148 protein-coding genes (2 of these 148 running past the window's edge) are annotated in these 230,686 nt (G+C 34.8%); 80 read left to right on the top strand and 68 right to left on the bottom strand.

Going from position 1 to position 230,686, the window contains the following annotated elements:
- The 26 genes from OZP07_RS13360 to OZP07_RS13235 form a co-directional block, all read left to right on the top strand.
- A protein-coding gene (locus OZP07_RS13360) for a polysaccharide lyase (RefSeq protein WP_432419566.1) crosses the window boundary here: on the top strand, positions 1–1,057 show its 3' portion. Its footprint begins 605 nt before the window's first position; 1,057 of the gene's 1,662 nt are visible here — the last part of the coding sequence; its start codon lies off the left edge, out of view; it ends in the stop codon at positions 1,055–1,057.
- A 129-nt stretch (positions 1,058–1,186) separates the two neighbouring features.
- On the top strand, positions 1,187–4,339 hold the full coding sequence (locus OZP07_RS13355; RefSeq protein WP_281635482.1) for a DUF6298 domain-containing protein: 3,153 nt from the start codon (positions 1,187–1,189) through the stop codon (positions 4,337–4,339).
- Between the two features lie 133 nt (positions 4,340–4,472).
- Positions 4,473–5,864: a glycoside hydrolase family 140 protein gene (locus OZP07_RS13350; protein ID WP_281635481.1), complete on the top strand. Its 1,392-nt coding sequence runs from the start codon at positions 4,473–4,475 to the stop codon at positions 5,862–5,864.
- A gap of 112 nt (positions 5,865–5,976) precedes the next feature.
- Positions 5,977–7,551, top strand: coding sequence for a glycoside hydrolase family 28 protein (locus OZP07_RS13345; protein ID WP_281635480.1), 1,575 nt, complete (start codon positions 5,977–5,979; stop codon positions 7,549–7,551).
- Positions 7,552–7,666: 115 nt separating this feature from the next.
- A complete protein-coding gene (locus tag OZP07_RS13340; protein WP_281635479.1) occupies positions 7,667–8,641 on the top strand; it encodes a glycoside hydrolase family 43 protein in 975 nt (324 codons plus the stop codon).
- Between the two features lie 158 nt (positions 8,642–8,799).
- Positions 8,800–10,677: a six-hairpin glycosidase gene (locus OZP07_RS13335; RefSeq protein WP_281635478.1), complete on the top strand. Its 1,878-nt coding sequence runs from the start codon at positions 8,800–8,802 to the stop codon at positions 10,675–10,677.
- Between the two features lie 123 nt (positions 10,678–10,800).
- Entirely contained in the window at positions 10,801–13,581 is a 2,781-nt protein-coding gene (locus OZP07_RS13330) for a glycoside hydrolase family 78 protein (RefSeq protein ID WP_281635477.1), read from the top strand.
- A gap of 66 nt (positions 13,582–13,647) precedes the next feature.
- Positions 13,648–15,075 carry an acetylxylan esterase gene (locus OZP07_RS13325; RefSeq protein WP_281635476.1) on the top strand — a complete coding sequence of 476 codons (1,428 nt, stop codon included), beginning with the start codon at positions 13,648–13,650 and terminating at the stop codon, positions 15,073–15,075.
- 242 nt (positions 15,076–15,317) lie between these two features.
- On the top strand, positions 15,318–16,643 hold the full coding sequence (locus OZP07_RS13320; RefSeq protein ID WP_281635475.1) for an IS110 family RNA-guided transposase: 1,326 nt from the start codon (positions 15,318–15,320) through the stop codon (positions 16,641–16,643).
- A 77-nt stretch (positions 16,644–16,720) separates the two neighbouring features.
- Complete coding sequence (locus OZP07_RS13315; RefSeq protein ID WP_281635474.1) at positions 16,721–19,180, top strand: glycoside hydrolase family 95 protein; 2,460 nt, start codon at positions 16,721–16,723, stop codon at positions 19,178–19,180.
- 260 nt (positions 19,181–19,440) lie between these two features.
- A complete protein-coding gene (locus OZP07_RS13310; protein WP_281635473.1) occupies positions 19,441–21,177 on the top strand; it encodes an MGH1-like glycoside hydrolase domain-containing protein in 1,737 nt (578 codons plus the stop codon).
- A 36-nt stretch (positions 21,178–21,213) separates the two neighbouring features.
- Positions 21,214–21,915 (top strand): hypothetical protein, encoded by a 702-nt coding sequence (locus OZP07_RS13305; protein WP_281635472.1) that lies wholly within the window; start codon positions 21,214–21,216, stop codon positions 21,913–21,915.
- A 67-nt stretch (positions 21,916–21,982) separates the two neighbouring features.
- Positions 21,983–24,739 carry a glycoside hydrolase family 78 protein gene (locus OZP07_RS13300; RefSeq protein ID WP_281635471.1) on the top strand — a complete coding sequence of 919 codons (2,757 nt, stop codon included), beginning with the start codon at positions 21,983–21,985 and terminating at the stop codon, positions 24,737–24,739.
- A 140-nt stretch (positions 24,740–24,879) separates the two neighbouring features.
- Entirely contained in the window at positions 24,880–26,028 is a 1,149-nt protein-coding gene (locus tag OZP07_RS13295; protein ID WP_281635470.1) for a sialidase family protein, read from the top strand.
- A gap of 88 nt (positions 26,029–26,116) precedes the next feature.
- Positions 26,117–27,001 carry a sugar phosphate isomerase/epimerase family protein gene (locus OZP07_RS13290; protein ID WP_281635469.1) on the top strand — a complete coding sequence of 295 codons (885 nt, stop codon included), beginning with the start codon at positions 26,117–26,119 and terminating at the stop codon, positions 26,999–27,001.
- 148 nt (positions 27,002–27,149) lie between these two features.
- Positions 27,150–29,879: an alpha-d-galacturonidase gene (locus OZP07_RS13285; RefSeq protein ID WP_281635468.1), complete on the top strand. Its 2,730-nt coding sequence runs from the start codon at positions 27,150–27,152 to the stop codon at positions 29,877–29,879.
- Positions 29,880–30,086: 207 nt separating this feature from the next.
- Positions 30,087–33,581 (top strand): malectin domain-containing carbohydrate-binding protein, encoded by a 3,495-nt coding sequence (locus tag OZP07_RS13280; protein WP_281635467.1) that lies wholly within the window; start codon positions 30,087–30,089, stop codon positions 33,579–33,581.
- Between the two features lie 121 nt (positions 33,582–33,702).
- The gene (locus tag OZP07_RS13275; protein ID WP_281635466.1) at positions 33,703–36,117 is read left to right on the top strand and encodes a glycoside hydrolase family 2 TIM barrel-domain containing protein; all 2,415 of its coding nucleotides are present in this window, start codon (positions 33,703–33,705) and stop codon (positions 36,115–36,117) included.
- A 240-nt stretch (positions 36,118–36,357) separates the two neighbouring features.
- The gene (locus OZP07_RS13270; RefSeq protein ID WP_281635465.1) at positions 36,358–38,475 is read left to right on the top strand and encodes a hypothetical protein; all 2,118 of its coding nucleotides are present in this window, start codon (positions 36,358–36,360) and stop codon (positions 38,473–38,475) included.
- Between the two features lie 80 nt (positions 38,476–38,555).
- Entirely contained in the window at positions 38,556–38,813 is a 258-nt protein-coding gene (locus OZP07_RS13265) for a hypothetical protein (protein ID WP_281635464.1), read from the top strand.
- A gap of 3 nt (positions 38,814–38,816) precedes the next feature.
- The gene (locus OZP07_RS13260) at positions 38,817–39,458 is read left to right on the top strand and encodes a zeta toxin family protein (protein WP_281635463.1); all 642 of its coding nucleotides are present in this window, start codon (positions 38,817–38,819) and stop codon (positions 39,456–39,458) included.
- 104 nt (positions 39,459–39,562) lie between these two features.
- The gene (locus OZP07_RS13255) at positions 39,563–40,804 is read left to right on the top strand and encodes a ribulose-bisphosphate carboxylase large subunit family protein (RefSeq protein ID WP_281635462.1); all 1,242 of its coding nucleotides are present in this window, start codon (positions 39,563–39,565) and stop codon (positions 40,802–40,804) included.
- Positions 40,804–42,186: a four-carbon acid sugar kinase family protein gene (locus OZP07_RS13250; protein WP_281635461.1), complete on the top strand. Its 1,383-nt coding sequence runs from the start codon at positions 40,804–40,806 to the stop codon at positions 42,184–42,186. The genes OZP07_RS13255 and OZP07_RS13250 overlap by 1 nt, the downstream gene beginning before the upstream one ends.
- On the top strand, positions 42,183–42,845 hold the full coding sequence (locus OZP07_RS13245) for an aspartate/glutamate racemase family protein (protein ID WP_281635460.1): 663 nt from the start codon (positions 42,183–42,185) through the stop codon (positions 42,843–42,845). The genes OZP07_RS13250 and OZP07_RS13245 overlap by 4 nt, the downstream gene beginning before the upstream one ends.
- 80 nt (positions 42,846–42,925) lie before the next feature.
- Positions 42,926–44,209 carry a bile acid:sodium symporter family protein gene (locus OZP07_RS13240; protein ID WP_281635459.1) on the top strand — a complete coding sequence of 428 codons (1,284 nt, stop codon included), beginning with the start codon at positions 42,926–42,928 and terminating at the stop codon, positions 44,207–44,209.
- Between the two features lie 176 nt (positions 44,210–44,385).
- Entirely contained in the window at positions 44,386–47,286 is a 2,901-nt protein-coding gene (locus OZP07_RS13235) for an exo-beta-1,4-galactosidase (protein ID WP_281635458.1), read from the top strand.
- 268 nt (positions 47,287–47,554) lie between these two features.
- Here OZP07_RS13235 and OZP07_RS13230 read toward each other — a convergent pair whose 3' ends face one another.
- Positions 47,555–49,498 (bottom strand): glycoside hydrolase family 97 protein, encoded by a 1,944-nt coding sequence (locus OZP07_RS13230; protein WP_281635457.1) that lies wholly within the window; start codon positions 49,496–49,498, stop codon positions 47,555–47,557.
- A gap of 230 nt (positions 49,499–49,728) precedes the next feature.
- Positions 49,729–50,607 carry an AraC family transcriptional regulator gene (locus OZP07_RS13225; RefSeq protein ID WP_281635456.1) on the bottom strand — a complete coding sequence of 293 codons (879 nt, stop codon included), beginning with the start codon at positions 50,605–50,607 and terminating at the stop codon, positions 49,729–49,731.
- 243 nt (positions 50,608–50,850) lie between these two features.
- On the opposite strand from OZP07_RS13225, the gene OZP07_RS13220 reads away from it, so the two are divergent.
- The 19 genes from OZP07_RS13220 to OZP07_RS13130 all read left to right on the top strand — a co-directional run bounded on the left by OZP07_RS13220 (position 50,851) and on the right by OZP07_RS13130 (position 94,279).
- Positions 50,851–52,497: an alpha-L-fucosidase gene (locus OZP07_RS13220; RefSeq protein WP_281635455.1), complete on the top strand. Its 1,647-nt coding sequence runs from the start codon at positions 50,851–50,853 to the stop codon at positions 52,495–52,497.
- Between the two features lie 41 nt (positions 52,498–52,538).
- Positions 52,539–54,458 carry a glycoside hydrolase family 97 protein gene (locus OZP07_RS13215; protein ID WP_281635454.1) on the top strand — a complete coding sequence of 640 codons (1,920 nt, stop codon included), beginning with the start codon at positions 52,539–52,541 and terminating at the stop codon, positions 54,456–54,458.
- A gap of 21 nt (positions 54,459–54,479) precedes the next feature.
- Positions 54,480–54,815: an L-rhamnose mutarotase gene (locus OZP07_RS13210; RefSeq protein ID WP_281635453.1), complete on the top strand. Its 336-nt coding sequence runs from the start codon at positions 54,480–54,482 to the stop codon at positions 54,813–54,815.
- A 1,199-nt stretch (positions 54,816–56,014) separates the two neighbouring features.
- Positions 56,015–59,131, top strand: coding sequence for a beta-galactosidase, LacZ type (gene lacZ / locus OZP07_RS13205; protein WP_281635452.1), 3,117 nt, complete (start codon positions 56,015–56,017; stop codon positions 59,129–59,131).
- 108 nt (positions 59,132–59,239) lie between these two features.
- On the top strand, positions 59,240–63,334 hold the full coding sequence (locus OZP07_RS13200) for a hybrid sensor histidine kinase/response regulator transcription factor (protein ID WP_281635451.1): 4,095 nt from the start codon (positions 59,240–59,242) through the stop codon (positions 63,332–63,334).
- A gap of 47 nt (positions 63,335–63,381) precedes the next feature.
- Complete coding sequence (locus OZP07_RS13195; RefSeq protein WP_281635450.1) at positions 63,382–64,536, top strand: glycoside hydrolase family 88/105 protein; 1,155 nt, start codon at positions 63,382–63,384, stop codon at positions 64,534–64,536.
- A 1,020-nt stretch (positions 64,537–65,556) separates the two neighbouring features.
- The gene (locus OZP07_RS13190) at positions 65,557–68,820 is read left to right on the top strand and encodes a SusC/RagA family TonB-linked outer membrane protein (RefSeq protein WP_228520796.1); all 3,264 of its coding nucleotides are present in this window, start codon (positions 65,557–65,559) and stop codon (positions 68,818–68,820) included.
- A 41-nt stretch (positions 68,821–68,861) separates the two neighbouring features.
- Positions 68,862–70,832 carry a RagB/SusD family nutrient uptake outer membrane protein gene (locus OZP07_RS13185; RefSeq protein ID WP_281635449.1) on the top strand — a complete coding sequence of 657 codons (1,971 nt, stop codon included), beginning with the start codon at positions 68,862–68,864 and terminating at the stop codon, positions 70,830–70,832.
- A 19-nt stretch (positions 70,833–70,851) separates the two neighbouring features.
- A complete protein-coding gene (locus tag OZP07_RS13180) occupies positions 70,852–72,051 on the top strand; it encodes a DUF5000 domain-containing lipoprotein (RefSeq protein WP_281635448.1) in 1,200 nt (399 codons plus the stop codon).
- 115 nt (positions 72,052–72,166) lie between these two features.
- Positions 72,167–73,390, top strand: a complete 1,224-nt coding sequence (locus OZP07_RS13175) for a DUF4998 domain-containing protein (protein WP_194640257.1) — start codon at positions 72,167–72,169, stop codon at positions 73,388–73,390.
- A gap of 407 nt (positions 73,391–73,797) precedes the next feature.
- Positions 73,798–75,483 carry a S41 family peptidase gene (locus OZP07_RS13170; protein WP_281635447.1) on the top strand — a complete coding sequence of 562 codons (1,686 nt, stop codon included), beginning with the start codon at positions 73,798–73,800 and terminating at the stop codon, positions 75,481–75,483.
- Positions 75,484–76,017: 534 nt separating this feature from the next.
- Positions 76,018–79,293: a SusC/RagA family TonB-linked outer membrane protein gene (locus tag OZP07_RS13165; protein ID WP_281635446.1), complete on the top strand. Its 3,276-nt coding sequence runs from the start codon at positions 76,018–76,020 to the stop codon at positions 79,291–79,293.
- An 11-nt stretch (positions 79,294–79,304) separates the two neighbouring features.
- Positions 79,305–81,287 (top strand): RagB/SusD family nutrient uptake outer membrane protein, encoded by a 1,983-nt coding sequence (locus OZP07_RS13160; protein WP_281635445.1) that lies wholly within the window; start codon positions 79,305–79,307, stop codon positions 81,285–81,287.
- Between the two features lie 407 nt (positions 81,288–81,694).
- Complete coding sequence (locus OZP07_RS13155; protein WP_281635444.1) at positions 81,695–85,585, top strand: glycosyl hydrolase; 3,891 nt, start codon at positions 81,695–81,697, stop codon at positions 85,583–85,585.
- 130 nt (positions 85,586–85,715) lie between these two features.
- Positions 85,716–86,570, top strand: a complete 855-nt coding sequence (locus OZP07_RS13150) for a glycoside hydrolase family 16 protein (protein WP_281635443.1) — start codon at positions 85,716–85,718, stop codon at positions 86,568–86,570.
- Between the two features lies 1 nt (position 86,571).
- Positions 86,572–87,702: a glycoside hydrolase family 43 protein gene (locus OZP07_RS13145; RefSeq protein ID WP_281635442.1), complete on the top strand. Its 1,131-nt coding sequence runs from the start codon at positions 86,572–86,574 to the stop codon at positions 87,700–87,702.
- 564 nt (positions 87,703–88,266) lie between these two features.
- Positions 88,267–90,699: a glycoside hydrolase family 2 TIM barrel-domain containing protein gene (locus OZP07_RS13140; protein WP_281635441.1), complete on the top strand. Its 2,433-nt coding sequence runs from the start codon at positions 88,267–88,269 to the stop codon at positions 90,697–90,699.
- A 25-nt stretch (positions 90,700–90,724) separates the two neighbouring features.
- Positions 90,725–92,743 carry a DUF2264 domain-containing protein gene (locus OZP07_RS13135; protein ID WP_281635440.1) on the top strand — a complete coding sequence of 673 codons (2,019 nt, stop codon included), beginning with the start codon at positions 90,725–90,727 and terminating at the stop codon, positions 92,741–92,743.
- Positions 92,744–93,082: 339 nt separating this feature from the next.
- On the top strand, positions 93,083–94,279 hold the full coding sequence (locus tag OZP07_RS13130) for a BT3233 family polysaccharide utilization protein (RefSeq protein ID WP_281635439.1): 1,197 nt from the start codon (positions 93,083–93,085) through the stop codon (positions 94,277–94,279).
- A gap of 198 nt (positions 94,280–94,477) precedes the next feature.
- On the opposite strand, the gene OZP07_RS13125 is transcribed toward OZP07_RS13130, so the two are convergent.
- On the bottom strand, positions 94,478–94,903 hold the full coding sequence (locus OZP07_RS13125; protein ID WP_281635438.1) for a response regulator transcription factor: 426 nt from the start codon (positions 94,901–94,903) through the stop codon (positions 94,478–94,480).
- A 501-nt stretch (positions 94,904–95,404) separates the two neighbouring features.
- Positions 95,405–95,578, bottom strand: coding sequence for a hypothetical protein (locus tag OZP07_RS13120; RefSeq protein WP_281635437.1), 174 nt, complete (start codon positions 95,576–95,578; stop codon positions 95,405–95,407).
- 862 nt (positions 95,579–96,440) lie between these two features.
- Between OZP07_RS13120 and OZP07_RS13115 the strand changes: the two genes are divergently transcribed.
- The 5 genes from OZP07_RS13115 (at position 96,441) to OZP07_RS13095 (ending at position 102,587) form a co-directional block, all read left to right on the top strand.
- On the top strand, positions 96,441–96,854 hold the full coding sequence (locus tag OZP07_RS13115; protein WP_194643823.1) for a response regulator: 414 nt from the start codon (positions 96,441–96,443) through the stop codon (positions 96,852–96,854).
- Between the two features lie 279 nt (positions 96,855–97,133).
- A complete protein-coding gene (locus OZP07_RS13110) occupies positions 97,134–100,103 on the top strand; it encodes a PAS domain S-box protein (protein ID WP_281635436.1) in 2,970 nt (989 codons plus the stop codon).
- 6 nt (positions 100,104–100,109) lie between these two features.
- A complete protein-coding gene (locus OZP07_RS13105) occupies positions 100,110–101,243 on the top strand; it encodes an FIST signal transduction protein (protein ID WP_281635435.1) in 1,134 nt (377 codons plus the stop codon).
- The gene (locus tag OZP07_RS13100; RefSeq protein WP_194643828.1) at positions 101,243–102,283 is read left to right on the top strand and encodes a sensor histidine kinase; all 1,041 of its coding nucleotides are present in this window, start codon (positions 101,243–101,245) and stop codon (positions 102,281–102,283) included. The genes OZP07_RS13105 and OZP07_RS13100 overlap by 1 nt, the downstream gene beginning before the upstream one ends.
- A complete protein-coding gene (locus tag OZP07_RS13095; protein ID WP_281635434.1) occupies positions 102,270–102,587 on the top strand; it encodes an Hpt domain-containing protein in 318 nt (105 codons plus the stop codon). Before OZP07_RS13100 ends, OZP07_RS13095 begins: the two co-directional genes overlap by 14 nt.
- A gap of 48 nt (positions 102,588–102,635) precedes the next feature.
- On the opposite strand, the gene OZP07_RS13090 is transcribed toward OZP07_RS13095, so the two are convergent.
- Complete coding sequence (locus OZP07_RS13090; protein WP_281635433.1) at positions 102,636–103,346, bottom strand: LytR/AlgR family response regulator transcription factor; 711 nt, start codon at positions 103,344–103,346, stop codon at positions 102,636–102,638.
- A 641-nt stretch (positions 103,347–103,987) separates the two neighbouring features.
- Here OZP07_RS13090 and OZP07_RS13085 point away from each other — a divergent pair.
- Positions 103,988–105,295, top strand: coding sequence for an IS110 family RNA-guided transposase (locus OZP07_RS13085; RefSeq protein ID WP_281635432.1), 1,308 nt, complete (start codon positions 103,988–103,990; stop codon positions 105,293–105,295).
- A gap of 466 nt (positions 105,296–105,761) precedes the next feature.
- Here OZP07_RS13085 and OZP07_RS13080 read toward each other — a convergent pair whose 3' ends face one another.
- From OZP07_RS13080 to OZP07_RS12945, 28 genes are all read right to left on the bottom strand, one after another.
- Positions 105,762–106,268 (bottom strand): hypothetical protein, encoded by a 507-nt coding sequence (locus OZP07_RS13080; RefSeq protein WP_281635431.1) that lies wholly within the window; start codon positions 106,266–106,268, stop codon positions 105,762–105,764.
- 2 nt (positions 106,269–106,270) lie between these two features.
- Positions 106,271–107,224 (bottom strand): T9SS type A sorting domain-containing protein, encoded by a 954-nt coding sequence (locus OZP07_RS13075; protein ID WP_281635430.1) that lies wholly within the window; start codon positions 107,222–107,224, stop codon positions 106,271–106,273.
- The gene (locus OZP07_RS13070; RefSeq protein WP_281635429.1) at positions 107,208–107,732 is read right to left on the bottom strand and encodes a hypothetical protein; all 525 of its coding nucleotides are present in this window, start codon (positions 107,730–107,732) and stop codon (positions 107,208–107,210) included. The genes OZP07_RS13075 and OZP07_RS13070 overlap by 17 nt, the downstream gene beginning before the upstream one ends.
- A complete protein-coding gene (locus OZP07_RS13065; protein ID WP_281635428.1) occupies positions 107,725–108,912 on the bottom strand; it encodes a hypothetical protein in 1,188 nt (395 codons plus the stop codon). The genes OZP07_RS13070 and OZP07_RS13065 overlap by 8 nt, the downstream gene beginning before the upstream one ends.
- Positions 108,912–110,816 (bottom strand): type II secretion system protein GspD, encoded by a 1,905-nt coding sequence (locus tag OZP07_RS13060; RefSeq protein ID WP_281635427.1) that lies wholly within the window; start codon positions 110,814–110,816, stop codon positions 108,912–108,914. The genes OZP07_RS13065 and OZP07_RS13060 overlap by 1 nt, the downstream gene beginning before the upstream one ends.
- 6 nt (positions 110,817–110,822) lie before the next feature.
- A complete protein-coding gene (locus OZP07_RS13055; protein ID WP_281635426.1) occupies positions 110,823–112,229 on the bottom strand; it encodes a GspE/PulE family protein in 1,407 nt (468 codons plus the stop codon).
- Positions 112,230–112,712: 483 nt separating this feature from the next.
- Complete coding sequence (locus tag OZP07_RS13050) at positions 112,713–113,084, bottom strand: type IV pilin protein (RefSeq protein ID WP_281635425.1); 372 nt, start codon at positions 113,082–113,084, stop codon at positions 112,713–112,715.
- Between the two features lie 134 nt (positions 113,085–113,218).
- A complete protein-coding gene (locus OZP07_RS13045) occupies positions 113,219–114,340 on the bottom strand; it encodes a type II secretion system F family protein (RefSeq protein ID WP_281635424.1) in 1,122 nt (373 codons plus the stop codon).
- Positions 114,340–114,828: a PulJ/GspJ family protein gene (locus OZP07_RS13040; protein WP_281635423.1), complete on the bottom strand. Its 489-nt coding sequence runs from the start codon at positions 114,826–114,828 to the stop codon at positions 114,340–114,342. Before OZP07_RS13040 ends, OZP07_RS13045 begins: the two co-directional genes overlap by 1 nt.
- Entirely contained in the window at positions 114,818–115,165 is a 348-nt protein-coding gene (locus tag OZP07_RS13035) for a hypothetical protein (protein WP_281635422.1), read from the bottom strand. Before OZP07_RS13035 ends, OZP07_RS13040 begins: the two co-directional genes overlap by 11 nt.
- Positions 115,140–116,351 (bottom strand): hypothetical protein, encoded by a 1,212-nt coding sequence (locus OZP07_RS13030; RefSeq protein ID WP_281635421.1) that lies wholly within the window; start codon positions 116,349–116,351, stop codon positions 115,140–115,142. The genes OZP07_RS13035 and OZP07_RS13030 overlap by 26 nt, the downstream gene beginning before the upstream one ends.
- Positions 116,351–117,181: a toxin-antitoxin system YwqK family antitoxin gene (locus OZP07_RS13025; protein WP_281635420.1), complete on the bottom strand. Its 831-nt coding sequence runs from the start codon at positions 117,179–117,181 to the stop codon at positions 116,351–116,353. Before OZP07_RS13025 ends, OZP07_RS13030 begins: the two co-directional genes overlap by 1 nt.
- 690 nt (positions 117,182–117,871) lie before the next feature.
- The gene (locus tag OZP07_RS13020) at positions 117,872–118,363 is read right to left on the bottom strand and encodes a hypothetical protein (RefSeq protein WP_281635419.1); all 492 of its coding nucleotides are present in this window, start codon (positions 118,361–118,363) and stop codon (positions 117,872–117,874) included.
- 3 nt (positions 118,364–118,366) lie between these two features.
- Complete coding sequence (locus OZP07_RS13015; protein ID WP_281635418.1) at positions 118,367–129,838, bottom strand: RHS repeat-associated core domain-containing protein; 11,472 nt, start codon at positions 129,836–129,838, stop codon at positions 118,367–118,369.
- Between the two features lie 10 nt (positions 129,839–129,848).
- Positions 129,849–130,565 (bottom strand): LolA3 family protein, encoded by a 717-nt coding sequence (locus OZP07_RS13010; RefSeq protein WP_489886135.1) that lies wholly within the window; start codon positions 130,563–130,565, stop codon positions 129,849–129,851.
- 3 nt (positions 130,566–130,568) lie between these two features.
- Entirely contained in the window at positions 130,569–134,375 is a 3,807-nt protein-coding gene (locus OZP07_RS13005) for a leucine-rich repeat domain-containing protein (RefSeq protein WP_281635416.1), read from the bottom strand.
- 317 nt (positions 134,376–134,692) lie between these two features.
- Positions 134,693–140,497 (bottom strand): beta strand repeat-containing protein, encoded by a 5,805-nt coding sequence (locus OZP07_RS13000; protein WP_281635415.1) that lies wholly within the window; start codon positions 140,495–140,497, stop codon positions 134,693–134,695.
- 86 nt (positions 140,498–140,583) lie between these two features.
- Positions 140,584–146,220 carry a hypothetical protein gene (locus tag OZP07_RS12995; protein ID WP_281635414.1) on the bottom strand — a complete coding sequence of 1,879 codons (5,637 nt, stop codon included), beginning with the start codon at positions 146,218–146,220 and terminating at the stop codon, positions 140,584–140,586.
- Complete coding sequence (locus OZP07_RS12990) at positions 146,217–146,822, bottom strand: hypothetical protein (protein WP_281635413.1); 606 nt, start codon at positions 146,820–146,822, stop codon at positions 146,217–146,219. Before OZP07_RS12990 ends, OZP07_RS12995 begins: the two co-directional genes overlap by 4 nt.
- Positions 146,806–147,312 carry an OmpH/Skp family outer membrane protein gene (locus OZP07_RS12985; RefSeq protein WP_281635412.1) on the bottom strand — a complete coding sequence of 169 codons (507 nt, stop codon included), beginning with the start codon at positions 147,310–147,312 and terminating at the stop codon, positions 146,806–146,808. The genes OZP07_RS12990 and OZP07_RS12985 overlap by 17 nt, the downstream gene beginning before the upstream one ends.
- A 211-nt stretch (positions 147,313–147,523) precedes the next feature.
- Positions 147,524–147,904, bottom strand: coding sequence for an SDR family NAD(P)-dependent oxidoreductase (locus OZP07_RS12980; protein WP_281635411.1), 381 nt, complete (start codon positions 147,902–147,904; stop codon positions 147,524–147,526).
- 307 nt (positions 147,905–148,211) lie between these two features.
- Positions 148,212–148,982, bottom strand: coding sequence for an SDR family NAD(P)-dependent oxidoreductase (locus tag OZP07_RS12975; RefSeq protein ID WP_281635410.1), 771 nt, complete (start codon positions 148,980–148,982; stop codon positions 148,212–148,214).
- A gap of 68 nt (positions 148,983–149,050) precedes the next feature.
- Positions 149,051–152,116 (bottom strand): efflux RND transporter permease subunit, encoded by a 3,066-nt coding sequence (locus OZP07_RS12970; protein ID WP_281635409.1) that lies wholly within the window; start codon positions 152,114–152,116, stop codon positions 149,051–149,053.
- Positions 152,117–152,128: 12 nt separating this feature from the next.
- Entirely contained in the window at positions 152,129–153,169 is a 1,041-nt protein-coding gene (locus OZP07_RS12965; RefSeq protein ID WP_281635408.1) for an efflux RND transporter periplasmic adaptor subunit, read from the bottom strand.
- Between the two features lie 11 nt (positions 153,170–153,180).
- Positions 153,181–154,518: a TolC family protein gene (locus OZP07_RS12960; protein ID WP_281635407.1), complete on the bottom strand. Its 1,338-nt coding sequence runs from the start codon at positions 154,516–154,518 to the stop codon at positions 153,181–153,183.
- A gap of 52 nt (positions 154,519–154,570) precedes the next feature.
- The gene (locus tag OZP07_RS12955; RefSeq protein WP_281635406.1) at positions 154,571–155,188 is read right to left on the bottom strand and encodes a TetR/AcrR family transcriptional regulator; all 618 of its coding nucleotides are present in this window, start codon (positions 155,186–155,188) and stop codon (positions 154,571–154,573) included.
- Positions 155,189–155,375: 187 nt separating this feature from the next.
- On the bottom strand, positions 155,376–155,786 hold the full coding sequence (locus OZP07_RS12950; RefSeq protein ID WP_281635405.1) for a YybH family protein: 411 nt from the start codon (positions 155,784–155,786) through the stop codon (positions 155,376–155,378).
- A 298-nt stretch (positions 155,787–156,084) separates the two neighbouring features.
- Positions 156,085–156,417: a winged helix-turn-helix transcriptional regulator gene (locus OZP07_RS12945; RefSeq protein ID WP_281225625.1), complete on the bottom strand. Its 333-nt coding sequence runs from the start codon at positions 156,415–156,417 to the stop codon at positions 156,085–156,087.
- Between the two features lie 178 nt (positions 156,418–156,595).
- Here OZP07_RS12945 and OZP07_RS12940 point away from each other — a divergent pair, with 178 nt between their 5' ends.
- The 8 genes from OZP07_RS12940 (at position 156,596) to OZP07_RS12905 (ending at position 162,874) form a co-directional block, all read left to right on the top strand.
- Positions 156,596–157,489: an SDR family oxidoreductase gene (locus tag OZP07_RS12940; protein ID WP_281635404.1), complete on the top strand. Its 894-nt coding sequence runs from the start codon at positions 156,596–156,598 to the stop codon at positions 157,487–157,489.
- Positions 157,490–157,938: 449 nt separating this feature from the next.
- On the top strand, positions 157,939–159,045 hold the full coding sequence (locus OZP07_RS12935) for an alkene reductase (RefSeq protein ID WP_281635403.1): 1,107 nt from the start codon (positions 157,939–157,941) through the stop codon (positions 159,043–159,045).
- A gap of 18 nt (positions 159,046–159,063) precedes the next feature.
- Positions 159,064–159,921: an SDR family oxidoreductase gene (locus tag OZP07_RS12930; protein ID WP_281635402.1), complete on the top strand. Its 858-nt coding sequence runs from the start codon at positions 159,064–159,066 to the stop codon at positions 159,919–159,921.
- An 8-nt stretch (positions 159,922–159,929) separates the two neighbouring features.
- Positions 159,930–160,826, top strand: a complete 897-nt coding sequence (locus OZP07_RS12925; protein ID WP_281635401.1) for a helix-turn-helix domain-containing protein — start codon at positions 159,930–159,932, stop codon at positions 160,824–160,826.
- Positions 160,827–160,881: 55 nt separating this feature from the next.
- Positions 160,882–161,340 carry a nuclear transport factor 2 family protein gene (locus OZP07_RS12920; RefSeq protein WP_281635400.1) on the top strand — a complete coding sequence of 153 codons (459 nt, stop codon included), beginning with the start codon at positions 160,882–160,884 and terminating at the stop codon, positions 161,338–161,340.
- An 18-nt stretch (positions 161,341–161,358) separates the two neighbouring features.
- On the top strand, positions 161,359–161,727 hold the full coding sequence (locus tag OZP07_RS12915; RefSeq protein ID WP_281635399.1) for an MmcQ/YjbR family DNA-binding protein: 369 nt from the start codon (positions 161,359–161,361) through the stop codon (positions 161,725–161,727).
- A 36-nt stretch (positions 161,728–161,763) separates the two neighbouring features.
- Positions 161,764–162,114 (top strand): MmcQ/YjbR family DNA-binding protein, encoded by a 351-nt coding sequence (locus tag OZP07_RS12910; RefSeq protein ID WP_194640319.1) that lies wholly within the window; start codon positions 161,764–161,766, stop codon positions 162,112–162,114.
- A gap of 19 nt (positions 162,115–162,133) precedes the next feature.
- On the top strand, positions 162,134–162,874 hold the full coding sequence (locus OZP07_RS12905; RefSeq protein WP_194640320.1) for a DUF5131 family protein: 741 nt from the start codon (positions 162,134–162,136) through the stop codon (positions 162,872–162,874).
- A 40-nt stretch (positions 162,875–162,914) separates the two neighbouring features.
- Here the strand turns inward: OZP07_RS12905 and OZP07_RS12900 are convergent, their stop codons facing one another.
- The 6 genes from OZP07_RS12900 to OZP07_RS12875 all read right to left on the bottom strand — a co-directional run bounded on the left by OZP07_RS12900 (position 162,915) and on the right by OZP07_RS12875 (position 168,303).
- Positions 162,915–163,736: a helix-turn-helix domain-containing protein gene (locus tag OZP07_RS12900; RefSeq protein ID WP_194640321.1), complete on the bottom strand. Its 822-nt coding sequence runs from the start codon at positions 163,734–163,736 to the stop codon at positions 162,915–162,917.
- Positions 163,737–163,792: 56 nt separating this feature from the next.
- Positions 163,793–164,830 carry an SDR family NAD(P)-dependent oxidoreductase gene (locus tag OZP07_RS12895; protein ID WP_281635398.1) on the bottom strand — a complete coding sequence of 346 codons (1,038 nt, stop codon included), beginning with the start codon at positions 164,828–164,830 and terminating at the stop codon, positions 163,793–163,795.
- A 126-nt stretch (positions 164,831–164,956) separates the two neighbouring features.
- Positions 164,957–165,961 carry an NADP-dependent oxidoreductase gene (locus tag OZP07_RS12890; RefSeq protein ID WP_281635397.1) on the bottom strand — a complete coding sequence of 335 codons (1,005 nt, stop codon included), beginning with the start codon at positions 165,959–165,961 and terminating at the stop codon, positions 164,957–164,959.
- Positions 165,962–165,990: 29 nt separating this feature from the next.
- Positions 165,991–166,914: an alpha/beta fold hydrolase gene (locus OZP07_RS12885; RefSeq protein WP_281635396.1), complete on the bottom strand. Its 924-nt coding sequence runs from the start codon at positions 166,912–166,914 to the stop codon at positions 165,991–165,993.
- A gap of 7 nt (positions 166,915–166,921) precedes the next feature.
- On the bottom strand, positions 166,922–167,482 hold the full coding sequence (locus OZP07_RS12880) for an NAD(P)H-dependent oxidoreductase (RefSeq protein ID WP_281635395.1): 561 nt from the start codon (positions 167,480–167,482) through the stop codon (positions 166,922–166,924).
- A 23-nt stretch (positions 167,483–167,505) separates the two neighbouring features.
- On the bottom strand, positions 167,506–168,303 hold the full coding sequence (locus tag OZP07_RS12875) for an SDR family NAD(P)-dependent oxidoreductase (protein WP_281635394.1): 798 nt from the start codon (positions 168,301–168,303) through the stop codon (positions 167,506–167,508).
- A 101-nt stretch (positions 168,304–168,404) separates the two neighbouring features.
- On the opposite strand from OZP07_RS12875, the gene OZP07_RS12870 reads away from it, so the two are divergent.
- Entirely contained in the window at positions 168,405–168,824 is a 420-nt protein-coding gene (locus OZP07_RS12870; RefSeq protein WP_281635393.1) for a winged helix-turn-helix transcriptional regulator, read from the top strand.
- Positions 168,825–169,169: 345 nt separating this feature from the next.
- On the opposite strand, the gene OZP07_RS12865 is transcribed toward OZP07_RS12870, so the two are convergent.
- The gene (locus OZP07_RS12865) at positions 169,170–170,198 is read right to left on the bottom strand and encodes a LacI family DNA-binding transcriptional regulator (RefSeq protein ID WP_281635392.1); all 1,029 of its coding nucleotides are present in this window, start codon (positions 170,196–170,198) and stop codon (positions 169,170–169,172) included.
- A 155-nt stretch (positions 170,199–170,353) separates the two neighbouring features.
- Between OZP07_RS12865 and OZP07_RS12860 the strand changes: the two genes are divergently transcribed.
- The 4 genes from OZP07_RS12860 to OZP07_RS12845 all read left to right on the top strand — a co-directional run bounded on the left by OZP07_RS12860 (position 170,354) and on the right by OZP07_RS12845 (position 177,079).
- On the top strand, positions 170,354–172,975 hold the full coding sequence (locus OZP07_RS12860) for a TonB-dependent receptor (RefSeq protein ID WP_281635391.1): 2,622 nt from the start codon (positions 170,354–170,356) through the stop codon (positions 172,973–172,975).
- Positions 172,976–173,068: 93 nt separating this feature from the next.
- Positions 173,069–174,373, top strand: a complete 1,305-nt coding sequence (locus tag OZP07_RS12855; RefSeq protein ID WP_194640329.1) for an MFS transporter — start codon at positions 173,069–173,071, stop codon at positions 174,371–174,373.
- 35 nt (positions 174,374–174,408) lie between these two features.
- Complete coding sequence (locus OZP07_RS12850) at positions 174,409–175,335, top strand: carbohydrate kinase family protein (protein ID WP_281635390.1); 927 nt, start codon at positions 174,409–174,411, stop codon at positions 175,333–175,335.
- Positions 175,336–175,342: 7 nt separating this feature from the next.
- Positions 175,343–177,079 carry an alpha-amylase family glycosyl hydrolase gene (locus tag OZP07_RS12845; RefSeq protein WP_281635389.1) on the top strand — a complete coding sequence of 579 codons (1,737 nt, stop codon included), beginning with the start codon at positions 175,343–175,345 and terminating at the stop codon, positions 177,077–177,079.
- Between the two features lie 618 nt (positions 177,080–177,697).
- Here the strand turns inward: OZP07_RS12845 and OZP07_RS12840 are convergent.
- Complete coding sequence (locus OZP07_RS12840) at positions 177,698–178,915, bottom strand: sensor histidine kinase (RefSeq protein WP_281635388.1); 1,218 nt, start codon at positions 178,913–178,915, stop codon at positions 177,698–177,700.
- A gap of 661 nt (positions 178,916–179,576) precedes the next feature.
- On the opposite strand from OZP07_RS12840, the gene OZP07_RS12835 reads away from it, so the two are divergent.
- The 16 genes from OZP07_RS12835 to OZP07_RS22265 all read left to right on the top strand — a co-directional run bounded on the left by OZP07_RS12835 (position 179,577) and on the right by OZP07_RS22265 (position 198,859).
- On the top strand, positions 179,577–181,655 hold the full coding sequence (locus OZP07_RS12835; RefSeq protein ID WP_281635387.1) for an LruC domain-containing protein: 2,079 nt from the start codon (positions 179,577–179,579) through the stop codon (positions 181,653–181,655).
- Between the two features lie 109 nt (positions 181,656–181,764).
- Entirely contained in the window at positions 181,765–182,082 is a 318-nt protein-coding gene (locus OZP07_RS12830) for an Hpt domain-containing protein (RefSeq protein ID WP_281635386.1), read from the top strand.
- A gap of 624 nt (positions 182,083–182,706) precedes the next feature.
- A complete protein-coding gene (locus tag OZP07_RS12825) occupies positions 182,707–184,047 on the top strand; it encodes a UDP-glucose dehydrogenase family protein (RefSeq protein WP_281635385.1) in 1,341 nt (446 codons plus the stop codon).
- Positions 184,048–184,051: 4 nt separating this feature from the next.
- Complete coding sequence (locus tag OZP07_RS12820; protein WP_281635384.1) at positions 184,052–184,990, top strand: UDP-glucuronic acid decarboxylase family protein; 939 nt, start codon at positions 184,052–184,054, stop codon at positions 184,988–184,990.
- A 42-nt stretch (positions 184,991–185,032) separates the two neighbouring features.
- Positions 185,033–185,419 (top strand): response regulator, encoded by a 387-nt coding sequence (locus tag OZP07_RS12815; RefSeq protein WP_194640296.1) that lies wholly within the window; start codon positions 185,033–185,035, stop codon positions 185,417–185,419.
- 47 nt (positions 185,420–185,466) lie between these two features.
- A complete protein-coding gene (locus OZP07_RS12810; RefSeq protein WP_281635383.1) occupies positions 185,467–186,666 on the top strand; it encodes a sugar transferase in 1,200 nt (399 codons plus the stop codon).
- Positions 186,667–186,699: 33 nt separating this feature from the next.
- A complete protein-coding gene (locus OZP07_RS12805) occupies positions 186,700–187,449 on the top strand; it encodes a TolC family protein (protein ID WP_281635382.1) in 750 nt (249 codons plus the stop codon).
- A 4-nt stretch (positions 187,450–187,453) separates the two neighbouring features.
- A complete protein-coding gene (locus OZP07_RS12800) occupies positions 187,454–189,829 on the top strand; it encodes an exopolysaccharide transport family protein (protein WP_281635381.1) in 2,376 nt (791 codons plus the stop codon).
- Positions 189,830–189,844: 15 nt separating this feature from the next.
- A complete protein-coding gene (locus OZP07_RS12795; protein ID WP_281635380.1) occupies positions 189,845–191,236 on the top strand; it encodes a lipopolysaccharide biosynthesis protein in 1,392 nt (463 codons plus the stop codon).
- Positions 191,233–192,714, top strand: a complete 1,482-nt coding sequence (locus OZP07_RS12790) for an O-antigen ligase family protein (protein ID WP_281635379.1) — start codon at positions 191,233–191,235, stop codon at positions 192,712–192,714. Before OZP07_RS12795 ends, OZP07_RS12790 begins: the two co-directional genes overlap by 4 nt.
- A gap of 66 nt (positions 192,715–192,780) precedes the next feature.
- Positions 192,781–193,719, top strand: a complete 939-nt coding sequence (locus OZP07_RS12785; RefSeq protein WP_194640302.1) for a phosphoribosyltransferase family protein — start codon at positions 192,781–192,783, stop codon at positions 193,717–193,719.
- A 50-nt stretch (positions 193,720–193,769) separates the two neighbouring features.
- Positions 193,770–194,966 carry a glycosyltransferase family 2 protein gene (locus tag OZP07_RS12780; RefSeq protein ID WP_281635378.1) on the top strand — a complete coding sequence of 399 codons (1,197 nt, stop codon included), beginning with the start codon at positions 193,770–193,772 and terminating at the stop codon, positions 194,964–194,966.
- Positions 194,967–195,072: 106 nt separating this feature from the next.
- Positions 195,073–196,236 carry a glycosyltransferase family 4 protein gene (locus OZP07_RS12775; protein WP_281635377.1) on the top strand — a complete coding sequence of 388 codons (1,164 nt, stop codon included), beginning with the start codon at positions 195,073–195,075 and terminating at the stop codon, positions 196,234–196,236.
- Between the two features lie 3 nt (positions 196,237–196,239).
- Complete coding sequence (locus tag OZP07_RS12770) at positions 196,240–197,439, top strand: glycosyltransferase (protein WP_281635376.1); 1,200 nt, start codon at positions 196,240–196,242, stop codon at positions 197,437–197,439.
- A 10-nt stretch (positions 197,440–197,449) separates the two neighbouring features.
- On the top strand, positions 197,450–198,640 hold the full coding sequence (locus tag OZP07_RS12765) for a glycosyltransferase family 2 protein (protein WP_281635375.1): 1,191 nt from the start codon (positions 197,450–197,452) through the stop codon (positions 198,638–198,640).
- A gap of 33 nt (positions 198,641–198,673) precedes the next feature.
- Entirely contained in the window at positions 198,674–198,859 is a 186-nt protein-coding gene (locus tag OZP07_RS22265) for a transposase (protein WP_432419565.1), read from the top strand.
- A gap of 323 nt (positions 198,860–199,182) precedes the next feature.
- On the opposite strand, the gene OZP07_RS12760 is transcribed toward OZP07_RS22265, so the two are convergent.
- The 27 genes from OZP07_RS12760 to OZP07_RS12630 form a co-directional block, all read right to left on the bottom strand.
- Positions 199,183–200,067: a hypothetical protein gene (locus OZP07_RS12760; RefSeq protein WP_281635374.1), complete on the bottom strand. Its 885-nt coding sequence runs from the start codon at positions 200,065–200,067 to the stop codon at positions 199,183–199,185.
- A gap of 282 nt (positions 200,068–200,349) precedes the next feature.
- Positions 200,350–201,060: a hypothetical protein gene (locus tag OZP07_RS12755; RefSeq protein WP_281635373.1), complete on the bottom strand. Its 711-nt coding sequence runs from the start codon at positions 201,058–201,060 to the stop codon at positions 200,350–200,352.
- A 1,277-nt stretch (positions 201,061–202,337) separates the two neighbouring features.
- Positions 202,338–203,219 carry a DUF4435 domain-containing protein gene (locus OZP07_RS12750; protein ID WP_281635372.1) on the bottom strand — a complete coding sequence of 294 codons (882 nt, stop codon included), beginning with the start codon at positions 203,217–203,219 and terminating at the stop codon, positions 202,338–202,340.
- 2 nt (positions 203,220–203,221) lie between these two features.
- Complete coding sequence (locus OZP07_RS12745) at positions 203,222–204,577, bottom strand: AAA family ATPase (protein ID WP_281635371.1); 1,356 nt, start codon at positions 204,575–204,577, stop codon at positions 203,222–203,224.
- 172 nt (positions 204,578–204,749) lie between these two features.
- A complete protein-coding gene (locus tag OZP07_RS12740) occupies positions 204,750–205,115 on the bottom strand; it encodes a hypothetical protein (protein ID WP_281635370.1) in 366 nt (121 codons plus the stop codon).
- A 6-nt stretch (positions 205,116–205,121) separates the two neighbouring features.
- Positions 205,122–205,931 (bottom strand): hypothetical protein, encoded by an 810-nt coding sequence (locus tag OZP07_RS12735; RefSeq protein WP_281635369.1) that lies wholly within the window; start codon positions 205,929–205,931, stop codon positions 205,122–205,124.
- A 198-nt stretch (positions 205,932–206,129) separates the two neighbouring features.
- Positions 206,130–206,744 (bottom strand): hypothetical protein, encoded by a 615-nt coding sequence (locus OZP07_RS12730; RefSeq protein ID WP_281635368.1) that lies wholly within the window; start codon positions 206,742–206,744, stop codon positions 206,130–206,132.
- 1,311 nt (positions 206,745–208,055) lie between these two features.
- Positions 208,056–208,406 carry a hypothetical protein gene (locus OZP07_RS12725; protein ID WP_281635367.1) on the bottom strand — a complete coding sequence of 117 codons (351 nt, stop codon included), beginning with the start codon at positions 208,404–208,406 and terminating at the stop codon, positions 208,056–208,058.
- A 363-nt stretch (positions 208,407–208,769) separates the two neighbouring features.
- Positions 208,770–209,786, bottom strand: a complete 1,017-nt coding sequence (locus tag OZP07_RS12720) for an XdhC family protein (protein ID WP_281635366.1) — start codon at positions 209,784–209,786, stop codon at positions 208,770–208,772.
- Positions 209,787–209,815: 29 nt separating this feature from the next.
- Positions 209,816–211,342, bottom strand: coding sequence for an alkaline phosphatase family protein (locus OZP07_RS12715; protein ID WP_281635365.1), 1,527 nt, complete (start codon positions 211,340–211,342; stop codon positions 209,816–209,818).
- Positions 211,343–211,384: 42 nt separating this feature from the next.
- Complete coding sequence (locus tag OZP07_RS12710) at positions 211,385–212,434, bottom strand: deoxyribonuclease II family protein (protein WP_281635364.1); 1,050 nt, start codon at positions 212,432–212,434, stop codon at positions 211,385–211,387.
- A 108-nt stretch (positions 212,435–212,542) separates the two neighbouring features.
- Positions 212,543–213,973 (bottom strand): hypothetical protein, encoded by a 1,431-nt coding sequence (locus tag OZP07_RS12705; protein ID WP_281635363.1) that lies wholly within the window; start codon positions 213,971–213,973, stop codon positions 212,543–212,545.
- A 51-nt stretch (positions 213,974–214,024) separates the two neighbouring features.
- Positions 214,025–218,617 carry a molybdopterin cofactor-binding domain-containing protein gene (locus tag OZP07_RS12700; protein WP_281635362.1) on the bottom strand — a complete coding sequence of 1,531 codons (4,593 nt, stop codon included), beginning with the start codon at positions 218,615–218,617 and terminating at the stop codon, positions 214,025–214,027.
- Between the two features lie 616 nt (positions 218,618–219,233).
- Positions 219,234–219,995 (bottom strand): tryptophan synthase subunit alpha, encoded by a 762-nt coding sequence (gene trpA / locus OZP07_RS12695; protein WP_281635361.1) that lies wholly within the window; start codon positions 219,993–219,995, stop codon positions 219,234–219,236.
- Between the two features lie 91 nt (positions 219,996–220,086).
- A complete protein-coding gene (locus tag OZP07_RS12690; protein ID WP_281635360.1) occupies positions 220,087–220,461 on the bottom strand; it encodes a four helix bundle protein in 375 nt (124 codons plus the stop codon).
- A gap of 150 nt (positions 220,462–220,611) precedes the next feature.
- The gene (locus tag OZP07_RS12685; protein ID WP_194641957.1) at positions 220,612–220,932 is read right to left on the bottom strand and encodes a gamma-glutamylcyclotransferase family protein; all 321 of its coding nucleotides are present in this window, start codon (positions 220,930–220,932) and stop codon (positions 220,612–220,614) included.
- A 139-nt stretch (positions 220,933–221,071) separates the two neighbouring features.
- Complete coding sequence (gene trpB / locus OZP07_RS12680; protein WP_281635359.1) at positions 221,072–222,253, bottom strand: tryptophan synthase subunit beta; 1,182 nt, start codon at positions 222,251–222,253, stop codon at positions 221,072–221,074.
- A gap of 71 nt (positions 222,254–222,324) precedes the next feature.
- Positions 222,325–222,957, bottom strand: coding sequence for a phosphoribosylanthranilate isomerase (locus OZP07_RS12675; protein WP_281635358.1), 633 nt, complete (start codon positions 222,955–222,957; stop codon positions 222,325–222,327).
- 80 nt (positions 222,958–223,037) lie between these two features.
- Positions 223,038–223,817 carry an indole-3-glycerol phosphate synthase TrpC gene (gene trpC / locus OZP07_RS12670; protein ID WP_281635357.1) on the bottom strand — a complete coding sequence of 260 codons (780 nt, stop codon included), beginning with the start codon at positions 223,815–223,817 and terminating at the stop codon, positions 223,038–223,040.
- Between the two features lie 18 nt (positions 223,818–223,835).
- Positions 223,836–225,200, bottom strand: a complete 1,365-nt coding sequence (locus OZP07_RS12665; RefSeq protein WP_281635356.1) for a Fic family protein — start codon at positions 225,198–225,200, stop codon at positions 223,836–223,838.
- 10 nt (positions 225,201–225,210) lie between these two features.
- Positions 225,211–226,203, bottom strand: coding sequence for an anthranilate phosphoribosyltransferase (gene trpD / locus OZP07_RS12660; protein WP_281635355.1), 993 nt, complete (start codon positions 226,201–226,203; stop codon positions 225,211–225,213).
- A 134-nt stretch (positions 226,204–226,337) separates the two neighbouring features.
- Complete coding sequence (locus tag OZP07_RS12655) at positions 226,338–226,745, bottom strand: GNAT family N-acetyltransferase (RefSeq protein ID WP_281635354.1); 408 nt, start codon at positions 226,743–226,745, stop codon at positions 226,338–226,340.
- Between the two features lie 64 nt (positions 226,746–226,809).
- A complete protein-coding gene (locus OZP07_RS12650) occupies positions 226,810–227,643 on the bottom strand; it encodes a c-type cytochrome (protein WP_281635353.1) in 834 nt (277 codons plus the stop codon).
- Positions 227,644–227,782: 139 nt separating this feature from the next.
- The gene (locus OZP07_RS12645) at positions 227,783–228,349 is read right to left on the bottom strand and encodes an anthranilate synthase component II (RefSeq protein ID WP_281635352.1); all 567 of its coding nucleotides are present in this window, start codon (positions 228,347–228,349) and stop codon (positions 227,783–227,785) included.
- Positions 228,350–228,354: 5 nt separating this feature from the next.
- Positions 228,355–228,744, bottom strand: a complete 390-nt coding sequence (locus OZP07_RS12640; RefSeq protein WP_281635351.1) for a tautomerase family protein — start codon at positions 228,742–228,744, stop codon at positions 228,355–228,357.
- Between the two features lie 10 nt (positions 228,745–228,754).
- Positions 228,755–230,155: an anthranilate synthase component I family protein gene (locus tag OZP07_RS12635; protein WP_281635350.1), complete on the bottom strand. Its 1,401-nt coding sequence runs from the start codon at positions 230,153–230,155 to the stop codon at positions 228,755–228,757.
- A gap of 263 nt (positions 230,156–230,418) precedes the next feature.
- A protein-coding gene (locus OZP07_RS12630; RefSeq protein ID WP_281635349.1) for a YceI family protein crosses the window boundary here: on the bottom strand, positions 230,419–230,686 show its 3' end. Its footprint extends 305 nt past the window's final position; 268 of the gene's 573 nt are visible here — the last part of the coding sequence; its start codon lies off the right edge, out of view; the stop codon is at positions 230,419–230,421.

Raw genomic sequence — 230,686 nt, 5'->3', positions numbered from 1 at the left:
CTGTTCGATGAGCTGGGGACTGGACGAAAATATCTCTTTATACAGACACCAATTTCAGGCTAACGATAAATCAAAGCTAGAGAAACTGCCGGCTTGTAACATTACCATTCAAAATACAATTTCATCCGAAGGGTTAGATGCTTATAATCATGCATTTGGAAGTACTATCGGAGGATTAAACAGTACCTTTATGCGTAATTTATGGGCAGATAATATTTCAAGAAACGCTTCTATCGGAATGTACGGCGATTTTAATTTTGTGAATAACGTGATCTTCAACTGGTGGAATCGTACACTGGACGGAGGAGATTATCGCTCGATGTTTAATATCATTAATAATTATTTTAAACCGGGACCAATAACTCCCACAGATCAGCCGATTCGTTACAGAATTCTGAAACCGGAATCAGGTTACATGAAACCTAAAACTTACGGAAGAGCTTTTGTTTCCGGAAATTTCATCGTAGGTTCTCCAGAAGTTACAGCTGATAACTGGAATGGCGGTGTACAACTCGAAGACCAATCGGCAGAAGAAACAAAAGATTTCTTAGAATTGATCAAACAGCCGAAAGCTTTTTCAATGCCTAAGTTTTCAATAATGAAAGCAGAAGAAGCCTATGAATTTGTTCTGAATAATGCAGGAGCAACTTTGCCAAAACGTGATGCAGTTGATGAGAGAATTGTTAAACAGGTTCGCACCGGAAAAATAGAAGTGAAAGACGGTTTGGAAAATACAATCGGAAAAGAATATGTCAAAAGAAGATTGCCTGCCGACTCTTATAAAAAAGGAATTATCACACATCCTGACCAAGTAGGCGGTTATCCGGAATACAAAGGAAAAGCGTATAAAGATTCTGATAATGACGGAATCCCGGATGTCTGGGAAAAGAAATTTGGTCTGAATCCAAACGATGCATCTGATGCAAATAAAGATTCAAATGGTGATGGTTATACCAATATTGAAAAATATTTTAACGGTATAGATCCAAAAGGAAAAACAGATTGGACAAAAACAGAAAATAATAAGGATACTTTATCGAAAGTTTTACTGCAGTAAGATTAATAAAGAATAGAAGAAAAATTATAGAAAATAGAATATAGAGAATAGAAAAAAGAGAGAACTCATCATGAGAAAATCTATATTTTTTGTTCTGTTTTCTATGTTCTAAAGAAATCTAAAATTAAAATGAATTTTATTCAACTCAAAAATATAATGACAAAACAGGATTTACTCGTTCTATCCTGTTTTGTTATTTTCTTTAGTGCCAATATCAGTACGGCACAAAACACATTTCCTGATATTACAAAATCTAAAGAAGGAAAACTGGAACAGACCACTGACGCAAAAGGAAACCAGATTCCTGATTTTTCTTTTGCCGGATATAAAGCTTCTTCGGTTGCCATTCCTGATGTTGCGGTTAAAGTTTTTGTCCCCCATATTGATGGTGATGCTACAAAAACTATTCAGACAGCGATAGATTACGCAGCCAAATTGAAAGCCGATAAAAACGGTTTTAAGGGAACAGTACTTTTAGACAAAGGAATCTTTAAAGTTTCAGGCGAAATTAATATCAAGGATAGCGGAATTGTATTAAGAGGAAGCGGTTCTGATACTAACGGAACAATGCTGTTAGGAACTTCCATTAGCCGAAAAGCAATTGTCAATATTAGCGGAATCAACAATCAAGTTTTAAAAGATAAGTTTGAATTAGCCGATAATTTCACACCATTAGGAGCAACAGTTTTAAATGTAAAAACCGGCACTTCCTTAAAAAAAGGAGATCATATTACAATCAATACACCCATCACCAAAAATTGGATTGACCTTTTATCAATGAATGACTTTGGCGGAGAAAGTGGCTGGATTGGATGGAAAGCCGATGATTTCGTTATTCGTGCCGACAGGGAAATTACAAATGTTCAGGGAAATAAAATCACGATTGATGCGCCTTTGACTAATACTTTAGACGAAGAATTATCAAAATCAACTGTTGTAAATTATATCTGGGCGGGTAGAATCAATAATTCAGGCGTTGAAAACCTGACCTTAAAATCAGATTATGATACTACAAATCCAAAAGACGAACAACACAGATGGCACGGAATTTCTATAGCCAATGCGGAAGATATTTGGGTAAAGCAAGTCAATTTTGAACAGTTTGCAGGCGGTGCAGTTTCTATTTTGAAAACAGCCAAAAGAATTACTGTTGAAGATTGTCTGGCACTGAACCCAATTTCTGAAATTGCCTCTTTTAGAAGAAATACTTTTTATACCGAAGGACAGCAGACTTTGTTTCAGCGTTGTTATTCGGAATTTGGATATAATGATTTTGTAGTCGGAGGTTACGCTACGGCCGGTCCAAATGTGTTTTTGCAATGCGAATCGCATCAGCCTTTTAGTTTCAGCGGATCGGTTGGAAGCTGGGCAACCGGAATCCTTTTTGATGTTTCGCTGATTGACGGAAACGCCATCAGTTTCAAAAACAAAGAACAGGACGGAAGAGGTTTAGGCTGGAACGTTGCCAATAGCGTCATCTGGGAAACTTCTGCATCCAAAATAGAAAATTATAGTCCGCCAACGGCAAACAACTGGGCATTTGGAGTTTGGGCGCAGTGGGCAGGAAACGGACATTGGAAAGACGTGAACAATCACATCAGTCCGAGAAGTTTATTTTATGCTTTGCTAGAACAGCGTTTGGGTAAATTACCTATGAATGCTCAGATTATGGATTTGGGTACAGAACCTTCTTCAAGCCCGACATTGGAACAGGCAAAAGAATTAACAGCCGAAGCTTATAAATTAAACGAAACTTTAAAAGAGTTTATCGTTAAAGCATCTGCCCGAAATCCAATTTCGATTGATTATGGCAAAGCCAAAAGAATTGACGAAGTAAAAACTGATGCAATTGCAAATACAAGTGCCAATAAAATTGCCCTGACTAACGGATTATTAACTGCTGAAAATGGTGTTATTACCGGAGAAGTGGTTGATGTGCCTTGGTGGAGAGGCAGTTTGCGCGAATCGGAAGTTTCGAAATCCAGACCGCATATTACCCGATTTGTGCCTGGACATTATGGATTGGGTTACACCGATAATCTGGAAGAAACCGTAAATTATTTAGTCGAAAATAATAAATCGGCGATTGACCATAATTACGGACTTTGGTACGAACAAAGAATGGCCGATCACGAACGCATCCGCAGAATAGATCCTGATGTGTGGGCACCTTTTTACGAACAGCCTTTTGACAGAAGCGGACAGGGAATTGCGTGGGATCATTTGAGCAAATACGATTTGACGCGATACAACGCCTGGTACTGGAACCGATTGAAAACCTTTGCAGAATTAGCAGGACAAAAAAATAAGATTCTCTTAAACGAAAATTATTTTCAGCATAATATTCTAGAAGCCGGAGCACACTGGGCAAGTTCTCCTTGGCGTCCAGCCAATAATATTAACACAACTGGATTGCCGGAACCACCGCCTTATGCAGGTGATAAAAGGATTTTTCTTGCCGAACAATTTTATGATATAAAAAATGCCGATATACGTAAATTGCACGCAGCATTCATTGAAAAAAATCTCGAAAATTTCAAAGACAACGCCAACGTTCTGCAACTCACAAGTGCCGAATATACAGGTCCTTTAAGCTTTATGCAATTTTGGATTGATGTCATAGCCAATTACGAAAAGTCGCATCAAAATCAATCGAAAATAGCTTTGAGTGCTACTAAAGATGTTCAGGATGCTATTTTGAATGATGTTGAAAGAGCTAAAACTGTTGATGTAATTGATATCAGATATTGGTATTACAGAGAAGACGGAACGGCATATGCTCCAGAAGGTGGCGTAAATTTAGCACCACGTCAGCACGCCCGTAAAATCAAAACCGGTAAAGAAACCGATGAACAAGTTTATAGAGCCGTTCGCGAGTACCGTGAAAAATATCCGGAAAAAGCTGTGCTGTATTCCACGATGGGAGCACCACGATTTGGATGGCCGGCTTTAATGGCTGGAGCTTCTTTGGCAAATGTTCCAAAAATTGAACTTTCGACCTTTCATTCTGCCCTTATTGGTATGAAATTTGCAGAAGGAACTACTTTTTCAGATAACCTTTGGACGCTGGAAAATAAAGGTAATGCCTATTTGTTTTATCTGAAAAAAGATCAGGATGTTTCAATAGATTTATCAAATCACAAAGGAACTTTTGAAGTATATGCAATAAATGCTTCAAATGGAAGTGTTACGAAAAAAACAACTATCAGCGGCGGAAAACAAGTCGAAATTCAGCAGGCTGAAATCAAGGAAAAAGTTCTATTCGTAGTGAAGAAAAATTAACGACTGATTAAAGAATAAGCAAAATAAATCTGCGCAAATCTGGAAGATCTGCGTGCAAAAAAATAAAACCGGTGTAAAATCCGTTTAATCCGTGCCATCCGTGGCTCAAAAAACAAATAAAATGAACCTGAAAATGAAATACCTATTTGCTCTGAGCATAAGCTTTCTGTTGACAGCACAAAGTGGATTTTCTCAATCTGAAAAGTCAAAAGCTTTACCTAGAATCAAAGTTTCCGAAAACAAACATTATTTTGTTACCGAAGACGGTAAGCCATTTTTCTGGTTAGGCGATACAGGCTGGCTGACATTTAGCAAACTGGACAGAGCAGGTGTTGAAAAATACCTTCAGGACAGGAAAGCAAAAGGATTCAATGTCGTTCAGGTAATGGTATTGCATAATCTGAATGCTGTAAATGCGTATGGCGATCAGGCCCTGATGAATGATAATCTGGCTGATCAGATTACTTCGCCTGGCAATGATCCAGACAATGCTCCCGAATATGATTATTGGGATCACATAGATTACACTTTGGAAGTAGCTCAAAAAAACGGAATCTATCTTGCAATGGTTCCGGTTTGGGGAACCAATGTTTCAAAAGGGAATAAAGTGAGCAAGGAACAGGCAGTTAAATACGCGAAGTTTTTAGCCGACCGATATAAAAACAAAACCAATGTAATTTGGCTTAACGGAGGAGACACCCACGGAAACGAATTTCAGGACATCTGGAACGCCATCGGAAGCACTTTAAAAACGAGTAACCCAAATCAGCTGGTGACTTTCCATCCTTTCGGAAGAACCGATTCTTCTGATGATTATCACAACGCATCTTGGTTAGATTTCAATATGTTCCAGTCCGGTCACAGAAGATACGATCAGGATTCGTCGAAAACCGCTTTTAAAGAAGATAATTACAAATTTGTTCATAGAGACTGGGATTTAAAACCAACAAAACCAACTTTGGACGGAGAGCCATCGTACGAAGGAATTCCACACGGTCTGCACGACACTTTACAGCCAAAATGGACTGCTAATGACGTTCGTCGTTATGGCTACTGGTCAGTTTTTGCAGGCGGAGCAGGTTACACTTATGGACATAACGCCGTAATGCAGATGTTCAGAAAAGGCGATAAACCAGCCTACGGAAACAAAGAATTATGGTATGACGCCATCAATGCGCCAGGAGCCGGACAAATGGTATACATTAAAAATCTGATGCTGGAATTTCCTTATTTAGAAAGAGTTCCGGATCAGTCACTAGTTGCCAGCCAAGGTCAAAAATACGATTATCAGGTAGCCACCAGAGGAAATGATTACGCATTAATCTATACCTATAACGGAAGAAAAATTACCGTAAATATGGGTAAAATCGCAGGGGATAAAGTAACCGCAGCATGGTATGACCCAAAAAACGGACAAAAAACGAAGATTGGAGTTTTTGATAATAAAGGAACCAAAGAATTTCAGCCTTCCGGCAAAAAAGAAGACGGAAATGACTGGGTATTGATTCTAACTTCAAACAAATAATACTATTCGTGGAGACCTAACAGGTTTTTAAAACCTGTTAGGTCTAATCAGAATAATAAAATGAGAAAAAATCTGCGAAAATCTGCGGAATCTGCGTGCAAAAAACAGCATCATGAAAATCAAAAACATTATAATATTACTCTTCTTCATCACCGGATTGAATACCGCTTTCGCAAATGACGGCTGGTACAACATCCTAAATGAAGGAGGAAACAACAAAGGCATAAAATGCACCGAAGCCATTCAGAATGCCATTGAAAAAGCATCGAAAAACGGTGGCGGAACCATCTTTTTTCCTGCCGGAGAATATTTGACAGGAGCATTAAAACTAAGAAGCAACATCACCATTTATTTAGATTCAGGTGCGCTTCTGAAATTTTCAGAGAATTTTGATGATTACCTGCCTTATGTGGAAATGCGTTATGAAGGAATCGTTATGCAGACATTTTCTCCATTATTTTATGCAAAAGATGCCGAAAATATTACCATCAAAGGAAGAGGTGTAATCGACGGTCAGGGAAAAGCGTGGTGGAATGAAGTCTATCGAATAGAAACTGCCAAAGGCCCGATTCCGGAAACCAAATACCAAACGATGTGGGTAGAACAAAACAAAGGAATTGTTTATGAATCTTACTACAAAAGAACGATTGACAAACACTTTTTCAGACCTTCTTTCTTTCAAACGTATAATTGCAAAAACATTTTGATCGAAGGTGTGACCTTCCAAAATTCGCCTTTTTGGACAATAAATCCCGAATTCTGTGACAATGTTACCGTTACGGGAATCACGATTTTCAATCCGTATTCACCCAATACAGACGGAATCAATCCTTCTTCCTGCAAGAATGTGCACATCTCGGACTGTCATATCAGCGTTGGTGACGATTGTATTACCATCAAATCGGGTCGTGACGCAGACGGTCGCAAATACGGAAAAGCTTGTGAGAACGTAACAATTACCAATTGCACAATGTTAAGTGGTCACGGCGGGGTCGTTATCGGAAGCGAAATGTCTGGCGGAATCAAAAAAGTCACTATTTCCAACTGCGTTTTTGACGGCACCGATAGAGGAATCCGCATCAAATCGGCTCGTGGACGCGGAGGTGTTGTCGAAGATATTCGCGTTGATAATATCGTGATGAAAAACATCAAGGAAGAAGCTTTTGTTTTGGATTTGTTTTACGATAAAGACAATGCAGTGGAACCGGTTACTGAGCGAACTCCGATTTTCAGAAACATTCATATGAGTAATATTACCGGTGGAAACGTAAATAAAGCGGGAGTTATTCGAGGAATTTCCGAAATGCCAATTCAGAATATCTCTTTTTCAGACATCAACATTGATGGAAAAGAAGGTTTCTCAGTAATCACGGCATCTGATGTTGAATTTCACGATGTAAAAGTGAATGCGACAGTGGGATCCTCTTTCAAAATCAGCGATTCTAAAAATCTGATTCTTGACAATTCAGGTTCGTCAACTCCTATAAAAGGAACTCCGGTTATCAAATTGGACAATGTTTCGAATGTAATGATTAACAATAATTTCCCTTTCAATGCAACCGATATTTTCATCGAAGCAGACGGAAAAGAAACGAAAAATATTTTTGTAAAAAATAATGTTTTCAACAACGTTTCGACGGTAGTTAAAAAAGGTGCGAGTTTAGATAAAAAAGCAATTGTAGAATAATCCCCACCCCAACCCTCCCCAAAGGGGAGGGAGCCAAAACAAAATTGTTGGTGGCAAAAAAGACAGAAACAAGATTTGTAATACTATTCCAATTTTGGAAATAATATAAAATATAATGTTCACAATAAAAAAACATTCCAATAATCACATCTCGGCTCCCTCTCCTTTGGGGAGGGTTGGGGTGGGGATTTTATTATTTTTCACTTTATTAAGTTATTCCCAAAAAAAGAAAGAAATCTATTTGTTCACGTCTTTCAGGGAACCTGCTACTGAAGGTTTGTATCTCGCCTACAGCGAAGACGGCTATAATTGGAAAGGCCTTGAAGGATCGTTTCTAAAACCCGAAATTGGCGGAAGCGAAACCAAAATTATGCGTGATCCATCAATCACAAAAGGCGCAGACGGAACCTATCATTTGGTTTGGACAACCGATTGGAAAGGCGGAAACGGTTTTGGATATGCTAGTTCAAAAGATTTGATTCATTGGTCAGAACAACAATATATTCCCGTGATGAAACACGAACCCGAAGTGGTAAACGTGTGGGCTCCCGAAATTTTCTATGACGATGTCAAGAAAGAATACATCATTATTTGGGCATCAACCATTCCATTCCGATTTGCAAAAGGAGTGGAAGACGAAAAAAACAACCACCGAATGTATTTCGTAACCACTAAGGATTTCAAAACCTTTTCGGATACCAAATTATATTATGATCCCGGTTTCAGTGTGATTGACTGCGTGATTGTCAAAAAAGGCAAGAACGATTATGTTTTGGTTTTAAAAGATAATACAAGACCAATGCGAAACATTAAAGTGGCTTTCGGGAAATCGCCTTTGGGGCCTTTCGGAAAAAGTTCGGAGCCATTGACGGCCTATCTTTCAGAAGGGCCAACAGTGGTAAAAGTCGGTAAAAAATGGCTGTTGTATTATGACAATTACGGATCCAAAAACTATAAAGCCCTAAGTACTTCCGATTTTGTAAAATTCGAAGATGTTTCCTCAAAAATAAGCCTTCCCGAAGGACACAAACACGGAACGATTACAACTATTTCCGAAGAAGTTTTAAAAGGATTAATTGAAAAGAAGTAAAATATAATGCCACAGATTTCACAGATTAAAAAAGAAAATACAAATAAAAAATCTGCGTAAATCTGAGACCCGAGCGATAGCGAACAGGCGAAGCAAATCTGCGTGAAAAAATAAGTAAGCAAATTCAGGAATAAATTCCGTGGCAAAAAAGAAAAACAATGACTGCATTTAAAAACATAAAAACCAATATCGTAACAGCATCAGCAATCCTATTGACTTGCGGAGCTGTAACTTCTGCATTGGCACAAAATGATACCATACGATATACAGGAAAAACACTTTCGAATGTTGATTACCACCACGGGCAATTAGCTCCCGCAGTTGGAGTTCACGCCACACAGATAATGCGCGCGAGCAGGGAACATCCCGAAAAAGCCGATGGTTTGGGATGGACCTACAATCATCAACCGATGATGGCGTATTGGAACAACACCTTTTATTTGAATTATTTGAGCGATCCAACAGGAGAACATATTCCGCCAAGTCAAACTTTTTTAATGACTTCAAAAGATGGTGTAACTTGGACAAAACCTACAGTACTTTTCCCAATTTACAAAGTTCCCGATGGTTTTAAAAAAGAAGGAATGGAAGGCGTTGCCAAAAATATGGATGCGATTATGCACCAACGCATTGGCTTTTATGTTACTTCCGACAAAAAATTGATTGCTATGGGTTATTATGGCGTAGCATTGGATAAAAAAGACGACCCAAATGACGGAAAAGGAATTGGCCGTGTCGTTCGCGAAATCTACAAAGACGGGACTTTTGGCCCGATTTATTTTATCCGATATAATAAAACCGGAAATCCGTTGCCAACAACCTTTCCGTTTTACACCAAAAGCAAGGACAAGAAATTTATCAAAGCTTGTGACGAATTATTGTCTAAACCTTTGTTGATGCAACAATGGGTGGAAGAAGCCGATCGTGATGATGAATTGATTCCGTTAAAAAAACAATACAAAGCTTTTAATTATTACCATTTGCCAAACGGAAATGTAGTCGGTTTATGGAAATTTGCTTTGACATCCATCAGTAAAGACGAAGGAAAAACTTGGGAATACATCCCAACAAGAGCGCCTGGTTTTGTCAACAGCAATGCCAAGATTTGGGGACAAAAAACTTCGGATAACCGTTATGCAACTGTTTATAATCCGTCAGAATACCGTTGGCCATTGGCTATTTCAACTTCTGATGACGGATTGAACTACAAAGATTTATTGTTGGTTCACGGCGAAGTGAGTCCGATGCGTTACGGCGGAAACTACAAATCGGCAGGCCCACAATACGTTCGAGGCATTTCCGAAACTGACGGAACTCCGCCTGACGGAAAACTGTGGGTAAGCTACAGTATGAACAAAGAAGATATTTGGGTGGCTTCGATTCCGGTTCCGGTGACTAGCGAAGTGAAAGAAAATGTCAATGATGTTTTCAATGATTTACCAAATGGCGAAGAATTAAAATTATGGAATACCTATGATTTGGCTTGGGCTTCCGCCAAAGTGGAAAAGAAAACTGACGGCAAAAAAAGCCTAACTTTAAGAGATCAAGATGCTTTTGATTATTCCCGTGCCGAGCGCGTGATTCCGTTTGCAAAAAAAATGGAAGCCACTTTTACCGTTAAGCCCGAACAAAACAATCACGGTTTACTGCAGGTCGAATTTCAAAATGCGCAAGGACTTCCTGCGATTCGTTTAGAATTCGATTCGGATGGGGAATTGAAAGCAAAAAATGGCGCCCGTTTTGGGGGAATTATGAAATATGAAGCCGGAAAGGAATATACTGTTACGGTTAAACTGAATGTGGCTAGCCGTTCTTATACCGTAAAAGTGAATGACGGCAAGGAAACCAACAAGATATTTTATGCTCCGGTTGACGGAATTTCACGCATTATGTTCCGCACGGGAGAGCAACGTTATACACCAAATGCAGACACAGAACCCGATACACCGGATTTTACAGATTTGCCGGATACAGGAAAATTAATCCCCGAGGCGGTGTTTAATATTGAATCGTTGGTTACTAAAAAGGAACAATAATTTTTTTACCATTAAGATATTAAGAAAATTAAGTTGAATGCTTAATGAGTTTATTTTGAGAGAATAAAGACGCTAACACTTAATTTTCTTAATATCTTAATGGTTCAATTAAAAATTTACAAAGTGAATATTTCAAAATCCATATTAACCTTTATTTTTCTTTTTTTCTTTTTTATTTCTAACGGCCAAATTTCTGCTGAACATTTGACCTGTGAAATGACCCAAAATCCATTGGCTGTAAATACAAATAATCCAAGGTTAAGTTGGCAATTGGTTTCAAAAGAATTAAATGTAACACAATCAGCTTATCAAATTTTAGTCGCGTCTTCGGAAGAAAAACTAAAAAAAGATCAAGGCAATGTTTGGGACAGCGGAAAAGTAAACTCGGATAAAAATCTTCAAATAAATTATGGAGGTACTTCTTTAAAAAATGAAGCCAAATACTTTTGGAAAGTAAAAGTTTGGAATCAAAACGGAAAATCTTCGGTTTGGAGTAAAATTAATTCTTTCCGAATTGCACCTTCAGAATCGGCTTTGAATCCGACTTGGATCGGGGCAATTACAAAGGCTGACAGTCATTTGCCGGAAGGCAGAAATTACCACACCGCTACTTTCAACAAAGAGAAAAAAGCGTCTTTAATCAACGCTTCCGATTCTTTGTCCCGCAGAAGTATTATGCTTCGCAAACCTTTTGAAGTAAAAAAAGAAATCAAGGAAGCTGTAGTTTACATTTCAGGTTTAGGACATTACGAACTGACGATTAACGGAAAAAAAATTGGCAATAGCGAATTTGCGCCTTTGTGGTCGGACTACGACAAAACGGTCAATTTCAACACTTATGAATTGAGTCCGAAAGAACTGCAAAATGGTGAAAACGTGATCGGTGTGTTGTTAGGAAACGGAATGTACAATACGCTTGCCGAACGCTATTCGAAATTTTACGTGAGTTTTGGTCCGCCGACTTTATTTTTCAAAATGAAAGTGGTTTACAAAGACGGTTCAGAAGACATCATAAAATCAGACGGAAGCTGGAAATACAGCAAGAGCCCGATTACCTACAACAGCATTTTTGGGGGAGAAGATTATAATGCCAATTTGGAACAAAAAGGTTGGAACACCAAAGGATTTAACGATTCGAATTGGAAGAAAGTAGTCGTTCAGGAAGCGCCAAAAGGAATTTTGAGAGCACAAACGACATCACCAATTATCGTTCAAAAACAATATGAAGTTAAGGAGGCCAAAGAGCTGAAACCTAATTTCTATATTTTTAATATGGGGCAAAATCTTTCCGGTTTTCCGACTATTAAAGTGAAAGGGAAAAAAGGACAAACGGTTCGCGTTTGGGTGGGCGAAAGCTTGAATGAAGACGGAACGGTTGGACAAGGAAAGACTGGAAAACCGTATTATTATGACTATACTTTGAAAGGGGAAGGCATCGAAGAATGGCGACCTAATTTCAGTTATTACGGTTATCAATATGTTCAGATGGAGAACATCAATTACAAAGAAGACAAGGACAAAAATCTTCCGACATTGGTTGATTTGAAATCAAATTTCATATACAATTCGGCGGGAGAAGCGGGAACTTTTGAATGTTCCAATGACATCTTCAATAAAGCACATTGGCTGATTAATAATGCCATAAAAAGTAACTTTCAAAGCGTTTTCACCGATTGTCCGCAACGCGAAAAATTGGGTTGGATAGAAGAAATTCATTTAAATGGTCCTGGATTGCTTTTCAATTATAATTTGGAAAGTTTTATTCCTGCCACGATGCAAAACATTTCCGATTCGCAACGTGACAATGGTTTGATTCCAACGATTGTTCCCGAATATGTTGTCTTTGGAGGCGACTTTACGGATTCTCCGGAATGGGGGGTAACCGGCGTGATTTTGCCGTGGATGTATTACGAATATTACGGTGATGCTTCGTTAATCGAAAAATACTATCCCGTAATGAAAAAGTATGTCGATTATTTAGGTACAAAAGCAACAGACCACATTGTTTCGCACGGATTGGGCGATTGGTACGATTACGGGACACACGCGGCCGGATATTCCAAAAACAGCCCGATTGCACTTTCGGCAACAAGTCATTATTTTTATGGAGCGAGTTTGGTTGCAAAAGCGGCGAAACTGTTGAACAAAACGGAAGATATTGCGAAATATGAAGCTTTGACTTCGGACATTAAAGAGGCATTTAACGACAAATTTTTTAATGCCGAAACCAAACAATACGGTACAAATAGTCAGTTTAGTAACGCTGTTCCTGTTTTTATGGACATAGTGGAACCGCAGTACAAAGAGGCCGTGATGCAGAATTTATTGGCCGATATCAAAGCCAAAGGTGACCGATTGACGACAGGCGATGTGGGAAACCGTTATTTATTTCAAGCTTTGGCACAAAATGGCGAAAACGAAACGATGTACAAAATGAACAACCATTATGATGCGCCGGGTTATGGTTTTCAGATAAAATTTGGTTTGACCACTCTGACCGAACAATGGGATCCCCGAAAAGGAAATTCGTGGAATCACTTTATGATGGGACAAATCGAAGAATGGTTTTACCAAAGCCTTGCCGGAATTGTGCCTGATTCCAACAATCCGGGATTCAAGCATTTCTTCATTCAGCCGGAAGTGGTAGGCGATATGACTTTCGCGAAAGCGGAATACCAATCGATTTATGGAAAAATTGCTTCGGCTTGGGAAAAGAAAGACGGAAAATTAATCCTGAAAGTAGAAATTCCTGCCAATACATCGGCGACCATAAAATTGCCGGTTTCGAATGATTCAGAAATTAAAATGAATAAAAAATCGGTTAGTACAGTTTTTGATGAAAAAACAAAAAAATCAACTTTAGAATTAGGTTCAGGAATTTATACAATTGAATGTAAAATATAGTTTTCGGGAGACCTAACAGGTTTTTAAAGCCTGTTAGGTCTGATTTGAAGTTAACAATAAATAAAAATGAAAAATTTAAAAAACATAACCTTTACGTTACTAATCTCAATTTTTACATTGACTTTAGCAAACGCGCAATGCACTTCGGATACCAATTTCAGGAGACCGGTTTCGGAAACGCTTCAAAAAATTGCAACCATTTTTAAGGTTACCATCAATGACGATCGCGGTTTGCTAAAAGGAAAGGAACTCGATTATGCCGATTGGAGAATTGAACCGGGAAATTTGCCAATTTCACTAACGAATATTTTGGCTCCGTTTGAGTTGATGTACTTCAAACAGCCGGATGGGAGTTACATCATCCGTAAATATGAAAACCATAAAGTTTCGGTCGATAAAGGCAGAGAGCGTTTAAACTATCTGACGACTTTGTACTCGAATGCAGCAGAATGGGAAGCGCGCAAAAAAGAAATAAAAGCCTGTATGATTACGTCATTTGGTTTGGACAAGGCTCCGCCAATGCCGAAATCAAAACCAATTTTAACTCCAAAAAGAATTTACAAAGATTACAGTATTGAGAACATCGCACTTGAAATTCTTCCGGGCGTTTATACTACAGGATCGATCTATAAACCGTATCCACTAAACAAAAAAGTGGCAGTTATCTTAACGCCCGATGGACATTTTGGTGACGGAAGATATAGAAAAGACGAGCAGTACCGTTGTGCCATAATGGCCAAAATGGGAGCAATCGTAGTGAGTTATGATTTATTTGCCTGGGGCGAATCGTTGCTTCAATTTCCCGAAGAAATACACCGAAACAGCATTGCATCGACCGTTCAGGTTTTGAGCGGAATACGTTTATTGGATTATTTATCGACTCAGAAAAACGTCGATATGACCCGTGTTGGCGTTACCGGTGGTTCTGGCGGAGGCTCGCATACGATGTTTTTGGCGGCTTTGGATGACCGAATTAAAGTTTCGGCACCCGTGGTGATGGTTTCGTCACATTTTTCTGGAGGATGTCCCTGCGAAAGCGGTCGGGGAATTCACCTTTGCGGTAACGGAACCAATAATGCTGAAATCTCGGCAATGATGGCACCAAAACCACAATTGATTGTTTCCGACGGAAAAGACTGGACACTGGCCGTTCCCGAATTGGAATTCCCTTTTATTCAAAGAACTTATGATTTTTACGGCAAGAAAGATTTGGTTGAAAATGCCCATTTTGCCAATGAAGGACACGATTTTGGGGTTTCAAAACGTATGGCGTTGTATCCCTTTATGGCAAAATATTTAGGTCTGGATTTAAAGAAATTACAAAATGAAAAAGGCGAAATCGACGAATCAACCTGCGTGATTGAACCTTACGATAAATTATATGTTTTTGGCAATAAAGCCGAAAATCTGCCGAAAAACGCATTGAAAGACATTAACAAATTATATGAAATGTTCGGGGAAAAAAATCTGAAGGTTTACGAGGTTAAGAAGTAAATGTTTAGCCACAGATTTCAAGAAAGTGGTGTGACTTTGACAAAGAGTTGCTAACTTGTGTAAGCGTGTGAAGCCTATTTGTAAAATGGTGAATCTATCCCCTCACAGATTTTGGTAGAAATGTAAAAAGGCCTCTGGTAGGAGGCCCTTTGAGACAATTAATGATGAAACATTTTGTTATCTCGTATAGAATAATTTTAGCAAAGATATTACATTTCCTCGCATTTTTAAAAAACAGATTTATGGAAAATTTTAAAAAAATGCAAGTTTTAAATACAAATGCGGCAGGAATTGATGTTGGTTCCCGATCTCATTTTGTTGCAGTTGGACAAGAAGACAATCAAATTAAAGAGTTCAATGTTTATCAATCGGGACTAACTGAATTAGTTGTTTTTCTTAAAACGAATCAAATCAAAACCATTGCCATGGAATCCACTGGGAGTTATTGGCAATCTTTATTCATGTTATTACAAAGTGAAGGATTTGAAGTTATTTTGGTTCAAGGAACCCAAACAAAAAACTTGAAAGCAAAAACCGATGTAAAAGATGCTCAATGGATACAGAAATTGCATTCATTAGGATTATTGAGAGGATCTTTCCTTCCTTGCGAAAGTACTTTGCAAATTCGAACGTTACATCGACATGGCGAAAGTTTGGTGGAAGAAAGTGTCAAATATGTAAACAAAATGCAAAAAGCATTACGTTTAATGAATTTTCGATTAGATGTTGCTATAAGCGATATTGTAGGAGTTTCAGGCATTCGAATCATCAAATCTATTTTGTCTGGAGAAACATCTGGTGAAAAATTGGCTGAGAATTGCGACAAACCAGTAAAGAAAAGCAAGGAGGAAATAGCGGATGCTTTACAAGGAAAAATCAATCCTGAATTATTACATGAATTATCGGATTGTTTTGATATTTATCTTTTTATACAAGAAAAAATAAAGAAAAACAGCCTAAAGATAAATGAAGTTTTACAACAGCAGACACAAGAAATTGTCTTACCTGAGAATATCGAAATGGTAAAAAAGAACAGAAGTCGAAAAAAAGAAATACAACTGGATGTTCAATCTCATTGCTGCAAATTATTTGGTGTAGATTTATTTGCTATCGAATGCATTAGCGAAGGAACAGTTGCAAGTTTTTTGGCAGAAGTAGGAACTGATATTTACAAATTTCAAACAGCAAAACAATTTGTAAGCTGGCTTCGATTAGCTCCTAATAATAAAATTAGCGGAGGGAAAATATTGAGCAGTAAAACTCCTAAAGGCAAAAATAAATTTGCATTGACCTTAAGAAATGCAGCCAATTCAATTGACAGGAAAAAAGAGGGGTATTTGATGTTGTTTTTTAAAAGAGTTGCATACAAAAAAGGAAGAGGGGCTGCAATCACGGCAACAGCTCGAAAAATTGCCATCATAATGTGGAATATGATTGTGAAAAGAACGCATTATAGTCCTGTTAATACAGAAGAATATATTCAAGAAATGAAGACTAAAAAGATTTTACAAATAAATAAAATGATAAAAAAATACAAAATAGAAACTAATTATTTATCAGTGATTTAAAAAAAGAGTTAGATAGAATTCACAGATTATGTGAATTAAAATCTGTGAATCAGTGGCTAAAATATAAAATGAAAAATATGAAGTTAAGAAGTAAAATTACTGCTATTTGTTTTGGGATTTTTTCCTTTGCAACAGCGCAAAACAGCGAACTAAAACTTTGGTATGATAAACCTGCATCCATTTGGAACGAAGCCTTGCCTTTGGGTAATGGGCGTTTGGGCGCAATGGTTTTTGGTGATCCCGCTGTGGAGCGTTTGCAATTGAATGAAGAAACCATTTGGGCAGGTTCACCAAACAGCAATGCACACAATAAGTCAATTGATGCTTTACCAAAAGTAAGGCAACTTATTTTTGACGGGAAATTTGATGAGGCACAGGATTTGGCGACGCAGGATATTATGTCGCAGACCAATGACGGGATGCCTTACCAGACTTTCGGAAGCGTTTATATTTCGTTTCCTGGACATCAAAAATATTCGAATTATTATAGAGATTTGAATATTGGGGATGCTACTGCACAAGTAAAATACACAGTAAACGGCGTAGAATTTACCCGCGAAATCATCACCGCATTTTCAGATCAGGTGATTGCGGTAAAATTGTCGGCAAGCAAACCGGGACAAATTACCTGTAATGTTTTTATGAACAGCCCGATTGACAAAACCGTTCCGTCAACTGAAGGAAACCAAATTATCCTTTCGGGAACAGGAACCAATTTTGAAAATGTAAAAGGGAAAGTAAAATTTCAGGGCAGACTGGAAGCTAAAAATAAAGGCGGAGAAGTTTCGGCAAGCAACGGAATCCTAAGTATCAACCAAGCCGATGAAGTGACGCTTTACATTTCGATAGCGACTAATTTCAAAAACTATCAGGATATCACGGGTGATGAAATTGCAAAAAGCAAATCGTATTTGGAACAGGCATTGCCAAAAAGTTTTGACGATATCAAAAAAGCACACGTTGCCTATTATCAAAAATTCTTCAACAGAGTTTCATTGGATTTAGGAACTAATGAAAATGCCAAGAAACCAACCAACGAAAGAATCAGGGATTTCAAGAAAGAATTTGACCCGCAATTGGCAAGTTTGTATTTTCAGTTTGGACGTTGTTTACTGATTTCAAGTTCACAGCCAGGCGGACAGCCAGCAAACCTTCAGGGGATTTGGAACGATATGGTAACACCGCCCTGGGACAGTAAATACACGACGAACATTAATGCCGAAATGAATTACTGGCCTGCAGAAGTAACCAATCTTTCGGAAATGCACGAGCCTTTTATCCAGATGGCAAAAGAGTTGAGCGTTTCAGGAGCAGAAACAGCAAAAATGATGTACAACGCCAGCGGTTGGGTTCTGCATCACAACACCGATATTTGGCGTGTAACGGCTCCGGTTGATTCGGCTGCATCTGGAATGTGGATGACTGGTGGTGCTTGGGTTTGTCAGGATTTATGGGAAAGATATTTGTACACAGGCGATAAAAAATATTTAGCAGAGATTTATCCGATTATGAAAGGGGCGTCCGATTTCTTTTTGGATTTTATGATAACCGATCCAAATACGGGTTATTTGGTAGTAGTACCGTCAAGTTCTCCTGAAAATACACACGCAGGCGGAACAGGAAAATCTACTATTGCATCAGGAACGACGATGGACAATCAATTGGTTTTTGATTTGTTTACACACGTAATCGAAGCTTCGAAACTGGTTTCACCTGATGCTGATTTTACGAAAAGAATTCAGGATGCATTAAATAAAATGGCTCCGATGAAAGTCGGAAAACACAGTCAGTTGCAGGAATGGCAGGACGATTGGGACAATCCAAAAGACAATCACAGACACGTTTCACATTTGTATGGCTTGTTTCCGAGTAATCAGATTTCGCCAATTAAGACACCTGAATTATTTGAAGGAGCAAAACAATCTTTAATTTACAGAACAGATGAATCCACAGGCTGGTCAATGGGCTGGAAAGTGAATTTATGGGCACGATTATTAGACGGCAATCACGCCTACAAACTTATTCAGGATCAATTGCATTTGGTAACCGCAGACCAAAGAAAAGGTGGCGGAACGTATCCAAATATGCTCGATGCACACCAACCGTTCCAAATTGACGGTAACTTCGGATGCACTGCTGGAATTGCCGAAATGCTGATGCAAAGCCAGGAAGATGCGATTCATTTACTGCCTGCTTTGCCAACAGTCTGGAAAGATGGAAGCATAAAAGGTTTGGTAACCCGAGGCGGATTTGTAATTGATATGACCTGGAAAAACAATAAAGTTTCGACTTTGAAAATATATTCCAAACTAGGAGGAAACTGCCGATTGAAACTGGAAAACACTTTGAAAGCTGACAAAGGAATTACGCTTAAAAAAGCAAAAGGCAAAAACCCGAATCCGCTGTTTTATGATGTTGAGGTGAAAAAGCCGATTATTTCTAAAGAAGCGAAACTGCCTAAAGTGCAGTTACCGAAGTACAATGTGTATGATGTGGAGATGAAAGCTGGGGAGACTTATAGTTTTTCTGCAAATTAAATATAAATAGCAAGTCTTGTTTGTCATTTCGACGGAGGAGAAATCACACAAGTTGAGGACTTATTGTTGAGGAATATCGGATGTGATTTCTCCTTACGTCGAAATGACAAAACTGTGAGAAAAGAGGTTTCAAAACATTAATAGTATGAATAATAAGTTTAGTTTGTCATTCCGAGGAACGAGGAATCTCCGTTGCAAGATCGACAAAGATTGAAGATTTAGATTGTAGAGTTACTTGCGGAGATCCTTCCTTCGTCAGGATGACAAAAAAGAAGTGGAAAACCGAGAACGTCTTCCGCGTGAGTGATGGCAGTGGAGCTCTTTTTTTGAGAGGCTTTTTCAGCCGAACAAAAAAAAGCGGGAACGTACAGCACGACCCGGAGTTTTTCACGGAGGGGCACGCCCAAATAAATAAAATAATCATTTTGAATATGTTATATCATTTTAAATATAAAATAATCGCTTTTACAATTTTGATTGCTTCATTAAGCAGTTGTAAATCGGGTGCGGGACATTCGCAGAAAGGGAAAGCAGTGGTTTTAAAGCAAAAGGACTTTAAGCATTATGTGGATTATTTCAACACGATGGAAGATGAGAATCTGAAATTTGCGATTCCGAATGACAGTGCGTGGGCGTGGATGGAAAAGAATATTCCGTTGTTTGAATGTCCTCAGCAGAATTTTGAGGAAATCTATTATTTTAGATGGTGGAGCGCGCGCAAGCACATTAAGAAAACACCACTTGGTTTCGGAATTACAGAGTTTTTGGTAGATCGTTCGTATGCCGATAAATATAATTTGATTGCTTGTGCTGTTGGGCATCATATCAATGAATTTCGCTGGGTTCACGATCCAAAATACATTGAGCAGGATGTGAAAATCTGGTACCGTGGCAATGATGGAAAACCAATGAATAAGTTGTATAAATTCAGCAGCTGGACTGCCGATGCTTTGTACAATCGGTATTTGGTGAATAAGGATGCCAAATTCTTACTGGATATGTACCCGGATATGGTTACGGATTATGCGGTTTGGGAAAAAGACCGTCAGCGCAAGGATGGTTTGTTTTGGCAACACGATGTAAAGGACGGAATGGAAGAATCGCTGAGTGGCGGACGTAAAGTTCAGAATGCACGCCCGACGATTAACAGTTATATGTATGGCAATGCGATGGCGATTTCAAAAATGGCCGGGATGAAAGGCGATAAGGAAGCGGAAGCAAAATTCAAAGACAAAGCCGATGTTTTGCAACAATTGGTAGAAACCAAATTATGGAATCCGAAAAGTGAATTTTTTGAAACTTTTACAGAAAAAGATACGCTGGCGCAGGTGAGAGAAGCGATTGGATTTATTCCGTGGTATTTTAACCTGCCACAAAAAAACAAAGGTTTTGAAAAAGCCTGGGAGCAGATTAAGGATGAAAAAGGATTTTCGGCACCGTTTGGATTGACGACTGCCGAGCGCAGAAGTCCGCGTTTCAGGACTCACGGAACCGGAACCTGCGAATGGGACGGTGCAATCTGGCCTTTTGCCACTTCACAGACGTTGACGGCTTTGGCAAATGTATTGAATGATTACAATCAGAATTTTGTTGCCAAAACCGATTATTTCAAACAGATGGAATTGTATGTACAGTCACAATATTACCGTGGAAAACCGTATTTAGGGGAATATCTGGACGAAATCACGGGCTATTGGCTAATGGGCGACAGGGAAAGAAGCCGTTATTACAACCATTCGACTTTTAATGATTTGATGATTACAGGATTAGTTGGTTTACGCCCAAGAGCGGATGAAAAAATTGAAGTAAATCCGTTGATTCCACAAGAAAAATGGGATTGGTTTTGTTTGGATAATGTGTTGTATCACGGGAATATCATTACGATTCTTTGGGATAAAACCGGAGAGAAATACGGTAAAGGAAAAGGGTTTAGGATTTTTAAGAATGGGAAGGAAATTGCAGTTTCGGAAAAATTAGAGAAATTAGTGGCGGAATAGAATTATCTATGTCTTGATAATAAAAAATCGTATAAAATGAAAGAACTTTTAGACTACCGAAATCAGAATTTATGGGATGAAATTCAAAAGAACTTTAATGTAACTTTTGAAAACTCCTTAACAAATGAATATGGTTGCTTTTCACAGAATAAAAATATTATTTTTTATATAGATAAAAATAATTTGTGTAAAAGTTCATTTACTCACGAAATGCTTCACGTATATTTAAGACTAAAGGATTGTTATATAAGTGGTGGTTTAAATAATACTATTTTACAAAATAGAATTCTGTTATCTTTTTTTTCATCGAACTTATTAGACCATTTTGGAAATTGCCTTGACCATATTAAAATGTTGCCAATTTATTTGGATTTAGGATTTGAAAGGGAAAAGTTTATTTTAGATTATTATGAATATAAATTTAATAAATCTGATCTTGAATTATTAAAGCTTAACTACAAAATAAATAACAATATAAATCCTAATGCGGTAGATTTTTTTATTGGGAAACAGATAGCAATTTTGGCTGATCCAAATGATGATTTTGATTATTCAAAAGAATTAAAAGAACTTAAAAGCATTGACTCAATTTTATATGAAGCAAATGAGCAAATGATTTCTCATTGGAAAAAAATTAAAGTCGAAAACCGAGAATTATATGAGGATGATTATCACTCTGTATTATTTGAATATTATCAAAATTTAGAAAATTGGATTAAAGCAAATAATTTAAATTAATTAGATTCAATAAAAGCAGAATTTAAAATTTGTGAAAATCTTTTAAATCTGTGGCAAAATTAAAATTATGAAAAAAACATTTCTACATACCTTCATCCTCATTGCATCACTCTGTTTTTCTTTGGCGCAAGCCCAAAATAAAATCAGTGTCACGAATCTGCAATGCGAAATGCTGAACAATCCGGAAGGAATCGATGTGGTTCAGCCACGTTTGAGCTGGCAGATACAATCGGATGTGAATGATGTTAAACAAACGGCGTATCAAATTATGGTTGCTTCGACTTTGGAAAATCTGAATGCAAATAAAGCCGATTTATGGGATAGCGGAAAAGTAACAAGCTATGAATCTGTCAATATTATTTACAACGGAAAAAAGCTAAAAGACAGAGATAATGCATTTTGGAAAGTAATCGTTTTTACGAATAAAGGCGAAATAAAATCTACAGAAAACGCCCATTTCAGTATCGGAATTCTAACTTATGCCGACTGGAAATCGACACGCTGGATTGGATATGAAAAATTGTCGAAAGACGATAGCGTTTCCCAATATTCGAGATTGTCGGCACGTTATCTACGAAAAGAAATTGACGTTAAAAAACAAGTCAAAAGTGCCAAAGTGTACCTTATGGGAATGGGTTTGTACGAGCTCTACATTAACGGAAATAAAATTGGCGATCAGGTTTTGGCACCCGTTCCGACGGATTATACCAAAAACGTAAAATACAATGTTTTTGATGTGACTTCGCAGTTGAAAGAAGGCAAAAATATGCTCGGAACGATTTTAGGAAACGGACGTTTTTTTGCAATGCGCCAGGACTACAAGCCATATAAAATCAAATCTTTTGGTTTCCCGAAAATGGCTTTGCAGTTGTTTGTAGAATATACCGACGGAACCAAAGACATCATCCGAACAGACGACACCTGGAAGTTAACCACCGACGGACCAATTTTGTCGAACAACGAATACGACGGAGAAGAATACGATGCCCGAAAGGAAATGAAAGGCTGGGCAACGACCAATTTTGACGATAAAAACTGGGTAAATGCGAGATATGTTCAGGAGCCGGGCGGTTTTTATGAAGCGCAGATGACGCCTAATATGAAAATAAAAGGCGAAGTAAAACCAATTTCGATCAAAGCGACTGCCAAAGGAACTTATATTTTAGATATGGGTCAGAATATGGTGGGTTGGCTACAATTGAAAGTCAAAGGAAAATCTGGCGATCAGGTTACAATGAAATTTGCCGAGTCATTACAGGCTGATGGTTCGTTGTACATTGCCAATTTGCGTGATGCGAAAACTACCGATGTTTATACGTTGAAAGGTGAAGGTGAAGAAATCTGGGAACCACGTTTTATATTCCACGGATTTCGATTTGTGGAGATTTCAGGTTTTCCGAGCAAACCAACTTTAGATAATTTCGTTGGAAAAGTGGTTTATGATGATATCAAAACCACAGGAACTTTCGAATCTTCGGATGCGACGATGAACCAGATTTTCAAAAATGCACAGTGGGGAATCAGCGGGAATTACAAAGGAATGCCAATCGACTGTCCACAGCGAAACGAGCGTCAGCCTTGGCTGGGAGATCGTACGACAGGTGCTTATGGCGAAAGTTTTTTATTCAACAATCAGACGTTGTATGCCAAATGGCTCGATGATATCAAATATTCGCAAACACAAGACGGAGGATTGCCAGATGTGGCGCCGGCATTTTGGCGTTATTATGGTGATAATGTGACCTGGCCGGGAACCTATATCACGGTTGCTGATATGCTATACCAGCAATTTGCGGATGCAGAAGTGATTAAAAAGCAATACCCATCTATGAAAAAATGGATGCTGTATATGGAAGAAAATTATCTGCAAAATGATTTAATGGACAAGGATAAATACGGTGATTGGTGTGTTCCGCCGGAATCATTGGAATTGATCCGTTCGAAAGATCCTGCTCGTATGACGGACGGACAATTGTTGTCAAGTGCTTTCTATTATCAGCTTTTGAACACAATGAAAAAGTTCGCTAAAATCTCAAATGCCGATTCCGCAGATATTACGTATTATGATGATTTGGCAACAAGAATCAAAAAAGCTTTTAATGCAAAATTTTTAAATACCGAAAAAAATTACTACGCTAATAATACCGTAACTGCAAATGTTCTGCCTTTGGCTTTCGGGATGGTTTCTGAAAATTTAAAAGAGAAAGTATTTCAGACTATGGCGCACGAAGTTGAGGTGACCAAACAAGGGCATATCAGTACAGGTGTCATTGGAACGCAATTTTTGATGCGAACGCTGACGAATTTTGGAAGAGGTGATTTGTCTTTCAAATTAGCTTCCAACAAAACCTACCCAAGCTGGGGATTTATGGTTGAAAACGGAGCCACCACTATTTGGGAATTATGGAACGGTAACACTGCCGACCCATCAATGAACTCTCAAAACCACGTGATGCTTTTGGGCGATTTAATGATCTGGTATTACGAAAATATGGCAGGAATCAAAAGCAATCCTGAGATGCCGGGATTCAAACAAATCATTATGAAGCCTGATTTCAACGCCGGACTGACTTTTGTAAACGCATCTTACGAATCGATTTATGGATTAATTAAAAGTGACTGGAAGAAAAACAAAAATAGCCTGCAGTGGAAAATTACCATTCCGGCCAATTCATCGGCAGTAGTGTATCTCCCAACAGCGAATGCTTCATCGGTAACGGTAAACAATCAGAAACTGGAGAAATCTTCCGCTTCTTATAAAACAGAAAACAGTAACATAGTCCTGACTTTAGAATCGGGTTCTTATGTTTTGAATGTTAAATAAAAACACATTTTCCTTAATTCAGGACTGTACAGGTTGCAAAATCATTTATTTAGTGTTATTTTTACACTTAATAAATTTTGCAGCCTGATATTTGTGTAAAATGCTGAAAATAAATCTAATACTATTTTAAAGAATACATAATGAAATTGAAATACATAACAATTGCTTTTTTTGGATTATTGCTTTTGGGAAGCTGTAAATCGGCTTTAGAAAAAAAGACCTGGAAAGAAGGGATTTTGGTAGATGAATTTATCTTCGAAAAAGCGCCTTATCCTTCCTGCCACGCTGTAACTATTGCGGAAGCAGCGAACGGAGATTTAGTGTCAGCTTGGTTTGGAGGCTCGCACGAAAGACATCCTGATGTTTGTATTTATGTAGCCATCAAACCAAAAGGTACTGACAAATGGGGAGAAGCAGTTAAAGTAGCGGATGGCGTGATGCCTGACGGAACAAGATTTCCAACATGGAATCCAGTTTTGTACCAAATTCCAAATGGCGATTTGATGCTGTTTTATAAAATAGGACCAAAACCATCTGAATGGTGGGGTGTTTACAGAACTTCTTCTGATGGCGGAAAAACCTGGTCTGATAAGATTGATATGCCAAGTAAAGATTTTCTGGGACCAATCAAAAACAAACCGGTTTTGTTGAGCAACGGAACATTACTGCTTCCTTCAAGTACCGAAGGAAATGGCTGGCATCTGCGTATGGAATCAACTCCGGACTTTGGGAAAACCTGGGTGATGGGCGATACCATTTCAAGAGGTAAACAAAAAATCAATGCTATTCAGCCAAGTATTCTGTTTCATAAAGACGGAAGCATTCAGGCAATCGGAAGAACCAAGAACAGAGCTATTTTCAGCACATTCTCAAAAGACAACGGAAAAACCTGGACGCCTTTAGAATTAATCGGATTGCCAAATAATAATTCAGGTACCGATGCAGTAACCCTTAAAAATGGAAAACATTTATTAGTCTACAACCACGTTCTTCCTCCGGGAACTGAATCTAAAGGGCCAAGAACGCCATTGAACCTTTCGATTTCTGACGACGGAATCAACTGGAATGCGGTTTTAGTTTTGGAAGACTCAAAAATCAGCCAGTATTCCTATCCATCGATTATTCAAAGTTCAGACGGAATGGTGCATATCGTGTACACCTGGAGAAGACAAAAACTGAAATACGTAAAAATTGATCCAAACAAACTGGTTGCTATTCCAATCAAAAACGGAATCTGGCCTGGCGATGAAGGCAAGGAAGTGAAAGCCGTTAAAGCAGAAGAGGAATAAAATTTAAAATTAACCACTAAGATATTAAGGTTCATTAAGTAAAACACTTAATTTTCTTAATATCTTAATGGTAAAAAATAAAAATAGGATGTCAAATTTTCAAAAAAGCTTGATTGTTGCATTGGTTGTTCTATCAGGAACATTCAATAGTGCAGTTTTTGCTCAATCCAATAAAAAGCAAAAATACAAAGTAGCCGTTTGCGACTGGATGATTTTAAAAAGACAAAAACTTGGTGCTTTTGGTCTGGCAAGCGAAATAAAAGCAGACGGAATCGAACTTGATATGGGCGGTTTGGGAAAAAGACCAACCTTCGACAGCAAATTAGGCGACCCGATTGAAAGGCAAAAGTTTCTGGATAAATCCAAAGAAACAGGAGTCGGAATCAGTTCCATTGCGATGTCCGGTTTTTACGCTCAGTCCTTTGCCAAAAGAGATTCCATCAATTTGATGATAAACGATTGTGTGGCAACAATGAAAAATATGAAGGTAAAAGTCGCTTATCTGCCTTTGGGAACAGAAAGTGATTTGACTAAAAATCCGGAACTGCGTCCAATTATTATCGAAAGATTAAAATGGGCCGGAAAGCAAGTCGGTAAAATAGGAGGCGTAATCGCTATTGAAACCTCATTAAACGCTACTGACGAAAAAAAGTTATTGGAAGAAATTGGCTGTAAACACATCAAAAGCTCTTTCAATTTTGCCAATGCCGTAGACAACGGAAGAGACATTGCAACCGAATTAAAGATTTTAGGCAAAAAACATCTGGCACAGATTCACGCATCCGTAACAGATAATGTTTGGCTGGAAAACGATAAAAATGTCGATATGCCAAAAATCAAACAAACGCTGGACGAAATGAAATGGAGTGGATGGCTGATTGTAGAGCGCTCTCGTGACGTAACGCAAGTGCATAACGTAAAAGCCAATTACGGAGCCAATGTAGCGTATTTGAAGAAAATTTTTCAGAATTAAAAAGAAACACAAATTCCACAAATTTTCACGAATTAGAATTTTTCTATCCATCTGTGAAAATCCGTTAAATCCGTGTAATCTGTGGCAAAATATCACGATTATAATTTGTGCTAATTTGTGCAATTTGTGGTCAAAAAATAAAAATACAATGAGATATCTAAGCTTACTTTTTTTAGGATTATGTACCACTTTCGCAACAGCGCAAAACATCAACATTGTTCGTGATGCCAATGCCCCAAGAGCAAAATATGGAGCAGAAAAACTAGCAGAAACCTTATCAGCAAAAGGGCTAAAAGTCACTTCTTCAGACAAACTAAAAAAATCAAAAGACAAAATAATCGTTATTGGCGAAAAAGGAACTGATTTTTGGAAACAAAATGCCAAAAACGCCAAAATCGATGATTCGAAATTAACAAAGAAAGAGGGCTTTCAAATCCGCACTCAAAAAAATATTATTTACATAGAAGGGACTGATGCTACCGGAGCTTTATACGGCGCAATGGAATTGGCTGACCGAATCAAAACTTCAGGCGAAATTCCGTCAGAAATCAATATCGAAGACAGCCCTGAAATGGTCTTGAGAGGCGCATGTATCGGAGTCCAGAAACCGTTTTATCTTCCGGGTCGTGATGTTTACGAATATCCTTATACACCGGCAACTTTTCCTTGGTTTTATGACAAAAAGTTATGGACAAAGTATCTGGATATGATGGTCGAAAACCGAATGAATTCCCTGTATTTATGGAATGGACATCCATTTGCTTCTTTGGTTAAACTAAAAGATTATCCGTTTGCACTCGAAGTAAGCGAAGAAGATTTCAAAAAGAACGAAGAAATTTATAACTACCTTACCGTAGAAGCTAACAAGAGAGGAATCTGGGTAATTCAGATGTTCTACAACATCATTGTTTCCAAACCATTTGCAGAGCATTACAACATTAAAACACAGGATCGTTCACGTCCAATAACTCCCGAAATCGCTGATTATACTAAAAAATCAATCACAGCATTTATCGAAAAATATCCTAATGTGGGACTTTTGGTTTGTTTGGGAGAAGCTATCAATACAATCGATGATGATGTGGAATGGTTCAATAAAACCATTATTCCGGGCGTTCAGGACGGTATGAAAGCGTTAGGAAAGACCGAAGAACCGCCAATTATTGTTCGTGCTCACGATACTGATGCGCCTTTGGTTATGGAAAAAGCACTTCCGTTGTATAAAAATTTATACACGATGCACAAATATAATGGGGAATCATTGACGACTTATACACCAGGAGGACCTTGGGGAGAAATTCATAAAAAACTAAGTTCTCTAAAATCTGTCCATATAGAAAACGTACATATTCTGGCTAATCTGGAACCTTTCCGTTACGGATCGCCTGATTTTATCCAGAAAACGGTTAAGGCAATGCATACAGCTCACGGGGCAAATGCACTGCACCTTTACCCACAGGCATCCTATTGGGACTGGCCTTACACGGCAGACAAAACCAAAACAGGCGAACGATTATTAGAAATGGATCGTGACTGGATTTGGTATAAAGCTTGGGCAAGATATGCCTGGGATAGTAAGAGAGACAGAAACGAAGAAATTAAATTTTGGGATAATGATTTGGCAGCAAAATTTGGAACCGATTTAGAAGCAGCAAATAATATCCAAAAAGCATATGATGAATCTGGAGAAATTGCTCCAAAAACATTGAGACGTTTCGGAATCACAGAAGGAAACCGCCAGACTTTACTGTTGGGAATGTTCGAAAGCCAGTTGGTAAACCCGGCTAAATGGAGAGTATATCCGGGATTCCACGAATCTTGCGGACCTGTCGGCGAATTGCTTTTGGAATATGCCAAGAAAGAGTGGAACAAAGAACCTCACGTTGGAGAAACGCCAACACAAATCATTGCTGAAATTACCCAACACGGAAAATTAGCTGTTGAGGCCATCGATAAAGCAGAACCAAAAGTTACGAAAGACAAAGAAGAATTTTTGCGTCTTAAAAACGATATGCACGCTTACAAAGCCTTCGCTGATTTCTTTTCGGAGAAAGTAAAAGCCGCGATGTTGGTTTTACGATACAGTTATTCCAACGATATTTCCGATTTAGACAAAGCGCTTCCGCATCTCGAAGAAAGTATAAAGCATTACGAATTATTGGTCAGTTTAACAAAAGACAGTTATCTGTACGCCAACAGCATGCAGACCGCACAACGCCGAATCCCGATTGGAGGAGACGACGGAAATAACAAAACCTGGGCAGAGTTATTACCGCATTACGAACGCGAATTAGCCAATTTCAAACGTAATTTAGAATTGCTGAAATCATCCAAAGATGGTAAAATCGCAACCAAAGAAGGTAAGCCGTGGCTGCCTGCTGAGGTAACTTTGTTAAGCGAAACCAAAGGAACTTACGCAGTCAAAAACGGAACAAAAGTGTACGGAACGCCAATTTCGGAACTGACAAAAATAGCTCCTGAACTGCAAAACCTGAAAGGAATCGCTTTCGAGGAAACGGCACAAAATGAAAACGGAACACACCTGAAATTCAAAAATACCAAAGCTGTAAAACTGGTGGTAGGTTATTTCAACAGTGATCAGAAAAGATTTTTATTTCCGCCAAGTTTAGAGACAGACGCAGCAGGAAATGCACACGGTCAGGCCGAGGTAATTCTGGCAAGTGCAATGAATTTAAAAGAATTGCCAAGAATAAACATTCACACCTACACCTTCCAGCCGGGCGAAAATAAACTCGATTTGGGCAAAGGCCGGGTATTGATTTTAGGATTCATAGACGCCAATCAAACCGTTACGCCACGTGATGTTGGTTATATCGACGCAGGTGAAAAAGGAGCGATAGACTGGTTGTTTTATTAAGAATTTGGGCGTGACCCACCGTGAAAAACTCCGGGTCGGGCTTTCGGCTTTATCTTTTATTCCGCTATCGCTTCATAAAAGGATACCGCCTCTATCCCTCACGCAAAGAACACCATACCTAACAGGTTTTCAAAACTTGTTAGGTCTTTGGAATAATAAACTTAAATGACCTTCAATAACTTATATGGTTTAAAAAGGTTTAAAAATATGAAGAGAGTTTTTTTTATTTATTGTTTTTTTTCAAGTTTTTGCTTGGTATGGAGCCAAAGCAACAAGGAATCGGCGAAGTTTCGGAAAGAAGTTTCGCTGAACTCCTCTTGGGAAACCATTGTTTTGGATAATCTTTCGGAAAGGGAAGAAGCTTTTGTACAAAACCCAAAAGTAGATTCGCAATGGCAAAAAGTAAACGTACCTCACAACTGGGACCAATATTATGGATTTCGAAGGACCAAACACGGTAATTTACACGGAACCGCCTGGTACCACAAAAGTCTGGTTTTAGATAAAAAAGACCAGGGAAAACAATTATTCCTGTTTTTTGAAGGTGTAAGTTCCTATGCCACCGTTTGGATAAATGGCAAAAAAGTAGGCGAACACAAAGGCGGAAGAACCACTTTTACAATTGATATTACCAAAGCCGTTTCTTTCGAAAAAGAAAATAACGTAATCGTAAAAGCATCGCATCCATCTTTCATTGCCGACTTGCCTTGGGTTTGCGGTGGATGTTCCGGAGAGTGGGGATTTTCAGAAGGCTCTCAGCCAATGGGGATTTTCAGACCGGTTACTTTGGTCGTTACTGATGAAGTCCGAATTGAGCCTTTCGGGATTCACGTTTGGAATGACAAAACAACTTCCAAAGAAAAAGCGATTTTGAACGTTACTACCGAAATCAAAAACTACGGAAATTCCAATCTAAATTTAACGATAGTAAATACCCTTTTTGACAAAGAAGGAAAGAAAGTCACTTCTTCTCAAACGGAATTAAATAGCGTTACAGGCGAAACAAAAATAATAGCGCAAACACTTCCCGAAATTGCAAATCCAAAATTATGGTCACCTTCAAATCCTTATTTGTATCAATTGGTCACTACAATTTCTGAAAACGGAAAAAAAATAGACGAAATAAAAACTCCTTATGGAATTCGTTGGGTAAGTTGGCCGGTGAGTCGTGACGGAAAAGACAACCGTTTTTACATCAACGATGAACCGTTATTCATCAACGGAACCTGCGAATACGAACACTTGATAGGGAACAGCCATTCGTTTTCAAACGAGCAGATTCATTCGAGAATCGAACAAATAAAAGCGGGTGGTTTTAATGCCTTTCGTGAAGCGCACCAACCGCATAATTTGGAATACCAAAAAGAATTAGACGAAAACGGAATCCTGTTTTGGAGTCAGTTTTCGGCACATATTTGGTACGACACACCCGAATTCAAAGAGAATTTCAAAACCTTATTGAGAGAATGGATTAAGGAACGCCGAAATAATCCATCAGTCGTATTGTGGGGACTGCAAAACGAAAGCACCATTCCGAAGGAATTTGCGGAAGAATGCACCCAAATCATCCGAGAAATGGATCCGATGTCGGCTTCACAACGTATCGTCACAACCTGTAACGGCGGTGAAGGAACCGATTGGAATGTCGTTCAAAACTGGTCGGGAACTTATGGTGGCGATCCGTTCAATTACGATGTTGAAATGAGCACCCAATTATTAAACGGTGAATACGGTGCCTGGCGTTCGCACGACCTCCACACTGAAGGTGAATTTGACCAAAAAGGAACTTTGAGTGAGAACCGTTTTTCACAATTAATGGAAATAAAAGTCCGCGAAGCCGAATCGGTAAAAAATAAAATCGCAGGGCAATTCAATTGGATTTTTGCCTCACACGAAAATCCGGGTCGTGTTCAAAACGGCGAGGGATTCAGAGATATCGACAAGGTCGGCCCCGTGAATTACAAAGGGCTTTTCAGTATTTGGGGAGAACCTTTGGATGCCTACTATATGTACCGTGCTAATTATGTTTCGAGCAAAACCAACCCGATGGTCTATATCGTTTCGCACACTTGGCCGAGCCGTTGGGAATCTGCAGGGATAAAAAACGGTATTGATGTGTATTCCAATTGTGATGAGGTGGAGTTGTTCAATGATGTCAATAAATCGTCATTGGGCAAATTGAAAAATCCGGGCTTGGGACAGCATTTTCAGTTTAATAACGTTAATATTCAGTACAATGTTTTGTATGCCGTGGGTTATGTAAACGGAAAAGCGGTTGCCAAAGATTATATCGTTTTGAACAGTCTGCCAAAAGCGCCCAATTTCAGTGCATTGGAAACTCAAAAAGAAACTTTGTTGCAACCTCAAAAAGGTTACAATTATATTTACCGAGTGAATAGTGGTGGAAGCGAAATCAAGGATGCTAACGGAAATATTTGGAATGCAGATGTTCATAAAAGTGGAGAGAACACCTGGGGTTCTTTGTCGTGGACGGATAATTTCAAACAATTGCCTGATTTTTACGCGAGTCAACGCAGCACTTTCGACCCAATTGCAGGAACCAAAGATTGGAATTTGTTCCAAAGTTTTAGATACGGAATGGACAAATTGCGTTACGAATTTCCTGCTCCCGATGGAGAATATTTGGTTGAATTGTATTTCACTGAGCCTTGGTACGGAACCGGTGGCGGAATGGATTGCAAAGGCTGGCGTTTGTTTGACGTAGCTATCAATGACAATGTGGTGCTGAAAGATTTGGATATTTGGAGTGAGGTTGGTCACGATGTTGCTTTGAAGAAAACATTTGTTGTAAAAAGCAAAAACGGAAAAATCAATATTTCATTCCCGAACGTAAAAGCAGGTCAGGCAATTATTTCGGCAATTGCGATTGCAACCAAAGACAAAACGGTTAAAGGAGCTTCGGCTTCGCCTAAAAAGATTCAATATGTTGTGGCGAATTCACAAACTAAAGTCGGTTCTTGGTTGGACATCAATTCGAAACAATATTTAGATTCTGAAGTTATTTTTACCCAATTGCCATCGGAATTATTTGGTGCCGATTATCTGCAAATTCCATCCAATGGTAAAGTTTCAGGTTCTTTTGTAGCCAAGGAAGATTCAGAAATATATCTGTTTAACACGTCAAAAGATTCTGTTTCGGGTTATAAAAAAATGACGGGAACGGCTAGAAATTCAAACAAAGTCGAGTTCTCAGTTTTCCATAAAAAAGTTAAAAAAGGAGAGATAGTAGGTTTCGAAAATAATACAATGGCGGTCGTTCCAACTTACGATATGGGAGAAAAAAATGATTCGAGACCCGTTGTACTTATCGAAGCTGAAAAAGCAACAACAACCGGAACCGGAATCGAAAAAGGAAATTTTAAAAAAGCCGATTATATTGAATTCACTTCCAAAACAAACAACAGCATTCAGTTTGAGGTAAAACCGGGCGTTGCGGGAATTTACCTGATGCGTTTCAAATTTATGAACAGAAATGCAACACCAATCAAAGTGAAGTTTAAAATGGAAGACGCTTACGGAATTATGATGCGAAATGATACGATTGAATTTCCTTCGGCATCCGAAAAATGGAAAGTCCTGAATACAACTTCCGGCGGTTACATCAATGCGGGAACCTATAAAATTACGTTGGAATCAGACGATATGAAAGGATTGTTGTTGGATTCCTTTGAGTTTCAATAAGAAGAGAATAGAGGAAAGAATAAAGAAAATAGACGTCATAGTAAAAAAGAAATCTGCATAAATCTGCGTGCCAAAAACTTTTAAAACTTAAATGACTTATTATGGTTTAAAAATAATTACAATGATAAAAAGAATAGGAATTGTATTGGTATTATTGATTTCAACGGCCTGTTTCGCACAAGCCAAGAAAGCAAGAATCGTCGAAGACTTCAACAAAAACTGGAATTTCAAATTAGGTGATTATCCACAGGCTATTAACGCCAATTTCAGTACTGCCGATTGGAGAACCTTGCAACTGCCACACGATTGGAGCATTGAAGGAGCTTTCGATAAAGACAGTAAAACCAAACAGGCACAGGGTTTTTTGCCTGCTGGAATAGGCTGGTATCGCAAAGTATTTACCGTTCCTGCCAATTGGAAAAACAAAACCGTTTCGGTTGAATTTGACGGTGTTTTCAAAAATAGTGAAGTATTCATCAACGGACATTCGTTGGGAGTGCGCCCTAGTGGGTACATTTCCTTTGCTTATGAATTGTCGCAATATTTGAATTTTGGCAAAGCAAATATCATCGCTGTAAAAGTCGATAACGATGCACAGCCCAATTCAAGATGGTACACAGGTTCCGGAATTTATAGAAATGTGCGATTGGTTGCTTCGGAAAAATTGCACGTTGCAAAATGGGGAACTTATGTAACCACGCCTGAAGTTTCTGCAGAAAAAGCGACTGTTCATTTCGAAGTAAGTATCGACAATGATAACGCTTCCGCAAAAGAAATCAAGCTGGTTAGTTCGATTGTAAATGCAAATAACGTTGAAGTTGCAAATGCCACTTCTATAGAAAAAATCGGAGCCAAAACATCGGAGAAAAAGATTCACGATTTAACAATAAATCAGCCAAGATTATGGAGTCCTGAAAGTCCGTATATGTATAAAGTCTTGACCAAAATTTATGAAAATTCGAAATTGGTGGACAATTACGAAACGCCTCTTGGCTTCCGATATTTCAATTTTGATGCCGAAAAAGGATTTTCTTTAAACGGAAAACCAACCAAAATATACGGAGTCTGCCTGCATCACGACAACGGTGCTTTGGGGTCGGTAGAAAACATTCACGCCGTCCGCAGAAAACTGACTTTGCTAAAAGAAATGGGCGCGAATGCCATCAGAATGTCACATAATCCGCATTCATTGGAAATGATGCAATTGTGTGATGAAATGGGTTTCATTGTTCAGGACGAAGCATTTGATGTTTGGAAAAAAGCAAAAGTAAAAAATGATGCTCACAAAGAATGGGATGCGTGGCACAAACAGGATTTGGAAGATTTCATTAAAAGAGACCGCAACCATCCTTCGGTGATGATGTGGAGCATTGGAAATGAAATCCGTGAACAATTTGACAGTACCGGAATTGCGATTACCAAAGAATTGGCGCAAATCGTAAAAAATTTCGATACCACTCGTCCCGTAACTTCTGCCTTGACTGAAAATGTTCCGGAGAAGAATTTCATTTATCAGTCAGGTGCTTTGGATTTGTTAGGCTTCAATTACAAACACGAAGATTACACAACATTTCCAGCCCGTTTCAAGGGACAAAAAATAATTGCTTCCGAGACTGTTTCGGCTCTCGAAACCCGTGGACATTATGACCAGCCTTCAGACGTGGTTAAAGCTTGGCCCGTTAAATACGGAGAGAAATTTGATGGCAATGCAGACTGGACGGTTTCGGCTTATGATAATGTAAAATCATTTTGGGGTTCGACCCACGAAGAAAGCTGGAAAGCCATAAAAAACTCTGATTACATTGCTGGTACTTTTGTGTGGACCGGCTTTGATTATATAGGCGAACCCGACCCATATCCATTTCCGGCGCGCAGTTCGTATTTCGGAATCATCGATTTGGCGGGACTTCCAAAAGATGTCTATTATATGTATCAAAGCGAATGGACAAAGAAACCCGTACTGCACATTTTTCCGCATTGGAACTGGCAAAAAGATCAGGAAGTCGACGTTTGGGCGTACTACAACAATGCCGATGAAGTGGAATTATTCCTGAACGGAAAATCATTAGGCAAAAAATCCAAACAAAACGATGATTTGCATATTTTTTGGCGTGTAAAATTCGAACCGGGAACGCTAAAAGCTATATCCAGAAAAGACGGAAAAGTAGTTTTGGAAAAAGAAATTTATACTGCGGGAACAGCTTCTAAAATCGATTTGAAAGCCAACAAAACCACCGTCAAAAATGACACTTATGATTTGGTTTACGTGACCGTTTCGATACAGGACAAAGATGGAAATCTTTTGCCAAATGCCAATGACCTAATCCATTTTGAAGTGACAGGAGGCGGAAAATTAGTGGGCGTTGACAACGGTTATCAGGCAGGTTTGGATTCGTTCAAGGCGAGTTCCTGCAAAGTCTATAACGGAAAATGCATCGCTATCATCCAATCGAATGGAAAGAAGGAAAAGATTCAGTTAAAAGCTTCTACAGGAAATGGAATTGCGCCGGCAACGATTGATGTGAAAGTGGAATAAGGCTTTAAGAAAATAAATTTTGTTTAGAACTCCATTGCGATAATGGAGTTTTTTTGTTGATTATTTGGGCATATCCCTACGGGTCGGGCTGTCCATTATATCTTTTCTTTTCCTAAAGAAGGAAAAGAAAAGGATGCCATTTCCATCCCTTATGCGGGAATTAGCTTCAGGACATTTTTTGATCACTACGCTATACATCGATGTGAATATTTTTTTTATTACTTTAGCAAGAAAAAGAAAATGAATTTCTCTGAAAGTTTCTATGTAGTTACTAATGACCTTAAATTTGCTGGGGTTTTGCATGATATTAAAAAATCGCAACGAGCTCTCCAGCCAATTTTTGAAGCCTTTACAAATTCAATTGAAGCTATAAAAATTAGAGCTAAAGAGGATTTGAAATACGATGGAAAAATAAATATAACAATAAAAATTAAATCAAATCTTGGTAATTATTCTGAATTTGAAAGTATTACTATAAAAGATAATGGTATAGGATTTAATGATATTGAATTTAAAAGATTTAACACTTATAAAGATTTTACTAAAGGTTATAAAAATCTTGGTTCAGGGAGAATTCAGTATGCGCATTATTTTGATAGTTCTGAAGTGAAAAGCATTTTTAAAGAAGGTGAATCGTTATTTGAACGTAATTTTATAATTTCCAAGAACAAAACTTTTTTAGATAATAATGCAATTGTTTTTCATAAAAATAAAATTGTTTCACAATCAAATGAATCAGGAACTGAAATCACTTTTAAAGATATATTAGAAAAGAGTAATATTTATAATTCACTCACTGATAAAACTTTAAAAGAGGCGCTTTTAGAACGTTATGTTCACTATTTCTGTTATAATGCAAACTCACTTCCTGCAATTAAGATAAAGTGTTATTTAGACGGATCGCTGACTGGTGAATCAGAAATAGTTAAAAGTGATATTCCAATAATTGATAAAACGGATTATCTTAAATTGCAATTTTCTAAGGTTGCCGATAATGGTAAGGGATTTCAAAAAATTGATAAATTCGAAGATTTTACTATTGATGCTTTTAAAATTAGAAAAGAAATTTTAAAATCAAATGATTTGAAACTTACTTCCAAGGGAGAAATCATCGAAGAATCGAATGTAAGTTTAGAAAGTCTAGCTGAAAATGATAATGTTAAGGGATTCAAATATCTTTTTCTTATTTCCAGTAATTATATTGATAATAGAGATACAAATATTCGTGGAATTTTAAATATTCCAACAAGTGAAACATTTGGTAAAGGTGATATTTTTGAAACAGAAGAAATTCTCCTTGAAGATATTCAGCAAGGTGTAAATGAAAAAATTGACACAATGTATCCAGAAATTGAGGAAGTGAAACAAAATCATGATCTTCAACTTGAAAAATTAAAAGAAATGTTTTTGTTAGATGATGAAACAGCTAAAGATTTAAATATTTCTATAAATGATAACGAAAGTAAAATCCTTGAAAAATTTTATGAAGCTGAAGCTAAAAAGACTGCAAATATCGATGCTAAAATAAAAGAATCAATAGATAAACTAGAAGATTTAGACACCACAGCAGATGATTATCCAGAAAAATTGGAATCTGAAATTAAAAAATTAGTAAAAGTAATTCCGCTTCAAAACAAAACTTCTCTAACGCATTATGTTGCAAGAAGAAAATTAGTTTTGGATCTGTTTGATAAAATTCTAGCAAAAAAATTAGCAATTCAATCTACAAAAAAGGGTACTTCATTTAGTGAATCATTAATACATAATTTGTTGTTTCAACAACAATCTACTGATTCAGAAAATAGTGACTTATGGATTTTAAATGAAGATTTTATTTATTTTAAAGGTTCTTCTGAAAAACAATTAAGCAAGGTCGAAATTAATGGCGAGTTACTTTTTAAAGAGATATTTACTGTTGAAGAAGAAAAATATCTTACTTCATTAGGTGAAAATAGAAAAATTAAACGTCCAGATGTATTATTGTTTCCCGAAGAAGGCAAATGTCTAATACTTGAGTTTAAGTCAACAGAGGTAAATGTTTCGGAACATCTTACCCAAATTGATATGTATGCAAGTCTAATTAGAAATTATACACAAGATAAGTTTCAGATAACAACATTTTATGGTTACCTTTTAGGAGAAGCCATTGAGCCAAAAGATGTTTTAGGTCGTGTAAGTAGTTATGAACATTCATATCAGTTTGATTATTTGTTCAGACCTTCTCAAAAAGTTGTAGGATTTGAAAGGAGTCATGGGTCAATTTATAGCGAAGTACTAAAATATTCAACGCTATTAGAAAGGGCAAAAAAACGAAATGAAATTTTTATAGATAAAATTCATAATAAAAACAATCAATAATAATTTCAATAAACATTGTTCTAATCAGCAACTAGAAAACCCGATTTTGATACCAAATTAAAAAACCTTATATTTGAACTATGGCAATTAAAAGAATAAATACAACTAATAATGGAATTGTAATCCGCAAATTGCGTGATCAAAAACTCCATGCAGGGCTTCCATTTATGATAAATGTAAAGGAGCTTGATTCTGATAAATGTTATTTAGAATATCCTAATGGAAGTATAAAATTAGTGTCTGTTGTTCCATCCACAAGGAATATTAATGTTATTAGCGAACTATCCTCAATAGAAGCAAATAAATTAAGACGCCGGTTAAAATTTTCAATTAAATAATTCTTGCCTGTTTTAATAATAATTACAGGATCAAATGGTGCCGGTAAATCCTCTGTCGGACCAGATTATGTACCTAAAAAATTAAGAAATTCAGTTTTTGATGGTGATAAATTATTCATGCAGAAAAAAAGTGATTTTTGGGCTCAGGGAATTAGACCCCATAAAGAATGCCGGAAACTTGCAGGAGATTTTGTAGCAGAAACATTTGATGCATTGGTAGCTGAATCTTTAGATAAAAATGCTGATTTTGCATATGAGGGACATTTTACAAATGATGCAACTTGGGATATTCCTAAAAAATTTAAAGAAGCAGGTTATAAAACTCATTTGTTTTTCTTCGGACTTACCAATATATCTTCGTCTTATTTACGTGTAGTTGCACGATCAGAGGAAGGCGGGCATTATGTTGATCCAATTACAGTTGAAGAAAATTTTTATGGTAATTTGGTAAAATTGGATAAATATTTTCCAATTTTTGATTCTGTAAAAATTCTTGATACTTCTGGTACTGAACATATTGAACTTGTTAATTTGAAAAATGGAATGCCTTCTTCTGCAATTCCCAGTAATGAATTGCCTGAATGGTTTGTGCAAAATCTTCAGGTTATAACCAATTTAATAGTTGAAGCAGAATCAGACTTATAAAATTCGATTACACTTCTTAATTAAAATAAATCTTTAATACAGCACACCGCAGGACACTTACTTTTTATAAATTCATTTAATTTAGAATCTTAAAAATAAATTTAATGGAAAGAGTTTTTGCGGAGTATCTTATTGAAACCCCTTACGAGGTAGAACAGGCTGCGGCGGTTTTGGCGGGTGAGCAGTCATCGGGGACTTTTGTGTCCGTTCCGGGCGAAACCGAAGAGTTGAAAAAACGTTTTGCAGCCCGTGTGGAGGATATTCAATTATTGGGTTTGGCAGATGAACCATCCATTCCGGGAGGAAGTATTCCGGGGAAGAAATACCAGAAAGCAAGAGTAAAAGTAAGCTGGTCGATTGAGAACTTCGGTTATAATCTGCCGGTTCTGATCAGTACTCTACAAGGAAATCTATACGAAATCACGCAGTTTACCGGATTGAAATTAATGGATTTTGAAGTGCCGGATTCTTTCGCAACTCATTTCACAGGGCCAAAATTCGGAATCAAAGGCTCTAAATCATCCTGTGGAGTGACTAACAGACCTATGATTGGAACCATCATAAAACCAAGTATAGGAATGAGCGTTGATGAAACCGCTGCTTTGGTAAAAACCTTAATCGAAGCCGGAATCGATTTCATCAAAGACGATGAATTGATGGGATCGGCGGCGAATTCTTTTTTTGATGACCGCGTAAAAGGCATTATGAAAGTCATTCGTGACAATGAGCAAAAAACAGGCAAAAAAGTGATGTATGCCTTCAATATCAGTGATGAAATTGATGAAATGCAGCGTAAATACGATTTGATTCAGCAGGAAAAAGGAAGCTGTGCAATGGTCAGCATCAACAGCGTGGGCTTGGCAGGAACAAAAAAAATCTGCGATCGAGGCGAACTCGTTATTCATGGTCACAGAAACGGCTGGGGAATGCTGAACCGACATCCATTGCTGGGAATTGAATTTCCTGCTTATCAAAAAATACAGCGTCTGGCAGGAGTGGATCAGCTGCATGTTAACGGAATCCAGAATAAATTTTGGGAATCCGATGATTCAGTGGTGACTTCGATACAATCCTGTTTAAAACCTTTTTTGGGCGGAAACGAAATTTTGCCGGTAGTATCTTCCGGACAATGGGGCGGACAAGCGGTAGAAACTTATCGAAGAACCCAAACTACCGATTTACTGTACATGGCTGGCGGTGGAATTTTGGCACATCCAATGGGACCCAAAGCCGGAGTAAACGCTTTACAGCAGGCCTGGACAGGAGCTGTTGACGGTTTGTCAGTAGAAGAAACAGCATTGAAATATCCGGAATTTGCCGAATCGGTTAAAAAATTCTCGAAGTAATGAGTTCAAAGGATAAACTGCTATTGGCTTATTACGGCGACGATTTCACAGGCTCAACTGATGCTCTAGAATTTCTTACTTTGGCTGGAGTGAAAACCGTTTTATTTCTTCAAAAACCGAATCAAAAAGATTTAGACCGCTTTCCGGGAATTCAGGCCATTGGTCTGGCGGGAAAAAGCAGGTCGATGTCACTATCGGAAATGGAAACAGAACTTTATACTGCTTTTGAAAATCTGAAAAGTTTTGCCCCAAATCATTTTCATTATAAAGTCTGTTCCACTTTCGATTCCGCGCCACACGTTGGCAATATCGGAAAGGCAATTGAAATCGGAAGTGAAGTTTTTAACCAAAAAACAGTTTTGGTTTCGCCATCCGCACCACATTTGGGACGATTTTGCGTTTTTGGAAACCTTTTTGCCCGAATGGGAACTATCGGTAACGGCGAAATTTACCGCATTGATCGTCATCCATCCATGAGTAAGCATCCTGTCACGCCAATGCTGGAGGGTGATTTGACGATTCATCTGGCAAAACAAACAGACAAATCAATAAGTCTTATCAATTTAACAACAATCGAAAAAGGGACTTCGGAAGTTTTAGAAGTAGTTATGAATAACCAAGCCGAAATCCTCTTTTTTGATGGATTTAATCTGGAGCACCTCAAAACAATTGGAACAGCTTTTAATCGATTAGCTGTTGAAAAAACATTGTTCTCTGTAGGTTCTTCGGGAATCGAAATGGCATTGGGATTGGCTTGGGAAGAAGAAAAAATCATTAGAAACAAAACCACATTCGAATTCCCGGGAGAAGTTTCTCCTTTGCTGGTTTTGTCGGGAAGCTGTTCTCCAGTAACATCCAAACAAATTGAGTATGCTTTGCAGAATGGATTTCAGGAAATTGCCTTAGAAAGCAAAGCTGTTGACAGCGACTATCAGACAGAAATTATAAAGAATACCGTTGCTCAAATCATAATTAATTTCAATCAGGGTAAAAGTACCGTTCTGCATACGAGTACTGGTTCGAATGATCTGCGTATTGCCGAAACCGAAACCTATTTTAAAGCCAAAGGTTTTTCGGAAACCGAAATTCAGAAACAATGCAGCAGTATTTACGGAAGTGTTTTGGGAGAGATAACCAATGAAGTATTAAAGGCAGTTCCGTTAAAAAGAATCCTTTTTGCAGGCGGTGATACATCGAGTTATGCGGCTTCCGAACTGGATATTCTTGCATTGGAAATGATTGCGCCAATCGCACCCGGAGCACCGCTTTGCAGGGCGGTTTCGGACAGGGAATGGGTAAACGGAATAGAAATGAATTTTAAAGGTGGTCAGGTAGGTACCGCCGATTATTTTATAAAAGTATTAAAAGGAGAAAAATTATGAGCGCAAAAGTTTTAGGTTTTGTACATACATCGGCAACATTGGTTCCGTTATTTCAGCAGTTAAGCAGCGAATTTTTAAAAGGTGCAGAAACCTTCAATATTGTCGATGACAGTCTGATAAAAGACGTCATTAAAAAAGGAAAATTAATGCCCAACACAGCTGCAAGGGTCGTGAGCCACGTTCAGGCTGCCGAAGCTGCAGGTGCCGATGTGATTCTGGTAACCTGTTCGTCCATTGGTAGGGCCATCGAAACGGCAGCAACTTTGAGTACTGTTCCCGTGATTCGCGTAGATCAGGCTATGGCAGATGAAGCGGTACAGATCAGCAGTAAAATTGGTGTGATCGCAACCTTGCCAACGACATTGGAACCGACCAGCGATTTAGTGCAGCGAAGAGCCGAAGCGGCGGGCAAAAAGGTAACGATTTCATCTAAATTATGCGAAGGTGCTTTTGAGGCTTTAATGAACGGCGATGCTCCCAAACATGACGAAATGGTAGCCAAAGCCCTGAAAGAATTAATGAAAGAAGTGGATGTAATTGTGCTGGCACAGGCTTCGATGGCTCGTGTAGTTGATGGTTTGAGTGCCGAAGAAAAACTGGTTCCGATTTTGGCAAGTCCTGCTATTGCTATGAAAAAATTAGCAGAGCTTTATTTTTAAATAAAGTTAGACCTAACAGGTTTTAAAAACCTGTTAGGTCTGTGTTGAAAACTATAAAAAATACATTAAAACAAAATTATATGCGTAAATATTTTCTTTGGCTTGCTCCGATATTTTTTATTTTGGCTATGTTTGGCTGGTTACAGCAAATAGACATCCTTTGGAAAATCGGATTAATCTTTGGATTTTCGAGTATTGCCATTGGAGCAGGAAATCTGAAAATATTGAGTGGTTACCAATACACTTTTTGGATTATTACCGCTGTCTGCGCAGGATTGATTTATCCCGACTTTTTCCTGCATGTAGGCAGTTTCGATATGCGCAACAAATGGCTCATTCTGATTATCATTCAAATGGTAATGTTCGGAATGGGAACGCAGATGAGTATCGAGGATTTTACAGGTATCCGAAAATCGGGCAAAGGCGTTTTGATTGGTCTGCTGGGGCATTTTACCATCATGCCGGTTATGGGTTTTTTAATCGCCAAAACGTTTGGTTTTGAACCCGAAATCGCTGCAGGAATTATCCTGATAGGTTCGTGCAGCAGCGGACTGGCGTCGAATGTGATGACCTATATTGCCAAAGGAAATCTGGTTTTGTCTGTAACCGTAACGGCTATGTCCACTTTAGCGGCACCGATTATGACTCCGTTTCTGATGAAAATATTTGCAGGAACTATGGTCGAAGTACAGTTCTTCAATATGATGATGGAAATTATAAAAATTGTTCTTGTGCCTTTGATGGCAGCGATGATTCATGATATTCTTAAAAATTATGGAACAACAGCCAGAAAACGAATTTATATTCTGACTACTCTGTCAGCAATCTGGCTGGTTGTTGTATTGTTTGGAAATTTTTTCACAATTGCAGATGACAGTACGGCAGCTCACGTTTTAGAAATCGTAAATTTCAGCTGTGGCGCTTTTGTCGTTGGGACATTGTATCACCTGCTGTATAAGGCTTATTCAAAAATTGATCTCATCATGCCGTATTTTTCCATGTTTGGTATCATTTACTTTACCTTGGTGACCACTGCTGCAGGAAGAGACAATCTGATTCAGATTGGTTTTTTGCTTTTTTTGGCTTCAATTCTGCACAATGGAGCAGGTTACTTTTTTGGTTACTGGCTCAGCCGAATCAGCGGTCTCGACAAAAAGAGCAGTCAGACGATTGCTTTCGAAGTCGGTCTTCAAAATGGGGGTATGGCTTCTGGATTGGCAGGTGCTATGGGGAAACTTGCAACGGTTGGATTGGCTTCTGCGGTATTCAGTCCATGGATGAATGTTTCAGGTTCTTTACTGGCTAATTACTGGCGAAAGAAGGGTAATGAGGAAGAGACAGAAATTACTGCAGTTATAAATTAAAACCACCATGTAACTGCTGTTTAGCGAATGCTCTTATTTTGCTTGATAAAATGCAATGTTATTTTTTGCTGACTGTTATTGTTGTTATGTTTTTCATAGCAGGATGCTACAGGATAACAATTGCATGTCATTATTTTATTTTTATGCCGATTATGTATTCAATATAAAAATATAAAATGATAAAAAAATACACTTATTTCAGCCTGTTATTTGTGGCTTTGTTTTTCTTAAGCAGTTTCAAAAAGGAAGAAATTAAGCTTGACGGTACTTGGCGTTTTGAAATTGACCGAAATGATGAGGGCGTAGCTGGAAAATGGTACAATAAAAATCTTTCAGATGTGATAAAGCTTCCAGGCTCTATGGCACAATTCTTAAAAGGGGATGAGATAACGTTGAAAACAAAATGGACTGGTTCTATTTATGACAGTTCCTATTATTACATGCCGCGATTAGCAAAGTATCGTCAGCCAGGAAATATACATATTCCTTTTTGGCTGACTCCCGCAAAGCATTATGTTGGCGCAGCGTGGTACCAAAAAGAGGTAAACATTCCTGTAAATTGGACAGGTAAACGGGTTTTGCTCCATTTGGAAAGAACGCATATAGAAACCAGAGTATGGATAAACGATAAAGAAGTGGGGCTGCGAAATTCATTGGTTGCACCTCATGTTTATGATTTAAGTCCATATCTCGCAGCGGGTAAACAGCGAATTTCTATTCGAATTGATAATCGTATTAAAGAAATTAATGTAGGTCCTGATTCTCATAGTATAACTGATCATACACAAGGAAACTGGAATGGTATCATTGGAAAAATCGCATTAGAGTCCGGTTCACTGGTTTATATTGATGATATTCAAATTTATCCGGATGTAAAAAATAGAAAAGCCCGCGTAAAAATCACCATTAATAACAGTACTCAAAATCAATTTAGCGGCAAAATTTCTATAGCTGCTAAAAGTTTTAATTCTAAAGAATCTGATGAAACGCAAGAGATCACTAGCAGTCTTTCTGTGTCAAAACAGGAAGAAAAGTCAATTGAACTTGAACTGCCTTTTGGAAACAGGATGCTGACTTGGAATGAATTTAATCCTGCTTTGTATCATTTGGAAGCAAAACTTTTTTCGAAAGAAACAAGCGATGCAAAAATCGTTCAGTTTGGAATGCGTGAATTTAAAATTAAAGAAAACCAATTCTTAATAAATGATGTGCCTGTATTTCTCAGGGGGACGGTTCACAATTGTGAATTTCCGCTAACAGGTTATCCCGCTGCAACAGTAGAAGCCTGGACTAAAATTTTTAAAATTATCAAGAAGCACGGGTTAAATCACGTGCGTTTTCACTCATGGTGTCCGCCCGAAGCCGCTTTTATTGCTGCTGATAAAATTGGTCTTTATCTGCAGCCCGAAGGTCCAAGCTGGCCTAATCATGGTCCTAAGATAGGATTGGGACAGCCTGTGGATCAATATTTATATGACGAAACCATGAGAATGGCAAAAGAGTATGGGAATTATGCATCATTTGTGATGTTATCTGCCGGAAATGAGCCTGCTGGAAAGCAAGTGGAATACCTAAATCAATTTGTGGATTTTTGGAAAGCAAAAGACAGCAGAAGGGTTTATACTGGTATGACTGTAGGCGGAAGCTGGCCTGTGGTTCCAAATGCAGAATATCAAGCCAGAGGAGGCGTTAGAGGATTAAAATGGGACAAAATGCCTGAAACAGAATCGGATTTTAGTACTGGGATTGCTCCTTTTAAAGTTCCTTTTGTAGCCCACGAAATAGGGCAGTACTGTGTTTTCCCAAATTTTGAAGAAATTAAAAAATACAAAGGTGTTTACAGAGCCAAAAATTTTGAAATGTTCCGTCAGGATCTTGAAGACCATAAGATGGGCAATCAGGCAAAAGATTTTTTAAATGCTTCTGGTAAATTACAGGTTTTGTGTTATAAAAATGAAATTGAGAAAATATTGAGAACACCTGGTTATGCTGGTTTTCAAATGCTGGGGCTGCAGGATTTTCCTGGGCAGGGAACTGCGTTAGTGGGAGTTCTTGATGCTTTTTTTCAGGAAAAAGGATATGTGTCTGCCCAAGAATATGCCCGATTTTGTAACGAAACTGTTCCTTTGGCAAAAATTTCAAAGTTTGTTTATACTAATGCAGAAACTTTTAATGCAGCAATTGTTCTTTCCCATTCGGGTAAAGAACCTTTAAAAGATGCCGTAATTAATTGGACAATCAAAAATGAAAAGGGTACTATTCTTTCCTCCGGAAGTTTTGAGCCTAAAACATTCGAAAACGGGAATGGTCTTTTCGCAGGAAATATAGATTTTTCGCTAAGCGGAATTACCGCTGCATCCAAATTAAATCTTGAAGTAAAAATCAAAGATACAGTCTTTGCCAACGATTGGAATTTTTGGGTATATCCAGAGAAAAATATAGAAATTCCTTCTTCAGTTTATTACACAACAGAGTTAGATGATAAGGCAAAAGAGGTGCTGCAAAATGGCGGAAAAGTATTTTTGAATGCCTCAGGCAAAGTGATAAAAGGAAAAGAAGTTGAAATGCATTTTCTTCCTGTTTTTTGGAATACTTCCTGGTTCAAAATGCGTCCGCCGCATGTTACTGGAATGCTGATTCAGGATAAAAGTCCTGCGTTTAAAGACTTTCCGACTAGTTTTCATAGTGATCTGCAGTGGTGGGAAATCCAAAATCGTTCACAGGTCATGAATCTGGAAGATTTCCCGGCAGATTTCCGTCCATTGGTACAGCCAATAGATACTTGGTTTATGAACCGCAGACTGGCTTTAGTATTTGAAGCTCAGGCAGGAAAGGGAAAAATTATTGTAAGCAGTGCCAATATTGGTCCTGATATGGTAAATAAACCTGCAGCAAAGCAATTGTTTTTCTCGCTTATAAAATATATGGATTCGGATAAATTCAATCCGAAAAGCATACTGGATTTTGAGGTAATAAAAGATGTTTTTGTAAGTCCGTCCCACGAAGTGTTTAATACCTATACGAAAGACAGTCCGGATGAATTGAAACCTAATTCGAACCAAAATAAAGTGAAGTAGCACCTGAATATTCAAGTCTTCATTAATATTAAAAGACTTAAAAAGTCCCGAGCTGTGTTTTATCCGGCTTGGGACTTTTTTAATTTATAATTATTTCAGAAGCAACTGCTTTATAATATCATTTAGAAGCATAAAATAATCCGATTCAATCTTCTTTGAAGAGGGTTGGGGTGAGCTGAAAATATTTTATGTTTCTAAAAAACTTTCTTTAGAAAAATTTTTAGATAAAAAAAGAGATCCAACTGAGATCTCTTTTTTTTGTTATTATTTAAGGCATAAATATTACGGTTCCTCCATTTGGAGAAAGCTCCAGACTGAATGTGCCGCTATCTGATTTCTTAGTGCCGAATTTTGACTCTGCGCCTTCGCCATCAGAGATAATAGAAACCTCTTTGCCTTTAAGCATGGATAAATTTACACTGATTTTTTTTGCTTCGTTTTCGCCGTTGATCGCTGCTACATACCATTTTGTATTTTTTCGGCGGGCAATAACACAGTATTTACCAGGATAGCCATCTATAAAACGGGTTTCGTCCCATACTGTTGGTATCTTTTTTAAATAATCAAATAGATAGGCTGGCTTTTCGTTTAAGTTTTCCGGTGTTAATCCCCAGTGCTGCACGGCAGAAAAAAAGACAACCGCAGTAGCCATTTCGAATGCATCTGTAGTTTTACGTATTGTGCCTTTGTCAGGATTACGGTTTAATCGTTTGTTAAGAAAAACTGGTCCAAAATCCATTGAACTTACTGCGTTTCTGGTAAAAGGGTAAATAGTTGCGGTTGTAGGATATCTGTCGCTGAAGGTCTGCTGAAAAACTAGATTTTCAGACGCAAGCACAGCTTCGCTCGTCATATAATTTGGATACATTCTTTCCCATCCGCGCGGAAGGGTAGTACCATGAAAATTGATGCCTAATCCAAATTCTGCTGCATCGGTAAGTATGTCATGATACATTTTCATCGTGACTTGTTTATCACCGCCAAAAAAATCAACCTTTAATCCTTTTACGCCAATCTGCTGTAACCACTGCATTTCTGCCAGCCGCGCTTCATGCGTATTCATTCTGTCTTTTGGAGTTTGCGGTGCGGTATTCCAATTGCCATTAGAATTGTACCAAAGTATAACGCCGACATTTTTGGATTTGGCATAATTTACCAGTTCGGTCATTTTTTCTTTTCCAATATTGACATCCCAAAGCGCATCAATCAATATGAATTCACATTTCATATTGGCTGCAAGATCAATAAAAGTTTTTTGGTCATCATAGTTACAGCTTGCATCCTGCCATACAATCCAGCTCCAGCTTGCACGGCCTGTTTCGAATATTTTAGAAGTTTTTATAAGCGGTTTTACAACATCTGTTGAAGCGGTTGATTCAACAATTGGTTTTAATGTTTTTCCAAGCGTGATTGTTTTCCATGAAGTCTGCATCGGTAATGCAGCAACAGCAGTAGCGGTACCTTGATTATTGTTTTCGCCTTCCTGAGGAAAAGCAACAGTATAGATTCCATCGGCATTGGCATCACTCAATCGGGTTCCTGGATAATTACCGCTGATACCGGTTTCAGAAATTAACAGCCATCCTTTATTTCCCAGATGAAAAAGTGCCGGAAAAGTATAACCTAGTCCGTATTGTGATTTTGTTCCCACCGGCTCTTCTCTTGTATATTCCTCTTCATATGACGGTTTGGTTTTCTCCCAGCCGCTTGATGGCGGTGCCTGAGGAGTGATAAAAGTGGTCGTTCCCACTGGAAGTTTAAAACCTGTTATTTCTTTTTCAATAGTGCAGTCGCCAGCGTTCTTTTTACTTTTTGGAAGAAGATAACTAAAGGCGGCATCTGTATTTGTAATTCTGAAAATTACATTTAGAGTATCATTCGCTGTATTTGTGAAAATGCATTTTATTTCATTGGCTTTATAATTGACCTGGCTGACTTTAGAACGGTTAAGTTTATAAGAATCCTGTATTTTACCGGAAGTGCTTCCAGCGAGTTTAAGACCTTTTGTAAAGTCACCTACTGAACTTACAAGACCTAAAGGCGACTTGTTTAGGAATTCTTCGTTTTGATAAAACAGATTGTAATAAGCACTGCCATTTATTACTGAAACTTCAAGTTTTATATTTTTATCAGGACTTAAAGCTGACACTGACTGCGCTTGTAATGAATTTGAAAGAGAAATAAAAAAAAGACTAATTAGAAGAAATCTCATTGTTACAGTATTTTTGGTTGGTTAGTAAAAACAGTGTTTTAAAAAAGCAAATATAAGTGTAAAAATAACACTTTTACTTAAAAAAATGATATAGAAAAAAATTAATGTGTTATGCTAATTTATTTTTAGAGTGTAATGTGTTGATATTATTTGTGTTGTGTGTTGTTTTTCAGTGTGTTAAAGTCCGTTGAAGCAGAAGTTCTGTAAAGAGGGTTTAAATGAAAGTAAATTTAATTCAAATGACTAATCTGATTTCGGTATTCTCCGGGAGTAAGGCTTACGATCAGTTTGAATATTTTTGAAAAATGAGGCAAATTAGAAAAACCGGTATCCAAAGCAATTTCTAAAAAGGTTTTATTAGTGGTGGCAATTAGATATTGTGCTCTTTCTATTTTTTTTTCATGTATATAATTTAAAGGTCTTTGTCCCGTATGAATCAGAAATTGTTTTGAAAAATAATCCTGATTCTGATTTACTCTTTTTGATAACTCCGCCACTGTGAGGTTTTTGTCCAAATTAAGCTGTACATAACTCATTGTGTCAAGTATTTTAGAAGGTGTAACCTGCGGCTGTTGTGTCTTGAAGTTATTGGTGTTCAGAAATCGGGAAAGAAGCTGCAGAATAATTCCTTGATTTTCAAACTTTAGATGTGTTTTCATTGCATCATTCAGAGCACTGTATTCTTTATAATAAGCTTCTCTTTCATAAACTTTTGGATTGTCCGAGCGGTTAATTCCTCTTCCGGGATTGCTCTGCAGCATTTTTTTGACAAGACAGATGTCAATATCTGATGCAGGCAGTTTCATTACGCTTCGGTTGTTGTTGAATAAAGAAATTCCGTCCGCTGATTCTTCGAAGAATTGAATAAAATACTGACTCAAATAGTCATCACAGTTGAGGTTGCATATTGTAAAACTAGGAATAAGATATAAGTAACCCGGCTCTAATCTAAACTGGCCATAACTGTCAGAAATAAATCCAGTTCCTTCATCTATATAATACAAGCGGTAGTAGGGACTGATAACATTGTAATAATTCCAATGATGATTGAGTTTCACGTAATCAATATGCAGTAATGAAAAAGAATATTTAAAAGTATTTTTAGACATAATAATTTATAAAAATCGTTTTTGAGTAATAAAAAATCGTTTTTGGATAAAAGAAAATCGTTTTCGTGGATTAAATTTGTTTTTTTATTCTAAAATATATTGGTTTAAAAAAACTGATAATCAAATTTATTAATTAAATAACTGCTGTAATAGAAGTTTTAATTTTTTTTGCTGTTAAAATGAAAATTTGGCATAGAATTAATAAAGTCGGAAATATATAAATTATTTTAAAATCATATAAAGATGAACAGAAGAAATGCTCTAAAACTTGGTGCGTCAGCTTTAGCTGGACTTTACTTATCTCCTTTATTGGGACAATCCCATATATTAAATGCGGTAGCTGCTCAAGGTCCTTTTGAACCAACTTGGGATTCTCTCAGTAAATATATAGTTCCCGATTGGTTCCGTGATGCTAAGTTTGGAATGTGGGCACATTGGGGCCCTCAATGTGAGCCGGAAGCTGGAGATTGGTATGCGAGAGGAATGTATGAGGAAGGATCAAGACAGTATAAATTTCATGTTGAAAAATATGGACATCCTTCAAAGTTTGGTTTTAAAGATGTTATCAATGTTTGGAAAGCCGATAACTGGAACCCAGAAGAACTGGTTAATTTATATAAAGATGCCGGAGCTAAATATTTTATGGCAATGGCAAACCATCATGATAATTTAGATTTGTATGACAGTAAACATCAGCCCAATTGGAATTCAACAAAAATGGGACCTAAAAAAGATATTATTGCTGGGTGGGAAAAAGCAGCGCGCAAAGCTAATCTCCATTTTGCAGTAAGTGTCCATGCCGCACATGCTTGGAATTGGTTTGATACTTCAAAGGGAGCTGACAAAGAAGGGCCATTAGCAGGAGTTTCCTATGATGGAACTTTGACTAAGGCAGATGGAGCAGGAACTTGGTGGGATGGTTTAGATCCTCAGGATTTATATGCACAGAACCATCCGGTAAGTGCGAAACCTTCGGAAAAGTCATCTGTTCACAGCCAATGGGATTGGGGTGATGGAGCTTCAGTGCCTTCTTCAGCTTATTCAGAAAAATTTCATGACAGAACCATCGATTTAATAGATAAGTACAATCCTGATTTAATTTATTTTGATGATACAGCTTTGCCATTATGGCCTGTAAGTGATGCAGGTTTGCGTATAGCGGCACATTTGTATAACAAAAGTTTAAAGAAAAATAAAACGGTACAGACTGTTGTTACTGGTAAAATACTAACGGAACAGCAACGAAAAACCATGGTTTGGGATATCGAAAAAGGACAAAGTAATTCAATTGAGCCTTTGCCTTGGCAGACAGATACTTGTATCGGTAACTGGCATTATGACCGTGGTGTGTATAATAATAAACGATACAAATCGGCTAAAACTGTTATTCATACACTGATAGATGTAGTGAGCAAAAACGGAAATTTAATGCTGAATATTCCTGTGCGCGGTGATGGAAGTATTGACGAATTAGAACGTGCAATTGTAGCAGAAATAGGTGTCTGGATGAAAGCAAACAGCGAGAGTATTTACGGTACGCGTCCATGGAAAATATTTGGCGAAGGTCCGCAGCAGGAAAGCGCAGGAGCTTTGACCGCTCAGGGTTTTAACGAAGGCAAAGGAAAACCTTATACAGCCGAAGATATTCGGTTTGTGCAAAAAGGTAAAACCCTTTTTGCTACGGTAATGGCATGGCCAGAAAATGGTGCTGTTTTGATTAAAAGTTTAGGAAAAAATGCGGGTTATTATACAAAAAACATAAAACAGGTTAAGTTAGTAAGCACAGGACAGAAGCTTGAATTTACACAGAACGACAATGGACTAGAAGTTCGTTTTCCTAATCAAAAACCAGAGGCTTCTTTTGCGAATGCATTGGAGATTGTTTCATAAGGTGAGCGAATTTCAAATTTATTAAAGCATTAAAAAAAACTATGAAATACATTTGTTTAATATTCTGTCTCTTTATTTCGGGTCTGTTTTCAATAAATGCTCAGGAAATTTTGTCTCCAAATCAAAAAGTTAAGGTAATTATTACTTCAAAAAAAGAATCAGATGATAAATTGTCTGGTCAGGTATATTTTAAAGTTTTGTATAAAAATAAATTAGAATATATTGAAGTCCTGCCCAATTCACCAATGGGTATTGTCAGAGATGATCAGCAGTTTACCGATAACCTTAAATTTGTAAGTGTATCTCCGTCTAAAGAGGTAAACCAGAAATATGAGATGATTACCGGAAAGCGAAAAGTGTGTACTAATTTGGGTATTGAAAAAGTTTTTAAATATCTAAATTCAAATAGTAAGCCGATAAATATTGTTTTTAGAGTTTATAACGATGGTGTAGCATTTCGCTATGAATTTCCTGATAAATCAGATTCTCCGGTTGCTATTGTTGATGAGGCCACGACTTATGTTTTTGCTTCAGCGGCTAAACGCTGGATGCAGGAATATACGGAGTCTTATGAGGATTTTTTTCTTTTTTCGGAAAACGGCCAGGCAAATAAGCAGGAATGGGGTTTTCCAGCTTTATTGAAATCAAATGATTATAATGTATGGATGCTGATTTCTGAAGCAGGTATTTCTGAAAATAACTGTGCAGCAAAATTGAACAATTCTAAAAACTCAAATGAGTACAAAGTAACGTATGCTTCTCCAAGAGATAATTTCAAGCAGACAGGAGTTAAAACGATGCTGCCTTGGAATTCACAATGGCATACGCTAATAATTGGCCAGCTGTCTGATATTGTTGAGTCGACTTTAATTACAGATGTTAGTAAACCTAATGAATTGAAGGAAACGAATTGGATAAAACCAGGTGCAGTTTCCTGGAATTATTGGGCTAATAATCATGGATCAAAAGATTATAAAAAAGTGGCTGAATATATAGATTTGGCCGCAGAAATGAAATGGCCTTACACTTTAATTGATTGGGAATGGGATGCTATGAGTAATGGAGGAAATATAGCTGATGCTGCAAATTATGCCAAAAGTAAAGGAATCAAGCCACTGATGTGGTATAATTCAGGAACATCATGGCTTGAACCAACTCCAGTTGACCATATGTTAACAGCTGAAAAGCGGGCTGAAGAATTTAAGTGGCTTAATAAAATTGGAGTTTATGGCATTAAAGTTGATTTTTTTGCAGGAGACCAGCAGGACATGATGAAATATTACATTGATATTTTAAAAGATGCTGCAAAATATCATTTAATGGTAAATTTTCATGGAGCAACTGTTCCAAGAGGCTGGGCCCGGACTTATCCAAATTTAATGACTACCGAAGCAGTCTATGGAGCCGAATGGTATAATAATAAATCAACACTTACGGCCAAGGCGGCTCAGCATAATTCAACGCTTCCTTTTACACGAAATGTTGTGGGATCTATGGATTATACTCCGGTAACTTTCTCAAATACACAGCATCCTCATATTACCACTTATGCTCATGAGCTTGCATTGGCGGTTGTTTTCGAATCAGGGTTTCAGCATTTTGCAGATACACCCGAAGCTTATAATAGTCTGCCTTTGGAGCCAAAAGAATTTTTAAAAAATGTTCCTGTAAGCTGGGATGATATAAAACTTGTTGATGGTTATCCAGGAGAGCGAATTATAACTGCCAGAAAAAAAGGAAATATATGGTATCTAGGAGGGCTTAATGGCAAGGATGAATTACAAACATTAAAAATAAATTTTGATTTCCTTGGTACAGGTAATTTTAAATTAAAGCTTATTAAGGACGGAGAAAATGATAAGTCATTTGCTGTCGAAACAAAAACAGTAAAAAAAGGAGATGTTTTGAATGTGGAATGTCTTCCGAGAGGAGGATTTACCGCTGTTCTGGAAAAAAAATAAATGTGTAGTAAAATTTAATTTATGAGTACAAAAAGATTATGTTACGCCTGTGATTTAAAAGATGACGCTGCTCTTATTGAGGAGTATAAAAAGTATCATCAGGAAGTCTGGCCTGAAATTAAAGCAAGTATTTCTGAATCTGGGATTATAGATATGGAGATTTACATCCTTTCCAGCCGATTGTTTATGATTATGGAAGTGGACGAAACCTATACTCCGGAACGAAAACAGATGATGGATGCCGGCAATCCAAAAGTGCAGGAGTGGGAGGAATTAATGTGGAAATTTCAGCAGGCACCTCCGGGAGCGAAAGACGGTGAAAAATGGCTGCCAATGGAACAGATTTTTAAATTATGATGGGATTATTTAGTCAATTTATCGGATGCAGTATTGGTGTCTAATTAATTGTTTGAATATTATTTAATTTTTTCCCATTCATGTTTTTTCTCCTGAGTAAAAATAAGTTTTGCACACTGCCGTTTTCAAGTAAAAATTCACATGTAGGGCGTATTATTTTTGCATCAGGTAAATAAAACTTGTCTCTGATAATGGCTGCAGTAACATGTGTCTGCCTGATCCGTTCGAAAGAGCCATGTATAATTTTTTGTTCTTTTATAAATGGTAAGCATTTCGGTAATGTTATTGAAAGTTATCGAATAGGTGCCTAAATAGTTATCACTGACTGAATGATTTAAGACAATGTCTTTGTCTAACTGCTTTCCGATTGCCAATTAAAATCTTATCAAATAAACGGAATCTTTTATCGGTGAAGTCGGTAGTGTCTTCGCCGGATAACTGATTGGTTAAAATAGCGATATAAGTTTCATTATTCGGATAATATTCTTCCAGTGCAGTAAAACCGCTTACCTGGTCTTCATGGTGAATCCGTTTTGTTTTTAATTCATTGTCAATGAGTTATTCAATAGCTGCACTTCTAAAAGCTTTTTTATAAATAATTACCATTTTTATTGGCAATTAAAATCGAGATGCCCGGTTCATTCGGTATAAACGGGCAGGTAAGTAAACTGTCTGCAGATTTTGTCAGCTGATTGGATTAACTGTCTGTGCATGCATCTTTGCATTTGACAGTAAAAAAAAGAAATATAAATGCAGTAATGATTTTTTTCATAAATAAATCAATTTAGAATCTGAACAGTAAAATAACAGATGTAAATATCTGATCGCCTGCTTTTGTAAAAAGCATTTTTTATACAAGAAATGAAAAATTCTGCTATCTAGTATAATGGCAGTAAATTTTTTATTTGGGAGTCATTATTTAAAGTTAAAGAAAGTGTTTTGTAAACTGAGACGTTTTTTTCAAAAAAGGGGGACAAATACCAATATGTCCCTTATAGTATGTCGGAATGCCCCTCTTGACTTTTACTTGATTATCTAAATTTGTGATTCAGGATTTGTCATTCCTTTGAGACTTTGTTTTTATGTTTTAGTCAAATATTTAGGAAGGTTTTTGTATATAATCATGTATAAGGTCGATTTGGAGTGACATTTTTTTATGATGTCTCAGAATTAAAATTTAAATAATCAAGATAAGTTAAATGAAGAAAATTTTTTTAGCAGCTGTTCTGTTTTTAGGCATGCAAAGTAATTTTGCCCAGAATAATGAATGGGAAAATCCTCAAATATTAGACAGAGGAAAAGAAGCGGGCAGAAGTTCCTTTCTTTTATTCGGTAATGAAGCTGAATTAAAAGATAATAATCCACAAAAATCAGAATTGTATCAGAGTCTGAACGGACTTTGGAAATTCAATATTGTTAAAAATCCATCACAGCGAACAGCAGATTTTTATTCGCCTGGGCTGAACGACAGCAGCTGGAAAAATATCCAAGTACCTTCAAACTGGGAACTGCAGGGGTATGATATTCCTATTTATACTAATATTACTTATCCGTTCCCAAAGAATCCTCCTTTTATTAATGGTGATTATAATCCTGTAGCAGCTTACAGACGTACTTTTACCATCGCAGATTCTTGGAGTGACAAAGAAATTATACTTCATTTTGGTTCTATCTCCGGTTATGCCAGAGTATATATAAACGGAAAAGAAGCAGGGATGACCAAAGCTTCTAAAACACCGGCCGAGTTTAATATTACTTCTCTTTTGAAGAAAGGTGAAAACGTACTTGCAGTTGAGGTTATCCGCTGGCATGACGGAAGTTATCTGGAAGATCAGGATTTCTGGAGATTAAGCGGTATTGAGCGTGATGTTTATCTGCAGGCAATGCCAAGAACTACTGTTTGGGATTATTTTGTAAAAAGTGATTTGGATAATCAGTATAAAAACGGGATTTTCAATCTGGATGTTACTCTAAAGTCTTTTGTAAATAATAAAATAAAGAATACTTCAGTCAAAGTAGAACTGTTTGATAAAGAAGGAACAACAGTTTATTCTGAAAGTAAAAAAGTAAACGAAAAAGAGCCGAAAATCAGCTTCTCAAAAACTATTGAAAATGTAAAACAATGGAATGCTGAAACACCAAATCTGTACCGATACATCATTACATTATTGGACAGTAAAGGAAAAACTCTTGAAATCGTTTCTAAAAGAACCGGTTTTAGAAAAGTAGAAATCAAAGAAGCTCAATTACTGGTAAATGGAAAAGCCGTTATGGTAAAAGGAGTGAATATCCATGAGCATGATGAAGTAAACGGGCACGTACCAAACAAAGAACTAATGCTGAAAGACCTTCAGTTAATGAAGCAGTTCAACATCAATGCAATTCGTATGTGTCATTATCCGCATGATACTCAATTTTATGATTTGTGTGACGAATACGGTTTTTATGTGGTTGATGAGGCTAATATTGAATCACATGGAATGGGAGCCGAATGGCAAAACTGGTTCGATCAGAAAAAGCATCCGGCATATTTACCAGAATGGGCTCCTGCGCATTTGGACCGTATAAAAAGAATGTTTGCATTTGATAAAAATCATCCTTCGATTATAATTTGGTCAATGGGAAATGAATGTGGTAATGGTCCTGTTTTTTATGATGCCTACGATTGGTTGAAACAAGTCGATTCAACTCGTCCGGTTCAATTTGAGCAGGCAGGCGAAAATAGAGATACTGATATTGTCTGTCCGATGTATCCTGGTATTAAAAGTATGAAGGATTATGCAAATGCTGATAAAAAACGTCCATACATTATGTGTGAGTATGCGCATGCCATGGGGAATAGCAGCGGAAATTTTCAAGAGTATTGGGACATTATCAATAGCAGTAAACACATGCAGGGCGGGTTCATCTGGGATTGGGTGGATCAGGGAATAAAAACTAAAAATGAAAAAGGAGTTGAATTTTGGGCATACGGAGGAGATTTAGGCGGTGCTAAATTACATAATGATGAAAATTTCTGTGCTAATGGTTTGGTGTCTGCCAATAGAATTCCGCATCCGGGATTGTTGGAGGTTAAGAAAGTATATCAGAACATTCAGTTTCAGTTCAATAATCAGTCTGAATTGACAGTAACAAATCATTATAATTTCACCAATCTTTCTGATTATGATTTTAAATGGGAATTGATTAAAAACGGGTCAAAAGTGAAGTCTGGAGATTTTAGTCTGGATGCAGCACCTGAGGAAAGCAAAAAAGCTGCTTTAGATCTGGGTTCGATTGATGATAATTCAGAATATTTTGTGAATGTTTATGCTGTTTCAAAAAATGATGCACCTCTGGTTGCCAAAGGACATGAATTTGCAAGAGAACAGTTTGCAGTTGGAAAAGGTTCCTATTTTAAAAATAATATTGCTGCCAAGAGTGCTTCAAAACTGAAATATACAGTTAAAAACAATGTGCTTTCTTTTGAAGCTGAAAGTATCGCTGGAGAATTTGATCTTCAAAAAGGAGAGATTTTAAAATATAATCTGAAAAATGCAGATAAAGCCATTTTTACTAATTTTCCAGCACCTTATTTCTGGCGTGCTCCAACAGATAATGATTTTGGAAGCGGGATGCAAAATAAATTGACGGTTTGGAAAGAAGCTTCAAAAGATCCAAAAGTTATAAGCGTTAATTTGGATAAAAAATCGTCAGAAGGTTTGCTTGTAAAAGTTGCTTATCAATTAGCTAAAGCAGATGTTCCTTATACAGTTGATTATCTTATTCAAAATGATGGTTCGATAAAAGTTACTGCAGCTATTGATGTGGCAGGAAAAGAACTTCCGGAAATCCCTCGTTTTGGAATGCGCGCCAAGTTAAATGGAGCATTTGATAATTTGAGTTATTACGGAAGAGGACCTTGGGAGAATTATTCAGATAGAAATTCGGCTTCTTTTATTGGCGAATATTCGGATAATGTGATCAATCAGTACACCAGAAATTATATCCGTCCGCAGGAAGGCGGTTATAAAACAGATGTACGATGGATTACTTTAAAAAACAGTACGGGGCAAGGTTTGAAAGTCGAAGGACAGCAGGCACTTGGTTTCAGTGCACTGAATATTTCAGCAGAAGATTTGGATCCGGGAAAAACAAAGGCGCAGCGCCACCCTTCTGATTTGGATTTAGATTCTAAAGAAGCGGTTTATCTGCATATAGATTACAAGCAGAGAGGAGTGGGAGGTGATGACAGCTGGGGACGCCTGCCTCATGATGCCTATAGATTATTGGATAAACAATACATTTATTCCTATACAATATCATTAATAAATTAATTTAATGTTTTTCTTTATGTTTGTACTGAGGAACCTATGATTTATTCATAGGTTTTTCTAATTTTTGAAGATTTTTAAGAACCTCCGTAACCATAAACATAGTATATTTTGAAAAGAAGCATTCTATTATTTTTAATGTTTTTTGTCCATTTTGCTGTTAAGCCGCAGATGGCAGGATCGTCCAGTGCAAAATTTGGACAAAAAAAATATGATATTGGGTATATTGGAATCAAAAACGGTCTTGCCAATAACGCAGTTACTTCTGTATATAAAGACAAGCGGGGTCTGATGTGGTTTGGTACTTATGACGGGATAAGCAGATATGACGGATATAATTTTTTGAGTTTTAGAAACGAACCAAATGATTCTAATTCGTTAATTAATAATAGAATTAATAGTATTTGCGGGACCCAAAACGAGATTTGGATTGGGACAAAAGGAGGGATAAGCGTTTATGATTATCTGAGCGGTCAGTTTACAACAAAAAAATATGTAAATGCTAAGACTTCTAAAAGTGAACCAATAAATTTTGTTGTCAATCAGATTAAGGATTATAAGTCAAAAATGTATATCGCAACTGCTGGTAACGGTTTATTGTATTATGCAGAGAAACATAAAAAAATAATCCAGATTCCGCTATATTTAAACGGAAAACTGCAGTGGGATTATCATGTTCAGGGAATGGATTTTGATTCTTCCGGTAAGTTGTGGTGTTCTGTTCCGGGAGTTGGGCTGGCGATTATGGATGCATCGGCAAAAAAACTTTCTGTAGTTTTTTCTGCTGTTACAACAGCAGGCTGTGTTACGTATGATAAGCTTTCAAATATCTGGGTCGGAATTGATGAAGGCCTGCTGAAATACAATACCATAAGTAAAGCATACCACGTTTATACTAATCAGGAAATTCAGTATCCTGTTTCAGACTTGATGTATAAGCCGGACCGAAAAGAGCTGTGGATTGCTACAAATGGTAACGGGGTAGTAAAATACAATTATGCTTCGGATTCTTTTTCTCTGTTAAATGCAGGGCTGGATGAAGAAAAGCTAAACAGTAATGCTATTTCATCTTTATACCAGGATAATGAAAACCGTGTTTGGATCGGAACTTTACGCGGAGGCGTTAATATTATTGAAGAACGGAAAAGTCCTTTTACAACGATCTCAAAAAATGAAAAAACTAAAAACAGCTTACCGAGTGATTTTATTCTTTCGCTATCAGAACAGGACAGCGGTCATCTTTGGATAGGAACAGACGGAGCTGGTGCCAGTTTATGGGACAGGAAGAATAATACATTTACCAATTATTCGTATGATGCAGGCAATCCAAATTCGCTAACGAATAATTTCGTAACAGCAATTGTAAAAGACAATAAAGGGACATGGTTTGGAACTTATGGCGGAGGCGTGTGTCTATTTAATGCTCAGACCAGAAGTTTTAAAAAATACAAGCTTTTTAATCCTAAAATACAAGCAGTTCAAAAAAATATCTGGGTGCTGTTTCGCAGTAAAGACAATGTTTTATGGGCCGCTTCGCCAGATGAAGAAGGATTGTACCGTTATAATGAATCAACGGATCAGTTCGATTTTGCAGATGCAAAAATCAGAGGAATCATTTCGATGACACAAGACGTGAATGGTAATCTCTGGATAGGAAACTTTTCAGAATTATTTCAGCTGAATCCTAAAACAATGCAGCGGAAAGAAATTGAAATAAAATATCCGGTACGCTCTATTGTATCGTATTCCAATAGAAAAATGATTGTGGGTACTGAGGGAGGAGGTCTGATGATTTTTGATCCTAAAACTTTTAAAGGAAAGTTCCTGACTCAGAGAAACGGCCTGCCGAATAATTCCATTTTAAATGTTGTTCAGGATAAGCCGGGTACATATTGGTGCAGTACTTATAATGGAATATTTGTATATAATGCACAGAACGGTAAAATCACCAGTTATCATGATGCTGACGGACTGCAGAGCAACCAGTTTAATTACAATGCCGGTCTGAAACTCTCTACTGGAGAAATAGTATTTGGAGGAATTAAAGGCTTTAATGTTATTGATACCAAAATAAACAGTCAGGTTCATGGTTTTCCAAAACTGATAATAACATCGATAAAAGTAAATAATAAGGCTTTTGATCAGGCAGGTTTAGGAGTATTTGGGATTGATAAATTAAAACTGCCTTACGATGAATCAATGCTGAGTATCGAATTTGCTGCATTAGAGTACAGTCTGCCCGAAAAAATATCGTATGCTTATTTTTTAGAAGGATGGGATTCGCAATGGCATTATGTTGATAATATCCGAAATGCAAATTATTCCCGACTGACTGAAGGGGATTATGTACTGAAAATAAAATCTACAAATGTTGCGGGAGTATGGAATTCTAAATCAATTTCACTGCCTATCACAATATTACCGCCTTGGTACAGAAGCGGTTTTGCATATTTGGTATATTTTATTCTTATCGGTTTTATAATTTATGTAGTAGATAAATACCAGCGTCAGCAGTCACAGCTCAAATATGAAGTAAGGCTGTCTCAGGATCTGGCAAAGCAGGAAAAGGAACTGAATGAGAAAAAGTTGACCTTTTTTACAAATATTTCACATGAGTTCAGATCGCCTTTAACAATGATTATCAATCCTTTGAAAGAAATAATCTACAGCACCGATCAGCAGATAGATCCAGGTGCTATCGAAATGGTGTACAGCAATTCGAGAAGATTACTGAGTTTAGTTGACCAGCTGCTCCTTTTTAGAAAAACGGAAACCGAAACTGGAAAACTTAAAATAGGACAGATCGATATTGTTGAATTATGTAAAGAGGTTTTCAGCTGTTTTGTGCTTCATGCCAAAACAAAGAAAATAGATTATAGTTTCAGTATTTCCGAAGAAAAGCTGCTTGTTTATGTAGACAGGGAAAAGATCGAAACTGCTTTATTTAATCTGATTTCAAATGCTTTAAAATTCACCGAAAAGGAAAACGGAAAGGTTACCGTTAATCTGCGCTCTACTGATGGTGAAGTCATTATTCAGGTAATCGATAATGGACAAGGAGTACAGGATGCTGATAAAGACAAAATATTTAATCTGTTTTATCAGTCAAATAACAATGTAAAAAACAATCGAAAAGGTTTTGGTATTGGTCTTTATTTGGTTAAACAGTTTGTTAGCCAGCATTTTGGAAAAGTATCGTGCCGTGACAATGAAAATGGAGGAGCAGTTTTTGAAGTTAAACTGCTGCTGGGAAAAGAACATTTTGGCGATATAGAAATCAGGGAAGATTTAAGTGACAGAACATTGTTTTTGGAAGATGCTCTGGAAGATACCATGGTATTGGAAAATGTATTGCAGACAATCGAAGAACCGGAAAATGTAAGCGATTTAATAAAAACTGCAAAAAGTATTCTGGTTGTCGATGATAATCCTCAGATAAGAAATTATCTAAAGAAAATCTTAGCGTCTAAATATAGTGTTACTGTTGCCGAAAGTGCAGAAAAAGCATTGGAAATAATTCGAAATGTGCAGCCCGATTTAATTATTTCTGATGTGGTAATGGGCGAAATGAACGGTGTTGCTTTTTGCAAACATATAAAAACAGATGAAGAGCTGAAGCATATTCCGGTAATACTGCTTACAGGAGGAACTTCTGAAGAGGTGAAGCTTAAAGGAGCCGAAGCTGGCGCTGACGATTATATTACAAAACCATTTGATAATGACTATTTGTTAGCAAGAATAAATGGAATTCTTACCCGGCGCGACAGTGAACAGAATTTCATGCTCAACTCAGTCACCAAAAAAGGAGCAAGTCCAAAACTCTCTGATGAAGATAAAAAACTGCTGGACAAAATTGTAGAGCTTATCGATTTAAATTTAGATGTAGAAAATTTTAATATTAGGGATTTGGCAAGTGAATTGGGAATGAGTCATTCTTTGGTTTACAAAAAAATTAAAAAAATTACCGGTAAGTCGGTGAATGAATTTACGCGTAATGTGCGGTTAAGAAAAGTAGCGACTTTATTGATCACTACCGATTTTCAGATAAGCCAGGCAGCATCGATGGCTGGTTTTGGGGATATCAAATATTTTAGAAAACAATTTCAGCAGTTCTATAATATGAATCCTTCGGAGTTTAAAAAGAAATATCAGAATGTAAAGGACAATAAATACATATTGAATGAAAGTTTCTGGAAGTCAACCTAATTATAGTTTTTGACTCAAAAAAAATAAAAATCAAACTAAAAATAATTATGAATTTTAAAAACTCATTTTTTATACTAATAGCTGTTGTTTCTTTATCAGCCATTAGCTGTAAAAGCGGTGCAGTAAAGCAGGGAACTGCAATAAAACAATCAAAAAAAGAAGTAATTGCTATTATTGATAAAGTAAATAACCGCTGGCAGGATACACATTCTGAACAGGGAAATGCTTTCTGGAATGTTGCGGTTTATCATACTGGAAATATGGAAGCGTATAAAGTAACCCAAAATAAAAAATACCTGGATTATTCGATGTCTTGGGCCGAAAAAAATCAGTGGATGGGAGCCAAATCGAATAACAAATCAGAATGGAAGTACAACTATGGGGAAAATGATAAGCATGTCTTGTTTGGCGATTGGCAGATCTGTTTTCAGACTTATATTGATTTGTACAATTTTACAGGAAAGAATGATTCTCAAAAAATTGCCCGTGCCCGTGAAGTTATGGAGTATGAAATGAGTACTGAGGCTAATGATTACTGGTGGTGGGTAGACGGTTTGTATATGGTAATGCCGGTAATGACCAAATTGTACAAAGTAACCGGCAATGAAATGTATTTAGAAAAACTGCATGTTTATTTAGCGCATGCCAATAGTATTATGTACGATGATGAGGCAAAATTATATTTTCGTGATGCAAAATACGTATATCCAAAACACAAAAGCGCCAATGGCAAAAAAGATTTTTGGGCTAGGGGAGACGGATGGATTTTTGCCGGTTATGCTAAAATTATTCAGGATTTACCAAAGGATGCTAAACACAGACAAGAATATATCAGCCGTTTCAAAGACATGGCAAAAGCATTGGCAGATGCTCAGCAAAAAGAAGGTTATTGGACTAGAAGTATCTTAGACCCAGAACATGCTCCCGGGCCGGAAACCAGCGGAACGGCATTTTTTACCTATGGTTTTTTATGGGGAATCAATAATGGTATATTAGATAAAAAAACATATCTGCCGGTAGTAGAAAAATCATGGAATTACTTAACGAATTTTGCACTTCAGGCAGATGGTACAGTTGGATATATTCAGCCAATTGGAGAAAAAGCAATTCCCGGACAGGTAGTTGATAAAAACTCAACTGCTGATTTTGGTGTTGGTGCATTTTTATTGGCAGCATCAGAAATGAGCCGTTTTGTGAAATGACGTGATTAATTTATAGTAGGCCTCAAGCGGCTGTGTTTTATTGGTCTCAAATAGAGTTTAAAACTATGCACTTTCAGTGCACCTCGCTTTAACTTCAAAAAAAGTTTTTGCCACAGATTCTCAGATTTTAAAATCATTTTTTATCTGTGAATCTGTGGCAAAATTTTATCAATTTTCGAAATCCAACCTTCCAGATTTCAGTCTGCCTATCCAAATCTATGGACTTTTAGTCCACAGCACGGCATTCGCTTTTAAAAGTTTCTGACACGAATTACACTAATCTGCACGAATTAAGATTGCTGTTTAATTACACAAAATATTCGAAACTGTAAAAGTTGTAAAAGTTGATTTCAATTTTGATAAGAATTAGTGTTAATTGGTAAAATTCGTGTTTATCTTTTTTTAAATGCGAATGCCGTGAGTCCATAGTTAAAGTACAGCCGCTTTTTTATTAACTTATATTTAATGTTTCGAATAAGTTTAAAAGACTAATATCTGTTTAACTCCTTTTTTTAACTATTTTTTTTAGTATTTATCTGCTGATAAAATTTTTGTTTGTATAATTTTTTGGCATTATTTTTTTTGATAATGTAAATAATCGCATCTTTTGGTTGATAATGTGCTGTTTGCCCCTCTTTTTATATTAAAAATACCCCCTTTCACCTATAGTGCTTACGTTAGATTTGTAATGTGAAATTTATGTTAATACTTCATATTTAAGCAGCGAAAACGTTTGATTTTTTTTTAAAACTATACTGTCTCTTTTAAATTGATTTATTAAGCAAGAGATAAATAGTTAGAAATTCTACGTCTTTTTTTGCAAGTGTGTTAAAAACACTTATTTCTGTTGTTTTCAAAAGCATTGAATATGAATGTGTTTGGTGTCTATTTCACAAACTAAACTTTTTATTAACTCCAATTTTAATTATGAGCATATGAAATAGAACACTAACTCTCAAAAAAACATCTACAAATACTATTGCAGTAGATGAGAACTATTAATTAACCAAAAAAAACCACATGAAAAACTTTATTAAATTAAAGAAAAGGACTCATAGTGTTTTAGAATTTGATATAAAAATGAAAATTACCATAATGTTAATTTTGGTTTCGCTGTCACAAATTCAAGCACATGAATCGAACGTTACGAGTGTAACGAAAGAAAGAATATATCAAAAACAAAAGACTGTTACAGGGCAGGTAATAGATGAGGCTGGATTACCGCTTCCTCTCGCAAGTGTTTTGGTAAAGGGAACTACAAATTCTGTATTGACAGATTTAGACGGAAAATTTACTTTGAATATCGATGAGAATGACAAAGTATTAGTGATTTCTTTTATGGGGTACGAAACCCAGGAAGTCTTGATTCAAAACAAATCAGTTTTTGAAATAAAATTAAAACCAACTTCAGAAGGATTAAAAGAAGTGGTTGTTGTTGGTTATGGGACTCAGAAAAAAACCAGTATGGTGAGTGCTATTACATCAATTCCTGTGGGGGAAATTAAAGGTCCTTCAAGCAATTTAACAACCATGATGGCGGGAAGAGTATCAGGGATGATTGCGTATCAGCGAAGCGGGGAGCCAGGCTCCGATAATTCTGATTTTTTTGTTCGTGGATTAGGTTCCTTTGGAGCAGGAAAAGTGAATCCTCTAATTTTAATTGATGGGATTGAATCAAGTTCTACAGATATGGCACGTTTGCAGCCGGATGATATAGAGTCTTTTTCGGTTTTGAAAGATGCTTCTGCAGCCTCTATTTATGGTGCACGAGGGGCTAATGGGGTAGTGCTGATTACTACAAAATCTGGTAAGGACGGAAAGCTTAAAGTGAAATTCAGAATGGAGGGCAAGGTCTCAACCAATACTCAGAATTTTAATTTTGCCGACAATATTACGTATATGAAATTGGCTAATGAAGCTGTCCTGACAAGAAATTCAATAGGTGTTCTGCCTTATTCGCAGACAAAAATTGATAGAACGGGACAGCCAGGTTCTAATCCATATATGTATCCAAATAATAATTGGATTGATCAGCTGATAAAAGATTACACTTTCAATCAAGGGTATAATATTAGTGCCAGCGGAGGCAGTGAGAAAGCTCAATATTATGTTGCAAGTACTTATAATATTGATAATGGAGTATTGCGCGTGGACAATCTGAATAATTTTAACAGCAATATTAAATTAAGAAATTATTCCTTTAGGTCTAATGTCAATATGAAGCTGACACCTACAACCGAAGCTATTGTTAGATTGTATGGACAGTTTGATGATTATACCGGACCGTTAGGAGGGAATGATGCTAATGGGAATTGGGTTTCTGGAGGAGGAAATATTTTTAATAAAGCAGTTTGGTCTAATCCGGTAGCTTTTCCTGCGGCCTATCCAAGAGAATTACTTCCTTATATTGAACACCCATTATTTGGAGGAGCTGTAACAGGGAATGGAAGTACTACTCTGTTAACGAATCCTTATGCCGAGATGGTCAAAGGATATGAAGAGTACAAGGCTTCGACAGTTCAGACTCAGGTGGAATTAAAACAAGATCTTAAAGATGTTATTCCTGGTTTAAAAGCGAGAGCAATGGGATATGTAAAAAGCTATTCTTACTACAGAGTGTCAAGACAATATAATCCTTTTTATTACAGCGCAACAATTAATCCGGATACTCAGGAAATTAGCTTGGGTTTACTGAATAGCGGTGGCGAGGGTTCTATTGGAATTCCGGGTACAGAATATTTAAACTATAGTGAGGGTGACAAAAAAGTGAACTCGAACCTGTATTTAGAGACAGCAATTAATTATAATGCAGTTTTTGACAAAAAACATGATGTTTCAGGAATGCTGATTGGTATTCTGCAGTCTAATCAGTCTGGTAATGCCGGAAATCTTCAGGCTTCACTGCCAAGCAGAAACTTGGGGCTTTCAGGCCGTTTTACCTATGCTTACGATAATAGATATTTAACCGAAATAAATTTTGGTTATAATGGTTCTGAAAGATTTGCTGAAAATAATAGGTTTGGATTCTTTCCTTCTTTCGCTGTGGGATATTTAATATCCAATGAAAAGTTTTTTGAACCCTTACGCGATGTGGTAAATTCTTTGAAATTAAGGGCTAGTTTTGGATGGGTTGGTAATGACCAGATTGGAAGTTCTACAGACCGATTTTTCTATTTATCCAATGTTAATCTGAATGATGTTAATTACGGATCAAGCTTTGGGGAATTAAATGGTTACTACCGTCCCGGAGCTTCTATCTCAAGATATGCCAATGAAAAAATTAGCTGGGAACGTTCCGAGCAAATCAATTTTGGTGTGGATTTAAGAGTGTTTAATTCGGTTAATATTGTTGTAGATGCTTTTAAGCAAACCAGAAGCAATATTCTGCAGGCGCGTTCTAATATTGGTTCTACTTTGGGACTTTCAGTAATCCCTTCAACGAATTTTGGTAAGGCAGAAAGCAAAGGTCTGGATATGTCTATTGCCTACAATAAAAAATTTGGAAATTATTGGTTTACAAATTTGAGGGGAAACTGTACATATTCAACCAGTAAAATATTGAAATATGATGAGAATTACTATCCGGAAGAGCTGGAATATTTATATAAAAAAGGAAATTCAATTACTCAAAATTATGGATATATAGCTGAAAGATTATTTGTTGATGATCAAGAAGCGGCTAACTCTCCAAAACAATTTGGAACTTATGGAGGCGGAGATATCAAATATAGAGATGTAAACGGTGATGGAGTAATTACCTCTTTAGATCAAGTGCCTATTGGATACCCTACTACTCCTGAAATTATTTACGGTTTTGGAGGTACACTGGGGTATAGAGATTTTGATTTTAGTGTGTTTTTCCAAGGTTCTGCCCGTTCTTCTATTTTCATTAATCCTAAAAATATTTCTCCTTTTGTCACCAATGGCGGTGCACAAAACGGATTGTTAAAAGTTGTTGCCGAAGATCACTGGTCTGAGGACAATAGAAATTTATATGCCTTCTGGCCAAGGTTAAGTGATAATTTTATTGAAAACAATAATCAATCATCAACATGGTGGATGAGAAACGGTGCTTTTTTGCGCCTTAAAAGTATCGAATTGGGATATAATTTACCTGAAAAGCATGCCAAAAAGATGCATATCGCAGGTTTGAGACTGTATGCTAACACAACGAATCCTTTTGTGTTTAGCGAATTTAAATTGTGGGATCCAGAAATGGGCGGAAATGGTTTAGGATATCCAATTCAGGCAACATATAATTTTGGAATATTACTTGATTTATAAGGTAGTATCGTAAAATTTAGCTTTAACAAAAAAGAATAATTATGAAATATAATAATAAAATAACAAGCAGATTAAGAAAGTCTATTTTGCCGATAACAGCTTCCTTTATGGCGTTATTGGTCATGGAGTCTTGCTCGAAAGATTTTCTGGATGTAGTTCCGGATAATGTTGCTACTATTGATAATGCGTTTAAATTGAAAAACGAAGCCGAGAAATATTTATTCACCTGTTATTCTTATCTTCCTAAAGACGGAAGCGTGTATCACAATATAGGATTTCTTGCGGGAGATGAAATATGGATTCCGTATAAAACTTCGATTACAAGTGATGCCTTTGAAATAGCAAGAGGGAATCAGCGAATTTCAAATCCATTTGTAAATGTATGGGATGGAAATTATACAGGCGGCGGTCCCAGCGACCGATATAAAATATTTATAGGAATACGTCATTGTAATATTTTCTTAGAAAATCTTAAGGATCTTACGAAAGTACCTGATATTACTAATGCCGAAAGACAGCGCTGGATAGGCGAGGTTGAGTTTTTAAAGGCTTATTTTCATTTTTATCTGCTAAGAATGTACGGGCCAATTCCGTTGGCTGATAAAAATATTCCTATTGATGCGCCAGAGGATGAGATAAATGTAAGAAGACAGCCCGTAGATACCTGCGTAAAGTTTATTGTAGACCTATTGGATACCGCTGTCGAAAAATTGCCAAACGATAATGAAATTATTCCGACTACCGAAGCAGGAAGAATTACAAAAACTATTGCTTTAAGTGTAAAAGCAAAAGTTTTACTGATGGCTGCAAGTCCTTTGTTTAACGGAAATTCTGATTTTGCAGGTTTGGTTAACAAAGACGGGACAAAATTGTTTAATCCTGCATATGATGCTAATAAGTGGAAATTAGCTTCTGATGCAGCATTGGCAGCGATTGAGTCTGCTGAAGCAAATGCAAAAAAATTATATGTTTTTCCTCAATCTCCATTTGTACTTACTGCTGGAACGATGACCCAGATGAGTATTCGCCAGGCTGTATGTGAAAGATGGAATTCTGAAATTATTTGGGCCAATCCTAACAGTAAAACCGCTGAATTACAGCAGTTGTGCATGGCTCCATTAGATGTGAATCATAATCATAATGATGCTAGAAAAATTCTATCACCACCGCTAAAAATAGCAAAAATGTTTTATTCTAAAAATGGAGTGCCTATTAATGAGGATAAAACACTTGATTTTACTGATGAAAAAGCAATGCGAACTGCTACAAATGCAGAACGGTTTAATATTAAAGAAGGGTTTCAGACGGCAAGAATCAATTTTGATAGAGAGCCTCGTTTTTATGCTGACTTATGTTTTGACGGCGGAGTTTGGTACAAGTACGATAGTCCTTCTAAAACTGATGATGGAACAGTTTGGGGGTTAAAAGGTAAGTTTGGAGATCCAGCTGGTGCAACCCATTCATTTCATACAAATGAAACAGGATATTTTATAAAAAAATTGGTTGACTGGAATCAGGTTACTTACACAACGGGCGGTTCATCCTATAAAGACTATGCGTGGCCGGAAATACGTTTGGCCGAATTGTATTTAATGTATGCCGAAGCCTTAAACGAAGTCAATGGACCATCTGCGGCTGTTTACATGTATTTAGATCGTATTAGAACGAGAGCAGGATTAGCAGGAGTGGTTCAATCTTGGGCAGATTATTCTACAAATCCATCTAAACCAAGTACTCAATTGGGACTTCGTGATATTATTCACCAAGAGCGAGGAATTGAATTGGCTTTTGAAGGACAGCGTTTTTGGGATTTGCGCAGATGGAAAAAAGCAGCCGAGGATTTGAATGTGCCAATTACGGGTTGGAATGTTAAAGGTGTAGATGCTTTGTCCTACTATCAGGTAAGAACCGTATACCAGCAGACATTTGTAGCGCCTAGAGATTATTTTTGGCCAATACCTGAGAGTGCAATGATTCAAAATCCAAATTTAGTTCAAAATTTAGGATGGTAATTTTTTAAAAAAATTAGATATGAAATGGAAAATAATGTTTAAAAGTATTTTTACAATCGCAATAGCTTTGTTAGTTATTAGTTGTGATAAAAATAGTCTGGATCCGCTGGAGAATAATTTAACTCCTCCAGGTCAGGTTCAAAATGTGAAGGTAGAGAATTTACCAGGTAAGTCAAAAATCACTTATACATTGCCTACAGATCAGGATTTATTATATGTAAAAGCAGAGTACACTCTTGCCAATGGCAAAGAAATGGTCGTGAAATCATCTTATTACAAGAATTCTCTTGAGGTAGAAGGATTTGCGAATGATGCTGAATATGATATTAAACTATATGCTGTGAATAGAAGCGAAACAGTATCTAGTCCGGTTATTGTAAAAATCCATCCTTTAAAATCCTCTATTTGGGATGTTTTTAAAAGTCTTGATGTTAAGCCTGCTTTTGGAGGCATTCGTGTGAATGCATCTAATTTGGATCGTCAGGATATCTCTATTTTAGTTATGGAAAAAAACAATCTTGGAGATTGGGTTGTTAATCCAAAGAGTATTTACACCTCAACTGATTTAGTTTCTAGAACAATTAGAGGATTTACTGTAGCTGAACATAATTATGCAATTACTGTAAGAGACAGATGGCAGAATACTACTGATACTTTATTCACGACTATCACACCGCTTTTGGAGCTGGTTATTCCAAAATCTGGATACAAGCATTTTCCGCTGACGGGTGATACTAAAACACATGCTACAGCAGTTCCTGCGGGAATGTGGGATGGAGAATTACTAAACTGGCCAAAGGTTTTCTTGACAGACGGTTCTGTGGTGGGACAGCATATTGTAACAATTGATACAGGTGTTTTGGCCAAAATGAGCCGAATAGTTATTTGGGATTATCCAGAATATTATTTGGGAAGATCTTACTATTACATAGGAAATCTAAAAGAGTTTGAAATCTATGGTTCCGCAAGTCCTAATCCTGACGGAAGCCTAGATGCGAGCTGGGTTAAATTGGGAACTTATAATGCAACTAAACCTTCAGGTCTTCCTTACGGTCAGCAATCTGATGAAGATTATCAAACAGCGTTTGCAGGTTTTAGCTGGGACTTTGATGTGGCAGCTCCAAAGGTTCGTTATTTGAGAATTAAATCACTTAAAAATTGGGCAGGAATTGGAACTATGGCAATTGCAGAAATCCAGGTGTATGGTAATCCTAATTAGTAATGTCTAACAATATAAAAAAGTATTATGAAATGAGCATGAATGCAAATTGGTCGCAGCACCAATGATGATATGCGAATTACATATGACCGATAAAAACAATAAATAGCAACATATGAATACAATAAAAAAATATTTTGTACATGCATTTGCTTTTCTGCTTGCGGCGGTAACAATCAGCTCTTGTACTTCCATGGACGATGGTTATAAAGATTTCATTAAGGATGGTGAAATATCATATACTGGAAAAATAGATTCTCTGCATGTGTACTCAGGAAAAAACAGAGTTCAGGTTAAAGGACTTTTTATTTCAGACCCAAAAATAACCGAATGCAGAATATACTGGGATAATAGAAAAGATTCTGTTGTGGTTCCAGTTACCAGAACACAAGGAATTGATGTGCTGGATGTCATTATTAATGGTTTAGTAGAAAATGTGCATAACTTTGAAGTGCGTACTTTTGATAAATTAGGAAATACATCAATTCCAGTTTATAAGATAGGAACGGTTTATGGAGATCGCTATATAACGTCTTTGTATAACAGGCCTATAGCAAGTAAGTATTTTTCTCCAAAATTAACTACGATAAATTTTGCTTCAATGGATTTGTCTTCAGGTGCTTATGCAGTTGAACTAACTTATACAAATACTAGTGATGCAGCTACTAAAGTACAGCTTCCTATAGCACAGTCAAGTTTAAACATAAATGACTTTAAAATGGGATCGTCATTTACATATAAAACATTGTTCAGGCCAAATGCTGCCAGTATAGATACTTTTGAATCGGTTACTACAACTGTTACAGGAAATGAGATCCAGTATTTGAATAATAATTATTATCCATTTACAAGACTGGCTTACGATAATGCAAGATGGGGAGTGCCTGCTGAATGGGTGGTTAGTGCCTCTGCAAAAAGCCATACCGTATCAGGTGTAACATATGGAGGATTGGATGCATTGTATTTTAGTTTAGAGAGTGGCTGGGGACAGCCTGCAATTACTAACGGTAAGGTTTATCAAACAATGACGCTGCCCGCAGGAACTTATATTTACAGTATAAGTATTAATGCTACAAGCTATGCCGCTGATGCAAATGATCAGGGCTATTTTTTAATAGCTAAAGGAAATACGCTGCCTGATGTTACTGCTGTTGAAGCATCTGCAAATACTTTGAAGTGGGAAAGAGTCAAAAACGTAACGCCGCTTATAAGAACGTTAAGTTTTACATTAGCGGCAGATACCCAGGTTTCAGTGGGAGTTGTTAGCAGTTCTTCTGCAATGACATCATCTACAGGCAGGCATTTAAAAATAAATTATTTTAAACTTGTTAAACAGTAAAAGTAATGCAGTACAATGACCCAGTTGCTGTACTGCTTTTTTTAGGATCTTTTTTTTTAAAGTATGGCAAAAAAAGCAATACTTTCACGGCATTCGCTTATAAAAGTTTCTGACACGAATTACACTAATCTGCACGAATTAAGATTGCTGTTTAATTACACAAAATATTCGAAACTGTAAAAAGTTGTAAAATTTGATTTCAATTTTGATAAGAATTAGAGTTAATTGGTGAAATTCGTGTTTATCTTTTTTTAAATGCGAATGCCGTGGTGAAATAAGAGTATTTAGACTTATATAAAAATACTTACAATGAATCTTTAAAACCACGAAGGATACAAAACTTTGTGGTTTTTTTAGGTTTAAAATTGATTATCAGAAAATTATTAATAATTAAATAGTTGAAAAAAGTGAAGATAAAATTTATTGTTGTAATTACTATCTGCCTTTGTTTTAGCAGCCAGATTTTTTCTCAGGAAAAACAAACGGTTACAGATACTGAAAAGTACAAGCAATTTGGTTTGGTATGGGGATTAATGAAATACCATCATTCTGAAATAAGTAAAGGAAAATTCAATTGGGACGAAGTATTTGTTGAAAATGTTGAAAAACTTAACAGCGTTGACACTCAAAAAAATCTTGATATGTTTTTACAGGATTTTATTTCGTCAATTAAAGCCGGTAAAATAAAAAACGCTAATGATACCGATGATGTATTCAAAAAAAATCAGGATTATGAATGGATAGAAAAGTATTCGGGTAACGATAAATTATATACTTATTTAAAGCAATTAAAAGATAATATCGTTATTAGTGATTACTATGTTTCTAATAATTCACTTTCCAGAATTCCCACATTCGAAAATGAGAAAGGATTTAAATCATTTGATTATAAAATAAAAAGCCACAGGCTGTTAGAGCTGTTCAGCTTTTGGAATGCTGTCCAATATCATTATGTAAATAAATATCTGATGGATAAAAACTGGTTTAGCCAGTTAGATTCTTTTGTTGAAAATTTCTCAAATACCCGCACCCAGCTTGAGTATGAACTGGCAAAAACTAAATTAATTGCTCACCTGAATGATTCACATGCTGAATTTAAATCTCGGCTTATAAATGATTCCATATGTAAACGCATACCTCCATTTAATGTAGTGCTCGTTAATGATACTTTAGTTATTAGTAAAATTTATAATAAAAAATTAGGAGAGAAAGATGATTTAAAATTAGGAGACCTGATTTTTGAAGTTAGGGATAAAAAAATTAAATCGATACTAAAGGAAGAGATTGCTCCAATATTGTCTTTCTCAAATGATTCTTTCCTGAAAAGATTTGCATCATGGATAGTCTGTAATAAAGAAGACAGTATTAAAGTTAAAGTAAGAAGAAAAGATTCTATTATAAGTAAGTATATCCATCTTTATAAGACTTTTGATATTAAGGATAATTCTTCGCTTCCATTTTTTCGTATAGAAAAAAAATGGCAGCTTATAGACGATAATGTAGGCTATATCAATTTAAAAACTATTTCTAAAGAAGAAATAAAAGCTGCTTTCGAAGAGTTTACCAATACTGATGGAATTATAATTGATTTAAGAAATATTCCTAAAAACATTTCTGAAAATGATATCACTAAGTACATTTATCCTGACAGGAAAAAATTTATCAAAGTTCTTTTTCCAATGGTGAACAGGCCTTCGCTGGCAAACTTTGATGAGCCATTGATCAGTTCTGTTATTGACCCTTTTAAAAGCGGCAGAAAAAACTCAAAATATTATAATAAAAAAATCATTTTATTGGTAAATGGTTTCACTCAAAGCTGGATGGAGTTTATGGGGATGGCTATTCAGGCTTCTCCTAATTGTATAACTGCAGGCGAAAACACTTCGGGTGCTGTTATGAATGTTGCTGTTTTCAAAATGCCTGACGGGACAGAAACCAATTTTACTAGTGTTGGAGCATTTTATCCAGACGGAACCGGTGCTCAAAGAAAAGGTCTTAAAATAGATTACTTGGTTAAAGAAAACACATCGAATTTTAATCAGGATCAATATATGATTAAAGGGATTGAATTGATTAAATCTGCAAAAAAATAACGACAATTAAATTTATTGCAAACATTTTATTTCTAGTATCAGAAAATGAGTTTTAATAAAATGTTATGATTATACTTATAATTTTTAAAAGTGGCTGGGCATTTATTAAGGCACAGCCATTTTTTTATTGCAAAAAAAGACAATATCTCAGTCATAGGTATTTTGTTTTTAGGTCGTAATTTTTAAGCATTGTGTATTTTTATTGTTGTTTTTTTATCATTGGTATAAAAATATATTCTTTTGTGTAGAATAATACTGATTTACCCCTTTTTTAATCTTGAAATTACCCCCCTTAAAATTAAGTGTATACGGTACATTTGTAAATGTAAATTATATGTTAATATTAGGTGTGTTAATCTTAAAGACGACTTAAAATTCCTTTAAGATAACTTAATTATATCTGATGAAGCTATAATCTGCAAACTAACAAATTATTAATTAACCAAAAAATGGAAACCAAAAATGACAAATTTTATTAGGATTAAAAAAGGTCCTGATTGCGTATCTGGATTTAATTTAAAAAAGAAACTTATCATGTTTTGTGCATTAGTTTCTTTGTCTCAAGTTCACGCCTACGCTATTAGTAACACGAGTGTAAAAGGGCTGCAAAGTATACAGCAGGAAAAAAGTATAAATGGGCAGGTTAATGATGAAAAAGGAATTCCGTTAGCTGGAGCGACTGTTAAGGTAAAAGGAACTAAAGTCGCTACAACAACAGATTTTGACGGAAAATTCACTTTAAAAGCAGATGAGAATTCTGTGTTAATAGTTTCCTTTACGGGTTTTACAACTAAGGAGGTAGCATTAAGAGGCAGCACTACAATTACAGTGAGATTATTAAGTGAAATAGCTTCATTAAATGAAGTTGTGGTGGTTGGTTATGGTAAAATGAAGAAAAAGGATTTAACAGGTTCAATTGTTCAGGTTAAAGCAGAAGCTCTGGCAAGCCAAAATCCACAGACGGTTCAGGATATATTAAGAGGTGTTCCGGGATTGAAAGTTGGTTATTCTGCCGATGCAAAAGGAGGAGGCTCTTTGCAGATCCGCGGGCAGACTTCTGTTTACAATGAAAATGGTTCGAATCATAATTCACCGCTTATTATTTTAGACGGGATGCAGTTTTATGGTGAGCTTTCAGAAATCAATCCTGATGATATTGGCCAGGTAGATATTTTAAAAGACGCATCGGCAACAGCTGTATACGGGTCTAAAGCTGCGGCGGGTGTTATTGTTATTTCAACAAAAAAAGGTAAGAATGGTAAGCCTGTCATTAATGTTACTACAAACACTACGATTGTTAACAAAAGTGCTTATCGTGATGTGTATTCTCCAGAGGGGTATATAAAATATCGTCAAGATTGGGAGACCGCTAAGACCTATGGTACAAATACAGCTACTGGAAATTATGAGGCATGGATAGGAGGTACGGCTGCGGGTAAACCGGGGTACTATACAAATCCTAACGAACTAGATCAGTATGGATTGACTCAAGCGCAATGGTTAGCTTATCAGCCGGTTGGGCAGACACAAGGAAAGAGTCTTAATGAAGTTTGGGGACTCCGTTTGGGTATTGTTGATGTTGCTGGTGCTCCTGATACACTTTTAAAGAATTTTGTAGCAGGAAAAACACACGACTGGTATGACAGTACTTTTAGAACAGGAATAAATCATGACAATAATTTAAGTGTTTCCGGAGCGGGTGATAAAGTAAATTATTATATGTCTTTGGGATATCTAACAGCTGAGGGTGCTATTCAGGGTAATGATTATGCAGCAGTTCGTTCAAATATGAAAGTGGATGCTAAAATTACTGACTGGCTTGAATTTGGGGCAAATGTTAATTTTCAAGACCGTACAGACGGAGATATAGCTGTGGGTACAGGTACTAATTACTGGGATGCCAATATGTTAAGAAACAGTCCATTCTCTAACTTTACAGAGGCAGACGGTTCTTATGCCAGACAGCCAATGGGAACAGCTATCGGAGGGTATAATTATTACTATGACCGACAATTTATGGAGCTTGAAAAAGGGTATACTATTCTAAATACCATTTTCAATACAAAGGTAACTCTGCCTGCAGGTATCACTTATTCATTTAATGTTGCGCCACGCTATGAATTCTTTTATAATCGTTATTTTCAATCATCAGGACACAAAGGCTGGAGCGCTGCAAATATAGGAGTGGATAGAGGTAATGGTAAAAAGTTTACTTGGAACCTGAATAATACATTAGCGTGGGATCATACATTTGCTGAGAAACACCATATCATAGCAACGTTTGTGCAGGAAGCTGAAGATCTTAAATCTTGGTCAGATATTACTTATGCCCGTAATATTCAGCCTTCAGATGCGCTGGGATTTCACAATACTCAAAATGCAACAATGATAAGCAGTTCATTTTCTACCACTGACATACATCAGACAGCCGATGCTTTAATGGGAAGACTTTTCTATTCGTATGACAATCGTTATATGCTGACAGGGACAATACGTCGTGATGGATATTCCGCATTTGGAGCATCTTATCCTTATGCAACTTTTCCTTCTGTAGCATTAGGATGGAACTTCAATAAAGAAAACTGGTTTAAATGGGAACCTATGAGTACAGGTAAATTGCGCTTGTCATGGGGGAAAAACGGAAACCGATCATTGGCAGATCCTTATTTAGCTTTAGCAAACTTAAATTCAGGTAGTGGAGCAACAATGGGATACATAGATGGTTCAGGAAATATTGTTGACATGAAATATTTAGGACTTGACAGAATGAAAAACCCAAATCTTCAATGGGAAAAAACAACAGCAACAAATATTGGTCTTGACCTTGGATTCTTAAATGACCGAATCACGAGTACAATAGATGTTTACCGAATGATTACCAATGATATGATTATGAGTCAGCGTTTACCTGGGTTTACTGGTTTTTCATCAATTGCAACCAATCTTGGAGAGGTTGAAAACAGAGGGATTGAAATAAGCCTTACTACTTTGAATATGAAAAAGCCAAACTTTGAATGGACTACTACCGCTGCATTTTCATATAATAAAAATACCATAAATGCACTTTACGGTAATATGGAAGATATTAAGGATGCCAATGGTAATGTTATTGGAAAAAAAGAGTTAGATGATAAAACTAACGGATGGTTTATTGGCAGACCAATCTCTCAAATCTGGGATTATAAAGTGATTGGAATCTGGCAAAAAGACGAAGCTGCAGAAGCTGCTAAATATAGTCAGCGTCCTGGTGATCCAAAAGTTGAAAACAGTTACACTGCCGATGATGTGAATGGGAAACCAGTTTATAACGAAAAAGACAAACAGTTTTTAGGTGAAACAGCACCACCAATCAACTGGTCGCTTCGTAATGAATTTAAGATTTATAAAAATTGGGACTTGGCAATTAATATGTATTCCTACATGGGGCACAAGTCACTTGACGGCCGTTATATGAATACTTACAACGATGGCAGTTTGTATACAAACAACTATAACCCGTTTGTAAATCCATATTGGACAATTGATAATCCAACAAATGACTGGGCACGCCTTGACGCCAGAGGACCTGCAGGAGCAGGAACGCAAAAATTATATGACCGCAGTTTTATTCGTTTAGACAATATTTCGCTGGCTTATTCGATTCCTAAAGATCTTTTAGACCGTCTGCATGTTCGAAACTTCAAAATTTTTGCTTCGGTTCAGAATGCAGCAACATGGTCAGCTTTCAGCGAATGGAAATACTATGGAGACCCGGAAACAGGAGGATTGGCAACACGAATGTTTAATTTAGGTTTTAACGTTTCACTTTAATAATTACAACGATGAAAAGATATATAAAAAATAAAATCTCAACACTTGTGCCTTTAGTAGCAGCAACTGCTCTTTTGGTTTCTTGTTCTAAGGATTTTCTGGAGCCGGATCCACTTTCGCTTTACGAACCGGAAACTACATTCACTACAGAAGCTGGGTTAAAAGCAGTTTTAGCAAATGCTGATAAAGGGCTGCGTAATAATTACATCCATTTTAACAGTGCCGGTAATAGTGTGCCTATTGGTACAGAATATGTTTTCTCTGATATGGCAAAATATGGAAAAACGGATAATACCAGTACTATTTCTGATTTTGCCAATACCATGGTGCCCACCATGAGTTTTAAAAGGGATACCAATGATGATTTTTATTTTGGGTTTTACTGGGATGAAGGTTATACCGGCATTAAACATGCTAATACTATATTGCGATACATTGATTATGTACCAAATTTATCACAAGAAGATAAAAATAAATATATTGGTCAGGCTTATTTTCACAGAGCATACCGCTATCTTAATTTAGTGTATCAATTTGGAGATATTCCGTTGATTACAAAAATTCTGGAAGTTCCAAAACAGAGTTACTATTCTACTAAAAAGGAAGCTATTATTGAAATGATTACAGCAGATATGGAAAAAGCTGTAGAATGGGTACCGGATCAGTCAAAATTACCTTATCTAGGTTTAGTAAACAAAGGTGCATGCCGTCAGTTATTGATTAAGTGTTATTTAGCATCAGGCAGATTTGCAGAAGCTGAAGCACAGGCTAATATTCTTATCAACCAATCAGGTTATTCTTTAATGCAGAGTACTTTTGGAACTTTTGATCCAGGAGGAAATCCAACTACATGGACAATTAACAGAAATGTAATCTGGGATTTGCACCGACCTGAAAACAAGATTATTGGTGGTAATAAAGAAGCAATATTGGTAATGCCAAATGGCGGAGTACAGTCATTTTTAGGATTTGCTTCGATGAGAATTTTTGGACCTAACTGGAATTCCGGTACACTTACCACACCTGATGGTAAGCAGGCTGCAGGCCGTTTTGCCTCTAACAATGCAAATTATCAGGCTAAATATGATTATGCAAGAGCATTGGGACGCGGTATCGCTACTATTAGTGCGTCTTATTATTCACAGCATCCTATGTGGGTTGTAAATGGTGTAGAGGATAAGCAGGATCTTAGACACAACAGCACTGTTGGTAACTGGGTAAATATGACTGATCTTAAATATAGTGATAAAACTTCTGCTTACTATCAGCAGAATTTTAGAATGAAATTTAATAACGTTCTGTTATCGAAGGACACTTTGCGTGAATGGTTTGATTTTCCTTTGTATAAAATTTATCTGCATGATGTTGTAAATGAAACTAATCCAAATGCGACTGATTTTCAAGGTGCCAGCACAGGAGGTAAAGCACATTGGTATCTGTACCGTTTAGCCGAAACTTATCTGTTAAGAGCCGAAGCACGTTTCTATCAGGGTAATACTGCTGGAGCAGCTCAGGATGTAAATGTTATCAGAGCGAGAGCAGGAGCTTCTCAAATGTATACTAATGTAACTATTGGAGATATTTGTGCAGAAAGAGGAAGGGAACTTTATCTTGAAGAATGGAGAAATGTCGAGTTAAAACGTATCTCGCACTGTCTTGCACTCAGCGGAAAACCAGATGAATGGGGCCAGACTTACAGTAAAACCAATTGGGATAAGCAGTCTGGAGTAGATGCAGCAGGAGGAAGTTATTGGTATCAGCGTATTGTACATTATACTCTTTATAACAAATATCCAGCTGGTATTGTGGTTCCAAATGGTACTAAATTTTATACCATGGACAAACGCAATAACTACTGGCCTATTCCTAACAGCGCTATAACGGCTAATATTAAAGGTAAACTAAGTCAGAACTTCGGTTATGACGGTTACGATGCTAACGTTAAGGTTTGGGACAAATGGCAGGATGCTGTTGCAAATGAATCGCAGCTTTAATTTAATAAAGTATCGTCATCTGCAGTAATTTGAATTGTTTTCTTTTACTGCGGATGATGATACATCTTTATGGATTTAAAATATCCAGCTTTTCTACTACTTATTTTTAAATATTGACTGTTAAAGCATTATTCCCGGAAGTAAGGGATAATGCTGGCAGTCATTATATAATCTGCATGAATAAATATTGTGACCGTAAGATTCAAAAGAATAATTACGGATTCAGCAATATAAATAATGACAATAATTTCAATACAATTTTACCTGTTAATAAAAGCGAAAGAAATTTTATCTGTTTTGAATTTAAAATCAGAGGTTAGACAATTTCTTAAGCAAATAATTTTGTTGGTTACTAATGAAAGAATTAAACAAAAATTTTACAATAATTTTTAAAACGAATATTTCATATGAAAAAACTATACACATTTTTATTATTCTGGTTATCGGTTTTTGTATTCAATATACATGCACAAGCTCCTAATCTGCCTGTTAAAGCAGGTTTGGCAACAACTTTAAATGGTTCTAAGACTTTTACAAACGCTGTGAGTTCAGATATTATATCTTTTCCATTATCCAATCAAACCGAATTTACTTTAGAAGTAAAAGCCAAAGTTAACTCGGCAGCCGGAAGAGGATTGGATGTTGAGGTTAAAAATACCAGCGGACTCGGATTTAGAACCTCTTTAGATAAAACAACTTTTAATAATACAACAATTTTATCGTTAACTGATAATTTAAGTACTTCAGTAGATAATGCTCAGGAACAAACTTATCGGTATGCAATAAAAGACGGAGTTGCTAATATTTATCAGGATGGACATTATTTAACTTCTAAAGCGCTTAATTTTTTAAATGATAATTCGGGAGCCGCTGTAGCATACGGTGCTGATAATTTACTAGGAAGATGGGCTGGAGTTACAGGGAATAATTCTGGAAAACCTAATGATTATGGCTGGGCTAATACGGCTGCAGGTCTGCCTTGGAATACTGCTAATTCAACCAGTGGTGTTAGATATCTGGATGTAACTTCGGGACATACTTATGAATCCGATAATACAGTTTTCAGCGGAAGAATAATGTACATTCGCTGGGACAATGCCAGTTATTCAGCATCAGTATATAGTTATCCTGTTAAACTGGAACAAGGCCTGAGATATGAATTTTCATGGCTTTATGAATATATTTCCAATGCTGCTCCGGGAGCTAAATTGAATGTAGCAATATCGTCAGGGGCTGATGGATCGGGTGTTTTGACTTCGAAATCATTTACAACTGGTAATGCCAATAAATTAAGAAAAGGAGATTTATCTTTTGTTTCGAATGCTGACGGTCTTTATTATTTGACAATTACAGGTGATTACGCACTTATGGCGATTGCCGATTTAAAATTGAAATCTTCAAATTTAATTAATAACTGGGACGGTTATTTCAATGATAATGCAGGAACGCCGGCTGCTTATGGATGGACTAATGCTGCTTCTCCAACGATTTTTAATACAGCAAACAGTACGAGCGGAACACGATTTATGGATGTAACTTCGGGGCATACTTTTGAATCCGATAATTCCGTTTACAGCGGAAGATTACTGTATATCAGATGGGATAGCACAGCACTTGAAAATTCAGTTTATTCTTTCCCGGTGCAGTTGGAAGCTTCAAAAGACTATCAATTTTCATGGATTTATGAATATATTTCTAATTTAAGTCCCGGATCTCAAATGACTGTATCCGTTTCTACAGCTACAAATGGCGGAGGAACAGTTCTGGCATCAAAAAGTTTTGTAACCGGAGCCGTTAATAAATTAAGAAAAGGAGATTTGTCATTTCAATCTCAAACAGCTGCAGGAACATATTACATTAACGTAACTGGGGCCAAAGCACTTTTTGGAATAGGTGATTTAAAAGTTCAGAGCCAGCAGACAGCCAATATTGTTATTGGAAAAAATTATGCGGCTGGTGCTGTTGATATGGCAGTTACTTCTGTGACTTTTGAAAATACAGCTTATGCACCGGTAAAAGTTATTAGTCCTTCACTGCAGACTGCAAATATTTCAGCCAATACGAGTGCTGCAGCTTATACAAAATCAAATGTTGTGTTAAGCGACACAGCTTCTTTATATCTTAAAAACGGATACAATCCTTTAATTAATTCGACAGTAAACTTAAGTTCGGCAGATAACCGTCTGTATTTTGAAAACATTAAACCAAGTGACGTAATCAGTTCGCAGTTACAATATGTTTCAATAAACGGTGTTGCGGCAGTCAATGGCACCAATGTAAATGTTACAAATTACGGGTCAGGTACGGCAGTCTCGCCTTATACTGCAAGTTATCAGCCATTGCAGGTTTTTACCGAAGAAAATTATGCAGGAACATCGCAGCAGTATGTTACGGTGACTCCATTTGATAATTTAGGATCATTTGATAATGCCATCAAATCATTTAAATTAAAAAAAGGGTATATGGCCACTTTTGCCACAAGTGCAGACGGATCAGGATACAGCAGGGTTTATATAGCTGAAAATGAAGATCTGGAAGTTCCTGTTTTACCTGTTAATTTAAAAGGAACAATTTCATTTATCAGAACTATGAAATGGCACCAGGTCACCAAAAAAGGACTAGCCGGGGGAAGTACAGAAGCTATAAATGCAGAAAATATTACATGGTATTACAATTGGAATACAGGAATGGATACCACGCCAAATGTAGAATATGTCCCGATTAGACAAACTCAGTATTGGCCTGGATTTGCGCCTGCATATACTAAAGATGGTTATACACATTTCCTTGGTTTCAATGAACCAGACCGTCCTGATCAGTCGAATATGACAGTGGAGGCAGCGATTAGTTCTTGGCCAGGACTTTTAAAATCTGGTTTGAGAGTGGGTTCTCCAGCAACATCAGATCCTTTTAATCCGTGGATGGCTAATTTTATGACTCAGGCAGAGGCCAATAATTACAGGGTTGATTATGTTGCACTTCACTGTTACTGGTATAAAACTGCGGCACAATGGAAAAGTGATTTACAGTACATATATGATAAGTACCACCGACCAATCTGGATTACAGAATGGAATATTGGAGCTAACTGGACTGCTAATAATTTTCCGGATGATGTTAATACGCTTACTGATGCCAATGCGGCTAAACACAAAAATGATTTAGCAGCTATATTAACCGTTTTAGAAAGTGCTGATTATGTAGAACGCTATTCTATTTACAATTGGGTACAGGATGCCAGAGCAATGTATGTTACTATAAATGATGCTTTTAAAACCAGAAACCCAAACTGGCAGAGTTATGTATGGCTTCAGACAGCACCAGTAATTTCCAGTACAGCAGCTGATTATACGGTTTTAACTCCGGCAGGACAGTATTATGCTAAAAATGCATCAGCAAAAGCTTATAATTCAGCTAAGGAATACATTCCTGTGTGGAAAACAAAAGTAGAAACGCTGAGTTATACCCTTTCATTTGATTATAAGAATATTACAGTAAAATGGACAGGGACTAATAAGGATTTAGTTAATAAATATGTTCTTGAAAGAAAACTAAGCGGCGAAAGTGCATTTTCAGTTTTCTATGAATCAACAAACTATAGTGTTCTTGAAAAAATAGATCTGGTTCGTACACATGCCGAATACAGAATTAAAGTTATAGGTAAAGATAATGTTGAATCTGCATACTCAGCCATATTGGTTTATGATCAGCCGGTTATTCCTGCAATTCCTGCTGGCTTTCAGGGTGAGGCGATCTCGACATCAGCAATTAATTTAAAATGGTCGCCAGTATCAGGAGCTGAATCTTATAAAATTAAAAGAGCAGCAACAATAAATGGTACTTATGAAATGTTAGCTGCTTATGTAAAAGACACCATTTTTGGCGATACAAATCTAGCAGCAAATACAGATTACTTCTATAAAATCGCATCAGAAAATGCAGGAGGAGAAAGTCAGTATTCTGCAGCTTTGCAGGTTAAAACATTGTCACAGTCACAAAGAGGAACAGCTGTTAAAACTGCAGTTTCTTTGGATGTGAATACATTGCCGGAAGAATCTGCTGATAAAATCTGCGTGTTTCCAAACTCTACGACAGGTCTATTTGATGTTATTTTACCAGTGAATGAGGATGTTGTCTCAATTGCAATTTTTACTTTGGATGGTAAATTAATTTCAGCATCGAATCATTTAAATACAAACGGTAAAGTGCAGCTGAATATTGAAAATCAGCCTCCGGGAATTTATCTGGTAAAGATTCAATCACATCCAGATAAAACACTCCGAATTATTAAAAAATAACGAATTGCTGATGTAAAAAAAGTATTGGGTTTTTAATTTAGTAATAATGAGGGATCTTTTGGGATCCCTCATTTTAATAGAGCAGTTTTTGATTGCTCATAATTAATTTTTGATTTGAAATATGTTTAAAATGAGATTTGCTGGTAAGCTTTTGGTATTGGGAATTGTCCTGATTTTGATTTATGGTTTTGTAACAGATAAGGAAAAACTGCCAAAGTATAAAGGGTATCATTTGATTTGGAATGATGAATTTACTATTGATGGAACTCCGGATAAAAAGAATTGGAACTATGAAGAGGGTTTTGTCAGAAACAATGAAAATCAATGGTATCAAAAAGAGAATGCCTATTGCCAAACCGGATTTCTTATAATCGAAGCCAAAAAGGAAAGCAGAAAAAATCCCGATTTTGTTTCGTATAATCACAAAGACTGGCGCAAAAAAAAAGATTCTATAAAAATCACTTCCTCCTGTTTAATTACGCAGGGAAAACATTCCTGGAAATATGGAAGGTTTGAAATGCGGGCCAAAATTCCGGTATCAAAAGGAATGTGGCCGGCCTTTTGGACTCTTGGCATTGAAGGAAACTGGCCTGCTAACGGAGAGATTGACATTATGGAATACTACACGGGCAAAATACTGGCCAATGCGGCATGGAAATCAGATAAGCAAGATACGGCATGGGACAGTAAAACGGTTCCGCTGAGTGATTTTAAAGACAGTTCCTGGGCTGATGAATTTCATATATGGAGAATGGACTGGGATGCACAATCGATTAAGTTATATGTTGATAATCAGCTTTTAAATGAGATCGATGTGAAGGGAACTGTCCAAAACGCTGCCCAAAAGATACTTCCGTTTCAGCAGCCTCATTATTTATTAGTAAATCTGGCAGTAGGCGGAGATAATGGCGGCCAGTATACGGCAGAAAATTTTCCGTCAAAATACATAATAGATTATATAAGGGTTTATCAAAAAAATAAGTAAAATGAAATTAAAATATTCGATAGTTCTGTGTTTCCTATGCTCTTTTGTTTTTTCGCAAAACAATTATTTCTTTTCTGGAAAAAAATGGAAGGATACAGATGGCGTACATATTAATGCTCATGGCGGCGGTATTATTTTTGCCGGCGGAACGTATTATTGGTATGGAGAATTTAAGACCGAAGGCAAAGGAGGAAACACCGCTTTAAAGGGTGTCAGCTGCTATACGTCTAAAGATTTATATAACTGGAAAAACGAAGGTATTGTTCTAAAGGCTGAACAGAATCCTAATTCGGAAATAACAAAAGGCTGTATAATTGAACGTCCGAAAGTGGTTTTTAATAAAAAGACAGGAAAGTATGTGATGTGGTTTCATTTGGAATTGAAAGGGCAGGGGTACGATGCAGCAAGAGCAGCGACAGCTATTAGTGATTCGCCTAAAGGACCGTTTAAATTTAAGAAATCATACCGTCCGAATAAAGGAGTATGGCCAGTCGATTTTAAAGATGAATTTAAATCGGCCACGGCCAATGAAAGCAGTTTAAAATCCTGGAGCCCAGAATGGCTGACAGCAATTCAGAACGGTCTGCTGGTACGAAGGGATTTTGACAAAGGACAGATGTCAAGAGACATGACTGTATATGTCGATGACAATGAAAAGGCTTATCTGATTCACTCATCTGAGGATAATCTGACGCTTCATATTTCGGAACTTACAGATGACTATTTGGATTTTACCAAAAAATGGACACGAATGGCTCCAGCTGGTCATAATGAAGCGCCCGCAGTTTTCAAAAAAGGCGGAATGTATTATATGATAACCTCAGGATGCACAGGCTGGGATCCTAATGAAGCACGTTCGTTTAGCTCTAAATCTATTTTGGGACCGTGGAAAGCTTTGGGTAATCCGTGTACGGGTCCGGATGCGGATGCGGGATTAACATTCCATTCGCAAAGCACTTATATTTTTCCGGTTCAGGGCAAAAAAAATCAGTTTATTTTTATGGCAGACAGATGGAAACCAGACAATCCCATCGACGGAAGTTATATTTGGCTGCCAATAAAAACAGCAGATGAGAAACCAATTTTAGTATGGTCTGATAAATGGAATCTATCAGATTTTAAAGAAAATTAATAAAATTAAATATGACTATACTTAACTAATACCAAACAGATCTAATTAGCTGCAGATTAAAAGATTTAGACAGATTTTTAAAAAAAATAGTACTGAAATCTGCGAGAATCTGTTTAATCAGCGGCGATAAAAATACATAGTATTATTTGTGTACAGTCATAAAATTAAAAATAGAATTTAATATCAGTGAATTAATAAATTTATAGGCAGACGAAACCGAAATTAAAACATTTGAGGTCAAATGGCTTATGTCTGTTCACAGCCATCGAAAAGTTGGTGATAAAACGGTTAAAATTCCGAAATTATTTGAGGTCGATTTATCAGGTGATAAATTATTGATATTAAAAGCTTATGCGCCATAGAGTAAGATTTTTAATAGGTTTAAACAATAGAAATTAATATTCTTAGGAGGGCAGAATTTTAAATTAAAGAAGTTTTCAGGCCAAGAAATTAAACGTAATTTTTATATATTTGAAAAGTGTTGTTTTTACACTTATATATTATAATTTATATATAGTTAATGTGTAAAACATTTTTTAAATAATCAAAAGTAACCAAGCAGTAATGACTAAAAAGAAAAGATTTATACAGAGAATAATTTTAATTAATCTATTGCTGATCGGCAGTGTAATAATGGGCTATGCACAAAATACTGCTGGAGAAAGAAAACAGCTTTTTAATTCGGATTGGAAATTCTCATTGACTGATTCACCGGAGTATGGCAATTCAGGATTTAATGACAGCAATTGGCGTAAATTAACTCTGCCTCATGATTGGAGTATTGAAGGAAAATCAGAAAAAAATAATCCAAGTGAAGGTGACGGCGGTTTTTATCTAATGGGGAAAGCCTGGTACAGAAAAAAAATTACAGTTCCTAACGAATGGTTCGGGAATAAGGTTTCCATTTATTTTGAAGGAGTTTACATGAATTCTGAAGTATTTATTAATGGAAAATCAGTTGGAGTACAGCCTTATGGTTATACTTCTTTTGAATATGATCTTTCACCTTATTTAAAATACGGAGAGCAGAATACAATTGCCGTTAAGGTTGATAATTCGCAGCAGAAAAACTGCAGATGGTACAGCGGTTCCGGTATTTACCGCAATGTCTGGTTAACGGTTAAAAATCTGGTTCATGTTAAAACTTGGGGTGTTGCAGTTACTACTTTGGAAATTAAAAATAATAAAGCAAAGGTTCAGGTAAAAACGATTGTAAAAAATGAAACGGCTGTTGAGCAGAATGTTTTGCTTTCAACCGCCATTAATGATGCTAAAGGAAAAAATGCGGTTAATGCCACGGCTAAAATAGAATTACAGCCAGGTGAAGAAAAAGAAACAGTACAGATTATGACAGTTGAAAATCCTAAGCTATGGTCGGTGGAAGCACCTAATAGGTATAAGGCAAAATCAACACTTAATGTTAATTCAAAGAATGTGGATGCTTCAATAATGGATTTCGGAATCAGAACTATTGATTTTAGTGCGCAAAACGGATTTTTATTAAATGGAGAAAAAATAAAATTAAACGGAGGCTGTGTGCATCATGATAATGGTGCTCTGGGAGCTGCCGCTTATGTCCGTGCCGAAGAAAGAAAAATTGAACTGCTGAAAGCTGCGGGATTTAACGCGGTAAGAACGTCGCACAACCCGCCTTCTGAAGCTTTTTTAGACGCTTGTGACCGATTAGGGATGCTGGTAATTGATGAAGCTTTTGACGGATGGAGAGAAAAGAAAAATACGTATGATTATGCCACTATTTTTGATAAATGGTGGAAGCATGATGTAGAATCCATGGTGTTGAGAGACCGCAATCATCCTTCAATAATCATGTGGAGCATTGGTAACGAAATTATAGAAAGAACCAAACCTGAAGCAGTTGAAACGGCAAAAATGCTGGCAGATGCCATCCATAAAATCGATTCATCCCGTCCGGTAACATCAGCAATGACTACCTGGAACCAAGGCTGGGATATTTTTGATCCATTGATGGCAGCTCACGATGTTGCAGGATACAATTATCAGCTTCATGAAGCAGAATCGGATCATAAAAGAGTGCCTTCCCGAATTATTGTACAGACCGAATCGTATCCAAAAGATGCGTTTACTAACTGGGATTTAGTTCAAAAAAATAATTATATTCTGGGCGATTTTGTCTGGACGGCAATGGATTATCTGGGTGAATCGGGTATTGGGCGCTTTGTGTATCCAGGTGAAACGGAGGGAGAGCATTGGACAGCAAATCTGTATCCATGGCATGGCGCTTATTGCGGGGATGTAGATTTAACTGGATGGCGAAAACCAATTTCTCATTACAGAAGTATGCTGTATAATAACAACGAAAAATTATACATGGCTGTCAAAGAGCCAAATCCTGAAAACGGAACAATAAAATTGACATCCTGGTCTGTCTGGCCAACATGGGAAAGCTGGACTTGGCCGGGTTACGATGGTAAAAATATTGAAGTAGAAGTATATTCGAAATACCCAAAAGTAAGACTGTACCTGAACGGGAAAAATATTGGTGAGAAAGAAACGGGAAAAGCGCAGGCGTTTAAAGCGACGTTTGTAATTCCTTACACTAGCGGTGAATTGAAAGCAGTTGGTTTGGAAAATGGTAAAGAAACGGAATCGGTTTTATTAAAAACTGCCGGTCAGTCTGCTAAAATTAAATTAACTGCTGACCGCAAAACAATAAAAGCTGATGGTCAGGATCTGGTGTATGTAAGTGTTGAAATCACTGATGATAAAGGTGTTTTAAATCCAAATGCTGCCAATCAGCTTACATTCAATATTTCGGGTGCTGGAACAATTGCTGGAGCAGACAATGCCGATTTAAAAGATACCGATTTGTATACTGCCAATACTCGTAAAGCATGGCATGGACGTGCTTTGGTAATTATTAAAAGTAACGGCGAATCTGGAGTAATTAATCTTGAAGTTTCTTCTCCTGATTTAAATAAAAAAGTGATTAATATACAAGCAGTCGAAAATAAATAAATTGTAAACATCAATTATTTCAAAAATGAATAAATTTAAAAAAATGCTGTTTTTAGCCAGTATTTTCAGTGTTTCTGTTTTTTCACAGCAAAAAGAAAATAACTCGGGTGTTTTTCATGTAAAAAATCCTGATTACAGTCTTAGTCCTTATACAGGAATGACAAAAAAGCATTGGAAAGATGCTGCACTTTATTTATTGGAAGGAGCTTTCAGCTACGTTCATACTCTTGATGATCCGATGAAGTTTCCAAAACAGCCGGGAAAAAGTTACCCTCAGGATGAAGGCAGAGTGCCTACAGAGAAATTAGAAGGTTTGAGCAGGACTTTATTTATAGCCTCTCCGCTTCTAAAGGAAAATCCTGATTTAGTGATTAATAATATCAAAGTGGCTGAATATTACAGACATCAGTTTAGTAAATTAATTGATCCTAACAGCCCCTCTTATATAGTTCCCCGTGCTAAAAACGGAGGGCCGAGCCAGAATTTGGTTGAATATGGAGCAATAACAATATCACTGATGACCAATCCTGAGGTGCTTTGGAAACCACTGCCTCAAGATCAGAAAGATGCATTGGCAAAATCAATGCTGAGTTATGGTGACGGTCCTACAGTGCCATCCAACTGGAAGTTTTTCAACATTTTTGTATTGAGTTTTTTCAAAGATCAGGGATATGCCGTAAATGAGAAACTGCTGGAGGAATATCTGCAGAAATCGTTAAACGATTATAGAGGAGAAGGCTGGTACAATGATAACCCAGCTTATGATTATTACAGCATGTGGGGCTATCAATTGTATGGAGCTTTATGGTCCGAGTATTTTGGAAATAAATATTATCCGGAATATGCCGCAAAATTTCGAAGCAATTTCAAAGATATGAATTCCAATTACCCGTTAATGTTCAGCCGTAACGGGGAGATGATTATGTTCGGGCGCAGTATCAGTTATAGAATTGCCACAATTGCCGCTTTGCCTTTTATGGGATTAGAAAAGGATCCTGCGGTAAATAATGGCTGGCTCCGAAGAATTTCATCCGGAGTTTTAAAACAATTTCTGGAGCATCCTGACTTCATGAAAGATAATGTGCCGACACTTGGTTTTTACGGAGCATTTGAGCCTGCCGTACAAGTGTATAGCTGCAGAGGAAGCGTGTACTGGATGGGAAAAGCTTTTCTGGGGCTTTTACTGCCGGATGACAATCCTTTTTGGACTGCAAAAGAAAATGAAGGAGACTGGGAAACTAAATTCAAAAAAGATCAGGTTTATAATAATTTTCAAAAAGGTTCAGGAATCTTAATTACAGATTATCCTGATATTGGAGCTTCAGAAGTGAGAGCCTGGTGCCATGAAAAGAAAAAAGACGACTGGCAGGGTTTCCGATCAACTGAAAATTACAATCGTCTGTCGTATAACAGCGCTTTTCTATGGCAGGCAGATGGTGTAAACGGTGAAGTTGCCATGAACTATGTTTTTAAAAATGCAAAACAGGAGTGGGAACCTTTACGTTTATATACTTTCAAAAGATTTGAAGACGGCATTTATTACCGAGATGCAGTTTTGGAAACCAATGATAAAATTAAAATGAGTCTGGCTGATATTCCTTTGCCAAACGGAATTTTAAGAATCGACAAAAATAACAGTACCGAGGCAGTTTCCATGCGATTAGGACATTATGCACTGCCAAAATTCGATAAAGAAATTACAACAGTAACTAAAAAAGTGAATGGAAAAGTTGTGACTATTATTGATAATGGAAAGTACCAATTAGCCATGATACCGCTTTCAGGCTGGAGCACAGCAGAAACAGTTACAGCCAAAGGCCTGCATCCTGAAAGTGAGATCAGCAAGGTAATTGATGTGGCCGCTAATTTTAATCCAGAGAATAAGGAATCCATTTATTCCACAGTAATGCTTTGGAAAAAATCTGGAGAAAAATGGAATAAAAATGAGCTGGCTCCTGTAAAAAGCCTTGAGCAGAAAGAGGGCAGGGTTATAATTGAATTTAGCAATGGCTTAAAGAAATCTGTGGATTTTGATAAAAAATAGTTATTATGATCTGTTGGGGACAATTAGATTTAGTAACTAAAAAAAAAGAATTTTTATAGTTAAAGTTATCGGATTTGTAATTTAGCTAACGAATTATTCGCAAAGTTTGTCATCTCGACGCAGGAGAGATCACATAACGTAAATAACTAATGTGATTTCTCGTACCTCTAAATGACAAAAAAGTAACTATTAGCTCTTTTTTTATAATTGCACCCAACGGGTTACTTTATCCTATTTGTTTTAAAAGTTTGTGTAATTAAAACAGATTATAATTCGTGAAAATTCGTGTAATTAGTGTTTGATTTTTTAAAGTAAATGCCTTGAACAATAATAATTAGTATGAAATTAAATTTAAAAAACAGTATCTTTTTTATTGGAATCCTTGGTTTGTTCTCGGGTTTTGGAAGCACTGCTGAATTCAGCAGAAAGATTATCATCGAAAATACACTTCCTTTTGACCGCACGGCAGAAATTATTTCGATAGACCTGCATAAAAACAAAGTTTTTGCTTTGGTTAAGAATTATGAGGACTTACTGGTAAAAGATGAAAAAGGAAATCTGCTTGTAACACAATTAATTGACTTAAATCTTGACGGCAGGCCGGATGAACTGCTGTTTCAGGCTACAGTTGTAGCTTTGTCCAAAACAGTTTATACCGTTTTTACCGATGCTGATGCTGCTAAAAACAGACCGGCTCCGGCACTTACCACTTATGCACGTTTTGTACCAGAGCGGATAGATGATTTTGCCTGGGAAAATGACAAAGTCGCTTTTAGAACTTACGGTCCCGAAGCACAGCGTCTGGTTGATGAGAAAAAAGCCGGCGGAACACTTTCAAGCGGTATAGATATCTGGCTTAAAAAAGTAAATTATCCAATTATCGATTCCTGGTATGCCAAAAATAGTACTGCTTCGGGTTATTATCACATCGATCACGGTGAAGGATATGATCCATACCATGTAGGTTACAGCAGAGGAAACGGCGGAACAGGAATCTGGGAAAAAGACAGTTTGTACACTTCCAAAAATTTCCAGAAATATAAAGTAATTGCCAAAGGTCCGCTGCGCGCAGTTTTTGAATTGGAATACCCTGAATGGAGCAGGTATGGCGTTACAGAGACAAAAAGAATATCGCTTGATCTTGGTTCTAATTTTTCAAAATTTGAAAACAGCATCAGTGCTGCGGTAAAGATTCCAAATTATACCTTAGGAATTACACTGCATCAGGAGAAAGGAACAGTCCTGATTGATGCTAAAAAAGGAATTTTTCGTCATTGGGAACCAATTGATGATTCATTTGTAGGAGAAGGAATTCTGATCGATCCAAAAGCGGTGACAAAAGCTTTTGATTACCGTACTAAAGCTGCTGATCAGAGCCAGATTTTAATCGTTACAAACCCTGTAAATAATATATTGATTTATTATGCAGGTTTTGCATGGCTTAAAAGCGGTCAGGTGAAATCGGCAGAAGAGTGGGACGCCTTGTTAGAAAAACAGTCAAAAATAATCCAAAATCCATTAAAAGTAAAACTGTAGTTTTTTATAAGTCAAAAAACAAACACTATCTGAAAAACTGTTTTTTGTAGTTATAAATCATTTTCAGTGGTTTTAATAAACAGAAAACAGTTTTTATATTGTAGGAATTGATTTGATTAAATGTTTTGCTTGATGTTTCATACGGAGTTGTATTATAATTACGTAATTACCCAGAGCTGACTCATATTAAACAGCCTATTAAGCACTGAGAATTATTGTAAGACTTTCTTTTGATTTTACACTGTGTCTTGTTTTGTTGCATAAACGTTTTATTCTCACCAATAATTCATTTGGATTAAAAGGTTTAGAAACAAAATCATCAGCACCTAAATTAAATGCTTTAATTACTGTGCTTTCTTCTTCGCCTAATGATGACACTACAATAACTGGAATGTTTTTAAAATTTTCTTTTGAATGGTTAATTATTTCCAGTCCAGAACGATATGGCATCACAATGTCAGTAATGATTAAGTCAGGTACGAAAATAGGAATCATTTTGATAGCAGTTAAGCCATCTTTGCAGGAAGCCACTTCATAGCCTTCTTTTCTAAGTATAAACTCAAGAATTTTTACCATTAATGCATCATCTTCAGCGATCAATATTTTTATATTAGAATTGTTCATTTTGTTTTATTTTTATAATTCTTCTTTTGAATCTGTATTTATTTAAAAAGAGAAAGAAATATTTTTTAAAAGCAATATTTCGGTTATTGTCTGCAGCTAAGTCAAATAGATTTTACAGCTAAAAGGGGCGTTTATTGCGGATAATAATTGGTTCAGGTTTATAATAAAACGGTATCCATGAATTGAAAATCTCCATTTGAATTTCAACTATTAGTGATAGAAAAAAAGATGCACTGAATCTTTTTGTGTGCGGCTGTTTATGAGACCAAGGACAAACATTAATCTCGTAAATTCCGTCAGTTTTTGTGATTTGGAAAGCCATAACATTTATGTTTTAGAGTTAATTAATTTGTTATTTCTAATGCAAATATGCGACAGATAACAATGGAGGATCACTTGTATTCGACCAATGGAACCTTGCTTTCGGTGAAATATCAGTACCTGCTCTTAATTTATTCTTATTTGTAATCACACTATCGACGAATGGAATCATTCAAAGGATTATCTGTTTTCCTTGTAGTTAATTCCTAAAGACGGGTGAAGGCTTATGGCTGGTCTGACAAAGACAAAGTTTTTTTCTGCAGCCATTTTAAAAGAAGTATTTAAATTATTTGAAACCGTTAGCCAGTAATATGCTAAAAATTCAGGTATTGGATTGTAAGCAATAAATGCCATCGCAGATTAATTAGAAGATACTGTCTATTTGAAGTATAAAGGGAATAATAAAAAGATGTTTGTTTTTGTTTTGCCAAAAGAGTAAAGCTATAAGAACTGGCTTTGATTCGTTTGCTGCTATTCATTAGAAAAATAGCACTTCACAATAATTACACCGCCTTTACTGATTTTTAATTTGGATAAAGCTAAAAGCCTTTGGGACAAAAAAGGAAGTCATGTTTTTGGGACTTAGCAAGTCTTTTTTGAAGATGTAGGTAACTTCAAAATTGATTTTAGATGGGCAAAGTCCAATAATAAACGGCGATGTAATTCTGGAAGTAAATTAGAATTGTGTTTTTTAGAGTAATTGCTGTTTTCATTTTTCTGTGGTATTTAGATGAAACTTTATTTAAGTGCTTACTAATTAAGTATCATGTAATGAAACAGCAATTACAGCTAAATTGGTTAGATTGTTTTTGGAGATTATTATGGGATTAATTTTTATTTGTTTCTTATTTCTGAAGCAAATCTATGGCGGTAAAAAGGTTTTTTTGTTTCTTTTCGACGAATAGAAGTTTACTGTCGATGAATATTTAAACTTTATGGCTGACTTGTAATTGATTACAAATCATCTATCGACGAATGAATATTAAAATGGAAACAGTTCCATTTTCTGAATCTTGTTTTGATCTTCACTTTGTTTATTGTCATTGTTTTATTCGTTTCAAGATATTTTTATGAATGAGATGCCGTTATACCATTCGTCGACACTTTTTTTCCAGTTGTCCATACTTTATTAGGATCTGACGAAAAACAGCTCTTACTTTTAAGACAATGAAATACATTTGAAGTTGAATAAATGTTTATAAAAAAAATTAATAAAATGGCAAAATCATTAAATATATTACTAATCGAAGATGATGCAATTGAAGTCATGAAATTCAATAGAGTACTAAAAAGTTTAGAACTCAATCATCGTATCATTGAAGCTAATAATGGTGAGGAAGCAGTTGATGTATTAAAAAGAAAAGAAATAATTCCTGATGTTATTATTTTGGATCTTAATATGCCTAAGTTGAACGGGATAGAGTTTTTGACTATTTTAAAATCAGATGATGTATTGAAATACATACCAGCAATTATATTAACTACTTCCAATAATCATAGGGATGTTATGGAATGCTATAAAATTGGTATCGCAGGCTATATTTTAAAGCCTTTGAAATATGATGATTATGTAGACAGGCTGCGAAAAATACTAGATTATTGGAGTACGAATGAATTGATTTCGCAGTAATACAATAGATGGCGTTATCTGAATACAGCTCCGATAAAAAATATAGTTTTTAACTGTTTTTCCAGTTGTAAAAAGATAAAATAGATATTAAAAAGAAAACGAAATACCACTTTAGTTTTAAAAAAATTTGCTGTTTGAGAAAAAAGCAGTAATTTAAGGTAAAAATTCGAAAGTATTGAACTGTATTTTATTATGGTTCAGTGGCTTCTAGTATAAAAAGCATTCGAAATAACAGCTCATTATTTGTGTTTTTTTTAAAAAAATTAAGGAGGGTAAAGCATGGAAAATTCTCAATTTCATTTTGACAGTGAAACATTCAATAGGATCTTTCCCTTTTATGTTTTGCTTGACGGCAGTTTACTTATCAAAGACAAAGGCAAAAGCCTGATCAAAGTTATTCCTGATTTAAAAAACAATGAATATTTCCTTCATTCATTTGCTATTACCACACCGCATATTGAAGAGTTAAATAGTGACAATTTTTATAAAGTTACAAATCAATTAGTCATAATCGAATCACTCCAGGAGAAAATTTCACTTCGGGGGCAATTTGAAAACTATGCTGACGGCTATATATTTTTAGGCAGTCTCTGGCTTACTTCGGTGAACAATTTTAAAGAAAAAAAAATATCTCTTTTTGATTTTGCTCACCATGATTTAGCATTAGATTTACTTGATTTAAAACCACAAAAGTCTCTAACTGCAATACATCAGCAGGAGAATCAATTAAAGAATGCCGGTAAGGAAATTCACGATATATCATTATTTCCTAATCAAAATCCAGATCCATTAATTCTTATTGATTTTGAGGGGCGTTTATTAAATATGAATCTTGCGGCCCAGAATTTAAAAAAACTTACATCTCACGGGATTGATTATGAAATTCAGGATTTTTTTAAATTCATCATGCATCAGATCGATAAAACAAAAGAAAGCTGGATGTTTGAGGCTGAAAGTAATGGTAAGTACTATTCTTTTGTGTGCAAAAGTTTTCAGGAAGATGGTTATGTTAATGTTTATGGACATGATATTACTGAGCAGAAGATCAATAAGGAAGAGTTAAATAAGCTCTCTCTGGTAGCAAAAACCAATAAAAACGGAATTGTATTTACACATCCTGACGGAAAGATATTTTGGTGTAATGATGCTTATTCCAAACTGACAGGATATAGTAATGATGAAATTATCGGCAGAACGCCTGTTGAATTGGGGTCAAATCCTTTGTCTAATAAAGAGGAAATCCATAGAATGATTGATGCTTTTTATGAAGGGGATACTTTTGAGGTAGAAATTCTGCATGCTAAAAAAAACGGGGATACTTTTTGGTCTAAAACAGTTGGACAGCCGATTTTGAATTCCTCCAAAAAAGTAATTCAATATTTTGCAATGATTGAGGATATTACAGAAGACAAGCAAAATGAAGAACAGCTTTTATTACTTTCCTCGATAGCAGATAAAAATATCAGTTCAGTAATTATCAGTGACAAAGAAGGTAAAATAGAGTGGGTCAACAGCAGTTTTACCAAAATGACCGGATATTCCAAAGAAGAGCTGATTGGTCACAGACCCGGTCATTTATTGCAAGGTGAAGAAACCAATCCAGAGACAATAAATTATTTAAAGAATCAAATAAAACAAGGCCTTCCTTTTGCCTGCGAAATATTAAATTATACAAAATTTAAAGAAAAGTATTGGGTTAGAGTGCAAGGACAGGCACTGCATAACAAACAGGGTGAAGTGATTAAGTTTTTTGCAATTGAAGAAAATATAAGCCAGGAAAAAGCATTCAATCAGCAGCTTATTGATTCTGAAAACCGTCTGACTTCTTTAATAACCAATCTTCAATTGGGTATTTTGTTAGAAGACGAGGATAGAAAGGTGCTGATAGCGAATAAACGATTTTGCGATTTATTTGATTTTAAAGGCGAACCAGAACAAATGATAGGGTTTGATTTTAAGATGGGTACTGAAGAAAATAAACACTTTTTTAAAAATCCAGATGCGTTTATTGATAGGGTAGAAGAAATTTTGAGAAACAAAGAAAACGTCTTTTCTGAAGAGATTGAACTGGCTGACGGGCGCGTGTATGAAAGAAGCTTTATCCCAATAGCCAAAGACAGTAAAAAGGATTATCATTTGTGGAGTTTTGAAGATATTACCCTCAAGAAAAAATACAAAGAAAGCCTAGAAGCAGAAAAAGAAAAATACAGGAATATTATCGCCAATATGAATATGGGCTTACTGGAGGTGGATAAGGATGATATAATACAATTGGCTAACCAGTCATTTTGTGATATGACCGGTTTTTCTCTGATTGATCTGCTGGGCAACAAAGCATCTGAAATTTTGATTCATCCTGAAGATAAAAAATTAGTTACTCATAAAAGTAAAGAAAGGGTTAAGGGTAAGTCCGATTCTTATGAAGTAACTTCAATTAATAAAAAAGGAGAAACGAGATACTGGCTAATCAGCGGTGCTCCCAATTACAATGTCAATGGCGAAATAATTGGTTCAATAGGAATACATTTAGACATAACCCAGCAAAAGAGCCTTGAACTGCAAAAAGAGGAATTACTTAAAAAATTAGAAAAACAGAACGAACAACTCAATGATTACGCTCAGATTGTATCCCATGATTTAAAATCGCCATTGCAAAGCATACACTCACTGGTTACATGGATTAAAGAGGACAATGAGAAAGAATTTAGTGAGCAGACGCTCCAATATCTTACTATGATAGAAGATAAAGTTGAGAAAATGGATCATTTAATCCAAGGAATTCTAAACTATTCCAGAGTAGATGCTATTGATATGATTACTGAAAATATTAATCTGAATACTGAAATCAGCAAAATAATCGATATTATCCATATACCCAAGCACATTCAAGTTGTAATAAAAAATGAACTGCCAACCATTAAAGCAGAACGATTTAGAATGCAGCAATTATTTCTGAATATCATCAGCAATGCGGTAAATTATATTGATAAGCCTCAAGGATATATTGAAATAAGCTGTGAAGAGGAAAAAAAGCATTATGTTTTTGTCGTTAAAGATAACGGCCCCGGTATTGCTCAGGAGAATCAGGAAAAAATATTCAAAATATTCCAATCTTTTACTTCTAATAAGAAATCAACAGGCATTGGATTGTCTATTGTGAAAAAAATAGTAGAAAATTACAACGGAAAAATCTGGATTGAAAGCGAACTTACAAAGGGTACTGCCTTTTTTATTAAACTACCAAAATAGAAACTTATGAAATTAATTCAAGCTTATAAAAAAAAGAATGAAAATTGGGATTACCTGACAAAAGAGGAAGAATTAAAAAATCCGCTGGTACTTGTTTTCGGAAATAGAATGCAATTAGAGCGCCCAGAAGTCATTGATGATATCAGAAAGGAATTCCCTTATGAACATCTGGTGTTTGGTTCTACATCAGGTGAAATTATCGATTCAAATGTTTTTGATGATTCTATAGTAGTTACTGCTGTAGAATTTGAAAAAAGCACATTCGAAATTAGAACCGACAATATTTTTAATCATGGAAAAGATGCGAATGCATTAGGAGAATCTCTTTACCAGCAAATACCCAAAGAAAATTTGAAGCATTTATTTGTACTCTCAGAAGGAAGTTTCGTAAACGGAAGCTCACTTATTGAAGGTCTTGAAAAAGGCATTCAAAATAAAGTGCCTGTCTCGGGAGGTATGTGCGGGGACGATTCAAAGTTTGAAAAAACATTAGCTTCCTATAAAGAAAACCCTAAGGAAGGCGAAGTCGTTTTGATTGGATTTTATGGCAAAACTCTAGAAATCTCGTTTTCCAGTTTTGGCGGATGGAGCTCATTTGGTCCCGAAAGAATCATTACCAGATCAGAAGCTAATGTATTGTATGAAATTGACGGACAGCCTGCTTTGGATTTATATAAAAAATACTTGGGAGACAAAGCCAGTCAGCTGCCGCAAGCTTCTTTGCTATATCCTTTAAATGTTACGCCCGAAGGCAGATCTCAAGCTGTGGTTCGAACCATTTTAAATATCAATAACGAAGATCAGTCGATGATTTTAGCTGGAGATGTACCCGAAAATGCAAAAGTACAGCTGATGATGGCCTCAGTTGATGCTATCGCCGAGGGGGCTTCGCAGGCTGCCATGTTAGCAATGAAAAACAGAAAAAATCACCCACAGCTTGCTTTATTAGTGAGCTGTGTAGGAAGGAAATTAGTTATGAATCAAAGGGTTGAAGAGGAAATAGAGCGTGTTCAGGAAATAATAGGAAATGAAGTAGCGATTACTGGGTTTTACTCTTATGGCGAAATGGCTCCGTTTAGCGGTAATACGTTTTGTGAACTGCACAATCAAACGATGACTTTAACCCTAATCAGCGAATAATGAATGCTTTACTAAAAAGACAGATTGTCAAATTTATAAACCCTGAACAGTTAAAAGATTTAAAGCATTTTTTGCAGGCAGTCAATGATTCTTATAATAATCATGAAGATCAGATGAGTATGTTACAGCGCGCTATGAAAATTAGTTCTGATGAACTTTTCGAGGCCAATATAAAACTGCGTAACGAAGCCAATAGTTTAAAAGAGATAAATTTAAATTTGACGGAGATATTCAATTCAATGAATCTGGATGCTGAAAAATTGGGTAATGAAAAGGATTTTAATCAGTCTGATTTCTTAAAAAAGCAATCTGCAGAAATTTTGTCAATGAATAAACAAAGGGAAGAACTGCTAAAAAGTTTAGAAAATCAAAACCGGGAGCTTAACGAATATGCTCATGTGGTTTCTCATGATTTGAAAGCACCGCTTAGAAATATAGATACCCTGATTAATTGGGTTCTTGAGGATAATAAAGATAAAATGGGCGAAAGCTGTTTAGATTCCCTTAATAAAGTATTGTTTAATGTCGAAAAAATGGATCTGCTCATCAAAGGGATTCTGGCTTATTCCACAGTTGATAAATTAGAATCCGAGGAAAGATTAATTGATTTTAACCAAGTAATTGACGAAATAAAGAGAGAGATTCATATCCCGAAAAATATTGAAATTCTGATAATTAATAATCTGCCAAAAATAAAAGGGAATACCTGGCGATTCAAACAATTAATGCAGAATTTAATTCAGAACAGTATTAATTATAATGATAAAGCCCAAGGCAGAATTGAAATTGGCTGTACAGAAAAGGAGCAGGATTTTGAATTTTATATTAAAGACAACGGTATCGGAATCGCTGAAAAATACCATGATATGATTTTTAAAATATTCACCAAATTAGAAAGCAATAATCAAAATTCAGGAGTGGGGCTTTCTATCGTTAATAAAATTATCGAGTATTATAAAGGTTCTATCTGGCTTGAAAGTAAAGAAAACATCGGGACAACATTTTTTTTCACCTTACCTAAAAACCATGGAGCAGCCTAATTTAGATTATATAGATAAACTCTGCGGAGATGATAATGTATTTAAGAAAAAAATGGTTGCTATCATTAAAAAAGAACTTCCGCTTGAAATAGATGTATATCATAAAAGTATGGAAGTCCGGGATTTCAGGCTTGCTTCAGAACATGTTCATAAATTAAAACATAAAATTTCCATATTGGGTCTTGAAAGCGGCTACTATATAGCTCGTGAACATGAAAATAATTTATTAAACAGTATAATTAATTCTGAAGAAGAATTTGAAACCGTTTTAAGATCAATGCAGTGTTTTGTAGATACTATTTAGCAGGTTTTTGTTTGTAAATTACTAAATGACAGTTTGTTTATTTGAAAGCTATAATAGATTCAAGCGCTTCATTAAATCCGGCCGATTGGCACGGCTTACAGGAATGACTTCCTTGCCAATTAATACACTGTTGTCTTCAATATCAATAATTTTTTTTATGTTGATGATAAACGAACGGTGTACTTTCAAGAATAAATTTTCAGGTAATTTGTCTTCAATCTTTTTAAGGGTGGAGTGAACTACATAATTTTTGTTATCCGTCTTGATATGGATATAATCTCCTTTGGCTTCTACAATATTTACCAGAGCAAATTCAATTTTGATTAAACGGCGGTCAATATTAATATAAAATTCGTTTGCATTATCTTCACCAGCAGTTTTATTTATAGCTGTTGCTGTTGGAGGTAACGGGCTGGCATTGACTTTTTGAACAGCTTTCTGAAAACGGTCTTCGGTAATAGGTTTAACTAAATAATCAGCAATACATTCGTATTCAAAAGCTTCAATAGCAAAATTCTTGTCAGAAGTTATTAGTATAATTTTGGGAGGGTTTTTAATGGTCTGAATAAAATCAAAACCTGTAAAATCGGGCATGTGAATGTCCAGAAAAATTAAATCGACCTCATTTTGATTCAAGAATTTTATAGCGCTAATAGCATTTGAGAACTCCTGTAACAAATTTAATTGAGGGGTATTCTCAATCATTTTTTCTATGATGGCTCTTGCCATTTCTTCGTCATCAATAATAATGCAATTCATAGTTAAGCAGATTTATAATTCAGGTAAAGCTACTGATGGATTTTAAAATAACTTCAAATTCATTTTTGTAAAGCCGTACTATTGTTTTTTTTTTAATCCTTTTCCTATTCTTAAGCAAGATAATAACTTTTTTTAAGACCTAATATGAATATTTGTATTTTAATTTATTGATATTTCCAAATATTTTAAAAAAAATAATTTTTATAAATGGGTATAAAACAAAAGTTAATAACTAAAACCATTAGTTTTTTACTACTTTTTTAATTTCTTGTCAAGATTTTTTGTAATTATTTATTTTCTAAGAGCCTGTTTAAATTTTATTGGTCTCAAATAGAGTTTAAAACTATGCACTTTCAGTGTATCTCGCTTTAGCTTCTAAAAAAGTTTTTGCCACAGATTTCAAGAAAGTGGTGTGACTTTGACAAAGAGTTGCTAACTTGTGTAAGCGTGTGAAGCCTATTTGTAAAATGGTGAATCTATCCCTTCACAGATTTTGGTAGAAATGTAAAAAGGCCTCTGGTAGGAGGCCCTTTGAGACAATTAATGATGAAACATTTTGTTATCTCGTATAGAATAATTTTAGCAAAGATATTACATTTCCTCGCATTTTTAAAAAACAGATTTATGGAAAATTTTAAAAAATGCAAGTTTTAAATACAAATGCGGCAGGAATTGATGTTGGTTCCCGATCTCATTTTGTTGCAGTTGGACAAGAAGACAATCAAATTAAAGAGTTCAATGTTTATCGATCGGGACTAACTGAATTAGTTGTTTTTCTTAAAACGAATCAAATCAAAACCATTGCCATGGAATCCACTGGGAGTTATTGGCAATCTTTATTCATGCTATTACAAAGTGAAGGATTTGAAGTTATTTTGGTTCAAGGAACCCAAACAAAAAACTTGAAAGCAAAAACCGATGTAAAAGATGCTCAATGGATACAGAAATTGCATTCATTAGGATTATTGAGAGGATCTTTCCTTCCTTGCGAAAGTACTTTGCAAATTCGAACGTTACATCGACATGGCGAAAGTTTGGTGGAAGAAAGTGTTAAATATGTAAACAAAATGCAAAAAGCATTACGCTTAATGAATTTTCGATTAGATGTTGCTATAAGCGATATTGTAGGAGTTTCAGGCATTCGAATCATCAAATCTATTTTGTCTGGAGAAACATCTGGTGAAAAATTGGCTGAGAATTGCGACAAACCAGTAAAGAAAAGCAAGGAGGAAATAGCGGATGCTTTACAAGGAAAAATCAATCCTGAATTATTACATGAATTATCGGATTGTTTTGATATTTATCTTTTTATACAAGAAAAAATAAAGAAAAACAGCCTAAAGATAAATGAAGTTTTACAACAGCAGACACAAGAAATTGTCTTACCTGAGAATATCGAAATGGTAAAAAAGAACAGAAGTCGAAAAAAAGAAATACAACTGGATGTTCAATCTCATTGCTGCAAATTATTTGGTGTAGATTTATTTGCTATCGAATGCATTAGCGAAGGAACAGTTGCAAGTTTTTTGGCAGAAGTAGGAACTGATATTTACAAATTTCAAACAGCAAAACAATTTGTAAGCTGGCTTCGATTAGCTCCTAATAATAAAATTAGCGGAGGGAAAATATTGAGCAGTAAAACTCCTAAAGGCAAAAATAAATTTGCATTGACCTTAAGAAATGCAGCCAATTCAATTGACAGGAAAAAAGAGGGGTATTTGATGTTGTTTTTTAAAAGAATTGCATACAAAAAAGGAAGAGGGGCTGCAATCACGGCAACAGCTCGAAAAATTGCCATCATAATGTGGAATATGATTGTGAAAAGAACGCATTATAGTCCTGTTAATACAGAAGAATATATTCAAGAAATGAAGACTAAAAAGATTTTACAAATAAATAAAATGATAAAAAAATACAAAATAGAAACTAATTATTTATCAGTGATTTAAAAAAAGAGTTAGATAGAATTCACAGATTTTAAAATCATTTTTTATCTGTGAATCAGTGACAAAATTTCATCAATTTTCGCAATTCAACCTTATAGACTTTCAGTCTGCCTAATCAAATCTATGGACTTTCAGTCCATAGTGGGTTAGTTTTGAGATTTATTATTAGATGATTTTTGAGTGAAACTAGGCAATTTTTTATAAAATAGCAGAGCTATTGTATAAAAATTAACGAAGTTGTTGCCAAAAATCGTCATAAGAGAGCCAATAAATAAAACTTAAACAGGCTCTAAGTGTTGTTAATTTTTCAGGATTAGTTTTCAGGGAAAAGGTAGTCTGCGTAATTTTAAACCTATTTTCTATTTTTTTTAAAATAATATCTATCGGAAGATTTGCAATCGAAAATATTTTAAACTTTGAGAGGTAGATATCATTACCAATTAAATTCCTTCTATAATGATATATTTCTCTATTTCAATCGAATAATTTTGGTTTCTGAATTAAAAAATACTTGAATAGAATCTTTGTATTTCTTTTTAATGATCAGCCCATTAATAGGCTCGTTAAGTTTTAATTTGCATAATTTTGAATCTATTTTTAGTAAAATCAGTTCTTCATTTTTTTCTTTTGATCCAATATATCCGTAATATACCAGCGTTGGCCAATTAATATTTGACATGATTTTGGGAATTTTGGGAACTATGACTTTTTTTACAGATGAATAAGTTGAAATTGGCTTTTTAATGAGAACAATATCACTTTGATATTGTTTATTGAGAAATGGATCTCTACTTATTTTTTCTAATTCAAATGTGTCTTTGTTAATCTGATTAATAGTAACATTGATTTTTTGATTCGGTTTTCCAAATCCGGCTTCGTTCTTAAAAAAAAGGCGATTCAGGGCTCTATAGCCTATGGTTCCCCATAGTCCCAAAACAATTAGAATTAGAATTACATTTATCTTCTTTTTGACCATGTTTAATTTAAAGTAAACTTAAATCCTGTACTATTTGTACCAATGTTACCAGCTCCATCAATAGCTCTCACCCTCCAATAATAAACGCCGGCTGTTGAAAATGGTTGCTGTAGTGTTGTTGAATTACTGTTTTGGGTTTGGATAATTGAATTGAAATCAGCATCAGCTGCAAATTCTATCAGATAGGAAATGGGAGATTTTACAGTACCAGCATCATTTGCTATACTCCAAGTATAAGTAATACTTGAATTGGCAGATTGAGTTGAATTATCAGCAGGTGATATGTTTTTTGGCTGATTAGGTTTAGAGGTATCTAAACTGAATTTCCTCGCGGCATATTGTTTGGTTTCACTGTCAGCGTTTTTAGCTTTTACTCGCCATTCATAATTCCCATCTGTCAAATTGGCCACATCGAGTGTTACTGATGTCTCTGTTAAATTGGATTTATAAAATATTTCCTGACCTGTTGCTGTATTGATTACCCTTGCACTATAGCTTGTGGCATTTTCAAGTGTTAGCCAGTTAAGTGTAATATTAATAAAATTTAAAAATTTTTCATTTTCCGGACTTGATAAAACTACTTGCTGATTTGTTAAATCGCTTGGAATAGTTGTTGAGAAATTTAATGGGAAAGAATAAATTGATTCATAGGCATAATTTTCACCTCTTACACGCCAAATGTAATTTCCTGCTTTTAATGGCAAAGTAATATTTGTTTTGGTTGTTAAAGAATCAAGTACTAAAATTTGATTGGATTCAAATACTTGAATACGATAATTATCTGCACCATTAAGAGTATTCCATTTAAAATTAACCACATTACTTTCTATAACGGCATCTTTTATTGGCGAAATGACTTGAATAGTATCATTGCTAATATCCTCTTCAAGGATATCTTCACATGAATATGTTAGGATTGTCAGTACAATTAGTATCAGTTTATTTATTGTTTTCATAATTTTGGAAAATCATTTTTAAATGTAAAATTTCAGATTTATTATTCTTTTTTGCGGTATAGAAATTCATGCTTACTATTCTTGAAAGATTAAAGCTTTTTTCAAAATCATAAGTTAATTTTAAGAGTTGATTGCTATTCCCTGTAACGTCCAGTTGGTTTGTAATAATATGATAATCATCTTCCAAGAAATCATGAATGGGTTTTAAGTCATTTATTGAAATTTCTCTGGAATTTTCAGAAGCAAAACTTATGATACCTTGCTGTACCATTTCTTTTGATACTCCTTCTTTTCCCATTATTTTGTCTAAATAGGAAATATCTTTATTTAAGCCACTAGTGTTTTTTGCTTTTTTATTAATATCGTCTACTGTTTTTGATAATGTTCTGTATTCGCTGATAACTTCATAAAGAGTGCAAAACGATCTTTTATATGCTGTAATTGACACCATGAAAAAAATTACAATCAAGGCATGAAATTTTTGTTTATATGAGTAGTTTTCAAACATTTTTAAGTGTAATTTTTATTTCAAATACTGATTTGTTTTTTTTGTCTTTTTTGAGACTTATAATTTCAAAATGCTGCAACCAATTCATTTTTTTTAAATCTTCCAGCCAGAAATTAAAAGAAGATTCCTGAAAAGTTTCACCTTTAATAATAATTGTTTTGTTATCAAAAAAAGCTTTTTTATTTTCTTTATATTCTTCTTTTAAAGGAATGATATTTAATTCATTTAGAGAAATGTTTACCGGAACCATTTTGATAATTTCATAACTATAAAAGGTAAGGAATTTAGAAGATAAAACTCCAGATTCTTTTAATATAGAAAGTTTTTTCTCCTTTTGGGATTCTAAATTTAGTATTAATTGATAAGATTGGTTTGAATAAACCGACTGAAGATTCAGTTCCGCATTTTTTGTTCCATAATATTGTATTATAAAATAGCTTACTAATAATGAGGTGAAAAAGAATATAAGCATAAATATTCCTAAAATATTAAAAGCTTTTTTATATATTAATTCTTCATTATTTAAAACAGGATTTATAGTTTTTTTGACACCTTTTGGGTTCACAAAAAAACAAATTGCTGCTCCATATAGGGGTAAATAAACGCTCGAAACTATGTCGTTTCCAATTTTGTACTTTTCAGATTTTTCAGTTTCGTCCTGTTTTGAAAAGCGTACTAGCTTTTCATGTTCAAAATCCAAACGTAAACTATTTGCATACAGTATTTCTTTTTTTATAACGCTGTTTAATAATGTGGCTAGAAAAGATCCAATATAAATATCAATAACCTGAAAACCATTTTTTTGAAATTTTAATATAGTTTCTTCAACGATGTTTTTTCTGCAAAAACTAATGAAATTAGACTGCAAACCATTTAAATCTGTATAATAAATAGCTGAATAATCTACGTTTTTCTGCCAGTTGACATCGGTTTCATTTTCAGAGTTAATTTCCTTGTTTAGAACCCCTTTTCCTTCTAGTACTATTAAAATTGGTGTTTTTTCTCCTATTTTTCTTGTTAATTCATCAATTGTTTCAAAAGTTTGTTGAGAAACAATAGAAATTTTGTCTGCTTTCTTTTTTATAGTAAGCACATTATAAATTTCGCAATCTTCTTTTTTGATTACTCCAACTACATTTAAGTCGTTTATTTTTATAAATTTAGATAGGACAGCTACCATTAATAAATTACTGTTGGTTTAATAAAAATATGAAGTTTAGAATCACTTTTAGCTTTTTTTCTACTGCTAAAAAACCATTTTATTATTGGAATTCTTGATATTAGCGGTGTTCCTGTGCCTGAGTTTTCTTTTTTTAGTTCGTCTAAGCCGCCCAATAAAATCATTTCTCCATTTTTAACTCTTACTAAAGATTCAAATTTTTGAGTGGCTTTTCCAGGAGGAGCATCTTCACCGGCTCTTGCCAAGAAAGAACTTTTTTCTACAGCGATGGTTAGTGTTACGTTTTCATCTGTTGATACATATGGTTTTATAGATACCGTTAAATTTGCATCAGTAGATTTCCAAGTGCCTGAATTTAAAATGTCATTCCCAATATTATTATTTATTAATCTGTTGTTTTGTTCAAAATAATAACTGGTTTCACCAATAGACAGCTTTGCTTCGTGTCCGCTTATAGTAGCAATTTTTGGTGTTGATTCTATTTTTAAAGCCGAATTGCTTTCTAGTAATTTGAGATTAAGGTAAAAAGATGAGGTTACTTTCCCCAGTTTGAAAAGACCAAAACCATTAAAAGCATCTATTAAATCATTTATAGAAGAGCCGTTTAAAGTAAGGTCTTGATTAGGGTATGTGACACCTGTTGTCTGGATTTTATTTAGTTTATCTAGTCCTGCTTTCATGCCAGTTTGTATATCATACGATTTATTATATTGGACAATAATGACTTCGATCTGCACCATTGGTACTACTTTGTCAATTTGTTTTATATATATTTTTAACTCGTTAAGTATGGTTTTGGATCCCGAAACGATCAATCCATTCAATTCTGTAAATTCTTTTATTTCTAATTTTTCTGAGAATACTTTTGGTAATGAACCGATTATTGATTCAATAGACCTGTTTTCTAATGGTATCATTTCGGTAACTCTAAGCCCTTCAGTAGCTTCTTCTCCAATTAAATATAAATTTGCTTGTTTTTTATAAGTGTATTTCTTTCCCTTAAAAATATTTTCTAACAATTCATCAAATGTGATATTATCAGCTGAAAGTGTTGTTTTTTCATTTTCAGGCTTATTATATAGAAAATAATTGATGTGCAGTTTTTCAGCAGCTTCAGTTAATATATCATAGATGTCTGCTATATAGGCATTTACATGTAAAAAACCATTTTTATTTGTGTCGATTTCATAGAAACCTGGAACACCAACACTTGCTTTTGGCTGTTTTGCTTTTTGATTGGGACTAAGAGCGTTTATATTAGTACTATTATTTTTTTGTAAAAAATAAATACCATTTTCATCTTTAGATGCTGATAAATCATTTGATTTGGCCATCATTTCAATCGCCTGATCAAATGGCCTGTTTAAAATATAAGAAGAAATTCTGATGCTTTTTATATCTTGAGCCAATATCAGATTTTTACCTGATTTATCAATAATTGCTTTTGCAACTGAAGATAAAGTGTCATTTTCTGCTTTTATCGATAAAAAATCATTTTGAGAATTATAGTTTATTTCGATAACTTTAGGGAGTTTTTTTTCAATAACAGCTATAACTTTTCTTTTCTTGAAAATGATGATATTTTTCATAAAAGAAACATCTAAATCATATTTCTGAACGAGATGTATCAATAGATCTTTTACAGTAACATCAAAAAAGTTACTCTCTATAGGCTGATTTAATTCTGGGTCTACATCAATATTCAACAGATGCTCTTCGGCTATAGATGAAATAAAATCGTGTAAAGTAAGCCCTGAAATATTCATTTTGATGCTTTCATTCAATCCCTTTTTTTGTAATGACCATTCATCAAATTTTCTGCTTAATTCATTAATATCTTGCTGAGCTATAATACTATGTGAAAAAAATAACGCAGCTAGTACGTAAAGTAACTTTTTAAGCATTTTTATTTATATGTTTATTAAAGTTGAATATATTTCTTCTAGTGAAGTTTCTCCTTGTGCTAAAATTTCAAAAGCTTTTTCAGGCAGTGATTTATAATTTTTGTCATTAGCATATAATTTTGTGATTGTATTATTTTTTATTGTTTCTGCAATTTGCTGGTTTATATTTAAAACTTCATAGATTGCAGTTCGGCCTTTATATCCGGTGTGAAAACATTGATTGCATCCAGCTGGTTTGAAATAAGATAAAACTTCATATGGAAATTTAAAATTCAATGGAAAGTCTTTAGGATTACATGCAGTTTCTTTTTTGCAATTATTACAAAGCTTGCGAACTAACCGCTGTGCTACGGATACATTCAAAGTTTCAGCAATTAAATAGGAGGGAACTCCCATATCAATTAATCTCGAAATTGTTCCAATAGCCGAATTGGTATGTATTGTGGATAAAACCAAATGTCCTGTCAATGAGGCTCTAATTGCCATTAGAGCCGTCTCGGAATCTCGAATCTCCCCTAACATAATGATATCAGGGTCTTGACGCAAAAAAGATTTTAAAGCCGATGAAAAAGTAAGCCCAATATCTTCCTTTAGCTGTACTTGATTTATTCCTTTTAAAGTATATTCAATTGGATCTTCAACCGTTACAATATTTCTCCGATTATCATTTAGCAGTCTTAAAGTTGCGTATAGTGTTGTAGTTTTTCCAGAACCAGTAGGTCCGCTAATGAGAATGATACCGTTAGGTTTTTTTACCGCTTCCAAGTAACTATCCAATTCTTCTTTTTGAAGCCCTAAAGTACTCAAATCAATATTGGATGCATCTTGGCCTAATAAACGCATTACAATTTTTTCACCAAATAAAGTTGGCAGAACTGAAACTCTTATGTCAAAAGATTCGTTTGTTATTCTTCCATCCTGTGGCAGCCTTTTTTCAGTTATATTTAATTTTGCTTTGATTTTTACTTTATTGACTAATTCAAGATAATTATCCTGCTCTATTTTATATCGCTCAATCAATTGACCATCAATTCTAAATCGGATTCGAGAAGAGTTTTCATAAATTTCAAAATGAATGTCGCTGCATTTTAATGATTTTGCTTCATTTAATAGATTCTCAAGAAAATCATTTTTTTCTACATTTAATGATTTATTTGTGTTTGCAGTTCTTTCTTTTCGGTAATAAATAGATAATGCTTTATCCATCTCTATATTATCTATCGGATAAAAAACAATATTTTTCCCCAGAAATAGTTCTAATTCGTCTTTCGAATCTTCGTTGCTGCCAGAATTATCAATATATAACTCTAGGGTATTTTCAAATAGCTGCTTGGGCAATATTCTATATTGATTAGCTAAATCATTAGAAATTGTGTGCTGAAGTTCGGAAGGAATTAAAATATCTTGAGCCATTATAATAAAGTCATTTTTTGAAAGACCAAAAAGCTGTCTTTCATTAGTATAATGAATAAAAATAAGGCTGCAAATCCAGCTAAGGGAACAGTCTGTTCCTTTATGAATTTTTTTAACCCAAATTGCATACTAATTGCGAAAAGTAGTGATAGAATAAAAAATAAAACATAGTTGCGAAGTAAAAATAACGGCGTAATTGCAATGTAAAAAAGAAAATCACCTAATCCAAAATAATGCAGGAACGGATTTAGATTTTTTTTTGATTTTAAGCTCATGTAAATTGTCAAGATAGATAGTGTGACTAAAAAGAACAAGACATTAAAAAGCACTATTTCTAATAAGCTGTATTTTTTCACAGCAATCATCAAATAGGATGTAATGAAAATTATTAAAGGAAGGATTATGTGTATTTTTCTGTATTTCCAGTCCTGAATAAAAATAATTACTAAAGTGATTAATAAAATTGCTGATGCTATTCTCAATTTATTCTTTTGTTACCTCGGTTAGTAATTTTTTGCTGTCAATTTCCCAAGTATTAAAACTTCCGTCACTATCTAAATCAGAGACTGCAGTGGCTCTGGCAGAAAAGGAATCATTTGAAGCCTCAAGGATTTCAATTTTATAAACAGCCTGCCCGCCTTCATCAACAGTTTTTTCTTGTTCAAAACCAATTTCTTCTAAATTGCCGGAGTATTTAGAATGTCTATAAAAATAGCTCTTTTCTAAGCCATAAACTTGATTAAGCATTGCTTGTGCTTCAATTGCTTTAGCTTGACCAATTACCGAAGTTTGGTTTGGCAAGACCATAAGTAGGAGTATTCCTATAATACAAAGAACTATTAAAATTTCAGTCAATGAATAGGCCTTTACTGTTAGGTTTCTAAAATTTTTATAACTTTTTCTGACGTTATTAAACATGCATGTGTTGTTTTTTTTGTTAAAAAATATTAATTAACTGCGCAAAAATACAAATTGAATCCAATAAATTACTATTTATTTATTATTTTACTTAAGTCAAACATTGGGGCATACATAGAAACCATAATTACACCTACAATTGCTCCAATTACAATAATAATCATGGGCTCTAAAATGACTCCAATCATCTTGGTTTGATGGCTTATTTCTTCATTATATTGTTCCGTTAATCTTTCAAACATAATTTCCAATTGGTTTACTTGTTCAGCTACTTCAACCATTGAAACCATTTTGTTTTCAAATACAGCGTGTTTTTTTAAACTTTCATTTAAGGACGCTCCCCTTGTAATGTCTTCTTTTATTTGATAAATAGCAGCTTCAATAGGATAAAAACTTATCATTTTTGCAGTTAAAGACAATGAATTGATAAGTGTTGTTCTTGAAGTTATTAATAAATTCATGGCTTGGCAAAAACGGGAAATGTAAATTTTACGAATCAGATTTCCGAAATAGGGTATTTTTAAAACCATTTGTGAAGTGAATGCACGATAACTTTCCTTTTCTTTTAACAGTATATGAAGCACTGCAAGACCAATTATAATTCCAGTTACAATAGAAAACAGCATTCCCGAATGATTTGATATTTTTAAAATAATCTGAGTGCTTTTTGGCAGTTCACTCCCAAATTGTTTAAAGACCGAGCTAAACATCGGCACCACTTTATTCAGCATAAAATAAAGTACCAATATCGTAACCAGCATAACGATAGCAGGGTAGGTCATTACTGAAATAATCTGCCTTTTCATCTGTATTTTTCGATTGAAATATTTTTGCAGTTCTCCCAATACATCTTCTAGTTTCCTCGTTTCTTCACCAATTTGGATACTGTAATATTCATAAGCTGAGAATTGATTGCTTTCCCGCATTGATTCATAAATACTTCTTCCCTCAATTACTTTTTCTTTGATTTGAATAATAATTTCCTTTTCAAATTTATTAGCTGATTGGTTGCTGAGAATTTCCAATGCTTTTTTAAAATCGACACCGGATTTTAAAAGCATGCCTAATTCTCTATAAAAAATCTCCTTTTTTTTGTCAGAAAGTTTTTTAGTGAATTGAAAAAGGTCAGTTTCAATTTTAAAATCTTTTTTCTCAGACTTTGGTGTTTTGTATGTACTTAAATCAAGACTCATTATTTTTGTATGCTTTTTAATAATTCATTAGGATACAATCTTTTGTAAAATCTTAGATCCAATTTTTTTTCATTCGATTCTATATTTAATTTAATTTTTTGGAAAACAAACTGCCCCGATTTATTTTTTACAGTATCCATATCCATTTTGTTCAACCTGATTCGGAAAGTGTCTACAAAAGTCTCGCTGTTTCTTAAAATATAATCGTCTGAAAACTGGTAATGAATTTTTTCTCCCGCGTACCCATTAAAATAAATTTCATTTGGTAAAACGATCATTTTTTCTTTTTCAAAGATATCTTTGTTTAAGCTATAGGTTAATCGATTTAAATCATTAACTAATTGATTTTGATTTTTAAAATCTAACATTCTTCCCGTAATTATCGAAAAAATGACAAATAGTATCCCCATAATAATAGCTGTTATAGCCATTCCTACAACAGCTTCTGTGATAGAAAATGCAGGAACTGATACGCTGTTATTGTGCATTTTTTTGAACATAGAAACTTTTTTTAAACTTAAATTGTAAGCTGTCTTTATAATCAATTGAAATTTTTTTCAGGTCATCATTAATGTCTTCTTCTTCAATTAAAAGATTCTGATCTTCATTTTCGTTAGCTAATGAATCACTTTGTAATTCTTTTAAATAAAAAAACTCATTTACCCGATTCTGTGTGCTGTAAAATTTAGCTGTGGTTTTTGGAGTGTATACTGAAGCAAAAATAAGTACAGCAAAATACAGGCATATTGAAATAATTGTTAAAGCAATAACCGATTCTAATATAGAATTGGCGGGCAACTTATAATACCTTTTTGATAACACCATAAGCTGTTTTTTGAGTGTTAAACAATGGAATCGAAATAAAATAATCTGGACGTTTATTTGTATTTATTTCAATATCACTAATCATATTGTCATAAGAAGAAGAAGTTGTTTTTAGAAAAAAACGATTAGTATAAACAGAACCGTACACATTACTTTTTAGCATCAGTTTTCCAGTACAATACAAATCTCCAATGACTAAACTATCTTCATCTATTTCAATACTGTTTTTGTCAATCATTTCTATTGAACTTCCAAATAGAATGACAGCTCCAGTTATTTGAGATTCTTTCTTTATTTTTATTTTGCTTACTTCGGGTGTTTCATTATATAGACAAATAACGGAAGGGTAGTTTAGCGTTACTTTTTGTTCTATTTCTATTTCTTTTGTTGCAAATGCCTGTACGGTTCCTTTAAAACCTTCTTCAAAAGTTATTTTTGGTGCTATTAAAATAACATCTTCAAGGACTGTGTTTTTTTTAACCCGAATTGAATCTTCTGATCGTAAGATAAAATTGCCTTTGAAAATAATATTGGCCAAATTCGATTTTACCTGTATTTCTTTGGTGGGATTAAAAAAAGAATTGTAATACAAAGAATCCATCGGTCTTTCTACATCAGATAATTTGATTTTCTCTGATGATATTCCTTTGAATATTTTTTGAAAATTAGGATTGATTATGGGCAATTGTGGTTCCGAAAGACTTCTTTTTCCTTCTGCAACAAGTTGATTTAGGCTGTTGTTGATATATGATGTTTCAATAAAGGTACTTGGTAACTGATTATTGCCTATCAGTTTTACTTTTCCCGAATAAAAAAGAGATTTGGATAAATTAGAAAGATAAATTGCAGTATTGTCGGTAGTATGTGTACCAACAAAATGTACAGAAGCTACCGTATCGTTTCCAATATAGGATTTCGCTAAAATCAGCGCTAAAAGCCCATGATTTTTTGTTTCATAACTGCCTTCAATACCTGAATTTTCATCTTTTTCTATTTCAGATGGCACCGTTTTATTTCCTAAAGCGAAATTGACAACGGATTGATTCTGGATATAAAGTTCCTCTTGTAAGTTGTAATAAAGGTTGAGCTGATTGTATAGATTAGAAAAATATAACAGTGCTCCGCAAATGATGGATACAATTAGACAAATATAAATGGCATACAGTAAACTGTGAGCTTTTACCATTATTTAGCAGTTTTATTTTTTCTCTTAAAAAGTTTTTTAAAGAAAGCTTCTATTTTTGAATCTTTTTTAGGCTCATTTTTGGATTTTTTCTTTACTTCTTTCTGTTTTTCTCTTTCGGCTTTTCTTACTAAAGCTTCAGCTTCTTTGTCCTTTTTGGCTTTTTCTTTAGCTTTTTCCTTTTCTTCTTTAGCTTTTGATTTATAAGCTGCAAGTTTAACAGCATCAGAAGCTATTTCTAATTCTTTTTGGTCTATTTCGTTTTTTTCTAATTTAATGCTTTCTTGTTTCAGTAAGTATTTCTCAGATTTTGTATAATTTGGTCTTTTCTTTATAATTATGCCTTTTTTATAGGTAATGATCTGTTTAGTTTCGGCATTAGTCCATTTTCCGGTTTTGAGATCCGAACTGTATTTGCCGTTTTCAACCATGACACCATTTTCATTATAACTGAAATATTTTCCTGAACGCAAACCACTTTTCCAGGTTTGAGTTGAAGACAGTACACCATTAGGGTGCCAGGTTTTCCATTCGCCCACCCGAAGGCCATTTTTAAATTCACCTTGTTCTGCTAATTGATTGCTATGATACATTTTTGTAAATTTATCATGAAGCAGTTCACCGGCCATTCCTGCTTGAGAACTGTGAATTAATCCTCCTTTGAACCAATAATAGGTTTTATTTTCGTTAGGATTTATTTTTTTATTGGTAGTATAAAATTCATATCTGAAATCTTTGTCTGAAATTCTTTTTATGGTATAAGGGTCTGTAAAAGAAACTAGAATAAAGGTAGAAAAGAATATAATTAAGCGAGGAAAAATAGTTGTTTTCAAGGAAATTTGTTTTGTTTTATAAACACTCGCAAGGTAGTTTTTTTTTATTATCTTACAAAATATTTTGTACGTTTGGTAGGACTAATTATTTATTAAAATAACGGTTTGCTATCAAAAAACTTAAACGTATTAGTTGACAGTTGTTATACTGACCAGTGGAGTATGAAACGGAAGAAGGAACGACTGATTGGAATAGCCTAATGGATTGAAGACAGCATTATTTTTGCAATTATAGCAGGCGTCATCGTCATAATTTTAAACAACAAAAGCAACATAGTTATGAGTTGCTTTTTTGTTTTATACGCTTTGTCTGCTGAACTTTGTGGGTACAGAATGCAATTCTGTTATCAGTAAAAGGACATTTATTGCATATCTGAGCGATCGGGATATGTACAACGAGTAGCTGATAGCGCAGAATTGCATTCTGTGCCCGCTCCAATTGGCAACTAAAACAAATCTAACAAAACAATTTCTCTTTAAAACAAAAAAGCTACACCTTTTCAAGTATGTAGCTTTTTAACTTGTTTTGTTTGCTCAACTGTGTGGGCACGGAATGCAATTCAGCGCTATCCGTACCGAGAAATTTATTACATATCCGAGCGATTGCGTTTTCTGCCTTTACTTTGTATTTGATATATCCGATCCATAGGGGCTTTCTACGTTAGCCGTAAAAAGATATTTATTGCATATCTAGAACGTCGGGAAAGTATTCCAATCTTCAATATTTAAAGAATTATAGCCCACACCATCTAAAGAGTTTTTTATAAACTTTATCATAACTCCTATTTCTCTTTTAAAATCATAATTATTTATTAATATTTCGTTATTCTCATTTAATAAATTTTTTAATTGACCTAAAACATTATTCCAATTTGATTTGATATTAATATTATTTGATTCTTTAGATAGAATCCAGATGCTTGCAAACGTATTAGAAGACCAATGAATTTCAAGATAATTAGAATTTTTATCATTTAAAAAAATGTATATTTTTATAAAATCGTTAATCATTAATGAAATATCATATTTATAAGACAATGGTATATAGATGTAATTCCACTCTATAAATGCATACTCTGTTTCAAGTGGAAATATTGCTTCAATTGCATCTTCAATGCTTAAAACGTCAACATCTAAAATATTTAATACTTCTGGATTACTTATTTGTATTTTGAATGACATAATTTATTCTTTTATTAATGGATAACCATGAAAAGTTCCTGTTCCGTTATTTCTTACCCAAATATCTGTAGCTTTTTTTACGCTACCATCGGGCATATTAACTGTTGATGTACTTCCAGATGGCAATTCGAAATAGCCTCCTTCGCCACTTTTAAGAGTAGCAGCTTTTTTTCCTGCAAAATCTAAATCAGACTTACTCCATTGACCTTGTGGTAAATTTGTTTTTTTAGCAGTAGCTAATCCTTCTTTCCAACTAACACCATGTTTTTTACTGCCATTGTATTTTGCTTCTGGTTTAAGAGGAGCAGGTTCTTTGGAATCAGAAGAATTACTATTGGAATTACCCTCACTACTTCCTTTATCATTCAAATCATTTGACATACTAAGGAATCTTGCTCCTCGTTTAAGTAAATCTAATTCTGCTGTTATACCTACTCCTGCACCATGCAACGCAACTGCTCCTCCAGCTATAGCTCCTGCACCAAACGTTTCTCCTCCTGTGGTTAATGCCAGTCCTCCACCAAAATTGACTTGATTTCCTCCTTGTAACATTGCTGCTACATCACCAGTTATTCTACCAGCAGTATATATCCTTTGATCTCTTATACTTGCAAATTTATGAATAGTTTCAGTACTTGTAAATCCCTTATATGCATCAAAAGCTCCAATTGAATTTGCATTCATTATAGACTCTCCATATCCTATTGTAAAAATCAATAAATCCCTTCCTGTTGACATTCCTAATCTTGCTGCTTTTGATATTACTTGAGTCATTTGCGCAGCAGTAGGAGATTTTTCTAGACCTTCTAAATCAACAAAATTAATAGGATCATTTTCAGTGAATGAATAAGGTGAATTCCATGGATAATCTTTAGCTAAAGGATCCACCGCAAAGAATCTACCAATCCTCGGGTCGTGCATTCTAAATTCATAATTCAAAGAATTCCCTTCACCTTTAATTTCGTTGTCCATTTCCTGACCTTGGAAGCCGTAACGGTAGGCTGGCGTTGACCCGTGGCGGTTTGGCACGAGCATCCCAAAAGGATAATAATCAGAATAACTAAGAACGTCTGCTGTAAAATGATCTTGAGAGAAAAGACTGCGATCTGAAATTACCGAAAGAACGTTACCTAAGTGGTTCGATAATTCATATTGTTTGTCTCCTACAAAACGATAAAATGCACTTGGCTCTGCAGCAACAGCTTCAGTTCCTTTTCCTTGAGCCAAGCCTTCGCAAAGATCTCCAATACCATTGTTGTTGGTATCTTCCTGGCCTGGATTGTAAATGGTTCTGCAATTGTCACAAACATCTCCAATACCATCCGGTTTTGATGCGCCGTTTTCGTCAACATCATTGTCAGCTTGGTCAAAGTTAGCATTATTTTTGCAATTATCACAAGCATCACCTATGCCATCTCCATCAGAGTCCAACTGATTGCCAACACCTGGTATGGATTCTTGTAATTTGCCATTGGCAATTAAACTGCAATTATCACATACGTTTCCAACGCCATCACCATCGTCATCTTCCTGTCCTGGGTTAAAGGTATTCGGGCAGTTATCAAGAATATCTTTTACACCATCTCCGTCTTTATCCCCCTCTTTAGAACCGCAATACGTTTCTGCAAATTGAAGACCAGTACTTAATGTCATACTATGTCCGGTAGAAGAGCTAGCTTGACTTGCACCAATTCCTTCATCTAAGCTAAAATTATTGGTTAGAATTTCTTCTTTTTGCTGACCATTATTAATGGTGTATCCAAAATCACACATTTCATTGATTAGTCCAGGGTATTTTTTGGTACTGTCTTTTTCGTTATCTGGACGATAATTGATTTCGGTATAACCTAGACTATTATTAGGCAGATGAATGTTAAGTTCATCTGCTCCTTTTTCCATGCCCTTGTTTTCAGCGCCATTAAATTCAGGTATAGTAGTACCCGCAACTGTTGTATAAACGTTTCCGTTTACAGTAATAATTACATTGTAATCTGCATTAGAATTGTTACTTTGTGTAATCTCGGTTTTTATATCCCATTCATTTTCAGGAATAGGAGGTGAGACAATTTTATATTCTGTAGTGTATTTATTACTTCTGAATGAATAACGATCTCTCTTTTTCAATTTTTTCCAAATATAATAATGGTTGTGATCTCTTCGGTATTTAATTAACGAAACCACAGGTGTATATCCACCAGTGCCAGTGTTATCTTTTTGGACAGATAATAAAACTGAACTTAAAAAAGCAACAGAATGATCGCCAGGCCACGAGTCACCTTCTTTCGAGGTTCCATGTAAGGCTGCAATTAGATTGACACCAGTATTGGCTGGATCAATTTTAAGATGTCCGGTTAATACTATTGATTTAGTTTTTTGTGTTAAATTGTCAAATAAATTGATTGTGTTTTCTGGTTTCTCTACCCAATTTGCACTATTTGATGTACTTATAAAATTCAAACCTGATTGAGTAGTAACAGCCGTTGCTGCAGTTAATGCAGTAGGTTCCTCATTTACTAAAAGTTTACTTGATGAAGCACTCATCCTGAGCTGCTGTGCTTGTGCTACAGTTGCACTGATTTGTGTTCTGCGTTTTTCAACTCCAAGACGGCTGCTGCCATAAATGTCCTGTTCTACAAGATAGTAAGTAGTTTGGTTACCTTGTTTGATCATTTCGTAGGTGCTCAAAACATTCCCTTGAGCATCGCGCTCGTAGTAAGTTGTGGTTGTTTTTGTACCGGCAGTTACAGTTTTTGCAATTCGGTTTCCTAGACCATCATATTCAAAACTAATAACTGTTCCGTTATCTTTAGTAACCGATTTTACTTTGCCATCTACACGCCAGTCAACAAGTATTCCTTCTTGTTTATCATGTGTGAGCTGACCTATAGAGTCGTATTCGTAGTTTTCTTCGTCAGTCTGGTTGTCAATATCCAATGAGGTATCATTTGGATCACCATTTGTAAATGTATTAGCTGCAATAGCATCGTTTACCTGTCTTAATTGGTTGCTGCCTGTATTATAATGATAGGTTAGCTTATCCATAGGAGTGATCACTCCTTTTAAAGGAGCTGCAGCATTAAGACTGTACAGATTTCCGTTTCGGTCGTAGCTGTAATTAGACCAGTATCCATCCGAAATATTGCCAGAAGAAGAAATAGACTTTGATGTCATATCCTTGATTCTATTCAGCTGATCGTATTTGTAATAATTGAATTGTGTTGGAATATTATTCTGATTATTATCTGTCAATGAAGTTACCATTTCTTTGATATTTCCATTGTACAGATTGTTATCCTTCTCTAAAGTCTGTCCTTTGCTAAAGCTAAAAATAGCATTGTCTCTACCTACACCAGAACGGGATTCATAATCACCTTTATAATAATTTAAAGCAAAACCAAAAGCATCTTGAGCCACACTCAGTCCGTCCTTGCCTGCATCATTGGCTGCATCCAGTTTTTCGGAGTTAACACCTTTTAACCAGCCTTGCAGCGTATAGATATAATCAAGCCCCTGAACCTTCTTATCTCCAATTTCTAGACGTGCCAACGGACCGTGATCATAGTATAGATAATTAGCTTCTTTCTCCCAGATTACATTGTCTTTACTGGTATAAACCTGTAGAATTCTGTTATCAGCATCATATTCGTATCGGTGTATGAATTGCTCTTTTGGGTTATTAGGCTGGTAGGTTACTCTGTTTACATTACCACTGATTAAGTCATAATCATATACCACTTTTTTGGTGGCCATCCCCATATCTTTTAATGACTTATTATTGTTGATGTTATGTACGAGCTCTTTTACATTGCCATGAACATCATAATCATAAAATATACCATTTGCATAGGATGTGACAGGAGTTTGGCTATTGAGAGTATCAAAATATAAAACGGCTGTAACCCGTTTATGGGTATTGTCTGAACCATAAGCGGTAAACCAGCTTTGAGTATCCTTTACAGGTATGTCATAAATAGTTTTGGTTGCCTGTTCAGATTCGTCTGCAATATTGTAAGGGTAATTAATGGTTTTATCCACTGCATCAACAGGAACAAGAGTTCCGCTGGCAAATTCGAGTCTTCCTTCGTCGTTTATATGCAATACTACATCCGTTTTCTTTGTAAACTGCCCAGCTTCGGTAATTCTGCCAAGACCATCGTAACGGGTGTAACTAAATTGTGAATCTTTTTTCTGATTACCATTTTGGCTCGCAACAATTCGTCCCAAGGGATCGTATGCAAAGAATGTTTCTCCGCCATCCGGTGTTTTTTGCCATACCAATTGATTTAATGAATTGTAGCGGTATTGCGTCTGCATTTGATGACTAGGTGCTACTTTTAGAGCACTAACCGTATTGAGTTCATTTTCGGTCTGCTCTTTTCGAAGAGTATTAATAAAATCATTATCTGAATCAGTTAACTTTAATCGGTCAATACCTTGTGGAGGAATGGTTTGAGATAAATTTCCTGCCTGATCATAGTAATACAGCGTGTATTGGTATTCTTTATCTACAGCTCTTTGTGTTAATGTTTCATTTATGCCTTCAAGTGCTGCTTTAAGATAGTTTTGCTTAAAAGCTTCTTTTTTATCGGTATAAAAAGACTCCGATATTTGTTGAATATTGGTGTCAATTATAGCTTTTTTATAAATTTCGCAAGGAGTTTTAGTTCCATCTTCTATTTCTGTTTTAAGGCTAAATGTTGGCGCCATAGATGCTGGAGCACAAATTTGGTTGCTTACTACATAAGCATCGGCAAAAGTGTTCCAATTTTGGGTTTCTGCTTCAGTATTCGTTTTTTGCTGATCGATATAAGCATAATAGGCATCAATAACATTTGGAGTTTCGTCGTTACCATATTTTAGTTTGGTGCTGCCGAATTCTGCAATGGTCAGAAATAATGGATTTTGAGCTGTTGTAATATTAAATTTTGCTAAATAAGCAAGATAGTGTGTACTGATGTATCCATAATTGGCTTCACAAAAGAACTTTCCATCATCCTTCAATTTAGCAGGAATTTCATAGTCAGGTACTTTTGCCTTTAAACCTGTTTTAAACTCATTCCATTTATCGCCGCATATTACTGGTGCTACTGTTGGCGGTACACAGGTTGAATTACAATTTGGAGTTCCTACTTGGAGGGTTGTTACGGAATTTGAGAGTGATCGAGCGGTTAATAATCTTGAAGTAGAAGCGTTATTATGTCTAGTAATAACGCCATTTGAATCCATAGTGATATCATACAAATTGCTAGTACTTTTTGAAGCAATTTTTGTTGTTTTTGATTGCTCTAATGGTTCGCCTAGTGTGAAAAAATTACATAAATTAAGTGCTACTCCACTCGAAGATGGCCCTCCTCCTCCAACATACCAAACAAGAAAATCGAGTCTCCCATCTCTTGAAATTACTGTGTTACCCGCAGAGTCGATATAATTAATTTCAATAAGAGAATAATATTCAGTAGATGGTTTGACATCAATTGAATTAATGTGCTTCATGTTGATAAAATTGCCAAAAACTCGAATAGAACCATTATAAAAATCCTGATTTGAGCCCCAATAAGGAAAGTCTGAAAAATCAATTCCTAATAAATTTTGTCCTTGATACACACGATAAGCATCAAATATGATTGGAGCTACTAAATTTACATTACTATGCCCCACGATATTAATCCAACGCTGTTTAATTTTAGATTTTTCTAAAAAATCAGCCATTATAGAATTAGCAGATGGATTTCTATAGCCTATCTCATTATCAACTCCAATTGTTACTTTATTTCCTGAAAACATATCAATTTCATGATTTCCAGGAAGTAAAAGATCATTTAATAGATCTTTCAAACCATTTTCAAACAGTAATTCATCAGTAGCATACAAATCATCGCAAGATATAACATGAATGGGTTCTGTAGGAATTATAGGGTAATCATTGCTCAAGAATTGACAAAAGCTTGATGGGGCAGCATAACGGGCAGGTGTTTGTGATACTTTATTTACTATATAGATATTATTCACAGTAATTAAGCTGTCATTTTTATCCAGATAAGTCACTATCGCAGTAGAAAGATTTGCATTAATTATGTCAACTGATTTTATTTCTTTAATTTGTAAAGCGTTTGGTATATTCAAATTTATTTGTGCATCTAGATAATGTTGTTGGTTATCCCCAAATTGCATTGATATTAAGTTTTCTTCTATTAAATGCTGAAAACTTCCCATTTGAATTGGTGAATTAAAGTCATCTCCATTAGGATTATTTGCAATAAGATTATAGCTTCTTAATGCTTGAAAATGTTGAATTAATTTTGAATTATCCCTAAAATATTTAGTTTGTGGAAATTCTGAAATATTTCTATTATTTTGATTTGGGTCATTTATGATCTCATTTAAAGCATTCTTTAAATTCTCTTCATAATCAGCTTCATCCTGAGCATTAAGCTGGCAAACTGGTGTTCCAGGTGTAGAAGCATTAGGGTCTCCGCAAAGATCTCCATATCCATCACCATCAAAATCATTTTCGCCGCAAGGTGCACAGCAGGCAAAATATAAGGCATTGTTTTTTCCTGCTGTTATCGTACAGGATCTTGTATCTAGCCTGTATCTTAAACCATTAAATTTTTTAGTAACTAATCGTACAATGTTGCTTTTTCCGTTAGCTTTTAGAACATCAATAAACAGGTCTTTGATGTTTTGAATACTCAAACTGGCGTCACCCGCATTTAATTTCATTCTAGCGACTTCATTGACAGTTATAGTAAAAAGTCTTTCGTTAGAAACTACTTCATAATTCCATTTTACAACATCGCCTGAGTTAATTCCAAAATAGGTACTTAAATTACCTGTTCTAAAAAAATCATTATTGGTGATATCTTGTGTCGTAGTTAATGTATTTTTCTCCTGCAGATCGAGTACCAAATCTTTTAATGCCGTACTAAAAAGTTCTTTTTTATTGCATTGTGTATCATCAGAGGCTATGGTTTCGCCTACGCCATTACCGCCTGTAAAGTGACATTCACCAACAGCTGCTTTGGTATACCCTTCAACGATTACTTCTTCGGGAGTTGCGCAGGTATTGGTTGCATTTTTACGAAGTATTGTGGCTAAAATACTAAATTTGTACGTTTTAGTAGACGCTTCGTATGATATATAATGAAAGTTTTTGAAACCTGATACATCAGCCCATTGCGGTGTAGTGCCACAAGGATTAGTATAACTATTTGAAGCAGGGTTAAAACTTACAAATTTTAATGTAATGGGTGTTGCAATACTGCTTGCAGACGATGCTGTAGTTGTATTATAAAAACCTATAGTGAGATCATATCCTTCCGTTTTTCCAATTATCATAGGCGAAGATGATGCCGTGCTTATATCATATCCTGGGTTTATTTGTGCATTGAATATGCCAGCTGTTAAATACGGCATACTTGAAGCCTTAGTATTTAATAATAATCCGTTTGACTGTATAGCAGGATCAGTTAAGCCTTTTAAAAAGGTTTCCATGTCTAATGCCAAAGGACACTTTCCTGTTTCAAGCAATAAATTACCATCAGCTTTAGCTTTAGCACTAGCTAAAATTTCTTGATCACTTAATCCTGCGTCATAGCTATAATCTGCTGGTACAAAACGTTTTTCTTTGGCTAGATAAAATGGAGCCGTTTCATCAGAACATACAGGCTCAAGACCATCTGATCCTGAAGGTATAGCAGGCGGCGCAGCTATAGCAGCATTTATTAAATTTGTGACCGCTGTAAAATTGCCAGTATATTTTTTAAATAAACTTGTGTAAGAGTCAGTACTTTTTGCATTACCAATACAATCGTTAATCCCTTGTTTTTTAAGAGCATAAATATGCCCGAAAACAGTGCGAGTTTTTTCTTTTAGAGCTATATAATAACTCTTAAAATTAGACCAGATTCTTTGTTTTAAATAAAGATCTGAAGAGCTGTTAATATAGTTTAATAAATCAGTGTTGCTTTTACTTAAAATGGTTTGATAATCATTTGCGATCATGATACCATTAGAAAAAGCTGCAAAATAATACGCCGTCTGGAGCATATTCATACTGACTAGCTGACCTTGTGAATTGGTAAATTTCATACCATCAAAGTTAGATTCTAAGCCTTCTTTCATGATGTTTTTTCGCAAGGCAAACTCTTCCGAAATATCGATGCTATTTGGAGAAGTATAGAAAGGATCTTCTGTATTCTGAATATTCAGTAATTTAGCAAGTTTTCCATTGGCTGAAAAAATACTATTGTCTGCAACAGGCTTCGTCACCGCATCATAATAATCGAGTTCCCTTAAGGTTTCATCAAAGCCATCTGAGTTAGTACCATTAGTATCTGTTTTATCACAAATAGCTTTATTGTATATATAATACTGGTATTCTGGATGATAAGCCAATAGTGAATTTGCCCAGCTTGGTCTCCACTCTGCTAAAAAATCAGAAACATTATTCAGATATTTCGGTTCAACCAAAAACACATTAGGATCATCACTGGCTGGGTCATCTTCAATTTTAAAATCAGCTTCATTGGTTTCTTTGGTTCTCAAAGCAGGAGAATATAAACCTTCTTCATTTTTTACAACTCTAACAGTTGACGAAATACCATTCTCTTCTTTATAAGAACCATCAGAGGGATTTCGCCAATTATATCTTGAAGATTTTAATGAAATATTGGCATTGGTATTATCGGGGTCAATATCAGTAGTATTTTTGTAACCTCCGTACAATAATTGATTGCTGTCATTAAAAACACTTAAAGGATCTACATCAGTTGCGGCAGCAGAGTCTGTTTCTAAACCTGCAACTGAACCGTATTGTCCGTTTGGACTCATATCTGCCAGTAAAGTTTCCAGGTTAATATTGCAAAGGTTTACAGGCTGCTGACATAGTTCCCGGCAACTGGCAAGAAGTGCTTTGAATTCAGTTATATAATGCTGTGTGTAAATATTTTTTTCTTCGGAAGACAGTTCTCCTAAATTTGGAAGGCTGGCAAGATTATCATTAACATATTTTGTTTGTGCAATAATAATATAAGGTTCTCTTTCGGATTTATTCCCCAGACTATTTACATCAGCAGGAAGTTTAGATATATAAGCATCTTTATCAGATTGATTTGTTAAGTTTGAGGTTACCAAAGCTTCTTCACAGCTCCTGCAGGTAACATTACAATCCGTTTCCTGAATTACACTTTGAAACTGTGCAATCACTGGCTTGCAGGCTGTACCTTGTTTCAGCTGTTTAATATAATCATCTGCGTAGTCGTTTAATGCCTTTGTATCTACTTGCAGGGTTTTATTAAAATTATATTTACCTTCATTCAAAAAATCGAATGTATTATCATTTTTAGACTGCTTTCCTTCAAATTTTTTACTTTCAATATCTAAGATGGTTGGTGTGTAAGAACTGAGGCTAAATGTACCAATCTTAGAAGATAGTTCGGCTCCCTTTAAACTGTGTAATAATTCATTTGCACAATCATCAGTCATACTAATTGACCAATCATATACAAAAGGATAATATTTGTTAGTTAAACAATTGTCATTATAACTTCCGATAGTTTTATTTAATTTATAATTAAATGTGATACTGTCTTTTTTTACAACAGTGACAGAAGTATTTAGACGAATACCATCCTCGATTATATTATTATTTCCAGAAACATATTTATCATTGTTAACTAATAGATTAGTGGTTTTTCTCAAATGTAAACCAGCATCTGATTCATCTTCCAAAGAGATTAAATTTCCTTTCCTGTCTCCTGCAAGTGCAGTAGCAATAGTTCGGCCTTGTGGATCTAAATAGCTGACACTCGTTTGACCATTTGGATCTATGACTATGTTTTTTTTATAATGGGAAGCGTCTCCTACTTTATATCCAAAAAGTCTGTTTAGTTCTGATTGTGAAGGTGTACTATAAAAGTATTTCATTTCATGGCCTGATCCGATTTGATGATCTTTACCCACACCGCCTTTACTTTTGATACGTCCTGTATTATCGGGTGTGTATTCTATTTGTGAGAATGGAAGTAAATTCGCTTTAGGGACTAAATCCTGATAATTCTTCTGTTCATCGTTATTGCCAGAATAATATTTACTGGCTCCGCTTGTGTCTGACATATTATTGATAGGAGTTGGAGCACAGTCTTTGTCAGTGGATTTATCCCAATCAAAGTCATTGTGGGTATAGATTGAGGTTCCCTGACTATTTTTATTTAAATTAGGATAAAAATGCACACCTGAAGATTCTAAAGGGACAGGTAATACTTCTACTGCAGCCCGGCCTTGATTATCATAAATGACTTCGCCAACAACTGCCTTATTGTTCGAATTTATTCTAGTAACAGTTTGACGGTTTCGTAACGAACCATCAAAGTAACTCACTACTTCTTTTTTCTTTCCGTCTTCCGCAAATGAAGATTGATATTGCCAGTTTTTATTTCCTTTTTCATGATTTTCGTCAATTTCTAAATAATGTGACCAGTCACTAACTTTTGTATGCGTTTCTGCAAAACCAGAGGTCCAGGTTCCATAATAATTTTTAGAAATATCATCTAAAAATCGCCCAACAGGTCTTACTCTATAAACAAGATATCCTGTTGAATATACAATAGGAATCCTATACATTAAGCCTTTAGTTTGTATTCTGGTATTGTTTATTTTAAAATCCTGATCAGTTAGCGGAATATCTTTTGCTTCTAGTTTAGTGCGATCTTTACCAAAATTATCTATCCATGTCCACTCAAGTTCATATTCTACCGCTGGTGCATCATTGTCTTTATGCCAGGTTATGATAATTTCTTCTGCACCAGCACTTACACTGCTTACAGTAACTTCTTCTTTTTTTTCATTGTATTTTATTAGTTTATGCTCTAAAGGCAGAACAGAACTGAATTTGCTATTGCTTAATTGCAGGTTATAATAACGATCTGTGGTGAATTTTAATTCAAGATATGCTGATGAATTATTGACACTTGTAACCGAACCGTCTTCATTAAAATACTTAATAGATTCAATTATTACATCTGCTTTATGAATCCCCGGAAGTTCATACACTGCATAATCATCTAATTGTAACCCGCTAGTTACATTGTCATGTTTAATCTTTAAAGTGATTAAATTGGGGTAAGGAAAATTAATATTAGCAGCTTGACTTACATTTTTATATGAAGTTACTATACCTGAATTATCATATGCAGTAACTTTTAATTCTACTTCACATGAATAAATTTTTGAATATTCTGCTGCATCATTTTTATCGTCATTAAATCCAAAATGAATAGATACATTTGGATTTATTGAGGTAAAGATATTTTGTTTCTTTATATCGTTAAACTTTCCATCTTCAACTGATAAAGTAGTTTGATTTTTTAACTGATTCCCAGTTATTTTTTCACTTTTATAGGTTTCCTGCTGAGCAAATGCCAACAATGAAAGAAAGAAAAATGCAAATGCTATTAAGTATTTGTTAATATACATATATCTGGTTTTATTTATTGGAACTATTTCTTTGGTCAATAACTTCATAATACTTTAATCGATCTGCTGGTATGAGTTTATTTTTACCTATTGTTGTAAAATATGAGTTGTTTAAAAAAAGCGATGAATTAGCTGGTTTCCTGCTAAAACCGGAATTACTGACTTCTAATCTTGGTAAATACGATTTTGGTGCGCGATAATCTTTAGAAAAATTCACAGCTGTACTGTAATAAAAAATGGATTTCTGTAAAAAATATTTTTTTGAAATCTGTACAATTATTTTAGAATAGGGTAAATTCGAATAATTTTTTGCAATCAAAATTATTTCCCAATAAGTTTTAAAATCTTTAAAGGATTCAATTTTGCATAAATCCAATAAAGGTTTAATATCAAAATTTCCATTATAATTTTTTATTGGATCCGATATTTGAATCGCTTTTTCTAGATGACTGATTTTTAGATTTATACTTTTAGAATTCAGGATTTCAGTTTGGTCAATTTTCATGTATATCTCATTTTGAGAATTTTTACAAAAAAGTCCTTTATAAGCCTGCTCAGCTTTTTTTGAGTCTGCCGTTTTATATAAAATATAACTTGAATTATATTGAAGAGACTCAGCAGCACTATATATCTTTCCCATTCGCTGTAAAACTTCATTAACAGTTTGGGAGTATCCTATTGTACTGATTGTAAAAAAACTGATAAACAGTAGAGATTTATAAAACATAAATTAGTTTGTAGTATTAATAAAATTACCTGAACGGGTCTCCTGAATGGTTTTTACTCCTTTGGCAGTTTCCTTTTTTACACGAATCAAGCCCCCTTCATTATCATACTCATAAAAAGTTGAATAATTATTTTCATCCAATTCTGACATGAGTTTAAAGGTTTCCGAATCATAAACAAATGTTTTTATACTTCCATCAAGAGGATGTATTCGTATATCATCATAGTATACTGGAATTCCGTTGCTATTATTTTGAAGTTCAACACTGATTGTTCGGGTATCTTTTGGTATCATAAACTTACTGTTGATTCTTTGCCATCCATCAATAATATCTCCTGTTGCAATAAATTTCAGTGTAGCAATCCTGTGTAGTTCACTAGCATCAACATCATTGTAAAAAATTACATTTATGATTGCATTCTCGTATGTTTTTACTTGTATGAAAGATTCCTCTTTCACCCAAGCACTTAGCATGTATTCATTTCCAGGAATGGGCTGAAAAGAAAGACAGTCAGAACAATAATTTTTGTCCGTTGGTTTCCCGCAAGAAAAACCGCTAAGTTTTAGGTTGTCAGAGAGAAATGCTTCGTTTTCCAAAGTGCCAAGTGAATCGAAGTTTTCGTAACCGTAATAATCAAAATCACGCAAATTTTCCATATTTGCCTGTGGAAACTGAGTTTCTGGATAACTTAGTAAATATTTTAAAGATGTTCTTAGATTAGGGACAACTCTAGATTCACTATTTACTACGGCCAGTGGTTGTATATAATTAGGATCTTCATTACGAGCTAATAAACCTCCGTTAACACCTCCATCAACATAAAAACCATTTTCAATACCTAGTACATATAAATGGGGTTTGTCTATACTAGTATCAGTAGTACTTTTTGAATTATCAAAGTGAGACATTGTTTCTCTTAATGCACCTACATCTGAAGTTTCACAACCATCTGTAATCATAATAACAATACTAGGTTTCATTACAGAATTTAATGCAACATCTAAACCACTTTTCCAATAGTCTGAAGATTCACTAACACGACGTTTACCATTAACTGTACCGTAATTATCAATCCAGTTATTAAATTTCTTTAGTACGGCTGGATCATTAGTTACTTTAATTTGCTGTACATGATCTGTTCTTGTTTTTGTAATATCTTCGCTATCAGACATTCCTATTAAAGAAACATAGACTTCTGATTTTAACTTATCGTTGTCGTCGGCTTGTTGCTGAACGTATTTTTTAAGCTGCTTTTTTATTTTGCTTGCTTCATTTTGATCTATCGATCCAGACTCATCTATAACAAAAGCGATATGGGAAGTACAATATAAAGCAGAACAAAAGTCAATGTGGTTTACAAAACTTTCAAAAGAATCATTAGAATCTGTTCTCAATTCTGTTACAATTGTATTCGACTCATAATTATCTAAATTAAAATCGGCAATAACATTCCCATTCGTAGCAATTTTGACATCCAATTCTGGATGATCTGTAAACGAAAAGGATATAAAGCCTTCTTGTGTATTGTGAATAAAATTATAGATGCCTGGATTTTCGTCTTTGATATAAAAAGCTAAAGCTGTCAACTCATCACAAGTATAGCCGTCTGTGATAGTTTCTGCAGGAAGGCTAATTAATTTATTTAATAAAGTGGTAAAAATACCTTTGACAACAGGAGAATTTTTATTGTTTTTTGTACAGGAAACAAAAGGTTCACAAGTTTCGACTACAACTGTTTTAGTAAATTCAAATTCACACTCGTTATTTCGATATGCATTAAGATATATAGTGTAAGTTCCAGCTGTAGTAGGGGTAAAAGTATACAAACCAGTAGTGTTTGTAATAGGATTAAGGCGCTGGTTACTGCCTTCTTTTAGAGTATACCAATTGCAATTTATATTTGTAGAAGCTGTTTCAAAAGCAGTGTTGATTGGCTGGTTGATACAAGTAGTTTCAGGATTACAAGCAACAACTTCAATTAATTTTGTAAAAGTGGTTGTACACCCCATAACATCAACAGCATCTGCTTTAATGATATATGAACCAGACTTCCTAAAGTAATATTTATAGTTCCCCGAACTGTCCCCAATAACTGTATTGATTGCGACATTGTCAGAGGTCATTGCTGACCAATTATAAGTTAAATTGGCAGTAGTGGTTGTAAATGAAAATGTACTTTCGCTGTTGGTACAAAATTCGGCTTCAGGGGAATTTATCATTCCTATAGTTGGTGTACAGTTGATTACATTTAATTGAATTGAGTTTCTTATTAAAGTTAAATCAGTAATTTTTGGATTATTCGAAATACAATAATAGCTCCCCGCATCAGCAATAGTTAAATTAGATATCGTAAATTGTCTGTTCGTTGCTCCAACTATAACTTGACCATTTTTGTACCATTGATATGTATCATCCGGTGTAAATCGATTGTCTTCATACATACTCAAGGTTATAGTACTTCCAGATCCTTTCGTAATTGTTTTTTCATTATCTGTTTTGGATTGTGAGTTGTATCTAAAAGCTGAAATTTTGCTCTTGTAAACATCATATTGCGTGGCAAAATCTACAAATCGGAGTTTATTATCTGCAAAATCTAAATTATATAGTGATACAGAATTTGTGAAATCGGGAACTTTACCTTCTAATTGATTATTTGACAATCTAACTGCTTGAAGTTTTGTTAACTGTTCAATTTCATTAGGAATAGAACCACTTAGCTTATTGTAGAATAAAAAAAGAGAAACCAGCTTAGTTAATTGTCCTATTGTAGCTGGTATTGCTCCGCTTAATTGATTAAAAGTTATGTAAACATCCTGCAATTCAGTTAACTGTCCAATTGTAGCAGGTAATGTACCGCTCAATTGATTGCCATATAAAATAATTTGTTGCAATTTAGCCAATTGTCCTATTTCTGCAGGTATAGTTCCACTTAATTGATTATACCATATATTGATAGATTTTAGATTTGTCAACTGTCCAATTGTAGCAGGTATAATACCACTTAATCGATTACTACCAAAATCAAATGAATTCAATTGCGTTAATTGTCCTATTTCAGCAGGTATTGCCCCACTTAATTGATTTCTTGATAAAATAAGATTTATAAGTTGCGTTAATTCCCCAATTTCAGGTGGTATTACTCCAGTTAATTGATTATTATGTAATTCAAGTATCTGAAGTTGTCTCAACTGCCCAATTTCAGGAGGTATTGTTCCTGTTATGGAATTCCCAACTAAAGTAAGCCGCTTCAGTTCTGTTAGCTTTCCAATTTCAGGAGGTATTGTTCCACTTAATTGATTATTATTTAAAAAGATCCGCACAACATGTCCATCACTAACAGTAATTCCATACCAAGCTGCTGTTACAGGTGTATTAAAGTCCCAACCTGTTTTATTTGTCCAATTATTTCCATTAGTACTATTGTAAAGTGCTAATAATGCGTCTTTTTCTATTTGTGGAACATCTGTTTCAATTATTAAAGGATTGCTTGTTTTACTAGTTATCTTATTTTGAGTTATTGGTTTATTGGTTATGGTTTCTAAAGAATATTTAGACTCAATTTCCTCTAAAATTTTGGCTTGCTCTTTTTTCATCAAAATATACATAGAAATATAGTCTTGTCGCATCAATTCTATTTCACGATTTAAATCTTGCTTTGCAACACCGTGCGCTATTAATGATGCAGTAGTTCTGGTGGCATCAAAACCAGTACTTTCATCACTATAATCTTGTGCGAATGAAGCCAACGAAAAAAGCACCATACAGAACGTAAATATTGTATTTTTTTTAATTTTAATTTTTTTTTCCATATTTTTTCCATATTTTTTTAAAACTTTATAAATCTTTAAGATTTATTCTGTTAATAGTTTTTTTTAAAAAAACTTAATTTTAATTTAGCTATAATATAAAGTCAGTTTCAATTACAAGAAAAGTCTAATAAACCATTTAGAAGTGGGTATCTGCTTTTACTCATGTTCATCAAGCAAAGTTCCTTCTGAGTCTTTTAGAGTTAAGGTATAATAAAAAATTAGCTTATTCCTATCTCCATTATGTCAATAATCTAAATAATAAACATCAGAAGTATTACTTAAACTTAAAAATTGATTTGTACTTGACCTCAAAGTAATTAGAAATTAGTGCCTTTAACACGGACTCCACCTGAGGGCATTATAAATTGAACATCATGAACTTGCATACTTCCACCCATATTTTCTTCGGTATGTGTGCCTATCTCGTTTCCATTATGGTCTAAAACTGAAATTTTAAAATAGTTATGTGTGAAACCTGAATTATTCCAATTTGGCACACCATTTGCGTATCCGGTAATATTAACAGCAACACCAGGTTCAACAGATATAGTACCGTTTCTTTCTCCTCCTTCTAAACCGATATTACTATAAACTACTTTTTCACCATTGATTATAATTGCAAAAACAGATTCATCTGTATAAGGAGAAGGTTCTCCGCTATTGTTTTGCCCCAACGAAACCATATGATCCCATTCTAAAATGAATACAGGAACTGTAGGCTTTACAGTAATGACAACAACAATAGGTGTTCCAGAACAATTATTAAGTGTAGGAGTTATGGTATAGGTGGCAGTTCCAGTTGTTGCACCCAAATTTGTTAATATTTGATTGATGAAATTTCCATTACCAGCCGTGGCTCCAATTACACCAGATTGAATTACGGTCCAGCTAAATGTTGTACCCGGAGTTGTACTTGACAATGTAATAGCAGTTCCTTCTAAAGAGGCGATAGTTTTCGAATACTGACTCGCTGTAACATTTGCTGTGCAAGGGGATTCTATACAGGAAAAAGCTGCAGCAATTTTTCCAGTATTATCGATTTGATATGAAATTCCATTTGTATTTAATTGATACCATAAATTATCACCTACAACATTAGTTGTCAAATTAATATCACTATATATTTGATCTCCGATATTTAAAGAGCTAGATTGCGAATAAAGTGTCAAAGGAAAAGTTACTTGTGAACAAGCTAATGCAGCAGTTGTATCCGAGTATGAAAACTGGAAGGCATTGCTACTGCTAACAGGTGGTGTACTGCAGGAATAAGTTTCGGTAATTCTCCCAACATAATCAATCCTGTATGAAACCCCATCAATTCCTAATTGATACCATAAATCTCCACTCACAACAGGAGTTGTCAAGTCGGCATTTAAATACATTTGGGTACCAATGCCTAGTATTGAAGTTGCTGCATAGAATTTATTTGTAAAACTGGTTTGTGAACAAGCTAAAGATGTAGATGTTCTGCCTGGGTTTGAAAATTGAAATTCATAACTTCTTGGAATAATAGGACAACAGTCATGATTATCATTCCAAACGATATCTTGGCTTATTGTTAATCCATCAATTGTTACGGATTCGGGACTAATGCAAGTGTCGATTGAAAATGTAAATATTTGCTCACCTCCATGTTCAGCGTGTGTAATTGCTTTGTTTACTTCTGTACCATCAGGCAAGAAATAATTAAGGGTAATGGTTCCAGATTGTCCAACAACTGTAACATGGTCTAGAAATCTTTTATCACAACTTGTAGATGGTACACCACAGGAATAAGTTTCTATAATTTCCCCAGTGTTATCCACTTTATAAGCTATAGAATTAGTTTTGTTTTGATACCACAATTTTTGACCATTAACTGGTGTGGTAAGCTCCTCATTAGAGTATAGCTTACTGTTTACATTTAAAGTACTTGTAGCAGCATAAAATTTTAAAGGAAAAGCTGCTTCCTGGCAAGCTAATGCCGATGCTGTTTTTCCTGGACTTGAAAAATTATAAAGAGTACTTGTTAATGTAATAATTTTGATGTCACCTATAATGGGTTCACATAATGCATTTATTTTTCCAGTTATTGAAGTATCACAGTTCCCACTGAGCAAAATCGAATAGATAAATTCTCCAGATGTTGTTGGTGAGCCAGTAATTGTGATAATATTATTTGTGAAATTTCCAATGATTCCAGGAGGTAATCCAGAAAAAGTTGCTTTAACAGCTCCAGAAGTTATGTAAGAAATAGGAGTTATTGGCTCGTTGATTGTTTTTGTCTGATTATCTGTTCCTAAAGCTGAATTTATTTGTATAGTTGGATTCTCTAACACAGTTATCGTTCCTGTAGTTACTTGCGAATTATTTGCTCCAATTAAAGTTATGGCATAAGGAAAATTACCTGCTGATGTGGGTACTCCAGTTATTGTGAATGTTTGAGAAACCCAATTTCCTGTAACGCCTGGAGGCAGTCCTGTTACTGTTGCTCCTGTAGCACCGCTGGTAGAATAAGTGATGTTTGTAATATTTTTGTTTTTACAAATTGTTTGGTTAGCCGTAGCAATTTCTGAAGTTAAAATAATAGTATTGTTAATTGTAATTATAATAGGTAAAATAGCTGAACTGGGACAGCCATTATTAACAGTATAAACTATTGTGGATGAACCTAATGAAACTCCAGTTACAATTCCTGAACCATCAATTGTGGCGGTACCAGTTCCATTAATAATAGACCAAGTACCTCCAGAGATTGCATTGGTAAAAGCAGGTGTCGATACTCCAATGCCTATAGGATCAGTTCCTCCCAATATTGGACTAATTTCCCCATTACCAATTTTTGTAAATGATTTTACATCAGAGTCAATACTTATGCCACAATAATTTTTAGATCTAATTCGGCAATAATAAGTCTGACCTTGGCTCATACCTAATATCTCATGTGAAATAGCATTGCCTAATGCTTTATTTTCATATCCAGGAAGAAATGTGCTGAAATTTGCATCAGTAGCAACATCTAAAAAATATTCATCAACACTATCATTATTCCATTGTATAATATAATTAGTGCAGGTTGCATAAATGTTGGTAATATTAGGTTTGTTTGCAACACTTATCATTTTTGAAACATTGGAAATGTTATTGGAAGACAACCTGGTTAAGACACCTGTAGCCAATGATCTTATAGAAATAATTTTAATTGTAGTGCTTAAATTTGTGTTAACAATAGAAAGGTCTGCAGTAAAGCTTCCTGTGCCAGCAGTTAAAACTGTCATAGGTGCAGTTGGCAAAGTGGAATTTCCATTGTAAGACAGACTGTATGTTACTAGATAATCGCCCGTAGGTAATCCATCTGCTGATGAATTTAAAGTTACATTTGAAGTATTGTCTCTTTTACATGCATCAGTAGCAGTTGTGCTGTTAATAAAAAATGAGGGGTTTTCGGTGATAATAATAGATTTAGTCACCGATGTATAACAACCATTATTAACAGTATAAACTATTGTGGATGATCCTAATGAAACACCGGTAACAATTCCATTACTATCAATTGTGGCGGTACCAGTTCCATCAAGAATAGACCAGGTTCCTCCAGAAGTAGCATTGGAAAAAGCGGCAGATGCTCCAATGGTTATAGAATCAGTTCCTCCCTGTATAGGATTAATCCATCCATAACCAACTTTTGTAAATGATTTTATATCAGAGTCAATACTGATGCCGCAATAATTTTTGGATCTAATTCGGCAATAATAAGTCTGGCCTTGGCTCATACCTAATATTTCATGTGAAATGGCGTTGCCTAATGCTTTATTTTGATATCCAGGAAGAAATGTGCTGAAATTTGCATCAGTAGCGACATCTAAAAAGTATTCGTCTACACTGTCATTATTCCATTGTATAATATAATTAGTGCAGGTTGCATAAATGTTGGTAATATTAGGTTTGTTCGTAACACTTAGCATTTTTGAAACATTGGAAATGTTATTAGACGATAAATTGGAAACAACTGCGGTAGCTAAAGATTTAATCGAATTAATTTTAATTGTAGTGCTGGAATTTGTGTTAACAATAGAAACGTCAGCGACAAAGCTTCCAGTGCCGGCATTTAATACAGTCATAGGAGCGGTCAGTGAAGTTGAATTTCCATTGTATGACAGACTGTATGTGACTAGATAATCACCTGTAGGTAATCCTTCTGCAGAAGAGTTTAAAGTTACATTTGAAGTATTGTCTCTTTTACATGCATCAGTAGCAGTTGTGCTGTTAATAAAAAAAGAGGGGTTTTCGGTGATAATAATAGATTTAGTCACGGATGTATAACAACCATTATTAACAGTATAAACTATTGTGGATGATCCTAATGAAACACCGGTAACAATTCCATTACTATCAATTGTGGCGGTACCAGTTCCATTAATAATAGACCAGGTTCCTCCAGAAGTAGCATTAGAAAAAGCAGCAGATGCTCCAATGGCTATAGAATCAGTTCCTCCCTGTATAGGATTAATCCATCCATAACCAATTTTTGTAAATGATTTTATATCTACATCATTGTCAATACTGGTGCCACAATAATTTTTGGATCTTATTCTGCAATAATACGTTTGTCCTTGAATCATCCCTAATATCTCATGTGAAAAGACGTTTCCCATTGCTTTATTTTGATATCCAGGAAGGAATGTGTTAAAATTTGTATCAGTGGCAACATCTAAAAAGTATTCATCTGCACCATCATTATTCCACTGTATAATATAATTAGCACAAGTTGCATAAATGTTGGTAATATTAGGGCTATTTGTAACACCTAATACCATTTTTGAAACGTTGGAAATATTATTGGAAGTCAAATTGGATACGACATCAGTAGCTAAAGATTTAAGAGAGTTAATTTTAATTGTAGTACTTGAATTGGTGTTAACAATAGAAAGGTCTGCAGTAAAGCTTCCTGTGCCAGCAGTTGAAACTGTCATAGGTGCGGTTAGTGAAGTTGAATTCCCATTATAAGACAGACTGTATGTGACTAGGTAATCGCCTGTAGGTAACCCTTCAGCAGATGAATTTAAAGTTACGTTTGAGGTATTGTCTCTTTTACATGCATCAGTAGCAGTTGTACTGTTAATAAAAACAGAAGGTGTTGTTTGGGTTTTATTGGTAATAATAATGGATTTAGTAACAGATGTATTACAGCCATTATTAACCGTATATACCACTGTAGCTGTACCTGGAGTAGTTCCTATAACTACAGCAAGGTTGTTGCTGGAACCTCTAGGTTCAATTCTAGCAGTACCTGTTCCATTAATAATAGACCAAGTTCCTCCAGAAGTTGCGTTGGAAAAATCAAATGCAGCTACGCCAATAACTATAGGATCAGTGCCTCCCTGTATAGGATTAATCCATCCATAACCATTTTTTGTAAATGACTTTATATCAGAGTTAATACTTATTCCACAATAATTTTTGGTTCTTATTCTGCAATAATACGTTTGTCCTTGGATCATACCTAATATCTCATGTGAAAAGACGTTGCCTAATGCTTTATTTTGATACCCTGAAAGAAATGTGCTGAAATTTGCATCAGTAGCAACATCTAAAAAGTATTCATCTACACTGTCATTATTCCATTGTATAATATAATTAGCACAGGTTGCATAAATGTTGGTAATATTAGGTTTGTTCGTAACACTTAGCATTTTTGAAACATTGGAAATGTTATTAGACGATAAATTGGAAACAACTGCGGTAGCTAAAGATTTAATCGAATTAATTTTAATTGTAGTGCTGGAATTTGTGTTAACAATAGAAACGTCAGCGACAAAGCTTCCAGTGCCGGCATTTAATACAGTCATAGGAGCGGTCAGTGAAGTTGAATTTCCATTGTATGACAGACTGTATGTGACTAGATAATCACCTGTAGGTAATCCTTCTGCAGAAGAGTTTAAAGTTACATTTGAAGTATTGTCTCTTTTACATGCATTAGTAGCTGTTACACTGTTTAAAAAATAGTCAACACAATTAGCATCTGATACTACATAATTATTTACATTCGTTTTACTATAAAAATCATGGGCAATTGAGTTAATAGTATATAAGATTACACAAAAAGTAATCAAATATTTTTTTATTTTAATATTTTTTAACATGTTTTTATTTCTACTTCAGGTTAATTTTTAATGAATAATCAAATTCTTTATTAGCACTTTTTTAAAATGACTTTAAAGATTAATTATTATTTTAAGCAAGGAATTACTTGTTTTTTTACTACTGCCTTTTTATTTGGAGCAACCTTCAGACTTTTTCTGCCAGTATGAGATTCTGTTGAAGATATACTGATATCATTTTGTTTCAATTGAGCTTTATAATCAAAATGGGAGGCTTTTGAGCATTTTTCAGGATTACTGTCATAATCTTCAAATCCATCAGAAGCTAATTCATTATATTTTGTATTAGAAGCTACTGCTACTGGAAAACGATTATTGTAACCGTATATAGCAGATGAATAGCGGTTTAATGCATCCTTGTTTTCTACTTCTTGACCATACGGATTGTATTGTGTTACTTCTGATGCGTAGGTCCATTTTTTGTAATTTTGATCGTTTCTTATTATCCAATTTGTACCATTGAAAATATAGAATGAAGCAAAATCAGTAAAGAAACCAGTTTTACGAGGTGTTGGATCAACAGTATAATTTCGACCTGTTAAATAAGCAAAAGATTTATTCGCTCTCCAGTTCCCTAAAATATTATAAAGATAGGGGTTGTAAAAATTATCAGATTCAGCATTGTCATCAGAATTTATAGTTTTTTCATATTCATATTCGAGATTTCCATTTACAAAGATCATTTTTGGTAAATTACATTCACATTGCGAAGGCCAGACATCATTGTATTCTACTGCAGAGGCATTAACAATTCTGTCATTGGCTGTTGAGAAAAGAAATGGATCATTTCCAATACTATTTTTTATTGTTGTTATTTTATTACTAGTATTATAATTATATAATGGATTTCTCATAGATGTTATACTTGCCATAGAAGCTGTCTGCATGTTGCGATGTCCAGATCGGATTACTTTTATTTTTCCGAAATTTTCAATATCTCTTATTAATTTGCCTTTAATATCAAGAAGTTTAAAATTGGAATCTTCAAGTGTAACGATCCATGCTCTTTGGTCTTTATTTTCTCCATTGCTGTTTTTTCCTGATACCCAAACTTCATCTCCATTTATTAAATAATCAGAAGCTTTTGCATTGTTTTTAAATTTATAACCATCGCTTGATTTTTCAATTTCAGATACTAATTCTGCGTTTTTAGCAGCCTGATTCATTCCGTCATAACTCCAATAGGCAGGAAAATTGAAACTAAAGTAGTTGTCATTATATTCATTAGTAGTTTGGGTTAGCAAAACTTCTCCAGTATCGGCATCCCAGGCTAAATTTTTGGTAGATACTTTAGATCCTGAATCATATGCTACTTTTTCTTCTAAGATTCCTGAACTATGAATTACTTTTGTTGTCGTTGCTGTCCTAATTTGATCTTCCTGTTTAGAATAATTAGGAATAGGAGTAGGAACAACAATTACAAATATCGTAATTGGCAATGTGGCTAAATTAATATTAACTCCAACAGTTGTAGTGGTAGTGGTACTTTCTCTAAAATCATTTATAACATCATAATCGACTCCAACAAGATTTTTACTAATGATGCCTTTTGAGTTAATGGTTTGTATGGTATTATTCAATTTTCCTTCGTCAGAACTTAATATATCAATCGTCTTGCTATAATTATAGTCAACTCCGGATATTGGTTCGATTTGTCCTTCACCATATACTTTTTGATTTTTCATTTTGCCATCCATATCATTTGTATGTATTGAAAAACCTTGGGCCAAAGTAATATGATTTTTTACGTTTAAACTTAAGATACTAGCCAGAGCGGATGAAGTATCAAAGTTGGATGATAAAGTAGTTCGGTCAACAATGGTAGGAAAATCTTTTGAGGTATAAAATTCAGTAACAACAGATCCTGTTGCGTGTTTTTTAACAATCATAGTTTGATTGTTTTCTGTTTTCTTTCGGGGAATATTTGCTACTGTAACTCTGCTGTAAGTAACTTTAGGTGAAGGGAAGAAGGATTCTCCTAATGGCTCTTCAACATAATTATCTGTATCAGGACCTAGTAAAAGATCTCTTTTGCTTTGATCATAAAAAGGTTTTACAAATGGATTTTCTTTACAGCCTAAAGGCTCATAAGTTGCAACACCAGAGGAGTTTCCGTCTTTATCAGTATAGGCATATTTTTGACCGTATGATTGTTGGTAAAGTGTATTATCAGTGTTTCCAGTCATTACATTCCATTGGTCATTAAGTTCAATGTTTTTAACCCTGCTGCCTCCCCCAATTTTATGCATATTGCTATTCATAAGTCTAATCCAGGATTTACCTGTGATAAATTGGCTTGCAATTCCTGTTTGCTGTAATTTGGCATTTGGACTTGTAAAAATGTCTGAAAGTGCTGGAATCCATCCGATTAATTGCATGATAACACCTTTTACATTGTTAGTATCTTCTTGATTATCCATGCTATAAACAAGGCGGTTTAAGTTTTGTCTTCCAAAATTCCAACCTGCTTTCTTAATTGGATTTACCTCCGAATTCGAATTAAAACCGTCTCCTTTTCCAACATATTCCATTGGAATGGCTGCATATTTTTTACCTGCATCTGTAAAAAGACGGCACGTTACATCAGTATCTTTTTTTAAATAACCTGTAACATAATCGTATTTATCTGTATTTCCGATACCGGGTAGGGGATTTGGATTAACCATATTAAGCAAAAATCTAAAATACAAGGGATTATCTTTTGTCCCTATAGATTTAAGATAGTTATCTTCAAAGTTTTTAGCAGCATCACCGCTGTTAATATCAAAATCTTTATCAATTTCTATAAAAATGTATTTTCCTAGAAATGCTTTTTTAATTGTATTATCAATACTAGTAGGGATTTTATCTCCGCTTCCTACTACTTTGAACATTTGCATGGCTTGTTTGTTTTGAACAAATGCATAATCATCTGCTTCAAAATTAACTTCGATTTGACCACCTGAGGGGAGCCGTATTGTTTTTAATAACCAAACAGAAGCATTTTGATCTGCTATTGCCCGATCACTCTGATCTACAAATGGATACTCGGCATTAGGGAGATTTCCTAATGTTTTGCCGTCTATATCAGGATTAGATGGTTTGTAACTCCCCCAAACATCATAAGCTTTCATGTCGTAAGAAGGATTGTTATTTGTATCGTTTGTTAGTTTATATCCGTCGCTTTCAGCTAAACTTTTAGGGGCATAATTAAATACGTATGGAGTAAATTTTCCCATATTCGAATTTTTATATGTAAAATATACTTTACTTAAGGTAAGTTTACCCTTTTGCCCATCAAATTCAGGAGTAGTTTTGTTCGCATTTATATTATTGTCAATACCCTGACACAGATTATAATTATATTCAAAATGTGCTACTTTTATTGGGATTGCCTTTTCTCCTTTAGCATTGTATTCTGGTTTTGAGTACAATGAGATTGAATCGAGTTTGTACATTTTAGAATCGGCACCTAAATCGCCATTTTCATCTTTTACTCCATATCCATCATTTCTTTCGGAAAGGTTAAAAATGGCAATATGCGTTTTAGTAACTATCTTTTTAACATATAACAGCTCCTTTTCTCCATATATGTAATTTCCTTTATTATCTTTTTTACTTGAACGTAAACCTTCATCATAGTTCGCAGCATTTTTTTTAAAAGGAATTCGCCATTTATAAGTATGAGTTTTATCAGCATTTTTATTTTCGTATTCAAATTTAGTATAGGTTCCTAAATCATCATCAGTCGGACCGTCATCTTTTAAATCTTGATAATCGGATGACAAAACAGAAGTTAATAAATAGGAATGCGCATATGCAGGTGTAGTGACACGATTAAAATATTGATCTCCTTCACGTTTATTACCAACTGAGTTGTCTCCATCTTGATAAGTAACCAAACCATCTTTGTAATTTACATTTGGTGTTGACCCCACATCAAAAGTGGTTTCTTTTTTTACTACATTGTAAGCGGCCCTTCCATAAATGTAGCGTTCACCACCTTCTTTTGTTACTTTTATTTCTGAGGTATGATGATCTTGTTTACCTTTTAATGAAAATGGGCTGATATTATTATAATTTTTACTAGAACCATAGCTTAAAGCTTCAGTACGCGTTAGTTTTTGAATGGATTGATTTCTGGATAAACGCTTTGTACGTATAATTGAACTATTGCCAGCAACGGGTATATTATTAATATCTGTATAATAATTCTGACTGGTTTTCCTTGAAAATTTTCCTCCTTCAATATTTAGCCTTATAGGACTGTAACCGCCTAAATTGGTATTCAAAAGATTTAATTCCTGGTCAACATGATTTCCTCCAATGTTTTTAAAAAAAACTTTTTCATAATCAGGTCTGTTTCCACTCTTTTTTTCTTTAAATCTGCCCAAAACAGGATTAGACTGTTCCCAAATTAATGAACTGCTTTTTCCTAGCGTAACTGTTGCATCTACACCAAAATGAACACCACCGCCTGCTCCAAATTCCAGACCTAAGCTTCCTCCGGAACTTGCATCGGTAGTTTCATTGTCATATACGTATCCAACTTGAGATTTGTATGGACGATACATTCCAGATATTCCCTGACCCTGAATGCTATACAGATCATAAGTATTGTTTGTAATAGGTAATGAAGTCGTATTTTTATTAAACGTTCTGTCTTTTTCCCTATTAAAATCTAAAATATCAGATTTTCCTGCGTTATAAGTGTTTTCAAAACCATATGCTTTTTCAGTTTTGTTTTTTTCAGAATCTTTAATGCCTTGGCTTGTCACATATCCAGAGAATTTTGCTCCTCCTTCAAGTCCCCAAAGCTCTCCCTCTACATTAACACTAAACATGTAATTACTTGAAGACATTCCAACTCTTTTAGTTGGTGTGAAAGAAGTATTTATAAAGGAGACTGTACTAGAGCTTAGTTGATTTGTACCCTCAGTTGTATATTTTCCTTTTGAATTTGCATACCCATTTACTTCAGATAAAGATGACGACATTGTCATACTTTCAACTCCTTTTCTACTATTATAATTTACTCCCAGATTTAATCCTAAATAAGTATCTGTGCAATTATTCCTCTTTATTTTATCTGAAAAACTTACAGTAGGTGATACAGACACTCCTTCAGAAGCAGAAGATGTAATGTTCATACCAACACTAAGACTATTACCAATATCGTAACTAAGACCAAAACTTGGAGTAACTCCAATACCATCATAATTATTATATTTAATCCCTAATCCGATACTAGGTTTTACATTTAATGTTTTAGGTGTGCCACCTTCTTTAATAGCGAAAGCTGTTGCAAATAGATTGACATTCGCTCCAATAGTAACATTAGGTTTCAAGTTGTTTTCATAAAGCATTTCATCTCCATTAAAATCATCTGGAAGACCTCGTACTTGTCTGTTTATCTGTCCTACATCTAAGTTCCAGCCAAGACCTACCCATGATGCTTCCTGATCCATTGTGACGCCAGAGTTATATGCTAAATTTATAGGATAGCCGCCAACATCCATTATTGGAATATTGTAATTAAAATCGCCGCTTGCCAGATCTACCATGTCTGAGGTGCCAATAGGAGTGAAAGCTTCAAACTCAGGTTGAGATGGTCCTCCTGTTAATGCATAGATCTGCATTGGCTGAAAGGTTTCCAATAAAATCATCATGGCTAAATAAATAGCGGTTATTTTTTTAAACTTACTTATTTTTCGAGGCTTGATCATAAGGCTATTTGAATATAGGGATCTTTAAATTTAAATTTCAGAGTACCTTTTCTAAAAAGGAAATCATTATATACTAGTTGTATTTTTTCATTCGGGTCTATTCCTGAGAAAAATAATAATACTTTTTGATAAGGAGCAATTTTATAACTGCGTTCAAAAGTAACCCCTGAACACGCGATGGTATCTTTCTTTGAAGTGACAATATAAAAGTCTTTATCAAGGCCAAAAGACATATATTTTACCGTTGCCGTGTAATCCATTCCTGTGAAATCTTTGGCAAGTAAATCTTTCTCTTCATCTTGCTGAAAAACAAATTCTATTATACGTTCTCTTTTGTTTTCTTCATAAAGAGAATCTACCATTTTTAAGTCTTGAGTACCTAAATCTTTCAATAAATAATACTGAATAGGAACTTCAGTTGCGGTAAAGCCAATGTCTTCAATTTTTTGGGTATACATTCGGGATTTCCAACCTGTTTTTTCTAGGTTGAAATAGCGATCACGAATTTCAGAATCGTCTGAACTTGATGTTGGATTGTCGTTTTTGCAAGAATAAAAAGCGAGAAATAAGGTGATGAAAATAAATCTACTTAAGCCCTTCATACTTTTTATTTATATAGGTAAGTAAATCTGTAGTTACATCAATTTCTTCATCAGCAAATAAAATATTAGTTTTGTTTTCTGACCCGATGATAAGGTTATATCCGTTTTCTTTGGCGAATTCTGAAGAATAACTTTTAATTCTGATCCAAATTTTTGAAGATTCTTCGTAAGCAAATTTTTTATTGAATTTTTCTAATTCATCTTTTGCCTGAATTAATTGTTGCATTGTTAATTCTTTGTCATCATTTGAAATTAAAGGGGATTGAACTTTAGAGAACAAAGAATCTATGCGTAATTTTTGAATGTTAAATTCTTTGTCTCCAATTTTTTTCATTTCTATTGTCATATTGAATTTTTCAAATATTTTAAGGTTATCAACATAGACAATTTTTTTGTTTTGTTCAAAGAACTTTAAAGCAGAGAACGTATTAAAAATAATTGTTAATACTATAAAGATTGTGAGAAGTAGGTTTGTTTTTGTTTTTACCACAAAAAAGATTGTTAAATTTTTTGTAAAAATAATATATTTTTCTTGTAAAAAAAATAAAGCGATTATTTTTTTGTAAGAATAATTATTATTGTTGTTTGTTTTTGAAAATCAGTGAATTATGTTTTTTTGGATAACATTATATTTTGGTTCACTTTTGACTATTTTATACAAAAGTATCAGGGCATTCGTTTTTAAAAATTTTAATAAGCTATTAAAAAGTCTTATGTATGTTTTCTATAACTGCTTGTGTAACCCAAATTAATCCAAAAACATTGGTTTCAAACTGCATACGGATTTCCTGTTCTTCCAATTCTTCTATGGCACCAAAATGTCCATAACCAGCATTGTTGATTAATACATAGATTACTCCAAAATGGCTTTTTGCTTTTGCAACAGCATCAAAAGAGGCTTTTTTATCCGTAAAATCTAATTGTAAAGCCAATAGATTTTTAGGAAATTCAGCGGCCAATTCCTTTAATGATTCTGTATTTCTTACCGCTGCCACCACATTGTCGCCACGTTTTAAAAATGTTTCAGTCCAAATTCTGCCTAATCCACGGGATGCTCCTGTTATAAAAATTGTTTTTTTCATTTTAATAATTTTATTGTTTTACTATTATGACAAATCTCCGTCAATTCGGGATAACCTTTATGATACAAAAGTGGGCAATAATGAAACGTTTTAACGAAACATAATTTGGTTTGATTTATTGTTCAAAAATTCAATACGCTTTTTACAAATTCATCATAATTTTGAAATATGGAACCGTGGCCTGCATCCTTATAAACAATTAGCTCCGAATTTATCATATGATTTTTTAATTCGTATGTGTTACTTATAGAAACCATTTTGTCATCATCATCTTCGTTTACAATTAAATAAAACAGGGTGTAATTACTTATTTCATTCCTGGACTTATTTGCCCCATTATTTTAACGGCCAATGCACGGCTAAGAAACTTGAAGTTGAATAACATTAAGCGGTTTTTCCAGCCTGATATTACTCTTGGTTTACTTCTTCTTTCCAAGCTGGTAATTAAATCTTGTGCTACGTCATATGCTGTGGACAATACAAATTCGGGATACGAATTAGTTTCCTTACCAGCATTTGAATGAAAATCTGATTTAGTTGCCCCAGGATTAAACCCCATTACATAAATACCTTTATTTTTAAATTCAAACCACAAGGATTCGGAAAAATTAGCAGCAAAGCTTTTAGTTCCTGCATAAACAGCTGCTCCCGGAAAAGAAGAATGTCCTAAAAGTGAAGCCACATTTACCAGACTGTCTCCCTTTTTTGCGTTTTGCAGGAAAGCGTAAGACAGTGTTACCAATGCATCCATATTAAGGTGCATACCATTTATTTGTTCCTGAAGCGGCATATTGATAAATTCCCCGTACATTCCAGCACCTGCATTATTAATTAGGACATCATAACGTTCAGATTTAATGTGTTCAGACAGCTTATCCAAATCCTTTGAGTTGTTTAAATCCGCTGCTAGTACTGTGTGGTTATTTCCGTGAAGTATCGCTTTGGCTTCATTTAATTTATTCTCGCTTCTTGCTACAAGTGTTACTGTATAATTTTTTGCAGCCATCAATTTGGCTACTTCTAATCCGATGCCTCCACTGGCACCTGTAATTAATACTTTTTTATCTTTTAATTCCATGTTTTTAGTTTTATTATGTTGCTCAATATAATTTAAGAAAGAGACTCATTATAAGTCTAACTCTTGGTTTAGTTAATGCTCTCGTTAGATTTTTCCAAAGATGGAGGAATCAGTTTATACATTACCGGGGTTACAATTCTTGCCAGAATGGTAGAGCTTATTAAACCGCCAATCAATACAATCGCCAACGGAGATATTTGAGGATTGGGATTCACCGCCAGCGGAATCAATCCGCAGATTGCCGTAATAGATGTTAGTACTACCGGAAGAAAACGGGTTTCACCAGCAATGGCAATCGCCTCGTCAATGGACTTTCCTTCTTGTCGCAATTGATTGGTGAAATCGACCAAAAGGAGTGAATTTTTCACCTGAATTCCGGACAGTCCAATGAAACCGATAATGGATACTAACGACATTGGGTTGCCTGTCACCAGCAAAAACAACACACCACCAAGAACGCCTAATGGAATAATAGACAGTACGATAATAATTCCCTTGAACGTTTTAAATTGCAGTAATAAAACGGCTATGAATAAAAAAGCACTCAATATGATTACCGAAAGAAAATTGCCTCCCAACGCATCGCCTTCTGATTCTTTTTCTCCCGAAAGTTTGTAATAATAGCCATTTGGCATTTTTAGTTTATCCAATTTTGGAACAATATCTACCAACAGGTCATTCGCTAGATAACCTTCTTTTGTCATAGCGCTGACTTTTGAAAAAGGTGATTTGTTAAAGTGGTTGATGGCTGTGGGTGCGGTTTCAAAAGTGATGCTCGCAATTTGATTCAATGCAATAGGGGTTCCTTGAATGTTATTTACATATAAATTTTTTAATGCGCCCAATTTGGAAAACTTGTCTCTTGGGAGTGTAATGGTCACGTTCCTAGCATCGCCACGGTCATCAATGTAATCACCAACGGTTAGTCCCGCTACCGCAAGCCGGATTACTTTATCGACCTCGCTTGTCAGTACGCCCAATGTTCTTGCTTTTTCTTTATTGATTTTTACTTTAACATCGGTTTTATAAGTATTCAACTCATTGTTGATGTACACCGTGCCTCTTTGATTTCGTAAAATACTTTCTGCCTGAGCCGATAATTTGCGCAAAACGGCTTGGTCTTCGCCAAATATTCGTACTACGATATTAGCTTCCAACGGCGTTCCTTGCTCAAAATCTTTTACTTCTACTTTGGCATAAGGCATCGTTTTGAACTTGTCGCGCAATTTTTTAATTAAAGCCGTCTTTTCGGTAGGTGTAGCTTCATCTTCCAACTGAACAAATACTTGGGCAAAATCGGATTTTCTGTCCTGTGGATGCACATTGTAATAAATCTGCGGATTTCCTTTTCCCACATTTGAAGTGTAATACACAATTTCTTTGTGGTTTTTCAATTCTTTTTCTACGATTTTTGTCACTCGGTCACTTTCCGAAATATTAGCCTGAAGCGGCATTTTAATATTGATAAGAAACATTGGTTTTTCTGAATTCGGGAACAATTTGAATCCGGTTACCGAAAACAATCCAAAAGCAATCACACTTAAAAACAGGGAAACAGCAATCGTAATTTTTGGGAATTTCAATGCTTTTGGCATAATATCCCTGTAGGCTCTTGTTAGAAACTTTTGCAAATACTGAAGAAAAATGTTTCCTTCACCGTGCTCGTGTGTTTTTAAAAATCGGCTTCCCAAAAACGGAACCAATGTCAAAGCCACAATCATTGAAGCCAAAACACTTGTAATAACCGCCATTGGTAAACTGCGGATGAATTCGCCTGCCATATCGGGAAGAAAGACCAACGGCAAAAAGGCAATAACCAAAGTTACCGTACATCCTACTACTGCAATTCCTATTTGTTTGGTTCCCATTAGAACGGCATCCATTTTTGAATGGCCTTCACGCAGCCAACGCTCAATATTTTCGACAACCACAATACTGTCATCGACCAATAATCCTAAAGCGACAACCAACCCAACAATGCTCAATTGGTTTAAGGAATACCCTAAAGCATTCATTGCAATTAATCCTAAAGCCAATGATAAAGGAATGGATATCATAACAATAAGTGATGCTCTTGAACCTAAAGGCACCAACGTAATGACAACTAAAAGAATGGCCAATGCAAAATCAAAACCTAAATGCCCCAAACGTTTTGATACCATATCGGCTTGGTCAAAGTTTTTGATTAGTTTAATGTTAGGAGGCAAATCTTTGGAGAATTCTTCTACAATTGGTAAATATTGCTTTTGCACATCGCTAATGTTTACATTGTCCTTCATTCCGGCGGTGACCAAAACGCATCGGTGTCCGTTAATTCTTGTAATGTGATTTACCACTTCAGATTTGTAGCTCACTTCGGCTACGTCTTTCATATAGATGATTTTTCCGTTGGCATTATAAATGACAGTATTGGCAACATCATCCGCATTTTTAAATTTACCGCTTGTTTTTACGTTGAATACTTTGGTGTCCAAATCGATACTTCCGCCGGGAATATCAGCAGCTTCACTTTGTAAACTTCCCATTACTATGTTCAATGGAATTTTTAATTGTGCCAATTTTTCCAAGTTCAAATCCACACGGATTTCCTGTTCCGGAATGCCGCTGTATTTTACGTCCTTGAGATTGGTTATTTTTTCAATCTTTGTCTTTAGTTCATCGGCTTCATCGCGCAGTTTTTTGTCGGATGCATTTTCTGAAACCAAAGCAGCCTGAAGAATTTTTACATCCGAAGACGAAATTTTCTCCGTCTTAATCATATAAATATCTTTAGGCAATTCACTGTTTTTAAGGGCATTCATTTCGGTGGAGATTTCCTGATATTTATTGTCAACATCCACTCCGTATTTGAATTTTACCTGAAAAGCGGCTACACCATCTTCAACGGTTGTGAGTATTTTTTCGATATTTTCCAATCCGTAAATTTTGTTTTCGATAGGTTTTACGACTTGTTCCTCCATATCTTTCGGACTCGTTCCGGGATAAATAACCGTAATCAAATATTGTGGAGGATGCGTTCCGGGGTCTTCTGATCTTGGCATCGTGAATAGGGTAAGAATCCCTACAACAGCGACCAAAAGAAAGATAATCAGTGCAAACTGATAATTCTTAACTGAAAAGTTTGTGATTTTCATTACTATTCTCGGTTATTTAATGATTTTGATAGTTGATTCTTCGTTGAGATAAGCACTGTTTGAAATAACAATCTGATCCGTTTGGTGAAGTCCCTCCTTGATAAATACCTTGTTATTTTCAAATTTAGCAATTGTAACAGGCTGACGTTTTACTTTGTTATTCTCTACGACAAACACAAAGGCTTTATTTCCGTCGGCTTCAATAAGTGAATTATAGGGAATGATGATGCGGTCTTCTACTTTTTCGGCCTTGATTTCTGCTTTTCCAAACATACCCACGGCCGGTTTGCTGTTTTTCATATCCAATTTCAGCTCTACCTGAAACGAACCTAATGCAGCATCGGCAGCTTGTGATTTCCTGAAGACAAAAGCGTCAAAGTGTTTATCGGGATAACCATCTAGCGTGACAACCGCTTTTTGGCCAATTTTCACGGCAGCCCATTCGGTATCTGTCAAGCCCGCTTTTAACAGGTAATTGTTGTTTTTACTTGTTTCGTTTATGGCCAAAATTGGAGATCCGGCACCAACTACTTCACCTGTATTGGCAATTTTTGCAGTAACAAAACCATCGGCCGTGGCATAAATTTTTGCATAACGGGCATTAAAAGCGACAGCATCTTTTTGTTTTCGGGCAATGTCCAAACCTGTTTTGGTGTTTTGAAGCTGTTCCAAAGTATAAACACTGTCTTTGTAAAGATTTAAGGCACGCGTATAATCACGCTCGTATTTTTTAACATTCAAATCCGATTGATTCAAGCCCGAACCGATTTCGGTTTCATCTAATGTTGCTAGAAGTTGTCCCTTCTTGAAAAACTGTCCTTCTTCGACATAAATTTTACTGACAACACCACCAATTTTAAAGCCATAATTGGCTTGATTTTCCGTTGTCACCAAGCCGGATGCGTTGATGTTACTTGCAAGTGCCAATGATTGAGCCGTTGCTGTTTTAATCGAAATAACATCGGCATTTTCAAAAGGTTTTTGTTCTTTTTTTTCTTCTTTACAAGCATAAAAAAGCGGTAGTACGAATAGGATAATTATTAATTTCTTCATTGTTCTAATTTTTAGTTTTTTAAAGTAAAAGTGGCATTGGCTCTTTCTAATTCCGCAAAAGCGATCCAAGAATTATAGAGGGCAATATTGGTGTTGAGTTGGGCATTTACCCATTGGTTTTGTGCATCCAGAAGCTCAATGTAAATAGCTTGTCCTTCTTTATACAATTTGGTGATGTCGTCATTGTATTTTTTGGCGGATTCTTTTTGGTTTTTATTGGCGTAGAATTGTTCCAATGCCGATTTCAGATTATTTTGTGATACCTGAAACTGAAGCAATAATTGCTGTTTTACATTATCAGTTTGGGAACTTATTTTTTTAGTATCTTCTTCAACCTGTTTGAGTTTGTATTTATTCTTGTTTCCGGAAAAAATATTCCATTGCAAACCTAATCCTGCGAAATAATAGCGTGAATCTTTGTTGACATCAAAATCAAAGTCCTGAAAACCGAAATCGGCAAATCCGCTTACTGTAGGAAACCAATGCGATTGCGTCAGTTTACCAACCGTTTCATTTAATTCCTTAACCTGAGTCAGTTTTAGCAATTCCTCCCTGTTTTGGATGTTTTCTGTAACGGCATCAATGGGTAAAGCCTCATTGTCATCTGTTTCAATATTGGAATCCAATTTTTCGTTGAGCAAAAAATTGAAGTACGATTTGGCGTTATTACTGATTTGTTTTGCCGTTTCAAGATTTGCCTGAATCCGTATTACCTCGTTATCACTTCGCAAAACTGCGGTACGGTTGATTTTGTCATTTTTGAATAAAGATTGGTTTACCCTTTGATTCTCTTTGACCAATGCCAACGCATCTTGATAAATTTTAATTCCTTCAATGGACTGAAGGTATTTGTAGTAGGCAATTTTTATTTCCTTGACCAACTCCCTCTTATAAATTTCCAATTCAATCTGTTGCAGTGATGCCTGCTGACTCTTAATCCTTTCATTATAAATAATTTCGAAATTCAGCAAGGGCATTGTCGTATGAATCTTCGCGTCATAGAAATTATCGGGATTGATTAAAACCGACTGATTTTCAAGGGTTGGGAACGCTTTGGAATTCGTCATCTGATTCAGCGTGTTATACACCGGATTGAGCATATCGCCTACGGGAATATCAATCGTTCTTCCTCCTTCAGCCCTTGTATAGCTCCCGTTTAAGGAAACTGTGGGGTAAAACAAAGAGCGTGCTTCCTTAAGAGCATACACACTTTTGTTGATGTCAAAATAGTGTTGCTTTATTACTTCATTGTTTTTTAGTCCGGTTTCTATGTAGCCGTCTAGCTTACTTTGTGAATATCCTTGATATCCGAGTAAGATTACCGTTAGAATTACTGCATTTTTTATCATAATATACATTGTTTTTTAATTGAACATTGTTCATTTTTTTGAACAAAAAAATTTATAGCCGATCTATTATTTTCAAATACTCATTATAGCCATCAAGCAAGATTGTTTCGGGATTTGTGAATTTTACGCCTTTGGTTCTTTGACGAATTTCAAGACAGCACATACCGTGAACCAAACTCCAAACCATAAACGAAAGCGGTTCTATATTATGTCCCTTAAAATGCCCATTATTAATACATTCCTCAATTGTTTTTTTTACACGGCCAAAAGTTACCGCACCTTCATCCCAATCTTTATTTTCGGAGCTTTCCAAAAATTCCATAGGTGCCTTAAGATTAAACATCAAATCATACATTTCTTGATTTTCCAAGGCAAATTTTATGTAGGTAAAACCCATTTTTCGCAATCGTTCCATTGGATCTTCTATGCTGAACAATTCTTCAAAATACCCTCCCAATTCCTGAAATCCTATGGAGTGCAGGTCGTGCAGAATGGCATTCTTATCTTTAAAATAAACATATACCGTACCTACACTATAGTCAATTTCGTCAGCAATATTTCGAATGGTAGTTTGCTCAATACCCTTTTCTATAAAAAGTTTTTTTGCACCTTTTAAAATCAATGCTTTCAGTGCTTCTTTTTCCCTTGCTTTTCTGTCAACTATACTCATACCTCGAAATTATTCTACAAAGATATGTTTTATTTTTGAACAACGTTCATTTTTTTATAAAAATATTAGCTACTTTACTTCTAGGTTTACTGAGATACAAAAGCTATTGATGATTCAAGCGTTGCCTTTGTGAGCAACGGTTGAATCATTTAAAATAAAACTACTTGGTCTTAACAAGAGCTTTTATTTAGGAATTAGAACTAACCATGGATGTGGCGTATCTTGCAATTTGCCATACTCCAGATAGCGACTTACGTAGCAAAAATAGCTCGTTATAAGCTGTATGAGTTACCGTGCCCGTTTGCTTGTTGGTCTCCTTGCCTTCGGTAGAACTACGGACAAAGCCCCAGTCTGCACTAATTTGTTCAACTTCTCTAATCATATAGTTCATATTAAAATCGACCGCTTCGAGAACAAGCGGATAAATCTTTGCAAGTTCTGTCTTGCCTACTGCTGCTGGCAAATTTGGTGCTATTAGTACGCCATCATCAGCGAATGCTGACAATACAACTGCAACATCGCCTCGTGTAAATGCTGTTAAATATGTAACAGCCGTCGCTTCTATGGCAACAAGTTCTTGATTTAATGCTTTATTCATATTTTTGTTTTTTTTATTAATGTTATGTAAAGATAGTAGTTTGCTCAATTCCTTTTTCTATAAAAAGTTTTTTGGCTCCTTTTAATATCAATGCTCTTAAGGTTTCTTTTTCTCGAGCTTTTCTGTCTGCTACGCTCATAACTGTTATTTTCTTTTATAAAGATATGTTTTATTTTTGAACAATGTTCATTTTTTTATAAAAAAATAAACACAGTAACAAAATCTCTTGTTTTTACTGTGTTTTTGAAGACCAATTTTTAATTACTGTTAGGATTCTTAAGAAATCCAACTGATATAATCAGACTAAATTCTCTAAACCGAATTCAGCCAATTTATCTGCAATTGGCAAAGTTTTTAACCCCAATTCAGTTAAAGTATACTCAACTTTTGGTGGAATTTCGGGATAGGCTTTTTTGCTGACTAGTTTATTTTCAACAAGCATATTCAATTCTTGTATCAGCATTTTTTCGCTAATACCGGGTATAGCCCTTTTTAGTTCGCCATATCGCATCACTTTTTTGTTGATTTGAAACAATATCAACAAAGTCCATTTGCCGCTAAGAAGTGTTAAAGAGGCTCTCACAGGACACTTTTCATCACAAGGTAAAATTATTTTAGATTTTTTTTCCATTGATATTCAATTATTCTAACTGTATAGTAGGTACTTTACTTTTAGGTAATTACTTGTACAAAAGTAAGTAACACAATACTTTTGTGCAAGTAATTTTAAAAAACAATTAGAAACAAGCAAATAGATTAGGATGTAATGACTAATCAAAAACAATTTAATAACATAAAAACGTAAAAAAATGAAAATCTTAGTATTTGGAGCTTCAGGCTCACAACAATTCAATGTAATATCTGAAGGGATCAAAAAAGGAGCAGAAGTATTTGCAGCAACAAGTTCTGCTGCAAGTTTTGAAAAATTAAGTCAAGCAGGTGCAAAACCTATTTTGGCTAATATGAGTGATGCCAATAAAATGTTGGAAATTACCAAAAGCATAGATGCGATAGCTTTTATGATTCCTGTTTCTTTGCCCAATCCATTTGATGGCTTGGAATATGCCAAAAATGTGATTGATGCAGCTAAGATAAATAGTGTAAAGAAAATCGTTTGGAACACAAGTGGTTGGTTAGCTCCGCAAAAAATAGGAATCCCTGGCGAAGATGTAAAGTTGGACATAAAAGAGTATCTAAAAAATAGCGGATTGGAGTATGTGATAATTGAACCTACTATTTATATGGAAAATATGATGGGACCTTTTTGTGCACCTTTTATAAAAAACGAAATGAAGCTCGCTTATCCTACTCCAGAGATTATGCCTATTGGTTGGATAGCTTCCAGAGATGTAAGTGCTTTTGTTGTCGAAGCAATTTACAATGACAAACTAAAAGCGGATACATTCCAAATAAGTGGTTTAGAAAATTTAAAAGGGAATGATTTGGCTGAACAATTTTCTAAAGGTTTGGGTAAAAACGTTGTTTATTATACGCAACCTGCCAAAGAATTTGGTGATATATTAAAACCATTTGTTGGTGAAGCAGGTGCAGCAGGAGTAACTTCGTACTATGAAAGCCTTCAAAACGCAACAGAGTTTCCTCCAAAATTCAATCCAAAGATGAATGAGGTTTTAGAAAAACTACCTGTGCAAATGACACCTTTGGCGCAATGGGCAAATGAGAATAAAGCGTATTTTTCCTGAAAAAAGGTATTAACTTTTATTGAGGTAACAATTAAAGTTAATGCAAATTTTAACTTGATAGCAAAGGTGATTTTGATTTTTTCAATTCTATTGGATTGTAAAATCAAGACCACCTTTTTAATTGTAGGGGTGGATATTTATTCTTGATCACTTTATGCCTGAAATAAATGTAAGCAACTTGTTTCGAAATCCTGGAACAAGGTAAAGTCAGCCTTTTTACATAGCATTGTAATTTGTATAGGTCTTATTCTGCCAGCTAATTAATTTAAAGTTTTTGAGCCGTGCATAATATTTTGGGTGTTAGCGTTAACATTACAAACTTCGCGACCAAAATCATCATCCTACAAAACCTCCGTAAAAACGTATCACACCTTCCCACTTTTGTATAACTAGCCAGAATAACTTCGATAGTAGTTTTGCAACAATAAATAATCATAAAAAATAAAATAATGAGCAAGACAATTTTCGAACCATACAATTTAAATGGGTTACAATTAAGAAATCGTATCGTAATGGCACCTATGACCCGCTCTAGAGCTGATAATGAAGGTAACGCTGCCACAGAACTCATCGCAGAATATTACAGACAGCGAGCATCGGCAGGATTAATCATTACAGAAGGAACTTTCATCAGTCCTGAAGCTGTTGGTTATATTAATGTACCTGCCATTTATTCAAAAGAGCAAATAGAAGGTTGGAAATTAACAACCCAAGCCGTACACCAAGAAGGAGGAAGTATTTTTGCCCAATTATGGCATACAGGAGCTATTTCCCATCCCGATTTGCAAAACGGGAACAAACCACTTGGACCATCGGCTGTTAATCCCAACCAACAGGTATTTACTTTTGAGGGGTTTAAGGATACGGTAGAAGCACAGGCAATGACCATTGCCGATATAAAAAGAACCATAAATGATTTCAAACAAGCAGCAATCAATGCTTTTGAGGCAGGATTTGATGGTGTTGAAATACACAGTGCCAATGGTTTTTTGTTACAGCAATTTTTACATAAAAACTCAAATCACAGGACAGATGAATATGGAGGTTCTATAGAAAACAGAACTCGTATAATTTTTGAAATACTAGACGAATTAAAAACCGTAATTGATCTATCAAAAGCAGGAATACGTTTTAACCCTTCAGTTCACGGAATTATGGGCATTGAAGCTGATGATGAGACTATTGCTTTGTATACCTATATTGCAAACCGATTAAATGACTATAATTTAGCATACATCCATCTTACAGAGCCTTTTACAGATGTATCTAGTGTGAGTTTAGCTATTCAAAACGTAGCAAAACATTTCCGTGGATTTTACAAAGGTACTATCATCACAAATGTTCGCTATACAAAAGAAACTGCCAATAAAGTTATAGCATCTGGCGATGCAGATTTAGCAGCGTTTGGAGTTCCCTTTATTGCGAATCCTGATTTAGTTGAACGTTTTAAGGCCGATGCTGTACTTAATGCACCTGACTCAAACACTTTTTATACTTCCGGAGAAAAGGGGTATACTGATTATCCGAAAATGACTGAAGTTTCTAACTCCATCTAAATTTTAAAAAATTAAATAATGATTAAGAAAATAACAGTAATTGGAGCAACAGGAATGATAGGTACTCCTGTAACCAAAGAATTGATAAAAGCAGGCTTTGAAGTAACAGCTTTTGTGAGAAACATTGAAAAAGAAAAACATATTTTTCCATCGGGTGTACATTTTGTGCAAGGCGACCTAAAAAACGTATCGAACATTTCCAAAGCAATAAAAGATGCAGATGCAGTTTACATCAGTATATCTTCAGGCCCTAACGATACCGAAAACGGATTTAATCCTGAAGCAGGTGGCGTGGATAATATCATTGAAGCCTTAAAATCATCGAATGTAAAACGAGTTGGATTTTTATCCTCGTTTTTGGCAAGAAACTACAAAGGCGATTGGTGGGTGATGAATGCCAAAAAACAAGCGGTTCAAAAAATTAAAAATGCGGGTATTCCATTTACCATATTTTATCCTGCAAATTTTATGCAAAATTTTAATGGCGGAATGAGAGATGGAAATAAGGTAAACATCATCGGAAAATCAAATGAAAAATCGTGGTGGATTGATGCCGAAGACTTTGGTAAACAAGTAGCAAATGCTTTTAAAACTGAAAAATCATTGAATAGAGAATATGCTGTACAAGGCTTGGAACCTTTAACTACAACAGAAGCAGCCAAAATTTTTGTAGAAAACCATACCAAAGAAAAATTAACGATTGCAAAATTACCAATCGGGATGGCTAAATTTTTATCTTTGTTTATAAAGCCTTTACGGTATGTTGTGCCATTAATATCGGTAATGAACAGCAACAAAGAAATTTTTGAAGCTCAAAAAACTTGGGACGAATTGGGCAAGCCAACAATAACGGTAGCGAAATTTGCAAAAAAATAATAAAATCTATGACACATTATAAAACCATAAGTGAATTATTTAAAGCTAACGGATTCTCGCCTCCAGAAAATCCGTTATTGGGGGTATTAACTTTTGAACAAGCCGAAGATTGCCCCTTTGTAGAAAAAGAGTTTACAATGGCATTTTATGGCATTTCATATAATAAATTTGAAACAGGTACACTTTCTTATGGCAAAACTAAATATGACCACGACAATGGCTCAATGGCATTTGTAAAGCCTCATCAGAAAATAAAAATGGCTAATTTAAAGAATGCTGAAAAAGGATTTTTGCTATATATTCACGAGGATTTTTTATTCAATTCTAATCTTTATTCCGAAATAAAAAAATACGGATATTTTGATTACGAAGTAAACGAAGCCCTGCATTTATCACCAAAAGAGGAGGAAATTATTTGGGACTTGTTCAATAAAATAAAATCGGAATATTACAATAATCAGGATGATTTTAGTAGAGATATAATGATTACCCACATTGATTCTATTTTGAAATATTCGCAGCGGTTTTATAAACGTCAGTTTTTAAATAGGATAATACTTTCAGGTACGACAATTTCAAAATTCACGGATATTTTGACTACTTATTTTGAAAATGTAAGTTTTCAAGAAAATGGTTTGCCAACTGTAAAATATATTGCGGAACAATTAAACTTATCCCCTAGATATTTAAGTGACTTGCTAAAACAAGAAACAGGCAAAACAGCTTTAGAACACATTCATATGGCCTTAATAATGGAAGCTAAAAATTTACTAATGAGTACCAACAACACAGTTGCAGAAACAGCCTATCAATTGGGTTTTGAAAATGCACCTTATTTTTCGAGGTTGTTTAAAAAAGAAGTAGGACAAACTCCCACCCAATATAGAGAGCAGTTTTTGAATTAAAAAAGTTGAGCTGTCATCAGCAACAATCTGAAGTTATAAATTTAAAAAAGACAAAATGAAAACAAGTGAGAACACACTTTGGAAGTATAGTGACGAACAACAACAACTCGCCAAACAAATTATCGATTTAGAAATGACTGCTCTTGACAAATGGTTCAATGGAGACAGCTCTGGCTACAGAGATCTTTGGTCGAAGACAAATTTCTCCTATTTCGATGGCGTCTTTGATCACCGTATAGATACGCACGAAGAGATTTCAAAATTTGTTACGTCAGTAGTAGATGGAAAACTTTACGCAAAGAGCTACGACTTCACCAATCCGCGAGTTCAATTCGGACAGGACATCGCAATATTGACATTTCAATTGCATGCAGATACATCACTTATTGACATGCACTATAATTGCATTGAAATATATCAAAAAGAAGGAGATAGTTGGAGTGTTATACATTCTACCTGGTCATTTATTCGCCCAATGGATATGGATTTTAATGCTATCAAAGAAGTGGTATAATTCTAAAAGCAATAAGATATGAATGTTGAGGATTTTAGAAAATATTGTCTATCTCTAAATGATGTGACTGAAAAAATGCCATTTGGAAAAGCAACAAGTCAATACGATCGTAATTTACTTGTCTTTTCTATTGGTGATAAATGGTTTTGCCTTGTAAATATTGAGGTTTTTGACTTCTGCGTTCTAAAATCAGAACCCGATTTAATTGAAGAATTACGCATTCAATACGACAGCATCCGCCCCGGCTATCATATGAATCACAAACATTGGATTTCAGTATATTTTAACAAAGATGTTCCGTATGCGAAAATTAAAGAGTTGGTACAAAAATCACATAACCTTATAATTGATGGTCTATCAAAAAAGCAAAAAGAAAGCTTAAATTAGATTTTAGATTAATGTAGTAAAAGCCAAATAATAATAATGGATATAGAAACATTTAGAGCATACTGTTTATCCTTTCCTGATACGCACGACGGAATGCCTTTTCAAGGTTTTTTTAAGAATTCACGAGCTATCTTAGTGTTTTATGCAGGAAAGAAAATGTTTTGTTTTTTTGACATTGATAGATTCGATTATTGCACTATAAAATGTAATCCTGAAACTATTGAAGAACTCAGAGAACAGGAAGGTTTTGAAAAACCATTCAATTTAAGTTGGAAACACTGGATTAATGTTAGTCTTGAAGGCAATGTTCCTGACGAAATTATAAAGGATTTAGTTGAAAAATCGTATCAATTAGTTGCAAAAGGCGGGGCAAAGGGAAATAAATAAAATTAGAGAATAATAAATTATGTCGGTTATCTGGAATTTATGGCACGGATGCATTAAAATCACTGAAGGATGTAAAAATTGCTACGTTTTTCGGAGAGATGCCTTATACGGTATCGACAGTAAAAATGTGTACAAGACCCGAAATTTTGATTTACCTTTAAAAAGAAAAAGGGACAAAAGCTACAAAATACCTTCTGGCGAACACGTGTGGACTTGCTTTACTTCTGATTTTTTTATAGAAGAAGCAGACGATTGGCGTGATGAAGCTTGGAAAATGATAAAACTTCGCCAAGACCTCACTTTTTCAATGGCAACAAAACGGATAGACCGAGTACAACAATGCCTTCCAAATGATTGGGGTTCTGGTTATGACAACGTAAAGCTTTATTGTTCTGTTGAAAACCAAAAACAGGCAGAACTACGGCTCCCAACATTTAAAAAATTACCCTTCGCAAAAAAGGGAATCATTTGTGAACCTCTTTTAGGAACTATCGATCTCTCACAGCATTTAAAAGGCGATTGGATAGAACAAGTTGTTGTGGGGGGCGAATCTGGGGATAATGCTCGTGTTTGCAATTATAATTGGATAATCGAAATTAGAAATGCCTGTGTGGAAAATAATGTTTCTTTCATTTTTAAACAAACAGGTACCTTGTTTGTAAAAGAAAGTAAAAGCTATAAAATACCAAGAAAACTTCAATCTTCTCAAGCTCGAAAAGCAAAATTAAACTTCAATTCAGAATCCAATTTAAGTGTTTAATCATTGAGATTGGCAGACAAATTAAACTGATTTTAACTGATTATCGCAGATTGCTATTTAAAAACTCCGTAGGGCTTTTACCGAATTGTTTTTTGAAAGCAAATGAGAAATGGGATAAGTTTTCAAAACCCACTTCATAAAAAACATCAATAGGTTTTCTCTTTTTTTCAGTTATTTGAAAACGGGCTAGTTCCAGTCGCTTTTGGGTAATCCACTTTTGTGGTGTTGTATTGAAAGCCTTTTTAAAGTCACGTTTAAAAGTGGTCAAACTTCGCCCAGTCAGGTAACCAAATTTTTCTATTGGCATATTGAACATATAATTACGTTCCATAAATTCGACAAGGTTGATTTTATGAGGTTCTGAAAAGTCAGATAAAATGTTGTCGATATCTTTGTTTATGGAGCGCAAAACGGTAATCGCTTCCTGAATTTTCAATTGGGAAAGCTCTTGCGGCAATTTGTAGTTTAGGTCGAAATACGGCAAGATCGAAGCAAAAAAACTGTCAAGCAAAGGACTTTGGGACAACGGAATGATGTAATCGGTTTTAGAAACCAGAGTGGCTTGCAATTTTTTTTGTTCGTAAAATGCCCTTAAAACATCCTGTGTCAGTTTTACCACAATGGCTCTGTAAGGCAGGCCGTCTTTATCGGATTTTATTAATGTAGATAGTTGATTTCTTGGGAAAAGAAGCGTTTCGCCCAACCCAAAAACATAGGTTTTATTTAACTGAATAACTTTTAATTCGCCCGACAGCACCCGAACAACGCAATGTTCCTCCGCAATCATTTCGGTATTGTTTCGAGTAGATCCGCTGCAGCTGAAAACAATTTCAGCGTTTTTATTGATTTGTTTTGTTGCCATAATACAAAGGTAAAAAAATAAGGCTCAACGACGTGAACCTTATTTTTTTCAATTAATTAAATGTCAAATTTTATCTGCGTTAATTCTTCACTCAGTGTCCAAAGTTTTTGAGCTGATTCTGCATCCAATGCAAACGGTGCTGTACCAGGAAATCCCGCAGGATTTTTATAGGCTGCTGCAATGCTGTCATAATTAGTCGCATCATATTGGGCAATTTCAACATCTTCCAAATACACTCCTCCGATGTTTTGAAGCTGAGGACTCGTTGCAGCCCAAACCGCTGTTGCAGCTCCCTGTTCTTTAGTCTTTTTTATTTTATCCATTGATGCTTCTGCCTCTTTGTTCGGAGTACCATCAGGATGTAATATACCTAAAGTAACAAAATCTTCAAATGTCATATGCTTACCCAAATTAGTTTCCAAGCTCAAACCAGGATTCAGAGCATAAGCCCGAACGCCAAATTGCTGTCCTCTTTTGTCTAATTCTACGGCAAAAAGAATATTTGCAGTTTTAGATTGTCCATAAGCCACAAATTTATCGTACTCTCTTTGGTTAAAGTTTATGTCATCAAAAAGAATTGGTGAGAAATGATGTGATGATGACGAAACATTAACCACTCTTGCTCCATTTGCTTTTTTTAATGCATCCCAAAGTTTGGCCGTTAGTTGAAAATGACCTAAATGATTGGTAGAAAACTGTCCTTCGTTACCTTTGGAATCACGATGTAGTGGCGTCCACATAATGCCCGCATTGTTAATAAGCAAATGCAATGATCTGCCAGAGGCTAAAAATTTCTCTGCAAAAGCCTTGATAGAAGCAGAGTCTGCCAAGTCTAATGCTTCTACTTCTACATTGGCAATTCCATTTACAATTTCTTTTGATTTTTCTACATTTCTAGACGGAATGATAACCGTAGCTCCAGCCGATGTTAACGCTTTGGTGATTTCTAAACCATAACCTCCATCACCACCTGTAATGATAGCGGTTTTTCCTGTAAGGTCAATTCCCTTGATAACATCTTTTGTTGTTGATGTTGCGTTGAAGCCAGAGCCTATCGGTTTTTGCAAGACTCCGCTGTGATTTTTTTGTCCCATTTTTTAAATTCATTTTAAATTTTTATTGAGACAAAGATAGAATGCGTATCGCCAGTGCGTTTTGTTCAAAAGTCCGAATTACTTTGTTTAAAAGGTCATTTTTTTTATTGATTTTGTTTGTTCTGATTATTTGATTTTAATGACAACTTTACCTTTGGCACGTCCTGATTCTACATAAGTCATAGCATCGTTGGTTTGCTCAAATGGGAACGTCCTATCTATAACTGGTTTTATAATACCTGATTCTATTAATTGGGTAATTTGTTGTAATTGGCTTCCTTCAGCTCTCATAAACAAAAAGTTAAAATTAACACCTAACTTTTTTGCTTTTCCTCTTACCGATCTACTCAATAGTCCCATCAGTATTCTAAAAGGCCAGGCTAACCCAATTTCTTTTGCAAATTCCGGAGTAGGCGGACCAGTCAAAGAAACAAGTGTACCTCCTGGTTTTAAAATTTTTAACGAATTTTCAAGAATTTTTGCTTCTCTATTGCTATGCAATACCACATCGTAATCTTTTAAGATAGTTGCGAAATCTTGTGTTTTGTAGTCAATAACCAAATCGGCACCTAGGCTTTTTACCAAAGCTGTATTTGCCGAACTGGTTGTTGTGGCTACAAATGCCCCCAAATGTTTGGCTAACTGAATGGCAAAAGTACCCACGCCTCCGGAACCCGCTTGAATGAACACCTTTTGCCCTTTTTTCAAATTGGCAATTTCAACTAGAGCTTGCCAAACTGTCAATCCAACCAATGGAATAGAAGCTGCTTCTTCCATTGAAATATTTTTGGGTTTTAATGCCAAATCGCCTTCGTTTACGGCAATCTGTTCTGCAAATGTCCCTATTCTGTGGTCGCCAACTCTGGAATATACTTCGTCGCCGACTTTAAATTTTGAAACTTTTGCTCCTACTTTGGTGATAACGCCCGCCATATCGTGTCCGTTTATAAAAGGAGCTTTGTAAGGCAAAAATAGTTTGAAATCGCCATTTCTAATAAGTGAATCCAATAAATTTACACCGGCACTATGAATTTGAACTAATACTTGATTTTCGGTTATATTGGGGTCAGCCACTTGAGTCAGTTGCAATTTTTCTTTTTTGCTGTATTTTTTTACTATGAATGCTTTCATTTTGTTGTTTTTAAATTGTTATTGGAAATTTATTTATTTAAAAAGGTTAATGCACTTTTTACAAATTCTTCGTAATACTGAAATATACCTCCGTGACCTGCATCTTTATAAACAATCAATTCAGAATTCGAAATACGTTTTGCTAAGTCATACGTATTGCTGCTTGGTACCATTTTGTCATTATCACCGTTAGCAATTAATACTGGCTGCTTTATTACTGATAAATCTTGTGGCTTTTGTTCTCCCCAAGCCTTTATGGCTGTAAGCTGATTACCAAACGAACCCAATCTGATTTTTTTATCACGGTTTTCTGTACGCTCTTTTATGCGGTTCAAAAAGGCTTTAGCTGCTACTTTTCCATTTGGATTTTGATTAAAAAACAAATAAAATTTAGGGTCTCTAAAGGTTAAATAGCCTTTTAGCATATCCTTATAAGTAATTGGTTTAATTTTATCAATTCCAATCCCGCCTGCAGGGCCTGTACCGGTCATAATCATTTTGCGAACCAGTTGAGGCTGTTGAAGAACAATTTCCTGAGCCACAAATGCACCCATTGAAAAGCCCATCAGATCCACTTTTTCATATCCTAAAGCTTTTATGAAGCTAACAGCATCTTTTGCCATTTCGGCAATAGTTTTCGGAGTTGTACCTTTGGTGGCACCAATACCTCGATTATCAAATGGAATTATTTGATATTTTGTGGCTATACCGTCCATAATTCTTGGATCGCAGTTATCTAAAGTAGCACCTAAGTGATTTAAGAATATGATTGGAATTCCATCAGTACTCGTGCCAAGTTTTCTATAATAAAATAGAGTTCCATCTACGTTTACAGATTCTGTTTTTACGTTTTGAAAAGTCATACTATCGTTTTTGATTACTGGAATATTTTGAGCTATTAAGGTACCGAAAAATCCTATTATGAGGGCAATGCTTGTTAAATATTTATGCATAAAGCTTTTATTTAATACTTTCTAAATAACTTTTTCTTAATTCATCCGTTCCGCTAATAACATTTCCAAAAAAAGTAGTTTCGGTTTGAATGCCACAAAATTCAAAAACACCTTGCTCAATAACTCTTAATTGGGCTTTGTGCATCAGGGTTTCGGCATAATATTCACTCGGATGATTGGTATTCATATACACCTGTGCGGTTTTTCCTTTCAATAAACCAACAGGCCCATTTTCAGTAATTTGAAACGCAAATCCATGCGAAAATACCCTGTCAATAAATCCTTTTAACATAGCAGGCATTTGCGCCCACCACATTGGGTACACAATGGTCAAATGGTCTGCCCAAGTTATCATTTCTTGATAATGGGCTACATCATTGGGAATTTCTTTGCCCATAAACATAAATTCAATATCGGGCATCTCTAAAACAGGATTAAACTTGTCGCTATATAAGTCGATAATTCTTACTTCTTCGCCTTGGGCTGTGGCTTTTTGTGCCACTACATCTACAATGGCTTTGGTAAAACTGGCAGGGTTGAGGTGCGAATAAATGATAAGGTGTTTCATGATATTTTTAATTGTTTAATAGATTATTTATTTAATTGTTTTAGTACGTTTTTTTCTAAAATACCATAGGCAAAATGCTGTAAATTAATGAGTACAGAAGTGCCTTTGCCTACAATATTTCTAAATTTTGGCTTATCAGTTTGCACTACTTTCAGTACTTTTTCTGCTACAATTTTGGGGTCTTCTGCACTTTTTACAAGTTCATTGGTGAATTTTTCAATTTTTAGTCTTAATGAATTGTAATCGGCTATTTTATTTATAGGAGAAGATGAGTTATCCATAATACTTGTTTTGAATGCAGCAGGCTCAATCATTGCTACGTCAATATTGAATTCGTTCAATTCATATCGTAATGCTTTAAAATATCCTTCTAATGCGTGTTTGGATGCTGCATAATAGGCCACATTTGGAAATGCCACAAGTCCAACAATAGACCCAACGGTAATAATTTTACCAAATTTTTGTTTTCTAAATTGAGGCAATATGGTATTGGTTACTTTAATAGTTCCCCAAAAGTTAGTTTCCAATTGCTGTCTGCCTAATTCAATAGGAATTTCTTCAGCAATACCTGCTACTAAAAAGCCTGCATTGTTAATCAAAATATCCAATTTTGGTATTTCTTTAAATAGTCTTTCTGAAAAAGAACTAATTGACTGCTCCGAATCCAAATCTAAAGCTATCATTTTGAATGGTACTGTTGCTCCGTACTTTTCAGGATTTCTGCTGGTACCAATTACATTGTAGCCATTTTGACTCAGCTTGTTTGCGATTAACAAACCAAAACCTGATGAGGCTCCTGTTACTAAAATATTTTGTTTCATTTTAATCGTATTTAAAAATTAATTCATATTTTTGCTTGCATATTGCAAGTGCAAATATATAAATTACTTTCAATATGCAAGTGTTTTTTAAAAATAATTTTATGAAAGAAGTAAAAAAAAGATCGGATTGTCCTATTAGCTGTACGTTAGATGTCTTTGGAGACAAGTGGTCGCTGCTGATTATTAGAGATATGATGTTTCGTCAAAAATCAACTTATGGCGAGTTTTTGAAATCGGAAGAAAAAATTGCTACAAATATTTTAGCATCAAGACTTCAAAATTTAGAAGAAAATAAACTTATCGAAAAATTAGAACACCCAGAAAGTAAGGCAAAAGTTTTATATAAACTCACCCAAAAAGCAATCGATTTATTGCCCATTATTGTAGAAATGCATTTGTGGGCTGATAAATATTTTGAGATTCCAGCTGATATTAAAGTACTGATAAATGAAGCCAAAAAAGGGAAAGAAGAATTTATAAAAGCAACCGCAAATCTATTAAAGAAGCAAATAAGCGCCTAAAAAAGGAAAGGATATTCGGGTGTGAAAAAACCGTTGGCAATTGTCAGCGGTTTCGATTTTTAGTCTAAAAAGGGATGTTTACCTGAGGGCTTGTTTTTTTATTTGGCTCAAGGTTTCTTTAGTAATTCCAAAATATGAAGTAATAAGATGCTGTGAAAAACGTTGGATAAATTGAGGGTGATTTTCCGTAAACTCTTCATAGCGAAAGTAACGGCAGCTAATGCTTATATTTCACTATTGCCCTCTTTGGAGAGGTGAGGAGTGAGGATATTCTAAGTGACTATTTTATATTTGCGTTTGATATAAAGTACTATTTTAGTGATCTTGTCTTTTTTTAGTCTCTTTTTATCGCTTTTTAAGTGTTGATTCACGGGGAATTACATCAGTATTCAATTCAATTATTTTAGGTTCGAAAGACTTTCCTTCTTTTCGGCATGACATTTCTTCTAATAACAAATTAAAAGCAGCAACACCCATTTCATAGCTAGGCTGATCAACTGTACTTAATTTTGGTGTAATTACCTGTGAGACTAACCAGTTGCTAAAACCAATTACAGCAATTTGATCAGGTACCTGAATTCCTTTTTCATTAAAATGGGCCAAAACCCCAACAGCAACTAAATCCGTGATGGCAAAAATTCCATCAATCCCTTTGTCCTCCTCCAAAATTTGTTTTGCGAATTCGACTCCCTGCTCAAAAGTGATCGTTTTACAAGAATAAACCAATGAAGAATCAAACGGAATTCCATTTTTTTCCAATGCTTTTTTATACCCCAAAAAACGATCAATGGCATTTTGCGGATTTTCAAGACCACGAATATGAGCGATTTTTTTGCATCCCATATCAATTAGATGCTGGACAGCTTCCATTGCTGCTTTCTGGTCATTAATAATAACCTTTGAACTCGGAATCAATTTGGAAATTTTATCAAATTGCACAAACGGAATCTCTTTTCTAAGAATTTCTTTCAGGTGAATGTCATCATTCGAATCGTTGGACAGCGACATTATAATTCCATCAACTCTTTTATTTATTAAAAGGGCTACTTGTTTTTTCTCTAATTCCAAAGATTCATTAGACTGAAGAATAATAACTAAATAGCCATGCCGTTCTGCTTCAGCGATAATGCCATTAACAACTCCGGAAAAAAAATGGTGCACCACTTCCGGAATTATCAAACCAATGGTTTTAGATTCTTTAGTTCTCAGATTTACGGCAAAACTGTTAGGTGTATAGCTTAATTCTTCGGCTAGAGCAATTACTGCTTTCCTTGTTTTTTCGCTAACATCAGGATAGTTTTTTAACGCCTTTGAAACAGTGGTGATGGATATGCCTAAGGCTGTGGCTATTTCTTTTAATGTCGTCTCTCTCATAAAAACAAATATCGAAAAAAAAAATTACAAAACCGAAAACGTTTTCGGTGTTTTCGAAAACGTTTTCGGTTAAAAACACTAACTTGCTTTGTGAAATTAAAAATAGATTTGATAAAAAATAACCAAACAAATTATTAATCAAATAATTTTAACCCATGAAAACAACAAATTCGTTATTAAAAAAAATGGGATTAGTTACGGCATTATTGCTTTTTAACTTCTCTTTTTCACAAAACTCAAACTTATCGGGGACAGTATCTGATGCTTCGGGGAATCCACTTCAAGGAGTAAATATTACGATAAAAAACAGTAATAAAGCAACCGCAACTGATTCAGACGGAAAATATTCATTTTCAGATCTAAAAAATGAAACGATAAACATTATTGCTGCTTATATCGGATTTAAATCAGTCGAATTAAAAGTATCTATAGATGGCAACACCATACAAAACATATCCTTAGTAGAAAATGCAAATGTTTTAGATGATGTGGTGATCACTGGAGTTGTAAATCCGAAAGCAAAAATAAAATCTAGTGTTTCGATAACTTCATTGGGGACAGAACAGATAACACAATCCGCACCTAGATCGACAGCTGAAATTTTCCGTACCATTCCCGGTATTCGTTCAGAATCTTCAGGAGGTGAAGGAAACTCAAATATTTCTGTTCGTGGAGTTCCAATTTCATCTGGCGGATCCAAATATTTACAACTTCAGGAAGATGGATTACCGGTATTATTATTTGGTGATATTGCATTTGCAACTGCAGATATTTTTACAAGATTTGATGGAAATATTGCTAGAATAGAAGCTATTCGTGGAGGTTCGGCTTCTACTTTGTCAACGAATTCTCCGGGAGGGATAATCAACTTTATCAGCAAAACAGGAAAAACAGAAGGTGGTAATTTGAGCACTGCTTTTGGTTTAGATTATGGCAATTTTAGAACCGATTTGGATTATGGCGGAAAAATTGGAGAAGGTTTGTACTTTCACGCTGGTGGTTTTTACAGAACTGGTGAAGGAATTAGAAATACAGGATTTAATAGCAATAATGGTGGACAATTTAAATTTAATATTACTAAAGAATTTGAAAATGGTTCTATTACGGTTTACGCTAAATTCTTAAATGACAGGGCGGTCGCTTATATGCCAATGCCAGTAGCTGTTTCTGGAACAAATGCCAACCCAAATTGGAAAAGTGTTGACGGTTATGATGCCACAACTGGTGCTTTACAATCTATCTACTTAACTCATAATCTTGGACTTGGTCCTGACGGAAATGTTCGCAGAGAAGCAGTTGCTAATGGAATGCATCCAATTTCAAAATCGATAGGAGCCAATGCTTCATTTGACTTAGGCGACGGCTGGAAAATTAATGACAACATCCGATTAACATTAAATACTGGTGGTTTTATTTCTCCATTCCCTGCTGAATTAGCCACAGCTTCAACAATTGCCAATTCGTTTGGAGCTGGATCAACTTTAAGCTATGCTGATAATGGAGCCGCTTTTAATACTCCAAATGGTTTAGTTGCCAGAATTCACATGTTCGACACTCAATTAAACAACATGGGGAATTTTATGAATGATTTGAGGTTGACGAAAAAATTGGACAAAATAGGAATAACAGCCGGATTTTTTAAATCCATGCAAAATGTATCTATGTCATGGCTGTGGAATTCATATTTACAAGAAGTTTCAGATGCGAATCCTCGTTTGATAAACGTTAAAAATGCAGCCGGTACATTATTGTCAGAAAATGGTCTTTATGCTTATGGAACTCCGGCTTGGGGAAATTTAGCCCGAAATTATGATACACAATACAATGTTTCGGCACCATATATCAATATTACGGTAGATGCAACTGAAAAATTATCATTTGAAGGAGGTTTACGTTATGACAAAGGAAAAGTAACGGGTTCATTTGCCGGAGGCGTTTCAACAACCTATGACATCAACAATGACGGAAAAATATCAGTACCGGAACAAAATGTTTATGCGATTGATAATGCCAATGCTACGCCGGTAAATTATGATTACGATTATTATTCTTATACTTTAGGAGCCAATTTCTTAATTAATAACAGACAGTCTGTTTTCGCACGTATCAGTAAAGGTGCTTCAGCTAAAGCGGACAGAATTCTATTTAGTGGTTTGAATTATTTGGATGGAAATAAAATCAACGCTTTAGATTTTTTACAACAATCTGAAATTGGATACAAACAAAAATTTAATAGAGGATATTTCTACGCTACAGCCTTCCATTCTAAAACAGATGAGCAGGGCGGTTACGAAGCTACTTCAAACAGCATTATCAAAAACAACTATAAATCTCTGGGTCTGGAATTGGAGTCTGCCTATAATGTAACCGATAATTTAAACCTTAGAAGTTCATTAACATACACAAAAGCTGAAATTACTTCTGGTGACAACAATGGAAATCAGCCTAGAAGACAGCCAAAATTAATGTACAGTTTTATCCCTACTTATAAATTCATGAATAAAAACACACTTGGCTTAAGTTTTGTTGGTCAGTCAAAAGCTTTTGCTCAAGATTCCAATCAATTAGTGATGGATGGATTTGTAATTGTAAATGGATTTGTAGAAGTAGGTATTGCAAAAGGATTGTCTTTAAATATTTCAGGAAACAACTTGTTCAACACACTTGCTATCACTGAAGCAGAAGAAGGCAGCATCACTGAAAACAAAGTAAACTATGTGAGAGCAAGATCAATGACCGGAAGATCCCTTTCTATGGCATTATCCTATAAGTTTTAATTAAATAGATATTGCATAAATGTTGGTTGGTTTTCAATTCCTGTATTTTTATAGTACAGGAATTGATTTTAAAATCATAAAAAACACATAATTATGGTACTCTCTAAACCTAAAGTTAGTTTTTGGCAAATAATCAATATGAATGTCGGCTTTTTTGGCATCCAATACAGTTTTGGTTTGCAGCAAAGTGCTGTAAATCCTATCTATGATTTTCTTCACGCCAGTCCGGATCAAATTCCAATATTAAATTTAGCCGGACCTCTAACCGGATTATTGATTCAGCCCATAATTGGGGCAATGAGCGATAAAACCTGGCATCCGAGGTGGGGAAGAAGAAAACCTTACTTTTTTATTGGAGCTGTGATTTGTAGTATTGCCTTATTTCTTTTCCCATTTAGTAGTTCACTATGGATGGCTGCAGGTCTGCTTTGGATTTTAGATGTGGGTAATAATACCGCCATGGAACCGTATCGGGCTTTTATTGCCGACACTCTTAACGAAGATCAGCAGCCGACAGGTTTTCAAGCACAAAGTTTTTTTACCGGATTTGGTCAATTCTTATCCTATATTTCATTATTCCTGTTTCCCATCGTTTTTACAGGTTACAATGGGGAATTGCCTAACTGGATTTATGCCTCTTTCTTTCTAGGAGCAGTACTTTCAATAACGTCGATTTGGTGGAGCATGAAAAAAACAGCAGAAATACCACCTGCAAAAGAAGAAATCGAAAAAATAAAATCAGAACCCTTAAACCTCCTTTCTCCTTTTGTTGATATCTATCATGCTGTATTGGAAATGCCAAAAGTAATGTGGCAGCTTTTTTTAGTGTATTTATTTCAATGGTATGCTTTAATGTGTTTTTGGCAAAACAATTCCAAAAGCATTGCTTTGTCAGTATGGAATGTTACTCCTTCTAACAAAGAAATTTATGAAAAAGCGGTAGAATGGATGGGATTGATTGGTGCATTCGGATTTATTATAACCTTTTCAGTAGCTTTTTATCTGGCAAAATTAGCCAAGAGACACAGTCCCAAAATGGTGCATTTTGTTTGTCTTTTGTTTGGGGCAATTTCCTTTTTCTTTTTCCCAATAATACAAAATCAGTATTTATTCCTTCCGGTAATCATTGGCTATGGGGTCGCATGGGCAAGCATGATGGGAATTCCTTACCTGATGGTTGTTACCAATATCCCTAAAGAACGATACGGAGTTTATATGGGAATAATCAATATGATGATTGTGATACCAATGATTTTACAAAATTTATCCTTTGGTTTTATCTTAAAACATTTTTTAAATAATGATGCTCGGTTAGCCGTCACTTTTGCGGGAGTACTTTTAATATTAAGCGCAATAGCCACACTTTTTATTAAAAGTAAAAAACCGCAGACGATGTGAAAATTGGTCCGATAAACCATTAAAAAACAACAATTATGAATAACATAGATATCCTTTGTGTTGGTGAAGTTCTTGTAGACTTTATCGGACATCAATCAGGAGTTTTTATTGACAACACTAGAGATTATCATCGCTATTTAGGAGGTTCACCTACTAATGTTGCTATGAACTCTTCAAGATTAGGATTAAATACCATTATGGTAGCAACGGTAGGAAATGACGGTTTTGGAACTTATATTTTAGACAGGCTGTCCAGTGTTGGCTTAAATACAGATCATATCAAGTGTCTGGATAATAAATCTACCAGCGTTATTTTTGTTTCAAGATCTGAGAGTACACCGGACTTCATTCCATACCGTGAAGCCGATTATTGTATTTATGAGGAACAAATATCAAAAGAAACATTATCCAAAACTGAAATATTTCACACTACTTGTTTTGCTTTAAGCAAAAAACCGGCGCAGGACACCATTTTAAAAAAAGCTGAAGAAGCATATAACCTAGGCTGTCGATTAAGTATCGATGTCAATTATGCCAAAAAACTTTGGAACAGTCAAGAAGAAGCGATTCAAGTAATCAAAACGTATTGCAAGTTCAATCCGTTGATAAAAATTAGTGAAGATGACATGTTACGCCTTTTTGAAAAAGAACTTCCTCATGAAGAAATATTTAATTTTTTCCATAACGAAGGCGTTGATATCGTTTGTCTTACATTGGGCAGCAAAGGAGTGAAATTATCTCAAAAAGGAAACGACCTTATACAACTGCCTGCTGTTAAAATAGATAAAGTTGTTGATACCACAGGTGCTGGCGATGCTTTTTGGTCTGGGTTTTTATTTGCTTATATCAAGAAAAAAGCAATTCATGAATGTCTGGATATTGCTTTAAAATTAGCGGCTTTAAAACTGCAAAATGTAGGTCGTTTGCCGGACAATATCAATATCTTATCTCAACTATTATAAAATTATCATGGAGCAAAATAACAAAACAATCACTAATGGTGTTATGCTTAACGCCTATCCCGACAGTATTGGAACAAAGCTGTGTGAGACTATAAGTATGCTTAAAAAGCCAGAATTTAAGGATGTTTTTTCTTTATTCTATGTGCTGCCTACATTTTTTAATAGCGACTTAGACAGAGGTTTTTCTATTATTGATTATAATATTAATAACGATTTAGTTACTACAGCAGATTTAGACGCTTTGAATGAGCTCAATATTAAACTAAAATTTGATATTGTATTAAATCATCTCTCCGTTGCATCACCACAATTTAAAGATTTGCTAAAAAAAGGAAATCAATCAAAATACAAAGATTTTTTTATCAATTGGAATGAATTCTGGAAGGGCAATGGCCAAAAAAATGAAGAAGGAATCATTATTCCTAAAGAAGAATTTCTCAACAAACTTTTCATGAGAAAATCTGGTTTGCCCATATTAAAAGTGCATTTCCCAGATGGCACTGAACAACCCTATTGGAACACCTTTTATCAGCAAATAACGTATAAAAAAATTGCTGCTGCCGATTTACAAAGTATAAAACAATTAACAGCAGAGCAGCGTATCATTGTATGTGAAAAAATCAACGATGCAATAGAACAAAATCAAGATTTTAGCAGTATACAATTTGAAGATTTTGCTCCTTTCAAAACAGAAATTCTACAGATCGCTGAACAAAATCGTTCCTATTTAGGGCAAATGGATGTCAATGCAGCATCTCCATTAGTGTGGGATTTTTATGAAGAAACCCTAAAAAAACTAAATGGTTATGGCTGCAATATTCTTCGTTTGGATGCTTTTGCTTATTTGCATAAGCAAATTGGCGAATCAAACTTTTTCAACAAACCCGGCACTTGGGAATATTTAGAGCGTATCAAGCAAATTGCAGACAAAAACAGTTTAATGCTCTTGCCTGAAATTCATGCAGAATATGGACTTCATTTACATGACGAAGTAGCAAACGAAGGTTATACTATTTATGATTTTTTCTTACCTGGTTTGACTATCCACACTATCGAAAACAAATCGAGTAAAGCACTACTAAACTGGGCAAAGGAAATTCTTGATAAAGGATACAAAACAGTAAACATGCTGGGTTGTCACGACGGTATTCCAGTTTTAGATTTAAAAGGAAAAGAAATTAATGGTGTTTACAACAAAGGCTTGTTAGAAGATGATGAAATAGAAACCATCATGAGTACAATCATCGAGCGTGGTGGTCGTGTAAAAAATCTTTATGATCCATCAGGGAAAAAGATTTCTTATTACCAAGTAAATGCCACTTTCTTTAGTGCATTAGGTGAAGACGAACAAAAATTACTTTTGGCCAGAGCGATCCAAATGTTTATGCCAGGAATACCTCAGGTTTGGTATCTGGATGTTTTTGCAGGAAAGAATAATTATGAAGCAGCAGATCATAGCGGCAGTGCAGGGCACAAAGAAATTAACCGCACCACATTAAGTTTGCAAGACATAGAGCGTGGATTAAAAACTGATGTTGTAAAGAAACAGTTGGAGATTATTCGTTTAAGAAACACCTCCAATGCTTTTTTGGGCAAAGTTGAAATAAATCCATCGACTGATGATTCAATAGCTATCAAATGGACCAACAATAATACTATAGCATATTTAGAAGCCGACCTTAAAACCAATATGTTCACAATACATCATACCGAAAATCAAATTACTAAAAAAATGATTTTTTAAAAGATTATGTTAAGCGGTAAATGGAAGCAATGCTGAGGTTTTTTGGGAAAAGGCAGTAATTTATTTAAAATATTGCTTGTAAAAGCATGATTATCAATATTTTACTGATGCTTATATCGAGCTTAACCTATCTCTTTGCGAACCGCCGAGTACGTGACCTGTACGCTCGGTGGTGTGAGAGGCGCACTCCGTCCCTTTAGGAGCGGAGCCGTCTACTCGATTGGCTGTAGTGTTTCTGTGTAGATTGTTAGTTTATATAATTGAAAATCTTTAGTTTTATTTATTAATTATTTTTATCCGTAATGATAAAATTAGTGAATAGCAATGTGTTTAAATTAGCAAACCTACATCATGAAGAATTTTTTATATAAGCATACTATAGTTTCGTATTGAAAATTCATTTCTGTTTCTTCTAAATACTATTGTTTTACATGTTTTCTGAAAGACCGGGACAATTCAATATTTCTACAGCTATTGTTTCAAATTTTCTTAAACAAGTATTATTGTTAAGGTTTGTTGTTCGTGTTTTTTAAATTGAATACCGAAACGTGAATTTTAAAGGCTGAAGATGTTAAGAAAAAAGGAAATTCAGCTGTTTTTAAGAGCAATTATCAATTTTCAAGAATCTTGCTGTGTTTTTGGCAGAACAAAACAAAAACACACGCCTTTTTGATTGTTTTCTCTATTCTGCAGGAAAATAGTACCTCCCATTCGGTCTACTATTGCTTTGATTGTTGCCAGACCAATGCCAGAGTTTTTACTAGAATTTGAATTTAGAGTTTCAAACAGTCCAAAGACTTTTTCCCGGTATTCCTGTGGTATACCAGGTCCATCGTCTTCATATATAAAAGAAAAGCTGGTTTCATTTTCTTTGAAAGTAAGCCAGACATTGCATTCTTTTTTATCGGTATGTTTTATTGTATTGGATAATAGATTTTGAATAATCTGGACAAAACCTATTTTAGAATGGTTTATAATGACATCACAATCAATGTAGTTTACATGGATAGGAGTATGCAATACACCATTGTTCAGTATATATTGAACTACAATTTCTACGTTAAAATCTTCAAAATAAACGTCATCATTGGCAACCTTCGTATATTCTAAAATGCCATTGATTAAGAAATCCATGTACTCATTGCGTGAATAGATTAAATCAATCCATTCTTCGAGTTCAGTATTTTTGATGAGTGTTTTGTAATCTTCTTTTATGAAAGTTAACAGGGAGTTTACCCCGCTGATTGGAACTTTTAAATCATGAGTGAGGCGATGGGCAAATTGATTGAGCTGTATGTTTTTTTTAATAATTTCATTGTTTAACTCTTCCAGTAATCTGTTTTTTTTTCGGAGTTCAAGCTGCGATATTACTTGATTTCCCAGTGCTCTTAGGGATTCTTTTTGCCCTTCTGTAAGACCTTCTCTAGGTTTTGTATCAATGACACAGAGGGTTCCTAAAGCATAACCGTCCTTAGTATTTAAAGGAGCACCAGCATAAAATACTACATGAGGCCCGTCAGTTGTTAATGGGTTATCAAAAAACCTTTCATCTTTAGTAGCATCCGGAATAATAAATAATTCATCAGGTGTATTGATCGCATGGGCACAAAAAGAAAAATCCCTGGGTGTTTGGGTTGCATCTAAGCCATGGTGCGATTTAAACCATTGCCGGTTGCCATCTACTAAACTTACTAGTGCGATAGGAGTGCCACAGATTTCAGCAGCTATTTTCGTCAGGGCGTCATACTCTGCTTCTTCCAGTGTATCCAGTATTTTATATTCCTGCAAGGATTTTGAACGGAAGTGTTCATTATCGGGAGTTTCGGGTTTATGCATACAAGGTTATTAGCTTTATCTGTTGAAAGTCAGTTGGATGTATTAGCGAAATGTTATTTCAAAATATGAAATTACTAAATTTTTGATTTATATTTTAAAAAAAATTATAATTTAATTATTACAGTACTGGTAACAATTTGAATCGGTTTTTTGCTATAGATCTGCCGTTGGGATAAATGCCGGCTATGCAATATTTACTTGTTTTGATTAAAATGAAACGTTTTATTCTTAACTATACTTTAGTTTATAAAATAATCAGCTCCTAAATTAAAAACCATTGAAACCCTGCCTGAAGAAGAAAGCAGGCTAAACTTGAAAAAGCGTAAAATCGAAAGAGGAATCTGTTAAAAGGTATTTTAGGCTGCGCATCGAATTACACTTTCCTTAAGCTCGACATTTATGAATCTGCCAGACAGGGCTTTTCAGTGACTGAATGCTTTATATGTTTTATAAATCAGGTATTTATACGTGCTTTTTTTACTATTTAAATTGTAATTTTAAAAGAGATTTTAAATTTAATGATTTCATAGTTGTTTTAAATGCATCTTTTTCATTTTAAAACAGTAATACTTTAAATACAAATTTGATAGTAATAAACTTCATATGTCAGATAAGTAGTATTTTATCTGCATTAATAATGATCCTTTAAAAAGTGAAATTTATGAAAAATGTCAGTTTCTCCTTTGAAAATGCTTGTAAGATCAGTAATTCATTAATAATAATATTTACCGCAATTTTTTCGCTAAATTCTTGCAGTAAAGATCCTTCCGAAGTTCCTGTAGATCCAGGGCAGGTTACTATTGATAATTTAAAAGCTTCCTCAGCATTTAGCTGGAAGAATACAAAAGAGGCTAAAGTAACCATTCGAACAAAAGATAATCAAGGAAATGCTGTTCCAGATGTTAAAGTAAGTGTCTGGACCAATTTTCAGGAAGAAAATGGTAAAGAAATTATTAATGGTATAACCAATCAGCAGGGAGAATTTGTAGTAGACTATACTTTTGAAGATGATATGGCAGATGTTGTTTTAAAAACCAATTTTGTCGGTTTTGTCCCAGAAACAAAAGTACCTATAGAAAATGGCGCGGTAAATTTTACTTTTGGGGGTACAAAAAATACACAAAAAAGCCAAAAATTTAGCGAGAACTCCTTTTATTCAAAACTAGAAAAAGGCCTTTACAGCAAACGGAATGCTAATGTCAAAATTAATTATATAGGTACATATAATAATAATGGGGTGCCAACTAATTTATTGGCTAAATCAGATATAATAAGCAAAGATTTTCTAACAGATGTAAACAATGCATTACCAGAAAACATGCCTGTTCCTACATTTCATCCGGAATATCTTTTAGGAAATAACCAGCATAATCTAGTTATTTTAGATAAAGCCGAGGTATGGATTACTTTTGTTTCTGAAGGGGCTGGATATAAAAATGTATTGGCATACTATACTTATGACCGAGATTTTCCGCCTAAAACACCAGCCGATGTCAAAGAATGTTTTGTGATTTTTCCAAATGCATCATTTGCGGGTTCAGGAGGAGGATTGTATTCGGGGGATAAAGTTTCTTTAGGCGTTTTCGAAAAAAATACCGTAATAGGTTGGATGTTAATGCGTAATGGCTGGGATGATAAAACGAGACAGTCAACAGAAGGATTGGGCTTGCTGTATTCTAACTTGGAGTTAAATCCAGAGCCGGATATCAAAAACCGCCAGCATACTGTTATGCTTTATGATGACAAAAGAAGTGTGTTCTTAATTAGCTTTGAAGATCTAATTCGCCCAGCTGGAGACAATGACTTTAATGATGCTGTTTTTTATGCTACAGCAAATCCAATAAAAAATGTTGAAATACTGGATGTTCAAAAAATAAACCCTGAACGTATAGATACTGATAAAGACGGCATAATTGATAGTTCAGATGACTATCCAAATGATCCGAAATTAGCTTTTAATAACTTTTACCCTAGCAGCAGTATATTTGGAACACTTGCTTTCGAAGATTTATGGCCATCAAAAGGAGATTACGATTTTAATGATTTGGTTATTGATTATAATTTTAATAGAATTACAAATGCGCAAAATAAGGTAGTCAGCTTGAAAGGAAAATTCACGGTAAGAGCTATTGGAGCTAGTTTTCAAAATGGTTTTGGTTTTTCAATTCCTGGAGTAACTCCATCACAGATTTTATCTGTAACAGGTACAAAATATACTGAAGGATACATAAAAACAAGCGGTAACGGAACAGAAGCTGGTCAAAAAAATGCTACCATAATTGTTTTTGACAATGCATGGAAACATGGCTCTGGTAACACTAACCCTAACGAGCCATTTGTTCCCTCAGAGACAATAGAAGTCAATATAGATTTGGTTAACCCTATTGATGCAGCTGTCTTCGGAATGGCACCTTTCAACCCATTTATTATAGTAAATAAAGAAAGAGGAAAAGAGGTTCATCTGCCAAATTACGCACCAACTGATTTAGCGGACAAATCCTATTTTGGAACTTCTGCTGATAACTCTCAGTCTGCAGTAGGAAAATATTACAAAACAAAAGATAACTTACCTTGGGCTCTTAATTTTCCAAGCCGTTTTGAATATCCAATTGAAAAAGCAAAAATCGATGTATCCCACTTAAAATTTATAAATTGGGTTTTAAGCAATGGCGTAGACTATAAAAATTGGTATAAAAACGAATCTGGATATAGAAACAGTTCCAATATTTATAATAAATAATATGGTTAGATGCATAATAGTAATGTTTTGCATCTTACAAAATACTCCTGTAGCCTGGAACTAGGCAATAATTGTTTAGAATATTAATTTGTTCCCCGACTAATAAATTATGGAAGAACCGAATTTTACTTATATTTCACAACTTTCCGGAGGAGATAAAGTTTTTGAAGAAAAAATATTTAAGGTCTTAAAAATGGAATTTCCGGGCGAGAGGGAGACATATTTGAATAATATTATCAATAATAACTTTGATTTGGCGGCACATAACGTACATAAAATTAAACATAAAATCAGTCTTTTAGGGCTTGTCCAAAGTTATGAATTGGCATCTGAGCATGAAATAAATTTAGGAGAAGGGAATGCTGGACTACATGATAATTTTAATGAGGTATTAAATATCTTGACACATTTTTTTGACAAAATATAAAGAATGAAAGAAGTCTATTAAAATTACTCTATGTGCTGCTTACTGTAATAATTTTTGACACTATTCCAAAAAGTGTGCAAGTTTAAAATATGGGGTTTGGACTTTTTAATTAAAGCTGAGCCCTTTTTTCAATTAAGCCAAGAGCTGTTTTGAGCTAAGTGTTAATATTACAGTAGCTTATATAATAAAAATTACATTCCAATCCTTTATACAAGGTATTAATTATATTTTTTTTTATATGACTGTCCGTAAATAATGCCATGTAATTTTTTTCGTCACTGATTACAAAGATTCTCACAGATTTCATTACTGTTTTTTTTAAAAAATACTTGCCATATTTTTTTTTGTTAATTAAAAATTTCAATGATATAATATAAATGTTGTTTTTTATTATAAAATCTGATTTTGAAAAATAGACTTCAGAATAAAAATAGATATAGATCGTTGATTTTTAGTTGCTAAATTTATTAATGTAATATTTTTTTTATTATATTTGAGTTAATATAAATAAAAAAAATGTTATAATTTGCTTGTCTGAATGTAGCCAAAATTTTAATTTTTGTAATCCAGCATTCATCATTTAATTGGTTTTAATTTTAAATAAACTATAAAAATCTAAATATTATGAAAATTGTAATTGTTGGAAGTGGTTATGTTGGGCTTGTAACGGGTGCTTGTTTTTCAGAGGTAGGTATTACTGTTACATGTGTTGACATAGACCAAAATAAAATAGATAACCTTAATAAAGGCATTATACCTATTTATGAACCTGGTCTAGAAGATATGATTGCCAGAAACATGAAAAAGGGACGATTGAATTTTACAACTAATATTGCAGAAGCTCTCCAAGATGCAGAAGTTTTATTTATTTCTGTTGGAACTCCTCCAGATGAGGATGGCAGTGCAGATTTGAAATATGTTCTAGCAGTTGCCAGAGAATGCGGTAAGCATATTAATGATTACTTATTAGTGGTTACAAAAAGTACCGTACCCGTAGGAACTTCTAAAAAAGTTAAACAAGCTTTACAAGAGGAATTGGATAAAAGAAATAGTGATGTAGAATTTGATGTAGCTTCAAATCCAGAATTTCTAAAAGAGGGAGCGGCAATTGATGACTTTTTAAAACCCGATAGAATTGTGGTTGGAGTAGATAGCGAAAGAGCCGAAGATTTATTGAAGAGTTTATACAAGCCATTTACCCTTAATGGTCACCCAGTAATTTTTATGGATATCGTTTCTGCCGAAATGACAAAATATGCTGCAAATTCAATGCTTGCAACAAAAATTAGTTTTATTAATGAAATAGCAAACCTCTGCGAAATTGTTGGTGCTGATATAAATAAGGTAAGAAAAGGCATTGGGTCAGATTCGCGTATAGGACAAAAGTTTTTATACGCAGGAATTGGATATGGAGGTTCTTGTTTCCCAAAAGATGTTCAGGCATTGATAAAAACGGCAAATGGATATAATTATGATCTGCGGGTACTCAAAGCTGTTGAAGAGGTTAATAAAGATCAAAAACTAGTACTTTTTAATAAAATAATGAATTATTTTAAAGGAGAAATTAAAGGTAAAACTATTGCATTATGGGGACTTTCTTTTAAGCCGCAAACTGATGATATGCGTGAGGCACCTTCATTAAGTATAGTAAAAAATCTTTTGGAAGCGGGTGCAGTAGTAAAAGCATATGACCCAATTGCGATTAATGAAGCTAAGCATCACTTTGGGGATACAATATTATATTATGAAGATCAATACGAAACACTAATTGATGCCGATGCTTTAGCCATACTTACAGAATGGCCGGAATTTAAATTTCCTAATTTTAAAATTGTTCAAAAATTGCTTAATACACCAGTAATTTTTGATGGACGTAATATATATGACAGAGAAGAAATGAAAGAAAGCGGTTTCGATTATTTCTGTATTGGCGTAGATACAGCCAAAGATAATATAAAATCGTAAGGCTATGTCTGGAAAAAAAATTCTTATAACCGGCGGTGCTGGTTTTGTTGGTTCGCACTTATGTGATCGTCTATTAAACGAGGGTAATGAAGTGTATTGTTTGGATAATTTTTTTACTGGACAAAAGCAAAATGTAGTACACTTATTAGATAATCCTTATTTTGAATTAATTCGTCATGACGTTACAGCACCTTTCTTTATAGAAACTGATGAGATTTATAATCTGGCGTGTCCTGCTTCTCCAATACACTATCAGTATAATGCCATTAAAACAATGAAAACATCAGTAATGGGAGCTATTAACATGCTGGGGCTTGCCAAACGGGTTAATGCAAAAATACTACAGGCATCAACCAGCGAAGTGTATGGGGATCCATTAGTTCATCCGCAGCCTGAATCCTATTGGGGCCATGTAAACCCGATAGGAGAGCGAGCCTGTTATGATGAAGGGAAACGTTCTGCAGAAACCTTGTTTTTAAATTATCACAAGCAGAATAATGTCAAAATTAAAATCATTAGAATATTCAATACATACGGTCCAAGAATGCATCCAAACGATGGACGCGTAGTTTCGAATTTTATTGTTCAGGCGCTGCAGAATCAAGATATAACGGTATACGGACAAGGAAATCAGACGCGAAGTTTTCAATATGTTGATGACTTAGTAGAAGGTATGATAAGGCTTATGGATTCTAAAGATAGTTTTATAGGTCCCGTAAATGTTGGAAATCCAAATGAATTTACGATTCTGGAATTAGCAAAAAAAGTAATAGAACTAACAGATTCTAAATCAAAAATTATTTATAAGCCTTTGCCTTCAGATGATCCTATGCAGAGACAGCCAGATATTTCTTTAGCTAAAAAAGAACTCGACTGGTCACCAAAGATAAATCTAGATGAAGGATTAATAAAGACTATAGATTATTTTAAATCAATCATTTGAACTGAATTAAATAAATAATAATAATTTTAAAGCAATAAAATTATGAAGAAGAAAATTTTAGTAGTAGATGATGAAGTTAGTATTTGTCTTTTGTTAGAAAACTTCCTTTCCAAAAATTATGACATAATTACAATTAATAATGGTTTAGATGCTCTAATATGGCTGGATACCAGTATTCCGGACTTAATTATCAGCGATATTCAAATGTCAAATATGGATGGCTATGAATTTTTAACAAAACTTCGTCAGCGTGGATTTACAAAGCATACGCCCTGCATAATGCTTTCAGGAAAATCAGAAAGCAAGGAACGTATTAAATGTTACAAACTAGGTGCTCAAGATTATCTCACAAAGCCTTTTAACCCAGAAGAGCTAGATGAATTAGTTAAAAAAAATCTATATCCAATTCATTATGCCATTGAGTGGTAAGGACTTCGATAACTAAGATTAAAATTTAATTTAAAGACCTAATCAATATGAATCCAAATTTTAATATTTTATACATTGGAAATGTTTCTGGATATTTTGATACCATAGAACAAAAACATAAATGGTCTATAATTACTTTAGAAAATAGTGCTAAGGCTACTAATTACCTGAACACTCAAAAGCATCCTGATGCAATTATTTGTGACTATAATTTAGCAGGAAACAATGGAATATTTCTTTTTGATTGGATCCGAAAAAATAAAGAATTTAACAGTATTCCATTTATCCTTTTATCCAAGGAATTTAATGTTGATATTTATAAGTCGGCATTTAAAAAACAAATTGACGATTTTTATGTAACTTCTGTAACTTCTCCAAAAGATATTTTAGAAAGAATAGAATTCCTTTGCTTCAATAAAAATCCTTTACGAGTACAAACAATACAAAAAGCCATTGAAGAGACTTATATAATGCCTTTGTCAAAACGTATTTTTGATGTTTTTGTAGCCTCTGCAGTACTTTTATTCGCCTCGCCATTTTTGCTTCTTATTATGCTTGCTATACGATTAGAATCAAAAGGAAAAGTATATTATATATCAAAAAGAGTGGGCCGCAAGACATTTGACTTTTACAAACTAAGATCAATGCGTACTGGTTCAGACGAACTTTTGAAAAAATTAGCTCAAGAAAAAAACCAGTACAAAAAAGAAGCTGCAATAACAGATAGTCCGTTAGACACACCTTGTCCTAAATGCAGTGAACTGCCAGAAGGAGAATCATGTTCGCCTTTGATGTATATTGAAACTCACGTGATTTGTGATTATTGGTTTAATGTTCAAAAACGAGAAGCTGCAAAAAATAATTCAACTTTTGTCAAAATTGTTGATGATCCCCGTGTTACTAAAGTTGGTAAATTCATTAGAAATACCAGTATAGACGAGTTGCCACAGTTAATTAATGTATTAAAAGGGGATATGTCTATCGTTGGTAACAGGCCTTTGCCAGTATATGAAGCAGAATTGTTAACCGCTGATGATATATCAAAAAGATTTTTGGCTCCTCCAGGCATTACAGGTTTATGGCAGGTAGAACTTAGAGGTAAGGGCGGACAAATGTCTGAAGAAGAGAGAATGCGTCTTGATAATGAATACGCTGATCTTTTTAAAGGTGATAAGTATTCTTTTTGGTATGATCTAAAACTCATTTTGCGAACAATTCCTGCACTGCTTCAAAAAGGTTCAGTTTAAAAAAAAAATATGGTTTGCCTCCAAATTTTAATTATGAAAAAAGTATTAAAAATAAATATTCTTTTTGCTTTACTGATGTTTTCAATCAATACTGCAGAGGCACAAACACTTCAATATAATGATGTATCAATAAATGGCAGTGAGTTTGAGTTTCCTCCTCTTAAAACCGTCATCGATTCTGTACTAAAGCGAAACTCAATGCTAAAATTCAGAAAAGATCATATTGGTGTTAAGGAATCTGCATTAGCATCTGAGCGTATCTACTGGACAAGAAATATGGGACTTCAGGCTGATGGCAGATATGGTACGCTGAACAATTTTTCCAGCAGTGAAAATGGAGTTTCTAACACCGCTTATTCTACACTTTCAACACAATATAATTATAGCGTAGGGGTGTATGTGAAGTTTCCAGTTTTTGATGCGCTGAACAGAAAAAATCAGATTAAATTGGCAAAATTTGAGGTTGATGAAGCCAAAAATATGGCTGATTTTCAAGAAGATGAAATCAGGCAGACGGTCATAAAACTGTACCAGGAGTTAATTTTAAAACAAAAGTTACTTCTAATCAGATCCAAAAGCCTGAGTGATGGTAAAATTAATATGCAAATGGTTGAAAAAGAATTTCGAAATGGAATAGTTCCTGTTTCGGAATATGTCAGGATAACTGGTATTACGTCAAATTTAGAGGCAGATTACGAATCTGCTAAATCTGAATTTATTATTACTAAACAATTACTTGAAGATATGGCAGGGTTTGTATTTAATCTAACAAAATCAAAATAGAGAAATGAAAATAATTGATTTTATAAGATTGATATTAAGGCATTTGGTGCTTTTGATTGTGATTCCATTATTCTTGGCTTTGTTAGTATTAATTCTTACTAGTAAGCCACATTTAGAGTATACATCGCAAACGATTTTATATACTGGACTTGCTACTGGTTCCTCTATTGAAATGGATAAAGCATTCAATTATTTTGCGACTAATACAGCTTTTGATAATTTAATCAATATTATTAACTCAAGAGAAACTCAAGAGGAGGTAGCTGTACGATTATTAGCCACACACCTTATGCTGCCTGAGGCCAATCCAAAGTACATTTCAAAAAAATTATTTGATGAACTAAAAGTAAAAGTACCAAAAGACATTTATAATTACATTGAAAAGGGTAATAATAGGAGTTTAAAAACGGATAGTTTAACGGTTAATAGTCCGCTTCCTCCAGAAATTAATCGAAAAAACTATGAGATAACGGTTAACCGATTATTAAAATTAATGAGAAGCAGCAGCGATAATTATATTTATGAGCTGCTGAATTATGAAAATGATAAGCACTATTCTATTAAAGCTTTGTCGAGTATACAAGCCATTCGCATCAATAGCAGTGATTTAATAAAAATGACTTATACAGTAGATGACCCGGGTATCTGCCAGCAGACACTTGAAATTTACAACGCAGTTTGCATAAAAAATTATAAAAACATAAAAGAGAATAGATCAGACGCTGTTGTTAAATACTTTGAACAGCAACTTGCTATGGCTAATAATGATTTAAAATTAGCTGAAGATAAACTTCTTGAATTCAATAAGGCAAACAAAATCATAAATTATTATGAGCAGAGTAAGGCAGTTGCAGTTGTAAAAGAAGACATGGAGGTTGATTATAATAACAAAAAAGCACAGCTTGCCGGTACACAGGCATCAACCAAAAGAATTGAAGAAAAACTAAATGTTCAGGATTACATTCAGAATGAAACTAACAAGATTCTTGAAAAAAAGAAATTATTAGGGTACATTAATTATCAAATTGCATTTAACGAAGCCAATTTAGAATCTGATCCCAGCGAAAATATTTCATCTAAGATCAATACTTTAAAAAAAGAAAGAGAATCTTTAAATAATGAAATCAAAAAAAGTGTCGATGAAATATACAGTTATAATAACACTGTTGATGGTGTTCCATTGACTAAAACACTTCCAGATTGGATGAATACTGTTGTTGAGTCTGAAAACCTTAAGGCCAAAATAAAGGTAATGGACAAGCAAAACAAAGATTTTCAAGAACAATATGCTACTTATGCACCAGCAGGTGCTACTATAAAAAGATTAGAACGTGAAATTTCAGTTTCAGAACAAGGCTATTTAGAATTGCTTCACGGATTAAATTTAGCCAAACTAAAATTGCAGGACAATGAAATGTCCTCTAACATAAAATCCATTGATCCGCCTTTTTATCCATTATCAGCTAATCCAACTAAAAGAGGATTGCTTATTGTTGCAGCAGCTTTTCTGGGTGGTCTTTTAACTCTGGGAATTATTTTGATGATGGAGTATTTTGATGATACAATAAAAAATGCTAGCAGAGCCAGTAAGCAGTTAGGACTAAAAACATTAGGAATGATGCCTAAAATGATATTGGACTCAGGAAATATCAAGCTGGCTTTTATACAAAAAAGATTAATCGAGATAATTACTCAAAATATACTGCAGTATTTCGGTACACACGACTCTGAAAAAACAGTAAAAACTATAGTGGTGTTCAGCACTCATAAAATGGAAGGGAAAACTGTTTTAGCAGGCAATATTGCCAAGACATTGAAACAAGAAGGAAAGAAAATAGTATTTTTAAATTATGACAGTAAACAAGAGCCTATTACTCAGCAAAGAAAATTCCCAATTCTTAATAAAATTTTAGGTTATCCAGATCCGCGCATTGATGTTGATAATCCTTTTTTGGCTGCTGTGTCTAGTTACCTTGATGAATCAGAATACTATTCTTATGCGATGAATAGTTCGTTTTATAATGCTAAAAATTTTACAGACATTTTAGAGCAGAATAATATTACTTTGAATTATACTCCAGACTTTGTAATTATAGAATTACCATCTCTGATCAATTACAATTATCCAGCGGAATTAATTTTGAATGCTGACTTAGATATTCTCGTATGCCGTTCCAATCGAGTATGGTCTGATGCAGATCAATCTGCTGTAAATAATTTATTAGCTGCAGCTGCTTCAAAAATTAATGTAATAGTTAACGGTGTAGAGATAAATGAAATTGAATCGGTTTTAGGAGATCTGCCCAAAACTAGAAGTATGTTCAGAAAAAAAATAAAATCGATGTTCAAATTTCAGTTTTTTTCTAAAAACCATATTTAATTAGCTAACTTTCAAATGAAAACACTCAAAAAAATAGTAAGCGAAGATAATTTTCTGTCTTTATCAGGAAATGTTGTGATTGCTATTTTAGGCATTGGTGGTTTTGCCTTGCTTGCCAGAAGTTTATCTTTAGAAGTATTTGGTGAATGGGTTTTGTTTATGGCCGCAGGATCATTTGTAGAAATGTTTAGATTTGGTATAACCAATACCGGTTTGATACGCTATCTTTCCGGAGCTGATGATTCATCGAGAGTTAAACTGATTGGTTCTAACGCGCTAATAAGCTTAGGTGCCACAATTTTTGTTGCCTTAATTTTGGTTGCTTGTAAATTATTATTTCCGGAGGCAATTCAAAATTCTGGATATACTATTTTTTTTACATGGTATCCTTTGCTTGCATTTTTAAATCTTCCGTGGAATATTGCTTTAGTTGTATTGCAGGCTGATAGAAAATATAAGCAGATTCTTGCCCTCAAAGCAATAAATAGCGGCTGTTTTTTTTTAATAATCCTGATGCATTTTTCACTATTAAATTTAAGCCTGAATCAATTAGTCATAGGCTTAATTATTGTGAATGCAGGTACATCAATTGTAAGTTTTATTTTGGGATGGGACGGAATTCTACTCATTAATAAAGCAAGTGCAGAAACCAATAAGACTTTATTGCATTTTGGCAAATACACAACCTTTACCCTTATAGGAACTAATTTATTACGAAGCGTAGATACTTTAATTATCAGTTTAAGTCCGTTAGGCAGTGCAGCAGTTGCTCTTTACAGTATTCCTTTGAAGCTGACAGAATTACAGCAGATTCCATTGCGCAGTTTTGTCGCTACGGCCTTTCCAAAGATGTCTAAAGCTAGTTTACACAATCAAATTAATGAAGTTAAAAGTTTGTTTTATACTTATTCTGGAGCTTTGACCTATCTCTTCGTTGCAATAAGTTTATTCACATTTGTATTTGCTGAATTCTTTGTTATGCTTATAAGCGGAAAACAATTCTTGAAAACAGATCCTATAACAGGGTTTAATGTTGTTGACATCGTTCGCGTATTTTCCATATATGGATTATTATTACCTATTGATAGAATGACAGGAGTTGGTCTGGATAGTATCAATAAGCCAAGAATTAATGCCATCAAAGTATTTGTTATGGTAATTGCCAATGTTATAGGGGATTTAGTGGCTATTTTTATATTTAAATCTTTAATTTTTGTAGCTATTGCTTCTATTATATTTACCATTATTGGCATTTGGATGGGGATGTATTTTATCAATCAGGAGTTATCCCTTTCATTCAAAGAAATTTTTAGGAGCGGTTTAAAGTTTTATATCTCAGTTTTTAATAAGCTGACACATAATCGTTATGATAGTTGTGTGAAAATTGAAAATAATTTTAGATCATGAGTGAATATAATAACATAAATCCATTTGAAAGTTATTCAGGATCCTTGAATATTTCTAAACCAGGGAATTTGATTATGCTCTTTAGTATAATGTCAGTTTCTGCTCTGATTATAGTAAAATTAGGTGTTATTGGAATTGGGTTGCTATTGGCTGTTATTTTCGGATCTGTCTTTTTATATTATTTATTTTGCTATCCTGTTATAGGGTATTATACTGCAATTGCATTAAATTTTGTCATCATCGGCATGGGCAGATATGTAAAAGGGCTGCCATTAGGGTTTGCAATTGATGGTATACTTGTTCTGACTTATTTAGCCTTGTTTATGAATCAGTTCAGAACCCGTATTGATTGGACTCCAGCTAAAAGAGATATTACATTTTTATCCATATTATGGCTGGGTTATTCTGTTTTTGAGTTGGTTAATCCAGAAGCCAGAAGTGTTCAGGCTTGGATTTCTGGAAGAGGAATTGCTTTTTACCCGTTTTTATTCATACCGTTAACATTTATGTTTATCAGGAATGAAAAGAGACTCAGCTATTTTTTTTACATATGGGCCGCCTTTTCGTTACTGGCAACATTAAAAGGAATTATGCAGATGACTCTTGGTGTAGATGGTGCAGAACAAGAATGGCTAAATGAAGGAAGTTACAAAACACATATTCTATTTGGTAAACTCAGAGTTTTTTCATTTTATAGTGATGCTGGACAATTTGGTGCAAATCAAGGATATACAGGAGTTGTTTTTTTGATTTACGCCATGTCACAGCAAAAGAAATTAAAAAAAATATTTTTCATTTTTGTAGGCCTTTTAGGGATTTATGGAATGGTCATTTCGGGTACAAGAGGTGCTTTGAGTGTACCTATAGTCGGTTTTATGACTTATTTTGTCTTAAGTAAAAATGTAAAAGTTATTATTATTGGTGTCACATTTTTAGCTATCGTTTTTATATTCTTCAAATACACGACTATTGCACAGGGAAATGCACAGGTACGAAGGATGCGAACAGCCTTTGATCCAAATGATGCTTCTTTGCAGGTAAGGCTTGATAATCAAAAAATACTCAAAAATTATTTAGCTTCTAGACCATTTGGCGGCGGTATTGGCCACGGAGGCACTAAAGCTCAAAAATACCTGCCAAATGCTTTTCTATCCAATGTTGCCACCGACAGCTGGTATGTTTTAATCTGGGTCGAACAAGGGATTGTTGGCTTAATACTGCATTTAGTAATTCTTTTTTATGTAATGATAAAAGCCTCATTAAAAGTGATGTTTAAAATTCGGGATCCAATATTGAAGTTTAAAATGGCTTCCTTAATTGCAGGAATGGCGGGAATTATGGTAGCTTCTTATGGAAATGCTGTCTTAGGGCAAATGCCAACTGCTTTATTAATCTATGCAACAATGGCAATTATTTTAAATTCCGATGTTTATGAAAAGGAGATTGAAGAAAACCAAGCTGAATTGCTTAAGCAATAAACAGTTAAGCATTCAAAAACAATTTAGAAAAACAGAATACAACCAGTAATCCTTAAACTTAGCACTATGTATTACAGAAATGTAAAAGATTTGAATAATATTATACTTAAAAGATTAAGTATAATACCGCGTGATTTAGATTTGATAGTTGGTGTTCCTAGGAGTGGTATGCTTCCTGCAAATTTATTAGCATTATATCTCAATAAGCCCTATACCGATATTCATTCGTTTTTGAATGGACATATTTATAAAGCAGGTGCCAGAAGCCAGTTTTTTGATATCTCAGAATTTAAAAATATCCTTGTGGTTGACGACAGTATTGCTTCGGGAGCTGCGATGGTCGAGGTTAAAGAAAGTTTAAAACATCTTGATGATAAATTCAATATAAAATATTGTGCAGTTTATGTAATTCCGGGTAAAGAAAAAATGGTGGATTATTTTTTTGAAATTGTACCCTTGCCAAGGTATTTTCAATGGAATATTCTCAATCATACAACTTTAGAAAAAGCGTGTTTTGACATTGATGGTGTTTTATGTGCTGACCCTTTGCCAGAGCAAAATGATGATGGAGAAAAATATACCGATTTTATTTTAAATGCTCCGCCATTGTTCATTCCAGGGAGCAAAATTGGAACAATTGTAACATCTCGTTTAGAAAAATACCGCAAAGAAACAGAAACCTGGTTAGCAGCTAACAATATCAAATATAATGAACTGGTTATGCTCGATTTACCCAATATGGAGGCAAGACAGCGCGCTAATAATCATGGCGATCACAAGGCTAAAGCTTATCTGTCCAAGCCTTATGTGCTGTTTATAGAAAGTGAATACCATCAGGCAGTAGAGATAAACAGATTAACAAAAAAACCGGTTTTATGTACAGAGAATTTCGAAATGATATTTGAATCGGAATCTTTTATGTATAACCTTAAAAGTGGCAAGCATCTGCCTTTCCTTAGAAAATACGCTTTAAAACTTAGGGATAAACTGAGAAAGTTTAAATAAGATGAGCTATTTAATCTTGAGTCCTAACGGTTTTAATTATAAAATTTATTATGCTAGTATTTAACATCATACAAATTGTTTTATTAAGCTTTCTGGGTTTAGCAACTTTATATATTTTAATATTTGCCGCAGCAAGTTTATTTTATAAACAGAAAAAATATTCAGATAACGGAAATATAAAAAAAATAGCGGTTCTTATTCCGGGGTATAAAGAAGATGAGGTAATTATTGAAGTTGCAGATGCGGCATTGCTGCAAGATTATCCACAAGAACTTTATGATATCGTAATTATTGCCGATTCTTTTCAAAAGGAAACAATAGCAGCATTAAAGACCTTACCCATTATAGTTATTGAAGTAAGTTTTGAAAAGAGTACAAAATCTAAGGCTTTAAATAAAGCGATGGATGCCTTAGAAAATAATTATGATATTGCAGTTGTTCTTGATGCGGATAATGTGATGAATAATGATTTTCTAAAAAAAATAAATGCTGCTTTTGAATATGGTTTTACTGCGGTTCAAGGTCATCGTACAGCAAAAAACACGAATAACTCCTGGGCTGTTCTTGATGCCATTAGCGAAGAAATAAACAATAACATTTTTCGGAAAGGACACAGGGTTTTGGGGCTTTCATCTGCCATAATAGGTTCCGGAATGGCTTTTAAGTACAATTATTTTAAAACACTTATGGCAACAGTTACTGCTGTTGGCGGATTTGATAAGGAAATAGAACTCAAAATGCTTAAAGAAGGTCACAAAATTGTTTATCTCAATGATGCTGTAGTTTTTGACGAAAAAATACAAAAAGCTGAAGTATTTGGCAATCAGCGACGTCGCTGGCTTTCTGCACAATTACATTACTTCAGGAAAGATATTCTAAGTGCCTGCAAACATTTACTATTGAATGGTAATATTGATTATTTTGATAAGGCAATTCAATTTATTCAGCCACCCAGAATATTACTGTTAGGAGCTGTGATGCTGTGTACTATTGGCTTTTTAGTAATCAATTATTTTTTAGATAACCAAAATCCTTACTCTAATTATTGGATTATCTTAGTAACAGCCTGCATAATGTCTTTTGTTTTTTCAGTTCCAAAATATTTCTATACTATTAATACTTTGAATGCTTTGGCTAGTCTGCCAAAAGGTATGTTTATGATGCTGCTGTCTCTGTTAAAAATTAAAGGAGCCAATAAAACATTCATACATACAAAGCATACTTCAAGTTCAAATAAACAAACTTGAAATTATACTGGAAAACACACTAATTAAGAGATGGGAAAATAAAATCATAATAATTACTTCTGATTTTTATCAAGATGCAGAAGCAATTAATCTAAAAAAGAGCATCATGAAAATAGGTATAGAAGGACAGCGGCTTTTTCGTAAAAAAAAACATGGTATGGACATGGTAGCTTTAGAACTAATAAAGAATCTCCAGGATCTAGACCACGAAAATGAATATTTTATATTTGTAAAACCAGATCAAGACAGTTCCGTTCTTAAAGAAACTTCAAACTTTAAGATTATTGAATTAAATGGGGGACCATACCCAGCATGGGAACAAATAGCATTGCCAAAAGCAGCCAAAAAATATGGCTGCGATATATTACACTGCACCAGCAATACCGCACCTTTTTTTACTTCTATTCCTTTAATAACAATTCTTCATGACATTATTTACATGGAAAGCGGTTATTTAAAAATACTCAAAAGCAGTGCAAGTACCTACCAAAAATTTGGAAATATATATAGAAAACTCGTAGTACCGTGTGTTGTAAAAAGGAGTAAAAAAGTGATTACAGTATCCCATTTTGAAAAAAACAGAATCGGTGAATTCTTTGGAATTAAAGGTGATAAAAAACTCGAGGCTATTTATAATGGTGTAAGTGAACATTTTAAACCCGTTACCAATAAAGAAGAACTGAAACGTGTTAAAGAAAAATACAATTTACCTGATAAGTATTTCTTTTTCCTTGGTAATACAGACCCCAAAAAAAACACAAAAGGAACCCTTAAAGCTTTTTCTGATTTTTTAAAACTGACAAAGACTGATTATAAACTGGTTATGCTCGATTATGATAAAACCGAACTCAATATCCTCTTGGTCGAAATTGATGACACCAATCTTATCAATCATATTGTTTTGACAGGTTATGTAATTAATACCGATTTACCTGCTATTTATTCCCAATGCGACATTTTTTTATATCCGTCACTTCGCGAAAGTTTCGGGATTCCGATGCTGGAAGCCATGTCTTGTAACGTGCCTGTTATTACATCAAATACATCATCGATGCCTGAAATTGCAGAAGATGCGGCCCATATTATAAATCCATTTAATCCCGAAGAAATTACTCAGGGAATTATTGAAATAGTAAATAACGAAGTGTACAGAAAATCTCTTTGCGATAAAGGTTTGGAGCGTAGTAAACAATTTTCTTGGAGAAATATGGCAAAAGAGTATTTAAAGCTTTATAAATTAATTTATTTAGAATATTCAAAAAAACAATAGATTATGATTGAAGGCAAAAATATTATCTGCATTTCTCAAACTACCTGGCATGGTGAATTTACTAAATCTACGGTGCAATTGTTATCACTTTTAGCAGAAAAAAACACCATAGTTTTTGTTGAATATCCATTTACTGTCAAAGATGTTATAATGTCTTTATTGGGAAAACAAAGAGCACAAGTATCCAGAATGCTGGGTTTTAAAAGAAGAATCATAGAAGAAAAAACAGATAGTAATGCAGTTGTTAAGCATTTGGTTATGCCTCCGGTTTTGCCGGTAGATTTTATTAAAAACGAATCAATTTTTCAAAAGTTTTTTAGCATCAATGCATTTATTTATAAAACACAGCTTCGAAAAACCATAAAGAAATTAAAGTTAGATAATCCAATTATAATCACAGCATACAACCCAATGTATGGCCTGCCCATGATTGGCAAATTACACGAATATCTAAATGTGTATTACTGTTATGACGGGATGGATACACAAAGGCATAAATCAAGAATTTATACTATTGAGCAGCAATTTTGCAGGCAGGTTGATGGCATTATAACAACATCGGATTATTTAAATTCTGAAAAGCAGCAATTAAATCCGCAAAGCTATGTGGTTAAAAATGGTGTTGACTTTAAGTTATTTGAGCCTCACGCCAAAAAATCTGTTTCAAGCCCTTCTTCTCAAAAAAAAGCTGGCTACATAGGAACCTTGGATTTTAGGTTTGATATCGATAGTATGGAATTTGCAATTCAGGAATTACCTCAGGTTCTATTTGAATTTACAGGCTATTTGCTCAACCATAATATAAAAGAAAGGTTATCAAAATATGATAATGTTGCTTTTTTTAAATCGGTAAAAGCACACGAAGTTCCTCAATTATTATCGAAATATGATTTAGGAATCATACCCTATAAAATGGACGAGGTTAATAAAAATATATATCCATTAAAAATTAATGAATATTTGGCCGTTGGTGTTCCTGTGGTTATGACAGCTTTCGCCAATTTAACCGATTTTAAATCCATGGTTAAATCCGCAGAAAACAAGAAACTTTTCAAATCATATATTGAATATGAGTTAGAAAATGATAATTACGTATTAATTAAAGAGAGAATTGATTTTGCCAGACTTAATTCCTGGGAAGGCAGAGTGGGGGAATTTGGAGATGTTCTCGAAAAAATTATTAAACATAAATATCCATCTTAAATTAAAAGCTATGTCAGCACTAAAAATTATATTCTGGTTTCTATTGTTCATTATTGTTTATACCTATGTTGGATATGGGATTTTATTATTCATAATTATAAAAATAAGGCGTTTTTTTAAACTTGGAAATAAGGTAAATAGTAATCCCAATTATGAACCCGAAGTTACATTGTTCATAGCTGCTTATAATGAAAATGATTATGTGGATGCAAAAATGAAAAACACCTTAGAACTTGAATACCCGAAAGAAAAATTAAACATTATTTGGGTTACAGATGGTTCTGATGACGGAACCCCAGACTTATTGACTGGGTACGCTAATACAACGGTTTATCATTTAGACGAAAGAAATGGAAAAATCGGGGCAATGAACCGCGGTATGGAATTTGTAAAAACACCAATTGTAATATTTAGTGATGCCAATACCAATCTGGGCAAAGAATCAATCAGACGCATTGTTAATCTATTCAGTAATCCTGCTGTTGGCTGTGTTTCGGGAGAAAAACGAATTGTTGATAAAGAAAGTGATGTGGCTTCGGGAGCAGGGGAGGGAATCTACTGGAAATATGAATCGGCATTAAAAAAATGGGATGCGGAATTATATTCTGTTGTTGGAGCTGCCGGAGAACTTTTCGCTATTAGAACAGAACTGTATCGGCATGTTGAAAAAGATACGCTGCTTGACGACTTTATTATATCATTAAGAGTCGCTCAAGAAGGATATACCATTCAATATGATCCAGAAGCGTATGCTGTTGAAACAGCTTCAGCGAGTGTAAAAGAAGAATTTAAACGTAAAATCAGAATCTCTGCCGGCGGTATTCAGTCTATTGTAAGATTACGTTCCTTATTGAATATTTTTAAATATGGAACACTTTCATTTCAGTACATTTCTCATCGCGTTTTGCGTTGGAGTCTTACCCCTTTATGTCTTATTTTATTAATTCCCGTTTTATCTATTCTAGCGTTTAATGAAGGAATTATGTTCTTTGGATTTTATTCTATATTATTTTGGATGCAACTTTTTTTCTATGCAGCTGCGCTGTTAGGCTGGTTTTTAGAAAATAGAGAGACAAGGATTAAAATTCTGTTTGTTCCTTATTATTTTTTCATTATGAATTTATGTGTAATCTTAGGATTTTTCAGGTATATAAAAAAATCACAATCCGTAAATTGGGAAAGGGCTAAACGAGCCAGTTAATATTAAAAGAAACCCGAAGAATTAAAAGTAGTCATTTTAGATAATGGTGCTTTTCACAAAGGAAAAGCGTTAATCATTCCAGAAAACATAATACTTATTTTTCTTCCACCATATTCTCCAGAACTCAATCCAGCAGAACTTGTTTGGCTTAATATGAAAAGGAAAACTACTAACAAAATCTACAAAATAATGGAAGAATTTAAAATTCAATTAGATTAGATAGTCAAAGAATTGATAACTGAAAAGTTTGTTAAAAATCTATGCAGTTTTGACTATTTCTTTATTTAAATCAGACTGTTTAATATGTCTAAATGGTCTGATTTTACGGGTAATGGAAGTTATGCTCAAAAGTGACGGAAAACAAGAAAAAAAACCAAGCGAAACCATCCCCAAAAAAAGAGGCGCATTGACCTCTTAAAAAATTACAAATCTCTTTTACGATAACTCCATAGTTGCGGAATCACAGCGGTTCCGTTCAACACAAGTTTCATTGTTCGTGCTACGCACGCAACGAAACTCTAGCTGTTAGTGGCTACCGTTTTTTAATTCAATTCTTGTATTATAAAATCGATAGTGTCAAACGGAATTTCTGTTGTACTATAATTTGCTAATTCTTCTTTTTCATTTTCAATGAAATTACTAGCAACGAAAATTTTCCCATTGTCATTTCTCAAATGTTGTGTCAGTGATAAAATATAATTTGCAGCTTTAGTTAATTCATTTTTATGTATTAATTCTATATTCCTTTCAATATCCGTAATATTTTGTGTCATCTCAAATATTAATGGTGAAACATCAAATTTACTATCTAACATTTCTAAATCATTTTTTACAGTTGACCATTTTTGATAACTTGATAATAATTTGTCTCTATCAAATCTTACTTTCAAATTTCCATGAATAGTATTTTTCTCTCTATCATATTCGGTGCTAAACTGTAAATTATCAATTGGTAAGCCAACATGTTGTGCATAATTTCTTAATCGATAGAAAAATCTATAAGAAAAACTATTATCATAAAAGAAGGAAAGAATTTTTTTAAACTCCAGAAATTGATTAGAATTTTCACCAAATTTTCTATTTAAAAATGTTTCTGAATGATCTAGAAAAGTTCTAATTGCACTTAAATAATTTAAAAATAAGCGATTAATATTTAAAAAAACATTATCACAATCTTCACGTTTTACACCTGTCCAAATAATTGATTTATTTGTTAAATCATGTAATGACGAATTTAGAAAGTCAATTAATTCAGCGTCATTTATAACTACAAATTTTAAAAGTCGTCTAACACTATGAAGTTCTTCGATTTCTTGTATTGAAGATTTTATCAATTCAAATTCCTTGACAGAAATTGTATCTAAAAATTCAATTTTGACTTGCTCAGTAGAGTTATCATATAGTTTAGCAATTCTAATTTCTTCCATTAATTGGTTTGTAACGATTTTTTTACGGTTGCCACTAACGTTTCGCGGCTACAAGAAGTGGCGAACTTCTGAACTGCGCATTTTCCGTTAAGATATAATTTCTTGCGAAAGAAAAATGTGAATTTACCACATTTTTCGCCATTTCTTGAAACCGCTGTTAGCAGTAGTTCCTATTTCTCCAATGTTGAATATTTACTGTACATCCATTGCCATTTTTTATCACCTTCATCGATGTGTACAGTAATCTCTGTATATATCCAGCCCATATTCATTGTTCTTAATTTAAGTTGTTGCATTGGCCGAACTACTTTCACCACTTTGTAACCTTCCAAATGCGAATCCACCAATTAATGATGAACAATTGATTCCTTGTTTTTCTAGTTTTTGACATTCTTCTATTGAATAATATTGGCGACCATTGTCAAAATGCCATTCAATTGCTCCTTTTCTATGAGGATTATTCATTAATATTGAATGCTCATATTCCGGCTCTGTTATCAATTTTCCTAAATATGTTATTACATCTACTTGATAAATATTAATTGTATTTTTTGATGTGTTTTTTAATTTAAGTTCTAGAAAAGCATAAAAGTCAATCCAATTCTTTGGAGCAGTATTTAATTTAATTATTGAATCACTAACTTTAGAAGAAATAGTTTTTTGGTTCAAAAATCCTAGTTCTGCTGTTTTTAAATTGTTTTCTAACTCTGATTGTTTGTTAAGTAGTTTGACTTTTTCTATTTCAAAACTTGCTGTGGACTTTTGGATATTGTAATTAAGTTTTAATAATTCAGCATTGGTTTTTTTGGTAGAAACATCTGCTTCACTAGTAAGTTTTGCTTGTTTGTACAATAATTCTTGTTGCTTCAAATTAAGTTCATTTGTTCTTTCTTCGTAAGATTTATACATGAAAATAGTCCAAGTAGCAGCCCCAACTATTGAAAGAATCTCGAAGAGTTTAACATATTCGCTTAATTTAGAATTTTCATTCATCTTGTATATGGTTGTAAGGTATTACTGCTGACGTTTGGTCGCTTGGTTGCGAAGTTTGGAATCGATTGTTTTCTGTTAAAGATAAAATTTCTTGCGGAACGCAAACGTGAATTTACCACAAAATTCGCAATCTTGCCAAACGGCTGTTAGGCACTGTTGTTTTTATTTCCAATTTAGTATTGTTGAAGTAATTTTTTTAAATTCAGTATTAAATATTACTTTTTCAGATTTCGGAAACTCTTTAATTAAATAATCTAAAGCCTCTAAATATTTATCATTAACAATATTTTTTCTAACCATTACGAGTAATTCAATTCCTTGACTTCTCCCAATTTGTCTGCTAAGTTTTTGTTGAATTTCTAATCTTGTTAATTCAATTAATAATTGCGGAAAAAATATTCATTAGCATAGCTATAAAACTCAAAAAGAATAAAAGCGATTAAAATCATCCAAGTAATATTTTTAAAAGTGACTTTTTTCATAATGCTTTTTAGGTAATTATTCTCCTCTGCGTATTTTTGGCATAACTAGCCAGTAACGGTTTGGGGCTTGGCGAAGGTGGGGTTTAGAAGCACAAATGTTCAATTTAGCACGAATGCCCCACTTTCGCCAAACCCTTGTGTGTGCCCTGCATGAGCAGGACACACGCTGTAAGCTTTGATAAAAATTGAAAAATACAAATTTCCAATTAGAAAACAAATTTACAGCGTGTTATTTTTCCAGAGGGTGCAAGTCCCTTATGGGCGGATTGAAACCCCGAACCATTAGTACGTCGCAAGCTGGTTTACCGTGAGGTATGCAGTGAAGGAAGCGAAACGGCAAAATCCGGTACTGACGAACAGAAACGTCATAGGAGGCAAGTCAGCGAGGATAAGCGTCCACACCAACGCAACGTCCGAAGATTACCAAAATCGTTGATTTGTAGATGGCGCAGGAATTGGATGAAGGAAAAGGCTCTTACCAGGGGAGATCTCTTAAATGTCGGGAACATTAGAAAGAGAAGTCAGCAGAGGTCATAGTACTTGGGGCAACGAGTTGCGAATAGATACCGCACAGGACTCACAAACAAGGAAGGACTGAACGCAAATCTCCAAGAAATTCGATTAGGAAAGTTTACTTAGCCTAATCTTAAAGTAAATTATGGATAGCCCAAAAGGTGTAAAGAGCTTTTGGATGATGATTTGCGAACCGCCGAGTACGTGATCCGTACGCTCGGTGGTGTGAGAGGCGCACTCCGTTCCGTTTGGGGCGGAGCCGTCTACTCGATTATGCACAGTTTATTTTATTCGTTCTTTTAAAAAATTTAGTTTACTTAAATCTGAATTAGATGCTAAAAATAATTTTAAAGAACTTTTTGGAAATAATGCTTTACTACCACTATTTATACAATGGTTAATTCTAAATTGCAACATTGGTAAAGTATAGTTTTTAGCAGAGACTATTTTTAAAAAAGTATCGCTATTATATTTCCATTTTAAATTCAATTCTTTAAATTCAATTTCGTATAATTCATTCGCATCAGAATTTGAATAATGTGAATTTTCTAAATGTTCTATTATTGAGTTTTTTATTTCTATCGAATAGTCTTTAATTTTTTGTTTGTCTAATATGGTTTGTTTATTGCTAGATGTTAAAAAATCTTTTGCTTTTTTAAGTTTGGGACCTCCACCATACTTTCGTAAAATAGCGAAATTTATAAATAATTCTATAAGAACAGTTGTATTATAGCCAAGCCATTTATTGAAGTTTAGTTTGTTTTTCTGTTGTTCTTTACTTTCTACACCATTAGAAAAATATAAAAAATCTATTATACCTTGTTCATTAATTAAATAATTTTCAATGCAATAAGAATCTAAAACAATTAAATTTTTTTCGTTTTTCCTATTACTGTCATTTATCAATTCTAAATCACCATCTACAATAAAGTATTTTCTCCTTCCATCTGTCTTGTTTTGATTATCAAAAGCATTAAGTACATTAACTTTACAGCCTAATGGTGTAACATCATTAATTATTAATTCATCCCCAAATAGGTTATTAAATAAAGTTTTGTAAAATTCTTTATCAGCATCTTTATCTTCTGTGTAAATATCAATGTCATTTCTATAAGAGAAAAACTTCGATAATGATGTTAATGTTTTGAATCCGTATTTAATCATAATTATAAATTCATTTTAGCTAAATCATTACAAATTTCTTCTGAATGTTCATTTATTATTGCAGGGGAATGTGTTGCAATTATAAATTGAGTATTAGGACTCGCATCCATTATTGATTTTACAAAGATTTCTTGCCACGCAAGATGTAAAGAAACTTCGGGTTCATCAATAATAAAAATACCTGGTTCATCTTTTGATTTTTCAACAAAATATATTAGATGTCCAAGCATTGTTATGATTTGTTTTTCACCTGAAGATAGTTCGTATAGATTTACAGTATCATTATTTTTTAATTTTATTTTTAATTCTCCTTTTGTATTAATTAATAATTCTTTTCTACTCTCATTTAAAAACTCATTAATTATAGTTCTCGTTTTTTCAATTGGCTCGTATAATTTTTGAATTTCATCTTGATATGTTTTATTAAAACTTATTAAATTATCGATTTTTTTTAATTGCGGTTGGTTATTAAACCACTTTTGAATTACATCGATATCTTGTGGCTTTAAATCATTATTATTTGCTTTTCTTCTTTTTTGAACTTCATTGAATTCTCTTAAGGTGTCATTAAGTTGGTCAAAGAATTTATTTAAACTTTCTGAAATACCATCAACTTTTAAATTCTTAAATGTCTCAAATGCATTTTCTCTTTTTTCGGCAAGTTCTCTAGTATCTTTTAATATATTAAACTCTCTCGATTCAATAAATTCAAAAGATTGTAGTAATACATTATTCTTAAATTCTTCATTAATTCTAGGTTGTTCGGATGCAATTAATCTGAAATAATCATATATAACTTCTTGTATTTCAATTAAACTTCTGTTTAAATGATCATTTAACGGAAATTTACCATATCTACTCCTAGTGTAATAACTTGATCTTATTTTGTCGATTTGTTGGCCTTCATAAATTCTTCTATCTAAACCAAGAAAAAAAGGAGTAGAGAGGTCTTTAATTTTTTTTATTACTTCAAGAGTTTCGAAATTTTGAAGATGTAGACTATTTAACTTGTGATAATCTTCACTATCCATATCGTCAGTTTTCTCAGTTCTATGAATTATATCATTTATTTCTTCTTCATTGTCAAATTGCAAAGATATTTGAAGTTTACTTTCATCTATTTTAGATGATTTTATAGTTAATAGCTTTCCATTTAATTCACAATCAATTTTCGCAAAAGTATGTTCAATGGAATTTAAATAATTGTAAGAAGGAGATACTAAGCCAAGAATAAGTTTTAAAACGGAAGTTTTTCCTGAGCCATTTATACCGATTAAAAAAGTTAATCTTTCATTTAAAAGGAAATCATAATTTAGATATTTATGAACTCCATTTGCTTCAAATTTTAATAATTTCATATTTAGTTTCGTTTTTTTTTAAATTGTGCATAACGTTTCGCCACTTCTCGTCAGTTGCGAGCATCGTAACTGCGTATTTTCTAATAAAGTAGAAAATTCTTGCGAAACGTGAACGTGAACTTACCACAAAATTCGCAATTTCGAGAAACGGCTGTTGTGCGATCGAGCCTCATTACTTATCAAGATTTTTAGCTATCTTGATTTCAAAAAATGAAAGTATATGAGTAAAAATTGTAGCTATTCCAAATGCAATTAATGATTCGATTATTGCCCAAATTGTATTTATACTTGGTCTGTTTAGTATTGAGGAATATATTCCAATTAATAAAACAGCAAAAAGACTTAAATAAAGGATTGATGACAATTTTATGTTTTCTTTTTTTACCACCGTTAATATTGTTCCAACTATTGAACCTAATACAACAGAAATAAGGATTTCCTTTTCATAATCAGAAGGTAAGAAAGAAGTTAAAAACTTTGAAGTCGCAATATATGTGACCATTGTATTTATTAAACCTAGAATAAATTGATTCTTCATAATTTTTTAATTTGCAACATAGCATTTAGTTGTAAAGCCAATATATTCCTCTGAATTTGATATCATTGCTATAAATGGAATATTTTTGATTTTAAAATTATTTCCATTAAATGAAAAATTTAAATTTGATATTGATTTATTGGTGTTCTTTATATAGACTAAATCATTTTCATTTGGACTATTTAAATATTTATGTAATTTATTAAATAAGTTTTTATCTTTTTTAATTTCTAAATTTTCTAATTTTGTTTGTTTCCAATCAGTTTTACCAATATTTAGGTTTTCAGCATCAATTCGATTCATAATAAATCCTACATTTTCAGACATTTCTATTTCTAATGTTGATTTATTAAATTTTGTATATAGTTGTGAAGTAAGATTGATTTCTAATTTTTTTTCATCATCATTTAAGAATAAAATATTTGTATTTAGCTTATCTGTCAAAGAAATAAGTTTTTGATCAGTTGCTTCATCTATGTAACACTCTGCTTGTGCTTGTCTACTATAACTAGCATCATAAAATATGGGAGTATTTGGATGTCTGTATGGAGAAAAAATTCTTCTTGTTTTTTTGAGAATTTCTGTTCCAAGCGGGTTTTTGTTTCCATATATCATTTTTGCTGCATCCCATTTAATAGAAAGTTCTTCTTTCGATTTATTAATCAGCGTATTAGTAACTTCATAAATTCCATTTTTTTTATGAATTTCTGATTGATAAATGAAGTTTACATGGTTATCTTTAACTTCATTTCTAATTACTGGAAAATCTTTATTTAAACTCGAAAATAATAATAATATTAATAATAAGCTTCTCATATATATATATAATTTAGTTAATACTTTTTTATGTCTGTTGTTCTTTTGGTATGTCGCACAACGTTCCCTTGCTACAAGAGGTTTGGGATTAAATTAAGCCTTATTTTCGGATTTGCCTAAACTTCCCAAATACAAAACCATTTTCAAATTAAGCCAATTGCCCAAATCTATTGTAGCAAGTGTTGGTGGCTGGACTTTTTATCGCCTTCGCATTGAAATATTTTCGTGAACCCATTTTGCTTCTTCTTCTGCGCTTATTTTTTCAAATTTGCTGTCAACTCGACTAAATGTTGAGTGTGCAAAATCATAAGGTTTACTATCGTCAAAATATGGTCCAACAACTCCTAAACACCATCCGTCTTTTGAAGCCCAATGTGGTTCATTTACATTGTACTTAAATACTTCATAATGGACTAAATTATTTTCTCCATCAAAATCAAAAGTAACTCTTTTAATATGTTCAATTTCATCAGGACAAGCATCAAGTTCGGTTGGAAATTCTAACCAATTTGCCAAACTACTTTCAGCTCCTTTTATGAGTGTTAAATATTCTTCAGGAAATAGATTTACTTTATTATGCTCTTCTAAAAGTTTAAATGTAGTTTCTCTCGTAAGTAAGTTTTCAGCGTAGGGTTTAACAGTTTGTTTTGATATTTCTTCTCCACTTTCAAGTTTTTCATAAAGCACTTTAATCCTTTCAAAGCGTTCTTTATTTAGTTTACTGTTTTGACGTTTTACTGTTATGAATCTATAAAGTGCAAAAACTGCAATTGCCAAAAGTAATACGCAGATTATGATAGATATTATTTTCATTTAATTTTGGTTAGGTTTTATTATTTGGTTAGGTTTCCGATTCTGCGGTAGTCTTGCCACCAACGTTCCCGCGCTACACGCGGTTTGGGACTAAATTAGCGTTATTTTTCTGATTAGCCAAAACTTCCAAATATAAAACCATTTTCAAATCAAGCCCATTGCCCAAATCGCTTGTAGCGTGTGTTGGTGGCTGGTTGTTCTGTCGAAATTACCATTAAACCGCAAATTTTTTACGTTTCAATTGAGCGATTCCAGCTTTCACAGTTTTTCATTTTTTACGTTAGAGTAGGAGAGTTCCAATTTTAGGTTTGTTTCGCTTGTTCGTAGTCGCTTGAGTTTGCTTTTTAAGTTTCTGTTGGCAAATTCCATTTTTCACGCTTCTGCTTTTCAGGTTTCTGTTGGCAAAACCCAATTTTAAAACTTTTGCTTTTCAAGTTTCAACATTCCAAGTTTCAACTTTTCATGTTTTTGTTGGTGAATCCAATTTTCACGCTTCTGCTTTGTAAACTTTCGGCGGAAACAAATGTTTGTTTTCAAATCGGAATTATCTGCGTAATTTCGGCACAACTTGCCACCAACGTTCCCGCGCTACACGCGGTTTGGGACTAAATTAGCGTTATTTTTCTGATTAGCCAAAACTTCCAAATATAAAACCATTTTCAAATCAAGCCCATTGCCCAAATCGCTTGTAGCGTGTGTTGGTGGCTGGTTGTTCTGTCGAAATTACCATTAAACCGCAAATTTTTTACGTTTCAATTGAGCGATTCCAGCTTTCACAGTTTTTCATTTTTTACGTTAGAGTAGGAGAGTTCCAATTTTAGGTTTGTTTCGCTTGTTCGTAGTCGCTTGAGTTTGCTTTTTAAGTTTCTGTTGGCAAATTCCATTTTTCACGCTTCTGCTTTTCAGGTTTCTGTTGGCAAAACCCAATTTTAAAACTTTTGCTTTTCAAGTTTCAACATTCCAAGTTTCAACTTTTCATGTTTTTGTTGGTGAATCCAATTTTCACGCTTCTGCTTTGTAAACTTTCGGCGGAAACAAATGTTTGTTTTCAAATCGGAATTATCTGCGTAATTTCGGCACAACTTGCCACCAACGTCCTGGCGCTACACGAGGTTTGGGATTAAAGATGCGAGTTTTTTCGGATATGCACAAATTTCCCAAGTACAAAACCATCATTAAATTCAGCCAAATGCCCAAATCTCGTGTAACGGCTGTTACAGGATGTCGCAATACACGCAATGTTTTCCGCTTCCACATATTTCTGCACTTCTACTTATACACAAAACTTTTAGATTCAGTTTAGCTTAATTTTCAGTTTTCGTCAAATCCTTTTGGCCATTCTCCATATCTACTTTTGAACTCAAATGCATTTTGAGGTTCTCCCATATTTCCATAAAATTTTTCATCTTCTTTTTGTTTTACTAACTTTTTCCATTCTTCATCTTCCATTGCTTTTTTATTAAATGATGGTAATTTTTCTGATTCGGAATATTTTTTGGCATCAATTTTTTTATTGATTCTTATTTTCTGTTCAGAAGTTAGTTTACTAGCAATTTGTTTCCATAAATCTGATATTGGATTTTTAATAACTAGTTGGGATAATATTTCAATTTCCTCTTCATTTAAGTTTCTAGGAAATTCATCTGGATTAAATTCTTTCATAAAAATTATTTCATTTTCAATTTTCAGTTCCAATTATATTCCTTAATAATTAAAAATCTAACTTTTAGAAGTTAAATATTTTCTGTTGAATTTTGATTTTCAAAGCGATATCCTGTAACTAATTTATAGACGCATAATAAAAACTAGTTTTATATTAAAATGGTATGTTATGCGCATATTTTGTTTTGTCGTATTGTTTTCAAATGTAGTAAAAAAAAACTTACAAATTATAAAAAGAGGTTTTGATGATTTGTTAGCTTTTTGTGGTTGTCAATTTATTTTTTATTCTAAAGCATAAAACCTTTTTCACTTGATTTCTATAAAACATAAAAATTTTAAATATTAAAATTTGGAATTATTTTTTCATTTTCCTGCAAGGCTTTTTTCAATTGAAAAACAAGCAAATTTTGTCTGTTTTTGGGGTCGCCAGATGCTTGTAATTTCCGCCATTATAGATAGCGCTATTTCTTCCGGAGTTTGGCTTCCAATAGCCAAGCCGGCAGGTCCGTGAATTTTGTCAAATACCGTATCATCAATTAGTATATCCGTATCAAGAATGGCGTTCAGTAATTTTTCTCTGCGGTGTGCGGGACCAAGAAGACCAATGTACCGAACTTTTGAAGAAATTATGTTAAGTAAAAAGCGTAAATCTTTCGAGAAATTATGGCTCATCACCACAACTGCGGTGTTTTCACAGAATAGATTTGGATCGAGATCTTCCGGTTTTATCGTAAAGACCGATTTTGCATATGGAAAATCACTGCCATTTACAGCACTGTATTCAGAACCTATCACGATGACTTCCCAGCCTAAGAACGATGCCATTTGGCTTAATTTTTCGGCATCGTGTTCTATTCCAAAAATACACAATCGGTTTAGGGGCTGAATTTGCTGTTTGAAAACCAGATTATTGGAATCTTTCTCGTAATTGGAATGATAAATCGTTATGTCTTTAAACTCAAAAGAAGTTCCAAAATTGGGCTGGCTTATTTCTTCAGCCAGAAAAGAGCAGGATAACGAAAAAGACTGTCTTTGCTCGATAGCCTGTTCAATTAGACTTAATAGTTCATTGTCAGGCTGGAACATTTCTATTAAAATATAAATGCTTCCTTCACAGCCCAATCGAAAACGTCCGTCGTATTTAAAAACTTTCGGGCAATTTGAAGAGAACACGCTGATGGACTGCCGAATAACTTCCTGTTCGACACAGCCTCCGCTTAATGCTCCTGTTATGTTTTTATATTCATCAATCAGCATCTGGGTGCCTTCTTTTCGATAAGAGGAACCTTCTGTATGAACAATCGTAGCCAGAACTGTTCGTATATTCTTTTGGCTGGCTTTTTTGTAAGACTCTATTATTTTCAAAAACTCGTGCGTCATGAGCTGTGATTTAAACTTTTCGGGAATTATTAATTATTCCCGAAAAGAGCTTTATAGTTTAACTGAATATATTCCAAAATCTCACTAGATGAAGGCTTTGGATTACCGGTCATATCTTCCAGAATACCTGCTATCAAATGGTGCAGATCGTTTACATGTAATTGCCCGGCTTTTAAATCCCACTTTAATGGTTTTACTGCAGGTATATCATCCTTGCGGGCATTTTCTAATTCCAGCAGACACGAAAAATCCGGTGCTGCTTTGTCTCTTTCGGTAAGTGAGCCTTCAAGGTTAAAACAATTTTGGACAGTTTTGATAATAGACGAATGATCAAAAGGTGTATACCCATCCGGTCTTGCAATCAGTCCTTTTTTGATGTAAGGATTAACAACTACACAGGGCACACGTACACCAAAGCGGTTGAAAAGAAATCCATCCTGACCAGCTCGTCCATCTTCATAAGGATTTTTGGCTCCGGTAGGAGGAGGGACGTGATCATAAGTACCGCCATGCTCATCATACGTAATAATAAATAGTGTGCTGTCAAAAACAGGCGACGATTTTATCATATTGTATAAATCGGCAATCAATTTTTCACCTGCCCGAATATCAGTTGGCGGATGCTGATCGTTTTGTCCTTCTCCGCCGTAGTTTGGTTCCAGGAAAGAATAACTCGGCAGATTACCTTCTTTACATTTTGCTTCAAAATCTGCCAGTGTTCCAAAATTGTTATTGAATTTTGAATCATGCAATTGCGTCATGATAAGCCTTGTAAGCGAAAAATGATTGTCTCCAAATTCACCGTCTGCATCTTTAGAGTTAGCAAAATCATTGTTGCCAAAAATTCCCCAGCTAAGATCTTGTCTGCCTCCATCAATAGCGTCCTGAATCTGATTAAAAATCGTTTTGGCATCACATTGAGCAGTCGGATTGTTATTGACATGTCCTGTTGATGTTGCAGCATGTACAAAACTACGATTAGGAATTGTCTGGCTTGGAACAGAGCAATGATAATGATCGCAGACTGCAAAGCTTTTTGCCAGCTGGCTCAATACTGGAGTCTGTTCGGGCGTATAACATTTCATTATATCGCGGGGATTAGTCGGATCATCACCAAAACTGAAAGCCCCATACAGCATGGCATTTTGATAATTTTGGACAAAACCCATATTAATAGCCGGCGGTGCATACTGCTGGGCTACATCATATTTTAAAAACAATTGATGATTGGTATCTTTAAAACCTTCTCCCGGATCAGGATTTGGAAGAGTGAAATCTACAGGATTTGGAACAAGTTCGCCTCTGCGTTTTTTTGGCTGGCCGTTTTTCTCGACCATTACTTTTTCAATGAAAGGAATACCATCTGAATCTATATTATTAAGTGGATTCCATAAATCTTTTGTCAGTCCTTCAAACTGCTGGTTATGAGGCGGTTTTTTGTCACTGTACAGCCAGCCCAATAAGTTGTCGAAAGACCGGTTTTCCAGCATAAGCACCACAATATGCTTAATTGTATTTTGTAGTTTCTCTTTGTTTGGCTGCAGGTATTGGCTCATCTTACTGAATTGATTTAAGTTAGTTTTGGTAATAGTGCTGGTTCACTGTGTCGCTTTGATTAAGTCCTGCGCATCCACTCTTGAATGCCCTGGAGGTGCTACTATAAGATCTGTTTTTGATAAAGCAGCCCATAGTGTATTATCCTGAAATGCAATAGTACCGCCTCCGCGTTTTTCCTGAGAAACCATGCGGTTGATATCGCCCACACAAACCCAGTCAGAGTCCACACTAACAGCCCATTTGGCATGGTCGTGTGTTTCCGGCCAGTTCCATGGCACTCCAAGCGGACTTAGGTCAATATATTTTACATCGAAAGTTTTGTGAATGCCGTCACTGTCTAATGTCGGAGGGATTTTGCCTCTGATCCAGGTTTCGACATCAATGTCTGTTCCAAGTGCAGGCCCTACTAAATCATTCCAGAAATCTTTGTTCCATTTTTGATTCTTAGCGATAACTTTGAAATCAAATCCTCCACGGGATTGATAAGCCAACACATCTGAATCTCCTGCGGGATTCGGGTTCAGGGGCTGACTGAGGATATACAGCGGATCATTTTTATCTAATGATTCAGGAATTTGTGGTAAATATACCTGAGGCACCTGATGGTCTGCCATTTGAGCAGCAATTTTGCCAGCTGTTTCAATATCTAAAGAAATACAGAGAAAAGTCTGACCGTATTCAGGTGTCGGCATTGATGTCGCTTTGGCATCTGCGTATTTTGGCCAGGAATGAAGCAGCCATAAAGCCGTTTTTGTATCAGTATCAAAAGCAAGAACACCTTTGGTATGACCAAATGTACTGCTGTCTGTTCTATTGGCATCGGCAGGCATTTCGTCATTGTAAAGAATCCATCCGGTAGTTGGCGATGGGTTATCGAAGACCGCTTTTAGTGTAAGATCCAGTGCTCCTTTTCCGTCTGTAAGCAGGTTAGGAGACTGAACAACTTTTTTTATATTAGGATCATAATAAATGTATTCATAACCTGTAGCAGTAGGTTCGTCTGCGGTTTTACCCAATTTTGGAACTTTATAAGCGAACCACCAGTCAACAGGGCAGCCACTTTCATCTAATGCAGAAATTGTATTAGCCATTTAGTATTTTTTTAAAGTTTTTAATAGTACTGTGTATAGTAAGACCGATTCAAATCTTTGATGACTTGAACCGGTATCTGACTATGAATTAATAATGCCTGTTGTGAATTATTTGTTAGGAGCTATATCACCGCGTCGTATAGGAACCTGAACAGCTTTGTACTGGGAAGCAAAACTTCCTTTTTCTGCAGCTTCTTTAGCAGTGAAGAAATTTTCCAAAGCAATGGCTACCTGAAAAGAGAAATCCGTAGAATATACTGTTTGATTCATAGAAGTACCGCAGTCAATATTTTGGAACCATTTCATCCACTCATGACCGCCGCCGCCTACTGGAGGAGCCTGTCCGCCATCTGGTGCTGCATTTGGCGGAACAAGTGAAGTAACCGCAGGGTATTGCGCCGCATTATGGCATGACATACAGGAAACTGTATTTAAATCGGCTGGACCGTCTAATCTTCCGTTCCATCCAAGGTGCTGTGGCGGAAGGTTTGGACCTTCGAAAATAACCGTTTCTTTAAGGTCTTTGTTAACTTCTGTTTTAATTGGCGGATATGGTGATGTTTTGTTGATTTTGTTTTGAGGATCATTACCCCAAGTCAGTCCAACTGGTACAAGATTCATCAGTTTATTTTTCTTATTCAGTTTTCCGTTGTAGCAGAAAGTTCCAAATACCCAGCCGGTTCCTTCAGGATTGCTCGGGCTTCTGTCTGCTCTTGGATCACGAACAGAAATATCCATTTGTAAAAGGTGTACATCAGAAACGACTCTTTTGCTTGATTTCCAGAAATTTTCAGTGATATACGCTTTCCATGTCAATGGATTTACAAGATAATCAACGAAATCTGTTCCTTTTGGAGCATCGGTAAATAATAATTTTACGAAAACAGTTCCTGTTGGAAATCCGCCGTTATCATAACGTTTATCCAATACTTTAAGATTAGGATGCTGAGGGTCTTTCCACATTTTACCCATTGCATATGCTGCCTTATCATTAATTAAAGTAATGGCATATACAGAATAATCGCCGTCAATTCCTTTAAGTCCTGGTCCTAATTGTAGAGGTCCCAGAGGTGCTTCCTTAATAAGACCATGAAAACCTTCAGTACCTCCGTTTGGCGGATAAGCTCCTTCGCCTTCAACACTTGGATGCAGCCAAGGAATATGATACCAGTCGCGGATTTTATTTTCGTAAGGATTCCAGTCTTCTGTATTTCCTTCAAAACCATAATCACGAACCGCTTCAATATATTTTAAAGGTTCTTTTTTGAAATCGATATCAAGAAATTTAGGCATTTCCTCAGGCATTTCTGTTGGAAAGTCTGTTTTTAGACGAAATATGGGCTGGTCAGCATACTTGTCTCTGTATTCCTGAGGGCTTACCATATAGCCAAAATCAGGAAATCCATTTTCTTCATAGTTCTGTTTTTCTAGTGCGGTCAGTGCAGCAGTGTTTTTTTCAATAACCGGAGTTTCTTCTTTTTTATGGCACGAAGTAAGAAAAATAGAACTTGCGATAATAAGAGGTTTTAATTGTTTCATTGGTAGGTAATTTGGTTAATATGTTAATGTTTGTTTCTATATAATGTTATGTTATTCTCCAAGATCTTTTTCAGTGATTTCACAAGCTCTGCGTACTTCCTGGACGGTTGCAGGAGCATCTAATCGGAAAAGAGGGGATAGTTTACGGTCTTTTCTTGAGGCGCGGATAGCATCTTTTATGGCAAAGAAAACGCTGTTGGCAAGCACTAGAGGAGGTTCACCAACTTCTTTTGCTGAGAATATCTGGTTAGGATCTTCAGGAATGCTTTGCACTGACTCTTCATCTCTTGGAAAAAGGAAAGTGTTCATTTCTAATGGAATGGTAGTAACAGCAGGAATCTTGTAACGCCATGTGTTGGTTGAATTTAATCTTCCTTTATTTGCCCCTTCTGTTTCTGATACTAATTTTTCAGTCAGAAGATATCCGATACCCTGAACAAAAGCTCCTTCTACCTGTCCTATATCGATGGCAGGATTCATGCTCCATCCCATGTCATAGATAATGTCAGAACTGATAATTTTAACTTCTCCAGTAAGAATATCAACTTCGGTAACGGAACATGCTGCCGAGTAAGTGAAGCCTACAAATGAATCAACACCGCCTCCAAGCTTGGCATCTTTAACACGGTCTACGCCCGGAATATTTGGCTGATCGGCTTCGGTTTTGAATGTCATGGCCGGTATTTGAACTTCACCGCCTTTTATCTTAGTATTAAAAGAAGCAATAAGGTTTACCCTTTGTGAAGCTGCTAAGTTGATAAGATGCTGCCAAATCATTAATTCATTTCCTTCACTGATTTTGATTTTTTTGGCCCAGCCTTTATTTTCTCCCGCCCCATAGTTCCAAAAGTCAATGTTTTTGCTTTTGCACCAGTCTTCACCGTTTTCTTTTAGCATTTGATAGCCAAATTCCATAAGTCTGGCACGCATTTCTTCGCAGGTCTGTTTTACAGCTTCGCAGGAATAAGGTGTTCCGGTAGAACCTCCTGTACTTGTTGGGTTTGGAGTAACGCTCGTATTAACATTGTCAATAAATATCATTTCCATCGGTATTCCCAGAACATAAGCAGCGACCTGCTGTGCCTGAGTCACTAAGCCTTGTCCGATTTCGACCCCTCCCTGATGGATGACAACAGTTCCGTCGCTTGGGTTTATAACGACAATAGCAGCAGATTGCTCCAATGCAAGCAGATTGTAGCCGGAGCCATATTTCACAGGTATCATTGAAATCCCTCTTTTATGCCATTTGTTTTCCTTGTTAAATTTTTGAACTTCCTGATATTTAGTTTCAAAATTGGAAACCTTTTTGGCATATGCCCATACCTGTTTCATGTAGCAATATGTAAGTGCCTGCCCGAATGGAGTAACATCACCACGGTCATAAAGATTCTTTTCACGCAGATCTTCCGGTCTCATACCCAATGAGACAGCAGCGTCATCAATGGCATTTTCGACAATATTTTTGCCCTGTACATCGCCAAAGGCACGCATTGCTGTACTTGGAGCAGTATTGGTTCGGCACACATCGATCTGGCTTTCGAAGTTTTTGATTTTGTAGGCATTATCAGTCCGCAGCTGAATACAGTTGGATACGATAAAAGAACAGTCATAGAAAGCACCGCCGTCTCCCCACATTTTTAATTGGAATCCTTGAATAATTCCTTTATTATTTTCGTTATGCAGACCAGCATCGACAGCAATCTGATATTCACCATAATAGGCATGACGTTTTCCTATCATTGCAGTATCTTCATCGCGGGGAACTGCAAGGCGGACAGGTCTTTTAGTTGCCTTTGCTGCAACTGCTGTTGGTCCGGCAATAAAGCGGGTCTGTTCCGTTTTTCCTCCAAATCCTCCACCTACTGGCGGTACTTCAACTTCGATTTGATGGTGATACATTCCCAGTGCTGAAGCAACAGTGTCATGCATTCCTCCTGGACTCTGCACAGATGGCTGTACTTTCATACGGTGTTCATCCATAGGCGTTACAATACAGGCCTGCGGTTCCATATAAAAATGCGCCTGCCCGCCACAAAGCTGAGAAGAGCTCACTACAGTACAAGGCACGCTGTCAACAGTGACTTCCTGAGTATTTATTTTTTGATCACGCAAAAGAACTTTAGGTGCGATGGAATCATCATTTGTGGCCCAGTCAAATTGGCTTCCGGGACGGGTTATCTTCCAAATATGGGAAGCGAAAGATGCTGAAACCGGTGCATCAGGGAAAATGCTTCCTTTTTTAATAGCGTCAAATAAGTCTATAATTGGCTCACTCCATTGATCCGTCCAAGGGCTTTCAGGTTTTGAATACTGAACACATTCTGTAGATACGAAAGCTGCAATCTTAATCGCTTCCTGTTCGCTTGGAGCAAGAATCATAGCAATGGACTGCCCGACATAACTAACCAGCTGTTCTGCAAAAAGAGGCTGGTCACTACCCATTCCCTGATAATTTCTACCACCGTTTTTTATATTTTCGGCTGTAATAATATCAGTAAAGGCTGGGAATTTATTTTTTAATACTGCCCGTAATTCGGGTATTGTAATTGTATTTTTTTTGTCTGGATTGACAAAAGAGTAATTCATCAGCGCACTCTGGCTTTGTACAAATGCGCCGTTTAAAGTCAGCGGCGGTACTGCCAATTCATGAGTGTAATTGGTCTGTCCCGATGTCTGGTACATTGCTGTAACTTTGATATATGGCTGTGCAACAGGAGCTTTATAGTCTTGTGTTTTGTAAGTCTGGATTCCCTCACTTACCGGCCAGCTGCCCCATTTTACTTCTGCAGCCGAAATCAGGTTTTCAGGTACGGGAGCTCCTTTTACAACCAAGGCGTTTACGATGGCTTTGTAGAAAAAGGAAACTGTTAATTGTGTGCGGTATTCCAAAGTAAAATCTTCATTTGGAACTTCTTCCATTCTTTTTTTCTGAGCATCAAGTTCTGCAGTAACTTCTTTCGCTAGTATTTTTGAAAGTTTTTCAGCATCTGCTAAGCTCAGTTTTTTATCCTTCATTGCCTTTTCAGTTTCAGCGGCTCTCCAAGGATAAGGTGCAATTCCGCCAAATGCGAGAACAGCTGATTTTACCAAGAAGTCGTCATTAATACTGAAATTAATAGCTGAATTCACGATACTATGAGCATTCACTTCTCGGAGTGCTACTTTTTGGGCAAGCACGACATCATTTGTGTCTTTCAGAGGAATTGTATAGGAAACAAGTACAATTTCATCGGCTAATTTTGGATCTTTTATGACTGCTTCAACAAGTGCTTCGGCAGTTTTTGTATGTTCTTTGAAACTGCCATTTTTATCCAACAACAAATAGCTGATTTTTGTTTCTACAGCAAACAGAGCAGTAAAGAGATCTGACGGAAATGGTTCTCCGGTGTGAATTGGAATGTGCTTAAGCACCAGCATTGTGTTACCGCCGATTGTTGCCGCATTACGGACAATACGCCCAGCAGTACGGCGGGTCATATAGTCTAATGATTCTAAAATAGATATATCAGATATAGCTGTTTTTCTATTAATCTGTTTTAGCTTATCAATGCCTTTAGATAGAATTTCGATTAGTTCACTGTAAGTTGTGCTGGCAGCTATTTTGAGATAGTTGTCTGTTAATTCATGGCTGGTATTCAGTTCTGGTATAAATCGGATATCAGCATATAAAGTAGTGTCCAAATACTCGTTTTTATAAATTCCATACGAGGTGTTAGCATGTACGAGTCTTACATTTTTCTTGTTTTTGAAGATATCTGCAAGTTCTGACAGCGATTTTGGAGTCAGCCAGCGGTCTGTAGAAACTCCTGCTGCCGGCTGCTGTGCTGCATTAGGAAAAGGAATCTCAACATTAGCAGGAAGCTGGGCTTTAGTAACCGGATCCAGTTTACAGGGCATTCTGTTTTTTTCGTCAGTGGCACTCCAATCCGAAGCAAAGGTTTTCATGCCGGTAAGAATGGAGCGGTAACCAGTACAGCGGCATAAATTACCGTCAAACGCATCTTCAATTTCTTTTTTAGTTGCGTCGGGTTTATTATGTATGAATTCAGACATATTCATTACAAATCCTACGCTGCAGTACCCGCATTGGCTTCCGTTGTTTAAAGCTAATTGGTATGCTACCGGATTCATACCTAAATGTGATTGTTCCGAAGGATATTCCGAAACTTCGTCTATAATTTTTATCTCTGCAGAATTGACACCATTGTGAAGACTCTGAGAGATTTTTTCCTGGACAGCAATTAGTTTTTGACCTGCTTCTTTCATTGCAGTATCCAATACTGGAGAATCGTCTTCATCAATAGGAACATTTGCACGTGTTGAGCTGGATTTTTGCAATAAAAATTTTGGATCAGGTTTACGCGCCGCTCCAGTACCTTCAATTGTAGTAACAGAAAGCCCGCCTATCGCACATACAGGTCTTAGGCAGGAGTTTATAGCCAGATGCTTTGGTGCTTTTTCTTTATCATCCCACTCAGACACTATTACAGTACAGCCGCCGCAGCCTCCCTGACCGCATGGCTTTTTAGGACCGGAAAGACTCACTTCAGGAGATCTCAGATAATCTATTAAAAGTAAATCTGGCGAAGGGTTTTCTATGGTAACCGGTTTGCCGTTTAGAAAGAAGTTAACTGAATTTTTCATAGTTAGTATTTGAGGTTTTTGCTTGTTTTTAAGATCTTTTTAGAAACTAATGAAACAGCATTCTTGTATGAATTTATTTGATATTATTTTGCTAATCAAAGTTGATAAATAGATTTATGGATTTAGAAAAAAAAAGTATTAACCCTAAGTATTGAGTCATAAAGAGGGGAATTAAGGTTATAAGTGTGGAATCAGTGCTTTTTTAAGATAAATTCCGAATTTTAGATTTTACTTTTATTGAGAACAATAGTTGGAGTTTGTATTGTTATTGCAGTCAGTTATTTATCTATGAAATTGACACAGGTGATTTGCACAAATAAAGATTTGTGCGGTGAAAAATTTAATTTAGGGATATAGGCAGTTTTCGTTTGTAATCAGAACTAAATTATTAATTTTTTGAAGCAGAATGATTGGGGCATTATCAGTAAGCATCGTCCCGCTTTTCATTGCAATCTTGTGTGCCTCTCGTCTTTTAGGACGAGACAGTACAAAAGGATTTTCGTTTCGGGGTTCTAAAGGGAGCGTTTTGCTTTTTTGCCATCATTCAAAAAAAATTGAAACAAAAAAACGGCGTCTAAATAAAATTTAAACGCCGTTTTTAATAGTGTAATGTGCTTTATCGAATCGTTTTTACAAACTCTTCAATTTTTCTGCTTCCGTTTTCTTTCAAATGCGTGATAAAAGCACTTCCGATAATCGCGCCTTTAGCATATTGTGTGGCCTGATTAAAAGTTTCAGCATTGCTGATTCCAAAACCAACAATCTGAGGATTTTTCAAATTCATATCGCCAATGCGTTTGAAGTATGCTTCCTGTGTGTTTCCAAAACCAGACTGTGAACCCGTAACACTTGCTGAACTTACCATATAAATAAATCCATCAGATACACTGTCAATAAAACGGATACGCTCTTCTGAAGTCTGCGGTGTGATTAAGAATATATTCAGCAGACCGTATTTGTCAAAAGTAGCTTTATATTCATCAGCATATACATCAACCGGCAGGTCCGGAATGATTAAGCCGTCAATTCCTATTTCGGCACATTTTGCACAGAAATTCTCTACTCCGTACTGTAGCATCGGGTTGAAATACCCCATAATTACCAGTGGAATGTTTACGCTTTTGCGGATGTCTTTTAATTGTTTAAACAGAATTTGTGTTGTCATTCCGTTTTGTAAAGCAGTTGTAGAACTCGCCTGAATGGTTGGGCCGTCGGCTAAAGGATCGCTAAACGGCAGCCCGATTTCGATCATGTCGATACCGCTTTTTTCCAAATCTTGAATAATCTGTACTGAATCGTTTAAGTTTGGGTATCCAGCTGAAAAATAGATGGAAAGTATCTTTTTATCTTCTTGTAATTTTTGACTAATTCTGTTCATTTTTATATACGATTTACGATTTTGGATATACGATGTTAGATGTTTGATTTACGATTTTATATATCGTAAATCGTATATCGAATATCTGCTTTTATTTTGTATTATTTATTCGAGCTGTTTTTAATGATGAAACTATTATTGCAACAATTTCGTTAGCTTCTTTTTTTAGTAATTCTATTTCTGGCTGTAATTCTGTTTGTGTTTTTTCTATAGCTGTAATGTCAAAAAGAATTTCAAGAAAAAAAAGACTTTCATCGGCTTCTTCTTCAACGATTTTTAATTTATTGATGAAGTCTGCTGTTGATTTAGCTCTTTGTGAAGCTCTATAATTAGCACCAACAGAACTAGAACATCTAATAAGCTGATTTACGTAAGCATTATATTCTCTTGATTTTGGTAACTTAGAACAGAGAATCCAGCAATCAATTGCAAATTTCTTTGTTCTCTTTAACATTAGTTCTTTCATTTTAATATACGATTTACAATATTTTACAATTTAAGATTTACGATGTTCGAAATACGATATTATATTTATGCTTTAAAATTTAAAACATTAATTCTGAACATACAATATCGTATATCCAACCTCGTCTATCCAATATCGAAAATCGTATATTTAAACAGCAGCACTATATGCCCAAGCATTTTGATTCGATTGCAAATGCACTTCTACACGTTTGTAATGCAGGCCTTCATACAGATCTGTCTGACGGAGTTCACTCTGTGTTACTTCGTATAAGGTACCGCTGATGGTATCATTTGAGTCGTTGGTTTCTTTAATAATAGGGTAGTGTACTATTCCAAATTCCTCTTCGATTTGAATTTCATTTAGTTCATAACCCACCAATGTTTCTGGCGTTCCCTCAAGAATGCGGCCAAAAAGGTCTTGTTGTACATCAACATCTTGTAAAGTACCGTAAGCGAATAATTTTTGCATAGAATCTATTTTGAAAATGTTAATAAACTTAAATTTTATATTTATCTCGAATGCGCGTTAAGGATGGCAGTGGAGCTCTCCCGATTTTTCATCGGGAAGCGGGAACGTATAGCCCGACCCTTGGGGAACGCCCAAACTATTACAATTTGAAATAGTCAATATAGTTGTCCAAATCTTTGTCGCCGCGTCCTGAAAGACTTATTACAACAACATCAGTTGGTTTGAATTTTTTCTGATCAAAAATAGCAAAAGCATGCGCACTTTCAATTGCAGGAATAATCCCTTCTAATTTGGTGAGCTGTAAACCTGCATTCATAGCTTCGTCATCGGTTACCGAAAAGAATTCCCCACGGCCGGATTGTGCCAAATGGGCATGCATAGGTCCAACTCCAGGGTAATCAAGTCCCGCAGAAATCGAGTACGGTTCAGTAATTTGACCATCGGGAGTCTGCATAAGCAGGGTTTTGCAGCCGTGAATAATGCCTACTTTTCCTAGTTTACTGGTTGCTGCACTGTGACCGCTGTTTACGCCTTTTCCGGCAGCTTCGACAGCAATGATTCCTACTTCCGGCTCGTGCAAAAAGTGATAATAAGTTCCGGCAGCGTTGCTTCCGCCGCCTATACATGCAACTACATAATCAGGGTTTTCGCGTCCTTCTTTTTCTTTTAACTGCCATTTGATTTCTTGGGAAATGATGCTTTGGAAACGAGTTACCATGTCAGGATAAGGATGCGGGCCGATAGCAGATCCGATGATATAATGGGTATCAACGGGGTTATTAATCCAGTCGCGGATTGCTTCATTTGTCGCATCTTTCAGGGTTCTTGATCCAGAAAGTGCGGGACGGACTTCGGCACCCAGCATTTTCATACGGGCAACGTTTGGTGCCTGACGTGCAATGTCGATTTCGCCCATGTACACAATGCAGTCCATGCCCATCAAGGCGCAGACTGTTGCAGTTGCAACCCCATGCTGACCTGCACCTGTTTCGGCAATGATGCGTTTTTTGCCCAAACGTTTTGCAACTAATATCTGTCCGATGGTGTTGTTTACTTTGTGTGCACCTGTATGATTCAGGTCTTCTCTTTTGAGATAGATTTTGGTGTTGTATTTTTCGGAAAGTCTTTTGGCAAAGTACAATGGGCTAGGACGGCCTACGTAATCTTTCAGCAATTGATTAAACTCTGCTTTAAAATCAGGTTCGGCTGTAATTTCTAAATATTTCTGGCGTAATTCTTCTACATTTGGATATAACATTTCAGGAATGTAGGCACCTCCAAATTCTCCGTAATATCCTTTTTCGTTAACGTTGTATGACATTTTTTATTTTGTTTTATCTGTAGAGACGTTGCATTGCAACGTCTGAACGTATTGTTGATTATTTTGATTCGTTATGATATGACCTTTAGACGTTGCAATGCAGCGTCTCTACATAATTCTATATTTTTTAATCCTGGTTCAATTTCAAATTTACTATTTATATCAATTGCATAAATGGGTAAATTGGTTTTCAAAATTTCGGTTACGGCATACAATTCCTCAATTCCGATTCCACCACTAAGGAAGAACGGTTTTGTAGATGGATATTTTTCTAATATTCGCCAATCGAATGTGGTTCCGTTTCCTCCAGGCAATTTTCCTTTGGTATCGAAAAGGAAATAATCACAAACAGCTTCGAACGGTTCTAAAACGCTAAAATCAAAATTCTCATCAGCCGAAAAGACTTTTATGATTTCAATTGAAGTATCTGATTTAGTTTTTAATTCTAAACAAAATGCAGCCGATTCGTGACCGTGTAATTGTATTGTTTGTAAATTGTATTTTTCAGTCTTTTCTAAGATTATTGGAATCGTTTCATTGACAAAAACACCTGTTTTTTTAATTGATTTTGGCAATTCAGGTAGAATTCCATCAAAATAACGTGCTGATTTTTCCCAGAATATAAAGCCCATATAATCGGGTAAGAGCGAACCTACTTCGAGTATATTTTCGGGATATTTCATTCCGCAGATTTTGAGTTTCATTTGTTTAATGCTTTAAGCAATGAGCTTTAGGCTTTATGCTAATTAATGATTTTTTTAAGCTTATGGCTACAGCCTATTGCTTATAGCTGTCCAATAAATTTCGTTGCCGCTTCTCCTGCATTGTCAGTTTTCATAAAATTCTCTCCAATCAGGAAACCTTTGTAACCATAAGGTTTCAATTCATTGATGGCTTCAATGGATGAAATACCACTTTCGGAAACTTTTACGAAATCATTTGGAATCTGATGGGCCAATTGTTTGCTGAAATCAAGGCTAACTTCGAAAGTTTTTAGGTTTCTGTTGTTTACTCCAATCATGTCTAAAGTTGGCATGATTGATTTTTCTAATTCTTCCTGATTGTGAACTTCCAATAAAACTTCCAATCCTAAACCTTTGGCAAACTCGGATAATGATTTGATTTCGTCACGCGTTAAAACTGCTGCAATTAATAAAATCAAATCGGCTCCGTGTGCTTTGGCTTCAAGGATTTGGTATTCGTCAACAATGAATTCTTTTCGCAACAGCGGAATATTTACAGAAGCTCTCGCCAAAAGTAGATCGTCCAAAGAACCGCCAAAATACTTTCCATCAGTTAAAACTGAAATTCCGCAGGCACCAGCACTTTCATATCCTTTTACTACTTCTTCGACAGTGAAGTTTTGATTTATAATTGATTTTGAAGGTGAACGGCGTTTGTGTTCGGCAATGATTCCAGAGTTGCTGTTTCTTAAGTTTTGACTTAGCGAAATTCTTTTTTTACCAAAGAAAACTGATGCTTCCAATTGTGAAACTGGAATAATAGATTTCTTGAGTACAACTTCTCTTTTTTTGTCGATTATAATTCTATCAAGTATGTTCATTTTTATTTTTTCGTATTTCTAAATGTTACTTTTAATATTTTCTATTAATTTTTTTCCTAATTCTTTCTTCATTTTTTCTATAGTTAATTCACTTGGAAATTTATTATAAGCAAAATCATATTCCCAAACTAAATTATTGTTAATAGAGAGTTTTAAGATGTAATTTGTAGGTTCGAATACAACAGAAAAAACTATTTCGTAAGGAGTGTTGTTTTTTGCTTTTTTCAAGCCATATTTAGAATGTTGCCATTCTACTTTGTTTATTTCTACTTCATAAACATTACGATTATGTATTTTTAATTCTTTGGGTTCAATAATATTTCCTAATACTTTTGAAAGTTCTGTTAATCCGGAAAAGATTAATTTCGTTGGAGGTATTTCTATGTCATTAACAGAATAGTTAGTATAACTTTCGCTAAACAAATCATCAAATTGATTAATAATTGAGTTTAAAGATTCCCAAACTTCATCGGTTATAAATTGAAATACTTCATAAACATTTTTTGGCGATTTTGTAAAACCTTCATTTTCTAATTGGCGTTTTAATAAACTAATTTCTTTATGCAAATCATCATCATCTTCAATATCAATATCCTGAATTGCATTTAAGACTATTTGCTCCGAACGTTCGATTAATCTTGCGCAATATTCAAAAAATAATTCTTTGTCTCCTCCATATCCCTGAATATCGCTGATATAGATGTAATATATTTTACGGTCTTTTTCGTTTATCCAAAACGGATTGTACCCTAAGGAGATAAGTATTAAATTAGTTAATATTCTCGCTGTTCTGCCATTTCCGTCATAAAACGGATGAATGTCTAAATATTCCAAATGAAATTCCAAGGCCACATCAATTGGATGTGGTGCATTTTTTTTATTGGCATTTATGGCATCAATAGAAGCATTGGTTTTGTTTAAAAGAGTATGGATTTTATTAGCTACTTCTTTGGGAGCAACAAAATCATATCTTTCGCCTTTATGATTATAAATCATATTAGCTTCTGTTTTCCACTTTCCGATTTTGTCTTTTTGATTTTCATCATCTTCGTGCATTATGGCACTGTGAATTTCACAAATTCTTTTTTCAGAAAGTCTTAATTCGCCTTTTCCAATGCGTAATATTTCACTGATCACTTTGTCGTGCCCCTGCATTTCCAAAACATCTTTTAACGGTTTGTCATTAACCGTAAGATTTCCGACCATTACACTGCGCGTTTCTTCAATGGTAAGTGTATTGCCTTCCATACTATTGGAATTAAAATTCCATTCTAGTCTGAATTTGTAATTGATTTTCTTTTTTTGCTCAATTGTGAGTTCTCCAAATACGGCCACTTTTGATTTTATAACATCTATTGCAGCTTTTATGTCTTTATAACTCATAATTTGTTTTTTAGTTGGATAAAGAAATTAATTTATTCAAAGCTACTAATCCTTTTCCGGAAAGTAAACTTTCTTTAGCTAATTCAAAACCTTCTTTAGGTGTGCATCCGTTAACGGTAGCAATTGCAATTCCTGCATTGGCACAAACCACATTGTTTTGAGCATCATTTCCTTTTCCAGAAATGATATTCATAAATATTTCTGCTGATTCATCGATGGTTTTTCCTCCTTCAATTTCGCTTTGTTGCAAAAGGTTAACACCAAAATCTGAAGGATTCAGCATACCTTCTTTGGTACTTGTAATAATTTTGGCTGGGCATGTCAAAGATACTTCATCATAACCATCGAGGGAATGTAAAATTGTAAAATTGACAGGTGTATTTTGATATAAATAACCATACATTCTTGCCAGTTCAAGATTGAAAACCCCAACTAATTGATTCTGTGGGAATGATGGATTTACCATTGGTCCCAGCATATTGAAAAAGGTTTTTACTCCTAATTCTTTTCGAATTGGTCCTACGTTTTTCATTGCCGGGTGAAATAAAGGAGCGTGCAAAATTGCAATTCCCGCCTGATCAATACATTTTTCAATAAAATTATTGTCATTACTGAATTTAATGCCCAGCTTTTCCATCACGTTACTAGAACCAGAAATCGAAGAAACTCCGTAATTTCCGTGTTTTGCGACTTTAATTCCTGCTCCTGCAGCTATAAAAGATGCTAGGGTCGAAATGTTGAATGTATCTTTTCCGTCGCCTCCAGTACCGCACAAATCGATGGTGTTATAGTTGGATAAATCCATTCGAATGCATAATTCCAAAAGGGCCTCTCTAAATCCCGCCAGCTCTTCGATGCTGATGCTTCGCATCATATATACCGTCAAAAAAGCCGAAATCTGGCTTGCATTATAGCTTCCGCTGGAGATATTTACCAATACATTTTTGGCCTCTTCCTTGGATAGTATTTCGTGATTGATTAATCTGTTTAAAATGTTTTTCATTGGTATTAGTCTTAAAGTCCCAAGTCAAAGGTTTTAAAGTCTCTGACTTATATGTATTTTTAGTTTCGTTTTAAATATTTTTTTGACGTATTGACTTTATGACTTTCAACATTAAGACTTTACGACTATCTTTTTCAGTGTTCATTTCCTTGATAAATCCACATGGGTTGGGTGTTTCCGGCACGTTCAAAACCATTTTTTTTATAAAAAGCCACTGCTTTTCCGTCGGCGGTAAGCATTTGCATATGGAAGTGACTATATTTCTCCTGCATTTTGTCAACAATCATTTTACCAATTCCTTTTCCCTGATATTCCGGGAGTACCAATAAATGCGGATAATAAACCGTTAAATGCCCGTCAGAAATAGCATTTCCAAGTCCGATTAGTTTTTTGTCTTCCCAAGCTGTAATCAGCGTTTCGGAATTCAATAAACCATTGTAAAGCTGTGTTGGTTTCTCTGCAGAGCTCCAGCCATTTGCTTTGTACAAGACCAATATGTCATCGAGATTTATGTCCCTTGTTTCGGAAATGGTTATGTTCATTTTTTTAAATTTGCTAAGGTTCTAAGTGACTAAGATTCTAAGTTTTTTAAACTGCTACTGAATACTAATCACTTTTTTTACGTTCTGACATATATTTCAAATAATCAACAATTTCCTCAGATTGCTGTTTTGTAATTCCTAATGTTGGCATTTTTACTTTGTGTCTAAAAGAAGCCGGATTTACAATATAATCGACCAATTCATTTTCTTTCCAATATTCGGTTACGTTTTTGGGATAATTTAATTCCGGTCCCATTTCTCCTCCAATTCCGTTGATGGCGTGACAGGTAATACAATACTTTTGATATAGTACAAAACCTTTTCTAGCCATTTCATCGTTCTTAGGCCCCAAAGCATTATTTATGTTTTTCGGAACCAATTGAAACTTAACGACATTATACGGCCATTTGTATTCTTGATTTTTCAATGCTTCCGCTGATGTATACACTAAATAAAAAGGATCTGCATTCATTTCATTTCCATTTTTTATAACCCTTTCCCAATTAGAACCTTTTGGTGCATCAACATCTTTAAATGCTAAATACGGTTTGGCCTTCCAAAATAATTCAAGAGGCATTTCGGGTTTATAACCATCGATGCATTCGAAAATAATAATCGTATTTTTGATGTCTATTTTAGATAAATCAACTTCATTTTTTACAATATTTACTGCGTTTACAGCCTGATATTTTTTTGTTTTATGATAAACAGGATCGTTAATGACTGTAACCAAAGTGTCCTTTCCTAATTTGTTATTCTTTTGCAAATCCAATAAATCCAAAACCATTTCGGGTTGAGAAATCGAAGTAGTTTCTGTTTTTGGTTCTTTATTTTGATTACAAGAATTGAAACCTAAAATAAAAATACAAAAAAGGAGATGGATTTTGATTGTTTTCATTTTTATCACAATTTTTCGGTACAGACGTTGCATTGCAACGTCTAACACACAGATAATAACAAATATTTTGGCATAATGCTGTAGAAACTTTACACTGCAACGTCTTTAGGATTGTGTTAGACGTTACAGTGCAACGTCTCTACGAATTTACCCAATTTTCTAACATTTTTTTTCCATTTGGTGTTAACACACTTTCTGGGTGAAACTGCACGCCTCTTACATCATACGTTTTGTGTCTTAACGACATAACCTGACCATTTTCGTCAAAAGAAGTAGCTTCCAAAACATCTGGCAAATCAGTATTAACTACCCAAGAGTGATAACGGCCAACTTCAAATTCGTTTCCTAATCCTTCAAATAATAATTCATCATCAACCACTGTTTTTACTAAAGTAGCAACTCCATGATATACTTTGTCTAAATTCGAAAGTGTTCCTCCAAAAACTTCTCCAATAGCTTGTTGACCAAGACACACTCCGAAAATACTTTTGGTAGGTGCGTACTTGGCAATTACAGCTTTCAATAATCCAGCTTCATCAGGGATTCCAGGTCCAGGCGAAAGTAATATTTTGTCGAAAACTGAAATTTCGTCAATATCAAATTCATCGTTTCTGTAAACGGTTACTTCACAGTTTAAGTCTTCCAGATAGTGTACCAGATTATAAGTGAAACTATCGTAATTGTCTATGACTAGTATTTTTTTCATTTTTTCTAAATATTAACTTTGTAATTCAACATTAATTCATCTCCGCTTTTTCCTCGAATTCCCCAATTGTGCATTGGAGTTTCAAATATTGTGATCTCAACATCCATTGGCGAAATTTGTAATTCTCTTTCGAATTTATCAAAAATAAGCTGATATAACTTTTTTTTGGCTTCAATGCTTCTTCCTTCAAAAGCATTTATTTCTATAATTGTATGTTTTGATGTTCTTCCTTCAAAATAGAAGAAACTGTCTTCGTCAATGTAAATAAAACGATGCGCTTTTTTTCCCTTTGGAAACTGAAAAGCTTCGAACATACATTCGCTAATAATTTTCGATATTTTTTCTCTTATCGGATGAAGTTCTTTTTTGATTCCAAATATTTTGATCTGTCCCATTTTCTCAATTTTAAATCGTTTCAGCCAAATCCAAAGCTTTATTTAAAGCCAATAATTTATTGTAAACTTCCTGCATTTCACTTTCTTCATCCGAGTTTGCCACAATTCCGGCACCGGCTTGACAATGTAGCTGGTGATTTTTGGAAAGAAAAGTTCGGATCATAATGGCGTGATTAAAGTTTCCTTCAAAATCCATAAATCCGATGGCACCGCCATAAAAATTACGGTTTGTTTTTTCGTAATCTTCAATCAGTTGCATTGCTCTGTGTTTTGGTGCTCCGCTTAATGTTCCAGCCGGAAAAGTATCGGCTACGACTTGCATCGTTGTTGCTTTTTCGTGTAAATGTCCTGTTACTTTGGAAACCAAATGGATTACGTGGGAGAAAAACTGAACTTCTCTGTATTTCTCCACATTTACGTTATGTCCGTGACGGCTTAAATCGTTTCTGGCCAAATCCACCAACATTACGTGTTCGCTGTTTTCTTTTTTGTCTTCTGATAGTTTTTTGGCCAAATCGGCATCTTTTTCATCATCTCCGGTTCTTCTGAAAGTTCCTGCGATTGGGTGGATTTCTGCTTTTCGGTTTTTGACGATGATTTGGGCTTCGGGCGAAGAACCAAAAATTTTGAAATCCCCATAATCAAAAAAGAATAGGTAAGGGGATGGGTTGATGCTCCTTAAAGCTCTGTAAACATTAAACTCATCGCCTTTGAATCCTTGCGTAAATCTTCTTGATAAAACCAATTGGAACACATCACCACGGAAACAATGTTTTTTGGCCAAAGCCACATTTTGTTTGAACTCATCGTCGGTCAGGTTTGAAAAACCTTCGCCTTCTCTTGAAAATTTATAGGAAGCAATGTTTCGGGATTGTAATAGCTGTTCGATTTCCGAAATGTTATTTTTTCCATCAAGGCTGTGGCAGAAAATGTATGCTTCGTTTTTAAAGTGGTTGATGGCAATGATATTTTGGTACACCGCATAATACACATCAGGAATGGTGTTGCTGTTTTCTTTTTTGGCAATGGTTACTTTTTCAAAATAACGAACGGCGTCATATGAAATGTAACCAAACAATCCGTTATTGATGAATTTGAAATCATTTTTATCAGACTGGAATTGTCCTGAAAACTGCTGAATCACTTCAGGAATATTGGTATTTGTATCAATGGCAATGGTTTCCGAAGTTCCGTCAGGAAAGCTTTTGAAAATGGTTTCGTTTTCAATTTTTATCGAAGCAATCGGATTACAGCAGATATAGGAAAAACTGTTGTCGTTTCCGTGATAATCGCTGCTTTCCAGTAATAAGCTGTTTGGAAATTTATCCCTGATTTTAAAATAGATACTTACTGGCGTTATAGTGTCGGCCAGAATTTGTTTATGGTTAGTCTGCAGTTTATAGGTTTTCATATGTTGTTGATACTTAATTGTTTTTTGGAATAAAAAAAAGGCCTGTCGTGATGACAAGCCTTTTTATATTTATAGTTTAAATAATACTATAGGAGCTTACTTCACGACGTTTGACGTAAATTGTTCCACCACCAAGTATTATTTGTTATTGTGTTCATTTTTTTGTTTTGTTGCATGCAAATATAAAAATCATATTTGGACTGACAAAAATTATGAATCAAAAAAAAAGATATTTTTTTTGGTTTTTTGTTAAATCGTTGAAATTAGTAAACCAAGACTACGTTTAACTCAAAATCATCATAAATTGTCTTGTCTCCCAAATCGTCAAAATAGCTTCCTGATCCGTATTTTATGTCATATTTGGTTCGGTTGATATTCAAAGTTGCTGTAGCTTTGTTTTTTCCGGCTATGACGAAATCAAACTGTATGGAGTTTGTGATTCCTTTGATTGTTAAGTCTGCAGTCACGAGGTAAGTATTATTTCCTTTATCGGCAATACTTTTAAAGACTAATGTCGAAGTTGTGTAAGCT

Origin of the sequence: Flavobacterium marginilacus (assembly GCF_026870155.1) — a bacterium.
GTDB lineage: Bacteria > Bacteroidota > Bacteroidia > Flavobacteriales > Flavobacteriaceae > Flavobacterium > Flavobacterium marginilacus.
Note: the sequence above shows the minus strand (reverse complement) of the source record. Positions and strands in the feature narration are given on the sequence as shown.

Coding starts and splice junctions, on each gene's coding strand:
- OZP07_RS13355 (WP_281635482.1), top strand. CDS start 1,187: ATGAATTTTATTCAACTCAAAAATATAATGACAAAACAGGATTTACTC.
- OZP07_RS13350 (WP_281635481.1), top strand. CDS start 4,473: ATGAAATACCTATTTGCTCTGAGCATAAGCTTTCTGTTGACAGCACAA.
- OZP07_RS13345 (WP_281635480.1), top strand. CDS start 5,977: ATGAAAATCAAAAACATTATAATATTACTCTTCTTCATCACCGGATTG.
- OZP07_RS13340 (WP_281635479.1), top strand. CDS start 7,667: ATGTTCACAATAAAAAAACATTCCAATAATCACATCTCGGCTCCCTCT.
- OZP07_RS13335 (WP_281635478.1), top strand. CDS start 8,800: ATGACTGCATTTAAAAACATAAAAACCAATATCGTAACAGCATCAGCA.
- OZP07_RS13325 (WP_281635476.1), top strand. CDS start 13,648: ATGAAAAATTTAAAAAACATAACCTTTACGTTACTAATCTCAATTTTT.
- OZP07_RS13320 (WP_281635475.1), top strand. CDS start 15,318: ATGGAAAATTTTAAAAAAATGCAAGTTTTAAATACAAATGCGGCAGGA.
- OZP07_RS13315 (WP_281635474.1), top strand. CDS start 16,721: ATGAAGTTAAGAAGTAAAATTACTGCTATTTGTTTTGGGATTTTTTCC.
- OZP07_RS13310 (WP_281635473.1), top strand. CDS start 19,441: ATGACAAAAAAGAAGTGGAAAACCGAGAACGTCTTCCGCGTGAGTGAT.
- OZP07_RS13305 (WP_281635472.1), top strand. CDS start 21,214: ATGAAAGAACTTTTAGACTACCGAAATCAGAATTTATGGGATGAAATT.
- OZP07_RS13300 (WP_281635471.1), top strand. CDS start 21,983: ATGAAAAAAACATTTCTACATACCTTCATCCTCATTGCATCACTCTGT.
- OZP07_RS13295 (WP_281635470.1), top strand. CDS start 24,880: ATGAAATTGAAATACATAACAATTGCTTTTTTTGGATTATTGCTTTTG.
- OZP07_RS13290 (WP_281635469.1), top strand. CDS start 26,117: ATGTCAAATTTTCAAAAAAGCTTGATTGTTGCATTGGTTGTTCTATCA.
- OZP07_RS13285 (WP_281635468.1), top strand. CDS start 27,150: ATGAGATATCTAAGCTTACTTTTTTTAGGATTATGTACCACTTTCGCA.
- OZP07_RS13280 (WP_281635467.1), top strand. CDS start 30,087: ATGAAGAGAGTTTTTTTTATTTATTGTTTTTTTTCAAGTTTTTGCTTG.
- OZP07_RS13275 (WP_281635466.1), top strand. CDS start 33,703: ATGATAAAAAGAATAGGAATTGTATTGGTATTATTGATTTCAACGGCC.
- OZP07_RS13270 (WP_281635465.1), top strand. CDS start 36,358: ATGAATTTCTCTGAAAGTTTCTATGTAGTTACTAATGACCTTAAATTT.
- OZP07_RS13265 (WP_281635464.1), top strand. CDS start 38,556: ATGGCAATTAAAAGAATAAATACAACTAATAATGGAATTGTAATCCGC.
- OZP07_RS13255 (WP_281635462.1), top strand. CDS start 39,563: ATGGAAAGAGTTTTTGCGGAGTATCTTATTGAAACCCCTTACGAGGTA.
- OZP07_RS13250 (WP_281635461.1), top strand. CDS start 40,804: ATGAGTTCAAAGGATAAACTGCTATTGGCTTATTACGGCGACGATTTC.
- OZP07_RS13245 (WP_281635460.1), top strand. CDS start 42,183: ATGAGCGCAAAAGTTTTAGGTTTTGTACATACATCGGCAACATTGGTT.
- OZP07_RS13240 (WP_281635459.1), top strand. CDS start 42,926: ATGCGTAAATATTTTCTTTGGCTTGCTCCGATATTTTTTATTTTGGCT.
- OZP07_RS13235 (WP_281635458.1), top strand. CDS start 44,386: ATGATAAAAAAATACACTTATTTCAGCCTGTTATTTGTGGCTTTGTTT.
- OZP07_RS13230 (WP_281635457.1), bottom strand. CDS start 49,498: ATGAGATTTCTTCTAATTAGTCTTTTTTTTATTTCTCTTTCAAATTCA.
- OZP07_RS13225 (WP_281635456.1), bottom strand. CDS start 50,607: ATGTCTAAAAATACTTTTAAATATTCTTTTTCATTACTGCATATTGAT.
- OZP07_RS13220 (WP_281635455.1), top strand. CDS start 50,851: ATGAACAGAAGAAATGCTCTAAAACTTGGTGCGTCAGCTTTAGCTGGA.
- OZP07_RS13215 (WP_281635454.1), top strand. CDS start 52,539: ATGAAATACATTTGTTTAATATTCTGTCTCTTTATTTCGGGTCTGTTT.
- OZP07_RS13210 (WP_281635453.1), top strand. CDS start 54,480: ATGAGTACAAAAAGATTATGTTACGCCTGTGATTTAAAAGATGACGCT.
- lacZ (WP_281635452.1), top strand. CDS start 56,015: ATGAAGAAAATTTTTTTAGCAGCTGTTCTGTTTTTAGGCATGCAAAGT.
- OZP07_RS13195 (WP_281635450.1), top strand. CDS start 63,382: ATGAATTTTAAAAACTCATTTTTTATACTAATAGCTGTTGTTTCTTTA.
- OZP07_RS13190 (WP_228520796.1), top strand. CDS start 65,557: ATGAAAAACTTTATTAAATTAAAGAAAAGGACTCATAGTGTTTTAGAA.
- OZP07_RS13185 (WP_281635449.1), top strand. CDS start 68,862: ATGAAATATAATAATAAAATAACAAGCAGATTAAGAAAGTCTATTTTG.
- OZP07_RS13180 (WP_281635448.1), top strand. CDS start 70,852: ATGAAATGGAAAATAATGTTTAAAAGTATTTTTACAATCGCAATAGCT.
- OZP07_RS13175 (WP_194640257.1), top strand. CDS start 72,167: ATGAATACAATAAAAAAATATTTTGTACATGCATTTGCTTTTCTGCTT.
- OZP07_RS13165 (WP_281635446.1), top strand. CDS start 76,018: ATGTTTTGTGCATTAGTTTCTTTGTCTCAAGTTCACGCCTACGCTATT.
- OZP07_RS13160 (WP_281635445.1), top strand. CDS start 79,305: ATGAAAAGATATATAAAAAATAAAATCTCAACACTTGTGCCTTTAGTA.
- OZP07_RS13155 (WP_281635444.1), top strand. CDS start 81,695: ATGAAAAAACTATACACATTTTTATTATTCTGGTTATCGGTTTTTGTA.
- OZP07_RS13150 (WP_281635443.1), top strand. CDS start 85,716: ATGAGATTTGCTGGTAAGCTTTTGGTATTGGGAATTGTCCTGATTTTG.
- OZP07_RS13145 (WP_281635442.1), top strand. CDS start 86,572: ATGAAATTAAAATATTCGATAGTTCTGTGTTTCCTATGCTCTTTTGTT.
- OZP07_RS13140 (WP_281635441.1), top strand. CDS start 88,267: ATGACTAAAAAGAAAAGATTTATACAGAGAATAATTTTAATTAATCTA.
- OZP07_RS13135 (WP_281635440.1), top strand. CDS start 90,725: ATGAATAAATTTAAAAAAATGCTGTTTTTAGCCAGTATTTTCAGTGTT.
- OZP07_RS13130 (WP_281635439.1), top strand. CDS start 93,083: ATGAAATTAAATTTAAAAAACAGTATCTTTTTTATTGGAATCCTTGGT.
- OZP07_RS13125 (WP_281635438.1), bottom strand. CDS start 94,903: ATGAACAATTCTAATATAAAAATATTGATCGCTGAAGATGATGCATTA.
- OZP07_RS13120 (WP_281635437.1), bottom strand. CDS start 95,578: ATGGCATTTATTGCTTACAATCCAATACCTGAATTTTTAGCATATTAC.
- OZP07_RS13115 (WP_194643823.1), top strand. CDS start 96,441: ATGGCAAAATCATTAAATATATTACTAATCGAAGATGATGCAATTGAA.
- OZP07_RS13110 (WP_281635436.1), top strand. CDS start 97,134: ATGGAAAATTCTCAATTTCATTTTGACAGTGAAACATTCAATAGGATC.
- OZP07_RS13105 (WP_281635435.1), top strand. CDS start 100,110: ATGAAATTAATTCAAGCTTATAAAAAAAAGAATGAAAATTGGGATTAC.
- OZP07_RS13100 (WP_194643828.1), top strand. CDS start 101,243: ATGAATGCTTTACTAAAAAGACAGATTGTCAAATTTATAAACCCTGAA.
- OZP07_RS13095 (WP_281635434.1), top strand. CDS start 102,270: ATGGAGCAGCCTAATTTAGATTATATAGATAAACTCTGCGGAGATGAT.
- OZP07_RS13090 (WP_281635433.1), bottom strand. CDS start 103,346: ATGAATTGCATTATTATTGATGACGAAGAAATGGCAAGAGCCATCATA.
- OZP07_RS13085 (WP_281635432.1), top strand. CDS start 103,988: ATGCAAGTTTTAAATACAAATGCGGCAGGAATTGATGTTGGTTCCCGA.
- OZP07_RS13080 (WP_281635431.1), bottom strand. CDS start 106,268: ATGGTCAAAAAGAAGATAAATGTAATTCTAATTCTAATTGTTTTGGGA.
- OZP07_RS13075 (WP_281635430.1), bottom strand. CDS start 107,224: ATGAAAACAATAAATAAACTGATACTAATTGTACTGACAATCCTAACA.
- OZP07_RS13070 (WP_281635429.1), bottom strand. CDS start 107,732: ATGTTTGAAAACTACTCATATAAACAAAAATTTCATGCCTTGATTGTA.
- OZP07_RS13065 (WP_281635428.1), bottom strand. CDS start 108,912: ATGGTAGCTGTCCTATCTAAATTTATAAAAATAAACGACTTAAATGTA.
- OZP07_RS13060 (WP_281635427.1), bottom strand. CDS start 110,816: ATGCTTAAAAAGTTACTTTACGTACTAGCTGCGTTATTTTTTTCACAT.
- OZP07_RS13055 (WP_281635426.1), bottom strand. CDS start 112,229: ATGGCTCAAGATATTTTAATTCCTTCCGAACTTCAGCACACAATTTCT.
- OZP07_RS13045 (WP_281635424.1), bottom strand. CDS start 114,340: ATGAGTCTTGATTTAAGTACATACAAAACACCAAAGTCTGAGAAAAAA.
- OZP07_RS13040 (WP_281635423.1), bottom strand. CDS start 114,828: ATGCACAATAACAGCGTATCAGTTCCTGCATTTTCTATCACAGAAGCT.
- OZP07_RS13035 (WP_281635422.1), bottom strand. CDS start 115,165: ATGGTGTTATCAAAAAGGTATTATAAGTTGCCCGCCAATTCTATATTA.
- OZP07_RS13030 (WP_281635421.1), bottom strand. CDS start 116,351: ATGGTAAAAGCTCACAGTTTACTGTATGCCATTTATATTTGTCTAATT.
- OZP07_RS13020 (WP_281635419.1), bottom strand. CDS start 118,363: ATGTCATTCAAAATACAAATAAGTAATCCAGAAGTATTAAATATTTTA.
- OZP07_RS13015 (WP_281635418.1), bottom strand. CDS start 129,838: ATGTATATTAACAAATACTTAATAGCATTTGCATTTTTCTTTCTTTCA.
- OZP07_RS13010 (WP_489886135.1), bottom strand. CDS start 130,565: ATGTTTTATAAATCTCTACTGTTTATCAGTTTTTTTACAATCAGTACA.
- OZP07_RS13005 (WP_281635416.1), bottom strand. CDS start 134,375: ATGGAAAAAAAAATTAAAATTAAAAAAAATACAATATTTACGTTCTGT.
- OZP07_RS13000 (WP_281635415.1), bottom strand. CDS start 140,497: ATGTTAAAAAATATTAAAATAAAAAAATATTTGATTACTTTTTGTGTA.
- OZP07_RS12995 (WP_281635414.1), bottom strand. CDS start 146,220: ATGATCAAGCCTCGAAAAATAAGTAAGTTTAAAAAAATAACCGCTATT.
- OZP07_RS12990 (WP_281635413.1), bottom strand. CDS start 146,822: ATGAAGGGCTTAAGTAGATTTATTTTCATCACCTTATTTCTCGCTTTT.
- OZP07_RS12980 (WP_281635411.1), bottom strand. CDS start 147,904: ATGAAAAAAACAATTTTTATAACAGGAGCATCCCGTGGATTAGGCAGA.
- OZP07_RS12975 (WP_281635410.1), bottom strand. CDS start 148,982: ATGGAATTAAAAGATAAAAAAGTATTAATTACAGGTGCCAGTGGAGGC.
- OZP07_RS12970 (WP_281635409.1), bottom strand. CDS start 152,116: ATGAAAATCACAAACTTTTCAGTTAAGAATTATCAGTTTGCACTGATT.
- OZP07_RS12965 (WP_281635408.1), bottom strand. CDS start 153,169: ATGAAGAAATTAATAATTATCCTATTCGTACTACCGCTTTTTTATGCT.
- OZP07_RS12960 (WP_281635407.1), bottom strand. CDS start 154,518: ATGATAAAAAATGCAGTAATTCTAACGGTAATCTTACTCGGATATCAA.
- OZP07_RS12955 (WP_281635406.1), bottom strand. CDS start 155,188: ATGAGTATAGTTGACAGAAAAGCAAGGGAAAAAGAAGCACTGAAAGCA.
- OZP07_RS12950 (WP_281635405.1), bottom strand. CDS start 155,786: ATGAATAAAGCATTAAATCAAGAACTTGTTGCCATAGAAGCGACGGCT.
- OZP07_RS12945 (WP_281225625.1), bottom strand. CDS start 156,417: ATGGAAAAAAAATCTAAAATAATTTTACCTTGTGATGAAAAGTGTCCT.
- OZP07_RS12940 (WP_281635404.1), top strand. CDS start 156,596: ATGAAAATCTTAGTATTTGGAGCTTCAGGCTCACAACAATTCAATGTA.
- OZP07_RS12935 (WP_281635403.1), top strand. CDS start 157,939: ATGAGCAAGACAATTTTCGAACCATACAATTTAAATGGGTTACAATTA.
- OZP07_RS12930 (WP_281635402.1), top strand. CDS start 159,064: ATGATTAAGAAAATAACAGTAATTGGAGCAACAGGAATGATAGGTACT.
- OZP07_RS12925 (WP_281635401.1), top strand. CDS start 159,930: ATGACACATTATAAAACCATAAGTGAATTATTTAAAGCTAACGGATTC.
- OZP07_RS12920 (WP_281635400.1), top strand. CDS start 160,882: ATGAAAACAAGTGAGAACACACTTTGGAAGTATAGTGACGAACAACAA.
- OZP07_RS12915 (WP_281635399.1), top strand. CDS start 161,359: ATGAATGTTGAGGATTTTAGAAAATATTGTCTATCTCTAAATGATGTG.
- OZP07_RS12910 (WP_194640319.1), top strand. CDS start 161,764: ATGGATATAGAAACATTTAGAGCATACTGTTTATCCTTTCCTGATACG.
- OZP07_RS12905 (WP_194640320.1), top strand. CDS start 162,134: ATGTCGGTTATCTGGAATTTATGGCACGGATGCATTAAAATCACTGAA.
- OZP07_RS12900 (WP_194640321.1), bottom strand. CDS start 163,736: ATGGCAACAAAACAAATCAATAAAAACGCTGAAATTGTTTTCAGCTGC.
- OZP07_RS12895 (WP_281635398.1), bottom strand. CDS start 164,830: ATGGGACAAAAAAATCACAGCGGAGTCTTGCAAAAACCGATAGGCTCT.
- OZP07_RS12890 (WP_281635397.1), bottom strand. CDS start 165,961: ATGAAAGCATTCATAGTAAAAAAATACAGCAAAAAAGAAAAATTGCAA.
- OZP07_RS12885 (WP_281635396.1), bottom strand. CDS start 166,914: ATGCATAAATATTTAACAAGCATTGCCCTCATAATAGGATTTTTCGGT.
- OZP07_RS12880 (WP_281635395.1), bottom strand. CDS start 167,482: ATGAAACACCTTATCATTTATTCGCACCTCAACCCTGCCAGTTTTACC.
- OZP07_RS12875 (WP_281635394.1), bottom strand. CDS start 168,303: ATGAAACAAAATATTTTAGTAACAGGAGCCTCATCAGGTTTTGGTTTG.
- OZP07_RS12870 (WP_281635393.1), top strand. CDS start 168,405: ATGAAAGAAGTAAAAAAAAGATCGGATTGTCCTATTAGCTGTACGTTA.
- OZP07_RS12865 (WP_281635392.1), bottom strand. CDS start 170,198: ATGAGAGAGACGACATTAAAAGAAATAGCCACAGCCTTAGGCATATCC.
- OZP07_RS12860 (WP_281635391.1), top strand. CDS start 170,354: ATGAAAACAACAAATTCGTTATTAAAAAAAATGGGATTAGTTACGGCA.
- OZP07_RS12855 (WP_194640329.1), top strand. CDS start 173,069: ATGGTACTCTCTAAACCTAAAGTTAGTTTTTGGCAAATAATCAATATG.
- OZP07_RS12850 (WP_281635390.1), top strand. CDS start 174,409: ATGAATAACATAGATATCCTTTGTGTTGGTGAAGTTCTTGTAGACTTT.
- OZP07_RS12845 (WP_281635389.1), top strand. CDS start 175,343: ATGGAGCAAAATAACAAAACAATCACTAATGGTGTTATGCTTAACGCC.
- OZP07_RS12840 (WP_281635388.1), bottom strand. CDS start 178,915: ATGCATAAACCCGAAACTCCCGATAATGAACACTTCCGTTCAAAATCC.
- OZP07_RS12835 (WP_281635387.1), top strand. CDS start 179,577: ATGAAAAATGTCAGTTTCTCCTTTGAAAATGCTTGTAAGATCAGTAAT.
- OZP07_RS12830 (WP_281635386.1), top strand. CDS start 181,765: ATGGAAGAACCGAATTTTACTTATATTTCACAACTTTCCGGAGGAGAT.
- OZP07_RS12825 (WP_281635385.1), top strand. CDS start 182,707: ATGAAAATTGTAATTGTTGGAAGTGGTTATGTTGGGCTTGTAACGGGT.
- OZP07_RS12820 (WP_281635384.1), top strand. CDS start 184,052: ATGTCTGGAAAAAAAATTCTTATAACCGGCGGTGCTGGTTTTGTTGGT.
- OZP07_RS12815 (WP_194640296.1), top strand. CDS start 185,033: ATGAAGAAGAAAATTTTAGTAGTAGATGATGAAGTTAGTATTTGTCTT.
- OZP07_RS12810 (WP_281635383.1), top strand. CDS start 185,467: ATGAATCCAAATTTTAATATTTTATACATTGGAAATGTTTCTGGATAT.
- OZP07_RS12805 (WP_281635382.1), top strand. CDS start 186,700: ATGAAAAAAGTATTAAAAATAAATATTCTTTTTGCTTTACTGATGTTT.
- OZP07_RS12800 (WP_281635381.1), top strand. CDS start 187,454: ATGAAAATAATTGATTTTATAAGATTGATATTAAGGCATTTGGTGCTT.
- OZP07_RS12795 (WP_281635380.1), top strand. CDS start 189,845: ATGAAAACACTCAAAAAAATAGTAAGCGAAGATAATTTTCTGTCTTTA.
- OZP07_RS12790 (WP_281635379.1), top strand. CDS start 191,233: ATGAGTGAATATAATAACATAAATCCATTTGAAAGTTATTCAGGATCC.
- OZP07_RS12785 (WP_194640302.1), top strand. CDS start 192,781: ATGTATTACAGAAATGTAAAAGATTTGAATAATATTATACTTAAAAGA.
- OZP07_RS12780 (WP_281635378.1), top strand. CDS start 193,770: ATGCTAGTATTTAACATCATACAAATTGTTTTATTAAGCTTTCTGGGT.
- OZP07_RS12775 (WP_281635377.1), top strand. CDS start 195,073: ATGAAAATAGGTATAGAAGGACAGCGGCTTTTTCGTAAAAAAAAACAT.
- OZP07_RS12770 (WP_281635376.1), top strand. CDS start 196,240: ATGATTGAAGGCAAAAATATTATCTGCATTTCTCAAACTACCTGGCAT.
- OZP07_RS12765 (WP_281635375.1), top strand. CDS start 197,450: ATGTCAGCACTAAAAATTATATTCTGGTTTCTATTGTTCATTATTGTT.
- OZP07_RS12760 (WP_281635374.1), bottom strand. CDS start 200,067: ATGGAAGAAATTAGAATTGCTAAACTATATGATAACTCTACTGAGCAA.
- OZP07_RS12755 (WP_281635373.1), bottom strand. CDS start 201,060: ATGAATGAAAATTCTAAATTAAGCGAATATGTTAAACTCTTCGAGATT.
- OZP07_RS12750 (WP_281635372.1), bottom strand. CDS start 203,219: ATGATTAAATACGGATTCAAAACATTAACATCATTATCGAAGTTTTTC.
- OZP07_RS12745 (WP_281635371.1), bottom strand. CDS start 204,577: ATGAAATTATTAAAATTTGAAGCAAATGGAGTTCATAAATATCTAAAT.
- OZP07_RS12740 (WP_281635370.1), bottom strand. CDS start 205,115: ATGAAGAATCAATTTATTCTAGGTTTAATAAATACAATGGTCACATAT.
- OZP07_RS12735 (WP_281635369.1), bottom strand. CDS start 205,931: ATGAGAAGCTTATTATTAATATTATTATTATTTTCGAGTTTAAATAAA.
- OZP07_RS12730 (WP_281635368.1), bottom strand. CDS start 206,744: ATGAAAATAATATCTATCATAATCTGCGTATTACTTTTGGCAATTGCA.
- OZP07_RS12725 (WP_281635367.1), bottom strand. CDS start 208,406: ATGAAAGAATTTAATCCAGATGAATTTCCTAGAAACTTAAATGAAGAG.
- OZP07_RS12720 (WP_281635366.1), bottom strand. CDS start 209,786: ATGACGCACGAGTTTTTGAAAATAATAGAGTCTTACAAAAAAGCCAGC.
- OZP07_RS12715 (WP_281635365.1), bottom strand. CDS start 211,342: ATGAGCCAATACCTGCAGCCAAACAAAGAGAAACTACAAAATACAATT.
- OZP07_RS12710 (WP_281635364.1), bottom strand. CDS start 212,434: ATGGCTAATACAATTTCTGCATTAGATGAAAGTGGCTGCCCTGTTGAC.
- OZP07_RS12705 (WP_281635363.1), bottom strand. CDS start 213,973: ATGAAACAATTAAAACCTCTTATTATCGCAAGTTCTATTTTTCTTACT.
- OZP07_RS12700 (WP_281635362.1), bottom strand. CDS start 218,617: ATGAAAAATTCAGTTAACTTCTTTCTAAACGGCAAACCGGTTACCATA.
- trpA (WP_281635361.1), bottom strand. CDS start 219,995: ATGAACAGAATTAGTCAAAAATTACAAGAAGATAAAAAGATACTTTCC.
- OZP07_RS12690 (WP_281635360.1), bottom strand. CDS start 220,461: ATGAAAGAACTAATGTTAAAGAGAACAAAGAAATTTGCAATTGATTGC.
- OZP07_RS12685 (WP_194641957.1), bottom strand. CDS start 220,932: ATGCAAAAATTATTCGCTTACGGTACTTTACAAGATGTTGATGTACAA.
- trpB (WP_281635359.1), bottom strand. CDS start 222,253: ATGTCATACAACGTTAACGAAAAAGGATATTACGGAGAATTTGGAGGT.
- OZP07_RS12675 (WP_281635358.1), bottom strand. CDS start 222,957: ATGAAACTCAAAATCTGCGGAATGAAATATCCCGAAAATATACTCGAA.
- trpC (WP_281635357.1), bottom strand. CDS start 223,817: ATGAACATACTTGATAGAATTATAATCGACAAAAAAAGAGAAGTTGTA.
- OZP07_RS12665 (WP_281635356.1), bottom strand. CDS start 225,200: ATGAGTTATAAAGACATAAAAGCTGCAATAGATGTTATAAAATCAAAA.
- trpD (WP_281635355.1), bottom strand. CDS start 226,203: ATGAAAAACATTTTAAACAGATTAATCAATCACGAAATACTATCCAAG.
- OZP07_RS12655 (WP_281635354.1), bottom strand. CDS start 226,745: ATGAACATAACCATTTCCGAAACAAGGGACATAAATCTCGATGACATA.
- OZP07_RS12650 (WP_281635353.1), bottom strand. CDS start 227,643: ATGAAAACAATCAAAATCCATCTCCTTTTTTGTATTTTTATTTTAGGT.
- OZP07_RS12645 (WP_281635352.1), bottom strand. CDS start 228,349: ATGAAAAAAATACTAGTCATAGACAATTACGATAGTTTCACTTATAAT.
- OZP07_RS12640 (WP_281635351.1), bottom strand. CDS start 228,744: ATGGGACAGATCAAAATATTTGGAATCAAAAAAGAACTTCATCCGATA.
- OZP07_RS12635 (WP_281635350.1), bottom strand. CDS start 230,155: ATGAAAACCTATAAACTGCAGACTAACCATAAACAAATTCTGGCCGAC.